General features: G+C 45.4%; 206 protein-coding genes and 5 tRNA genes (2 of these 211 running past the window's edge). 132 read left to right on the top strand and 79 right to left on the bottom strand.

Annotation, left to right across the window (positions count from 1 at the left end):
- The 3 genes in view from AELLOGFF_RS08940 to AELLOGFF_RS08930 are tightly spaced (at most 32 nt apart) and all read left to right on the top strand, a layout consistent with a single transcriptional unit that may run on beyond the window.
- Positions 1-588, top strand: partial view of a 4-phosphoerythronate dehydrogenase gene (locus AELLOGFF_RS08940; RefSeq protein ID WP_159268418.1) — the 3' portion only. The gene continues 537 nt to the left of window position 1, outside the view; 588 of the gene's 1,125 nt are visible here — the last part of the coding sequence; the start codon falls outside the window, past its left edge; the stop codon is at positions 586-588.
- A 32-nt stretch (positions 589-620) separates the two neighbouring features.
- A complete protein-coding gene (locus AELLOGFF_RS08935; RefSeq protein WP_235035634.1) occupies positions 621-1,790 on the top strand; it encodes an ATP-NAD kinase family protein in 1,170 nt (389 codons plus the stop codon).
- Positions 1,783-2,703 carry a class I SAM-dependent methyltransferase gene (locus AELLOGFF_RS08930; protein WP_159268417.1) on the top strand — a complete coding sequence of 307 codons (921 nt, stop codon included), beginning with the start codon at positions 1,783-1,785 and terminating at the stop codon, positions 2,701-2,703. Before AELLOGFF_RS08935 ends, AELLOGFF_RS08930 begins: the two co-directional genes overlap by 8 nt.
- A gap of 56 nt (positions 2,704-2,759) precedes the next feature.
- Here the strand turns inward: AELLOGFF_RS08930 and AELLOGFF_RS08925 are convergent, their stop codons facing one another.
- Complete coding sequence (locus AELLOGFF_RS08925) at positions 2,760-3,998, bottom strand: pyridoxal phosphate-dependent aminotransferase (protein WP_159268416.1); 1,239 nt, start codon at positions 3,996-3,998, stop codon at positions 2,760-2,762.
- A 183-nt stretch (positions 3,999-4,181) separates the two neighbouring features.
- On the opposite strand from AELLOGFF_RS08925, the gene msrB reads away from it, so the two are divergent.
- The 4 genes from msrB to AELLOGFF_RS08905 all read left to right on the top strand — a co-directional run bounded on the left by msrB (position 4,182) and on the right by AELLOGFF_RS08905 (position 5,308).
- Positions 4,182-4,580: a peptide-methionine (R)-S-oxide reductase MsrB gene (msrB, locus tag AELLOGFF_RS08920; RefSeq protein ID WP_159268415.1), complete on the top strand. Its 399-nt coding sequence runs from the start codon at positions 4,182-4,184 to the stop codon at positions 4,578-4,580.
- 156 nt (positions 4,581-4,736) lie between these two features.
- Positions 4,737-4,812 (top strand) — tRNA-Glu (locus tag AELLOGFF_RS08915).
- Positions 4,813-4,987: 175 nt separating this feature from the next.
- Positions 4,988-5,063, top strand: a tRNA-Glu gene (locus AELLOGFF_RS08910).
- Positions 5,064-5,232: 169 nt separating this feature from the next.
- A tRNA-Gly gene (locus AELLOGFF_RS08905) sits at positions 5,233-5,308 on the top strand.
- 82 nt (positions 5,309-5,390) lie between these two features.
- Here the strand turns inward: AELLOGFF_RS08905 and AELLOGFF_RS08900 are convergent.
- Positions 5,391-5,783, bottom strand: coding sequence for a PA2817 family protein (locus AELLOGFF_RS08900; protein WP_159268414.1), 393 nt, complete (start codon positions 5,781-5,783; stop codon positions 5,391-5,393).
- A gap of 237 nt (positions 5,784-6,020) precedes the next feature.
- On the opposite strand from AELLOGFF_RS08900, the gene AELLOGFF_RS08895 reads away from it, so the two are divergent.
- The 7 genes from AELLOGFF_RS08895 (at position 6,021) to AELLOGFF_RS08865 (ending at position 10,873) form a co-directional block, all read left to right on the top strand.
- Positions 6,021-6,932, top strand: a complete 912-nt coding sequence (locus tag AELLOGFF_RS08895) for an ABC transporter ATP-binding protein (protein WP_159268413.1) — start codon at positions 6,021-6,023, stop codon at positions 6,930-6,932.
- Positions 6,933-6,991: 59 nt separating this feature from the next.
- Positions 6,992-7,765, top strand: a complete 774-nt coding sequence (locus tag AELLOGFF_RS08890) for an ABC transporter permease (RefSeq protein ID WP_159268412.1) — start codon at positions 6,992-6,994, stop codon at positions 7,763-7,765.
- 12 nt (positions 7,766-7,777) lie between these two features.
- Positions 7,778-8,614 (top strand): NADPH-dependent 7-cyano-7-deazaguanine reductase QueF, encoded by an 837-nt coding sequence (queF, locus tag AELLOGFF_RS08885; protein ID WP_159268411.1) that lies wholly within the window; start codon positions 7,778-7,780, stop codon positions 8,612-8,614.
- A gap of 96 nt (positions 8,615-8,710) precedes the next feature.
- On the top strand, positions 8,711-9,028 hold the full coding sequence (locus tag AELLOGFF_RS08880) for a hypothetical protein (RefSeq protein WP_159268410.1): 318 nt from the start codon (positions 8,711-8,713) through the stop codon (positions 9,026-9,028).
- A gap of 10 nt (positions 9,029-9,038) precedes the next feature.
- Entirely contained in the window at positions 9,039-9,260 is a 222-nt protein-coding gene (locus AELLOGFF_RS08875) for a hypothetical protein (protein WP_159268409.1), read from the top strand.
- Positions 9,261-9,407: 147 nt separating this feature from the next.
- Positions 9,408-10,004: a dUTP diphosphatase gene (locus tag AELLOGFF_RS08870; RefSeq protein ID WP_159269336.1), complete on the top strand. Its 597-nt coding sequence runs from the start codon at positions 9,408-9,410 to the stop codon at positions 10,002-10,004.
- Between the two features lie 11 nt (positions 10,005-10,015).
- The gene (locus AELLOGFF_RS08865; protein WP_159268408.1) at positions 10,016-10,873 is read left to right on the top strand and encodes a hypothetical protein; all 858 of its coding nucleotides are present in this window, start codon (positions 10,016-10,018) and stop codon (positions 10,871-10,873) included.
- Between the two features lie 20 nt (positions 10,874-10,893).
- Here AELLOGFF_RS08865 and AELLOGFF_RS08860 read toward each other — a convergent pair whose 3' ends face one another.
- The 10 genes from AELLOGFF_RS08860 to rne all read right to left on the bottom strand — a co-directional run bounded on the left by AELLOGFF_RS08860 (position 10,894) and on the right by rne (position 18,527).
- Complete coding sequence (locus AELLOGFF_RS08860) at positions 10,894-11,181, bottom strand: 4a-hydroxytetrahydrobiopterin dehydratase (protein WP_159268407.1); 288 nt, start codon at positions 11,179-11,181, stop codon at positions 10,894-10,896.
- Between the two features lie 2 nt (positions 11,182-11,183).
- Positions 11,184-12,278, bottom strand: a complete 1,095-nt coding sequence (gene trmA / locus AELLOGFF_RS08855; protein WP_159268406.1) for a tRNA (uridine(54)-C5)-methyltransferase TrmA — start codon at positions 12,276-12,278, stop codon at positions 11,184-11,186.
- 25 nt (positions 12,279-12,303) lie between these two features.
- Positions 12,304-13,296, bottom strand: coding sequence for a glycosyl transferase family protein (locus AELLOGFF_RS08850; RefSeq protein WP_159268405.1), 993 nt, complete (start codon positions 13,294-13,296; stop codon positions 12,304-12,306).
- Between the two features lie 16 nt (positions 13,297-13,312).
- Positions 13,313-13,651 carry a TusE/DsrC/DsvC family sulfur relay protein gene (locus tag AELLOGFF_RS08845; protein ID WP_159268404.1) on the bottom strand — a complete coding sequence of 113 codons (339 nt, stop codon included), beginning with the start codon at positions 13,649-13,651 and terminating at the stop codon, positions 13,313-13,315.
- A 1-nt stretch (position 13,652) separates the two neighbouring features.
- The gene (locus AELLOGFF_RS18215) at positions 13,653-13,916 is read right to left on the bottom strand and encodes a DsrH/TusB family sulfur relay protein (RefSeq protein WP_159268403.1); all 264 of its coding nucleotides are present in this window, start codon (positions 13,914-13,916) and stop codon (positions 13,653-13,655) included.
- The gene (gene tusC / locus AELLOGFF_RS08835; protein WP_159268402.1) at positions 13,916-14,269 is read right to left on the bottom strand and encodes a sulfurtransferase complex subunit TusC; all 354 of its coding nucleotides are present in this window, start codon (positions 14,267-14,269) and stop codon (positions 13,916-13,918) included. The genes AELLOGFF_RS18215 and tusC overlap by 1 nt, the downstream gene beginning before the upstream one ends.
- Entirely contained in the window at positions 14,270-14,668 is a 399-nt protein-coding gene (tusD, locus tag AELLOGFF_RS08830; protein ID WP_159268401.1) for a sulfurtransferase complex subunit TusD, read from the bottom strand.
- A 48-nt stretch (positions 14,669-14,716) separates the two neighbouring features.
- Positions 14,717-15,388: a Bax inhibitor-1/YccA family protein gene (locus tag AELLOGFF_RS08825; protein WP_159268400.1), complete on the bottom strand. Its 672-nt coding sequence runs from the start codon at positions 15,386-15,388 to the stop codon at positions 14,717-14,719.
- A gap of 108 nt (positions 15,389-15,496) precedes the next feature.
- A tRNA-Ser gene (locus tag AELLOGFF_RS08820) sits at positions 15,497-15,586 on the bottom strand.
- Between the two features lie 160 nt (positions 15,587-15,746).
- On the bottom strand, positions 15,747-18,527 hold the full coding sequence (gene rne / locus AELLOGFF_RS08815; protein ID WP_159268399.1) for a ribonuclease E: 2,781 nt from the start codon (positions 18,525-18,527) through the stop codon (positions 15,747-15,749).
- A gap of 528 nt (positions 18,528-19,055) precedes the next feature.
- On the opposite strand from rne, the gene rluC reads away from it, so the two are divergent.
- Both rluC and AELLOGFF_RS08805 read left to right on the top strand, forming a co-directional pair.
- Positions 19,056-20,009 (top strand): 23S rRNA pseudouridine(955/2504/2580) synthase RluC, encoded by a 954-nt coding sequence (gene rluC / locus AELLOGFF_RS08810; protein WP_159268398.1) that lies wholly within the window; start codon positions 19,056-19,058, stop codon positions 20,007-20,009.
- Complete coding sequence (locus AELLOGFF_RS08805) at positions 20,009-20,659, top strand: HAD family hydrolase (RefSeq protein WP_159268397.1); 651 nt, start codon at positions 20,009-20,011, stop codon at positions 20,657-20,659. Before rluC ends, AELLOGFF_RS08805 begins: the two co-directional genes overlap by 1 nt.
- A gap of 14 nt (positions 20,660-20,673) precedes the next feature.
- Here the strand turns inward: AELLOGFF_RS08805 and AELLOGFF_RS08800 are convergent, their stop codons facing one another.
- Positions 20,674-21,258, bottom strand: coding sequence for a Maf family protein (locus AELLOGFF_RS08800; protein WP_159268396.1), 585 nt, complete (start codon positions 21,256-21,258; stop codon positions 20,674-20,676).
- Between the two features lie 200 nt (positions 21,259-21,458).
- Here AELLOGFF_RS08800 and AELLOGFF_RS08795 point away from each other — a divergent pair, with 200 nt between their 5' ends.
- From AELLOGFF_RS08795 to AELLOGFF_RS08665, 27 genes are all read left to right on the top strand, one after another.
- The gene (locus AELLOGFF_RS08795) at positions 21,459-21,980 is read left to right on the top strand and encodes a YceD family protein (RefSeq protein ID WP_159268395.1); all 522 of its coding nucleotides are present in this window, start codon (positions 21,459-21,461) and stop codon (positions 21,978-21,980) included.
- A 26-nt stretch (positions 21,981-22,006) separates the two neighbouring features.
- Positions 22,007-22,186, top strand: coding sequence for a 50S ribosomal protein L32 (rpmF, locus tag AELLOGFF_RS08790; protein WP_103684678.1), 180 nt, complete (start codon positions 22,007-22,009; stop codon positions 22,184-22,186).
- Positions 22,187-22,194: 8 nt separating this feature from the next.
- Positions 22,195-23,205, top strand: a complete 1,011-nt coding sequence (gene plsX / locus AELLOGFF_RS08785) for a phosphate acyltransferase PlsX (RefSeq protein ID WP_159268394.1) — start codon at positions 22,195-22,197, stop codon at positions 23,203-23,205.
- Between the two features lie 30 nt (positions 23,206-23,235).
- Complete coding sequence (fabD, locus tag AELLOGFF_RS08780) at positions 23,236-24,180, top strand: ACP S-malonyltransferase (protein ID WP_159268393.1); 945 nt, start codon at positions 23,236-23,238, stop codon at positions 24,178-24,180.
- A gap of 33 nt (positions 24,181-24,213) precedes the next feature.
- Entirely contained in the window at positions 24,214-24,951 is a 738-nt protein-coding gene (gene fabG, locus AELLOGFF_RS08775) for a 3-oxoacyl-ACP reductase FabG (protein WP_159268392.1), read from the top strand.
- Between the two features lie 215 nt (positions 24,952-25,166).
- On the top strand, positions 25,167-25,403 hold the full coding sequence (acpP, locus tag AELLOGFF_RS08770) for an acyl carrier protein (RefSeq protein ID WP_103684682.1): 237 nt from the start codon (positions 25,167-25,169) through the stop codon (positions 25,401-25,403).
- Between the two features lie 133 nt (positions 25,404-25,536).
- Positions 25,537-26,775: a beta-ketoacyl-ACP synthase II gene (gene fabF, locus AELLOGFF_RS08765; protein WP_159268391.1), complete on the top strand. Its 1,239-nt coding sequence runs from the start codon at positions 25,537-25,539 to the stop codon at positions 26,773-26,775.
- Between the two features lie 5 nt (positions 26,776-26,780).
- Complete coding sequence (pabC, locus tag AELLOGFF_RS08760) at positions 26,781-27,608, top strand: aminodeoxychorismate lyase (protein WP_159268390.1); 828 nt, start codon at positions 26,781-26,783, stop codon at positions 27,606-27,608.
- Positions 27,586-28,662, top strand: coding sequence for an endolytic transglycosylase MltG (mltG, locus tag AELLOGFF_RS08755; RefSeq protein WP_235035632.1), 1,077 nt, complete (start codon positions 27,586-27,588; stop codon positions 28,660-28,662). Before pabC ends, mltG begins: the two co-directional genes overlap by 23 nt.
- Positions 28,659-29,315, top strand: a complete 657-nt coding sequence (gene tmk / locus AELLOGFF_RS08750; protein WP_159268389.1) for a dTMP kinase — start codon at positions 28,659-28,661, stop codon at positions 29,313-29,315. The genes mltG and tmk overlap by 4 nt, the downstream gene beginning before the upstream one ends.
- The gene (locus tag AELLOGFF_RS08745; protein ID WP_159268388.1) at positions 29,302-30,297 is read left to right on the top strand and encodes a DNA polymerase III subunit delta'; all 996 of its coding nucleotides are present in this window, start codon (positions 29,302-29,304) and stop codon (positions 30,295-30,297) included. The genes tmk and AELLOGFF_RS08745 overlap by 14 nt, the downstream gene beginning before the upstream one ends.
- Positions 30,298-30,355: 58 nt before the next feature.
- A complete protein-coding gene (locus AELLOGFF_RS08740; RefSeq protein WP_159268387.1) occupies positions 30,356-30,706 on the top strand; it encodes a PilZ domain-containing protein in 351 nt (116 codons plus the stop codon).
- 50 nt (positions 30,707-30,756) lie between these two features.
- Positions 30,757-31,533 (top strand): TatD family hydrolase, encoded by a 777-nt coding sequence (locus AELLOGFF_RS08735; protein WP_159268386.1) that lies wholly within the window; start codon positions 30,757-30,759, stop codon positions 31,531-31,533.
- A gap of 42 nt (positions 31,534-31,575) precedes the next feature.
- Complete coding sequence (gcvT, locus tag AELLOGFF_RS08730; protein ID WP_159268385.1) at positions 31,576-32,694, top strand: glycine cleavage system aminomethyltransferase GcvT; 1,119 nt, start codon at positions 31,576-31,578, stop codon at positions 32,692-32,694.
- Positions 32,695-32,702: 8 nt separating this feature from the next.
- Entirely contained in the window at positions 32,703-33,764 is a 1,062-nt protein-coding gene (locus AELLOGFF_RS08725; RefSeq protein ID WP_159268384.1) for a beta-N-acetylglucosaminidase domain-containing protein, read from the top strand.
- A 117-nt stretch (positions 33,765-33,881) separates the two neighbouring features.
- Positions 33,882-36,029 (top strand): fatty acid oxidation complex subunit alpha FadB, encoded by a 2,148-nt coding sequence (gene fadB, locus AELLOGFF_RS08720; protein WP_159268383.1) that lies wholly within the window; start codon positions 33,882-33,884, stop codon positions 36,027-36,029.
- Positions 36,030-36,047: 18 nt separating this feature from the next.
- Positions 36,048-37,223, top strand: a complete 1,176-nt coding sequence (fadA, locus tag AELLOGFF_RS08715) for an acetyl-CoA C-acyltransferase FadA (protein ID WP_159268382.1) — start codon at positions 36,048-36,050, stop codon at positions 37,221-37,223.
- Positions 37,224-37,398: 175 nt separating this feature from the next.
- A tRNA-Leu gene (locus AELLOGFF_RS08710) sits at positions 37,399-37,483 on the top strand.
- An 81-nt stretch (positions 37,484-37,564) separates the two neighbouring features.
- A complete protein-coding gene (gene tig, locus AELLOGFF_RS08705) occupies positions 37,565-38,893 on the top strand; it encodes a trigger factor (protein WP_159268381.1) in 1,329 nt (442 codons plus the stop codon).
- Positions 38,894-39,011: 118 nt separating this feature from the next.
- A complete protein-coding gene (gene clpP, locus AELLOGFF_RS08700; RefSeq protein WP_159268380.1) occupies positions 39,012-39,644 on the top strand; it encodes an ATP-dependent Clp endopeptidase proteolytic subunit ClpP in 633 nt (210 codons plus the stop codon).
- Between the two features lie 124 nt (positions 39,645-39,768).
- The gene (gene clpX / locus AELLOGFF_RS08695; protein ID WP_159268379.1) at positions 39,769-41,049 is read left to right on the top strand and encodes an ATP-dependent Clp protease ATP-binding subunit ClpX; all 1,281 of its coding nucleotides are present in this window, start codon (positions 39,769-39,771) and stop codon (positions 41,047-41,049) included.
- 181 nt (positions 41,050-41,230) lie between these two features.
- The gene (lon, locus tag AELLOGFF_RS08690; RefSeq protein WP_159268378.1) at positions 41,231-43,657 is read left to right on the top strand and encodes an endopeptidase La; all 2,427 of its coding nucleotides are present in this window, start codon (positions 41,231-41,233) and stop codon (positions 43,655-43,657) included.
- 149 nt (positions 43,658-43,806) lie between these two features.
- Positions 43,807-44,079: an HU family DNA-binding protein gene (locus AELLOGFF_RS08685; RefSeq protein ID WP_159268377.1), complete on the top strand. Its 273-nt coding sequence runs from the start codon at positions 43,807-43,809 to the stop codon at positions 44,077-44,079.
- A 110-nt stretch (positions 44,080-44,189) separates the two neighbouring features.
- A complete protein-coding gene (locus tag AELLOGFF_RS08680; RefSeq protein ID WP_159268376.1) occupies positions 44,190-46,067 on the top strand; it encodes a SurA N-terminal domain-containing protein in 1,878 nt (625 codons plus the stop codon).
- 62 nt (positions 46,068-46,129) lie between these two features.
- Positions 46,130-46,942 (top strand): 4'-phosphopantetheinyl transferase family protein, encoded by an 813-nt coding sequence (locus tag AELLOGFF_RS08675; RefSeq protein WP_159268375.1) that lies wholly within the window; start codon positions 46,130-46,132, stop codon positions 46,940-46,942.
- 14 nt (positions 46,943-46,956) lie between these two features.
- The gene (locus tag AELLOGFF_RS08670) at positions 46,957-48,129 is read left to right on the top strand and encodes a phosphoglycerate dehydrogenase (RefSeq protein ID WP_159268374.1); all 1,173 of its coding nucleotides are present in this window, start codon (positions 46,957-46,959) and stop codon (positions 48,127-48,129) included.
- Positions 48,130-48,166: 37 nt separating this feature from the next.
- On the top strand, positions 48,167-48,709 hold the full coding sequence (locus AELLOGFF_RS08665; protein ID WP_159268373.1) for a DUF1285 domain-containing protein: 543 nt from the start codon (positions 48,167-48,169) through the stop codon (positions 48,707-48,709).
- 263 nt (positions 48,710-48,972) lie between these two features.
- On the opposite strand, the gene AELLOGFF_RS08660 is transcribed toward AELLOGFF_RS08665, so the two are convergent.
- Positions 48,973-50,628, bottom strand: coding sequence for an electron transfer flavoprotein-ubiquinone oxidoreductase (locus AELLOGFF_RS08660; protein WP_159268372.1), 1,656 nt, complete (start codon positions 50,626-50,628; stop codon positions 48,973-48,975).
- A 407-nt stretch (positions 50,629-51,035) separates the two neighbouring features.
- On the opposite strand from AELLOGFF_RS08660, the gene AELLOGFF_RS08655 reads away from it, so the two are divergent.
- The 3 genes from AELLOGFF_RS08655 (at position 51,036) to AELLOGFF_RS08645 (ending at position 53,459) form a co-directional block, all read left to right on the top strand.
- The gene (locus tag AELLOGFF_RS08655; RefSeq protein ID WP_159268371.1) at positions 51,036-51,785 is read left to right on the top strand and encodes an electron transfer flavoprotein subunit beta/FixA family protein; all 750 of its coding nucleotides are present in this window, start codon (positions 51,036-51,038) and stop codon (positions 51,783-51,785) included.
- Positions 51,785-52,714, top strand: a complete 930-nt coding sequence (locus AELLOGFF_RS08650; protein WP_159268370.1) for an electron transfer flavoprotein subunit alpha/FixB family protein — start codon at positions 51,785-51,787, stop codon at positions 52,712-52,714. Before AELLOGFF_RS08655 ends, AELLOGFF_RS08650 begins: the two co-directional genes overlap by 1 nt.
- Positions 52,715-52,889: 175 nt before the next feature.
- The gene (locus AELLOGFF_RS08645) at positions 52,890-53,459 is read left to right on the top strand and encodes a YceI family protein (protein ID WP_159268369.1); all 570 of its coding nucleotides are present in this window, start codon (positions 52,890-52,892) and stop codon (positions 53,457-53,459) included.
- Positions 53,460-53,680: 221 nt separating this feature from the next.
- Here the strand turns inward: AELLOGFF_RS08645 and AELLOGFF_RS08640 are convergent, their stop codons facing one another.
- Both AELLOGFF_RS08640 and AELLOGFF_RS08635 read right to left on the bottom strand, forming a co-directional pair.
- Positions 53,681-54,160, bottom strand: a complete 480-nt coding sequence (locus AELLOGFF_RS08640) for a DUF934 domain-containing protein (protein WP_159268368.1) — start codon at positions 54,158-54,160, stop codon at positions 53,681-53,683.
- Complete coding sequence (locus tag AELLOGFF_RS08635) at positions 54,153-55,796, bottom strand: nitrite/sulfite reductase (protein ID WP_159268367.1); 1,644 nt, start codon at positions 55,794-55,796, stop codon at positions 54,153-54,155. Before AELLOGFF_RS08635 ends, AELLOGFF_RS08640 begins: the two co-directional genes overlap by 8 nt.
- Before the next feature lie 358 nt (positions 55,797-56,154).
- Here AELLOGFF_RS08635 and AELLOGFF_RS08630 point away from each other — a divergent pair, with 358 nt between their 5' ends.
- Positions 56,155-56,274, top strand: a complete 120-nt coding sequence (locus AELLOGFF_RS08630) for a methionine synthase (protein WP_200842628.1) — start codon at positions 56,155-56,157, stop codon at positions 56,272-56,274.
- A 75-nt stretch (positions 56,275-56,349) separates the two neighbouring features.
- Here the strand turns inward: AELLOGFF_RS08630 and AELLOGFF_RS08625 are convergent, their stop codons facing one another.
- Positions 56,350-56,559, bottom strand: a complete 210-nt coding sequence (locus AELLOGFF_RS08625) for a DUF2970 domain-containing protein (RefSeq protein ID WP_159268366.1) — start codon at positions 56,557-56,559, stop codon at positions 56,350-56,352.
- 52 nt (positions 56,560-56,611) lie between these two features.
- Positions 56,612-60,310 carry a methionine synthase gene (gene metH, locus AELLOGFF_RS08620; RefSeq protein WP_159268365.1) on the bottom strand — a complete coding sequence of 1,233 codons (3,699 nt, stop codon included), beginning with the start codon at positions 60,308-60,310 and terminating at the stop codon, positions 56,612-56,614.
- A gap of 150 nt (positions 60,311-60,460) precedes the next feature.
- On the opposite strand from metH, the gene nfuA reads away from it, so the two are divergent.
- From nfuA to AELLOGFF_RS08600, 4 genes are all read left to right on the top strand, one after another.
- Positions 60,461-61,063: a Fe-S biogenesis protein NfuA gene (nfuA, locus tag AELLOGFF_RS08615; RefSeq protein ID WP_159268364.1), complete on the top strand. Its 603-nt coding sequence runs from the start codon at positions 60,461-60,463 to the stop codon at positions 61,061-61,063.
- 72 nt (positions 61,064-61,135) lie between these two features.
- A complete protein-coding gene (locus tag AELLOGFF_RS08610; protein WP_159268363.1) occupies positions 61,136-61,555 on the top strand; it encodes an acyl-CoA thioesterase in 420 nt (139 codons plus the stop codon).
- 11 nt (positions 61,556-61,566) lie between these two features.
- Positions 61,567-62,043, top strand: coding sequence for a YchJ family protein (locus tag AELLOGFF_RS08605; RefSeq protein WP_235035629.1), 477 nt, complete (start codon positions 61,567-61,569; stop codon positions 62,041-62,043).
- Between the two features lie 8 nt (positions 62,044-62,051).
- Positions 62,052-62,789 (top strand): endonuclease/exonuclease/phosphatase family protein, encoded by a 738-nt coding sequence (locus tag AELLOGFF_RS08600; protein ID WP_159268362.1) that lies wholly within the window; start codon positions 62,052-62,054, stop codon positions 62,787-62,789.
- A gap of 195 nt (positions 62,790-62,984) precedes the next feature.
- Here AELLOGFF_RS08600 and AELLOGFF_RS08595 read toward each other — a convergent pair whose 3' ends face one another.
- Complete coding sequence (locus AELLOGFF_RS08595) at positions 62,985-64,058, bottom strand: 3-deoxy-7-phosphoheptulonate synthase (protein ID WP_159268361.1); 1,074 nt, start codon at positions 64,056-64,058, stop codon at positions 62,985-62,987.
- Between the two features lie 137 nt (positions 64,059-64,195).
- Between AELLOGFF_RS08595 and AELLOGFF_RS08590 the strand changes: the two genes are divergently transcribed.
- Together AELLOGFF_RS08590 and rlmD are read left to right on the top strand one after the other, a co-directional pair.
- On the top strand, positions 64,196-64,513 hold the full coding sequence (locus AELLOGFF_RS08590) for a hypothetical protein (protein WP_159268360.1): 318 nt from the start codon (positions 64,196-64,198) through the stop codon (positions 64,511-64,513).
- Positions 64,513-65,835 carry a 23S rRNA (uracil(1939)-C(5))-methyltransferase RlmD gene (gene rlmD / locus AELLOGFF_RS08585; protein WP_159268359.1) on the top strand — a complete coding sequence of 441 codons (1,323 nt, stop codon included), beginning with the start codon at positions 64,513-64,515 and terminating at the stop codon, positions 65,833-65,835. Before AELLOGFF_RS08590 ends, rlmD begins: the two co-directional genes overlap by 1 nt.
- Before the next feature lie 106 nt (positions 65,836-65,941).
- Here the strand turns inward: rlmD and AELLOGFF_RS08580 are convergent, their stop codons facing one another.
- From AELLOGFF_RS08580 to gloB, 11 genes are all read right to left on the bottom strand, one after another.
- Positions 65,942-66,436, bottom strand: a complete 495-nt coding sequence (locus AELLOGFF_RS08580) for a low molecular weight protein-tyrosine-phosphatase (protein ID WP_159268358.1) — start codon at positions 66,434-66,436, stop codon at positions 65,942-65,944.
- Positions 66,437-66,500: 64 nt separating this feature from the next.
- Positions 66,501-67,667: a class I SAM-dependent methyltransferase gene (locus AELLOGFF_RS08575; protein WP_159268357.1), complete on the bottom strand. Its 1,167-nt coding sequence runs from the start codon at positions 67,665-67,667 to the stop codon at positions 66,501-66,503.
- Positions 67,668-68,561 (bottom strand): tyrosine-protein phosphatase, encoded by an 894-nt coding sequence (locus tag AELLOGFF_RS08570; protein WP_159268356.1) that lies wholly within the window; start codon positions 68,559-68,561, stop codon positions 67,668-67,670. It abuts the gene before it with no gap.
- 40 nt (positions 68,562-68,601) lie between these two features.
- Positions 68,602-69,699, bottom strand: coding sequence for an AraC family transcriptional regulator (locus tag AELLOGFF_RS08565; protein ID WP_159268355.1), 1,098 nt, complete (start codon positions 69,697-69,699; stop codon positions 68,602-68,604).
- Positions 69,700-69,854: 155 nt separating this feature from the next.
- A complete protein-coding gene (locus tag AELLOGFF_RS08560) occupies positions 69,855-70,841 on the bottom strand; it encodes an ABC transporter ATP-binding protein (protein WP_159268354.1) in 987 nt (328 codons plus the stop codon).
- Positions 70,834-71,820 (bottom strand): ABC transporter ATP-binding protein, encoded by a 987-nt coding sequence (locus tag AELLOGFF_RS08555; RefSeq protein ID WP_159268353.1) that lies wholly within the window; start codon positions 71,818-71,820, stop codon positions 70,834-70,836. Before AELLOGFF_RS08555 ends, AELLOGFF_RS08560 begins: the two co-directional genes overlap by 8 nt.
- Positions 71,817-73,622, bottom strand: a complete 1,806-nt coding sequence (locus AELLOGFF_RS08550) for an extracellular solute-binding protein (protein WP_159268352.1) — start codon at positions 73,620-73,622, stop codon at positions 71,817-71,819. Before AELLOGFF_RS08550 ends, AELLOGFF_RS08555 begins: the two co-directional genes overlap by 4 nt.
- Before the next feature lie 8 nt (positions 73,623-73,630).
- Positions 73,631-74,677, bottom strand: a complete 1,047-nt coding sequence (locus AELLOGFF_RS08545) for an ABC transporter permease (protein ID WP_159268351.1) — start codon at positions 74,675-74,677, stop codon at positions 73,631-73,633.
- Positions 74,674-75,705: an ABC transporter permease subunit gene (locus AELLOGFF_RS08540; RefSeq protein ID WP_159268350.1), complete on the bottom strand. Its 1,032-nt coding sequence runs from the start codon at positions 75,703-75,705 to the stop codon at positions 74,674-74,676. The genes AELLOGFF_RS08545 and AELLOGFF_RS08540 overlap by 4 nt, the downstream gene beginning before the upstream one ends.
- Positions 75,706-75,759: 54 nt before the next feature.
- A complete protein-coding gene (locus AELLOGFF_RS08535) occupies positions 75,760-77,505 on the bottom strand; it encodes a lytic transglycosylase (RefSeq protein WP_159268349.1) in 1,746 nt (581 codons plus the stop codon).
- A gap of 24 nt (positions 77,506-77,529) precedes the next feature.
- Positions 77,530-78,312, bottom strand: a complete 783-nt coding sequence (gloB, locus tag AELLOGFF_RS08530) for a hydroxyacylglutathione hydrolase (RefSeq protein WP_235035626.1) — start codon at positions 78,310-78,312, stop codon at positions 77,530-77,532.
- 79 nt (positions 78,313-78,391) lie between these two features.
- Between gloB and AELLOGFF_RS08525 the strand changes: the two genes are divergently transcribed.
- The 7 genes from AELLOGFF_RS08525 to gspG all read left to right on the top strand — a co-directional run bounded on the left by AELLOGFF_RS08525 (position 78,392) and on the right by gspG (position 84,561).
- The gene (locus tag AELLOGFF_RS08525) at positions 78,392-79,189 is read left to right on the top strand and encodes a class I SAM-dependent methyltransferase (RefSeq protein WP_159268348.1); all 798 of its coding nucleotides are present in this window, start codon (positions 78,392-78,394) and stop codon (positions 79,187-79,189) included.
- A complete protein-coding gene (gene rnhA / locus AELLOGFF_RS08520) occupies positions 79,164-79,628 on the top strand; it encodes a ribonuclease HI (protein WP_159268347.1) in 465 nt (154 codons plus the stop codon). The genes AELLOGFF_RS08525 and rnhA overlap by 26 nt, the downstream gene beginning before the upstream one ends.
- Entirely contained in the window at positions 79,616-80,341 is a 726-nt protein-coding gene (gene dnaQ, locus AELLOGFF_RS08515; RefSeq protein ID WP_159268346.1) for a DNA polymerase III subunit epsilon, read from the top strand. Before rnhA ends, dnaQ begins: the two co-directional genes overlap by 13 nt.
- A 186-nt stretch (positions 80,342-80,527) precedes the next feature.
- The gene (locus AELLOGFF_RS08510; RefSeq protein WP_159268345.1) at positions 80,528-82,219 is read left to right on the top strand and encodes a hypothetical protein; all 1,692 of its coding nucleotides are present in this window, start codon (positions 80,528-80,530) and stop codon (positions 82,217-82,219) included.
- A 13-nt stretch (positions 82,220-82,232) separates the two neighbouring features.
- A complete protein-coding gene (locus tag AELLOGFF_RS08505; RefSeq protein WP_159268344.1) occupies positions 82,233-82,880 on the top strand; it encodes a hypothetical protein in 648 nt (215 codons plus the stop codon).
- Positions 82,881-82,938: 58 nt separating this feature from the next.
- Complete coding sequence (sohB, locus tag AELLOGFF_RS08500) at positions 82,939-83,973, top strand: protease SohB (protein ID WP_159268343.1); 1,035 nt, start codon at positions 82,939-82,941, stop codon at positions 83,971-83,973.
- A 90-nt stretch (positions 83,974-84,063) separates the two neighbouring features.
- Positions 84,064-84,561, top strand: coding sequence for a type II secretion system major pseudopilin GspG (gene gspG / locus AELLOGFF_RS08495; protein WP_327785480.1), 498 nt, complete (start codon positions 84,064-84,066; stop codon positions 84,559-84,561).
- Between the two features lie 119 nt (positions 84,562-84,680).
- Here gspG and nhaB read toward each other — a convergent pair whose 3' ends face one another.
- Entirely contained in the window at positions 84,681-86,186 is a 1,506-nt protein-coding gene (gene nhaB / locus AELLOGFF_RS08490; protein WP_159268342.1) for a sodium/proton antiporter NhaB, read from the bottom strand.
- Between the two features lie 328 nt (positions 86,187-86,514).
- Here nhaB and AELLOGFF_RS08485 point away from each other — a divergent pair, with 328 nt between their 5' ends.
- The 5 genes from AELLOGFF_RS08485 to AELLOGFF_RS08465 all read left to right on the top strand — a co-directional run bounded on the left by AELLOGFF_RS08485 (position 86,515) and on the right by AELLOGFF_RS08465 (position 89,387).
- Positions 86,515-86,997 (top strand): hypothetical protein, encoded by a 483-nt coding sequence (locus AELLOGFF_RS08485; RefSeq protein WP_200842627.1) that lies wholly within the window; start codon positions 86,515-86,517, stop codon positions 86,995-86,997.
- Between the two features lie 58 nt (positions 86,998-87,055).
- Positions 87,056-87,469 (top strand): hypothetical protein, encoded by a 414-nt coding sequence (locus tag AELLOGFF_RS08480; protein WP_159268340.1) that lies wholly within the window; start codon positions 87,056-87,058, stop codon positions 87,467-87,469.
- 129 nt (positions 87,470-87,598) lie between these two features.
- Positions 87,599-88,489 carry a hypothetical protein gene (locus AELLOGFF_RS08475; RefSeq protein ID WP_159268339.1) on the top strand — a complete coding sequence of 297 codons (891 nt, stop codon included), beginning with the start codon at positions 87,599-87,601 and terminating at the stop codon, positions 88,487-88,489.
- Between the two features lie 93 nt (positions 88,490-88,582).
- A complete protein-coding gene (locus AELLOGFF_RS08470; protein ID WP_159268338.1) occupies positions 88,583-89,020 on the top strand; it encodes a hypothetical protein in 438 nt (145 codons plus the stop codon).
- Positions 89,021-89,072: 52 nt separating this feature from the next.
- Positions 89,073-89,387, top strand: coding sequence for a hypothetical protein (locus AELLOGFF_RS08465; RefSeq protein WP_159268337.1), 315 nt, complete (start codon positions 89,073-89,075; stop codon positions 89,385-89,387).
- A 384-nt stretch (positions 89,388-89,771) separates the two neighbouring features.
- Here AELLOGFF_RS08465 and AELLOGFF_RS08460 read toward each other — a convergent pair whose 3' ends face one another.
- A complete protein-coding gene (locus tag AELLOGFF_RS08460; protein WP_235035669.1) occupies positions 89,772-90,074 on the bottom strand; it encodes a metallophosphoesterase in 303 nt (100 codons plus the stop codon).
- On the opposite strand from AELLOGFF_RS08460, the gene AELLOGFF_RS18060 reads away from it, so the two are divergent.
- Positions 89,970-90,212 carry a hypothetical protein gene (locus AELLOGFF_RS18060; RefSeq protein ID WP_235035678.1) on the top strand — a complete coding sequence of 81 codons (243 nt, stop codon included), beginning with the start codon at positions 89,970-89,972 and terminating at the stop codon, positions 90,210-90,212. The two genes, AELLOGFF_RS08460 and AELLOGFF_RS18060, sit on opposite strands and share 105 nt — an antisense overlap.
- Positions 90,213-90,457: 245 nt before the next feature.
- On the opposite strand, the gene AELLOGFF_RS08455 is transcribed toward AELLOGFF_RS18060, so the two are convergent.
- A complete protein-coding gene (locus tag AELLOGFF_RS08455) occupies positions 90,458-91,450 on the bottom strand; it encodes an integron integrase (protein WP_159268335.1) in 993 nt (330 codons plus the stop codon).
- Positions 91,451-91,779: 329 nt separating this feature from the next.
- Here AELLOGFF_RS08455 and AELLOGFF_RS08450 point away from each other — a divergent pair, with 329 nt between their 5' ends.
- The 5 genes from AELLOGFF_RS08450 to AELLOGFF_RS08430 all read left to right on the top strand — a co-directional run bounded on the left by AELLOGFF_RS08450 (position 91,780) and on the right by AELLOGFF_RS08430 (position 97,001).
- Positions 91,780-92,244 (top strand): hypothetical protein, encoded by a 465-nt coding sequence (locus tag AELLOGFF_RS08450; RefSeq protein ID WP_159268334.1) that lies wholly within the window; start codon positions 91,780-91,782, stop codon positions 92,242-92,244.
- Positions 92,245-92,363: 119 nt separating this feature from the next.
- The gene (locus AELLOGFF_RS08445; RefSeq protein WP_159268333.1) at positions 92,364-92,954 is read left to right on the top strand and encodes a hypothetical protein; all 591 of its coding nucleotides are present in this window, start codon (positions 92,364-92,366) and stop codon (positions 92,952-92,954) included.
- Between the two features lie 129 nt (positions 92,955-93,083).
- The gene (locus AELLOGFF_RS08440; protein WP_159268332.1) at positions 93,084-93,710 is read left to right on the top strand and encodes a hypothetical protein; all 627 of its coding nucleotides are present in this window, start codon (positions 93,084-93,086) and stop codon (positions 93,708-93,710) included.
- Positions 93,711-94,214: 504 nt separating this feature from the next.
- Entirely contained in the window at positions 94,215-95,264 is a 1,050-nt protein-coding gene (locus AELLOGFF_RS08435) for a hypothetical protein (protein WP_159268331.1), read from the top strand.
- Between the two features lie 24 nt (positions 95,265-95,288).
- Complete coding sequence (locus AELLOGFF_RS08430; RefSeq protein ID WP_159268330.1) at positions 95,289-97,001, top strand: hypothetical protein; 1,713 nt, start codon at positions 95,289-95,291, stop codon at positions 96,999-97,001.
- 155 nt (positions 97,002-97,156) lie between these two features.
- On the opposite strand, the gene AELLOGFF_RS08425 is transcribed toward AELLOGFF_RS08430, so the two are convergent.
- Entirely contained in the window at positions 97,157-97,627 is a 471-nt protein-coding gene (locus AELLOGFF_RS08425) for a hypothetical protein (protein WP_159268329.1), read from the bottom strand.
- 719 nt (positions 97,628-98,346) lie between these two features.
- Positions 98,347-101,436: a Tn3 family transposase gene (locus AELLOGFF_RS08420; protein WP_159268328.1), complete on the bottom strand. Its 3,090-nt coding sequence runs from the start codon at positions 101,434-101,436 to the stop codon at positions 98,347-98,349.
- A gap of 215 nt (positions 101,437-101,651) precedes the next feature.
- On the opposite strand from AELLOGFF_RS08420, the gene AELLOGFF_RS08415 reads away from it, so the two are divergent.
- Positions 101,652-102,479 carry a SprT-like domain-containing protein gene (locus tag AELLOGFF_RS08415; RefSeq protein WP_159268327.1) on the top strand — a complete coding sequence of 276 codons (828 nt, stop codon included), beginning with the start codon at positions 101,652-101,654 and terminating at the stop codon, positions 102,477-102,479.
- A 497-nt stretch (positions 102,480-102,976) separates the two neighbouring features.
- Here the strand turns inward: AELLOGFF_RS08415 and AELLOGFF_RS08410 are convergent, their stop codons facing one another.
- Positions 102,977-104,209 (bottom strand): tyrosine-type recombinase/integrase, encoded by a 1,233-nt coding sequence (locus AELLOGFF_RS08410; RefSeq protein ID WP_159268326.1) that lies wholly within the window; start codon positions 104,207-104,209, stop codon positions 102,977-102,979.
- Between the two features lie 187 nt (positions 104,210-104,396).
- On the opposite strand from AELLOGFF_RS08410, the gene AELLOGFF_RS08405 reads away from it, so the two are divergent.
- The 6 genes from AELLOGFF_RS08405 to AELLOGFF_RS08380 all read left to right on the top strand — a co-directional run bounded on the left by AELLOGFF_RS08405 (position 104,397) and on the right by AELLOGFF_RS08380 (position 113,465).
- Positions 104,397-104,765 carry a hypothetical protein gene (locus tag AELLOGFF_RS08405; protein ID WP_159268325.1) on the top strand — a complete coding sequence of 123 codons (369 nt, stop codon included), beginning with the start codon at positions 104,397-104,399 and terminating at the stop codon, positions 104,763-104,765.
- 81 nt (positions 104,766-104,846) lie between these two features.
- Complete coding sequence (locus tag AELLOGFF_RS08400) at positions 104,847-106,271, top strand: TolC family protein (RefSeq protein WP_159268324.1); 1,425 nt, start codon at positions 104,847-104,849, stop codon at positions 106,269-106,271.
- Positions 106,268-108,295, top strand: coding sequence for an efflux RND transporter periplasmic adaptor subunit (locus tag AELLOGFF_RS08395; RefSeq protein WP_159268323.1), 2,028 nt, complete (start codon positions 106,268-106,270; stop codon positions 108,293-108,295). Before AELLOGFF_RS08400 ends, AELLOGFF_RS08395 begins: the two co-directional genes overlap by 4 nt.
- Positions 108,289-111,474, top strand: coding sequence for an efflux RND transporter permease subunit (locus AELLOGFF_RS08390; protein WP_159268322.1), 3,186 nt, complete (start codon positions 108,289-108,291; stop codon positions 111,472-111,474). Before AELLOGFF_RS08395 ends, AELLOGFF_RS08390 begins: the two co-directional genes overlap by 7 nt.
- Positions 111,475-111,780: 306 nt before the next feature.
- Positions 111,781-112,536, top strand: coding sequence for an AraC family transcriptional regulator (locus AELLOGFF_RS08385; protein ID WP_159268321.1), 756 nt, complete (start codon positions 111,781-111,783; stop codon positions 112,534-112,536).
- Between the two features lie 71 nt (positions 112,537-112,607).
- Positions 112,608-113,465, top strand: a complete 858-nt coding sequence (locus tag AELLOGFF_RS08380; RefSeq protein WP_159268320.1) for a sterol desaturase family protein — start codon at positions 112,608-112,610, stop codon at positions 113,463-113,465.
- A 205-nt stretch (positions 113,466-113,670) separates the two neighbouring features.
- On the opposite strand, the gene AELLOGFF_RS08375 is transcribed toward AELLOGFF_RS08380, so the two are convergent.
- Complete coding sequence (locus AELLOGFF_RS08375; protein ID WP_159268319.1) at positions 113,671-115,092, bottom strand: heavy metal sensor histidine kinase; 1,422 nt, start codon at positions 115,090-115,092, stop codon at positions 113,671-113,673.
- Entirely contained in the window at positions 115,079-115,771 is a 693-nt protein-coding gene (locus tag AELLOGFF_RS08370; protein WP_008250303.1) for a heavy metal response regulator transcription factor, read from the bottom strand. Before AELLOGFF_RS08370 ends, AELLOGFF_RS08375 begins: the two co-directional genes overlap by 14 nt.
- 175 nt (positions 115,772-115,946) lie before the next feature.
- On the opposite strand from AELLOGFF_RS08370, the gene AELLOGFF_RS08365 reads away from it, so the two are divergent.
- From AELLOGFF_RS08365 to AELLOGFF_RS08345, 5 genes are all read left to right on the top strand, one after another.
- A complete protein-coding gene (locus tag AELLOGFF_RS08365) occupies positions 115,947-117,800 on the top strand; it encodes a copper resistance system multicopper oxidase (RefSeq protein ID WP_159268318.1) in 1,854 nt (617 codons plus the stop codon).
- Positions 117,797-118,636, top strand: coding sequence for a copper resistance protein B (locus AELLOGFF_RS08360; RefSeq protein ID WP_159268317.1), 840 nt, complete (start codon positions 117,797-117,799; stop codon positions 118,634-118,636). The genes AELLOGFF_RS08365 and AELLOGFF_RS08360 overlap by 4 nt, the downstream gene beginning before the upstream one ends.
- A gap of 51 nt (positions 118,637-118,687) precedes the next feature.
- Positions 118,688-118,990, top strand: coding sequence for a hypothetical protein (locus AELLOGFF_RS08355; protein ID WP_200842626.1), 303 nt, complete (start codon positions 118,688-118,690; stop codon positions 118,988-118,990).
- A 61-nt stretch (positions 118,991-119,051) separates the two neighbouring features.
- Complete coding sequence (locus tag AELLOGFF_RS08350; RefSeq protein ID WP_200842625.1) at positions 119,052-119,633, top strand: c-type cytochrome; 582 nt, start codon at positions 119,052-119,054, stop codon at positions 119,631-119,633.
- Between the two features lie 115 nt (positions 119,634-119,748).
- Entirely contained in the window at positions 119,749-120,114 is a 366-nt protein-coding gene (locus tag AELLOGFF_RS08345; protein WP_123181029.1) for a hypothetical protein, read from the top strand.
- Between the two features lie 202 nt (positions 120,115-120,316).
- On the opposite strand, the gene cadR (AELLOGFF_RS08340) is transcribed toward AELLOGFF_RS08345, so the two are convergent.
- Entirely contained in the window at positions 120,317-120,715 is a 399-nt protein-coding gene (gene cadR / locus AELLOGFF_RS08340; RefSeq protein WP_008250292.1) for a Cd(II)/Pb(II)-responsive transcriptional regulator, read from the bottom strand.
- A gap of 79 nt (positions 120,716-120,794) precedes the next feature.
- Here cadR (AELLOGFF_RS08340) and AELLOGFF_RS08335 point away from each other — a divergent pair, with 79 nt between their 5' ends.
- From AELLOGFF_RS08335 to AELLOGFF_RS08310, 6 genes are all read left to right on the top strand, one after another.
- Entirely contained in the window at positions 120,795-121,685 is an 891-nt protein-coding gene (locus AELLOGFF_RS08335; RefSeq protein WP_159268316.1) for a cation transporter, read from the top strand.
- Between the two features lie 59 nt (positions 121,686-121,744).
- Positions 121,745-122,083 (top strand): hypothetical protein, encoded by a 339-nt coding sequence (locus AELLOGFF_RS08330; RefSeq protein WP_159268315.1) that lies wholly within the window; start codon positions 121,745-121,747, stop codon positions 122,081-122,083.
- Between the two features lie 149 nt (positions 122,084-122,232).
- Positions 122,233-123,507: a TolC family protein gene (locus tag AELLOGFF_RS08325; RefSeq protein ID WP_235035625.1), complete on the top strand. Its 1,275-nt coding sequence runs from the start codon at positions 122,233-122,235 to the stop codon at positions 123,505-123,507.
- The gene (locus tag AELLOGFF_RS08320) at positions 123,504-124,439 is read left to right on the top strand and encodes an efflux RND transporter periplasmic adaptor subunit (RefSeq protein ID WP_159268313.1); all 936 of its coding nucleotides are present in this window, start codon (positions 123,504-123,506) and stop codon (positions 124,437-124,439) included. Before AELLOGFF_RS08325 ends, AELLOGFF_RS08320 begins: the two co-directional genes overlap by 4 nt.
- An 89-nt stretch (positions 124,440-124,528) precedes the next feature.
- Complete coding sequence (locus AELLOGFF_RS08315) at positions 124,529-127,672, top strand: efflux RND transporter permease subunit (protein ID WP_159268312.1); 3,144 nt, start codon at positions 124,529-124,531, stop codon at positions 127,670-127,672.
- A gap of 93 nt (positions 127,673-127,765) precedes the next feature.
- Positions 127,766-128,086, top strand: a complete 321-nt coding sequence (locus tag AELLOGFF_RS08310) for a P-II family nitrogen regulator (RefSeq protein ID WP_008250279.1) — start codon at positions 127,766-127,768, stop codon at positions 128,084-128,086.
- A gap of 106 nt (positions 128,087-128,192) precedes the next feature.
- Here the strand turns inward: AELLOGFF_RS08310 and AELLOGFF_RS08305 are convergent, their stop codons facing one another.
- The 5 genes from AELLOGFF_RS08305 to merR form a co-directional block, all read right to left on the bottom strand.
- The gene (locus tag AELLOGFF_RS08305; RefSeq protein ID WP_159238037.1) at positions 128,193-129,227 is read right to left on the bottom strand and encodes a DNA-binding protein; all 1,035 of its coding nucleotides are present in this window, start codon (positions 129,225-129,227) and stop codon (positions 128,193-128,195) included.
- Positions 129,228-129,457: 230 nt separating this feature from the next.
- The gene (locus tag AELLOGFF_RS18155; RefSeq protein WP_327785479.1) at positions 129,458-129,670 is read right to left on the bottom strand and encodes a GDCCVxC domain-containing (seleno)protein; all 213 of its coding nucleotides are present in this window, start codon (positions 129,668-129,670) and stop codon (positions 129,458-129,460) included.
- Positions 129,660-129,953 carry a mercury resistance system periplasmic binding protein MerP gene (gene merP, locus AELLOGFF_RS08300; RefSeq protein WP_159268311.1) on the bottom strand — a complete coding sequence of 98 codons (294 nt, stop codon included), beginning with the start codon at positions 129,951-129,953 and terminating at the stop codon, positions 129,660-129,662. Before merP ends, AELLOGFF_RS18155 begins: the two co-directional genes overlap by 11 nt.
- A 27-nt stretch (positions 129,954-129,980) precedes the next feature.
- The gene (locus AELLOGFF_RS08295; protein ID WP_159268310.1) at positions 129,981-130,328 is read right to left on the bottom strand and encodes a mercuric transporter MerT family protein; all 348 of its coding nucleotides are present in this window, start codon (positions 130,326-130,328) and stop codon (positions 129,981-129,983) included.
- 115 nt (positions 130,329-130,443) lie between these two features.
- Positions 130,444-130,830, bottom strand: a complete 387-nt coding sequence (gene merR / locus AELLOGFF_RS08290; RefSeq protein WP_159268309.1) for an Hg(II)-responsive transcriptional regulator — start codon at positions 130,828-130,830, stop codon at positions 130,444-130,446.
- 106 nt (positions 130,831-130,936) lie between these two features.
- Here merR and AELLOGFF_RS08285 point away from each other — a divergent pair, with 106 nt between their 5' ends.
- From AELLOGFF_RS08285 to AELLOGFF_RS08275, 3 genes are all read left to right on the top strand, one after another.
- Positions 130,937-131,368, top strand: coding sequence for a putative iron-sulfur cluster-binding metallochaperone (locus AELLOGFF_RS08285; RefSeq protein WP_159268308.1), 432 nt, complete (start codon positions 130,937-130,939; stop codon positions 131,366-131,368).
- A 322-nt stretch (positions 131,369-131,690) separates the two neighbouring features.
- Positions 131,691-133,145 carry a c-type cytochrome gene (locus tag AELLOGFF_RS08280; protein WP_200842624.1) on the top strand — a complete coding sequence of 485 codons (1,455 nt, stop codon included), beginning with the start codon at positions 131,691-131,693 and terminating at the stop codon, positions 133,143-133,145.
- On the top strand, positions 133,091-133,636 hold the full coding sequence (locus AELLOGFF_RS08275) for an FTR1 family protein (RefSeq protein WP_200842623.1): 546 nt from the start codon (positions 133,091-133,093) through the stop codon (positions 133,634-133,636). Before AELLOGFF_RS08280 ends, AELLOGFF_RS08275 begins: the two co-directional genes overlap by 55 nt.
- Positions 133,637-133,638: 2 nt before the next feature.
- Here the strand turns inward: AELLOGFF_RS08275 and cadR (AELLOGFF_RS08270) are convergent, their stop codons facing one another.
- A complete protein-coding gene (gene cadR / locus AELLOGFF_RS08270) occupies positions 133,639-134,037 on the bottom strand; it encodes a Cd(II)/Pb(II)-responsive transcriptional regulator (protein WP_159268307.1) in 399 nt (132 codons plus the stop codon).
- Between the two features lie 98 nt (positions 134,038-134,135).
- Between cadR (AELLOGFF_RS08270) and AELLOGFF_RS08265 the strand changes: the two genes are divergently transcribed.
- The 14 genes from AELLOGFF_RS08265 to AELLOGFF_RS08200 all read left to right on the top strand — a co-directional run bounded on the left by AELLOGFF_RS08265 (position 134,136) and on the right by AELLOGFF_RS08200 (position 155,305).
- Entirely contained in the window at positions 134,136-134,792 is a 657-nt protein-coding gene (locus AELLOGFF_RS08265) for a cation transporter (RefSeq protein ID WP_159268306.1), read from the top strand.
- A 541-nt stretch (positions 134,793-135,333) separates the two neighbouring features.
- Positions 135,334-136,608 (top strand): TolC family protein, encoded by a 1,275-nt coding sequence (locus tag AELLOGFF_RS08260; RefSeq protein ID WP_159268305.1) that lies wholly within the window; start codon positions 135,334-135,336, stop codon positions 136,606-136,608.
- A gap of 71 nt (positions 136,609-136,679) precedes the next feature.
- Positions 136,680-136,928 (top strand): hypothetical protein, encoded by a 249-nt coding sequence (locus tag AELLOGFF_RS08255; protein ID WP_159268304.1) that lies wholly within the window; start codon positions 136,680-136,682, stop codon positions 136,926-136,928.
- A 51-nt stretch (positions 136,929-136,979) separates the two neighbouring features.
- Complete coding sequence (locus AELLOGFF_RS08250; RefSeq protein WP_159268303.1) at positions 136,980-138,035, top strand: efflux RND transporter periplasmic adaptor subunit; 1,056 nt, start codon at positions 136,980-136,982, stop codon at positions 138,033-138,035.
- Positions 138,036-138,045: 10 nt separating this feature from the next.
- A complete protein-coding gene (locus tag AELLOGFF_RS08245) occupies positions 138,046-141,171 on the top strand; it encodes an efflux RND transporter permease subunit (protein ID WP_159269330.1) in 3,126 nt (1,041 codons plus the stop codon).
- Positions 141,172-141,234: 63 nt separating this feature from the next.
- The gene (locus tag AELLOGFF_RS08240) at positions 141,235-142,125 is read left to right on the top strand and encodes a cation diffusion facilitator family transporter (RefSeq protein WP_159269329.1); all 891 of its coding nucleotides are present in this window, start codon (positions 141,235-141,237) and stop codon (positions 142,123-142,125) included.
- 75 nt (positions 142,126-142,200) lie between these two features.
- Complete coding sequence (locus AELLOGFF_RS08235; RefSeq protein WP_159268302.1) at positions 142,201-143,142, top strand: site-specific integrase; 942 nt, start codon at positions 142,201-142,203, stop codon at positions 143,140-143,142.
- Positions 143,143-143,153: 11 nt separating this feature from the next.
- On the top strand, positions 143,154-146,138 hold the full coding sequence (locus AELLOGFF_RS08230) for a Tn3 family transposase (RefSeq protein WP_159268301.1): 2,985 nt from the start codon (positions 143,154-143,156) through the stop codon (positions 146,136-146,138).
- Between the two features lie 139 nt (positions 146,139-146,277).
- Complete coding sequence (locus tag AELLOGFF_RS08225; RefSeq protein ID WP_235035623.1) at positions 146,278-147,327, top strand: tyrosine-type recombinase/integrase; 1,050 nt, start codon at positions 146,278-146,280, stop codon at positions 147,325-147,327.
- Positions 147,328-147,642: 315 nt separating this feature from the next.
- Entirely contained in the window at positions 147,643-148,629 is a 987-nt protein-coding gene (locus AELLOGFF_RS08220; RefSeq protein ID WP_159268300.1) for a sulfotransferase family protein, read from the top strand.
- Positions 148,630-148,883: 254 nt separating this feature from the next.
- Positions 148,884-149,072, top strand: a complete 189-nt coding sequence (locus AELLOGFF_RS08215; RefSeq protein WP_159268299.1) for a hypothetical protein — start codon at positions 148,884-148,886, stop codon at positions 149,070-149,072.
- A gap of 80 nt (positions 149,073-149,152) precedes the next feature.
- Complete coding sequence (locus AELLOGFF_RS08210) at positions 149,153-153,226, top strand: non-ribosomal peptide synthetase (protein WP_159268298.1); 4,074 nt, start codon at positions 149,153-149,155, stop codon at positions 153,224-153,226.
- Positions 153,227-153,276: 50 nt separating this feature from the next.
- Positions 153,277-154,566, top strand: a complete 1,290-nt coding sequence (locus AELLOGFF_RS08205) for a glycosyltransferase (RefSeq protein ID WP_159268297.1) — start codon at positions 153,277-153,279, stop codon at positions 154,564-154,566.
- On the top strand, positions 154,538-155,305 hold the full coding sequence (locus AELLOGFF_RS08200) for a 4'-phosphopantetheinyl transferase family protein (RefSeq protein WP_159268296.1): 768 nt from the start codon (positions 154,538-154,540) through the stop codon (positions 155,303-155,305). The genes AELLOGFF_RS08205 and AELLOGFF_RS08200 overlap by 29 nt, the downstream gene beginning before the upstream one ends.
- 20 nt (positions 155,306-155,325) lie before the next feature.
- On the opposite strand, the gene modA is transcribed toward AELLOGFF_RS08200, so the two are convergent.
- The 4 genes from modA to AELLOGFF_RS08180 form a co-directional block, all read right to left on the bottom strand.
- Positions 155,326-156,081 carry a molybdate ABC transporter substrate-binding protein gene (modA, locus tag AELLOGFF_RS08195; RefSeq protein ID WP_159269327.1) on the bottom strand — a complete coding sequence of 252 codons (756 nt, stop codon included), beginning with the start codon at positions 156,079-156,081 and terminating at the stop codon, positions 155,326-155,328.
- A gap of 45 nt (positions 156,082-156,126) precedes the next feature.
- On the bottom strand, positions 156,127-158,391 hold the full coding sequence (locus AELLOGFF_RS08190; RefSeq protein ID WP_159268295.1) for a penicillin acylase family protein: 2,265 nt from the start codon (positions 158,389-158,391) through the stop codon (positions 156,127-156,129).
- A 114-nt stretch (positions 158,392-158,505) separates the two neighbouring features.
- Positions 158,506-159,516 (bottom strand): alpha/beta fold hydrolase, encoded by a 1,011-nt coding sequence (locus AELLOGFF_RS08185; RefSeq protein WP_200842622.1) that lies wholly within the window; start codon positions 159,514-159,516, stop codon positions 158,506-158,508.
- Between the two features lie 74 nt (positions 159,517-159,590).
- Positions 159,591-160,490 carry an MBL fold metallo-hydrolase gene (locus AELLOGFF_RS08180; RefSeq protein WP_159268294.1) on the bottom strand — a complete coding sequence of 300 codons (900 nt, stop codon included), beginning with the start codon at positions 160,488-160,490 and terminating at the stop codon, positions 159,591-159,593.
- Positions 160,491-160,656: 166 nt separating this feature from the next.
- On the opposite strand from AELLOGFF_RS08180, the gene AELLOGFF_RS08175 reads away from it, so the two are divergent.
- From AELLOGFF_RS08175 to AELLOGFF_RS08160, 4 genes are all read left to right on the top strand, one after another.
- Complete coding sequence (locus AELLOGFF_RS08175) at positions 160,657-163,089, top strand: heavy metal translocating P-type ATPase (RefSeq protein ID WP_159268293.1); 2,433 nt, start codon at positions 160,657-160,659, stop codon at positions 163,087-163,089.
- 69 nt (positions 163,090-163,158) lie between these two features.
- On the top strand, positions 163,159-163,575 hold the full coding sequence (gene cueR / locus AELLOGFF_RS08170; protein WP_159268292.1) for a Cu(I)-responsive transcriptional regulator: 417 nt from the start codon (positions 163,159-163,161) through the stop codon (positions 163,573-163,575).
- 496 nt (positions 163,576-164,071) lie between these two features.
- A complete protein-coding gene (locus AELLOGFF_RS08165) occupies positions 164,072-165,934 on the top strand; it encodes a copper resistance system multicopper oxidase (protein WP_159268291.1) in 1,863 nt (620 codons plus the stop codon).
- Positions 165,931-166,641, top strand: coding sequence for a copper resistance protein B (locus AELLOGFF_RS08160; RefSeq protein WP_159268290.1), 711 nt, complete (start codon positions 165,931-165,933; stop codon positions 166,639-166,641). The genes AELLOGFF_RS08165 and AELLOGFF_RS08160 overlap by 4 nt, the downstream gene beginning before the upstream one ends.
- Positions 166,642-166,666: 25 nt before the next feature.
- Here AELLOGFF_RS08160 and AELLOGFF_RS08155 read toward each other — a convergent pair whose 3' ends face one another.
- From AELLOGFF_RS08155 to AELLOGFF_RS08140, 4 genes are all read right to left on the bottom strand, one after another.
- Positions 166,667-168,097: an HDOD domain-containing protein gene (locus tag AELLOGFF_RS08155; RefSeq protein ID WP_159268289.1), complete on the bottom strand. Its 1,431-nt coding sequence runs from the start codon at positions 168,095-168,097 to the stop codon at positions 166,667-166,669.
- Between the two features lie 71 nt (positions 168,098-168,168).
- Positions 168,169-168,975 carry an acyl-CoA thioesterase gene (locus AELLOGFF_RS08150; RefSeq protein WP_159268288.1) on the bottom strand — a complete coding sequence of 269 codons (807 nt, stop codon included), beginning with the start codon at positions 168,973-168,975 and terminating at the stop codon, positions 168,169-168,171.
- A 51-nt stretch (positions 168,976-169,026) separates the two neighbouring features.
- Entirely contained in the window at positions 169,027-170,652 is a 1,626-nt protein-coding gene (locus AELLOGFF_RS08145; RefSeq protein ID WP_419183917.1) for a long-chain-fatty-acid--CoA ligase, read from the bottom strand.
- Positions 170,653-170,906: 254 nt separating this feature from the next.
- On the bottom strand, positions 170,907-171,278 hold the full coding sequence (locus AELLOGFF_RS08140; protein ID WP_235035615.1) for a nuclear transport factor 2 family protein: 372 nt from the start codon (positions 171,276-171,278) through the stop codon (positions 170,907-170,909).
- A 230-nt stretch (positions 171,279-171,508) separates the two neighbouring features.
- Between AELLOGFF_RS08140 and AELLOGFF_RS08135 the strand changes: the two genes are divergently transcribed.
- Positions 171,509-173,653 (top strand): carboxy terminal-processing peptidase, encoded by a 2,145-nt coding sequence (locus tag AELLOGFF_RS08135; RefSeq protein ID WP_235036456.1) that lies wholly within the window; start codon positions 171,509-171,511, stop codon positions 173,651-173,653.
- 38 nt (positions 173,654-173,691) lie between these two features.
- Here the strand turns inward: AELLOGFF_RS08135 and gorA are convergent, their stop codons facing one another.
- From gorA to AELLOGFF_RS08100, 7 genes are read right to left on the bottom strand one after another with little or no spacing between them, the layout of a single operon-like run.
- A complete protein-coding gene (gorA, locus tag AELLOGFF_RS08130; RefSeq protein WP_159268287.1) occupies positions 173,692-175,044 on the bottom strand; it encodes a glutathione-disulfide reductase in 1,353 nt (450 codons plus the stop codon).
- A gap of 37 nt (positions 175,045-175,081) precedes the next feature.
- On the bottom strand, positions 175,082-176,485 hold the full coding sequence (gene cysG, locus AELLOGFF_RS08125; protein ID WP_159268286.1) for a siroheme synthase CysG: 1,404 nt from the start codon (positions 176,483-176,485) through the stop codon (positions 175,082-175,084).
- A gap of 4 nt (positions 176,486-176,489) precedes the next feature.
- The gene (gene serS / locus AELLOGFF_RS08120; protein WP_159268285.1) at positions 176,490-177,794 is read right to left on the bottom strand and encodes a serine--tRNA ligase; all 1,305 of its coding nucleotides are present in this window, start codon (positions 177,792-177,794) and stop codon (positions 176,490-176,492) included.
- Between the two features lie 38 nt (positions 177,795-177,832).
- On the bottom strand, positions 177,833-178,204 hold the full coding sequence (gene crcB, locus AELLOGFF_RS08115) for a fluoride efflux transporter CrcB (protein ID WP_159268284.1): 372 nt from the start codon (positions 178,202-178,204) through the stop codon (positions 177,833-177,835).
- A gap of 45 nt (positions 178,205-178,249) precedes the next feature.
- Positions 178,250-179,503, bottom strand: a complete 1,254-nt coding sequence (locus AELLOGFF_RS08110; protein ID WP_159269322.1) for a replication-associated recombination protein A — start codon at positions 179,501-179,503, stop codon at positions 178,250-178,252.
- A 35-nt stretch (positions 179,504-179,538) separates the two neighbouring features.
- The gene (lolA, locus tag AELLOGFF_RS08105; protein WP_159268283.1) at positions 179,539-180,144 is read right to left on the bottom strand and encodes an outer membrane lipoprotein chaperone LolA; all 606 of its coding nucleotides are present in this window, start codon (positions 180,142-180,144) and stop codon (positions 179,539-179,541) included.
- 11 nt (positions 180,145-180,155) lie between these two features.
- On the bottom strand, positions 180,156-182,477 hold the full coding sequence (locus AELLOGFF_RS08100; RefSeq protein ID WP_159268282.1) for a DNA translocase FtsK: 2,322 nt from the start codon (positions 182,475-182,477) through the stop codon (positions 180,156-180,158).
- 267 nt (positions 182,478-182,744) lie between these two features.
- Between AELLOGFF_RS08100 and trxB the strand changes: the two genes are divergently transcribed.
- The 4 genes from trxB to infA all read left to right on the top strand — a co-directional run bounded on the left by trxB (position 182,745) and on the right by infA (position 185,512).
- Complete coding sequence (gene trxB, locus AELLOGFF_RS08095; protein WP_159268281.1) at positions 182,745-183,698, top strand: thioredoxin-disulfide reductase; 954 nt, start codon at positions 182,745-182,747, stop codon at positions 183,696-183,698.
- Positions 183,699-183,713: 15 nt separating this feature from the next.
- Positions 183,714-184,445 (top strand): leucyl/phenylalanyl-tRNA--protein transferase, encoded by a 732-nt coding sequence (gene aat / locus AELLOGFF_RS08090; RefSeq protein WP_159268280.1) that lies wholly within the window; start codon positions 183,714-183,716, stop codon positions 184,443-184,445.
- Complete coding sequence (locus tag AELLOGFF_RS08085; protein ID WP_159268279.1) at positions 184,442-185,146, top strand: arginyltransferase; 705 nt, start codon at positions 184,442-184,444, stop codon at positions 185,144-185,146. The genes aat and AELLOGFF_RS08085 overlap by 4 nt, the downstream gene beginning before the upstream one ends.
- Before the next feature lie 147 nt (positions 185,147-185,293).
- Positions 185,294-185,512 (top strand): translation initiation factor IF-1, encoded by a 219-nt coding sequence (gene infA / locus AELLOGFF_RS08080; protein ID WP_022957154.1) that lies wholly within the window; start codon positions 185,294-185,296, stop codon positions 185,510-185,512.
- 7 nt (positions 185,513-185,519) lie between these two features.
- Here the strand turns inward: infA and clpA are convergent, their stop codons facing one another.
- Together clpA and clpS are read right to left on the bottom strand one after the other, a co-directional pair.
- Entirely contained in the window at positions 185,520-187,799 is a 2,280-nt protein-coding gene (clpA, locus tag AELLOGFF_RS08075) for an ATP-dependent Clp protease ATP-binding subunit ClpA (RefSeq protein ID WP_159268278.1), read from the bottom strand.
- A gap of 31 nt (positions 187,800-187,830) precedes the next feature.
- A complete protein-coding gene (clpS, locus tag AELLOGFF_RS08070; RefSeq protein WP_159269321.1) occupies positions 187,831-188,178 on the bottom strand; it encodes an ATP-dependent Clp protease adapter ClpS in 348 nt (115 codons plus the stop codon).
- 193 nt (positions 188,179-188,371) lie between these two features.
- Between clpS and AELLOGFF_RS08065 the strand changes: the two genes are divergently transcribed.
- Positions 188,372-188,584 carry a cold shock domain-containing protein gene (locus AELLOGFF_RS08065; RefSeq protein ID WP_159268277.1) on the top strand — a complete coding sequence of 71 codons (213 nt, stop codon included), beginning with the start codon at positions 188,372-188,374 and terminating at the stop codon, positions 188,582-188,584.
- Between the two features lie 63 nt (positions 188,585-188,647).
- Here the strand turns inward: AELLOGFF_RS08065 and icd are convergent, their stop codons facing one another.
- Positions 188,648-189,904, bottom strand: a complete 1,257-nt coding sequence (icd, locus tag AELLOGFF_RS08060) for an NADP-dependent isocitrate dehydrogenase (RefSeq protein WP_159268276.1) — start codon at positions 189,902-189,904, stop codon at positions 188,648-188,650.
- A 150-nt stretch (positions 189,905-190,054) separates the two neighbouring features.
- On the opposite strand from icd, the gene AELLOGFF_RS08055 reads away from it, so the two are divergent.
- The 8 genes from AELLOGFF_RS08055 (at position 190,055) to fusA (ending at position 198,258) form a co-directional block, all read left to right on the top strand.
- Entirely contained in the window at positions 190,055-190,693 is a 639-nt protein-coding gene (locus tag AELLOGFF_RS08055) for a pseudouridine synthase (protein WP_159268275.1), read from the top strand.
- A gap of 45 nt (positions 190,694-190,738) precedes the next feature.
- Positions 190,739-191,176 (top strand): NUDIX hydrolase, encoded by a 438-nt coding sequence (locus AELLOGFF_RS08050; protein WP_159268274.1) that lies wholly within the window; start codon positions 190,739-190,741, stop codon positions 191,174-191,176.
- A gap of 32 nt (positions 191,177-191,208) precedes the next feature.
- On the top strand, positions 191,209-192,315 hold the full coding sequence (mnmA, locus tag AELLOGFF_RS08045; protein WP_159268273.1) for a tRNA 2-thiouridine(34) synthase MnmA: 1,107 nt from the start codon (positions 191,209-191,211) through the stop codon (positions 192,313-192,315).
- A complete protein-coding gene (hflD, locus tag AELLOGFF_RS08040; RefSeq protein WP_159268272.1) occupies positions 192,312-192,974 on the top strand; it encodes a high frequency lysogenization protein HflD in 663 nt (220 codons plus the stop codon). The genes mnmA and hflD overlap by 4 nt, the downstream gene beginning before the upstream one ends.
- A 58-nt stretch (positions 192,975-193,032) precedes the next feature.
- Positions 193,033-194,397, top strand: a complete 1,365-nt coding sequence (gene purB, locus AELLOGFF_RS08035) for an adenylosuccinate lyase (protein ID WP_159268271.1) — start codon at positions 193,033-193,035, stop codon at positions 194,395-194,397.
- A gap of 4 nt (positions 194,398-194,401) precedes the next feature.
- Entirely contained in the window at positions 194,402-195,532 is a 1,131-nt protein-coding gene (locus AELLOGFF_RS08030; RefSeq protein ID WP_159268270.1) for a JmjC domain-containing protein, read from the top strand.
- Positions 195,513-195,956, top strand: a complete 444-nt coding sequence (locus AELLOGFF_RS08025) for a GNAT family N-acetyltransferase (protein ID WP_159268269.1) — start codon at positions 195,513-195,515, stop codon at positions 195,954-195,956. Before AELLOGFF_RS08030 ends, AELLOGFF_RS08025 begins: the two co-directional genes overlap by 20 nt.
- Before the next feature lie 211 nt (positions 195,957-196,167).
- Positions 196,168-198,258 carry an elongation factor G gene (gene fusA / locus AELLOGFF_RS08020; protein WP_159268268.1) on the top strand — a complete coding sequence of 697 codons (2,091 nt, stop codon included), beginning with the start codon at positions 196,168-196,170 and terminating at the stop codon, positions 198,256-198,258.
- 87 nt (positions 198,259-198,345) lie between these two features.
- On the opposite strand, the gene AELLOGFF_RS08015 is transcribed toward fusA, so the two are convergent.
- The gene (locus AELLOGFF_RS08015; RefSeq protein WP_159268267.1) at positions 198,346-198,663 is read right to left on the bottom strand and encodes a Rieske (2Fe-2S) protein; all 318 of its coding nucleotides are present in this window, start codon (positions 198,661-198,663) and stop codon (positions 198,346-198,348) included.
- Between the two features lie 189 nt (positions 198,664-198,852).
- Here AELLOGFF_RS08015 and AELLOGFF_RS08010 point away from each other — a divergent pair, with 189 nt between their 5' ends.
- Positions 198,853-200,874 (top strand): beta-propeller domain-containing protein, encoded by a 2,022-nt coding sequence (locus AELLOGFF_RS08010; protein ID WP_159268266.1) that lies wholly within the window; start codon positions 198,853-198,855, stop codon positions 200,872-200,874.
- A gap of 167 nt (positions 200,875-201,041) precedes the next feature.
- On the opposite strand, the gene AELLOGFF_RS08005 is transcribed toward AELLOGFF_RS08010, so the two are convergent.
- Positions 201,042-201,644 carry a TetR family transcriptional regulator gene (locus tag AELLOGFF_RS08005; protein ID WP_159268265.1) on the bottom strand — a complete coding sequence of 201 codons (603 nt, stop codon included), beginning with the start codon at positions 201,642-201,644 and terminating at the stop codon, positions 201,042-201,044.
- Between the two features lie 199 nt (positions 201,645-201,843).
- Here AELLOGFF_RS08005 and AELLOGFF_RS08000 point away from each other — a divergent pair, with 199 nt between their 5' ends.
- The 3 genes from AELLOGFF_RS08000 to lpxD all read left to right on the top strand — a co-directional run bounded on the left by AELLOGFF_RS08000 (position 201,844) and on the right by lpxD (position 207,190).
- Positions 201,844-203,010, top strand: a complete 1,167-nt coding sequence (locus tag AELLOGFF_RS08000) for an alkane 1-monooxygenase (RefSeq protein ID WP_159268264.1) — start codon at positions 201,844-201,846, stop codon at positions 203,008-203,010.
- Positions 203,011-203,084: 74 nt separating this feature from the next.
- Positions 203,085-205,634 carry a TonB-dependent receptor gene (locus AELLOGFF_RS07995; protein WP_159268263.1) on the top strand — a complete coding sequence of 850 codons (2,550 nt, stop codon included), beginning with the start codon at positions 203,085-203,087 and terminating at the stop codon, positions 205,632-205,634.
- A 503-nt stretch (positions 205,635-206,137) separates the two neighbouring features.
- Positions 206,138-207,190, top strand: a complete 1,053-nt coding sequence (gene lpxD / locus AELLOGFF_RS07990; protein WP_159268262.1) for a UDP-3-O-(3-hydroxymyristoyl)glucosamine N-acyltransferase — start codon at positions 206,138-206,140, stop codon at positions 207,188-207,190.
- Between the two features lie 63 nt (positions 207,191-207,253).
- On the opposite strand, the gene ppsA is transcribed toward lpxD, so the two are convergent.
- Positions 207,254-209,626, bottom strand: coding sequence for a phosphoenolpyruvate synthase (ppsA, locus tag AELLOGFF_RS07985; RefSeq protein ID WP_159268261.1), 2,373 nt, complete (start codon positions 209,624-209,626; stop codon positions 207,254-207,256).
- A 130-nt stretch (positions 209,627-209,756) separates the two neighbouring features.
- Between ppsA and AELLOGFF_RS07980 the strand changes: the two genes are divergently transcribed.
- Together AELLOGFF_RS07980 and AELLOGFF_RS07975 are read left to right on the top strand one after the other, a co-directional pair.
- The gene (locus AELLOGFF_RS07980; RefSeq protein WP_159268260.1) at positions 209,757-210,575 is read left to right on the top strand and encodes a pyruvate, water dikinase regulatory protein; all 819 of its coding nucleotides are present in this window, start codon (positions 209,757-209,759) and stop codon (positions 210,573-210,575) included.
- Complete coding sequence (locus AELLOGFF_RS07975; RefSeq protein ID WP_159268259.1) at positions 210,575-211,780, top strand: patatin-like phospholipase family protein; 1,206 nt, start codon at positions 210,575-210,577, stop codon at positions 211,778-211,780. Before AELLOGFF_RS07980 ends, AELLOGFF_RS07975 begins: the two co-directional genes overlap by 1 nt.
- 11 nt (positions 211,781-211,791) lie before the next feature.
- Here the strand turns inward: AELLOGFF_RS07975 and chrA are convergent, their stop codons facing one another.
- The 7 genes from chrA to AELLOGFF_RS07940 all read right to left on the bottom strand — a co-directional run bounded on the left by chrA (position 211,792) and on the right by AELLOGFF_RS07940 (position 222,053).
- Positions 211,792-213,015, bottom strand: a complete 1,224-nt coding sequence (chrA, locus tag AELLOGFF_RS07970; protein WP_159268258.1) for a chromate efflux transporter — start codon at positions 213,013-213,015, stop codon at positions 211,792-211,794.
- 180 nt (positions 213,016-213,195) lie between these two features.
- A complete protein-coding gene (locus AELLOGFF_RS07965; RefSeq protein ID WP_159268257.1) occupies positions 213,196-213,642 on the bottom strand; it encodes a YiiD C-terminal domain-containing protein in 447 nt (148 codons plus the stop codon).
- A 4-nt stretch (positions 213,643-213,646) separates the two neighbouring features.
- Entirely contained in the window at positions 213,647-214,618 is a 972-nt protein-coding gene (gene meaB / locus AELLOGFF_RS07960; protein WP_159268256.1) for a methylmalonyl Co-A mutase-associated GTPase MeaB, read from the bottom strand.
- A gap of 76 nt (positions 214,619-214,694) precedes the next feature.
- Entirely contained in the window at positions 214,695-216,854 is a 2,160-nt protein-coding gene (scpA, locus tag AELLOGFF_RS07955) for a methylmalonyl-CoA mutase (protein WP_159268255.1), read from the bottom strand.
- An 88-nt stretch (positions 216,855-216,942) separates the two neighbouring features.
- Positions 216,943-217,356 (bottom strand): methylmalonyl-CoA epimerase, encoded by a 414-nt coding sequence (gene mce, locus AELLOGFF_RS07950; RefSeq protein WP_159268254.1) that lies wholly within the window; start codon positions 217,354-217,356, stop codon positions 216,943-216,945.
- 54 nt (positions 217,357-217,410) lie between these two features.
- The gene (locus AELLOGFF_RS07945; RefSeq protein WP_159268253.1) at positions 217,411-220,254 is read right to left on the bottom strand and encodes a biotin/lipoyl-containing protein; all 2,844 of its coding nucleotides are present in this window, start codon (positions 220,252-220,254) and stop codon (positions 217,411-217,413) included.
- 65 nt (positions 220,255-220,319) lie between these two features.
- On the bottom strand, positions 220,320-222,053 hold the full coding sequence (locus AELLOGFF_RS07940) for an acyl-CoA carboxylase subunit beta (protein WP_159268252.1): 1,734 nt from the start codon (positions 222,051-222,053) through the stop codon (positions 220,320-220,322).
- A gap of 360 nt (positions 222,054-222,413) precedes the next feature.
- Here AELLOGFF_RS07940 and pabB point away from each other — a divergent pair, with 360 nt between their 5' ends.
- Complete coding sequence (pabB, locus tag AELLOGFF_RS07935; RefSeq protein ID WP_159268251.1) at positions 222,414-223,775, top strand: aminodeoxychorismate synthase component I; 1,362 nt, start codon at positions 222,414-222,416, stop codon at positions 223,773-223,775.
- Between the two features lie 6 nt (positions 223,776-223,781).
- On the opposite strand, the gene thrH is transcribed toward pabB, so the two are convergent.
- The 4 genes from thrH to AELLOGFF_RS07915 all read right to left on the bottom strand — a co-directional run bounded on the left by thrH (position 223,782) and on the right by AELLOGFF_RS07915 (position 228,047).
- A complete protein-coding gene (thrH, locus tag AELLOGFF_RS07930; protein ID WP_159268250.1) occupies positions 223,782-224,399 on the bottom strand; it encodes a bifunctional phosphoserine phosphatase/homoserine phosphotransferase ThrH in 618 nt (205 codons plus the stop codon).
- A 107-nt stretch (positions 224,400-224,506) separates the two neighbouring features.
- A complete protein-coding gene (gene cysB / locus AELLOGFF_RS07925; RefSeq protein ID WP_159268249.1) occupies positions 224,507-225,481 on the bottom strand; it encodes an HTH-type transcriptional regulator CysB in 975 nt (324 codons plus the stop codon).
- Between the two features lie 87 nt (positions 225,482-225,568).
- Complete coding sequence (locus tag AELLOGFF_RS07920) at positions 225,569-226,480, bottom strand: 5'-nucleotidase (RefSeq protein WP_159268248.1); 912 nt, start codon at positions 226,478-226,480, stop codon at positions 225,569-225,571.
- A 70-nt stretch (positions 226,481-226,550) separates the two neighbouring features.
- The gene (locus tag AELLOGFF_RS07915; RefSeq protein WP_159268247.1) at positions 226,551-228,047 is read right to left on the bottom strand and encodes a trypsin-like serine peptidase; all 1,497 of its coding nucleotides are present in this window, start codon (positions 228,045-228,047) and stop codon (positions 226,551-226,553) included.
- On the opposite strand from AELLOGFF_RS07915, the gene alr reads away from it, so the two are divergent.
- On the top strand, positions 228,042-229,109 hold the full coding sequence (alr, locus tag AELLOGFF_RS07910; protein ID WP_159268246.1) for an alanine racemase: 1,068 nt from the start codon (positions 228,042-228,044) through the stop codon (positions 229,107-229,109). The two genes, AELLOGFF_RS07915 and alr, sit on opposite strands and share 6 nt — an antisense overlap.
- An 11-nt stretch (positions 229,110-229,120) precedes the next feature.
- Here alr and AELLOGFF_RS07905 read toward each other — a convergent pair whose 3' ends face one another.
- Complete coding sequence (locus tag AELLOGFF_RS07905) at positions 229,121-230,470, bottom strand: alanine/glycine:cation symporter family protein (protein WP_159268245.1); 1,350 nt, start codon at positions 230,468-230,470, stop codon at positions 229,121-229,123.
- 39 nt (positions 230,471-230,509) lie between these two features.
- Positions 230,510-230,686 carry the 3' portion of a 1-aminocyclopropane-1-carboxylate deaminase/D-cysteine desulfhydrase gene (locus AELLOGFF_RS07900; RefSeq protein ID WP_159268244.1) on the bottom strand. 858 nt of this gene lie beyond the right edge of the window, so the window shows 177 of its 1,035 coding nt (coding positions 859-1,035); its start codon lies beyond the right edge, outside the window; the stop codon is at positions 230,510-230,512.

The raw sequence follows: 230,686 nt of genomic DNA, 5'->3' as shown, positions 1-230,686 counted from the left end.
ACGGGTGACCACCCTAGTTTTCATATGCTGGATACGTCATTGTTGACTCGGTTACCTGAAGATGCGGTTTTATTGAATGCTGGACGAGGGGAGATTGTTTCAACCGATAGCTTAATGGCATTAAGTCGTCAGCGGCCGGACATTTCTTTGTTGTTGGATGTGTGGGAGGGCGAGCCAGCTTTTCCCGTTGCATTGGCTAACCGTTGTCGTATAGCTACACCCCATATTGCGGGGTATAGCGTAGATGGTAAGTTAAGTGGTCTACGTATGGTGGCTAGTCAGCTTGCTGAATTTCTTGGTGTTCAATATTGTGATTTTGACGTACCGCTGGAGATGACAGCGGGAGAAACACTGCATTGTAGCGGGGCTAATCGTGCTGATTTTATACGCCGCACAGTTTTATCCGTTTACGACGTGAAAGAAGATGACGAACGTTTTAGGCGCATTATTAATGAGCTTGATCGAGGTTTGGCATTTGACCTGTTGCGAAAACAATACCCTCTGCGGCGCGAACTTGCGTATAGCTCACTTGTTGCCACATCTGCTAGCTTTAAGGAAACCTTAAACGCCCTGCAAAGTGGCCGTTAATAAAGTATGCCATTAGCAGATTTAATTTATATATGGCAACGACACTTGGGGATGCAATGTTTACGTTGGGATTAATTGTGAACCCTTTTGCTGGCCTTGGTGGCCCGCTTGGGATGAAGGGCAGTGACAATCTTGATCCTGCCGGTATTAAAGATCAAGATATTGGCCGATCCAGTGCTCGCGCTATGCGATGTTTAGAGCGTATTGCTGATAAAGCGAATGACAAAATCACTGTCTTCGGGTTTGCGGGGTTAATGGCGGGGCAGTGGCAAGGGGGGGATAACGCCATGCTGGCGGGCCTGCCATTCTGTTCTGTCGGTAGTGTTGATAATCCATATCAATCAACAGCATTGGATACCCAGCGGGCGGCTATTACCCTTGTAAATAAGGGTGTGGATTTGCTTTTGTTCGTCGGTGGTGATGGCACCGCGAGAGACATACTGAGTGCAGTGGGTACAAAGGTGCCATGCTTGGGTGTTCCAGCGGGTGTCAAAATGCACTCAGGGGTTTATGCGGTAAGTCCTGAGAGCGCGGCGGATATAGTTGTTGCGTTGATTGCCGGAGGGCTGGTGGCCTTGTGCGAGCAAGAAGTTAGGGACATAGATGAAGTGGCATTTAGGGCAGGGCAGGTGCGCTCTGCCCATTTTGGCGAGATGCTAGTGCCAAGCATTGGTGGTTTTTTGCAGCATGTAAAGGCTGGAGGTCGTGAGCAAGAGGAGCTAGTACTCGCCGATATTGCCGATGATGTTGTTGAATCGATGAGCATGGATACTCAGTATCTTATCGGTCCTGGTAGCACCACCGCTGCAGTGATGCTGCGATTAGGTCTAGAGAATACCTTATTGGGTTTTGATGCCATTCTAAATAACACATTGATTGGGCGTGATCTCAACGCATTGGCACTAGAGAAATTACTCGACAATCACCAGGGACCGGTAATGGTTATTATTACTGCGATTGGTGGTCAGGGGCACATTCTTGGCCGTGGTAATCAGCAGTTAACGCCAGCGATTATTCAAAAAATCGGCAGGGAAAACTTTACGGTTATTGCGACAAAAACCAAAATTTCCGAGTTACAGGGCCGGCCTTTGCTTGTCGATAGTAATGATGCTGAATTGGACCGAGCTTGGGAAGGGTATATTCCTGTGCTAACAGGGTATCGTGACGTGGTGATGTATAAAGTGAGTGCCAGTGGTGAGTGACTTTGCAGAGTTTGCCCGCTTAAGTGGTTTTTCATCTTGGGATATGGAGACAGCTCGCGGTGCTCAGCGATTATTTCATGGGCGGGGGCAATGCTATGCTGGTTTTGAGTTTTTTACGGTAGATTATTATGAGCCGGTACTTTGGATTGTACTTTATAAAGAGCCTGGGCAAGAATTTTGGCAGGACTTTTGCGCTGCATTAGAAAATCGATTTAAAAACCATTGTACAGCTGCTGTGGTGCAGAGACGGTATGAAAAACCTGCTTCAGCGACGATTTTATGGGGGCTTGTACCTGAAAAGATGGCCGCAATAGAGGGGGATTGTCGGTTTAAGTTGGAGCTCGCCAATAATCAAAATATTGGTTATTTCATGGATATGGAGCCAACGCGGAGATGGTTGTCAAAGCGAGCCAGTGGCGCTCGAGTCCTTAATTTGTTCTCGTATACCTGTGCTTTTTCGGTTGCCGCAGAACAGGCTGGGGCAGTATCCATAGTCAATATTGATACCAGCAAGTCGGCATTGGCGAGGGGGCGTGAAAATCATAACTTAAACCCGAGCTCTCAGCCGGCAGTGGTGAAATTTTTAAGTCACGATATATTAAAGTCGTGGGGGAGATTAAAAAAACTGGGGCCCTACGATATTGTGATTTGCGATCCGCCATCACGCCAGGTAGGCAGTTTTGACGCCGTCAGGGATTATAAAAAGCTGGTCCGTCAGTTCCCTGCATTACTGCCTTTGGGTGGCGATGTTTTGGTTTGTCTTAACGCACCGTATCTCGGTCAGGGTTTTCTGGAGGAAACTATGCAAACCTATTGTCCTTCTGCGACGTTTATAGCGCGTATAGCCGGTCGCGAGGACTTTCCTGAGCTTAATTTAGATGCGGCGTTAAAGGTGTTGCATTACCGTCTGTGATTTTTGAGGTGGCTTCAGCCGCTGCAGTAGTACTAATTACTGCAGCGGCAAGCCGATTAAGCGGATTTTGCTCCAGCCAGCTGTTTTCGATAGCCAGAGAGGAAGTTCGCAAAGCGAGCTATAGCATCGGCTAGATCAATTTTATTAGGTAAAAAGACAATTCTAAGATGATCTGGCTTGTGCCAATTAAAACCACTGCCTTGAACAAGTAATATTTTTTCTTGGTTTAGCAAGTCTAATACTAATTGTTCATCATCGCGTACCGGATATATTTCAGGATCTAAGCGCGGAAACATGTAAATAGCACCTGCAGGCTTGGTACAGCTCACTCCGGGTATTTCGTTTAGCATTTTATACGCTAGATCTCGCTGCTCCAGTAGTCTTCCTCCCGGCAGAATTAACTCATTAATGCTCTGATATCCGCCTAATGCAGTTTGAATTGCGTGCTGGGCAGGTACGTTTGCGCAAAGTCGCATTGAAGACAGAATGTTTAGCCCTTCAATGTAATCTGCTGCACGTTCTTTTGCACCTGAAACAATCAACCAGCCACTGCGGAAACCTGCGAGTCTATAAGCTTTTGATAGGCCGTTGAATGTCAGGCATAAAACATCGGCATCAAGGCTGGCGAGGGGAATGTGAACCGCATCATCATATAAAATCTTGCTGTATATCTCGTCAGCAAAAACAACCAGGTTGTGTGCCTCTGCAATGGCTACCAGTTGTTGTAGCATGTCACGGCTGTACACCGCGCCGGTTGGATTGTTGGGGTTGATAATAACGATGGCCTTGGTATTAGGCGTGATTTTACTCACTATGTCGTCAATAGAGGGTTGCCAGTCATTATCTTCGTCGCAAATATAATGAATAGGTGTAGCGCCTGATAACGACACCACTGCTGTCCAGAGAGGGTAGTCTGGGGCAGGGATGAGAACTTCATCGCCTTGATTAAGCAATGCCTGGGTGGCCATGCTGATTAATTCACTGGCACCATTGCCTAGGTATATATCATTGACGCCAACGTTGGGAATACCAATCTTTTGGCATTCCTGCATGATGGCTTTACGTGCGCTGTATAGGCCCTTGGAATCGCTGTAACCTTCACTGTCCGGCAGCATGCGGATTACGTCTTGAATGATCTCGTCAGGGGCGTTAAAACCAAATGGCGCTGGGTTGCCAATGTTCAACTTGAGAATTCGGTGTCCTTCCTCCTCAAGCTCGTTAGCGCGTTGTAATACTGGCCCACGAATTTCATAGCAGACGTTATTTAATTTTTTCGATTTTAAATGATGGCTCATGTCTCGCCTTCTTTACCGGTAGCTTACCGGTGTACTAGTTGTTCAGGTATTTCGGCCCTATGCCGAGAATCTTAAATTTGTACCTTGTGTGCGATATATAGCGGTATAAACTACAACCTATAGCGCAATGTTTACTTAGTGGCTAAGTATACGTGTTTGACGGTGGCAAGGTGGAGGATATTCGTGGAAAAAGTGGTGAAAACTGAGCAGCAATGGCGGGAACTTCTTACTGATGAGGAATATGTGGTGTGCCGTCAGAAAGGGACTGAGCGCGCATTCAGCGGTGAGTATTACCGTTACAAAGGAGAGGGCGCCTATGTCTGCCGCTGCTGTGGTTTGGCTTTGTTTGATTCAAGCACCAAATATGATTCAGGTTCTGGTTGGCCAAGCTTTTACGCTCCGCTGGATCAAGATGCGCTAGGTGTGAATCGCGATGTTAGCCACGGCATGGTTAGGGAAGAGGTGGTGTGTGCCCGCTGTGATGCCCATTTAGGCCATGTTTTCCCAGATGGCCCTGATCCGACAGGTTTGCGTTACTGTATTAACTCATTGTCATTAAAACTCACTGGAGATGTTGAGTGAATATTGTTCAATATGAGTATTAATCAGGCTATTTTGTAGGTTTTTTTGCTTTTTTGGCCTTAAGTGTAAAAAGCGACTTGACGGCGGGGCCTAAGGTTTCTAGAATTCGCGCCACTTTCAGACATCAAGTGACTCGGAGTCTGAGAGGTTTGCGGCGTCCCCTTCGTCTAGTGGCCTAGGACACTGCCCTTTCACGGCAGTAACAGGGGTTCGAGTCCCCTAGGGGACGCCATTATTTCGTGTTGCTGATGAGTTCGGCAGCACTAAAAGAGAAGCAGAGATGCTTCTCTTTTTTTTTGTTATTTTTCCGCGATTTAGTGGTAAATTGGCCTTGACGGAGTGGGGCAGTAGCTCTAAAATTGCGCCCTCTTTCAGGGACAGCAATATCGCCCTGAAAGGTACGCGGCGTCCCCTTCGTCTAGTGGCCTAGGACACTGCCCTTTCACGGCAGTAACAGGGGTTCGAGTCCCCTAGGGGACGCCAATTTCTTCACAATAGTGAAGAAATCTGTTTAAGATAAGTCGTTACAGGCAATCTTGACAGTCTAGGGAAAACTTTTTAAGATGCCGACGCTCTCATCGTAGAAAGCAGTATCTTATCAAGACGATACGGTAACTAGTTAATTAAGCAGATTAACTTGATATCGGATTATGCGGGAATAGCTCAGTTGGTAGAGCGCAACCTTGCCAAGGTTGAGGTCGGGAGTTCGAGCCTCCTTTCCCGCTCCAAATTCTAAAAAAGCGAAGTTATTTACTTCGCTTTTTTTTCGTCTGTCTAAAGTGAGCACTAATTACTGGGCCCATTGCTCCATTAATGCATATTAAAAATTTGAGCGCGTAAGTTTCTATAGCATGCATCGCTGTCTGTCTTGGACAAATCGTAATAACGTTCTTCTAAAGTTTGGTATTTTTGTATTTCGTCGTCGCTTAAAAAATGCAGGCAGTCGCCACCATAAAACCAAAATAAGTCGCGGTGCACTTGTGGGGTAATAGCGGGGTAGTGACTAACGATACGCGTAATTATTTGTTGGCCAATGGGGGTATAATCGTCGCCATTAGCAAAGCATAGTTCTAGTGCGGAAAACAGGCTAAGCAGCTCTTCATTACTTTCTTTGATGTTGGTATTTTGTAGAGGTACTGTCTGAGCGCATAGTTCGTAAAGCGCGTCATTGAGTTGTTGGTGGTAAGCTAGACGTGTTGTCACTGTAACTCCAATTTCTATAGATTTAAAAACGTGGTGTATTCCACTGCGGGCTCGTGGCAAAATGATCGGTTTTAGTAAACTGTTTAGCTGATTGCTGGAGTAGCTACTTATCGCTTTTACGCTACTGTCTTTGATTGTGTAATCGGTACTCATTAAAGCGTCTAGACCAATAAATATATGGGTTAGGCTGTTCACTCGGAACGAAATTTACAAGCGGATACTATTTAGGCGAATACTATGGCAATTGCCCTTCAAATTAAAGGATTGCGTAAGGTTTATGATAATGGCTTTGAGGCCTTGAAAGGGGTTGATTTAGAAGTGCGTGAAGGGGATTTTTTTGCCCTGCTTGGACCAAATGGCGCGGGAAAATCTACCACAATTGGTATTGTTTCTTCTCTGGTTAAAAAGACGGCTGGTGATGTTCATGTATTTGGTCATTCAATTCAAACGGATCTAGCTGCTGCCAAACGAGAGATTGGAGTGGTCCCTCAAGAATTTAATTTTTCTAATTTTGAAAGTGTTTGGGATATTGTGGTTAATCAGGCGGGTTATTATGGCCTGAATAGAAGGTTGGCTAGTGAGCGCGCTGAAAAATACCTTAAGAAGTTAGGCTTGTGGGATAAGCGAAAAGTTGCATCCCGTATGCTGTCTGGTGGAATGAAGCGGCGGTTGATGATCGCCAGAGCACTTGTTCATGAACCCAGGTTGTTGATTCTTGATGAACCTACTGCCGGCGTTGATATAGAGCTACGGCGATCAATGTGGGAGTTTTTGTCGGAAATTAACCGCAGTGGGACAACGATTATATTGACGACTCATTACCTTGAAGAGGCAGAGAGCTTATGTCGTCACATTGCAATCATCGATGGTGGCGAAATTGTTGAAAACACCAGTATGAAGACTTTGCTAACTCAGCTTCAAAAAGAGGTCTTTATTCTCGATACTCCAAATGCAATTACTCCAGAATTGCTAGTTGATGGTTTTGAAACGCGTTATTTAGATGAGCATATGTTCGAGTTGGTGCTTAATAAAGGCAGTTCACTGAATGAGGTTTTTGCGGCGCTCAATAAACAGGGGATCGTCGTAAGCAGTATGCGGAATAAAGCAAACCGATTAGAAGAATTATTTGTATCGCTGCTGTCGGCTTAGAGTTGCCCAGTTAAATCAATTAAATCAGTATTTGCTGATAATGAGTAAGTGAGGAATTAATGACAATAGCAGAACAGTGGGTAGCGTTTTATACCATTGTCCGCAAAGAAATTCGGCGTTTTTTGCGTATTTGGATGCAAACTTTGTTACCGCCAGCCATTACGATGTCTTTATATTTTGTAATATTTGGCGCGTTAATTGGATCTCGAATAGGGCAGATGGGCGGCTTTACTTACATGGAGTTTGTGGTGCCCGGTTTGATTATGATGTCTGTAATCACCAATGCCTACTCCAACGTGGTGTCATCTTTTTTTGGTGCAAAATTTCAGCGCTTTGTTGAGGAGATACTGGTGTCACCAATGTCGAATAATATTGTGTTATGGGGCTATGTGATTGGCGGTGTGTCTCGCGGATTGTTGGTTGGCTTGATTGTCACGATGTTATCTTTATTTTTTACTAGTTTGCATATACAGCATTTGGGCGTCACAGTCGCGATTGTATTGATGACATCCATTTTGTTTTCTTTAGCTGGTTTTATAAACGCGGTATTTGCTAACAACTTTGATGATGTATCAATAGTTCCGGTATTTGTATTAACGCCGTTAACCTATCTCGGAGGAGTGTTTTACTCCATAGATTTGTTACCCGATTTTTGGGCCGGGGTATCCCGTCTGAACCCAATGCTCTACATTGTTAATGCCTTCCGCTACGGTGTGTTGGGGGTGTCAGATGTGAATGTTACAACTGCGTTTATCATGGTTGCCGCATTTACCCTCGCAGCTTACGCTTATTGCATGTATTTACTCTCTAGTGGCAAGCGTTTACGCCAATAATGAGGAGGTTGAGTGGATACAGATCTTGGTCACGGGCCTCTTGGTGAGAAAACCGAATATCCTAGTCAGTATGCCCCCTCATGCTTGCATCCAATATCGAGGCAACAGGGAAGGGAGTTACTGAAAATAAGTGGCAAAAAAACGCCTACTTTTGTTGGTGTAGATATTTGGAATGCGTATGAGTTGTCGTGGCTGACCCCTGAAGGGAAGCCTTGTGTGGCATGTGCGGAATTCCGCTTTCCGGCGGATAGCCCTAATATTGTCGAGTCAAAATCCTTTAAGTTGTACTTAAATTCATTGAATCAAACTCGAATTGCTGATGTGGAGACACTGAAAGATCTTTTGGTTACCGATTTAACTAGGGCGGCTGGAGCGAGAGTTCATGTCTCTGTGGTTTTGCCTTCAGAATGGCCTGACGTTTATGGCATTACCACGCCTAAGGGGGTGTGCTTGGACGATTTAAGCATAAACCCATCAGAATATAGGCCGTCACCTGAATTACTTGCACTCGATGGCGATGATGTCTGTGAAGAGCGGCTTTATAGTCATTTACTTCGCTCACGTTGTCCGGTGACGTCTCAGCCTGACTGGGCTACCGTAGAAATTAATTACCGAGGTCCAAAGATAAATAGACAACAATTATTGGCTTATATCGTTTCATTTCGTGAACATGATGAGTTTCACGAACATTGCGTTGAGCGAATGTTTAGTGATATTAGCCGCTGTTGCCGTCCAGATCGATTAAGTGTTTACGCTCGCTATACCCGTAGAGGGGGGCTGGATATTAATCCCTGGCGTAGTTCTAGCGACGCCGCAGCGCCTTTAAATTCTCGTGGTGCTAGGCAGTGAAAGTCGTTCACTGTGATCGATAGGTAAATGACCGGATAGTTCTGCTTGCTAGTTCACGCATAATGCATCTATCAATAGATATGGATGAGAATTGCGATGCTGATAGCGAGCTATTTGCTTGGTTTTGATGACGTGGATACAGTAAGGCACCTGGCTGTAGATAGCGTCTTGCCGGAACAGCTACAGCACGTTGAAATCCGTCTATTTTCGCGTGTTGATGGAACACTAGATATTGTTGATCTTTTTTTACTTTTCCCCAACGCTGATTCACGAAATAAAATTGTTTGTTTACCGTCGATTCCGTTAATTGCACTGAATCATATTATGGCGGGAAAAGCGTTGGAGGTTATTGATTTTGCTCATGGAAGAAAACTCTCCCTGGTGTATTCCGCTAATCAGCAGCGTTGCGCCTAGAGTGGGGTATATGCAAAAAAGCCGTCCCTTGGAGTCCAAACATTATTCAGTGCACGGCCCACAATCCACTATCACGCTAAGCCTGACCGAGCGGCGAATGAGTTACGGGGCTAACTTTATAGCGCAAATCCCTGATACTGTGAGTGAACGTCTAGGTGAAGATTACCGAGAATCACTTGATGCTGATGTTTTGAGTTATTTTATTGAGCTTGGTGAAAACTTATCTTCTTAGTCTAGTTGCCTTTTCTGCTTAGCTTGCTCAGAAACCGCCAATTTGTCGCTGCTTATTCTGTCTTCCTTGTTTATTATATGCACTCAGCTTTTTAGATGGGTGGGTTAAATAGTGTCCGATTCAGCGCGTCGTCCAGCATTTGTCACAATGCTGGGCTTGCAAAACAGTATGAATACTAAAGTACATAGCGATTGGATGGGTCAAGGCTACGCATGGTATCGCGCCGCATGGATTGAGTGTGGTGAGTTAATGGACCATTACGGCTATAAATGGTGGAAAAAGCAACAACCTGACCTAGCGCAAGTTCAACTTGAAGTGGTTGATATTTGGCATTTTGGAATGAGCGCTTTATTTCGCGAAGGGGTTGATATAGATGCCTTGGCAGATGAGATCCTGCTTGAGCTGGAGGGCTATGAGGCTACTGATATTGGTGTGTTGGAAGCAACCGAAATATTGGCAGAATATTGCTTGCGGACGAAAGGTTTCTCGGTGGCGCTGTTCTGGGATCTAATGACGGCAGCTGAACTGAGTTTTGAGGACCTTTATAAGCAGTATGTAGGTAAAAATGTGTTGAATTTTTTCCGCCAAGATCATGGTTATAAAGAAGGTGGTTATATAAAAATATGGCAAGGGCGAGAAGATAACGAGCATTTGGTTGAAATTCTTGCTCAGGCAGATGTGATGTCTACTCAGTTTGCAGATGATGTCTACAAAGGGTTAGCTAGCCGTTACCCCAAGGATTAAGTGTGTAATTTATGCCATCAGATAAACTATCTACGTCCGCATTAGCTAAGCAAGGTGAAATCCCCGTGCAACAGCTTTTTGGGGTACTAAAGGATTATGGCTGGATACGTAAAATAGATGATGGTTGGGTTTTAACTAGCAAAGGCGAGTTTGAAGGTGGAAGCTATCAAACGAGTAAACGCTATGGCCGTTATATTGTTTGGCCACAAAACCTATTAGAGCACCAGCTATTCAAGGCAATGGAGAGTAATAAGCTGCTTTCAGCTGCCGCCCTCGGGCGTGCGGATGGCCTTACGGGGCGACAGTTAAATCGTATCTTTGTTGAATTAGGCTGGTTACGACCTAGCAGTCGTGGCTGGGAATTAACGGCTGCTGGTATTGCTCGGGGTGGCCAGCTTTTTGAAAATCAGCAAAGTAGCCTGAGCTACGCTTTATGGCCTGAAGATATTCGTGCCAATGAGGCATTTTCGCGATTATGTAAGGCTTGTGTACTAACTCCGCCAAAGGATGATGATTTATTTGCACAAACTAAAACAGACTGGCTTGCGCTTGATGGCACTACGTGCCGGTCTCGTGAGCACTGTCTTATCGCGCAATGGCTTTATTTAGCGGGGCTTAGGTATAGTATCCATCACCCGCTGCCAGTTTCTGAACTGCAATGCAGTGACTTTTATTTACCCGATAGTAGCGTATGTCTTGAGTTCTGGGGTGCTAATGAGCACTCTGACCAGATATCTGCTCGAATGCGACGAGCGGAGCTGTGTAAGGAATTGAAATTTCCTGTTTTAGATATACATCCTGAAGATATTTTGACGCTTGATGACTATCTTAGCCGTCATTTACAGCAGTTGGGTGTTGAGTTTTATTAGATTTGATCGCAACTCTATAGCTAGCGTAGCGACTCTGAATTTATCGCATTAGCAAGTGCAAGGTCTTTTGCTGTTAAGCCTCCGGCATCGTGAGTGGTTAGAGCAATAGAGACGGTTTTGTAGACATTGCTCCACTCTGGGTGGTGATCAATTTTTTCGGCGCGCATGGCGACTCTCGTCATAAATGAAAAGGCACTAATAAAGTCACTAAATTCAATCACGCGGCATAGCTTTCCTTCCTGAAGCTCCCACTCGGGTAATTGCTTAAGTGCCGTTTCAATTTCTAGCTCAGTTAGTTTTACCGTCATTATCAGCCCCTTACTTCTAAAATAACGCCACATTCCATATGGTGAGTGTACGGGAACTGGTCGAACAGAGCGAAGGCCTTAACGGCATGTGTTTTGGTTAATATTTGCAAATCTCGGTGCAAGGTTTGCGGATTACAGGAAATATAAATGATTGTGTCGAAGCGTGAAATAAGTTGTCGAGTACCATCATCTAGCCCTGCTCGAGGCGGGTCAACGAGCACAGTCTTTAGTGTATAGCTGTCTAAGTCTATATGGGCTAGGCGACGAAAACTGCGCTCTTTGTTCAGTGCTTGAGTGAACTCTTCACTCGACATTCTTAAGACATCAATATTGTTGATATTGTTTAAAAGGAAGTTTTCATGGGCGGCCTTGACTGATGTCTTGGAAATTTCTGTCGCCAGTACTTTTCTGAATTGTTTGGAAAGGGGGATTGTAAAATTGCCATTTCCACAATACAGCTCCAGTAGATCATGGCCCTGTTGAGGACCTGCGTGTTGCTTTGCCCAGGTGATCATTGTGGCGTTGAGTGCGCCATTGGGTTGTGTAAAGCCGCCTTCGTATTGATTGTAGTGGTAATCAACATTGTCGATAGTTAAAGTTTCAACGACATAATCTCGATCTAGAACCAATTTCTGTTTTTTACTGCGACCAATAATTTGGATATTGAGTTCGTTTGAAACTGTTCTTGCCACGTCCTCCCATTGCTCATCCAGGCGACGATGGTAAATGAGGCTAACAAGCATATCGCCGCTTAATGTACTTAGGAATTCAACTTGAAATAAGCGTTTGCTTAACACTGCATTGGCATTGATGGCTTTAAGTAGGGCTGGCATCAACTTAAAAATAGCTTGGGATGCAATGGCAAACTCATCAACCCGAACGGGTATCTTGGGTGCTGCGGGGTCGAACATGGCGTAATACGCGGAGTCGCCCTCATGCCATAAGCGGAACTCTGCTCGTAAGCGGTAGTGTACTGGTTCTGATGGATATACCGTTGCTTGGGGGAGCCCTAGGTCATCAAAAATGCTGCTTACTTGTGCTGCTTTTGTACGCAAAATAGAGGGATAGTTTTCAACATCGACGGTATTTAAGCTCATTATATATCCGGTTTGCTCGCGCTTTTCAGCGGGGAGAGAGGCGTGATGGGTTACGGTTTTGCCAAATCTGCTCTGCACGCTCAAGGCAAACATTATGTGTGAGTTCTGGTGCCCGTAATTGTATAGCGATAGCAATAGTTCCCTGAATTGCTAAGTGTCCGTACTGATCATCTGATTCACCTCGCCACACACTAATAAGGTTGTTGATATCTAATGATACTAGTTTCTCTTGTCGGCCATCCAAAAGTTTGGGCCACTCAGCGTCAGTTAGTTGGTCGTGGTGGACCATTTTTACTCGGCATACGGCTTCAGGTTTGCGTTCTACTTCGCCAGCTTCCCCTTTAAAGACGGCTGCGTGAGGTTGCCCTAGTAGCGCGGCGGCTTGTTGGTGACTTTCAGCGTAAGCTGGGTGAAAAATACTCTGTAATGAGTAATCTGCGGATAGCGGGTTTAGTAGCCGTGACAGTGTGTGAACCGGAGAGCGCAAGCCAAATTGCTGCCTTAAATCTATCATTCGTTGTAATGCAGGTGAAAATTGCGATAAGGGGAGGTAGGCGAAATTACATTTGGCGAGCTTATCTTTAACGCTAGTCCAGTCGCTCGCAGTTGTCTCGCCGATCATGTTCAGCACGGTTTCGCTGTAAATTCGTTCAGCTGTATGACCAGCGGCACCATGCATGAAAACCTTTAAGCCACTGTCGGCAAGGGCTAGGGCGGCAAGTAAATACCAGGGCAGCTGCCTGCGTTTGCCTGCGTAGCTGGCCCAGTCGAGATCGACAGCTATCGCGGGTGCTGAGATAGAATCACGTACTGCTTTAACAAAGCCGGCTAACTCTTCATGGCTTTCTTCTTTAACGCGTAAAAGCATCAGAAAGGCGCCAAGCTGTACGTCTTCCACTTCGCTGCGCAAAATCATTGTCATGGCATCGTAGGCTTCAGCTTCACTTAGGGAGCGCGTTCCTGTTTTTCCCTTACCTAATATGCGGAGATATTTAGCAAATGGGTGTTCTTCCTGCATAGTATTACTCGATAAATTAGAGGCAGTTGTCAGGCCGGGGAAGGCCTGCGATTTTGCTGAGTGTTTTAGCTGGGCTGTCGGGAAAAAGCTTAAGAAAATAAATGCTATTGCCCTTATTGGCACCAAGTTCCATTTTTGCGTATTTTACCAATGGTCGCATAGCGGGTGATAGGTTGTATAAGTGATAAAAGCGTTGCGCCAAGTTAATGAGCTCCCAGTGCTCATCACTTAATTCTATGTTGCATTGTGCAGCCAAGCTTTCGGCAACCTTGGGTGACCAGTCCGAGAGGTTTTTTAAATAGCCTTCTTTATCGGTGGCGATCGTTGGGTTAGAGCGGTTTTGGGGTGTCGTCATTTTACCAGCTCAGGCAGTGCTTATATGTGGCGCATAAGTCAACGAATTGCAGAAAGTCTATTATTTTAACATCTTTAGAGGGCGTGATACCTCTTCGAAGTAGGTCATCTTGTAATGCATAGATGGGCACTAATACCTGTAATGTTGTGGTTATAGATGTAGATAAAACCACGGCATTCTCGATTAAGAGGATAGCGTCGTCTGCCAAAATACTGCTATTGCATCGGCTTTGGCTGGCGACACTATTTAAGATATGTAATTGCATTAGAAGCTTTGAACTCGATCTGCGCTACTGATTAAATTTTTAAAGTCTGGCAAAGAAATAGCCGACGCATGGGCGACTAAATGCTGCTGGTTAATATGTCGCGCTTGACGATCTTCATTTAGGTAGAAGATGTTAGTAACGTCATATAAAGGTAGGGCGTTAATTGGGCCTGTATGGGGTTTTTTGTCGATATCTTGCGCGTCTTTGGCGGTAAGTAACTGATATATTCCATCGTTTAAAAATACTAGGCTTACTGTTTGTTCAAATGCGGCTGTGGCTAAAGCCATATCAAGTGCTTCACGAGCAAGACTGTGGCCATAGGCTTGACGGGTAAATAAATAGACAAAATGCATCTAGCTTCCAAACCTAATTATACGATCGGCATTAATGCAGGCGTCCACCCATTGACCTAAGCCACCGATAGAGAAGCCTTGTGACATATTGTGGCTATCTAAATTATAGCGCTCGGCTTCTTTCTGATCGATGATACCGCGTCTAAGGGCACTTGAAACGCATACAACCATGTCTAGGTTGTGCGAGCCTTGTAGAGTTAGCCATTGTTTAGAGATTGACGTTTCATCTTGGGGTGGGGTGATGAGGCGGTTGGCACAATGTACGCCGTCATTAAAAAAGAAAACACGGTAAATTGTGTGATGGCGCTCAATTATTGCTTTACAGAAATCTAGTGCAGTTTGACTAGATTGATCAGAATAAGGCTGACCGGTGACTAATATGGCAAAACAGAGGCTCATTTGAGCCTCTGTTTTGAAAAAAGTCCAACAAGTTTAGAGCTGTTGTGGTTAATCGTCGCCACTAAAAACGCCTAATAAATGTAATAGGTGGACAAAGAGATTGTAAATATCGAGGTAAAGGGCCACCGTGGCGCGAATATAGTTTGTTTCACCTCCATGGATGATTCGGCTTGTGTCGAATAAAATGAGACCCGACATGATAAACACGGCTGCAGCAGATATTGCTAGTGATGCGGCAGGTACTTGAAAGAACATATTGGCAATACTGGCAACGACCATAACCAGCAGGCCAATCATCAAAAAACCGCCTAGGAACGAGAAGTCTTTGCGTGTTGTTAAGACGTAAGCAGATAAACCAAAGAAGACTAAAGCTGTTCCACCTAGTGCCTGCATTACCAGTTCGCTGCCATTAGGTAGGGCAAGATACATCTTCAGCATTGGCCCAAGCGCGGCGCCTAACAAGCCTGTAAAGACAAATACGGCAATTAAACCTTTACCAGAGTCGGCGGTTTTATTTACTACAAATAGCATTACAAAACCGAGAAGGGATAAAACAAGTGCGGTGCCGTGGCCAATATTCATTGCCATGGCTAGTCCTGCGCATAGCGCGCTAGTGACAAGGGTCATGCCTAATAGCATATACGTATTGCGAAGGACCTTGCTCGTTTCCAGGGCGGGCAGGTTCTGCGCATGTGCCTGAAAAACCGATTTTTCTTGCATGTCTTACTCCGTTAAATAGTCAAACAAAGGTAGTTTTAACAGTGACTATCATACTGCCTGTGGAGTGACTTGCAAAGTAAGATCGTATCGTGCGGAAGGTAAAATAAGTGGCGGAGGGGCAGGGATTTGAACCCTGGGTTGGGATAAACCAACGCCGGTTTTCAAGACCGGTGCATTCGACCACTCTGCCACCCCTCCGCAGCAGTCGAGGATTATACATAGCTTGTGTTGTGAAACAAGCAGTAATACAAAAAAGACTTATAAATCATACCGATGTAGGCTTGGGTTGACTAATATTTAAGCAAAAAAAGCCCAGCGATTGAGCTGGGCTTAAAATTACAAGATTTAACCGCTTGTGTTAATTACGCGGGTCATTGGCCGCTCTAGGCATTTTAGCTTTGTCGGGGTCAGGCTGGGCGACAATACTTGGGTCCAGAGCGGGTGGTGTGGGCCTAGCAGTACTTATTTCCACGTTTTTAATCGGTTGTGGAGCAATGCGAGGATCGTTAGCTGCACGACCAACAGGTTTTACATTTTGAACGGCGGCAGGTTTTTCAGGCGTTTTAACCTGTTCTGCTGGTGCTTCGTTTGCTGTAAGGGCTGCAGCTGCGACTTTCTCCTCGGTGTGGGGCGTGACGCTTGCTGCGGCGACTTCTGCAGACGATTCGATTGCTGCTGCATCGATATTTGGCGCCTTTATCTCTTCCGTCACTTTTTGAGCGTTTGCTGAAGTGTCAGTTACGATATTTTTGTCAGCTAATGTTTCCGCGGTTTCGGCTATTGCTGGTGATTCTGTCGCGCTTGTATCTTTAGTGATCGATTCTGCATCTACTGAAGGGCTTGAATCATCTTTAGTTGATACCGGTTTATTTTCACTTGTTTCTGGCGTAGCTGCTACTTGAGGTTTCTCTTGGGCCTCGCTAGCGTTACTAATTGCATCGTCAGGCTTGGGTTTTGCCTCGCTTTTTTTCTGTTTTGGTGAGTTAGCTTGTTTATCAATATTCTGCTCTGCAGTATTTTGAGTTGGTGCTACGCTAGGCTCCGAGCTATTGTCTGGCGTTGTTGCAGTGTTTTCTTCAACCACTGGTGCAGGGGTGCGTTTCCGTTCTTGGGCGTTCCGCGGTTTACGGTTTCCTGGCCGACGTTTAGGGCGATTATTAGTCTCGTTGTTCGTGTTTGGTTCAGGGTTAACCGTTGTGCCCGTTGGAGCTTCTTGCTTGGGGCTTGTGTCTGCTTTGTTGCTACGGTTATCTGTTACCCGTTTGTCATCACGTGGTGGGCGTTGATCGGGGTTGCGGCGATTGCGTCCACCGCGGTTATTGTTACGGTTACCGGAGCGGTTGTTGCTACGGTTATTGTTGCTGCGAGGCCTTGGTGTTGGAACTGGCTCTGGTTCTGGCTCCGGTTGCGCAGGGCTGAATAGAGCTCCCAATGCTTTAGATAGTTTGCTGAAAAATCCTTCTCCTGCAACAGCTTCGCTCGTTTTTTGGCTTGCCTTAGGCTGTTTGCTCTCTGGGCTTGCAGCTGGTGCTGAACTTTTTGGTGAAAGTGTGCGTACAACAGCTGCAGGTGCTGGACTACTTGTTGTTACTTCGTCTAGGGCCTCAGCTTGTGCTTCTTGGTCGGCAACAATTTTGTAGCTGATCTCTTTTTCATCACCAATATCGCTATCTCTTAAACGCATAACTTCAAAGTGCGGTGTGTCTAGCGCTGGTGTTGGTATAACAACAACTCGGACTCCGCTGCGTTGTTCTACGTCATAAATAGCGGTTCGCTTTTCGTTTAACAGGTAAGAAGCGACATTTACGGGGACGACAACACGGATTTCCGCACTCTTTTCTTTGTTGGCTTCTTCTTCTACAAGGCGGAGTATGGAGAGTGCTAATGAATTGGTGTCCCTAATGGTGCCTTGTCCGCTGCAGCGTGGGCAAACTTTTGCGCTGGTTTCTCCAAGTGATGGGCGAAGCCGTTGACGTGACATTTCAAGTAAGCCAAAGCGAGATATTCGGCCTATTTGAATCCGCGCGCGATCAGGTTCCATGGCATCGCGGACGCGATTTTCTACTTCACGTTGGTTTTTAGCTGCTAACATATCGATAAAATCGACAACAATTAAGCCGCCAATATCGCGTAGGCGTAATTGGCGGGCAATTTCATCTGCCGCTTCAAGGTTGGTTTGCAGCGCTGTTTCTTCTATGTCTCCACCCTTGGTGGCGCGTGCAGAGTTAATATCGATTGAAACAAGCGCTTCGGTTGGGTCTATAACAATGGAGCCACCAGAGGGCAATTGCACTTCTCTTTGGAAGGCAGATTCAATCTGGCTTTCAATTTGGTAGCGATTGAATAGGGGGACTTGATCTTTATATAGCCGGATTTTGTTTTTGAAGTGCGGCATAACTTGTTCAACGAAGTGCATTGCTTCGTTATAAGATTCTTCTGAATCGATTAAAACCTGGTCTATATCATCGCGTAAATAGTCACGAATGGCGCGAATAATTACATTACTCTCTTGGAGTATTAGGATGGGTGCTTTTCGTTCCTCTGACGCTTGTTTGATCGCAGACCAGAGGTGGAGGAGGTAGTCTAGGTCCCATTGTAGCTCTTCTGAGCTGCGCCCAACGCCTGCGGTGCGGACGATGACGCCCATTGAGTCAGGAATATTGATCGCACTAAGCGCGTCACGCAATTCACTGCGCTCATCCCCTTCGATGCGTCGAGAGATGCCGCCCGCTCGCGGGTTGTTGGGCATTAATACCATGTAGCGCCCAGCCAAACTGATAAAAGTGGTGAGGGCGGCGCCTTTATTGCCGCGCTCTTCTTTCTCAACTTGAACGATTACTTGAGTGCCTTCTTTTACAAGATCTTTGATCTTGGCGCGTCCATTGACGTCAGATGGGTTGCGATAGAAGTATTCTTTAGAAATTTCTTTGAGAGGGAGGAAGCCGTGGCGCTCTGCACCAAAGTCGACAAATGCAGCCTCAAGGCTAGGTTCTACGCGAGTAATGGTGCCTTTGTATACGTTAGCTTTCTTTTGTACACGGGTACGATTTTCAATATCCAGGTCAAATAAGCGTTGTCCATCTACGAGGGCAACGCGCAACTCTTCTGGCTGAGTTGCGTTGATAAGCATTCTTTTCATGAGCTAAAAATCCCAAAAGCCGGGATTTGTCGCGCCACTCGTGCGATCGAGCATCTTTAAGCGTTCTGATGTGCGCTGCATTACCTTGTGGGTGTGGCAGTAATCTGCGTTGCACGGGTACATCAGGGTGGCCTTAATACTTGGCCGTTATATTCCAGTTCGCTGGGTTGTGTTTGTACAGTCCCGCGCTGGGCGTCTTTCATCTATTACTGTTGGGCGCTAATTCGTTGCGCCAGTATTGGTAACGTTCTTTACGTCGCTTTCTCAGAGTTCTTTCACAGCCGTGGTGTAAACAAATATCGGCAGTACTATTAATTAATGTACCGACACTGCGTTAGAATGCCGCCGGTACACTGCTATTCACTGATGGAAATAAGGCTATGCGTGAAAACCGCAGTCTTTACCTTAGTAGATGGCCGGCGGTCTTCCCTCACGTCACAGCCATGCTGTGGCGGGAACCGGACCCGGTAGCTACCGGACGACTATATCAGTATTAAATAACTAACTCAATGAGTTACGGGAGTGTAAGTGAGTTCAGAAACTGTTATCAATCCAGCGGTTCGCCTGGTGACTGTAGAGGCCGATTATGCGGGGCAGCGTATTGATAACTTCTTAATGAGAGAATTAAAAGGCGTCCCTAAGTCTAGGATTTATAACCTATTACGTCGCGGAGAAGTGCGACTAAATAAGTCTCGCGTTAAGCCAGATCAAAAGCTTGCCTTTGGTGATGTAGTAAGAGTACCGCCGGTCAGGGTGGCAGTGCGAGGTGAGGTAGTAGTTCCTGGGGGGCTCGATAGCAGTCTTCGCTCATCAATTTTATATGAAGATGATGGCTTGCTTATTGTTAATAAGCCTTCAGGTCTTGCTGTGCATGGTGGTAGCGGTATTTCACTTGGTTTAATTGAGGCTCTCAGGCAGATGTATCCCGAGCAGCGCAGTTTAGAATTGGTCCACCGTTTAGATCGAGATACATCAGGCTGTGTTATGGTCGCCAAAAAGCGTGCAGTGTTAAAGCAGCTGCACGAGCTTCTTAAGGCACGTAAGGGCGTGGATAAGCGTTATTTGGCTTTAGTGGCAGGGAAGTGGCCGGTTAGAAAGCAGCAGGTTAATGCACCTTTGCAGAAAAATGTGCTCAATTCTGGTGAGAGAATGGTGCGAGTGGAGTTGGAAGGTAAGCGCTCGTTGACTGAGTTTAGTTTGATACGTCGTATTTCTGGAGCGAGTTTAATAGAAGCTAGGCCCGTTACTGGAAGAACGCACCAAATTCGAGTGCATTGTCAGTATGCTGGTTACCCTATATTGGGCGATGATAAATACGGGGATGATGATGCAAATGCTTTTTTTAAGCGGCAAGGTTTGAAGCGTTTGTTTCTTCATGCGCATTCATTGGCGTTTAGTCTGGAAGGGCGCCGGGTGCAGGTTGTAGCCCCACTACCTAGCGATCTAGAAAAAATATTAGAAGATGACGGTATGATTTTGTAATGCTTATAATTTTTGATTGGGATGGAACAATAATCGACTCTAGCGATAAGATTGTATTTTGTATGCAGCAGGCCGCGAGTCAATGTGGTTTTCCGGTGTGTAGTGCAGACTCGATTCGCAACATTATCGGTTTGGAATTAAGTGTTGCGATTGCGATGCTGTATCCGGAGCTTGATAGCGCTGCTGTTCAGGAAATTAGAGCTTGGTATGTTCGTTGTTTTATCGAGGCGGATAAAGAGCCTTGTCAATTGTTTCCTGGGGTTGAGTCAACGCTGCATGCCTTGAAGCACCAAGGGCACGATTTATGTGTGGCAACCGGTAAAAGTCGACGAGGTTTAGATAGGGTTTTTACTGGATTGGATATCAGTGCCTTGTTTAGTGCTAGCCGCTGTGCGGATGAAACTGCCTCAAAACCGGATCCGCTTATGCTGCATCAGCTTTGTGTTGAAATGTCAGTTAACCCTTGTGACGCGGTGATGGTTGGTGATACAGAATATGATTTGGAAATGGCGAATAAGATTGCGATGCCCAGTGTTGGTGTGTCCTACGGCGCTCATAGTTCGGAGCGTCTAGTTCGCTGGTCGCCACTAGTAATTATTGATGAGTTTGCATCATTGGTTACGGTTTTAGGCTCGCATCACTCAATGTGATTTGCTTGCGCTCCTTATAAGACAAAGATTCCTTCATTTCGTAGTAGTTCGCAGAGTTTTATAATGGGTAGCCCTATTAAAGTGTTTGGATCATTGCTACGGATGTACTTGAATAGGCTGATGCCTAACCCTTCCATTTTGAAACTGCCGGCACAATCTAGGGCTGGCTCTCTAGCTATGTATCTGTCGATTTCATTGCTACTTAAGTCACGAAAGCGAACATGAACTTGTTCGCTATAACTTTGAAGTTGATTACTCATTGGATTGTAGACGCAAAGACCGGTATGAAAAATAACTTCACGACCAGAGCATAGTGTTAATTGTTCCTTTGCGGTGCTTACATTCCCTGGTTTGCCTAATATTGCACCTTTGATATCACAAACTTGATCACCAGCAATAATAATGGCGTTTGGTTGTAGCTGCGCTACAGCCTCGGCTTTCTCAATGCTTAGGCGGATTGCTAGCGCTTCAGCGGTTTCAAAAGGTTTTACTGTTTCATTAATATTTGGTGTGATACAGATAGGAAATAAACCAATCTGATTCAGTAAATGTAATCGGTATTTTGAGCTAGAGGCCAAGATTAGTGAGGGTGGCTGCACTGAGGGTGGGTGTCCTTTTTGTTGGTTTTACTTAAATGATTATACCGTGAACTACTCTGGGCCGAGGTGTGTGATAAATGCCTAATGAGGTTATTATCAGTGATAACGCAAGGTGTAGTGTTTCTTTTGCCCCTAGGGCACTAATAATACGGGTGTTTTGCTTTGACAATAGTCTGCATAGTCCCTATGATTGCGCGCCTATGCAAAGACAGCCCCTGCCAAAGTTTGTAGATGCTCGTAAATTTGTCGTTTCTGGTATGGAAATACATGCCTACCGCCAAGTTGCAGGTCTCGATCGTTTTGTTGCTGGTCTCGCTAATGATAGTGGGTCGGTAGACATTGATTTGCGTTTTTTTCGTGATGAGCAGGGGTTTAAGTGTATACAAGGTAAGGCGGTAGCGCAGGTTGAAGTTATTTGTCAGCGTTGTTTAAACCCCATGCCTACATGCATTGAGGCTGAATTTAATTTAGCTATCGTGTGGACGGATGAGCAGGCGAAGGCACTACCAAAGTCATTGGATCCATTGATTTTGGAAGAGGAGAGTCTGGTGCTTGCTGATTTGTTGCAAGAGGAGCTTATTATAAATACTCCCTTCGTTAGTTATCATGACGAAGAGTGTCGCGAATTTATACCAGAGCCTGAGCCGGTCGAGGTAGTGAGTGACCAGGAAGAAAATGATAAGCCATTTGCTATATTGGGGAAAATAAAGCCCCGCGATTAATCTTAAGTACGAGGAATTTTTAGGCCATGGCTGTTCAAAAAAGTAAAGTGACCCGTTCACGTCGCGGTCAGCGTCGTTCACACGATGCATTGACTGGTGCAACTCTGTCTGTTGATCAGACTAGCGGTGAAAAGCACCTTCGTCACAATGTAACTGCGGATGGTTTTTTCCGTGGTCGCAAAGTTGTTGCTGGTAAAGACGACTAAGTATTTGCGTGGCATCGCTGCGACTAGCCGTTGATGCAATGAGCGGAGATCATGGTCTTCGCTCTTCTATTACTGCCACAATCAATGCGCTGAATCAAAATTCAGCTCTTCATATTTCCTTAGTTGGCGATGAGCCTTCTATACTTCTTGCGCTCGCCCAAAAAAAATATAACCCAGAGCAGCTCCAAATACACCATAGCCCAGATATCGTTGCGATGGATGAAATACCATCTAAAGCCCTCCGGTACAAAAAGCAGTCATCAATGTATCGCGTTCTTGAAATGCTTCGAGATGGTCATGTATCGGGTGTTATCAGTGCCGGTAATACTGGCGCGTTAGTTGCTATGAGTTGTATTGTCTTGAAGCGTTTATCTGGTGTCAGTCGTCCTGCGATTTGTGCACCAATCCCTGCACAAAATGGCTATACCTTGATGTTAGATCTGGGCGCAAATATTAGTTGCGATGCGGCTCAGTTGTATCAATTTGCGGTAATGGGGGCATCGCTATCCAAGGCGCTTGGCGCTAGTGATACGCCCCGCTTAGCTTTATTAAACATTGGCGCTGAATTAATTAAGGGTCCTTCGGTAGTTAAAGAGGCTGCTGAATTAATTTCTGCTGATCCAAGATTAAATTATGTTGGTTTTGCCGAGGGAAATGATATTTTTTCAGAGCAGATTGATGTTGTGGTTTGCGATGGTTTTACTGGGAATGTTGCCCTAAAAGTCTGCGAAGGCACCGCTAGCTTCATACGTAATCAACTAAAGACCAAATTTGAGCAGAGTATATATGGCCGTTTATCGGCGATATTGGCCATGCCGGTATTAAAGGCGTTTCAGGGTGAGATAAATCCTGATCGTTATAATGGGGCTGCATTGTTGGGCCTTAATGGTGTGGTGATAAAAAGTCATGGCAGTTCTGGGGTTGAAAGTTTTGAGTCAGCAATACATCAAGCTGCATTAGCGGTGAGTGAAGGTGTAACGCAGTCGATCGGCACCCAAATAGGCACAAATAAATTGTAAATAAATGTCATTAAGCAAAAGGAGCATGTAATGGATGCAAGTCAGCTTGCGCTAGTCTTTCCTGGTCAGGGTTCTCAGAAAGTGGGTATGTTAGCTGAGTTAGGAGAGTCATATAAGCTTGTTAAAGACACGTTTGCAGAGGCCTCTGAAGCGTTGTCATATGATATGTGGGACTTGATACAAAATGGTGATCAACAAAGCCTTAATCTTACTGAAACAACTCAGCCCGTACTATTGACGGCCAGTGTTGCTGTGTGGCGGCTGTGGTGTGAGCAAGGTGGATTACGTCCGTCACTATTGGCTGGACATAGTTTGGGTGAGTTCTCTGCATTGGTATGCGCTGGGGCTCTAGAATTTTCAGATGCGGTTCGTCTCGTGCGGGCTCGTGGACAGTATATGCAGACGGCAGTGCCTGTTGGAGAGGGTGCGATGGCAGCGGTGCTGGGCGTTGATGATGCAAAAATTATTCAAATTTGTGCAGAGGCGGCTATTAAGGGTGGCGTGGTAGAGGCCGTTAATTTTAATTCGCCTGGTCAAGTTGTCATTGCGGGTCAGGTTGCTGCAGTGGATGTGGCTATTGAAATGCTTAAAGCGGCAGGTGCAAAACGTGCTATGCCGTTACCCGTAAGCGCACCTTTCCATACGTCATTGATGAAGCCAGCAGGCGATAAACTTGCAGTAGCGTTGGCTGATATTGTTGTGAACGCGCCAAGTATTCCTGTGGTGCACAATGTGCATGGTAAAACGGAATCGGATCCTGTTGTAATTAAGAGTTTACTTGTCGAGCAGATTTTTAGTGCAGTTAAGTGGGTTGATTGCGTGGAAACAATGGTGGCTGCTGGTATCAGTAATACCATTGAGTGCGGTCCTGGTAAGGTGTTGAGCGGTTTAAATAAGCGGATAAATAAATCGTTAAGCTGTAATAATATTGATTCGCCGGCGAGCCTTGCCGATGCCTTGGAAGCTACTAAATAGTTTATTGTTTAGAGATTAATTAAGGAGTTTATAATGAGCGCAAAAGTCGCATTAATAACAGGCGCGAGCCGAGGGATAGGGCAGGCGATTGCTGTTGCTATCGGGAAGTTGGGGTACACGGTAGTTGGTACAGCGACTACGCAGGGTGGTGCGGATGCGATTACCGCGCATTTTTCTGAGCTTGGAATTGAGGGTGTCGGCATGGCGTTAAATGTTGCCGATACAAGTTCTGTGGATAGTGTGGTGAAGTCTATTGGTGAAAAGTTCGGCGCACCGTCGGTATTAATTAATAATGCGGGTATTACTAAGGACAACATCATGCTACGCATGAAAGATGATGAGTGGTACGACGTCATCGACACCAATTTAAACTCTCTTTACCGCTTGAGTAAGGCGTGTTTACGGGGTATGACCAAGGCTCGCTGGGGCCGTATTGTTAATATTAGCTCCGTAGTTGGGGCGATGGGTAACGCTGGTCAGGCAAATTATGCTGCTTCAAAAGCCGGAATGGACGGTTTTACACGTGCATTGGCTCGTGAAATAGGTTCACGAGGAATTACAGTTAATGGAGTTGCTCCCGGCTTTATCGATACTGATATGACCAAGAAATTGGCTGATGAGCAACGTGATGCGCTAAAGACTCAGATACCCTTACAGCGCCTTGGCAGCCCTGAAGAGATAGCTGGAGTTGTCGCTTTTTTGGTCAGTGATGCGGCGGCTTATGTCACTGGGGAAACGATACACGTTAATGGCGGCATGTATATGGCGTAAACATATGTTGGGGAAGGATTTTTTCTCCCCAAATGTGAATTTTTCATGTTTTACTATGCACAAGCGGTGCTAGTCGCGGTAGAATAACTACCCAAGTGCTAGCAGTATGAAACACGATTTCGGCGGCTGCGCTTTTTTGCTAAAGGGATTAATCTTTAACAAAAAAAATTAAGCAGGCCCAAAATTTTAATTTTAATTAGGAGTCACCAACGACCATGAGTAGCATTGAAGAGCGCGTCAAGAAAATAGTTGCAGAGCAGCTAGGTGTTAAGGAAGAGGATGTGTCAGAGTCAGCATCATTCGTGGAAGACCTGGGCGCGGATTCTCTTGATACTGTCGAGCTGGTAATGGCTCTCGAAGAGGAATTTGAAACAGAGATTCCTGATGAAGAAGCAGAGAAAATTACTACTGTTCGTTTGGCTATTGATTACATCAAAGAAAATCTACAGTAAGTAATAACGTAACGGTCTTACCGTTTTAAGAAGCCGTTTCTATGTTATGTAGAGCGGCTTTTTTTATGCCTGTGCATACCATCTATATACTAGATATTGCGTATAATGCATATGCAGAGGCTTTGGAGGGGTTATGGCAAAACGAAGAGTTGTTGTTACTGGAATGGGCATGGTTAGCCCGCTAGGAAATTCCGTAGCAGAGACATGGCAAAACATACTGGCAGGTAAGAGTGGTATCTCTATGATAGACCGCTTTGATGTGTCTGATTTTGCGACTCGTATTGGTGGTGCTATTAAGAATTTTGACGTTGGCGACTATATGTCTGCAAAAGAAGCTAAACGTTTTGACCCTTTCATACACTACGGCGTTGCGGCTGCTGAGCAGGCATTATCTGACTCAGGTCTTGATGTTACTGATCTTAACGCGCCCCGAGTTGGAACAGCGATTGGCTCTGGTATTGGTGGAATCGGCTTAATAGAAAGTAGTCGAGTGACTATTGATGAACGTGGGCCGCGGAAGTTATCTCCTTTTACGGTCCCTGGTGCGATTATCAATATGATTGCCGGGGTATTGGCGATCAAACATAATTTGCAGGGACCAAGTATTGCCATCACAACGGCATGTACCACAGGGACGCACAATATTGGTATGGCTGCGCGAATGATTGCCTACGGCGATGCTGATGCGATGTTAGCCGGTGGGGCCGAAATGGCGACCACCCCAGTTGGGCTTGGTGGTTTTGCTGCTGCCCGTGCGATGTCGACACGAAATGATGACCCTCAAGCTGCGAGTAGGCCGTGGGACAAGCAGCGAGACGGCTTTGTGTTGGGCGATGGTGCCGGCATGTTAATGCTGGAAGAGTACGAATTTGCCAAACGACGTGGTGCTCATATTCACGCGGAGTTATTGGGCTTTGGGATGAGCTGCGACGCTTTCCATATGACATCTCCACCTGAGGACGGGCGGGGCGCATACACTGCGATGCAAAGTGCTCTTAATGATGCACAATTGAATGCTGAACAGCTTGATTATATTAATGCGCATGGTACATCAACTAAGGCGGGTGATTTAGCAGAAAGTATGGCGGTGCAACGCTTAATGGGCACGGCCTCAAGTAATGTGGCAGTTAGCTCCACAAAATCTATGATTGGTCATTTACTTGGCGCTGCCGGTGCTGTGGAGGCCATTTTTTCAATTTTGGCGCTACGTGATCAGGTGGCTCCACCAACAATTAACCTTGAAGAGGTTGATGACGCCTGTGATTTGAATTATGTACCCAATATCGCGCAACAGCGTAATATTGACTATACCTTATCGAATTCGTTTGGGTTTGGTGGAACCAATGGCAGTTTGCTGTTTGGCAAATTGTAAAGCCAGTGGTGGGTAGTTCAGGTTTTGCACTCGTTAATGGCCGCTTTAGTGACGAAGTGTCAGCAAGCAATCGCGGCATTGCCTATGGCGATGGTGTGTTTGAAACTGTGTTGGTGCGTGGTTCTCAAACGCTGTGGTTAGACGAGCATTTATGTCGACTGCAGAGCGGTGCAAAAATTTTAAATATCCCCTGTGATATCGCTGCCATTAAGCACGATTGCTTACGTATATTGGCTGCATTCGATGAACCACTTGGGGTGCTCAAGATAATATTAACTCGCGGCACTACAGCGCGTGGGTATACCCCGTTGAAGGCGGAGTCAGATCGTATTGTTAGCGTTTCAAGTTACAAGCAACACCGAGAGATGTGGGATGAGGGGGTGGTGCTGGCGGTGTGTCAAACCCCGCTGGCAAGGCAAGCGCTATTAGCGGGTATCAAGCATTTAAATCGACTAGAGCAGGTCTTGGCTGCAGAAGAGTTGCATAAGCGTGGTTATCAAGAAGGCTTGATGATGCAAGCGGGTTGCGTTATTGAATGTAGTCGCAGCAATGTTTTTGCCGTTGTTAGTGGTGAGTTGATAACGCCCTCATTATCACTTTGCGGTATAAACGGCATTATGCGTAGCAAAATCCTAAGTGATACTAAATCTTTGGGTTTACCTGTTAGGGTAAAAGCATTTGGTATATCTGCACTTGTGCGAGCAGAGGAAGTATTTATTTGTAATAGTGTTTTTGGAATTTGGCCCGTCACAAAAATTGAGTGTATGCACAAAGAGATTGGCCCAATGAGCCGTTTATTTCAGCAGGAGTATGAGCGCTATTTCTATGCTTAAATTATTGAAAGTGCTCTTAGCATTGGTTTTCCCATTAATTATCACCTTGCTTGCTGCCTTTTGGTATCTCAATACCTATCTTAACCGAGAGTTACCGCTGCCTGAGTCGCCTGCCGTTTTCATATTGGAGCCGGGTACGGGATATTCAGCGATGGTGAATCAACTTGAGCAACAAGGTTGGCTCACAAACCCAGCTATCTTGAAAATATATGCACGCATAAACCCAGCTATTTCGGAAATAAAAGCGGGTGAATATCATTTTGAACAAGGCATGTCCTTATTTGACGTGCTGGCACTGATGATGGAAGGGGATGTCGTTCGTCACCAGCTAACCCTCCTAGAGGGCTGGACGATGAAGCAAGTGATCTCTTCTTTATCATCGCAGCCTTTATTAGAAGAGGAAATATTGCACAATGATGAGCGTCTTTGGAAGCTGCTGAGTATTGATGAACCCTTCGCCAGTATCCCTGAAGGCTTGTTTTTCCCTGATACTTACGATTATCACCTAGGTGACAAGCCAAGTAGTGTTTTGCTTAGGGCGTATAAACGCTTAGTCCGTGTTTTGCAGGACGAATGGGATGCGAGAGACGCAGGGCTTCCTTATCAAAATGCGTATGAAGCGCTGATTATGGCTTCCATTATAGAGAAAGAAACGGGTGTTCCTGAGGAGCGAGAACAAATTGCAGGTGTGTTTGTGCGGCGATTAAATCTTGGAATGCGTTTGCAAACTGACCCGACGGTAATTTATGGTTTGGGCGCAGAATACAAAGGTAATTTACGTGGTTCACATTTGCGCGATGAAAATAATATTTACAACACGTATCGTCAGCACGGCTTGCCGCCTAGCCCAATTGCCTTAGCTGGCCGTGAGGCAATCCATGCGGCTCTTCACCCTGCTGAGGGTGACACTATTTTCTTTGTGGCTAAGGGGGATGGCACCCATTATTTTTCGGCGACGCTTAAAGAGCATGAAACTGCAGTAAAACAATACCAGTTAAATCGACGTAGAGCCGATTATCGTTCAGCGCCACCGGTGCAGGAGAAGAAACCTTGAGTTACCAGGCTAGAGGCCGCTTTATCACGGTTGAAGGGACAGAGGGTGTTGGTAAATCGACAAATATCCAATTTATTCAAGCATTACTTGAAGACGCAAAGATTCCACATATTGTAAGTAGAGAGCCGGGTGGAACACCGCTGGCAGAAGAGATTCGTAATATACTCGTTGTGCCACGAGATGAGGCAATGTGTGAATTAAGTGAGCTATTGTTGGTTTTTGCGGCTCGGGCGCAGCATCTAAAGACCCTAATTGAGCCAGCGTTAGCACGGGGTGCTTGGGTGCTTTGCGATCGTTTTACCGATGCAACTTTCGCATACCAAGGAGGTGGGCGGGGTTTGTCTGTTGATAAAATCGAACAACTACAAAGTTTGGTGCAAGGCGACTTGCGACCAGATTGCACATTATTATTAGATGCGCCAGTTGATATTGGCATGGCGAGAGCCGGTGCACGCGGGGCGCTTGATCGCTTTGAGTTAGAAAAGCAGGTGTTTTTTGAAAAGGTTCGCTCTGCTTATCTTGCCCGTGCCAATCAAGCGCCTGAGCGGTTTAACATAATCGATGCTAGTGCTAGTTTAGACGTGGTTCAGGCCGGTATTGCTAAAGCACTAAAATCGCAAATAGATCATTACCACGGCAATGATGATGTCTGAGGCATTGGTTGCGTATTCTTGGCAAATGAGTCAGTGGCAGGACATGCAGCGCCTAATAGACTCCGGTCGTTTACCTCATGCCTTATTGCTGGCGGGCCCGGAGTCCATTGGCAAACTGCGTTTTGCAAAAGCACTCGCTGCGTATTTATTGTGTGAATCTCCCTCGCAGTTTGCTGCCTGCGGCCAATGTCGGAGTTGTCATTTCCAGCTGGATGGTAGCAACCCCGATTACCGGGAGATATCTCCTGATGAGGGTAAGCGTCAAATTGGGATCGATCAAGTTCGCAGCCTTCAGCGGTTTTCAGCACAACGAGCCCATAGGGATGGGGGGAGGAAGCTCGTTGTGATTTACCCCGCCGAAGCAATGAATATATTTACCGCCAACGCTTTATTAAAAACATTAGAAGAGCCGACGTCTAATACAGTTTTAATATTGATTAGCCATAGTAGCAGCCAGTTATTGGCCACCATTCGGTCTCGTTGCGTGCAATTCCGTTTTGGCATTCCTGATGCTGGGCTTGTTGAGTCATGGTTGAAAGATTATGTTGGCGATCAAAATTTGGTGAAAACATTATTGGCAGAAAGTGGTGGGCGCCCACTGGCAGCTAAAAAAATCTTTGAAGAGGATGGTTTGGCCTTGCTTCAAAGTTTCGACTCGGCATTATCGGCTTTATTTACTGGCCAAAAGACCCCATTAAATCTTGCTGATGAATTGTTGGATAAAGATATTTTGCAAGTCCTCGATTGGTGGTGCACGCGATTAATGGACCTGTCCCGGCATCAGTTAGCAGCGCAATCAATGGTGGCAAAAAGTTGGCTAGAATTTACGTCAGTGCCGCCTAGATTTGTGATGGATACTCTGCAGAGGGGGCTTGAATTGCGTTCTAGCTTTGGTCGCGGGGTTGCGTTAAATAAACGCTTGGTTTTAGAGGCCCTTTTTATAGAGTGGATGGCACTTTGTCGTCGTAGTGCTGCGCGCTAAGTGCCTTTGTGTAGTATGGTATTAATGAAATAGTTTTAAGTTAGCTGGGGTTGAGGGTATGAGTGGTGCGCAAGGTGCACGTAACGGTATTTTATCTCTGACAATTAGAGATAAGGCGGTTCTCTATGCGGCGTATATGCCGTTTATTCAAGATGGCGGATTATTTGTACCCACCACCAAGCCCTATAAAGTAGGTGATGAAGTGTTTATGTTACTTACGTTAATGGACGAACCTGAAAAGCTGCCTATAGCGGGTAAGGTAGTGTGGATTACGCCTCGCGGAGCGCAAAGCAATCGTGCAGCAGGAATTGGGGTCCAGTTCGTGGGCGGCGACGGTGTTGCCAATAAGAAGATTGAATCCTACCTAGCTGGCATCCTTGAGTCTGATAAGCCCACCCATACAATGTAAGTTCGAATTTAGCTATTCGGATTTCAATTCTTAATACAGATGGAAGCACCATGCTTGTAGATAGCCACTGTCATCTCGACCGGATTGACCTTAAACCCTATGATGGCGACTTGAGCTTAGCCATAGACGCTGCAACTGAACGCGGCGTTTCAAAAATGCTGTGTATTGGTATTGATTTGGATAACGCGCCAAAAGTCGTCGCGATTGCGGAGCAGTTCCCCCAAATCTATGCATCGGTAGGTGTTCACCCCCTCGATATAAGTGATGATATTTGTTCAGTCAAAACGCTTACCGAGTTAGCGGATCACCCTAAAGTGGTCGCTATAGGGGAGACGGGCTTAGATTATTATTACAGCAGTGATCGTAAAATTGACCAGCAGCGGAGTTTTGCGCAACATCTTGAGGTATCTGCTGACTGTGGCAAGCCGACCATTGTTCACACTCGCGACGCCAGAGAAGACACTCTTGCACTGATAGCTAAACACGGTGCGCCAGAAATCGGCGGGGTCTTACATTGCTTTACTGAATCATGGGAAATGGCTGAAGCAGCCATGGACATGGGTTACTACATTTCATTTTCAGGCATTATCACGTTTAAAAATGCGAATGAGTTACGTGAAGTTGTGCGGCGAGTTCCCATAGAAAGGATGCTGGTTGAAACCGACTCTCCTTACCTGGCACCCGTGCCGTATCGCGGTAAGAAAAATGAACCTAAATATGTCGTAGAGGTTGCCGAGTGCGTGGCAGAGCTAAAGGGTTTGTCTTATCAAGAGGTGTTACAACACACAACAGAGAATTTTGAACGCCTCTTCCCTTTGGCAAAGTAAGCAGTTTTTGATTGTATTGTTTTAATTTCAGGAGATAGTGCATTGAGCACGGATAAATTATTAACCACCCCATTAAATGCGCTACACCGAGAAATGTCGGCGAAAATGGTTCCATTTGCTGGCTATGATATGCCGGTGCAGTACCCTATGGGGGTGTTGAAAGAGCATTTACACGTGCGAAGTGCTGCGGGCTTGTTTGATGTTTCCCATATGGGGCAGATTCGTGTTCAGGGTCACAATGTCGCCGAAGAATTAGAAAAGTTAATGCCGCAAGATGTGCTCGGTTTGCCTATCAACCGACAGCGCTATGGCTTGTTGACGAATGAGCAAGGTGGGGTCTTAGATGACTTGATGTTTGCCAACTGTGGTGATCATTACTTAGTGATTGTGAATGCGGCATGTAAAGATCAAGATTATGCGTGGTTGCGTGCGCATTTACCGGCTCAAATAACGCTGGAGATGCTAGAGGGGCAGGGCTTGCTTGCACTTCAAGGACCTAAGGCGAGGCAAGTGTTGGCACGTTTGGCACCGGCAACCGAAAAGATGGTGTTTATGGATACTGGCAATTGTACGATTGCCGATATCCCATGCTGGCTGAGTTGCTCGGGATATACTGGTGAAGATGGTTTTGAGATTTCTGTAGCGCAAGAAAATACTGAGGCATTGGCAAGAGTACTACTTGCGGAGACAGAAGTGGAATTTATTGGCTTAGGTGCTAGAGACTCTCTCCGTTTGGAGGCGGGCTTGTGCTTATATGGCCACGATATGAGCGATGCAGTTAGCCCTGTTGAAGCTAATTTATTGTGGGCAATATCAAAATGCAGGCGACCTGGTGCAGAGCGCGCTGGAGGGTATCCCGGTGCAAATATTATTGCTCTGCATCTGCTTGAGGGCACTGAAAGTAAACGTGTTTTACTCGATGTAGAGGGCCGAGCCCCTGTTCGCGAAGGGGCGGATATTGTAAATGATAAGGGCGACATCATTGGTCATGTGACGAGTGGCGGATTTGGTCCAAGTGTTGGCGGGCCTATTGTTATGGCTTATGTTAATAATTTGTCACTGGCGTCAGGCGATGTTTTGTTTGCCAGTGTGAGAAAAAAATTGTTGCCGATGACTTTGCGGCAAGCCCCCTTTGTTAAACAGCGATATCATCGCGGATGAGATAAATAATGGCATTCTCTAGAGCGCTTGTGGAAGGATTTTATGGCCGCCAGTGGCGCTGGGAGCAGCGTTTTTCACTTCCGGTGTTGCTGCGGCAATGGGGGTACAGTAGTTATATTTACGCCCCTAAAGGGGATGCTAGCCTGCGTAGTCTCTGGACTCAGCCCTTTACAGTAACGCATACGGAAAACTTGCTGTCTTTGGGGAGGTACTGCCGCAAAGCTGGAATAAAGTGGGGGCTAGGCTTATCTCCTGTTGGTTTGCAAACCAATTACACTACTGAAGACAAGGCTAACTTAGATAATAAAATCACTGAAATAAAACGTCTTAACCCCGATATAATTTGGGTTTTATTTGATGATTTACCTGCAGGGAATCCATCTCTAGCTCAGAATCAGGCTGCCGTTGTTAATGATATTCAAGCACAGATGCCAGATATCGAAATTGCAATGTGCCCTAGTTATTATAGTTTTGACCCGATACTTGAAGAGCTATTTGGTCAATGTCCCGATGGGTATTTTGAGGCGTTAAATACCTTGATGGACCAGCGAGTCGATGTGTTATGGACTGGGAATCGGGTGATCAGTGAGGCTTATACCGCTGACGATTGTAAAAAAGCCGCGGCTGTTTTAGGACGAAAGCCGTTGATTTGGGATAATTACCCTGTGAATGATGGTCGCAAAACTAGCCGGTTTTTACATTTATTACCCTTTACTGGTAGATCGTCAGAAATGGCAAGTTTGACAAATGGCCATGCAATAAATCCTATGAATCAGTTTCATCTGTCAATGTTGGTCTTGCCAACGCTGGCTGCGGTCTATAATGACGATAAGATCTACGATGTGGATCGTGCTTTTCAATCAGTGCTTGCAGATTTGCCGGATAACCTTGGTGATTTAATGGCAAGAGATGCGGCAATATTTCAGGGCGTGGGGCTTGACGGTCTCAGTTCAGATGAAAAAACTGAGCTCTTGGCTACTTATGGTCAAATAAACCACCCTGCAGCGCGTGAGGTTTGTGAATGGCTTCAAGAAGCTTACCGATTTGATCCCGCGTGTTTGACTGATTAAATTACGGCATAGCTTGCCAATATTTTTAGAATACGGTAGTTTTAGCACCCAATGTTTACATGGTAAACATGAATGTATGGCAAATGCCGCCGCCACCACTCAATTTGAGGAACAAAAATGATTTATCAAGGCAAGGCGTTAACTGCAAAGTACCTGGAAGAAGGCATTGCGGAACTCTGTTTCGACCTAGAAGGCGATTCAGTTAACAAATTTAATCGAATCACACTTGAAGAGCTTGGTGAAGCTACTGCTGCGTTAGCGTCTGAGTCTGGGCTTAAAGGTGTTTTGGTAACTAGCGGAAAACCTGTATTCATTGTCGGGGCTGATATCACTGAATTTACTGAGCTTTTTAAGCTGCCAGATTCAGACCTTCGCGAGTGGGCAACAAAAGCCAACACAGTATTTAATGATTTTGAAGATCTCCCTGTTCCTACTGTGGTCGCTATTAATGGTGTCGCACTGGGTGGCGGTTTTGAAATGTGCTTGTCGTGTGATTTTCGGGTTATGTCGTCCACTGCAGTGGTGGGATTACCTGAAGTAAAACTAGGCATCAATCCGGGCTTTGGCGGTACAGTAAGGCTGCCTCGGGTGATTGGCTGCGACAACGCAATGATGTGGATTGCAACGGGTAATCATCAAAAACCTGCAGCCGCTTTAAGTGATGGCGGTGTAGATGCAGTGGTCGCGCCGGAAGCACTAATTGACGCGTCTCTTGAATTACTTAAAGGCGCAATTGCTGGTGAATTTGATTACCAAGCTCGCCGGGTCGAAAAAACAACGCCGGTTAAATTAAATGATATTGAAAAAATGATGTCATTTACTACTGGTAAGGCAATGGTTGCGCAACAGGCTGGCCGCCATATGCCTGCACCTATTACTGCCGCTAAATCCATGGAGCGCAGTGCTGGTTTGAACCGCGCTGAAGCAGTAGAAGTTGAGATCGACCATTTTATAAAGCTAGTACGCACGCCGCAATCAGGTGCGCTGGTAGGCTTGTTCTTAAGTGAGCAGGCGGTGAGTAAAGCGGCTCGCGGTTTTGCAAAAGCAGGTGGCGAAATAAAGCAAGCTGCGGTTCTTGGCGCAGGTATTATGGGTGGTGGTATTGCTTACCAGTCTGCCTATAAAGGAACACCTATTCTGATGAAGGATATTGCCGATGCGGGTCTAGAGCTCGGCATGAAAGAAGCTGGCAAGTTATTGGCTAAGCGAGTATCTCGTGGCCGTATGACTGCAGACAAAATGTCATCAGTACTCAATAGCATCCGCCCATCGTTAAGCTATGACGGTTTTGATAAAGCCGATGTCATAGTAGAAGCTGTTGTTGAGAATGCAAAAGTAAAACAGTCGGTGTTAGCTGAAACTGAAAAGCATATTCGCAATGACGCTGTTTTAGCTTCAAATACATCTACGATTTCCATTACTCGCCTAGCAGAAGCTTTAGAGCGCCCTGAAAACTTCTGTGGTATGCACTTTTTTAACCCTGTACACGCTATGCCATTGGTAGAAGTGATACGCGGTGAAAAAACAAGCGATGAGACCATTGCTAAAGTGGTTAAGTATGCATTGCAGATGGGTAAAACCCCAATCGTTGTCAATGATTGCCCTGGTTTCTATGTTAACCGCGTATTGTTTCCCTATTTCGCCGGTTTCGATATGTTGATTCGCGACGGTGGTGACTTCCGTAAAATTGATAAGGTTATGGAAGGTTTTGGTATGCCAATGGGGCCAGCCTATTTGATGGACGTTGTCGGTATTGATACCGGCTACCACGCTGCAGAGGTAATGGCTGAGGGCTTCCCAGAGCGTATGAAGCACGATTTTACTGGTGTTTCACAGCTTATGTTTGAAGCTAAGCGCTTTGGCCAGAAAAATGGTATTGGTTTTTACCGGTATGAAGAAGATGCCAAAGGCAAGCCTAAAAAGTGTGAAGACGAAGCCGCATTGGCTATGGCGGATTCCGCTAAGCAATCTTCAGTCGAATTATCCGACGAAGACATTATCGCTCGCATGATGATTCCAATGTGCATTGAAACGGTCCGTTGTATCGATGAAGGTATTCTGCGCGACCCAGCAGATGCAGATATGGGATTGGTTATGGGTATTGGCTTTCCAGTTTTCCGTGGTGGCGCTTTGCGTTACATCGATCAAATGGGTGTGAAGGCTTTCTGCGAAATGGCTGACCGCTTTGAAAACCTTGGTCCCCTTTATCACCCAACCGAAAGCCTTCGCCAAATGGCGGCTAACGGCGAATCTTTTTTTAAATAAACGGGCGGAGAAAGAACCATGACATATAAAGCAAATGATGTAGTAATCGTCGATTGCGCCCGTACTCCAATGGGGCGGTCGAAAAACGGCGTATATAGAAATGTGCGTGCAGAGAATATGTCTGCGGCATTAATTGATGGCTTGCTGGCACGTAATCCGGGTATTGATCCCGCGTTATTCGAAGATGTGATTTGGGGCTGCGTTAACCAGACCAATGAGCAGGGTTGGAATATAGCGCGAATGATCTCAGTGATGACCAAATTCCCTCACGAAGTGGCGGGTCAGACGGTGAGCCGGCTCTGTGGTTCATCTATGTCTGCATTGCATACGGCGGCCCAAGCGATAATGAGTGGTTACGGTGACACGTTTATGGTCGGTGGTGTTGAACATATGGGTCACCTTGCCATGAACCATGGTGTTGATCCCAATCCTCAAGCCAGTAAATATGTTGCGCGCGCTGCGGGTATGATGGGTATGACCGCTGAAGCATTAGCGATGATGCATGGAATTGGTCGTGAGCAGCAGGATGAACTGGGTCTGCGTTCACATTTGCGCGCTGCTGATGCCCGCGAGAATGGTCGATTCGATAATGAAATAATTGCTATCGAAGGGCATGGCGATGATGGTCGTAAGATCCTTGTGAAGCAGGATACTACTATCCGTCCAGAGACAACGCTTGAGAGTTTGTCGCAGCTTCGTCCAGCTTTTGATCCTCGTAACGGTACTGTTACTGCAGGAACAAGTTCGCAAATTGCTGACGGTGCTTCTGCCATGATTATGATGTCAGGGCAGCGTGCTATGGATCTTGGTCTAACACCGCGTGCTAAAGTTACTGGCATGGCGGTGGCGGGTGTTGATCCTTCCATCATGGGCTATGGTCCGGTGCCATCAACTCAGAAAGCGTTGAAACGCCTTGGCATGAGTATTGATGATATTGAAACAGTGGAGTTGAATGAGGCTTTTGCAGCCCAGGCTTTACCTGTTTTAAAAGATCTTAAGCTTCTTGATAAGATGGATGACAAAGTTAATCTAAATGGTGGTGCAATTGCCTTAGGGCACCCATTTGGATGCTCTGGAACCCGGATCGTGTCAACTTTGCTGAATGTAATGGAGCAACGTGATACGTCAGTCGGACTTGCTACTATGTGTATTGGCATGGGGCAGGGGATTAGCACCATTATTGAACGAGTGTAATCCCTTAATAACAGCCTGAATTGACCTTAATTCAGGCTGTTATTAAAATTGTTTGCAGGTCTGCTTGATCACGATCATGGCCTGTGGCACAATCTCGTTCCTCGCAAAGTCAAGGCTGCGCGATACCATTTGTAAACCGTGATAATTCAATACCTTAAGACGGTTTTACAAGTGTGCGGATGTGGTGAAATTGGTATACACGCCAGATTTAGGTTCTGGTGCCGCAAGGCGTGAGAGTTCGAGTCTCTCCATCCGCACCATTTCATAGAATTCTTTTAAATGGCTGCTTTTTAGATAATGGCGGCCATTTATGTTTAACAGCCCTGTTTTGAGGACCCCCCATGCAAGTCTCAGTTGAAACGACTTCTGGCCTAGAACGTCGCCTGATTGTTGGCGTTCCTGCCACACGTATTGATAGCGCCGTTGATTCACGTCTGCAAAAAGCAGCACGCACCGTCAAATTAGATGGCTTCCGTCCAGGTAAAGTGCCTATGCGTGTTGTTCGTCAACGATTTGGTGAATCAGTTCGAATGGAAGTGCTTGGCGAGGTCATGAACGAAAGCTTTTATGAGGCCATCCAGCAGCAAGGCTTAAAGCCTGCTGGTCGTCCAAATATTGAGCCAAAAAGCTTAGAAGCGGGCAAGGATGTTGAGTTTGTCGCGACTTTTGAAGTTTTTCCTGATATCGAAGCTAAAGATTACAGCACAATAGAAGTTGTAACGCCCGTGACTGAGATAACCACGGCCGATATTGAAAAAATGATTGAGAATTTACGTCAACAGCGCGCTGAATGGAATGTTGTTGAGCGTGCTGCGGCAGATGGCGATAAAGCAAATATTGATTACCTTGGCACCAAGGATGGCGTTGAATTCGAAGGTGGCAAGGCTGATGGCAGTGATCTAGAGCTAGGCTCAGGCCGAATGATTCCTGGTTTTGAGGATGGTGTTGTTGGCATGGTAGCGGGTGAAGAAAAAACGCTATCTCTCAGCTTTCCTGATGACTACCATAGTGAGGAATTAAAGGGCGCTGCGGTTGAGTTTAAAATTACCTTAAACAGCGTTAGTGAGAAGAAGCTTCCTGAGCTTGACGAAACACTGTTTGAAACATTCGGTGTAAAAGAGGGCGGTGAAGAGGCCTTTAAAGCCGAAGTAGAAAAAAATATGGCTCGGGAGTTGAAAAACGCCACTAAGTCCCGCATTAAGAATCAAGTGATGGAAGGTGTGTTGTCGATCCATTCTGATTTGCAGGTTCCAAAAGCGTTGGTATCACAGGAAATTGAAGCGCTACGCAATCAACAAATGCAGCAATTTGGCGCCATGGCAGAAAAATTAAATGCCGCAGATATCCTACCTGATGAACTATTCCAAGAAAATGCGGAGCGTCGTGTTAAATTGGGTTTGGTGCTGAATGAGATAATTAGCCTTGAGGGCATAAAGGCCGAAGAAGCTAAGGTGCGTGCCGCTTTGGAAGAAATGGCGGCTAGTTACGAAGATAAAGATGAAATTATTAACTGGTATATGAGCAACCCACAACAGCTTCAGCAAATCGAAGGCATGGTTATTGAAGAGGAAGTTGTTGAGAAATTGCTTGAAAAAGCGAAGGTTAGCGAAGAAACTTTAAGCTACGAAGAAGTTATGTCGCCACCAGCGAAAGAGGCAGAAGAATCCTAAACTAAAAAGGGTACTCTGGCTTTTTCCTGTCAAGCGACTGAACGCAAGTTCCGTCGCTTGATTTTTTTGTGCTGGCCGTAAATATAGAACATTAATTACGTACGGAAGAGTATTCAATATGTCTCGCAATTCGATCGAAGGTTTGAACAGTAACACCGTGACTAATTTGGGTTTAGTGCCTATGGTCGTGGAGCAAACGGCTCGCGGTGAGCGCTCTTATGATATTTATTCACGCTTACTCAAAGAGCGGGTTATATTTTGTGTCGGTCAAGTTGAAGACCATATGGCCAACCTCATTGTTGCGCAGTTGCTTTTTCTCGAGTCCGAAAACCCGGATAAAGATATTCATCTATACATCAATTCTCCTGGTGGTTCGGTGACAGCGGGGCTGTCTATCTACGATACAATGAAATTTATTAAGCCTGATGTAAGCACTATGTGCATTGGCCAGGCTGCCAGTATGGGGGCTTTCTTGTTGAGTGGTGGTGCAAAGGGTAAGCGCTTTATTGTACCGAATGCGCGCACCATGATTCACCAGCCTAGTGGTGGTGCTCAAGGCCAGGCAACTGATATAGATATTCAGGCTAGAGAGATACTCATTATTAGAGAAAAGCTTAACCATTTGATGGCAGAACACACTGGGCAAACATACGAGACAATTGCGCGGGATACAGAGCGGGATAACTTCATGAATGCTGAGCAGTCCTGTGAATATGGTTTGGTCGACGAAGTGCTGTCTGCCCGCGGTTAACGCGTTCTACAGTAATCACCATATTGGTTTCGGAAAGTACAAACTTGCAAATAAGGGTAAAAGGCGTCATCTTTACCCTAAGGTGTTTCTATCACCGCGTAAAATCAGAACAAGGTAGGTATTGATGAGTAGTAAAGACGGCACAGATGATAACGGCAAACTGCTGTACTGTTCCTTCTGTGGTAAAAGTCAGCATGAAGTCCGCAAATTAATCGCCGGGCCGTCTGTCTTTATCTGTGACGAGTGTGTCGATCTCTGTAACGACATCATTCGTGAAGAAGTTCAGGAAGCTGCTAGTGAGGCGGGTAGAGAGACATTGCCCACTCCGCAAGAGATAAACCATACGTTGGATCAGTATGTTATTGGCCAGGCGCGAGCTAAGAAAGTATTGTCAGTGGCGGTTTATAACCACTACAAACGTTTGCGATACGGTGATAAGAATAAGGATGAAGTAGAACTCGGCAAAAGTAATATTCTTTTGGTTGGGCCTACTGGTAGTGGTAAAACATTACTTGCCGAAACTTTGGCGCGTTTGCTTGATGTCCCCTTTACCATTGCTGATGCCACTACATTAACTGAAGCCGGTTATGTGGGTGAGGATGTCGAAAATATCATCCAGAAGCTATTGCAGAAGTGTGATTACGATGTGGAAAAGGCCCAGATGGGTATTGTCTATATCGATGAGATTGACAAAATTTCACGAAAGTCCGACAACCCATCAATTACTCGCGATGTGTCTGGTGAGGGTGTTCAGCAAGCGCTACTTAAATTGATTGAAGGTACTGTTGCATCGGTTCCTCCTCAAGGTGGCCGTAAACACCCGCAGCAAGAGTTTCTGCAGGTTGATACATCAAATATTCTGTTCATTTGTGGCGGCGCTTTTGCTGGTTTGGATCGTGTTATACGAGATCGATCCGAGAAAGGTGGAATTGGTTTTAGCGCTGAAGTCAAAAGTAAAAATGAAGCGCTTAATGTCGGTGAAATTCTTGCAGATGTCGAGCCAGACGATCTAGTCCGTTACGGGCTTATTCCTGAGTTCGTAGGCCGTTTACCCGTTATCGCAACACTTGAAGAGCTTGATGTGGATGCTTTGGTTAGTATTTTGACTGAGCCAAAAAATGCACTCACCAAGCAGTATGCAAAACTGTTTGACATGGAAGGTGTGGAAGTAGATTTTCGTGAAGATGGTTTGAGGTCTGTAGCCGAAAAAGCCATGACACGTAAAACCGGGGCTAGGGGGCTGCGCTCGATCTTAGAGTCGGTATTGTTGGATACAATGTACGATTTGCCGTCAATGGATGACGTAAGTAAGGTTGTTATTGATGGCTCGGTGATCAAGGGTGATTCTGCGCCTATTCTTGTCTACAACGCCAAGGAAAAGCGCAAAGCTGCCCCTAAAGAGTAATACCTTCCTCGATTAAACACTGTGAAAAGTTCTTTTTGCAGTGTTTTTCTATATTTGTCAGTTTCTTTACACGTCAAGTCTTGTTTTTAATGTCGCAAATCCCCATCTTAGAACTAAGCTATCTTTAAAAGCTGAACATACTTCTGAATATACCCGCCTAGATTAACTAAGAGGAAAAGTAATGGCTGACATTGATAATACCCAGGAATTGCCACTGCTTCCTTTGCGCGATGTGGTTGTTTACCCCCACATGGTTATCCCATTATTTGTGGGTCGCGATAAATCCATACGAGCCTTAGAATTGGCGATGGCTAGCAATAAAGAGATTGTTCTTGCTGCTCAGCGCAATCCCGATTTAGACGAGCCAGGAACAGATGATTTATATGATATTGGTACGATTGCCAATATTCTGCAGTTACTTAAACTCCCAGATGGCACTGTAAAGGTTCTGGTAGAAGGGAGCTATCGCGCGCAATTAAACGCTGTTACAGCAGAAGCAGATTATTTTAGTGCTGAAATTAGTGCTTTGGAGGGTGAACAAATTGCGCCAGAAGAGTCGGAGATCATGCTTAGATCTGCGATCTCACAGTTTGAAAAGTATATAAACCTCAGTAAAAAAATCCCTGCAGAAGTGCTTACATCCCTGTCTGGAATCGATGACCCTGGGCGTTTGGCCGATACTATCGCAGCGCATATGACCATGGAGTTAGAGCAAAAGCAGGCTGTACTTGAAATGGCTAATGAGCGTGAACGCTTAGAGCATTTAATGGGGTTGATGGAGTCTGAGATTGACCTTTTTCAAGTCGAAAAACGTATTCGTGGCCGCGTTAAGAAGCAAATGGAAAAAAGTCAGCGCGAGTACTATTTAAACGAACAAATGAAAGCCATTCAGCGTGAGCTAGGTGAGTCTGAAGAGGGCGTTAATGAGCTTGAAGATCTAGAGAATCGTGTCCATAAAGCTGGAATGAGTAAAGAGGCACTTGAAAAAGCAACCGCTGAGTTGACTAAGCTTAAAATGATGTCACCCATGTCTGCTGAAGCATCCGTTGTCCGTGGTTATATTGATTGGTTGGTAAATATTCCTTGGCAGAAGCGGTCCCGCGTTAAGCACGACCTCAAGCGTGCTGAGGAAATATTGAATCAAGATCATTATGGCCTTGAGGAAGTTAAAGACCGCATTCTTGAATACCTTGCGGTTCAAAAACGGGTTAAAAAAGTAAAAGGCCCCGTATTATGCTTGGTAGGCCCGCCGGGTGTGGGTAAGACCTCGCTTGGTGAGTCTATAGCTCGCGCAACGAACCGTAAATTTGTGCGTATGGCGCTGGGTGGTGTGCGCGATGAGTCGGAGATTCGCGGACACCGACGGACGTATATCGGCTCAATGCCGGGTAAAGTTATTCAGAAAATGTCTAAGACAGCGGTTCGCAATCCATTATTCTTACTGGATGAAATCGATAAAATGGGTATGGATCATCGAGGTGATCCAGCGTCTGCCTTGTTGGAGGTGTTAGACCCTGAACAGAACCACGCATTCAATGACCATTATCTTGAAGTAGACTACGACTTGTCAGATATTATGTTTATCTGTACATCTAACTCGCTTAACATCCCGCCGGCGCTTATGGATAGAATGGAAGTCATTCGTATCCCTGGTTACACGGAAGATGAAAAAATTAATATTGCTCTTCGTTACCTTGTTCCCAAGCAACTTAAAAACAATGGTTTGAAAGAATCAGAAGCAACTATTGCTGAAGAGGCCCTGCAAGATATTGTGAGGTACTACACAAGAGAAGCTGGGGTTCGTGGCTTGGAGCGGCAGGTAGCGAAAATTTGTCGGAAAGTCGTTAAGAATGTCGCATTAAATGGCGATAGCGGCACCATCTCTATTAATAGTGAAAACCTAGAAGAGTATCTCGGTGTTCGCAAGTACACCTATGGCAAGGCCGAGGAAGAAAACAAGGTTGGTCAGGTCACTGGCTTGGCTTGGACGCAAGTTGGTGGTGAGCTGCTCACGATAGAGGCCGTCTCGGTTGTAGGTAAGGGTCGTCATATCAAAACAGGCTCTTTGGGCGACGTTATGCAGGAGTCTATACAGGCGGCCACAACGGTTGTTAGAAGCCGCTCTAAGCGCCTAGGAATACCTGCGAGGTATCACGATAGACATGATATCCATATTCATATGCCTGAAGGCGCTACCCCTAAAGACGGCCCATCAGCCGGTGTGGGTATGTGTACAGCTTTAGTGTCGGTTATTACGGGAATTCCTGTTCGCTCTGATGTTGCTATGACGGGTGAAATCACTCTTCGGGGACAGGTATTAGCCATTGGCGGATTGAAAGAAAAACTGCTTGCGGCTCACCGCGGAGGGATAAAAACCGTTATAATCCCGATGGAAAACGAGCGAGACCTTAAAGAAATTCCGGAAAACATAAAGGCCGATCTTGATATCCGTCCAGTAAAATGGATTGATGAGGTGTTGGATATTGCCCTAGAAAGTTTTCCAGAAGAAATTTCTGAAGATCTTTACTTAGCAGGTATTGACGACAGTCTTAATAAAGTGGATGGGAGTGGAGATTTTCTTGGCGAGTCGCGTGCAAACGCACACTAGACGCAGAGATATCTTGACCATGAACAGCGCAGTTGGTATAAATCCCACTCTTTACGCATACGGCTTTACTAGTCTGTGCGTAGGTTTGACGGTCACCAGTCAGTTAATGTAAAGAATATTTTTTATAACAATTTGAAGGGGAAGAGTAAGTGAATAAATCTGAGCTAATAGACGCTATTGCAGAATCAGCAGATTTGTCCAAAGCAGCAGCAGGACGTGCATTGGACGCAACCGTAGAAGCTATTACTACTGCACTGAAATCAGATGATTCAGTTTCTTTAGTTGGTTTTGGTACTTTTAGTGTTAAAGATCGCGCTGCACGTACCGGCCGCAACCCACAAACAGGTGCGCCAATTGAAATTTCAGCTGCTAAAATCCCTAGCTTTAAAGCGGGTAAAGCGCTGAAAGATGCTTGCAACTAGGGTATAAATTGCCATATCCAGTTTTACTGGGGGCGTAGGGGTAAAACCTCGTACAGAAGGCGCATCGAGAGGTGCGCTTTTTTTTTGATTAAGGATCAGGTTTAGCATCAATGCTGCAAAATATTCGCAATAATATCCAAGGAACCGCGGCCAAAGTTATCATCGCGATAATTATAGTGCCATTTGCCCTATTCGGTATCGATAGTCTATTTAATAGCTCCGCGCCACCGCCTGCTGCCGTTGTTAATGGCGAAAAAATTTCAGAAGCGGAATTGCAGCAAGCAATCTCACTGCAAAAACGCCGTCTATTAAATATGATGGGGGATCAGATTGATCCAGCAATGCTTGATGATGCGACCCTTCGTAAACCCGCTCTCAATACATTAATAAAACAGCAGTTGTTGTTACAAGCTGCAAACGACGAAAATATTGATATCTCTGATGCGCAATTAAACAGTGCCATTGTCGCGATGCCTCAGTTTCAGGAAGACGGTCGTTTTTCTCAAGAGCGTTATCAGCAAGTACTGCGTTTACAGGGGTATAGCAGTAGCTTTTTTAAGCAGCTATTAAAGTCAGACCTGACGATTCAGCAGCTATCTGTTGCCGTAGCAGGTTCTTCGTTTATTAGCGATGCTGAACTGTCACGTTCCATCGGTTTGCTACATGAATCCCGTGACTTCCATTATATTGATGTTCCGCTTGAGGCTTATTCAGCCAATGTCAGCGTGTCTGATGAAGAAGTAAAAGCCTTTTATGAGGCGAATCAAAATTATTTTTTAAGCGACGAAAAAGTTCGTTTTTCATATATCGAACTAACAGAACAACAATTTTATAAGCCGGTTGCAGAAGATCAGGTACAAGCAGAATACCAACGGTTAATTGATACCAGTAATGCCCAAATAGAGCGGGAAGCAGCGCATATTTTAATCGAAATCAATGCTGATCACAGTCGTGAAGAGGCGATTGCTGCTTTAGAGGAAATTCGGGCAAATATTGACGCGGGTGCATCCTTTGGTGATCAAGCTGAAAAATTCTCTGATGATGCAGGTTCAGCCTCAAGCGATGGTTTACTAGGATTTTCAAGCGGGGATAGTTTCCCACCTGAGTTTGAGGAAGCTTTAGCGAGCTTAAAAGAGGGCGAGGTTTCCCCCATAGTCGAGACAGAAGCAGGTCTTCATATCATTAAGTTGGTAAGTGTTCGGAGACCAGATGTTCCCAGTATCGATGAGGCTAGGCTTGAAATTACAGAACAACTTCGGGAGTTAGACGCACGGCCGCGTTTGGTAGGTGCTGTTGATATGTTAAAAGACCTTGTCTTTAATGCCGAAAATTTAACTATGCCTGCAAAAGAGATGGACCTAACTGTTCAGCAAGGCGATTGGCTTAGTAAAGAGTCTGATGAAGGCTTGTTTGCTTATCCTTTACTAAAACAAGCCGCATTTAATGAAGAGCTTCGCTCACAGGGCTTAAATAGTGATGTGATCGAGTTGTCATCGGATCACTATGTGGTTATTCATGTCGAAGAATATAAAGCACCAGAACCAAAACCACTTGAAAGTGTAAGGAATGAAATTGCATCACTGTTGTCGGATGAAAAAGCCGAAGCGGCCGCCGATGCTACGGCAAGTGAGATTAAGACCTCTCTTTTAGCCGGTGAGCGAGCCGAAGATGTTGCTGGAGCAAAAGGTTTGGAGTGGAATGCGATAATTGATGGAAAGCGCAGCAGTATTAATGTTGACCCTTCGCTTCGTGGTGAAGTTTTTGCAATGCAACGACCAACAGATCAAACAAGTGTGAGTACAGTGCGAAAGGATAATGGTGACAGAGTCGTCGTACAGCTCTTAGATGTGCGTTATGGAGATGCATCATCATTAGAGTCGAATGTTGTAGTAGATACGCAAAAGAATGCTTTGCGAACTAAATCATCTCAGGAATTTTCTGCTTACTTTAACGGTTTGTGGAAAAGTGCAGAGATACAAATTAATTGAAGTTAAATAAAAACCACGCAATCGTTTAGGTTGCGTGGTTTTTATCTGGATACATAAAAATAATGAATTCCGTTGTAGAGATGCGCCCGTCTTCAATAGGGCATGTAGATGTTTGGTACTGTTTTACTGATGACCGGCGTCTTGATAGTCGCTTGAGTCAGTATGAGGCCATGCTGTCGGCAGTAGAGCTTGAGCAGTACCAATCGCTTCAACATGGTAGTAATGGGCGTGACTATCTTGTCAGTCGCGCATTATTGCGTACTGTGCTTTCCCAGTACTGTGGACTCGCCCCAGAAAATCTCAGCTTTTGCGCTAATGATTTCGGTAAGCCTGAGCTAGCTGATAACCAAGGCTTAGGGTTGGTGCAATTTAATACCGCACATACCAGTGGACTAACTGTTTGTGTTGTCACTAGAGGGAATGATGTCGGTGTTGATGTAGAGAGCCACGCCGAAAACCGTGGTGTACTCAATATGGCAGATGATTATTTTTCTGCATTGGAATTACAAGCGCTCAATAGGACCTCCGATGAGCAACAGCTAGAGTTCTTTTATCGATACTGGACTTTAAAAGAAGCTTATATCAAGGCGAGAGGAGAGGGCTTATCCATCCCTCTTCACGATTTTTCAGTGCTCTTAGATGATCAGGGTGAGTTTAATGGCTTTGTTGGCCCGGAATCGGATCGCTGGGATTTTCGCGTCGTGTGTAAAAACGTAAATTACACTGCATCCCTAGCCGTTGGCGGCAGTATTAATAGTGTCGCTTACTTTCAAAGCATACCTCTTAGTCATGAAATTGAGCGCAATGCCGATGAGGCTTTTGACCCCTTATCTTCACCGATGGGCAGCCAGCGTAATAACGTGGTTAACCAATAATTCTGAGGCAGGGTATGTATAAAATATTGACGTTAAATCAAATTTCTAAAAAGGGGCTTAATCGCCTGTCTACTAACAATTTTGAGCTTGCTGAAAACACTTCTTCCCCCGACGCAATTTTGCTGCGTAGCCATAAACTTCAAGGAGACGACATAGCTCCAACGGTTAAAGCAATTGGTCGGGCAGGTGCAGGGACTAATAATATACCTGTTTCCATTTGTACTGAGCGTGGTATACCTGTATTCAACAGCCCCGGCGCAAACGCTAATGCAGTTAAGGAGTTGGTCATAGGCGGTTTGGCACTTGGGTCGCGTGGAATATTGGATGGTATTTCATACGTCAATTCGCTTTCACATATGACGGATGCCGGTGAAATGGCAAAGTTACTTGAGAAAGAAAAAAAGCGATTTAAGGGTAATGAGCTAGCAGGGCGAACCTTAGGTGTAGTGGGTTTAGGAGCAATTGGATCTATGATTGCCAATGCCGCTTTAAATTTAGGCATGGATGTTATTGGCTTTGATCCTGCCTTATCAGTAGATGCAGCTTGGCGTTTACCCAGTGCAGTGCAAAAAATGGAAAATATAAAGAGTCTTTTTGCCAGGGCCGATTACATTACGCTTCATTTGCCTGTTCTTGAGGAAACCCGAGGATTGGTAAATTTGGACTTACTTGATAATTGCAAGCCAGGTTGCTGCCTTTTGAATTTTGCACGAGAAGAAATTGTAAGTATTGATGCGGTGTTAGCGGCGCTAGATAAAGGCAAGTTACGTCAATTTATTACTGACTTTCCGGTGCCCTCATTAATCGGCCGTGAAGACGTTATATTGATGCCGCATATTGGGGCTAGCACCGATGAGGCAGAAGAAAATTGTGCTGTTATGGCTGCGGATCAAATCTCCGATTTTCTTTTAAATGGTAACATTAAAAACTCAGTTAACTTTCCTAATTTACAACTGGAAAGGAGTGGCTGCTGTCGTTTAGCAGTAGTAAATCATAATGTACCTAAAATGTTGGGTAGTATTCTGAGTATTTTAGCTGACGCAAATATAAATATTATTGATATGTTGAATAAAAGTCGAGATGATATTGCTTACAGTCTCATTGACCTTGGCGAAGATGTTAGCTCAGAATTGATAACTAAGATCGAGTTATTGGATGGTGTTATTAACGTAAGAGTTATTCATTAATATCGTTATTTGCAAGCACTGATGTTAAGAGGTGAATATGCCGGCCTTACCCGATATTGAGACGCTGTTAAATAATCAGAAGGGCGCCCCACCTCTTGATAATTGGCATCCTGAGCTAAGCGGCGATATCGATATAATAATAAAGTCAGACGGCCGCTGGTTGCATGAGGGCGTTGAAATCAAACGTCACAAATTGGTAAAACTTTTTGCATCCATACTCCGACGGGAGGCTGACCAAGAGTATTATTTGGTTACCCCTGTAGAGAAATGGCGAATCTCGGTTGAGGATCTACCTTTACAAATTATCGACTTTGAAGTCGAAGGTACTACGCTAGAGCGACGGATTTTAGTGAAAACGAATGTGGACACTTGGTTTGAGCTCGATGCTATTCATAGCTTGGAAGTTAGTACGGACCCTATAACACAAGAACCAAAGCCAGCGGTTACACTTAATCAGAATCTTCAGGGTCGAGTTGCGCGTGCATGTTTCTACAACTTGCTTGAGCTAGCTGAGCTTAGAGGAGATGACTTGATATTACGTGCTGCAGGGCAGGTTTTTGAATTAGGTCGTGCTCAATAAGGCCGCGTTTAACAGTAAATGCCTTTCATTCTATGTCGTCCAGCCGGACACTACTTTTTCAATAAAAAATTACTGAAGTGCAAATGCAGCCTCAGTAATGTCAGGTTTTTTAACAGCACCGGTTAGAAAATAGCCAAGCAATACCGCCGCTGAATTTTTTGGTGTGTAGTTGAAGATCTTCCTACCTTGTTTGAAGTTATTTAAGAGCGGCCTAGGCTGCTCTTAAATACAAAAACACTATTAAATCAGTGCCTTATGAGGCTCTACATGTTGGGGTAATTAGGGCCTCCTAAGCCTTCTGGTGTTACCCATACGATATTTTGTGCGGGATCTTTTATGTCACAGGTCTTGCAGTGAACACAGTTTTGTCCATTTATCTGGAATTTGGAGTTGCCTTCAGTATCCTCAACAACTTCATAAACACCGGCAGGGCAATAACGTTGAGCGGGCTCTGCATACTTGGGTAAATTGTCGCGGATAGGAAGCTCTGGATCTTTCAGGGTCAAATGGCAGGGCTGGTCTTCTTCGTGATTGGTGTTAGATAAAAACACAGACGTTAAACGATCAAATGTGATTTTATTGTCAGGTTTAGGATAGACGATTTTTTTGCAATCAGCTGCCAATTTCATTTCTGCGTGATCAGGATGATCATCACTGAGGGTCCAAGGCAGTTTGCCGTTGAACAAATTAATATCAACAAAGGCGTAGGCTGAGCCAAAGAGGTTGCCAAATTTATGTTGAGCTGGACCAAAGTTTCTTTGGTCGTGCAGCTCTTTATACACCGATGAGGCTTCAAAGGCTTCTTTATACTCGCTTAACTCTTGGCCTGTCTTTTCTTGCTCGGTAATAGCTTTGTGAACAACTTCGGCGGCGATCATGCCTGATTTCATGGCGGTGTGACTGCCTTTGATCTTGGCGAAATTTAGCGTACCGGCATCACAGCCAATCAGTAAGCCACCTGGGAAAGTCATTTTTGGTAACGATTGCAGGCCACCTTTTGCTATAGCGCGGGCGCCATAAGAAATACGCTCACCACCTTCTAGGTATTGCATGATAGTGGGGTGCTTTTTAAAGCGCTGGAACTCTTCAAAAGGGGATAAGTAGGGGTTGTCGTAACAAAGATCAGTTATTAGACCGATAGATACCTGGTTGTCTTCGATATGATAGAGGAAGCTACCACCAGCGGCGCCATTCTCAGCAAGAGGCCATCCTGCCGCGTGAATAACCTTACCTTCTTCGTGTTTGTCTGGTGAGATTTTCCATAGTTCTTTGATACCAATGCCGTAATGCTGAGGGTCTTTACCCGCATTGAGATCGAATTTTTCCATTAGCTGCTTGCCTAGATGGCCACGGCAGCCTTCAGCGAACAATGTATATTTAGCGTGGAGTTCCATGCCAAGCATATAGCTGTCTTTGTGGCTGCCGTCTTCGGCAATACCCATGTCTCCGGTTACTACACCTTTTACACTGCCGTCTTCATTGAACAAAATATCTGCAGCGGCGAAGCCGGGGTAAATTTCAGCACCCATACCTTCAGCTTGCTCTGCCATCCAGCGGCATAAATTGCCAAGGCTGATTATATAGTTGCCTTCATTGTGCATCGTTTTAGGCACGGCAAATCCGGGTACCTTGATCGCTTTCTCACCACTGGTCATGTAATAAATATCATCACCGGTAACAGGAGTGTTGAGTGGTGCGCCTTTTTCTTTCCAGTCGGGGAATAGTTCATTAAGTGCCGTAGGTTCAAATACGGCCCCTGAAAGAATGTGGGCGCCGACTTCAGAGCCTTTTTCTACAACGCAAACACTGATGTCTTTTCCGCTACTTTCGCTTAACTGTCGAATTTTACACGCCGCTGCTAATCCGGCGGGGCCTGCCCCGACGATCAGGACGTCAAACTCCATTGATTCGCGTTCCACAGATTCTCTCCTCATTCTTGGTAAAGTCGTTACGGCTTTACCAGTATTGCCCTTATTTTGGGCGATTTATGACTGGTTAAACCCGTAAATTATAAAACTTGGGGCTATAAAACGCTACTTTAGGAGGGGTTTTATTCGCGTTTGCTTACTTTTAGTATTTATTGGAGTGAAATTGAAAGTCTTTTGAAAACAATTGTTTATCTATGATGCTTGCAAATTAGCAATACTGCTAAATAGCCATTATTCGTTTAGTGAATATACTGCTTTTATTGACCTTAGGGCTTATACACGTCAATATAACCGCGCTTTGAAAAAGAGGCCTTATCCGGTTGGGACAATTTTATTGTGTTCCACAGCGTAGGGATATAAGGCCATTCCATTTAATTTACGCGTGTACTGGGGAATCCATGAAGGTTCTGGTTGCTGTCAAACGAGTAGTTGACTACAACGTTAAAGTTCGTCCGAAATCGGACGGTACTGGCGTTGATCTGAATAACGTCAAAATGGCGATTAACCCATTTTGTGAAATTGCTATCGAAGAGGCTGTACGTCTTAAAGAGAAAGGCGTTGTAACTGAAATAGTTGCTGTCTCTATCGGACCTAAAGTAAGCCAAGAGCAGATTCGTACTGCTTTGGCACTAGGCGCCGATCGCGGTATTTTGGTTGAAACTGATGTAGAAGTTCAGCCATTGGCTATTGCCAAACTGCTTAAAGCTGTTGTTGAAAAAGAAGAGCCAAAAATGGTTATTCTTGGTAAGCAAGCTATTGATGGCGACAACAATCAGACAGGTCAGATGTTAGCTGCATTGACCGGAATGTCTCAGGGTACGTTTGCCTCAGAAGTTGTTGTTGAGGGTGACAGTGTCACTGTTACTCGCGAAGTCGACAGTGGTTCTCAGGTTGTTAAATTAGCATTGCCTGCCGTGGTGACTACTGATTTGCGCTTGAATGAACCGCGCTATGCGTCTTTGCCGAATATCATGAAAGCCAAGAAAAAGCCGTTAGATACAATGACACCTGAAGATTTGGGTGTTGATGTGACTCCACGAGTGACTACCTTGAAAGTAGAGCCGCCTGCAGAGCGTCAAGCTGGTATTAAAGTTGCCGACGTTGCTGAACTTGTTGAAAAACTTAAAAACGAGGCGAAAGTAATCTGATGAGTATTTTAATTCTTGCAGAACATGATAACGCCTCTATTAAAGGCGCTACTTTAAACACTGTAGCAGCGGCTAAAGAAATTGGTGGTGACATTACCGTTCTTGTTGCTGGTGAAGGCTGTAGTGCTGCTGCAGATTCGGCGGCAAAAATTGACGGTGTTAGCAAAGTCTTAGTTGCTGATAATGCAGCATATGGTCATCAACTTGCTGAAAATGTAAGTTTGCTTATTGCTGAATTAGGTAAAGATTACGGTTATATACTGGCGCCAGCCACTACCACCGGTAAAAATACATTACCTCGTGCGGCGGCGCTTCTTGATGTTGCACAGATATCCGAAATTATTTCAGTTGAAAGTGCTGATACATTCAAGCGCCCAATTTATGCGGGTAACGTTATTGCTACCGTACAGACTTCTGATGCGATTAAAGTGATCACTGTACGCGCCACTGCATTTGACGCGGTTGCAGCTGAGGGTGGTAGTGCCACTGTTGAAGCTGTAGCTAGCGCGCATGACGCGGGAAATTCTAGCTATGTTCGTGAAGAAGTTGCTAAGAGTGACCGTCCAGAGCTGACGGCAGCCGGTATTGTGGTGTCAGGTGGTCGTGGTATGCAAAATGGCGATAATTTTGCCATGCTGTACTCGCTGGCAGACAAACTGGGTGCAGCAGTTGGTGCATCACGCGCGGCTGTTGATGCAGGGTTTGTTCCTAACGATATGCAGGTCGGTCAAACGGGTAAAATAGTTGCTCCTGGCTTGTACATTGCTGTTGGTATTTCTGGTGCAATCCAGCATTTGGCTGGTATGAAAGACTCTAAAGTTATTGTTGCTATCAACAAAGACGAAGATGCCCCTATCTTCCAAGTGGCGGACTATGGTCTTGTTGCTGATCTATTTGACGCTGTACCAGAGCTTGATTCAAGCCTCTGATTTAACGCGAGTAGATTTGAAAAACCCGGTTTTGAACCGGGTTTTTTTTTGCAATTTATTTGATTCCATTGAATCGTTAACTAATCTGACTGTCTGAATTTAAAGGTCTATGTAAAACATATTCATTTATGCTTAGATATAAATAATACCCAGTCAATAATGAAAGGATATAGTTATGAGAAAGCTAGTATGCACGCTTGTATTCTTGTTGCCATTTACGGGGCTTAATGCGCTAGAGCTAGATAAAGCCTCATCAAAAATGAATTTTGTAACCGTGAAGAATGATTCGGTTGCTGAGTTGATGAGCTTCACATCTATAGATGGGACTATTGATGACGAGTCAGGCATGGCTGAATTGAAAATTGATTTAAGCAGTGTGGCTAGTGGTGTCGATATTCGAAATGAAAATATGCGTAAGTATTTATTTCAAGTTGATGAATTCACAACTGCAATTTACACAGCAAAGCTAGATATGGCGGCTCTGACGGCGATGGCAGAAGGTGATCAGCAGCAGATGCTGTTGGATGGCAATCTTGACCTTCATGGTAAAAGCGCCTCTATTAAGTTTGATGTGATAGTGACAAAGCGCGCTGATGGAAGCTATCACGCTATTACCGCGGCACCGGCATTTGTTAATGCAAATAGCTTTGATTTGGCAAAAGGAATAGGTAAGTTACGTAGTTTAGTACGCTTGGCCAGTATTGATCTCGTCGTGCCAGTCACTTTCTCGGTGGTTTTTAAATAATTGGCAGCTTGGGTTTGTGGCCAGAATTACTTGGAGTAATTTGTACTTCAGGTAAAACGTGTAATTTTCAAGCCACTAACAACTGAAAGGCGATGACGGAGCTTAGGCGTAAATGGCTTTTCTAGCACAATAGCAAAGTCGTGCTTACGATCTTCTAATATGATGGTTCAACTCCGATAATACCGCTATGTTTAGCGGTATTATCGGAGTAATAGTGGGGCTTAACGTCGACGAAATAGGGGGAGAGGTTGATCAAGGCTTGGCTGGTACGACTCCGAAAAATCGTTAAAACTAGCCAGAGACTCTTCTAAATCGCTATTTTCCAAAGCAAAGCTATTAAAACCACAGCGTGAGAGAAAGTAGAGTTGGTCGCGAATAAAATCACCAATTGCACGCAGCTCTCCACTAAAGCCTAGCTGTTCACGCAGCTCCCGCCCGTATGAAAAGCCTCGTCCATCCACAAACTTGGGGAAGTCTATGGCGATAAGGTCGAGCTCTTTTATATCATTCGCAAGTGCTTTTGGCGATTCATCGCTGGTGAGAAATACGGCAATATCACCCAAGGCTAACAGTGCGTCTTTGTGTTCTAGCCAAAGCTGAAGCGGCACAATTACATCGCCGCTCGTGGGCAGGTTCTCGGTATCGCGCCATACCTGCCAGCTATCATCTACAATATGAAGGTCTTTAATGATATTAGGCATATGCGCGTTCCTTAAATGGGTCCATACCTACGCGGCGAAACGTGTCTATAAAACGTTCTTCCGGTTGGCGGAGTGATACATAAGTTTCAAGAACCTTCTCAATAACGACGGGTACTTGATCTTGGGCAAATGAGGGCCCGAGGATTTTCCCGATGGCGGCATCGAGGCCTTGGCTACCGCCAAGCGATACTTGGTAGAATTCCTGTCCCTTCTTGTCTACGCCGAGTATCCCGATATTGCCGATATGGTGGTGTCCACATGCATTCATGCACCCAGAAATATTTAGTTCGATATCACCAAGGTCATAAATGTAGTCAATATCATCAAATTTACGCTGGATAGCTTCAGCAATGGGAATAGATTTCGCATTTGCCAGTGAGCAAAAGTCACCGCCTGGGCAGCAAATTATGTCGTTTAATGTGCCCACTGTGGGTGATGCAACTTCAAGTTCAACCAGCTCCTTCCAAAGCGCAAACAGGTCGAGCTGTTGGACGTCTGGAAGTACTAGGTTTTGTTGGTGAGTGCTGCGTATTTCACCAAAGCCGTAACGCTCAGAAAGATCGGCAACAGCTTCAAATTGCTCTGCGGTAATATCACCAGGGGCAACACCAACAGTCTTTAGTGCTAATGTCACAATCCGGTAACCGGCTACTTTATGTTCGTGGGTGTTGTGTTGAAGCCAGCGAGAGAAGTCGGCATTTTCTAACGCTAATGCTTGCAAGTCTTGCTGAGGTAAATCCTGGTAGTTAGGTGGTGTAAAGAAAGACTTGGCACGACCGATTTCATCATCTGTTAAGCTGAGCTGGCTATCTTTTATATGCGCCCATTCTTTTTCTACTTCAGCCTTAAAAGCCTCTGCGCCCATTGCGCGAACTAATATTTTAATACGTGCTTTAAATTTGTTGTCGCGGCGCCCTAATTGATTATATACCCGCAATATCGCTTCAAGGTAAGTTAATAGGTGCTGTGGTTCTAGTTGTTCGTTAATAAGTGTTCCTATGACAGGAGTTCGCCCTAGGCCGCCTCCCACAAAAACTTTGAAAGCGGTTTTGCCATTGCTGTCATGAACAATTTGCAATCCAATATCGTGCATCATAATCGCTGCGCGATCAGATTCAGAACCACATACTGCAATTTTGAACTTGCGGGGCAGAAAGGCAAATTCAGGGTGGAAGGTTGACCATTGGCGGATAATCTCACAATAAGGTCGAGCGTCTTCCACTTCATCAGCGGCCACACCGGAGAATTGATCTGCGGTGGTGTTGCGAATACAGTTTCCGCTGGTTTGAACGGCATGCATTTCAACTTCAAGTAATTCAGCTAATATATCTGGTACTTCTTCCAACTTTGGCCAGTTTAATTGTACGTTTTGGCGAGTACTTATATGCGCATAACCTTTGTCATACTTTCGGCTAATGTCAGCAAGCTTTCTAAGCTGTGTCGCATTGAGTGTTCCATAGGGAACGGCGATACGCATCATGGGGGCAAGACGTTGAACGTATAGGCCATTTTGTAGGCGCAGTGGCAAAAATTGCTCTTCAGTAATTTTGCCATCGAGATAACGCTGGGTTTGATCTCGAAATTGCGCAACGCGTTGACTGACAATTTGACGGTCAAAGTGGTCGTAAGTGTACATAGAAACCTTTGTATTAAGAATTTTGGCGGGTAAAGCTCAATGTCGGTACAGCGAATAAATTCGCCCGTATTTTACGCTTAAAATCAAAGTAGTTCACGTATAACGAGGGCTATGGTAGTTATTAAGCATTCAGATCGCTAACGAATTTTCTGAGTAATGCATATTTGACATGTCGATAACTATGTACAGCTACATGGTTAGTGAGGGACTAGCGGCTGGTTTGTTCTCAGTTTTCTAGCTCCATGCCCCAGTTTTGTATAAAGCCGCCAATTATATCTAGCTCGTGAGATATAATTTGCTACAATGTCTGCGAATTTCCATGTCGATAGACGTTTTTTACTCGAATTATGAGGCTCCTATGTCGGATCAAACCCAAGAAGAGCGCGATGACAACTTTGCTGATGTCTGCGCAGCTGTTGCAATTTTGAGCTTAGTTGTTGGTACTGTTGTTTACTGGCTAAGTGGTATGCCGAGCTAGTTTGTAGACTTGCAGCACAAAAGAAGCCGTTTTTACGGCTTTTTTTGTGCTGGTAAGAAATGGCATGCTGGCGGTTTACTTTAAAACCATTTGAACTACAGTAAAAACGCTCACAATAAATACCGCAACAAAGATAATTCCTGCAATAACATAGTTTATTAGTCGTCCCTGGGTGAAATCTCTCTCCCTGTTTTTGCTGCTTTGGACACCAAACGCCGCTGCAAAAACGCTCCCAATTACCGCAAAAAGGCCAGTCTTCTTACTCTTTTCCTTGGGCGTTTCCATTTTGTCACCTCATACTTAATTGCAAATATAGTATTTCAGCCATACTTTGCGGCTAGGGGTCATAGTCTAGTATTGGCGAGAGCCAGCGCTCCATTGTTGCCATTTCCATGCCCTTACGCTTGGCAATAGAGCTAACTTGATCTTTGCCAATTCGTCCAATAGCAAAATATCGTGAATTAGGATGCGAGTAATAAAAACCACTGACTGCGGCAGCGGGGTGCATGGCTAGGTGCTCTGTTAATTTAATTCCAGTTTCGTTACTAGCATCTAACAATTCAAACAAAGTGGTTTTTTCTGTGTGGTCTGGGCACGCAGGGTAGCCAGGTGCAGGCCGAATTCCAGTATAGCGCTCCTTGATTAGCTCCTCGTTACTAAGCGCTTCGTCTGGGGCGTAATGCCAGAATTCTTTGCGAACTCGTCGATGTAGGGTTTCGGCAAACGATTCGGCAAGTCTATCGGCTAAAGCCTTCACCATGATGGCATTATAATCATCACCAGCTTGCTCGTATTTTGTTGCTAATTCATCTGCGCCTAGCCCAGTAGTGACGGCAAAGCCGCCAACATAATCTGTTTTACCACTCTCTATGGGGGCAATATAATCCGCCAAGCTCATTTGCGGCTTATCATCCGGTTTTTGAGCTTGCTGGCGCAGGTGGTGGAGTGTGGCAAGCTGATCCTTTGTCTCTGGGTGATATACGGCGATATCATCGCTTCCTGAGCGCTGTGCAGGCCAGAAACCAATAATGCCATTGGCTTTAAGTAATTTTTCATCAATGATCTGATTAAGCATTACTTGGGCATCATCAAATAAATTTCGAGCAGCTTCGCCTACGGTTTCATCGTTAAGAATTTTGGGGTATTTACCACTTAAGCCCCAAGATATAAAGAAGGGTGTCCAATCGATGGTCTCACGCAGTTCCTCAAGAGAATAATCGCTAAAGGTTTTTGTACCTAAAAAAGTTGGAGTAGGGGGGGTGTAGTTGTCCCAGTCCCACTGATAAGCCAAGTCGCATGCGGCGTCGTAACTGTGGAGACGCTTTTTGCCTTGATTATCTGCACGCCGAGCGCGAACACGTTCATATTCATCTTTTCGTTCGGCAACAAATGCAGCCTTGAGATCTTCGCTGATCAATTGCGTCGCGACGGCGACACTTCTTGATGCATCGGGAACATATACCGTTGCATCATTTTTGTATTTTGGCTCTATTTTAACAGCAGTATGGGCTTTAGAGGTGGTCGCCCCGCCAATCATGAGAGGGATGGTAAAACCAAGTCTCTCCATCTCACTGGCAACGTGAACCATTTCATCTAATGACGGTGTGATAAGCCCGCTAAGGCCAATTATGTCGACATTTTCTCGCTTTGCGGTTTCAAGTATTTTGTCGCAGGGCACCATGACACCAAGGTCAATCACCTCGAAATTGTTGCACTGTAAGACAACGCCAACAATATTTTTACCGATATCGTGAACGTCACCTTTTACGGTGGCCATCAGCACTTTACCGTTGGCTTTAGCCCCAACTTCTTTGCCGGCCTCGATATAGGGGTTCAGATATGCGACCGCTTGTTTCATAACGCGGGCTGACTTAACCACTTGCGGCAAAAACATTTTGCCATCACCGAATAAGTCTCCAACAACGTTCATGCCATCCATCAACGCACCTTCGATAACATCGATAGGCTTGGTTGCAGCAACTCGAGCAGCCTCAGCATCTTCTTCAATAAATGTTGATATGCCCTTAACCAGCGCGTGCTCAATGCGTTTGTTAACCGGTAGTTCACGCCAACTTAGGTCTTCTTTGTTTTCGGCAGTGCTACCGTCACCTTTGTACTTGTCGGCAATATTTAGGAGTCGTTCGGTGCTGTCTTCGCGCCGATTTAGAATTACGTCCTCAACATGGTCTCGTAACTCCTCGGGCAGGTCGTCATAAATTGCCAATTGGCTGGCATTGACGATACCCATATCCATGCCTGCTTTTATCGCGTGATATAGGAAGACAGAATGTATTGCTTCCCGAACAGGGTTGTTGCCCCTGAATGAAAATGACACGTTTGATACGCCACCGGAGACCATCGCGTAAGGCAGTTCTTTTTTGATGTAAGCGGTGGCTTCGATAAAGTCAACGGCGTAGTTATTGTGTTCATCTATACCAGTTGCTACGGCAAAAATATTCGGATCAAAAATAATATCCTGAGGAGGGAAGCCAATATCGTTAACCAAGATATCGTAACTGCGTTTACAAATTTCCGATTTTCGAGCGAAAGTGTCAGCTTGCCCATCTTCATCAAAGGCCATGACCACGACAGCGGCGCCGTATTTTAAGCAACTAATTGCTCGCTCACGAAATTCTTGCTCGCCTTCTTTGAGTGATATTGAGTTAACAATGGGCTTGCCTTGAATACATTTTAGACCGGCTTCTATGACATCCCATTTTGATGAGTCAACCATAATGGGAACGCGGCAAATATCGGGTTCTGCAGCAATCAGGTTCAAGAAAGTGACGATGGCATTTTTGGCATCCAGCATGCCCTCGTCCATATTGATGTCGATTACTTGCGCGCCATTTTCGACCTGCTGCCTAGCCACGAATAGGGCGGCGTCATAGTCATTTTCTAAAATAAGGCGTTTAAATACAGCTGAGCCCGTTACATTACAGCGCTCCCCTACATTGACAAACAATGAGTCAGACGCAATATGAAAGGGCTCAAGTCCTGCTAATCGACAAATAGGCTCTCGATTTGGCAAAGGTCTTGGGGGAACCCCCTTCATCGCTTCGCCAATGGCTTGAATGTGCTCTGGCGTGGTTCCACAGCAGCCACCGACCAAATTCAAGAAACCGCGTTCAGCAAACTCTTTTAGCTCCTTGTGCATGTCTTCCGGCGTTTCGTCATACTCACCAAACTCGTTGGGTAAACCTGCGTTAAAATGTCCGCTAAAATAACAATCAGAAGCTTCACAAAGTTCTTCAACAAATGGGCGTATCTCACTGAATCTTCGACCACAATTCGTGCCAATGATTAATGGTTTGGCATGTGCGATAGAATTCCAAAATGCGGTAGGGGTTTGCCCGGACAAGGTTCGACCACTGGTGTCTGGAAAGGTAACAGAGATCATAATCGGCAGAGATTTACCGGTATCTTCAAAGTACTGCAATACCGCGTATACTGCTGCTTTGGCGTTGAGGCTGTCGAAAACAGTTTCAATCATCAGAATATCTGAGCCGCCGTCAATAAGCCCGCGGGTTGCGGCGTAGTAATTTTCAACAAGCTGGTCAAAATTGATATTACGTGCACCGGGGTCGTTAACGTCGGGGGAAATAGAGGCAGTGCGGGGAGTTGGGCCAATGACGCCGGCAACAAACCTAGGCTTGTTTGGGTTGCGAGCTGTTTCGGCGTCGGCAACTTCTCGCGCTAAGGCAGCGCCTACGCGGTTTAATTCTTCAGCAACTTCACCTAGCTCGTAGTCACCCTGGGCAACGGCTGTTGAATTAAACGTATTGGTTTCGATAACATCAGCACCGGCATCCAAATAGGCCTGATGAATTTCACGGATTACGTCAGGGCGGGTAAGGGTAAGGAGATCATTATTGCCCTTCAGGTCGTTGTGGAAGTCAGCAAAGCGTGAACCGCGATAATCCATTTCTTCTAGCTGATAGCTTTGAATTAAACTGCCCATTGCGCCATCTATGACCAAAATGCGGTCTTGTAAGGCTTGGGTTAGTTGTAAGGTGCGGGGCGTAGGCTGGCTCATGGATATCCTGATTAATAAAACAATTAAATAGCGAATGCGCTTCTCGGACTGTGGCCGGTATAGGCTTCGTGGTAAACTGGGCAATTCTAACAGATACACGGCCTAGCATTGAAATTGTTTGGCAAAACAGCGAGATATATAGAGGTTATTATGTCAACAGAACAAACAGCCGTTAATTTGACAATCACAGAGTCTGCACAAGACTATCTTGCAGACCTTCTCGGCAAACAAGAGGATGTGATTGGTGTACGGGTGTTCATTACACAGCCCGGTACACCCAAGGCAGAAACTTGTATCGCCTATTGTCGTGAAGGTGATATGACGGATACAGACGAGATTCGTGAATACCCAAAGTTCAAGGCTTATTTTGAAGGCCGAAGTATTCCATTTTTGGATGAGGGGCTCATTGATTATTCAAAGGACAGAATGGGAGGTCAGCTCACCATTAAAGCGCCAAACGCACGCTTGCCTCGCGTTGATGCTAACAGTCCATTGGAAGATCAAATTAATTATGTGCTGTATAACGAAGTTAACCCTTCATTGGCAGCTCATGGTGGTGAGGTGTCTTTACAAGAGTTAACAGATGATAATTTTGCGATACTGAAATTCGGAGGCGGTTGCCAAGGTTGCGGTATGGTAGATGTTACTCTCAAGGAAGGGGTGGAAAAGACCTTGCTTGAAAAAGTCCCCGGTCTTGAAGGTGTTAAAGACAGTACTGATCATAGCAATACCGAGAACGCCTATTTTAAATAACGCGTATTTCAATTTTACCTGTCGTTGCCAAATTGCCATTAATGGATTTGGCCTATTTTAGAGAAATACATCATGCGTTTACCCCATGCTCGTGTCGAAATCCAGGTTCGCTTTTCGGACTTGGATATTTTAGGCCACGTTTCGAACAGTTATTATGCTCAGTATTTTGACCTTGCAAGGGTCACTTTTTTTAGGAAAGTTAAACAAGCTGGTGGCGAGCTTGAGACTCAAACCGTTGTAGCCAGTGTGAAAATGGATATGCTGCGGGAAATTCGATTTGATCATAAGGTGGTCGTTGATACTTGGTGTTCTAAAAAGGGCACTAAAAGTATGGTCATTGAACATATCATTTATGCTAACGGTGAAATAGCTACAACTTGCCAGGCAGTATTGGTGGGGTTCGACCTTGAAACTCGCAGCTCAACCGCGTTGCCGGTGGAGTGGGACGTAACCGACTTAACGGGAATTACCCCCCCGTCTGCGGATGTCTAAGGTGCTTGAAAATGTCGATGCAGCGCATTGAATGTTACTGCGGTCGGGATGAATATTACGATCGTTGTTGTGCGCCGTACATTATCGGCGATAAAAACGCGCCTAATCCTGAAGCACTCATGCGTTCCCGTTACACAGCCTTTTGCACACAAAACGCTGATTATCTGCTAGAAACACTTTACAAGAATGCTCGCGAAAAGGAGAGTCGACGGGCGCTTGTTGCTAGTTTTGCTGATACACAGTGGTGCTCATTAAAAGTAATTCGCAGCCACTATCGTAATGGGCAAAAACACGCAGAGGTTGAGTTTGCCGCATTTTACCTCGCGAACAATACCGTAGGTCAGCTGCATGAGCGTTCCCGTTTTGTATTTGAAGATGAGAAATGGTTTTATACTGATGGTGACATCTTGCCACCTATTTCGCTGCCAAGAAACGAGCAATGTTGGTGTGGCAGTGGACGTAAACTCAAAAAGTGTCATCCTGATTAGAGCGATTTATGTCGGTATTACGGGTGTTGTCTTACAACGTACATAAGGGGTTTTGTTCCTCAAATCGATTTTATCTCCTTGAGAAAATCCGTGAAAGCATTCGTCAAGTTGACGCTGATATTGTTTTTTTACAAGAAGTGGTTGGTGAGAATACTCGGCACGCCTCAAAAGTTGTTGGCTGGGTTAATGAGGGGCAATTTGAGTATCTTGCTGATACAGTTTGGCCTCATTTTGCTTACGGCAAAAATGCAGTGTACGACCATGGCCATCATGGCAATGCAATACTCAGTAAGTACCCCATCGTTAATAGTGAAAATATTGATATATCAGTGTATTCGCGCTCGCAGCGTGGATTGTTAGTCAGTGTTATTCAGCCCGGTATCTATGTGATTTGTGTACATATGGGCTTGTTAGGGTGGGAGCGTCAAAAACAGTTCTTACAGTTACTCGATGTTATAGAAAACAAGGTGCCTGACGGCGCACCTTTGATTATTGCCGGTGACTTTAACGATTGNAACGGTGCATTACACAGGCGCTTTAAGCGTAGCCTTAATTTGCAAGAAGCGGCAGTGCAAGCCAATGGTAAGCTTGCCAAAACATTTCCTGCCAAACGTCCTTTGCTGCGTTTAGATAGAATCTACTGCCGTGGTTTTAAGGCGATGACGGTTAAACCTCTACGCGGTGAACCTTGGCGATCCTTATCGGATCACTGTGCTTTATACGCAGAGCTAAAATTACTAGAGTAGAAGAGCAGGCCTATTACGCCGATGATAGTCCAAAAAAAAGCCCCCTAAAGTATTAGGGGGCAACAAAACCATGCATCATGGCTATCTAGCCCTTTTAGTACGTAGTCGATCCCCATTTAGATTTTTAAGTGAATTTTGGGTATAAAAAAAGCGCCAATGGCGCTTTTTGTTTATCAAGCGTAAAGATCTGAACTGCTAGCGCTTGCGAGTTGGCAAAATGTCCTTTAGACGATCACGCATAGTGCGTAATGCCGTTTCAGTTTCTTCCCAGCCAATGCAGCCATCAGTAACCGATACACCGTAGGCTAATTCGGATAAGTCTTCAGGTATGCTTTGGTTGCCAGCATTGATATGACTTTCAACCATTAAACCGATGATTGAGGTGTTGCCCTCAAGCACTTGGTTGGTGACGTTTTCAATAACGAGCGGCTGCAACGAAGGCTGCTTATTGGAATTAGCGTGGCTGGTGTCGACCATGATGTTAAGTGGTATACCTGCTTTGTCTAATGCGGCCTCGCACAATTTTATATGTACAGAGTCATAATTAGGGCCCGTGCTTCCACCACGTAAGACAATGTGGGTGTAGGCATTGCCGCGAGTATGGATGACAGATACTTGTCCGTCGCCATTTATACCAAGAAAACGGTGGGGTTTAACCGCAGAGCCGATCGCATTAAGGGCGACGGTTAAGCCACCATCCGTACCATTTTTAAAGCCAACAGCAGAAGATAGGCCACTTGCCATTTCGCGGTGAGTTTGCGATTCGGTGGTGCGCGCGCCAATTGCAGACCACGAAATACAATCTTGTAAATACTGTGGCGAAATAGGATCTAGCGCCTCTGTCGATGTTGGTAGCCCCAGCTCGCTAATATCTAAAAGTAACTTGCGGCCAATATGTAAGCCTTCTTCTATTTTGAAGGTGTCATTTAAGTAGGGGTCGTTAATTAAGCCTTTCCAGCCTACCGTGGTGCGCGGCTTTTCAAAATAAACCCGCATAATGATCACCAAGGTGTCACTAAGCTCATCGGCCAGTGCTTTTAGACGACGAGCATAATCCATCGCTGCGTCGATATCGTGAATTGAGCAAGGCCCAACGACAACAAACATTCGGTGGTCTTTACCATCTAAAATGTTTCTAACGGTGTCACGACCTTGTGAGATTACTTCTTTAGCCGCATCGCTCATGGGTAGCGCGGCTTTCAATGCAGCTGGAGTGATAAGAATTTCCTGAGCATCAACGTTTACATTTTCAATTACAGTGTTAGACATAATACTTCCGGTTTCGGATACCTTTACATATGAATGCAATTTAGCTGTTCATTCTAACGTAAAAGTGTCGCAATTAAATATCCAGCGTGACCCTACGAGGGTAAAATACCGTTAAATTATGGGGATATTACCGAGTTATGCTGACCAAATTCCAAGATGATTGGATTCTTTCTCGTCATTCTAGACTTGGCTTACTTATTACTGTTGTTTTTTTATTGCAGGCAAGCTTAGCTTCTAACGTTACTGCACAGGGAGATAATGATTTACCCGTGGTGAAAATGTCACCTGAAATGCGGGTTGAGCACACTCAAGAACAGCTCATTGGCAAGCTGCCATGTGGAAAATTAGCAGGGGTCACTGTGCATACGCGAGCAGAGGAGCAAGCATTACGTCAGCGTAAGCAGGAGTGTCTCGCACAGTATCGCCAATTCACCCCAATAAAGGCGATTCGATAATGGCTAAACACCGTGTCATCAATACATTTAAGCCAAGTAAGAAAGTGGTGAATAAACCTAGTGCTAAGCCTGTTACGCTTGTTATCGATCGATTAGCTGACGATGCTAGAGGTGTAGCACGGCATAATGGCAAAGTGGTTTTTGTTGAGCATGCCTTACCGACAGAAACCGTCGTGGCTAAAATCTCACGAACCCATAAGCGATTCGACGAAGCGGTACTTTTAGATGTTGTTGACGCTTCCCCTCAGCGTGTTTCAGCGATTTGTGATATCTATCAGCAGTGCGGTGGTTGCCAGTTACAGCATTTAGCGTATCCGGCGCAATTAGCCCATAAGCGCCAAAGGCTAGCAGAGGCCTTGGGTGTATCTGCCTGCGATGATGTTATTAGCGGTGTGATTGAGAGCAGGCCGCGCGAATATCGCCATCGAGCGCGGTTATCGTATTCTCATGGTCGATTAGGGTTCAAAGCCAGGTCAAGTCATGACGTAGTAGAAGTAGCACAATGTCCGCTTTTAGAGGACGCAATTAATACCGCCTTGGCAGAAAACCGCGAAGCGATTGAGCGTTTTTTTGGCCAAAAGGCAAATGCAGAGTTGTTATTTAGCGCCGATAGCACGGGTCGTGTTGGGGTGCGGATTCAAAAAGAGGGATACGTAGATTTAAGCCGTAGTACTCAGTTAGCTGCAGAGCTGACTGCCCCCACTTTTTTACATAGTGTTGTTGGTAGCAAGGGCCCAGAGTGGAGCGGAGAAAATGCTGCGCTGGTATATCAAACGCTGGGCTCGCAATACTTGCAGTATCAGCCAGGCGATTTTACCCAAGTTAACACAGAGGTTAATCGACAGATATTGTCACGCTGCTTACAGTGGATGACACCACAGGCAGGTGAAAGGATTGTGGATTATTTTTGTGGCCTTGGAAACTTTAGTTTGGCCATAGCGGAAACGGGGGCAAAGGTCTGTGGGTTTGATGCCGGTGAGCAGATGATTGCGAGTGCTCAGCGGCAGGCTGAGGCGGCTGGCCTCAACATTGAGTACGCTTGTGCCGATCTTTTTGATGCTGCGGCTATCACCATCCCCTCTGGTTGCGAAAAGGTGATTCTAGACCCGCCCAGAGCTGGCGCAAAAACCTTATGCGAGCAGTTCGCTGTCACAAAAACGGTGAAGCAGATTGTTTATGTGTCTTGTGACCCTGGAACCTTACGTCGTGACTTGTTGATTTTGCGTGAAGGAGGATACCAACTTGTTGATGCGGTATTAGCGGATATGTTTCCACATACCCGACATTTGGAAAGCGCAATTTTTCTTAATCGCACAGCCTAACAGTCTAATTACTCCTAATTATTCAGGCTATCATGCATTGTAAGCACAGCAAACTCACTAGCAATAGTCTCGTTTTGCAAGCTTGGATATTATTGTAATGATGGCTTTATTTAAGCGAAGGTTTTAGCTCATGCTTATCGCAAATATAGTTTAAGAGTCCTTGTGTCGCTGTTTCAATTTGTAGGATAAGGTCGTCAAATACCTTGTCGTCACTATAATAAGGGTCTGGGATTTGACTGTTACCTGCGTGCTGGCAGTACTCCAATAGCAGCTTTAGTTCGCCAGAGTAGCCCGCTGGTGCCCAAGCGTTAATGTTAGTTAAGTTCATTCGGTCCATTGCAACCACATAATCTGCACGCTCATAGTCGTCATCGTTTATCTGTCGAGCTACCTGATTACTAATGTTGTAGCCGCGACGAGCTGCTGCGTCGATAGATCGTGGGTCGGGTGGCTTGCCAATATTGAAGGCGGCAGTTCCACAGGAGTCCACGGTGATTTCAGCGTTAAGCTCAGCTTTCTGTAGTAAAGATCGAAATGCTCCCTGTGCGGCAGGAGATCGACAAATATTGCCCAGGCAGACAAAAACGACATGAATTGACATTACGGTGCATGCTACTCATTTTACAAAGTGGTGATTAAAGTAGCACTCAATTTACGGTTCGACATCATCCGTTTTGATGGGGGTGTGAGCGCTGAGCTAACAAAACCACAAATTTAGCGTCAGATTCAATAACCTCGCAATGGCCAAATAGTTTTTTAAGTGTCACATGGTAGCCAAGGTGACGATTACCAACCACGCATAAACGACCATGTGGCGCTAAATGCTTTACGCTATCACGAAACATTGTTTGAGCAATATGATCGCCAACGTGATGATCTTGGTGAAAAGGCGGGTTGCATAAAATAAGGTCAAAATTATCGCCTTGGTAATTAGACAGGCAATCGTCAGCACTAAAACTACAAACTCGGGATGTTTCAGAAGGGGGGGGTATTGCGTTGGCAGATAAATTTGTTTGCGCAGAATCTATCGCCATGAAAGAGTCGTCAAAAAAATGGATGTCCGCGTTGGCCCATTTTCTGGCGGCATAAAGCCCTAATAAACCATTACCGCAGGCTAAATCTGCAATATTGCTCGGTGGCGTTGCGAGTTTGTCTATGCCGCGGAGCATTAAGCGACTGCCGCGATCTAATTTGTCACGCGAGAAAACGTTAGCTCGATTGCTCAAGGTGAGATTAAGCTCAGGCAGTATAATAACGTGGGTGTCATCTGTGACATTAATTGTTTTGGGTGGTGTTTGTAATTGTATTAATCGGGCCTTTTTACGGGCTAAACTGGGTTTAGCAGTGGCGAGATGTTTTGAAAACTCCTCAACGACATGGTGATCTATATGGCGCGCCATTGCAGCGCCAATGAATTGTTCTGGGTGTACTATCAGTGTGGAAATGCACTGTAGTTGATATCTTAATAACGAACGGCTTTTGGGTAGTTTATACAATATATAATCAAATCTACCCTTTGGGATCCGTGTCGACGGTATAAACGACGGTGACGGACGCTTATTTCTGGCGCAGTTTTCAATAGCAGATAATTGGCTTATGGCTGAGTCGGCCCACAGGCTGCAGTCGTAACTCGATAAAGCTGTGCTCAAGCTCCCTTGGGCGTCATTGACGATTAGTAAGCGGCAATCTGGGGCGAGTTTTAATTCGCTTAACTGCTGCAATATATAGTCATCTGCCGCGTCCCAGGCTTGCAGAGTTTCACGCCGGCGGTGAGGGCGTCGACTAAGCAATAATTCACCATAAGGGCTTTTGTATAATGCGGTGTCTGGCATTTAGAACTGACTCAGAGGTTCTAGAAGTAGTGCCTGTAAATGCAGGCGTTCGATTTGACCAATGCCTAAGGCAACCTCAATATAATTCTCAAGATTCCCATATTCTTCGTCAATCGCTGTAAAAGCCTCTCCCAAGTAATGAGCTTGCACGGTAAATAAAGTGCGAATGACCTCTTTATTAACTTGGTGCATTGTTTGTTCATGAATGAAATGCACAATGTGATTTACCCGCTCAGCGGTGTAGGTATTAGTTGCCAAATAGTCTTGTAAAATGGCCTCTTGCCGTACACCTAAAATCTGCATGAGCAAGGCTGCGGCAAGTCCGGTTCGGTCTTTACCCGCGGTACAGTGAAATGCGTGAGGGTAATTATTCTCGTTTAACAGTGTTTGTAACCACTGCTTATAAACAGGCGTAAAACGCTCAATCATCTCCCGGTTTGCTTCAATCAGAAAATGCGCAATATCGTCTGCAGTTGCATTCTCTTGTTGGAGGCGGGCGGTGATTCGCTCAATTTGAGCCGCATCAACAGCAATAGGCAGTGAATTAACTCTAATGCCGACTTGTTGGGGTAGGTTGTGCGGTGAATCACGGCATTCTTCTGTTGAGCGAAAGTCACTTATTTGGGCTATGCCTAAGTTCTGAATGAAGGTTTTATCCTCTTCCGAAAGTGATGAGAACTTATCGGCGCGATAAACCATTCCCCACCTAACTTGCCGGTTATCATGCGTTTGATAGCCACCAATATCCCTAAAATTATGCATACCATCAAAGTGCAGTTTACGTGCTAATTCACGCTGAGCGGCTGGTAATGATGCAGGAATAACTCGACTGGCAGCCGGTATTGAGTCTGGCTTTAGCGAGGGGATGGAATTTATTAAATCTATAGCATTCATATAATTAGATACAGTATCTACTGTTAAATAGAGATTGTTTTTAGGCTTTATTGATCATTATATTCGGTTGTCGGCTGGCACGGTATTCACCGGGGGTCATCCCGGTCCATTTCTTAAAAGAGCGATGGAAGGCGCTTGGCTCGTCAAAACCTAGTAGCGCTGACACCGCATTTATTTTTAATTCAGGCTGGTTTAACCAGCGTGTGGCATGTTCTTGACGGAGTTCATCTTTAAATTGTTGGTAGGTCGTGTCTAATTCATTTAAGCGCCGACGAAGTGTGCGAACTGACATATTGAGGTGCTCTGCCATAACAACGACACTGGGAAACTCATGGCTTAAATCAGGGCCGACTATTCGCTTCATTTGAGATAGCAGCGAGCTATCATCATCGTCTTGTGAAACCAACAAATGGAAGGGGGCATTGCGAAGAAATTTTTGCAGCGATTCTTCCGTGTGGATTAAAGGGCAATCTAGACAGAACTCGGCAAGCACAAATGCATTTTCTTCACAGCCAAACTGGACTTCACAAGCAAATAAATCCGTAAAGTAATCCGTTCTTTCCGGCACGTCAGCTTGAAGATGGATGGCAATTACATCCAGCGGTTTACCTATCAACCAATGACAAAAGCGACGCCATATCGCCATGGTATGCGCAACCGTGGTACTGGTAGTGTTTATATCATTGGCTGTTACTAAATCGGCGTTGTCTGGGAAGCGATAAAGCGCCGTGCCATTACCTAGGCGCTGAATAGGAAAACGATCATTATGGGACGTTGCCGTGAGGGAGCGACAAAAATTGATAAATTCGGCTGCCCGTTCCAGCGCTTGCTCCAATGTTTCACAGTGAATAATGAACAAGCAGAGCATGCGAAAGCTGCCAGCAGGTGTGCGTTGATCCAAGCCTAAACCAAAGGATTCATCTTGGAGCAGCCACATTACGCGTCGATAAATTTGGCTGTAATGGTGAGCGCCAATTAGCCCATCTAAATCTACACCAGGAGCTAGGGGGTTAACGGGTAAGTCGAGTGTGCGCAGTAGCTCCTCGCAGTCATAGCCTTGGGCTTCTGCCACCAGAAGTATATTGCGTGCATATTTAAGAGGAACACGGTCTCTATGTGATGGGTGAATATTACGCACATTAAACCTTAACGATAAATTACCGGCATTTCCTTGGTCGTCACTTCATATTTGAAGCCGCCAAGATGCTAGTAGGGGAGTTTACTCCTTATTGCCGATAAAATGGATGACAGCCTCATCTTAATTAAAGTGGGAGCTATATAGGGTGCCATTGCTTAGATTTCTTTTAACTGGAGATTTTCCCAATAATGGCAGGCGGTGGAATGTTTATCACTGTCTGCGCGCAAACTGGGTTGCGTTTTACCACAGTCTGTTTGTGCAAAGGCACAACGGGTGTGGAAGCGGCAGCCGGAAGGGGGAGCTAGTGGTGAAGGAATATCTCCACCAATGTGGCTGGACTCTTCAGCAAGACTGCCAATTTTCGGAATGGCGGCTAATAGCCCTTGAGTATAGGGGTGACGAGGTTGATGGTAAACTTGGTCGGCTTTGCCAATTTCAACGATCTGTCCCAGATACATAACGGCAATACTGTCACTCATATGCCTCACAACACCAAGGTCATGTGATATGAACAGCATGCTTAAATTGAGTTCGTTTTGGATCTCAAGCAGTAAGTTTAAGATTTGCGCTTGTACCGAAACATCTAGCGCAGAAACAGCCTCATCACAGATTAACACTTGAGGGTTTAACGCTATAGCTCTGGCAATACCAATTCTTTGGCGTTGCCCACCAGAGAACTCGTGGGGGTACTTGCTTGCAGCTGTGCTTGGAAGCCCCACTAAATCAAGTAATGTGGCCACTTTATGCCGCCGACTATTGCGATCGCCCACTTTATGAATAAGTAGCGGCTCCTCTAGTATGGCGGCAACGGTATGGCGGTTATTTAAAGACTCAAAAGGGTCTTGAAATATCATTTGTAGTGATCGCCGATATTGACGCATAGCACGGTCTGAAAGTCCTGCAATATCGCAACCTTGAAAAATCACCTTACCTGAAGTGGGTCGATGTAAATTCAATAGGGCCTTGCCTAAGCTACTTTTTCCGCAGCCAGATTCACCGACTAGGCCAAGCGTTTCGCCGGCGTGTAGCTGAAAGCTAATATCATCTACCGCCCTGACCGTAGAGTGATGACGACTAAATATCCCTCTATTTTGGGTAAAGTGGAGTTGTAAGTTTTCTACTTTAAGCACTGGGTCAGTCATTGATGAGTTCTTTCCAGCGGTGGCAGGAGACCAATGTCCCATTTATTGTCTTCTCTTGCGAGGGGGCCACGGTGTGACAAATGTCCACAACATGATGGCAGCGATTGGCAAACCGGCACCCTGGTGGCATAGCTTCTATCGCAGGTACTTGCCCCTCTAATGCAAAGAGCGGTGATTTTGGTAGATGGCTTGCGCTAGGCAAAGCCGCCATCAAACTTTTTGTGTATGGGTGACCAGGTTGGCTGAAAACTTGTTGCGCTGATCCATATTCGGAAATTTTTCCCGCGTACATCACCGCAATATGGTCGCTTACTTGGGATACTAGGGCGAGGTCATGAGTTATAAATAGCATTGCCATGCCATTTTTTTTCTGCAATTTTTTCAATAATCTGACGATTTGCGCTTGAATCGTCACATCTAAAGCGGTTGTGGGTTCATCTGCAATAAGCAAATCAGGCTCACAGGCCAGTGCCATTGCAATCATAACGCGTTGGCGCATACCGCCGGAAAGCTGATGTGGGTAGGCCGCTAGACGCTCTTCTGGGGCAGGAATGCCAACCTCTTTTAGCAATGTGAGGGCGCGGTCATGGTGATTGATTCGAGATTGTTTAGGGAAATGAATTCGTAAAACTTCAATAATTTGTTGCGCAACGGTCTGTACCGGATTTAAGGCCGTCATCGGATCTTGGAAAATAACGGCAATATTTTTCCCGCGTATTTGCCTTAAACGACTGCCAGAGACGGTACGTAAATCTTCTTCTTTAAATCGCACTGCACCTTTACTTATCATCGCCTGTGGCTTTGGTAGTAAATCTAAAACTGCCATGGCGGTTAGACTTTTCCCACAACCAGACTCACCCACTAAACCCAGAGTCTGGCCGGCCTGAATATCAAATGACACCGAATTGACGAGTTCACGAGGAACGCCGTCATCGCCACATATGGATACAGATAAGTTTTGAACTGACAGTAAACTCATGGCGTGCCCCATGTTTCATCAAGAATCATGAGTTTTGGTAGCGCTTTGTTATCTGATTTTGCATCTAAGGTTGTCTGCTGTAGCTTGTTGTCGATCCAGAATAGGCCGCCACTGCCACCCAGTGGGTCAAATAATGAATCACTGGTTCTTGTGCCGTAGTTGGCGGGAAGTTTTATCCATCGCCAAAATGCTTCTCGGGTATAGGGGACTTTAAACGTAGGAATAAATGATCCTTGGTCGTGAACCATTTGTTCCAGTTCGTGAGCAAGCTTTATTCTGGTGTCTTTTTCAGTCGCCGTCCGGTACGCCATGATTTTACTGTCTAAGTCTTTATTATCCGTATTGGTAACATTGTTTGTTTGCGCTTTGTGAGCGTTATCAGAATGGTAGAACTCCCAATAGCGAGGCGATAGCCCGCCGCCACTCCAGCCCATCCAAGCTGCCTGATGTTTGTTTTCCATAATTTGTTTGAAGGCAGCGGAGGCGTCTAATAATTGTAACTGAAAGTCGATACCTGCCTTGCGGGCCTCTTGAGCCAAAATAACCAATCGGTCATTGTGACCACTATTGTAGTAGGTGATTCGAATGCTGAGCGCAGTGCCGTCTTTTACCCGAATACCATCGCTACCGCGTTCACTCCAACCTGCTTTATTTAGATAATCATCCGCTTTTTTTAAATCAAACTCTCGAGCCCGAATCGTGGTATTGGTGTAATCGCCATAACCATCGTGAGCGGTTTGTAAACGTTCATAATCACCATGTAATACGGTATTGATGACTTTATCGACATGCAGGGCGTGGGCTATCGCGTAGCGTACATTTTTGTCGTTTAAGGGTGCAGCATCTTCATTAAGGAATAGGCCGCTAATAGGCTGGGGAACATCGTTGTAAAATTTGATTTTACCGACATAGCCCTTTTCATAAATTTCACCTTGGGCTTTTTTATGCCAAAAACGGGGCATTAATAAGGGAAAGGTATCCAGTTCTCCTTTCCGGAAATATTGGTAGGCAATATTTAAGTCGCGAATGAGCTTAACGCGGATATGGTCAGGGTTATATCGATATTTAAAGTAGCGCTTATCATTAGCCCACCACTGTTTTTTACGAGTAAATTCAACGAACTTACCTTTGCGTATTTCACTAATAAGGTAGGGTCCCGTATTTGGTTCGATACGCCAGTTATAGTCGCGGACCCAGTTTTCATCGAGCTTATGAAAGTGTGATGGTACGGGTGACACGCTGTATTCAAATAACATCTCATCTTCTGGCTTTGGTGTCGCGCCCTCAATTCCGATGGTGTGATCATCATATTTGACCAATGCCGTAATAATTTCGCTGAAGTAGTTGTTATACCAAGGCGCAAGAATATATTTAGAGCGCATAAAATCTAAGCCAAAAACATAATCATCGGCGGTCACCGGTCTGCCATCAGACCAGCGCGCATCGGGGTCTAAGCGAAAATAAATACTATGGCCATCACTGCCAAACGCCCAATGGGTGGCAAGCTCGGGAATCGGTTTTAAAGTGTTTGGGTGGATGCCCACCAAACTCAGATTATTAGCCCGCATATAGGATGCAAAACTGCCATTAGAATCCGGCCCAACAAGGCGTAGTGTTAGCGGAAAGGTGGTAACAAACTGTCTAAAACGCCCGCCGCGTTCTGCATTTGGGTCAGCAAAAATGGGGTCACTATTGTTTGTTTGCCATACCAGATCTTTGGGTAGTTCTTTAGGAAGAGCGGCGGCTCCAATGCTATTGAGCGCAAGGAAAATAAGCGATGTAAGAATTAATAAATTACGCATAAATAGACTTATTCATAAAAGCTGAATTTTCGTGGGTCGTAGGCATCACGGATTGCTTCACCAATATACGCAACTAGCATAAGAATCAAGGTCATAGCGGTGACAACAGAGCCAACTAACCAAAGAGATTCTAAATTTTCGGTTCCTTGTTTAAGCAACTCACCCCAGCTAGAAGTGGGCGCCGGTAGGCCAAACCCTAAATAATCTAAGGCGGTGAGGGATGTGATGCCAGAAGCGACAGAAAAGGGGACAAAGGTCACTAAGGTAGACACACTGTTTGGGAGTATGTGTCTGAACACAATCCGCGAACTTGAAGCGCCCAATGCTCTTGCCGCCATGACGTAATCTCTAGCTACTTCTTTGTAAGTCGCGGTCCGCATATACCAAGTCATACTGGTCCAACCAAAGAAGGCCATGATGAGTAACAGAGTCCAGAATCCGGGTGTAATCACAGACGCGACAATCATGATGACATACAGAAATGGAATATTTGACCATATCTCAATGATCCGCTGAAAAATCAAATCAAAGGCGCCGCCCCAAAAGCCCATCATGCAACCAATGGCCACTCCCACCGCGTAATTAAAGACCAGTAGGAGTATCGAAAATGTGATTGCCGTTCTAAACCCATAAAGTAGTCGCGCAGCAACATCACGGCCACTCGTGTCGGTGCCTAAGTAGTGACGAGTCGTTAGCGATGGAGCATGTGGGGGGAAATCACCTGCAATTAAATCCGTTTCAAGTGGGCTAAAGGGAATCGGGGGCATGAGTACCCAGTTGCCGTTGTCGCCGGTGATACTGCTTTGGAGATCACGGTAATTCACTTCGTAACCATAGTCTAAACCGAAGTCTTCTCCGGTAAGGACATCGCCGTAAATAGGGAAGTGCCATTTGCCTTCATAAATAACAAGAAGTGCGCGGTTATTAGCAATCAGTTCAGCGCCAAAACTACAGAGTGTTAAAACCAACAAAATCCAGGCTGAATAATAACCTCGGCGTGATTGACGAAATCGTTGCCAGCGTTTCTGGGCGACCGGGTTTTTAAACAAGTTCACGCATCACCTCTTTCACCAAAGCGAATACGCGGATCAACAAGGGCAACACAGATGTCGGAGAGGATGTTTCCAATCAAATACAATAATGATGAAATGACTAATATACCCATAACAATAGGATAATCACGCTCAATAATTGCCTCATAACCTAGTAAGCCAATCCCGTCGATATTGAAAATGGTCTCAATTAAAAATGAGCCACCAAGTAATAAGGAAATATTATTGCCAAAAGAGGTTGCGACCGGGATTAAACTATTACGAAGCGCATGATTGCGGACACCCTTACCTCGACTTAAGCCTTTGGCGCTGGCGGTACGCATATAATCGGCGGATAAATTATCCATAAGCGCATTTTTCATCATTAGCGTTGTCACCGCAAAACTGCCCGCAAGATACGCAATCAGCGGTAGCACAGAATGGTTAAAAATATCTGTGACTTTGCCCCATGAGCTGAGTTCATCGAAGTTGTCGCTCATAAAGCCACCAAGCGGGAAAATATCCCAATAACCTGCGAAGAGTGATATTAGTGCAATACCGATAACGTAGCTGGGTAGGGCATAACCTAAGAACACCAAGGCTGATGACCAACTGTCTAGTGTACTTCCGTGATACATCCCTTTGGCTAGGCCTAAGGGAATACACACTGCGTAGGTGAGGATGAGGGTGGTGACGCCATAGAAAATCGAGATAGGGAAGCGTTCTTTAATGATTTGCCACACAGGGTCTTGATAGCGCGTGGATAGGCCAAGGTTAAATTGCACCACCTTTTTTAACCAGATCACATAGCTGGTTAGCATAGGTTTATCAAAACCGTAATAGCGTTGCAGCTCTGCCATTTGTTCGTCCGATAGCGTGCCGCCGCCTTGGCTACGATGCAAACTCCCTGCTTCGCCACCCAACTGAATTTGCGTCATAAGCCGCTCAATGGGGCCACCGGGGACAACACGAGTAATTGCAAAAACCAGCAAGGTTATGCCAATAAACGTTGGCACAATGAGTAAGAAGCGGCGAACAAAATAGCCTGTCATAAACGCGGTATAAACCTAAACAAAACAGTGAGGCTATACTATATTAAAACGCCGTTAAAGATCAGCGTGTGTAATATCCACGTATAGCGTTAGAGATTGTCCTGGACGAAGGTACTGGCTCGTTTTGATCGCGTTCCATTCAACAATATCACGTATGCGCAAATTAAAGCGGCTGGCGATAAGTGATAAAGAGTCGCCACTTCTTACTTTGTAACCGACTTTGCGGATAATACCGCGATCAGATTGCTGAGGGGCCTTGCCCCACACGACGAGTTTTTGTCCAGGCTTAATAATTGAGCTAGCGTTTAGCTTGTTCCACGCAAAGATCTGCTTGCTGCTAACACCATATTTCTTGGCAATGGCGCTAACAGTATCACCACTGGTGACTTTGTACTCAATCCGGGAGGCTTCGGTTGAGGCAAGCCCACGGTTCAAGTCTTTAAGTGGCGAAACGCCATTGCCAGCATCAGGTATCAGTAATACTTGCCCCACTTGCAATACATCGTTCTCGAGCTGATTACTTGATCTGAGGGTGGAGACGTCTACGTGATGACGTTTTGCAATGGTAACCAGATTGTCCCCACGTTGTATTTTGTATTTTTGCCAGCGAACTCGGTCTCGCACTGGGATCTTGCTTAGGCGCGATACGAACGTACGTGCTTTTGTCCTTGGTATAAGCAGCCTATGCGGTCCCTCTGGCGCAGTAACCCAGCGATTAAAACCAGGGTTTAATCGGTATAGTTCATCAACACTAATGTCAGCTAATTTAGCGGCTTGTGCTAGGTCAAGCTGGCTGCCAATGTTCACAGCACTAAAGTGAGGTTTGTTTGGGACTGAGGGTAGGGTGACATTATAAGACGCTGGATTTTTAAAGATATTGACCAGTGCCAACATTTTGGGAATGTAATTGCGGGTTTCTTTTGGAAGTTTTAGTGACCAAAAATCTGTTGCTAGACCTTTTTTTCGATTTTTATTGATTGCTTTGTTAACCGTGCCGGCGCCGGCATTGTAGGCGGCGAGAGTTAACAACCAATCGCCATCAAAGCGTCTATTTAAATCTGTCAGGTAATCAAGAGCTGAATTTGTGGCCACAATGACGTCACGGCGTCCGTCGTACCACCAATTTTGCTCTATCCCTAAATGTTTGGCGGTGTTAGGCACAAATTGCCATAACCCTGATGCGCGGCCATGAGAATAGGCAAACGGGTCATAGGCGCTTTCAACAAAGGGTAGGAGTGCTAAGTCTGCGGGTAAGCCCCGCCTTTCAATATTGTCTAATATATAGTGGAGGTAACGTGCGGCGCGTTTACTCACGGTTGTTAGATAGTAAGAGTGCTCCGCATACCATTCTTCGCGTTCCTCAACAGAAGCTTTTTCTCCTAATTCGGAAAACTCCAGCTTTGACGCGAGGAGAGGCCAAATTTCTTCGTATGTAGCGATGGTGTCTTCTGTAGCGATGGTGTCTTCGAATACAGTCTGGTTTTCGGCTTGAGATTGCTCAGAGATGCTTTTTTCAGTTTTGGTGACATTATGGCTGAGCTTTTTGGCACTCGGTTGAGGTGATTGAGAACGGCGAAAACCTTCAAGGGTATCGGTTGATGGGTTGCTAGCACTCTGGCGTGTGACTACCTGTTGGTATTTACATAACCTAGCATTTCGGTTTTCAATTCGCTCACAATACTGTTGATCTTTTTGATAACGGCTAGCTCGTTGTTGCGATGTTTGGGCACAGGCAGCTAACAGAGTTACAACTACTGCACCAAAAACCAACCTATTGATGTAAGGGATGTTACTTATCATTACAAAATAAATTCTTTAAAAAAATCAAAAGTCATCCTTCCATTTACGTAGACCGGCAAAAATATCCTTTTGATTCCGGTGCTTAAGGCCAGTATGTGTCGCAACGCTGTGTTCCACAGTAGAATATTCTGTTCTTAAAAACGGATTTGTTAGCAATTCTAGTGCCATTTGAGAGGGAACCGTAGGCAAATTTGCTTCTCTGGTAGATTTTGCCGAAGCTATTCTTGCCTGCAAATCTTGGTTTTGTGGCTCAACCGCCAAGGCAAATTTCAAATTACTAAGCGTGTATTCATGGGCACAATAAATATTGGTGTCTGCTGGTAGTGCTTGAATTAGCTGTAAGGAGTTCAGCATTTGCTCCGGGGTTCCCTCGAAGAGTCGCCCACAACCGCCTGCAAACAGCGTATCCCCACAGAATAATACGGGGGTTGAGTTAGAGTCAGCGTGGAAATATGCAATATGATCTAGAGTATGACCAGGTACAGCGAGCACTGTAAAAGTGTGACCGAGTAGCGTTAGCGAGTCGTTATGCTTAAGCCTGTGATTTATGCTTTCACATTGATTTTGTGGACCGTAGACAGGAGTATTCGGGTATTCTTTAAGAAGCAACTCTATGCCACCGACATGGTCAAAATGGTGGTGTGTAATTATGATGGCAGAAAGGCTTAACCCCGTTTCCTTTAAATGCTCTAATACTGGCGCAGCATCACCCGGATCGACAATAACAGCTTGTCTATCTCGGGCAACACACCAAATATAGTTGTCGCTAAATGCATAAATAGGCGATATTGATAGCATAATTGTCATTTAAATGTCGGATGCGCAGGATAAACATTCGTGTACCCTGCTGCAAGTAATGTAGTGAAGTAAGCTCGGGAGCTATTATATGGCACATTGGCGCACTCAGCACTCTCCAGACGTTCTTTTACCGGCGCTAAGGCAATGGTTTCAAGGGCCAATAGGGCGTACGGTATTGGCAGAAGAACGACCTTTAATTACCGAAGCGATCAGTGATGCGTCTACAGCGAAATATAATTTATTAAATTTAAGTGTTATCCCTGAACGCTGCCCAATTGCGAGTAATGTATTTCAGCGGCAGTTTTGTCTTGGCGGTATGCAGCATTATGGTTTGAGTCAAGTGCTCGATGTTGTGTGCGATTTTGAGCATTTACCCGTTGCCAATGAATCTCAAGATATTGTGGTTCTTCATCACCTTCTTGAATTTGTCGACAACCCCCACAAAGTTTTACGTGAAGTAGAGCGGGTCATTGTGCCTCATGGTAAAGTGGTGATCTGCGGGATAAATCCACACTCCTTACTTGGTTTGCGAGGTTTACTTGGGCGCCTTAGACGCAGCCCAATGTGGCAAAATCACCGACTACCGATTCACCGCTTGCAAGATTGGCTTTCATTACTTGGCTTTGATGTCAGTGATGTTGAATATGGTTTTCATCGCCTGCCATTGAGTAATCCAAATTACTTTATGAGTCATAAGCCAGTCTCTAAAAATGTCCCCATGGGTGGTGTTTTTATTCTTAGCGCGACAAAATACCGCGCTCCGTTAACCCCGTCGGCACATCAAGTAGCACGGCGGGCCAAAATACTTCGTCATCCTGCGATGGCGGGTGCCACTAGAACGATAAAATCACGAGCTGATAATGAGCAACACCCAAGAAAAAGTTGAAATTTTTACTGATGGCGCCTGTCGAGGTAATCCAGGCCCTGGCGGCTGGGGAGCCTTGATGCGCTATCAGGGTAAGGAAAAAAGTCTGTTTGGTGGTGAGCCCGCTACAACCAATAATCGTATGGAACTTTTAGCCGCTATCGAAGCATTGCGAGCATTGACGCGTCCCTGTGATGTGGTTTTAACGACGGATTCCCAATATGTTCGCCAAGGGATTACCGAGTGGATGACAAATTGGAAAAAGCGGGGTTGGAAAACGGCGGCAAAGAAGCCAGTAAAAAATGCTGACTTATGGCAGCAGTTAGATGCCGCAACACAGGGACACAGCATTGATTGGCGCTGGGTTAAAGGGCATAGCGGACACAGAGAGAATGAAATCGCGGATACGTTGGCTAATCGCGGTATAGATGAATTAGGGGCTAAAAAATGCGGCAGATAGTACTAGACACTGAAACTACAGGCCTTGAGCATGCTTCGGGACACCGCATAATCGAAATCGGCTGTGTTGAGTTAGTCAACCGCAGGCTAACTGGTCGTCATTATCATCAATATATAAACCCTGAGCGAGAAGTTGAAGCGGGGGCCATTGAAATACACGGCATCACCAATGAGATGCTCAAAGACAAGCCGACATTTGCGCAAATAGCTGATGAATTCTTTGAGTTTATTCAGGGCGCTGAGCTGATTATTCATAACGCGCCCTTTGATGTTGGCTTTATTGATGCTGAGTTTTCTCTATTAGGCCGCAAGATCCCCAAAGTTAGTACAATTTGCGGGGTTGTTGACACTCTGATCATGGCGAGGCAAAAGCACCCTGGGCAACGTAATAGCCTAGATGCCTTGTGTCAGCGCTACTATGTTGATAATTCACAGCGAGATTTGCACGGTGCACTGCTAGATGCTGAAATTCTAGCTGACGTTTATCTCATGATGACGGGTGGCCAAACTGCACTTGCTCTTGCTGGTGATGATGGCTCTCAACAAAGTGAAGGTGGTGCCGCCAGCGGTCATCGACGCTTGGACGAAGTTCCCCGTCGACTTCGGGTTATCTCCGCTAATGAAGAAGAGCTGGCCCTGCATCAAAAGCAGTTGGCAGAGGTGGATAAAGGCAGTGGTGGAAATTGTATTTGGCAGCGTGGCCAAGAATCTTAATTGCTTGAAATAATGGCTTCAAAACCCCTCTTATTAAAAGGCCTCTGGCGTGTATCATCATGTAATAATGCTGTGCATCACATCTATTTAGTGCTAAATAGTCTATAAATAACCGTTAGTTAAGCGCTAAAGCTAAATTTGCTGGCAAGACTGGGCCGGTCATGAGGGTATTGTGTGGGACTGAAAGTGGAAATAAACACTAGTTCGTATGCCATGGTGGCAGACGAGCTAGCTAAGACCTTGCAAGAGGCTACCAATGTTTTCGAGACGTTTTTGTCTGAGCGACATGAGCTTGTTCTTCTTGAACAATGTGAAGCGAATCTACGTCAAATTGGTGGGACTTTACGTTTATTGCAAATCCCTGGTGCAGCCCTATTAGCCGATGAGATGAGAATACTCTGCGGCGTTATTCTGAAAAGTGTTTCAGCCGTTCCAGAGGGGCAGTTGAATGCGCTTAGCACGGCTTTTTTTGTGCTACCTCGATATTTAGAGTTCGTGCAGACTCGGCAATCAGATATCCCCCAGCTTGCTATTTCTCATGTTAATGAATTGCGTACCGCCCATCAGCAACTTCTGATTCCAGATAGTTATTTTTCAATCGTTGATGATAGCTTGTTCAGCCGCGATTCCAGTTTAAAACTGAAATCCAAGTTATCCAACGATATCGACATTAGCCAAAATCTAAAACGCATTAATCAGTTGTATCAAAGTGGCTTACTGGGATTGCTTCGAGATGCCCACAATCCAATGCAGCTCACGATTATGTCACGCGCAGTGCGGCGGTTAAGAAACTGCATCGAGCCTGGGCCTCAGCAGCGATTTTGGCTGTTGGCAGATGCGGTTTTAGATGCGTTTGTGAACGATGGTCTAGAACTAAACCCACATCGTAAGCGAATTTTGGCGGGCTTAGAGGGACAAATTCGTGCGCGCATTAAAAACCGCACCGCGCTTAATGACGTACTAGAGCGTGAATTAGTTTTTCTCCTTACCGTCAGTGCTTATCGTGAGGGTTCGGTTGGAAAAGTACTAAAGGTTGCAAACATTAAGGCTGCACAAATAAATGATGATCAATTAAGAAGTCTTCGTGGGATCATGCTGGGTTTGAGTTACGACACGGTATCGTCGGTGATTAATGAGCTTCGTACCGAATTACGCCATGCCAAAGATGTACTTGAATTGTTAGCGCAGCATCAGCGAAGTGACAGTGACGAACTTTTGCCGCTCACTGCGGTATTAAAGCAGAGCGCAGATATATTAAGTATCTTAAATCTTCCTGCGCTTGCTTCGACATTAAATGAACATGCGGATGCTCTTAATAATCTAATTGGTAGTGATTTAGCTAATGAGCGAGCTCGTTTAGAAGATCTAGCTGAAACCTTATTGTTTATTGATGGTAGTTTGGCACAAATAGATCGCCGTAAATTGAATTATGAAGACCTTGGTGAAATTTCCCTAGAGCGTCGCGATGAAATAAGCGCAGATAATCAGGTAAGCGAAGCGCGGAGCATCGTTATTGAAGAGTCAAAAGCCGCTATTGGTTTAGTCAAACGCGCAATATCAGCTTATATAGACTCTGGTTTTGACAGCACTCATCTCGCAAACTTACCTCAGTTGCTCAACTCTGTGCGTGGTGCTTTTCAGATGATTGGTGCCACTAAATTACCTGAAGTGACTTTGGGGGCCACTGAGTTTATGTCGCGATTCATCGCTCGCAATGCTGTCAATCCGGCAGCAGATGTGCAGGCTTTAGAGACCCTAGCCGATGCCATGATCAGTATTGAGTATTACCTCAATGAGTTAAGTCGACGTCATATTGCCGATGAGCGCATTTTGCATGTGGCAGAAGATAGTGTTGCAAGTCTGCAGGCAGTAAATTAAGAGAATGAGCGGAATGATCTCGTTAGACCAAATAATGCTTATCATCACTGGCGCCGGTTTATTGATGTGTCTTTTGGCGCTATTGAGACTTAGAGGACACATTCTAAGCGGTCTCATAGCGGTGGTACTTTCATTTAGTTTTACCGGCTTAGCGCTTGTGGTTAGCAAGGATGTGTATAGCTATCGACATTTGGCTGAAGAGCAGCTGGTCGCTAGAGTGTTTGTTTCAGGTAAAGGTGATCAGCAATATTTGGTCAGTATTGATACCGTTGATGAAAAACCATTACAGACCTTTATGGTAATGGGGGATCAATGGCAGTTAGATAGCAGAGTGATTCGCTGGACACTTCCTGTGGCCCGTTTAGGCTTCAATAATCTCTACCGTTTAGAACGGCTATCGGGGCGTTACCAAAGTATAGAAGAAGAGCGCAGCATGGCCCGCACCATATACCTCATCAATCTTTCTGAACCGCTAGATCTATGGTTGTGGTTACAAAATAATGACCTTATGAAACGGTGGGTTGAAGTGGATTACGGGAATGCCGTTTTTGCGCCGATGGTAGATGGCGCTCAGTTTAATGTTTATATCGGCCGTAGCGGCCTGTTTATTCAGGCGGCAAATCCAATTGGTGTCAAGGCTCTAGGTAACTGGTCAACTTGACTTGTAAGGTATTCACATACCAATATGTGGCACTTTTAACATCTCTAGGAGTATGTAGTTGGAATTTTTACTGGAATACGGCTTATTTTTGGCCAAGTCGGTCACAATTATTATTGCCGTTGTAGTCATTATTAGCGCTATCGCCGTAGCGAGCCAGCGTGGCAAACGTGAAAGCAATGATGGGCATATCGAAGTCTCCACCTTAAACCATAAGTTTGAGGATTGGGAAGACATGCTGAAGTATGAAATTCTCGACGAAGACACCTTTAAGAAAGAACACAAAGCCAAGAAAAAACAAGAGAAGCAAGATCGCAAGAAAAAGACTGAGGAAAAGAGGAAGCGGCTCTATGTTCTCGATTTTGACGGTGATATGAGTGCATCGGAAGTTGAGTTACTACGCCATGAAATATCTGCAGTATTAACGGTAGCTAAGCCCGAAGATGAAATCTTGTTGCGCTTAGAAAGCCCTGGCGGCATGGTGCATAGCTATGGCTTGGCGTCTTCGCAACTTCAGCGGATACGCAATCACGGCATCCCGCTTACAATTGCCATTGACCGTGTTGCCGCCAGCGGTGGCTATATGATGGCTTGTATCGGTAATAAAATTTTAGCCGCACCGTTCGCGGTAATAGGATCAATTGGGGTTGTTGCCCAACTGCCTAATTTTAATCGCTTATTAAAGAAGCATGATGTAGATGTCGAGCTGCATACTGCGGGTGCACATAAGCGCACATTAACCATGATCGGTGAAAATACTGACGAAGGCCGACAAAAATTTAAAGAAGAACTTGAGGAAACTCATATTCTCTTTAAAGAGTACGTCAGTGAGAACCGGCCACAGTTAGATATTGAACACATTGCCACCGGTGAAGTGTGGTATGGGAAGCGCGCTTTGGATCAAAAACTCATTGATGAGTTGTCTACCAGTGATGATTATTTGCTTTCTAAGCGTGAAGATACTGATCTATTTTTAGTTAAGTACCGCCAGAAACGCAGCCTGCAAGAACGGCTTGGCTTTGCAGCAGAGGCCGCGTTTAATCGTAGTTTAACCTCATTACTTGGTAAATTAAGCCAAAATCGTTATTGGGGTTAAGGCTTAGGGCGCGATAGTAGAAATGACTATCGCGTTTCCTTAAATATGCCCAAAAAGCGTACCTCCAGCGTTGTAAGAGAGAGGCTGATATTGACCAAACAACCCACCGTCATAATGTATAGCAAGTTAAAGCATGGACCACTTTATAAACAACAAGGGCTAAAGCGGTGGGAAATCGCGCTAATTCTTGTTATTTCCATGTTCATTGCTTTGGCAATTGGTTTCATCGTCAGTAAGCGTATTGAGTCTGCAATTAGTGAGCAGATAAATAATGATTTCACTCGGCTTTCCAACGCCTTACACCAGTATAAACTTGATAATAAGCGCTACCCAACAACCACGCAGGGTTTACATGCCCTGCTGGAAAACCCAACTTCTTCACCGCTAGCACCAATGTGGAAAGGCCCATATATAAGCCGAGAAACACTTATTCAAGATCCTTGGCGAAGAGCCTATCTCTATCAAAGTTCAGATGCGCCGCCGGGGTTTGAAATCAGCACCTATGGCGGGGATGCGGAAAAGGGGGGAGAAAACACTAATGCTGACGTGGTAATAAGCTACCAAAGTGATGAAAATTATTATGATTAAGTTGGAGTATGTTATGGGTGCTAGCCATACAAATACCATCTTTGTTTAGCTTAATTGAAAAACCAGCAGCAATAAAAAAGGGCCATTAGGCCCTTTTTTTATTGCTGAATAAAGCGGTGTTAATCAAAGAACCACACCATGGTAACGGCAACACTACTCATAACAATGGTGTATGGCAAAGCCATGATAACCATTTTTCCGTAGGACAATCGAATAAGCGGTGCCAGAGCCGATGTTAACAAAAACAAGAAAGCGGCTTGACCATTGGGTGTACCAACACTGGGAATGTTCGTACCGGTGTTAATGGCCACAGCTAAATGTTCCAACTCAACACGGGTTAGCGTGCCTGCATCATAGGCTGCTTTTACTTCATTAATGTATACCGTAGCGACAAACACATTGTCACTGATAACACTAAGTAGACCGTTTGCGACAAAGAACATCACAGTTCTTGCTTGGCCTTCCATTGCCAGTACCGAGTCAATAATGGGCTTGAACAAATGTTGCTCGTGAATAACCCCAACAATCGCAAAAAAGACAACGAGTAGGGCGGTAAAAGGTAGGGCTTCTTCAAACGCATGACCAATGCGGTGTTCGTCTACAATGCCGTTAAGGGCAGTTTGTAAAACGATGATGGTCAAACCAATTAAACCAACGGGAGCTAAATGTAAGGCAAGACCTATTACTAAGAAAATAGCCACCAAACCTTGTACAACGAGTTGAGCCACGTCGGCAGGGGTTCTTTTTTCGTCTTGTTCTTCGTTGTATTCAATCAATACAGCGCGAACTGAGTCAGGTAGTTTTGCGCCATAGCCAAACAGCCCAAAGACCTCAAGTAATGCGCAGGTAATTAAACCAGCCACTAGCACCGGCATAGTAATGGGCGCCATTATCTGGAAGAACTCAATGAAGCTCCAGCCCATTTTTTCTGCAATCAGAAGGTTCTGAGGTTCACCAACCAAGGTACAAACACCACCTAATGCCGTGCCCACCGCGCCGTGCATTAACAAGCTGCGTAAAAACGCACGAAATTGTTCTAAATCAGCTCGGGAATGATCGGTTACTTTATTGTCGTCACCGTGATCATGGTCGTGATGGGAGTGATGGCCGCCAGAAGCAACCCGGTGGTATACCGAGTAGAAACCAATACCCACGGCAATAAGCACTGCTGTTACTGTTAATGCATCTAAAAATGCACTTAATACTGCTGCCATCCCAGAGAATACAAGGGACAAGGCAATTTTTGAGCGTATGCCAAGCAAGAGCTTGGTAAATACAAAGAGCAGCAAATTCTTCATGAAGTAGATACCTGCCACCATAAATACGAGTAGGAGGATAACTTCAAAATTGTTTCTGGCTTCCATGTAGACCGTTTCGGGCGAAGCCATGCCAATAGCAATTGCCTCTAATGCAAGTAAACCGCCCGGTTGCAAAGGGTAGCACTTAAGTGCCATCGCCAATGTAAAGATAAACTCTGCAATCAGCGCCCAGCCAGCAATAAAGGGCCCAGCAGTGTAAAACAGGATGGGGTTAAGGATGAGAAAGCCAATAATCGCTTTTTTATACCACACTGGCGCATTACCGAGAAAATTGCTCGCAAAGGCGCGCACCATACTTTGATCCATAGATTTACAATCCTTATTCGTTGTCAATCGGGCACGGGTGACAGTAAGCGTCAGCCAGATAAATAACCGGCGCTAATCATAATACAGACTTGGACGCAGGAGAACCGCGCATGACAATAACATAGAGGTGCTTACTTTTTATGAACGCACTCCTGTAATCGATCAAGTTAGGACGTTATTTTGCACAGTCGTTATACCTTGAATAGGGTAAACTGCAGAAATGAGATATTTTTGCGCACTACTAATGACAGTCCTACCCAGCCTCGGTTATGGCGTCGAGCTTATCAAATTGACTCCGGTGGGCAGTACTACGCCTTTCCAAGGAGTAATGAGTTATACGGCACCGTTTAATAAAAACATTGATGCGTCGCTAGAGGTTGGCGATAGCTTATCTAAAGCCACCTTAGAATTACTTGAGGAAGATAATGTGCCCTTCAGGGTGCAGATACAGTTAGAAACCAGCATGTCGATCCAAAACGAAGGGCCACATCTTGATCTAATCGATTGGAGGCATTGCACTACTGAGTGGGCACTTATTGAATCAACAGACGATAACACCTTTCAACTGCCTGATTTTAACGACGTAAACGTAGATTGTTTCCCCGCCGTAACTGATGAGGAAATTGCGTCCGAAGTAATGCGAGTGGGAGGACAAGAGTGGGTTGATATTGCCAATGGCAAGGGTTGGCCGGCAGGTTATAGGCCGATTAGCATCGAACTTAGTCGCGTTCGCCTTAAAATCGAAAAATTCATTGAAGGGGAGTGGAGTAGGGTGACCGTGATGAACATTGCTATTCCGATGGGGTGTTAATGATCTTAATTAATTCAGAGTCCCTTACTGTTGTAAGTAATAAGGTGTGCTAGTTGTCATGAAATACAGTTGTGTTATTTGGGTAGTTATTCTCGTCTTATTGCAAGGTTGTGCAGGGACACGAAACAGTTATAAATCACTTATGGAAAATAGAGACGACGTTTCTGCTGTCTATTTAAAGGTCGGTGAAACCAAGGAAGTATTAGCCATTAGTCATGGTTTTCCCGGCTGGTGGGGGGTATACCCAGCCATAATCTCTCTTTCACCCGAGATTGCCAGTGTGAGTTGTAAGCAGCAGCGTAGCCTCATTCCCTTCCGTGCTCCTGGGCTTATTCTGGGCGGAAGGGTATGTTATGTAAGCGCAAATAGTGTGGGCAATACATGGTTGAAACAAGGTAACGAGTTTACTCTTAGCAGTGATTTAGCAAATATTCAGACCGACGGGATAAAGCTATATGTCGACGAAAATTAAGCATACTTACCGACTTAGTAACCCTATTAGCGTGAAAGTAACCGTCCTAAAACAAAATCGCGGTTCTTCTATAAAGGTGTCAACAAGGTGATCATTCCCGCCGGTGTTTTTGTTGGTGGTTCTGAGTAAATGCTTAAAAGCATTGGAAACACCTTAAAAGTAATGTGGTTGATTTTACTTTTTTGCGTTTCCCATTCTGTGTTCGCTAGCGATAGCTGGCAGATAACATCCCCAAATGATGAGCGCCTGTTTCTACAAATAAGCACTGAGTTTGATAAGCCAGATATCATCTCACTCAAAAAAGACGAGCAAACCTTATTTGAACGAAAAATGAACAGAGTGAGTTTGGCTGGTGTTTGCTTAGATAAAGTCACCGCTTCACCGAGTATTATTTTGTCGGAAACAATGGAAGGTGTCGGGGTTCAGCAACTGACCGTTTTAAGTCATAAAACCAATTGGCAAGCACTACACTTTCATCATATGGATCAGCTTGAAGATTGTTATCCAGCGCAGACGGGTTGGTTGCTGGATGACCAGCCAATGGATTGCATATGTGACTTCAGCGAGCAAGAAAGAACTCAAGCGTTTTATACTGGCTGGTATAGCTTATTAGATAGTTTTCCTCGCGGTCTGCATTGGGACCAAACTACGAAGCAACTTAATAGCGTGTTAATTAACGATGAATTAGGCTTAAACACGCTTTTGACGCAAGCTAGACACAATAATACGGTTGTTTTTGATAAGTTTGTGGACGGAAATCATTGGTTAATTATTGAATTCAATAATGGCATCTACCAATCGCTATCATTGGGGCTAGTTCACCAAGGTAAGCAATGGTTTGTATGGTATTACGTAACGGGTAATAGCAAAGCATTTCATGCCATCGAAAATATTGAATCACCACAGACAAATGAATTGAATGCAACATTCTGTGTCGAAGATTGCCAGTGGTGGGGGGAATTGGCGAACGTAAATATTGACCTTGCCAATCAATCCATTGAAATCATGGATGAGCATTAATCTGCTCACTTTCATTCATGAATAAGCAGCTTAATTCATTAGTTCGTAGCCAATAAGCTGTTTGTTAGCGAGATATTGATTAGAGTTCAACAAATGGATGTACTGACTAAACTTAAATATAAAATACGAGTAGGGATCTTAGACCTTCTTGTTCAGTTTCTTGCTTTATTCAAGCTTAAGCTAGGGGAGTCAAGCTCCTCTTTATTACTGAAAATGCGTTTTCAGCTTGAAATTGACGCATCCTTAGAAAAACAGTTTCAAGACGCCGCTCGTAAAAAGAATGCTTCTCATCATTGGGGTAAAATAGGCTGGTCTGTAGAAACTGCGGCAGTGCAAACTGCTGAAATAGCTGCTTGGCGTGATAGCGAAAATGCCGCCAGCTACTATGACCGAGTGTTACCCGCTATGGCAGGCTTAGCCGAAAGATACCGACATGACCGCCGTGATGACAGTGGCTACGCCTTGGGTACGGTTCGGGAAGTTGAGCGGGTACTCATCGCGCAGGCAGCACAAATAACAAAGGCTGATTAGATTTATCGAGGTAGCAAACTCAATCTGCTTAAATGAAATAGGTAGCAAAACTATGAAAATTATTAAAATATTAACCGTCGCAATTGCCTTAACCACTGTTCTGAATACACACGCGGCTTTATCACCGTCTTCTTTAAACACCAGGGATTTAACGACCATGGTTAGATTTATTGAAGATCACCCGCTTGTGGCTGAAACATTAAAGAGTATCGACCTAATGTCGCTAACGATATTTTTTGGCGATAATTGCGAAGTGTTATTTGAACGGGAGCAAGCGAGCTTTTTATCGTTTGGGCGCCCCGGGCCACAACCAAATATAAAATTTAAAATGAGTAATTGTGACTTAAAAGACGTTGATGAGAACTAATGTAAAGGTTTGTTACGTGGCCTTCTTGCCGATGAGCTATTTGAAGGTCACACATTCATAATGTGGAAAAGCACTGATTTCTGAATACTAGTTTCACTTTAAGAAAGGGCAGAGCAAGCTCATGTATTGTGACAACGATAATGTGGCTGGTCGACGACTTGAGGGTAAAAGCTCTTGCGAAACGCTATATCAACATGAAATTATTAGATAAATATATTGGGGTGACGCCTTTTTCAAAGGTCTATGGAAAAGGTGGCCTCTGCTCAGTCATGGTGATTCCCAAAGCAAAATGAGGTTTTGGTTATACCATTCTCAACGGACAGCGGTTGGATCAAATCCCCGCTGGCTAAACCTCCACAATCCGGCCTAGTTGAAATTCTGAGTTCAAATGATTTGGGTGGTAGTCCTAGGGTTGCAGAAAACGCGCGTGTTACAAATTCTGTAATCGCAGCCATTATGAACATGGCCATGAATCCACAAGCTAACGTTGTGGGACTCGACAATGTGATCCAGGTTCGAGGCGTAGGCCGCACCTGTTAATTCACCGGGTTGTCTGATCGGAAGAGAGCGAGCAGACGGAGCATGGTGCGTAAAAACGACGGTCGTTCGGCTTTCAGCGAGAGTAAGCTTTTCTTTGAGCCAAGAGAGCGATATTTCGTGGACTTTGGCCGCGTCGATCGGATTCAATTTAGAGTAGCGGGGCGCAACTCTGATTTTCTTGAAGTCCGTCATTTCCTGCTGACAGAAGCATCCCGCCAGGCGTGGATTACCAAACAGCCGGAAGTCAGTCCCGAGAGTACAACCGAGAAAACGTGTGGAAATTGAAAACAGGCTCCTTTGGCGCACTTAAGCCTATCGCTATTGTATTTTCTCTAACGAATGTCATTTGGTCCAAGTAATGCACATTGTCTTCTGGAGATATGACATACTCATTCTGTCTCAAAAAAGTCACATAGCGACCGTTGAACTCGCCACATGCTGGGCAGGTGTGTGCCAAAAGCAGTCATAGTGATCGATGCTTTACCTGACGGTGGTGTCACATTAGCGGACATTCAATTATCCGACGGTGATTAAGAGGCAAGGCTGTCGGCAGGGCTTAACACCCCTTTCCCACCTCGGTTGACTACGTGTGTGTAAATCTCCGTTGTGGAAATATCGGAATGCCCAAGCAACTCTTGAATCGTTCGGAGATTATAGCCCGCTTCGAGCAAATGTGTGGCAAATGAATGTCTCAGGCTGTGTGACCTCGCGGGCTTGTGTATGCCAGCGGCTTGAACGGCTTTGCGTATTTGCTTGGATAACGCGGAGGGGTGTAGATGATGTCGGCGAAGCGTGCCGGATCTTGGGTCTTTGCCGATTGTCGTTGACGGAAACAAAAATTGCCAGGCGATATCTGTCGCAGCGCTCGGATATTTTTTACTCAATGCATTAGGTAAATATACCTCGCCATAACCGTCAAGAACGTCCTGCTCATGCAGCCTTTTCACATGCTCTATTTGCTGTGTCAGCCGTGATATGAGCCGTTGCGGTAGCATTGTGGTGCGATCTTTATTGCCCTTGCCGCCACGGACAAAAATATTATTGCTGCCAAAATCGATATCTTTCACGCGAAGGGATAATAGCTCGGCTTTGCGCAAACCTGTTCCATACATGAGTTCAACCTGCAGGCGATGTACGCCCCTTAGCTGAGAAAGTATGGCGGCGATCTCATCCCTGCTGTAAACCACTGGTAATCGCTTTGGGGTGGGTGCAGGGCTAAACTTCAGATCGCCTACATCCACCGCCATGAAGCGCTTGTACATATAAACAAGCGCATTTAACGCAATTCGCTGAGTACTGACAGAACAATTCCTCTGCTCCGCCAAGTGAGATAGAAATGCCTCAATGTCTTGTGAGCCTAGATTTTTGGGGTGCTGGCGAGAATGGTAACGGATAAAGTTCTTAATCCAGAACAAGTAGGTCTGCTCGGTTCGATACGCGAGACCGTTTTGCCTGATATGTAACCGCAGCTGGTCAAGAAAACGCTTAGATCCTGGTGTTATAGTTGGGCGGATATCATCCATAAGCTCACCCCTTAATTACTGGTTATTTATACAGTGTTATGTTGGTGGTATGTAGTCAACCGCTTGTTCAGTGGAAGCGAGCTCACTAATTCCGTAGATCGTAGTCTAAGTTGTTGATTTCTTGATATATCGGTTTATGATCAGAAGAAGGGATTTTAGGAAAAATAGAGGGAGCGAGTCTTGCTAACATCGATAGCTAATTCAACTAAATACAATCAAGTGAATGATATTGCTATGGTTTTTGACGCCATTCAGAATCCGGCTCCGGAGATAGGGAGCCAAAGTGATATAAGGCCCCAGTCTTCATAATAAAACTGTTATAACTTCCAATGAATCGTACTTTATTATCATTATTCACTCTAATATTCTTGGCCGGATGTGATCACGATCCAGATGCTGGGGTTACAGACTACACATTTGGCTCATATAAAGACTTGGTTTGCGATGATGCAAAGTTCCAGGAATCTCAATACAACGAGTTTTTCTTGAAATTGCCAGAAGAAAAACGAAGGTCTATTGAAGAAAGACTATCTGCTACAAAAAGGAACTGCTCATCCTTAGCGAAGGTATATAAAGAGGTAGAGCCAAGCTATAAAATGCTGAAGCATGGTTCGTATTGGCCAAGAAAAGTTTATGTTCTCAGCCTACAAATAAGCGCTATAGACAGTCGTACAGTAGGCCTGTTTAAAAACCAAGAGGCTTGTGAGTCTGCATCTAGCCTACTCTCAGAGGTTGGTTATGAAGTAAGCTTATGTGGGTCACGAGGTATATTTTGGAAATATATTTGGTTATAACAAACAGCAGCACGATTGCCCGGCTGAAAAGCGCCGGGCAGGACGGCCTACATTGCGCTTCGCTTCATTTCGGCCGCCCGTGTGCTGGGCGTTAAAGCTACACTGCTACGAGAACCATTATGGAATTTATTCAACATTATGCGAAAGAGATATTTTCTTTAGTAATCCCGCTAATTACGTGGTTCTTAAATAATCGGTTTAAAGCGCGGGCTAAGCTTCAACTGGCCATTCCTCATAGCTTTACATTTATTGTCGACGAACCTTTGAGAGATCCGGATGGTAATGTCATCCGTGAAAAACAATCTGTTCATACGGCTTCACATGTAATCTCAAATTCTGGCCGAGAAACCGCGACCAGAGTAGAGCTGGTATTCAACTGGAAGCCGCTCTGCATTAATATTTGGCCTTCTCGGCATTATGAACAACATTCAGAGCAAGATGGTAGGCACGTCATGGTGTTTGAAAGTCTTGCACCAAATGAACAAATCGGTTTTGAGTTGCTTTCAGTCAACAATGACTTGCCGGCGCTAATTAATGCGCGAAGCGATCAATGTACGGCAACCACAATTGCTATGTATCCACAACCGGTTGAATCAGCTTGGAAGCGAAGGCTAGCAGTAACTCTATTATTTATGGGCTTTTCTTTCGCAATTTATCTAACAATCATATTGCTTCAGTTTCTTATTCTTGCAAACAACGGCGGGATATAGGTTTATGTCGAGAGAGGCTTTAACAAACAAAGGCTACCGACCCACTTTCGCTACGGCCTTGAAAAGCAAGGCCTCCGCGAAAGCGGTTGGCAGCTTTGGGCGTTATACAAAAATATTTGGGGAATAGTAATGACATTATCGAATTGGGCTGATGTTGCAACTATCGTAGGCTCGCTCGCTTTCGTAGGCATCGCAATTCAGGTCGGGATAGCGTATCAACAGCTAAAGGCTGATCATGAGCGCTCGAGGCGCGAAAAATCGGTAGAGCTTCTCATGGAGTGGACAAAGCAAATCAAAAAGGAAGGGTCTGTTGCAAGGAAGATTATCGAAACATTCGACCCGGAACAGTGTCGAGAGCTATTTAATCAGCAAGAAATAAAAATTGCAAAAAAGCATAAGAAGCTTCTGTCAGAGTTTTTTGAAGGGAATGGCTTTGAAGAAGGTGAAGAAGCAGAAGAAGGCGACAATGATATTACACTTTCTGAGGCACAATCAGCAGAGCTTCGATGGCATGCAGTTTCGTACCTTAACTCACTTGAGTCAGTGCTCGTGGCATGGCAGTACTCAGTTGTGGACCGGGATGTAATCGAACAGCAGTTCTCATATCTCTTTAAACCCGCAGATGGGCATGCGGCATTGCATGATTTCCGAGTGGCTGCTGGAGGGGAGAAATCTTATCCAGCTATAGAGGTTTTCTCTAATCATGTAGAACAGAACAGGCGAAAAAGTCTGAACCAGAAAGCCAATATTGTATAACAAGCGCAAGCACACGGGTCAATTTTCCGCTGCGCTTCAAATTGCCCGGTGTTGCGGGCGTTATCGAATGGCTGCTTTCCTGAAATAGTCCTTTCAAATTGACAGGCTTCGTATGACCGCTAAAGGGTGGGTTGAGCCTTTGGGGGTGGACTCTGATGAGTTGATTTCTGCTGGGTGCTAAAAGCGGTCCATCAGTCTTGAAGCTATAGGCTAGGAGCCGCGCAACAATGAGTATATTCATTAGTCGTAACTGATTTATCTTCATCGTGTGCTCATGCGGAGCAATAAACCTGCGGCTTGCCCGTACCTTCATTTTGAGCTGGCGCTCATGCGGCCGGTCCAGTGGGTTTTTTAATGCCCAGCGAAACGACACAAAAATAACTTAATGAATTGTGTAGTTGGATAGAAACTATCGAGATAAATCGCCATTTTCCGAAAACTTGTTTTCACTCGGATTTTTCATTTACTATTGGTTTTTTAGCCAAAAATAGATAAGAACTATATATGTCCCTAGCCAAGCCCTTGTATACCTCGTTGGTATTATTCAGCCTGATTAGCGTATCTGGCTGTGTGAGTTACACAGCAGAGGATTACCAAGCGGATTCGATTAAGCTCATGGAGGATAACTACGGTGCCGTAAAAGGTGAGTTGCCCAGCTTCACCGATCCCAAGGCCAAACAATTGGCTGAACAGTTTAAGGCTGGTCAGGCCCACGTCAGGGCTCATGGTACGCTTTTGTACGATCCTGTCGCTTATCCGGTCTGTGAACTTTCAGAGGAGGCCATCAAAAAGCGGATCGCCTTTTTCGCAGAGGGCGATATGTTGGCAGGTCATAAATCGACAGCTCAACAGACCGGCAAGGGCTCATTGGCCGCGCAAGCATCGGCTTCTACTCTCGATAGTTCGAAAATAACGAAGTATGTTTTAAAACAGACCTTGCTGGCCTACGAGCTCAGGGCTAGCGAGGCGCTTTGCAATAAGTACAAAAGTGGCGCAGAGTTAAAAACTGACGACCATATAATCTATACCAAAATCCGTGCAGACACCCACAAAGCCAAGATGGTCAATGGTGAAGAAATTGAGGATGTTTCCAGCCAACTGACTGAGAACACCATCCGCACTCGCTACAAAGTCCTAGAGCACACGCCGGGCGCTCCGCCAGTAATTGAGCACACCACCGAGGTCTTCACATCACGGCACATGATCGATGAAGAAGCCCTAGACATACTCGGCAAGAGCCTAGATATGGCAGCTATAATCGGTGATATGGGCAACTATATGCTTGCGTATCAATCCGATAAATTAAATTTGCAATTTAGCGACAGTAGCAACACCCCAGGCTTTTTTACGACTCAACAGACTATCAAGCTGGCAGGCGGTCGCTCTAAAAATATGACTTATAGGGGTAAACAGCCCAGCAGTATCTATCGTTTCCAGGATGCTAAAATGCACGGTTTGCAGGAAACCTACAATAGCAGCCCGTATCTAGGCAATACAAGCATGTGTTACGAGATGGGCGAAAGAGTTGAACGCCCTGACTGCCTGACATTTTAGTGTTAACACGCCCTAAGGAAATACATGTTTATTGCAGCTCGTACCCCCAGATTGTTTCTGCTCACCCTATCACTTCTGAGTACATTCAGCATGCTGCAAGGATGCGCCACTAGCGGTGAATCGCTATCCATGCCCCATAGCGGCCCGCTGGCACAGTGTATTGAGGGTGATTGCCGCAATGGCTATGGCACTAAAAAGGCCGTGAACGCGGACTATACGATAGCCGGGCAATGGCAAGAGGGAGAGCCGACTAGCGGTGACTACGAGGTGAGCTATCGCGGGCAAACGTGGACGACGCAGTATCGCGATGGCCTACCCGTGCAGGGCGCTAAACTCTACCCCCATGTGCGAAGCGATGAGTTCGATGTGTTCGTGGGCAGCTGGCAACGCTATGGGGACCCCTTTTCCGAAACCACCGTCGTCATCCCTTTAGAAGGCACTTATGTCACGTCTCAAGGATTTCATTTTAGCGGGGTGTTTAAAGCCTTTCCAACAATGGGTGCTAACCGCGAACTCTATAAATCAAACCCCGAAGGCCACTACTGGCCCTACCTGAATGCCGTGTTTATCGGGAAGATTGAATACCAGGGACAAAAGGAAGTGGGGGTTTACGCGCGCCGCGATTGGGAAGTTGGCACGCCGCTAATTCGCTTTGACCCAGGTATACTTCCGGCGGATTCCGAGGTGTTGAAACGGCTACAAAAAGAAACCCGCGCCGAGTTGAGCACCTTATCTGACTGGCAGTACAGCGAAAAAAAATCAGAACTTAATTTCGACATAGGTAAAATACTCGCCATTGCCGCGGGTGTCGCGACCGCTGCCAGTTCGAATCTTTCGGCTCAACAACAAACTGAATTCATTAGTGCCTACAGTATGGACGTAATGGGCGGCAGCACATCTAACCTACAAGCCCTTCAGGGCAAATACGGCGACAATCGTTCTGCGGATGAAATACTCACACAATTCAACAAAACCGCTGGCGACTATTATCAGCAAGCGCAGACTCAAGCGGCAAGCACTTTAGTTACCAGCATCTCATCTAATCCACGAGTAACAGCGCCAACCGCAACTGTGTTTACATCAAATAAAAATACCGCTAACGCCCCAGCATCGCCACAGCAAAACTGCCTAGCGAAGCATGATCACATCTGGCTTGAAGATAGTCAGCACTGCACGAGAAAAGCCAGCTTAGCTGCCAAGCAATGCGGGCAAGCGGGTGGTGGCTATACGCACAGAGGTTGCGTGATCAACACGGTGGCTTATCAGCCTCGGTTTGGCGGTCGCACCCTGCATTCCAACGCCAATCTTTACCCCACTATGCCGGCGCAATCTGCGCGCGGTCGTATTGCCGCATCGACCGATACTCAGGCTAACAACAACGAGTGCGTGGCCCGCATGGAAAGCGGCATGGCTTTGCCGAGAGTCGCTCGTGACTATTGCCGGTATATTCTTACCGATGATACCCGCACTGCCGAATTTACCTTTGAAGGTGCAAGCTGGGGTTTTGATTCATCCTCCACTGAGGAGGCTGCCAAAAAATTATTGAAAGACAACCTCATAAAGCTCGCAAAAAAGAAATGTGGCACGCAAGGCTACTCTGTGGTTTTTCACGACGATACTTTGGAAGCGTATGACATAAATCCCTACGTAAAGGAGTGTAAATCCAGATCGGTTTTCGGCAGCGAGGAATATATCTGCCGTGGTAATACCAGCTTTTTTTGCGGACGCTACCAATAGAACCCAAACATAGGCCATCAAAGGGAAAAATCGGAACGGCTTTATTTGATTGGACCGCTTCAGGGTCTGGGTGATTGACCGCTTTCAGTTAAGTAGCTTAGCTTGAATATTATAAATAATTGATATTAAAATGTTTTTTCTTAAGAGAACTACCGCTATCGATCTGGACTCAATCTCGGGACCTGGACTGCATCTCCGGGCAGGGCACTGCTACTTTTCTCGGCCAAGTCATTTGCTAAACTCCCTGCATCGTCGATATAACGAATGGCACTGCGTATATCTTTCCATTTAACCCAGCTCATAAGCTCTCGGGCGTCCGTTTTATGGCCGATCGCGTAATTAGCAAAACCTCGGCGCATCGAATGTGTCGAAAACCCTTTAGGATCGATGTCTGCGCGGAGTAGGGCAGAGCGCATCATTTTCATTACGCTATTAATATGAAGTGGCTCCACACCAGGGCGACCCCAGCGGTCTACTTTGACAAAAGCAGGTCCAGTCTCGACCATTCGGGCTGACTGCCAATCAAGCATGGCATTCACCGGGCAGAGTTCTGACATCTCTTTTAGCGTCCATGCCTGACCTTCGGCGTTCTTATCACCTTTACTCGACGGGAGGTAAAGGCGCATGGATAGCTCTACACGACCAAATCTATAACGTATGGTGATCGAGGTGGTGCAGCAAAAAGAGCTGAGTATTGATGAAAAGAGCCTCGGGTATTTTATTTTCACACTGGCGGTAAACTGCCCAGACCGTTATTCAGTAAAAATAAGCCTAGCATTCGACTTGTAGGGAGTTGTTACGGCTACTGCTCGAAACCTCGATACCGGCGATGAATTACGGCAAGAAATGGATGACCAAGCCTGGCCTTAGATGATCAGTTATTAAAGCAAAAACAATGGGGCGAGAATATGCTTATAAATTCATAGTTAAGAGAGATTTGGGGTAGCTGTATAGTTGGCGTGATATAGGTTTGCATTTACCCTTTAAAAAATCCGATACTGTCAAGTATTGGAAATAGTGAGCCTAGGCTGATATAGTTGGGATGTGCTTAATTCGCTTATCTAGGATAACTCTATGGCCACGCCTAAACCAGTTCCTCTATATCCAACGTACAAAGATCTTAAAGACGTTCGGCTTGAAGAATTTCCTGATTTAAAAAGCTTACTTACCAACTCAGATCAATGGAAATTAAAGGCATGGCGCTGGGGTCAGGAATTTCTATCCTATATTGGCTACTTGACGACATCGAGGTAAATATTGCATCAAAGATGGGTAAGTACCTGTAATATATGACTTTATTAATTCTGCAAATGGTTTTTTAAATGCTTACGAATCTAAGTTGTTCTCATTCTATTTGAACTGAATGACGGAGTTTAAGATTCCGCATTTGCTGTAGCGACGCTAAGAATACAGGACCTTCTAGATGATCAATTTCATAGGTACCGAGCATATTTATATGTTCCCAGCTAATAACTGAGCCTTCTGAAATTCCATCGGCAACCGCCTGGCGCTGTTCACTATCGCCTATTGAGAGTAAATAATCTGATAGATACAAATAATTCCATGCTATAACTATATTTTGTAGAATAGTACTGCAAAGAAGAACCCTCTCTATATCCTCTTTTGCACCAACATATAGTCGTTTACCACGACCGTGAAAAATTGATCTGGACAAACTTTGACCAAGCTCAACCTTGTTTAATTGTTTTTCAATTCTCTGGCGTAGATCCAGATCGTTCATATAGTGCAGCAAAAAATGTGTTTTCAGCAACCGGCCAAATTCTTTAACCGCGCGATACAGCTCGGTGTCTTTAGTGCTGGAGGATAGCTTTCGGAATATGTCTGCAGCAGAAACATAGTTCATCTTGATGCTAGCCATTAGCCTTAGAATATCGTCCCACCGTTTAACAATAAGTTTCCTGTTTAACTTGGTCTTAGGAGCTACCCTGAAATTGCTATTTTTTTGAAGCGACTCACTATCGTAAGCGTAGAGAGTTTGGTGCTGTACTGATTTTATACGCGGAGCAAACGTAATGCCAAGGAAGTGCATCGCGGAAAAAATTGCTTCGGTATAGCCGTGCGTGTCTGTTGAATGTAAGTGAGATTTATTTTTGAATTTGGATTCTGGATACAATGTACGCTTCGATTCAACCATGCCTTCCAACATATATGGCGCTTCTCGCTCGGAAGAGGTGAGAACATTTACATTGAAAAATATCTGCTGTTCATCAATAAAACTATTAGCACTTATTCCTTTGTCTTTACCATAGTATTTGTAAGAAAAATTAGCCATTAATGAATCCACCGCGACAACCATTTTCCTGCCGTCACTTGAGGTATGAAGCCGTCCTTCCTCATCAGAGTATATGCCTGGCAATGTAAGACTCTGAATAAGTTTAACAATCATCTCATTTACACCTTTCAAATTAGAAACAGAAAATCGATTAGATTCGATATCTCTAAGTTGCTTAAGGGTGATGCCATTGCAGGCTTTAGCCATTTGATGATGCCCAATATTTGTACCCAAGCTCATTAGCGCAGCATAAGCATGAGGTAATTTAAATTCTTCGCTAGAAAAGCGTTTAGTGCTATGTTCGAATTGATCAGTGAAATTAGTGAACGAATTAATTTGATGAATCATTTGATACAAGCTCAAGCTTGCGTCTTCCCCCAATAATTTGGATACGAATTGATCAGTGGAAAAGTTTGTCGCAGGCGTGTCGATCCACCAAGATCCGTCCTTATGGAATTTAACATAAGGGTTTTCATTTTCATTGATACGGTTATTAACCTCCTTGAGAAGCTCTGTAACAGAGCCGCCGATTGAGTCTAGGTATGTAATTGGGTCTCTATAGGCCATCAAAGTTGTAGATGTCAGTATTTGATCTTTTGATTTCCTCCAAAATTCAGCAGGTATGAAATAAGACTCAGCCGGTCGATACTTGTAGCTATATTTGAGAGATAATGACTCGTCTTTTAAACTTTCAAACACCTTGATAAACAAGAGAATTTTAAACTTCTCAGTGGAGGAAAACTCATCTTCACGGAAAATTAAAGCTTGTTCAGATGTCGATAAGAATTCCATCGACGTGAGTTCGGTGACCTTAGATAGTCCTTTTTGATAAGAGTGCAGAGCTTCTGCTAAATGAGGATCTGTACCGTCATCAAAGACCAAGTGTTTCAGAAGGGGGCCGACACGGCCCTGTATTGTTTTTGACTGACTAAATATGTAATGGTAGTAATCAAGCTTATTGCGTCGTTTTTTGACGTCGTCGTCGACCCTTTGTAATTTTTCATCTACATCTTCAAAATCTGACAGCATGAATGCTTCAGCTAAACTAATAATTTCTTTAATTTTAGATTTATCTGTCTTCGTAGGATTATTTCCAATTTCTATTATTTTTCTAACTATCTCTTTGCTGTTTCTCGTTACGTTTGTTAATGCAGCCGCAGCGTCCAATACCTCTTTTTCATGCCTTTCATTTTCTCTATTTTGATAGGTGCTGGCGTTATTTTTTAGACTAGTGATAATCTTTTTGAAAGCGTCGACCGCAGCGTCAGATCTGTGGAAATACTGGTACTGGAGGTAGGCTAGAAGATGTAAATTTCGCCTATCTACATCTCGAAATTTTTTCACTCGTGGCACTGTTGCCTGCTTTACCCAGATAGCAAGATCTTCTGTTGCTTCTTGGGTAAGGCGCATAGAATCTATTACGTGGTGAAATTCCACGTACAGTTTTTGGAAACGATTTAATATATCGCCGTTCATTATGCAGTCTTGACGCCTTACCCCTTGATTAATTCGTTTTACGTCGCGATGTAACAAGAACTCCTCTGAGTTATGCACTAACTGAGTTAGGACTGCATTATTCTCGTCTGTAAGTCTTTTTCTGATTTCCTTGCCGATGTTTGACTCATATTCATGGTATTTGGCTTGTATTATATCTCGGACCACAGCATACGATGGTACCTCTCGATGCTGATCCAAACAGTAGTCTAATAAAAAATATGCAATATCGGATTTACGCCGTCTTTTATCAACGAGGGACTGGGCGACATTTATAAGCTGTTGTTTGAAAGGCCCATCAAAAGTATGCCAATCGTACACTTCAAGTATTTTTCGCTTATGGCGAGAAGCAACGTCCGCTGGATAAATAAGCCGTGATTCAGATATCGGTAAAGCCAGAGCTTTTCTAGCAGCGCGAATATGTTCTAAGGGGAAGTGTGACGCAGGAAAAAACTGACGTTTGCGCGTGAAATAGATAACTTGGAGTAAGAACCCGACCTTGTAGTCATCTTGAGTAATTTTATTCATTACGCGTTGCGTTGCAGAATCACAAGCGAAAAGGCTACGCTGTCGTAAATCAAGCTTTGGAAACGAATCCCAATATTTCCGAGGGGTAGGATCTAGGATGTGCTCTTTTTGCTCTTTCATGGTAATTTGATTCGCAATCGTTAATACACACCTTCTTTTTATAATATATTACTATTAAAAATCACATATAAATAACTAAAATCATGAAGTTTTGTTGTGTACACTACAATATTCTTTTATTTTAGCTATATAATACAGTTTTTTTATAACGTAATAGAATAACGAATGCAGGCAGATTATTTCCCTTTTTACTTCGTTGTGTACATCATATACAGATGAATCCAACATCAGAATTATACCAATCTCTTCAAATCGCCTATGACCTTTTCAATGAGAGGCTGTTTGAGAGCTCATTGCCCCCTGTTATTTTTACCGTGCAGCGAAAGCCTGGTGTGATGGGGTATTTTGCGGGGGATCGGTGGAGTGACGCACAGGGTAGTATAGTTAGCGAAATTTCGATAAATCCATCATATATCGCGAGCTCAAGGCTCATCGAAGTTATGCAGACGTTGGTGCATGAAATGGTGCATTGTTGGCAACATATTCATGGTACCCCAGGTCGTAAGTTTTATCACAATCTGGAGTGGGCAAAGAAAATGATTGATATTGGTCTTATGCCTAGCTCTACAGGAGAGCCTGGAGGGAAGATAACAGGCCAGTTTATGAGCGATTACATATTGAAAGACGGACGCTTCCTGAAAGTTTTTGGTGAATTAGAGGCAAATGACGAACTCCACCTAACTTGGGTTGACCGGAAAGCCTTACCGAGGTTATTCGAACCGGTGATAGCAGGGCGCTTACCTGAGACAACAGGCAATGTTTTTGAAGAACCCAGTACCGCTCGTGGTGAAAAAGATCTAGTCCAACTTTATGCAAATAATGTTACGGATTATGAGCAGGTTTCCGAGCAGATACCGACTATCTCCCTTGAAGGTAGAAAACCACTTTTGCCTGACGAGCTACAAATACACGATATTCCAAAACGAAAAACGCGCATTAGATACAAGTGCCCGGGCTGCGATGTTATTGTTTATGGGCGACCGAATTTAAATTTAACATGCGGAGATTGCAATTGTAGCTTTGAGGGAGAGCTTATATTCTAATCACATACCCTAGTTTTACTCACCACGGCACGGCTCCCAAACGCTGGCAACTTTCGGAAGTATCAAGAGGGTTACTGTCCAATCATATTGACTTGCATACAGTTTCATCTCAGTAACTGGACAAACGGCTTCAGCGTGTGGAAACCAAATGCGGGCGGGTAGCTCTTGGCCTTGCACGTTACTTGCGATTCCATGATTAGCCGCCAGTGACGCGGCCGGAATCGCTATGGTCTGGTGTCGAGTATTAAAGAATGCTCCGGCTTTCTTCGCACTTTTACTTGACGACGCCCAAAACATATAGCCATCGAGGGATAGGACTAATATGGGGATTGGTCGGGATTAAGCCTATTTCAGCGATAGGCTACAGTAATGTATTGATTTAAAAGAAATTATCTTAATTTAAGCACTGAGTAGAGGTTTTAGGGGTACTGAGTGATTTTGACTATTTTATCTCAGAATATTCATTATCTTACTGAAAAATGATGAGTTTTACTCAGCTAAACTTTCCGCTCTTTACCACTAGCTGCACGCTTTTTGTCATCTGCCTGAACATACACGGTGTCAGTCGTAGACATGCTCGCATGGCCCAAATCCTCGGATACATCTTTAAGTGAGCGGCCGCGCTCAATCTCTAAACTCGCACCTGTATGCCGCAACCAATGTGACGTCGCTTCTTTAAAATTACTAGCATTGTCTTCACCATAGCGTGCCTTCATTTGTTCGTACGCTTGGTCGAATACTTCCTGCACTAATCTTGATAATTGTCGCGCCGTCATTCCCCCACGGCCTCGGAGTTTTTCAATAATAGGGTGGTTTTCACCAGGTACAGGCAGCTTATTTAAGCCTCGGTAGAGCCGGTAGCGCGTTAAATAGCTTAGAAAGCTCGGTGGAACCGTAATATCTCGGACTTTTCGACCCTTACCATAGATCTTCAACCACCAATTATTGTCATTATCCTTCCAAAAGTGACTCATGGTGGGCGACCATTCTGCGCGATCTGAGTACTCAGAAATGCGCAGAAAAAGGGTTTTTAATGATGCAATGAGAAACAGGTTTCGTTCATATCGCGAGTCGTCATCGGCCATGGTATGAGCAACCTCCAGCAGGAAATTCCACTGGTCTTCCGTTAAGCGTTTTACGTCCTTGACCTGTGCATCTTTGATCAAATATCGACAATCCTTCTTGGCTAATTGAACAGGGTTGCCGTAGCAGTATTCTTCATCAGTTAGATGTTTATAGAAGGCATTAACGGCGGTAAACGTCGCTTGTAAGGTTTCTTGCGAGGGACGGTATTTTTTCTTGTCCGGCTTTGATATGTCGCCTTTGGCAATCATCAGCCGGAATGGTGCCCATTCAGAGTTACTTATGTACAGGCCGCCTTTAATCAGAAACTTCTCAACATTCGATAAACATATCCACGTTAATGGCGGTCGCCAGCAGAAATCTGCATATTCTAAAATATCGGCTTTTCGGTATTGGTCGATTGGCTTATTTTTGATGAGAAATGCCCAGAGCAGAAATTTCTCGACTTCAGAACGAAATCGCGTGAATGTGTGTTCTGATTTGTTGCGACCAATATAAGATAGAAATTCCTGACCCCATAGCCACGCTTTAGATTTCCATTGATCGGTATCGGCTAACACGGCTGCGAGGTCGGGAAACTCTTCAAGCTTTACAGCTTTGAGGTCTTTGTATGTCGGGTACAGCGGGACAGGTTTAGGAATAGCCATGGATTTTCCTGATATCTACAGATAAGAGTATATAGTCGACTATCAGTATTCTAGCACCCCTCACGCCCTATTTCCAATACGTCACCGTATCGGATAATTTATAGCTATGACCTCCTCATGGTAATTCTAAAAAGCCATCTGAAATGAACGTCTTGCAGCTCAAGCAGGGAAAGAATAAAATCGTCGAATGAAAAAGCGCCTCACCTACATACTTATCCTTTCGCTGATGTTGTTTACCACATCGGGCTGGGGCAGCGTATTGCAGGCGGCCTATTGTGATCCAACAACGGCCGTTGCGGCTGAGCACATGACGCCGAACATGCAAACCACTGATATGCAGGGTGATTGCGATACACCAGCAAACTGCTGCTGTGTGGATAGCAATAATAGCTGTGAAAACATCGATTGTGGCATTGGCGGACTAACGGCAAGTTTTCTACCACCCCTCCCTATCGCAGCACTAGAGAAAATACCGGCATCCCCGACATTCTCCCTCCCGCTTCCGCCCAATCCAGCGTTTCAACGCTTACTGCACCGACCCCCAAAATTTTCATAATTTACTAATAGGCACCGGACAACGGTGCGTGGTTTGGCCTATTTATAGCGCCAAGCAAAAGGTATTTTATGAGGATTGCTTATGTTCGCCCAATATTGGTGGTGTATCGCCGCCCTGTCCCGACGTTTTGTTGTTGCGGTCGTCGCCGTGTTGTCTCTGATTTTTGCCCCAGCACTGTATGCAGCTGAGGAATACACCCGCTCGGTAACGCTGTCATCGTCATCGGGGGCAGTAATGTCTGCCCAGGCGCTCGTTGACGAAGCGCTGCGTGCCAACCCTGGAATAACTGCCCTTGAAGCTGCGATTCAAGGGGCTGAAGCACGAATCGTTCAGTCTACTGCCTTGCCCGACCCACAGCTGTTTACTGCGGTTGCCCCCGACACCATCGGCGGTTACAACTCGCCGAACGGGCGCGGCAGCAATGTTCGAGTGGAATTAACGCAAACGCTTCCATGGCTGGGAAAGCTTCGTTTGCGCGGCGACGCTGCGACTAAAACAGCGGAGGCGGAGCGTGGTAATCTCGCGCTGCGGCGGCTAGAGCTACGTACAGTGGCGCTCAGCTACTATGCGCAGTGGAACTACATTCATCAGGCCATTACCATTAATGAGCGCAATAGCACCTTAGTTGATGAACTTCGTCGCGTGGCAGAAGCGCGTTACGCCGCGGGGATAACCAATCAACCAGACGTGCTGCTCGCAGAGGTAGAGCTTCAGCATATTCGCCACCGAAGCGTTCAATTGCGACGGCAATTGGCGACCCTGCGTGCGCAAATAAACACCTTGCTCAATCGCAGTACAACCGCGGACATTGCGCTTTCAAACGCTCTCCCCCCGCCAACGGCAATCCCTGATTTCGATACACTACGGCTTATCGCCCTGAGTCAGCACCCAGGTCTAGCCGCTGCCAAGCAACAAATAGCAGCAAGTCGCGACAGGGAACAACTGGCTGATAAAGACTTCTATCCAGATTTTAAATTATTCACTGGCTATAACAGCCTTTGGGATGAAACAGCCAAACGCTGGGTAGTCGGTATTGGTATTAACTTACCGCTAGGGCGGGATAAATATCGCGCGGCTAGGGATGAGTCCCGGGCGAATACCGTTGGCTGGCAATCTGAATTAGATGAGCTGCGCTCGCAGGTGCTGGGAGATTTAGAAGAAGCCCGTGTCCTCGTCAACGAAGCACTGCATACCATTGCCCTCTATGAGCACGATTTATTACCGAGAACAGCCGAGAATCTTAGCGCGACGCGGGCTGCCTATGGCGCAGGGGGCGGCCGTTTTAGTGAATTGATAAGCGCCGAGCAAGTTCATCTCGATGCCGAATTGAGCTTACAGCGTGCTCGCGCTGATTACCTAATTGCAAAAGCCGCACTTGAGAACACGCTCGGCGGACCGTTGGCCTTGTCCAAATATAGCCAGCAACAAAATAGCAACATGGCGGCAAGTCAAAATAGCGCTACCGCAAAAATCAAACCAAATGCCACCTCGGAGCACGCACAATGAAACAGCGATTTCTTGTCAGCATCATAATTATTTTGGTCGTGGCTTTAAGTTATTTTAGCTATGTTTATCGTTCATCTACCGATGCCTTCACTCAGCAAATGAATGATGCAAAAGAATATCGGACGGACGATTATCACATCGCCATTGCATTCAAGGATGACCTCCCCGCAGTGGGCAATAACACTGCCATTTTGCGATTGAGAGACACCAAGGGAAACCCCATTCCCGAGGCAAAAATTCGCGGGCAGGCAGAAATGGCCGCAATGGGCAGCATGCCATCAATGCGCGCTCCCGTGGTATTTAATGAGGTTTCACCCGGCATTTACACTGCCGAATTCGACCTCGCTATGCGCGGTGAATGGCCATTAAAATTACAGATCAGCAAAGACAATAAGTCAGCCGATCTCAGTTTTGATATGGCGACTGGACGCTCAGGCCTCACTATTAGTGGCGGCGGCGTATCAATGGCCGGTGAAATGCCCGTCAACGACAACCAAACCACATTTCCCTCTACGCCAGGTGTCGACCTCAGTTTAAATAAGCAAGGTTTCTATACCGTTGGCAAATACCTTATCAACGTGGCGTTATTAGAAAATGCCAAACTCCGTCAAGGTGATAATCCGCTGATAATTACTGTGCAGGACAGGCAGAATAATGTGCTGAACAATCTCGATGTTCGCCTGTTAGTCAAATCAGCACTTGAGCAGTCGATGACAAACCCCGGTGCCGAGGACACTCCAGCGCAAGACAATGCCGCCCTTGTGGCGTTGCTGCCAAGTACGGATGGCCATTACCACGGCACTATTGTCCTACCACAAGCAGGGGATTACGACTTTGCTATCGACGTATCCAGTGACTTACTGGGCCACGGCGATTTAATTCTGACCGGCCAAACTGGCAGCAGCGAGTTACATGCTGCAACAGCAACACCTGCGGGAATTTCGCATTACACCTGTTCAATGCATACCTCAGTTCGCGCGGCCGCCCCGGGATCTTGCCCTATCTGCGGCATGGATTTAGTGCCGGTCAGCAAACAACAAACGCAGTCTGGAGTCATTAGTATTGATGCTCGCAGAAGACAATTAATCGGCGTAAAAACGGCGACAGCAGAATATAGAGAGCTCAGTAAATCGATCACGGCGGTGGGACGTATTGCCTACGACCAGCACAGTGCTAGCGAAATAAATTTGAAATTCGATACCTGGATTGGTGAGTTAAAAGCGGATTTTATTGGTGCCCGTGTCGAGCGTGGCCAAGTACTGTTCACGGTTTACAGCCCAGAACTGCTAACAGCACAACAAGAATATTTAGAAACTCGAGGTCGATTAGCAAGTCGTGGATCAGACGACAGCTTGCTAAAGGCCGCCCGCTCCCGCTTAAGTCTATGGAATATTTCTAATGCTGACATACGCGCACTAGAGCAGCGCGGTACGCCAATCGAGTTTCTGCCAATTTACGCCGAGAAAAGTGGCGTCGTGGTGAATAAATCCATCGTGAGTGGCAGCTATGCGAAAGCCGGCAGTATGCTGCTGCAATTGGCTGATCTCTCGACTGTTTGGGTTGAAGCCGAAGTCTATGAAGATGACTTGCTGTTACTGAAAAAGGGGATGTCTGCGACTGTTAACATGCGAAACCTCAGTGAGCGAGAGTACCCCGCAAAAATCGATTACATTTACCCAAGCGTCAATCCCCTCACCCGCACCACTCGCATTCGATTAATTCTCGACAACAGCGATGGCGAGCTCAGGCCGGATATGTACGCTCAGGTTCACTTCAACAAGGAATTAGGTAAACGCCTTTGGGTGCCAGACGAAGCCGTCATGATTGCGGGAGAAACCCGTGTTGTCTTTGTGGATTTAGGAAGCGAGGGAAAAATAAAACCCGTCTTAGTCAACACTGGCCAGAGAACAAAAGGCTGGATAGAAATTACAGCGGGCTTATCCGGCGGTGAACAGGTAATCACGTCTGGTAATTTCTTAATTGCCGCTGAAGCGAAACTGAAAACGGGGATTGCGCAATGGTAAATCCTCAAAGCAATCATCCCCCAGGCTTTCTTGCGTCGCTAATTAGCTTTTGTGCCCGTAACTGGCTACTCACAATACTGCTGTGTGTGGGAGCATCACTCTGGGGTTGGCGATCTCTCATGGCCGCGCCGCTCGACGCCATTCCAGATATGTCAGACACCCAAGTCATTGTTTTTACCGACTGGCCGGGTCGCAGTCCCGATTTAGTGGAAGATCAAATCACCTACCCGTTAAGCACTACTCTGCTCGCAGCACCTGAAGTGAAATTTGTGCGCGGTCAAAGTTTTATGGGGCTATCGTTTGTCTACGTCATCTTTGAAGACGGCACTGATATTTATTGGGCGCGTTCGCGTGTATTGGAATACCTCAATAGCGCCAGTGCAAATTTGCCTGATGGCGTTACCCCGACCTTAGGGCCGGATGCGACCGGTGTTGGTTGGGTCTATCAATATGCTCTTAGTGACAAAACGGGTAACACAAGCCTCTCAGAATTGCGCAGTCTGCAAGACTTCAATTTACGCTATGCGCTGGAGGCGGTACAAGGTGTTGCGGAAGTGGCATCCGTTGGCGGATATGAAAAAGAATATCAGGTTAATATCGACCCTGACCGTTTGGCCGCCTATAACATTCCGCTACAAAAAGTCGCCGCTGCACTACGACGCTCAAATAATGATGTGGGTGGCAGGGTTCTAGAAATATCAGGTCACGAGCATTTTATTCGCGGTAGAGGCTACATCACCTCAACGGCGGATCTAGAAAGCGTGGTGCTAAGCACAACCGGCGATGGTATTCCTGTAAAGGTGTCTGACATTGCGACCGTGTCACTAGGGCCCGCAATGCAGCGCGGCAGTGCCGAGCTTAATGGCGAAGGCTTAGCTGTTGGCGGCATTGTGGTAATGCGCTTTGGCGAAAATGCCTTAGACGTCATAAATCGAGTTAAAGCTCGCTTGGAGGAGGTTAAGACATCCTTACCTAAGGGAGTTGAAATTATTCCTGTGTATGACCGCTCCGGCCTGATTGAACGGTCTATCGACACCTTAAGCCGAACGTTAAGTGAAGAGATCCTCATCGTCTCGCTCGTTATAATTGTGTTTTTGCTGCATCTGCGCTCGGCGCTAGTCGCTATCATCACCCTGCCTATCGCCATATTATTAGCGTTTATTCCTATGTATTACCAAGGATTAACTGCCAATATCATGTCACTCGGCGGAATTGCGGTTGCTATTGGCGCTATGGTCGATGCGGCGATAGCCATTGTAGAAAACATACACCGCCGCCTCGCATTATGGCGAGAGCAAACTGATAGCTCTCAGAGCCGCACAGACGTCATTATTGCCGCGATGCAAGAAGTGGGGCCATCCATTTTCTTCGCATTATTAATTATTGCCGTGTCATTTTTGCCGGTGTTTGCCCTTGAAGGCAGTGAAGGACGGCTTTTTAAACCATTGGCTTACACCAAAACCTACGCCATGTTTTTTGCAGCCCTGCTGTCCGTTACTCTGATACCCGCTCTAGCAGTTTTACTTATTCGCGGGCGTATTCGCGGCGAACACAGTTGGTTAAATCGAATTTTGATTGCGCTATATGCACCCGTGGTCCGCTGGGTGGTAGATAGTCGCTGGCTGGTGGTGGGTGTCAGCGTTCTTGTGCTGCTGTCTGCGATCATCCCCTTCCGTGGACTTGGTAGTGAATTTATGCCGCCATTGAATGAGGGTAGTATTTTGTATATGCCCACAGCCCTACCGGGAATGTCGATTAGTGAAGCTCAAAAGACGCTCCACACAATGAACCGAGAACTAATGACCTTCCCGGAAGTAAAAACGGTGTTTGGAAAAATTGGTCGCTCAACGAGTGCTACTGACTCCGCACCACTATCGATGATTGAAACCAATATCACCCTCAAGCCGAAAAGCGAATGGCGTGAAGGAATGGACTGGGATAGCTTAATCGCCGAGATGGATCAAAAGTTACGATTCCCCGGCATGCCCAATATTTGGTGGATGCCCATTCAGACGCGCACACAAATGCTCGCTACAGGGATTCGCTCGGCATTGGGCATAAAAGTGTTTGGGCCGGATCTCGCGACGATTGAAAGCACCGCGACCGCGATCGAACGTGCACTTCAAAGTGATAGCCGTACCAGCGACTTTACACGAAGCGCATTTGCCGAGCGCACCACGGGTGGTTACTTCTTAGATTTTGATATTGACCGAGACGCTGCGTCGAGGTACGGATTAAATGTTGCTGATATTCAAGATGTTATTGAGATGGCCATTGGGGGCAAGGTGGTTTCGCAAACGGTTGAAGGACGTGAGCGATACAATATTTTAATGCGTTATAACCGTGACTATCGCGACTCGATAGCTGCTTTAGAGCGTACTTACGTCACAACCAGCCATGGCAGCCAAATCCCGATAAGCCAAGTTGCGAAACTACACTACCGCAAAGGTCCGCCAATGATTCGCAATGAAGACGGTCAGTTAGTCGGCTTTGTTTTTGTCGACGTTGCCGACAATATCGGCATTCCGGACTACGTCGTGCTAGCCAAAAAAGTGGTCGCTGAAAATGTCGACATCCCCACTGGTTATCGCCTCGCCTGGGCTGGGCAGTTCGAAAATTACGAGCGTGCAAAATCGCGTCTAGAAATTCTCGTACCGATGACCCTAGGGCTGATTTTTATGATGCTGTACTTTCATCGAAAATCGCTAATCGAAACACTGATTGTCATGCTCGCACTGCCCTTTTCTCTGGTTGGTAGCTTGTGGTTTTTGTGGATGCTCGAATACAAGATATCAGTCGCCGTGGCCGTGGGCATGATTGCCGTGGCCGGTTTAGCGGTAGAGCTTGGTCTACTGATGATGCTGTATTTAGATATATCTTGGCGACAACGTCGTGATGACGGCCTACTCAACTCCTTTAATGACCTTACTGAGGCAGTAGTCGACGGTGCAGCCAAACGACTACGCCCAAAATTAATGACTGGACTCGCATTAATTTTGGGCTTAGTACCGATCATGCTAAGCAATGGCAGCGGCGCCGATCTAATGAAACGGGTCGCTGCGCCAATGCTGGGCGGGGTTGTGACCTCGCTCATTATGGTTCTAGTGGTGTTTCCGGCATTGTTCGTGATCTGGAAGCAACGCTCTAAAAATGTAGCACCGGCAATCAAATCCTCATAAAACTACTGCTTAGCGATGGCCGGGTAGCTAAGGCTACCCGGCATTATTATAAATTCGCAGCAAGTCTCCCTCCGAAATATCGCGTCGTATTACAATGGAGCCTAGGTGAATTTCAATTTACAGTCGGCGAGCGTAATTGAATTGGGGGGAGTTTCAAATTTTCAGGTTTGCTGATCCATTAGAATTTTTCTGGAAAAGGCGCATGCTAGCGTTTAGATATATTAAGGCTCACATCTCCTTAACGACTTTATATTATATGGCAAAGCGAAATAGTTGATCCAAGATAGTTCCTGAGGACTCGAAAAAATGCATCAAAATCAATTATTATCACAGCCTTGGCTAGGGTCGGCGGCCATAACTGCAGGCATGGGGGTATTTCTTGGCGCCTCGGGCGACAACAAACCTCACCGGCATTGGGCTCATCAAATCGCTATTGGCCTAGAAGAACCAATAGCGCTTCGATCTGACAAAACACGATATTTCGAACGCGGGCTATGGATACCTGCGGGTACCATTCATCAACTAGAAACCGCACATGTATTATGCATCTATATTGACCCAACACATGATTTTTGTAAAACACTTCTACCGCAGATAGCCGTAGAGGAATGGTCTATATCCTTGCTGAATGAAGAAATTTCATCCGAGTATGTAACGCGCTTTGCCAAAGTAAAAAACCTCCACGCAGCGTTGATTAGCTTCGACAAGCAATGTCGCTGTCAATTCAGTGACACTCCAGACGAGCGATTGAATGTCATTTTGGCAGCACTTAAAGATGATATTAGTAGCGGCAACAATACTACGCAGAAAACCTTATCGAGTTTGCTACATCTCTCACCCAGCAGGTTCTCTCATTGGTTTACAGAGCAAACAGGCATGCCATTACGCAGTTACAGGAAGTGGCTTAAACTGCTGGTCGGATTTGAACTATCGCGGCGAATGCCTCTCACCGATGCAGCACTTTTATCTGGTTTTTCTGATCAGGCCCACTTCTGCCGAGCTGTTACGCAGGCATTTGGCGTAAGCGCTACAACCATTAAGCAACTGCTGTTACAAAAATAGCTTTTTCGTTCAATGTGCCACCATTGAAAAATGACAAACTAAGCACTCTGTAGCTATGGAAGCTTTTGCATATGAAAAGCACATTGGAAATGTTTGTCAAAGTCCTGTACTTGCCTTTCTTTCTGATCGTAGGAAATGGCATCGCTATTTATATGGCAGAACAAAATTATTCAAAATTAGCCTTGGCGGCATGGGTCGGCTTACTCATCGCGGTGTCGTTCTTAATTGAACAATGGATGCCATTCAGTCCCGAATTCAACAAGCCTCAAGCAGACTCGGGGCGTGATGTTATTCATGCTTTAGTCAATGAATCACTGAGTATTGTCGGCGTACTAAGTATCCCAATCATTGCTAGTTTTATCCCATTTAATTCAATTTGGCCCTCCTACGCACCGCTGTGGCTGCAAGTGTTGTTGGCGGTGATCATCGCCGATATAGGCATTACACTGGCACATTACGCCAGTCATAGGTACAGAGCGCTGTGGCAGCTACATGCAGTACATCATAGTGTGAAACGTATGTATGGGTTTAACGGTCTTATGAAACACCCCTTGCATCAAACCATTGAAACCCTTGCAGGTACTGCCCCGCTACTCTTGATGGGCGCTCCACAAGAAGTCTTACTGCTGCTGGTTGTTGCGGTGGTTATTCAGCTGTTACTGCAACATTCCAATGTTGCCTATTTCGCAGGGCCGCTCAGATCTGTTCTAGCTATCAATCAAGTTCATCGCTTCCACCACCTGAATACGGCAAAAGAAGGCGATGTCAACTTCGGTCTATTCACAACGTTAACGGATCATCTCTTAGGCACTGCGTACTATGACAAAGAGAGAGTTATCCGTTCAGAAGATCTGGGCATCGGAACCGCGCCGGATTATCCCGTAGCTTATATTCCACAAATGCTAGCACCGTTCAAGCGCCTTCACTGAACCGCCGTCCCGCAGTAATTATCTCACGGCATTGCTAAATATATAGCTACTAACCCTTATTACAGTACCAAGCATCTGCGGACTTTTCAGATGCAGGTTATTACTCGGGAGTTATTATCGGAGGCTGATATTAAAAATCGTACTGGATGCCAACTAGTGTGGTGCGCGGTCGATTTGGACGGGCGCCGTCAGGATTACGTGAGACTTAGGCGCCAATGCCTGCAGTAACTAGGGGCAATCGAATTGAGAAGCAAGTCGCAACGTCATCGGAAAATGCCTCGATGTAACCGCAATGCGCTTCAATAATCGATTTGGTAATAGCTAACCCTAAACCAGTTCCCTCACTAAGACGCTGACGCGAAGGATCAACGCGATAGAATCGATCAAATATTTTTGGTAGATGTTCTGAGGGGATCTTTAAACCGGGGTTTTCAACACGGAGCTCTACCCATGCATCATCTGTTTTTTTTAGTTTCACGTTAATTGTTTGCCCGGCCGGTGTATATCGCAATGCATTTGATAGCAAATTAGATATGGCGCGCCTCAACATAGCCCGATCGCCACTCAGCATGGGTGTGCTTCCGTCTAAAGCCAGAACAATCTGTTTCTCCTCTGCCAAAGCCTCAAAAAAGTCAAATAACTCCCGCACTTCATGCCCGAGATCCAGCCACTCACGTACTGGATTACGTAAACCGTGTTCGCTTTGAGCCAACCACAGCATGTCGTTGACCATTTTCGCTAAGCGTTCCTGTTCTTCTAAATTTGAGTATAGTAACTCTTGGTATTCCTCCAAGCTTCTGGCCCGATTAAGCGCCACTTGGGTTTGGGTAATGGAATTTGTTAAGGGTGTACGCAGTTCGTGGGCGATATCAGCAGAAAAGTGCGAAAGTCGAGCAAAGCTGTCTTCCAAACGACCGATCATGTAATTGAATGAGTCAACAAGCCCTCGCAGCTCACCCGGTACAATATTTGGGTCTATTCGCACATGCAGGCGATCGGCTTGGACATCGCGCATAGTGTCGCTTAAGCCGCGCAGCGGCGCATGCCCCTGATGTACGCCAAACCAAGCGGCCAACAACGTGACGACGCCAGCTAAAGTCATAATAAGCCACAGGCTGCGCCTAAAATTATCGAGAAAGAGGATATGGAAGTTCATATCCATGGCCGCGACAATACGATAATTACGTCCACTAATTAGAGTTTGGGTAATGGCACCTCGGTAAGCATTTCCCCCTGCGCCCCAGCTATGTAAATTAGCTGCTAAAATACGGGAGACGGGCGTATAGAGAGTCACTGGCGTGAGCAGTTCGTCATCACTCGGCCCGTAGATGAGTTGTCCGTCTGGGCTCCAAACTTGGAAATATACGCCATGATGTCCTGAAACCGCGTGGGATAGCACTTCAGGTAGCCGCGGGATGTCGTCTGCGCCTGCCCGTAACGCCCGTTCCACGGCCTGAGTAATAACAATGAGCTCATCGGCATCCTGCTCAGCAAAGTGACGTTTTACGGCTTGTTGAACAAGGTGTGCAGTCATCAGTAGGCTTAGGCCGATGGCAAGGGCAACGAAGACCATCACTCTTGTTGTTAGCGATAACGGGCGACGCTTAACTCGACTAAGCCACTTCATTATCGTCTTCGATCTCCAGTTTGTAGCCCATGCCACGCACAGTGTGAATCAACTTTGCTGGGAAATCGTCGTCGATTTTGGCACGCAGACGGCGAATCGCAACGTCAATAACGTTTGTATCGGAATCAAAATTCATATCCCAAACTTGGGAGGCTATCAGGGATCGTGGTAATACCTCGCCCTCTCTACGCGCTAAAAGCTCCAACAGGCAGAATTCCTTGTGGCTAAGACTAATTTTTTTACCTCCACGGCTAGCGCGGCGGCGCGGAAGATCTAAGGTGAGGTCTGCAACAGTAATTTGATCTGAAAGCACAGGCGCTACACTTCTGCGCAGCAAGGTACGAACTCTAGCTAGTAGCTCAGCAAAGGCAAATGGCTTAACCAAATAATCATCTGCGCCAAGCTCAAGCCCTTTAACCCGGTCTTCTACGCTATCTCGGGCGGTAAGAAAAAGTACTGGAGTTTGCCGACCAGCTTCCCGAAGGGACTGCATAATTCGCCAGCCATCAACATCGGGTAACATGACATCTAACACCATCAGGTCAAAAACTTCCGTCATTGCAAGATGGTGGCCATCGAGGCCGTTACGCGCCAGCGTGACCATAAATCCTGCCTCAGAAAGCCCCTGGCGCAAGTAATCGCCGGTCTTGAGTTCATCTTCCACTACCAATATCCGCAAAATTGCGTCGCTCCGTCGTTTGGCTTAAGTCAGTTTGATAAACATTATGGATGAGGCCTTCCAACACAAAGATGACTTAAAGATTACAGATTTGTAATCTTTAAGTCATGCGAGTGACAGGTGTAGGTCTCTAGTATTACGAACACAAATCACTGAATGTATGAGGTAGTTGCCCGTGAGCCAATGGCTTCCCCAACAAAAAAGATCTTTGCAACCAAACCGCCGTCGCTTTGTGCAAGGCCTTGCGGCTGGCGGCGTACTGGCGGCAACACCCACTTGGTTACAGGCAGCAATGAGCAGCAAAGTGGCACAGGGGCAAACGCCTGTTCTAAGTGGGCGTGAAATCAATCTTGTTATAGCCGAAAGTCCCGTCAACTTTACCGGCGTGACACGTATGGCAACAACGATCAACGGTTCCATACCCGCTCCTACTTTGCGTCTGCGCGAAGGCGATGAAGTGACGATTCGCGTCACCAATCACCTAGCAGTTGCCACCTCCATCCACTGGCATGGCATTCTTCTACCCTACCAAATGGATGGCGTGCCTGGCATCAGTTTCAAAGGCATAGCGCCGGGCGAGACCTTTACGTATCGATTTACCCTACAGCAAAGCGGTACCTACTGGTATCACAGCCATTCCGGTTTTCAAGAAATGACGGGGATGTATGGCGCACTAATCATTGAGCCTAGAGCAGGCGAAAGACACCGTTCTGACCAGGATTATGTGGTGCAACTTTCAGATTGGACTGACGAAGATCCTATGCGCGCTTTCAGTAAATTGAAAATGCAGAGCGATGTCTACAATTTCAATCAGCCCACCTTCTTTGACTTTAGCGAAGATGTTTCAAAGGTCGGTTTACAGGGCGCACTGGAAAAGCGTCAGATGTGGAACCAGATGCGCATGAATCCCACCGACTTAAACGATCTATCGGCGGCCACGCTGACCTTCCTCATGAACGGTACAGCGCCTAATGGTAATTGGACGGGACTGTTCCAAAGAGGGCAACGCATACGCCTGCGCTTTATTAATGCGGCAAGCAATAGCTTTTATGATGTGCGTATTCCCGGCTTAAAATTGACGGTCATTCAGGCCGACGGCCAAGATGTCGAACCGGTTTCCGTCGATGAATTTCGCTTTGGCCCCGGCGAAACCTACGATGTATTGGTTGAACCTGCAGACGATGCCTACACCATCTTTGCCCAGAGTATGGATCGCACCGGTTATACCCGAGGCACATTAGCATTGCAGCAAGGTCTATCTGCGCCAGTCCCTGCGCTTGATCCGGCAGAGTGGCTGACGATGTCAGATATGATGGGTGCAATGGGCAGCATGGCCGGCATGAATCATGATTCCATGAAAGGTATGGAAGGAATGAATCATGGCTCGATGAAGGGCATACAGGGAATGGGCAGCATGGACGGTATGAAGGGCATGGCAGGAATGAAGGGTATGGATCATTCCGCCATGAATCACCAGCCAAAGAATCCTTTGGCCAAGCCCTCTAGCACTGTCAACCACGCCAGTAGTGAATACGGCGCGTCTGTCGATATGCGAGTGGATACACCGCGCACCAATCTTGATGATCCAGGTATCGGTTTACGTAACAACGGCCGACGAGTATTGACCCTAGCCGACCTGAAATCAATTAACGGGCTGCTGGATGATCGTCGCACACCAACCAAGGAACTTGAACTACACCTCACTGGCAATATGGAGCGCTACAGCTGGTCATTCGACGGTTTGGAGTTTGGTAAAAGCACACCGGTGTCGTTGAAACACGGTGAGCGCGTTAGAGTTATTCTGCAAAATGACACCATGATGACGCATCCAATGCATTTACACGGCATGTGGAGTGAACTCGAAACCGACCAGGGAGAGTTGCGAGTTCGGCGCCACACCATTCCCGTTCAGCCATCGCAACGCATCAGCTTTTTAACAACCCCCAATGACCTTGGTCGCTGGGCGTGGCATTGCCACCTATTATTTCATATGGATGCGGGGATGTTCCGCGAAGTGGTGGTGTCATGAGCAATATGAAACATATCGTCGGCTTCGCGGTGATTAGCGCAGCGTTTAATGCCTCGACCTCATGGGCGCAAATGGATCATGGCGAAATGCAAATGCAAGGTGGTAGTGCACCAGATAACGCTCGCGATCCACATGCCTATTCAGATGGCTACACGCTTACAGACGGCCCATATGCCCAACAAGGCCCGAGGCAACTAAAGCTGGCTGATGAACATGCGTTCCTTTCTGTATTAGGCGACCGCCTTGAATACAGCGAGGATAGTGGCGATACGACCTTCGACCTTTTAGCTCGGTATGGTACTACTTACGATAGTCTCGTTGTAAAAGCTGAAGGTGATACTAAGGGTAGTCAATTGGAAGAAAGTCAGACAGATCTACTCTGGAGTCACGCTATCAGCGTCTTCTTTGATACTCAGCTGGGTGTGCGGCTGGATCAGTACAAAGAAGGTAGCGATCGCCAATGGCTCGCTGCGGGCATCCAAGGTTTAGCGCCGTATTGGTTTGAGCTAGACGCTACCGCTTATCTCGGTGACGATGGACGTACGGCGCTTACCTTCGAAGCGGAATACGAGCTATTACTAACCCAAAAGTTAGTATTACAGCCTCGAGCCGAGCTTAACCTTTACGGTAAAGATGACCCGAGTAATGGCCTTGGCAGCGGTCTATCAGATCTATCTATAGGCTTGCGACTGCGCTATGAAATCAGCCGTCAATTCGCGCCCTATGTCGGCGTGGAGTGGTCGGACGCATATGGCGGTACTGCTGATTATCGACAAGCTGCAGGACAGGACATAAACGATACGCAATTAGTAGCAGGCCTGCGGTTCTGGTTTTAATTAAATTATCGATTACTCATATTCCCAACTCAAAGATTAAGGATTATTCCAATGCGCTCAAAATTTATAACAATGTCAATTGCAATCTCTACGCTGGCTTTTACTTTATCAGCCCAGGCTCATGATCCCAAAGAGCACATGAACAACGCAGAAAAACCAGATTGCGCGGCCATGGAAAATATGGATCACAGCAAAATGGATATGAACGACCCTGTCATGCAAGCCATGATGAAACAGTGCATGGGCGACATGGAAGGTATGGAAGGTATGAGTGGCAGTGAAGCGCCTCAAGGCGCTAAACCGGCGCAACACGGAAATGAAAGTAGCACGGAACAGACTGGCCATAATCACTGATATAACTATTTCGAGTCACCCAGCAAGACTTCATTAATTCTTTAGACGATTTGGAAATATTATGGCCGCAAACAAATTTCTACGCTGTGGTAAATGTTTGATGATTACCGCCGTTGTCGCGATGTTGGGCGGTCTAGCATTTCTTTACTCTGGTCTCTACCCGATGGGAGCTGATGTGCCGCACAATGGCCTAACATATTGGGGGCTCGAAACGATGCGGGAACGCTCCATTTCCCGAGCGGCAAGTACGATTGAGGTTCCCAATGATCTAGCCTCATCAGAGCGACTGCTAAAAGGTGCTGCTGACTACAATGCGATGTGCGCGAGCTGCCACCTGAAACCTGGTAAAAACCAAAGCGACTTTACTTTGGGCCTCTACCCTGCCCCACCCAATCTCGCACAGAAGGGTGATGATCATGGCCATGATGGCGGCCACGATGACAACACCTATGCTTTACAACGCCAATTCTGGATTATTAAACACGGTATCAAAGCATCTGGCATGCCATCATGGGCACCTGGGCATGACGATGAGCGTATATGGAATATGGTGTCATTTTTACAACGATTACCTGAACTAAGTACTGGGCAGTACCAGGTTCTCACTGCACGTAGTGACAACACCAAAAAACAGGAACATTGATTACTGCCTAATCAATGTTCCAATTAACGCTATACACTCGATAATTCAATATGAATACCGCACTACCCTTCTGTGATGACATTTAAAAACTCTACTAACAACCAGAGAAATAGCCATGGCAAGCGCTAATTATACTTTGAAATATATGCTGGCAGTATTCATCCTTAGCCCCCTTTTCGCCGCAGCCCACTCAGCACATGACCCTGTTAAGGAAATTCACAAAAAAGATCAGACGATTGCGACCCGACAGTCCGAATTTGATCAATTACAGTACTCAGGGCAAAAAATAGAAAATCTCCAAGACCAAATTACCGCCATGGAAAGTAAAATACTTATGATACGAAATTTGATGGCTAGCGATTATCCTCATATCAAGGAAAAAATGAGCAAGTACTCTTTCGACTACATTAAAAGTGTAGAAGAATCACTAGCGCAGTTAAAAAACACATTACAGCAAACTGATACATTACTTAATCAATAGTGATGGTTCGTAAATTGCGTCGAGCGCAGTCAACAAGCTCTAGTAGGAAGCTTCAAACGACTCTCTGTATTTTGTACGCACTAATCTAATCGGCTAAATACAATTTTCTCGATCGCTACCGCTGTCACAATTCGGCGGTCGCTTCCATATCACCTGGCATGGACAAGCTTTTAATAGTGGAGTGAGTGTATTAACTCTCAAGTTATTTTCGAGATACCGATAAAGTTTGAAGAATCCCGCACTCTTTAACAGTACTTTGATTTGAACAGCTATTTCGAAGCGTCATCAATTTGTTTTGGAGGTCTTGTAACTCATTTATTCGAAGTGCAACTTGCTCTATATGGCTATCAACCATTCTGTTCACATCATCGCATCCTATTCCTGGCTGCTGATTTAGCGCTATAAGTTGCCGAATTTCGGCAAGCGAAAGATCAAGGCTTCGACAATGCTTGATGAACCTTAGCTGGTCTACCGTCGCGGAATCATACAAGCGAAAGTTACCGTCACTGCGCCGCAGCGAGGCCAACAGCTTTTCTTTTTCATAGTGCCGTATGGACTGCACAGAACACCCAGTTAACTTGGCTAGCTCTCCAATTTTCACCAATCTCACCTCAATGCTTGACTCTATAGTTACCATAGAGTTTAGGCTAAGCATGATTTAAAGTAAAAGGAGCGGCGCAATGACACTGACTGGCAACGGCCAACCTGCAGAGAATACCGATGATAAAGGTACTATAAGCACCCTGCAGCCCGATAAAATCTACGTTAGCCAGTTTGTGGTTTCCAAGATGGACTGTCCTTCTGAGGAACGCATAATTCAGATGGCTCTAGAGGGCATGGAACCGGATGTGGTTCTAGAATTTGACACGCCCAACCGCATGCTGAAGGTATTTCACAGTGGCAACCTTGTCGCCATACAGTCTCGTTTGGATTCGCTTAGCCTCGGCGCGAAAATTAAAGATACTCACAATTTAGACCACGATGAACTGTCGCAAGTGATAGCTTCAGCAAAAGAGGCAAGTTTAAAAGAAGGTACCATCCTAAAATGGTTACTTGCGATTAACGCAACCATGTTTGTTGTTGAATTTTTGGTTGGGTGGTTGGCGCAATCTGCTGGGCTTATTGCAGACTCGCTAGATATGTTCGCTGACGCGACAATTTATGGCGTGGCACTCTACGCAGTTGGCCACAGCGTCAAAAGGAAGCTGCAGGCTGCTCACCTTTCAGGCTGGTTGCAACTAGCGTTAGCTTTAGGTGCGCTAAGTGAAGTGATACGACGATTTATGTTTGGCAGTGAACCTGCGTCCACTTTGATGATGAGCTTTGGTTTTATCGCTTTGATAGCCAACGTAATATGCCTAATTTTGATATCTAAAAGCAAAGATGATGGCGCACACATGAAGGCCAGCTGGATTTGCTCATCGAACGATGTGATCTCCAATGTGGGTATTATTTTAGCCGGCGTGCTTGTCGCAGCAACAGGTTCGCGTTACCCTGACTTGCTGATTGGCTTGGTTATTTCCGTCATTGTGTTGCATGGCGCGCACCGAATTCTGAAGTTAAAAGCTTAAGCAGTTCGGCGTTTCGAACGCTACCAGATACCAAACGGCATTCATTAAAAAGGTTAATTGTGACTAAACATTGGACATCTTATCTGCTGATAATACTGATTGCTTGCCAGTCAGTATTTGCTTTTGCGGATAACCATGACGTTCAAGACGCAAGTCCATTGGCTGTATTTGATCAAAGTGACATCACTCAAAACGAATTAATTGTTAAGCAGCTTAATACCAAAAATTCGACACATCTAGACAACTGCGACCACTGCGGTTTTTGTCATCATGGCCAGCTAGTTCCGGCACTCCTGTCATTTTCATCTGCTCCTAGCACTGTATTACTCAAAACCCAATATAATATGGCGATTCCTAACGACCCGCTATTCTCCTTCTACCGCCCTCCCAAAGTTTAAGCCTACGTTTTACTAATCTAACGACATTTCGGTTATTTCCGTAATGTTCAGCATGATTCCGTCTATTAAACGTGGATTTTTACATGGCTATTCGCTTTTTTATGCCTACGAGATTCGTATGGCGCACGCAACACAGCTTTAGAAAGCTGATGCTTTTATTTTTGTTTTTCGGCTGGCAAGTATCTTTTGCGCACGCTGAAGCTACAAATAACTCCCTTACGCTCAATGCCGCACTTAAGCGTGCTATCGAGCTAAACCCGTCATTAAAGGTTTTTGAGTTTCGCAATTCTGCGCTAAGTGGGCAGATGCAAATTGCGGCGCTAAAACCTGCCTATGAGCTAGGAATTGACGCAGAAAACTTTTCTGGCGCTGATGAGCTCAGTGGGTTTGATGGAGCAGAACTTACCGTTTCGCTCTCCTCTGTTTTGGAAATGGGTGATAAGCGCTCAGCGAGGCGGGGTATTGTTTCAAGTAGTCGCTCAGTGATCGATGCACAGCGACAAGTGGAATCATTGGAATTATTAGGCGAAGTGACCCGACGTTATGTGGATGCGCTTGCTGCACAGGAGCAGGTTACCCTTGCGAGAGAAGCCAATAGGCTTGCCAATGAAACGCTTAATATCGTGAGACGGCGCGCCGAAGCTGGGGCAGCGCCTGAAGCAGAGGTGAAACGGGCACTCGCGGCTGCGTCACAGGCTGGCCTAACGCTACAGTCCACCCAACAGCAGCTTAACTACTTAAAAGTTTCCCTCGCTGCGCTCTGGGGTGAAAAAACGCCTAATTTTGTGACACTTGAAGGTGATTTATATCACTTTGGCACCGATATTGAGTTTGACTCGCTCTTCGCAAAAATGGAGAAGAATCCAGCAATCCTCATTTTTGCGGCTGAAGAGCGCCTCAAGGATGCCGAACTGCGCGTTGCCACAACACAGTCGAAAGCGGATGTCAGTTGGTCGCTAGGCGTGCGTCGATTTCAAGCAAACGATGATTCTGCACTAGTGGCCGGCTTCAGCATGCCGCTGTTTTCCGGCAGAAGAAACACAGGGGCGGTCTCTGCCGCGCGTGCCCAGCGCAATGAAATCTATGTACAAAAAGAAGTGGCTTTACTGAGTATGCACACACAATTGTTCCGTGCATTCCACAATAGAAAGCAAGCAATTCTCGCGGCCAAAACACTACAAAGCACCATCATCCCTGCGCTGCGAGATGCACTCAAAGAAACTCAAATTGCCTATGAACGTGGGCGCTATGGCTATTTGGATTACGTGTCTGCACGGCAGGAGTTACTGAATGCTCAGCGCACACTGATCGAAGCGGCTGCGTCTGCACTCACTTATGGCGCCGAAATTGAACAGCTAACAGCAGAGCCCTTGTCCTCGACGCTCTATAGCGTATCAAGCGATTTCTCAGGAACAGCACAATGAATATATACGATACGATTAAAACACCCATTATTAATGCCATTTTCTACGCCACAATTTGTTTTTCAGTATTAGTCGCCCATGCCGAAAGTGGACATGGCGATGAAGAAGATCATGACGAGGGCCACATTGAACTCTCTCAAGAGCAAATGAAGCACGCGGGTATCGGCCTAGCCCAAGTTGGGCCTGGCGCAATTCGCGAGACATTAGCCGTTTACGGGGTTATTACGAGCAATGCGGAACAAACCCAAGCCGTCACAGCCCGCTATGACGGCGTCATCCGCGCCGTCAATAAAACCATTGGCGATAACGTCCGCAAAGGTGATGTGCTTGTCACTGTTGAGGCGAATGAAAGCTTAAAAACCTATCCTATTTATTCTGCACTTAATGGTGTCATTAGTCAGCGCAACGCCAATATTGGCGAACAGACAAACGATAAAACACTGTTTGTTGTTGAAGATTACTCTAGCGTTTGGGTAGATCTTTCCGTGTTCCCCAAAGACATCGCCAAGCTCTCATTGGGGCAAACGGTAAGGATAAAAAGCACTAACCACGCCAGCACTGGCGAAGGGAGAATTTTCTTTATTGCCACTCAGGGTAACCCTTCTAATCAAGCCACCACAGCGCGCGTCCTGCTGAACAATGTCGACAATCTATGGAAACCTGGACTTTTTGTTAATGCCGAAATCACCCAAACAGAAACTGCTGCAGCCACTGTTATCAACAATGAAGCTGTGCAACTGATCGAAGGTGAAACCGTTATTTTCGTGAAAGGAGACGAGGGTTTTGAACCTCGTAATATCACCTTAGGTCGCACAGATGGCGAAGCCAGCGAAGTACTGCGTGGACTAAAAGTTGGCGAAACATACGTAATCAAAAATAGCTTTGTTTTGAAATCTGAAATGGGCAAGGAGGATGCTGAGCATGGACATTAATCACATCCACCGCACTGCGAACTCCAACCGCAGCTATTGCCACCAGCACTACGTTATTTCGTGGTGCGAGACCGTAGTAGGGCCTCGCTATGATCGATAAACTTATTCATTTTTCAATTGCACGCCGTTGGCTGATCATGTTTTTTACGCTCGCCATTAGTGCACTCGGTGTGTGGAATTATCAAAACCTGCCCATCGATGCTGTACCCGATATCACCAATGTACAGGTACAAATTAATACGGGTGCACCCGGTTACTCACCGCTGGAAGTAGAGCAGCGGATTACCTACTTGGTCGAGCTGGCAATCACCGGATTACCTTACGTAGAGAGTACCCGCTCTTTGTCGAGATATGCGCTCTCTCAGGTCACCGTTGTGTTTGAAAAAGGGACGGACATTTACTTTGCCCGCAACTTGATCAATGAACGTTTGCAGCAGGCCAAAAGTGATATGCCCTCGGGCATTGAACCCGTGATGGGGCCAGTAGCGACCGGCCTCGGGGAGATTTTTCACTACGCGGTGCACGCAGACGACGATGCCCGACAGCCAAACGGCGAGAAATATGATGCGACTGCCTTGCGCACCTTGCAAGATTGGGTCATTCGTCCCCAGTTGCGTCTGGTCAATGGTGTGACGGAAATCAACACGATCGGAGGTTTTGAAAAAGAGTTTCACATCACTCCGACCCCTGCGCGACTATTAACCTTCGGCTTAAGCTTTGATGACTTGGTTGAGGCAATAGAAAAAAACAACGCTAATGTTGGTGCGGGTTACATTGAAAAAAATGGTGAGCAATATCTTATTCGCGCACCTGGGCAAGTTGCCGACATTGCTGAACTGGAGAAGATCATCGTCACTCACAAAGACGGTATCCCGATAACAGTAGGAGATGTCGCCGACATCAGTTTTGGCAAACAGCTCCGTACCGGCGCGGCAACCCGCGATGGGGAAGAAACCGTACTCGGCACCGCCGTGATGCTGTTGGGCGGTAATAGTCGCAGTGTTTCGGAAGCGGTTTCCGCAAAGCTGGTGGAAATCAATAAAACACTGCCCAAAGGGATCACCGCCGAGCCCGTCTATAACCGAACGGTACTCGTCGATAAAACCATTGCAACCGTACAGAAGAACCTACTTGAAGGTGCCGTACTGGTTGTCGTTGTTTTACTAGTCATGCTCGGCAACGTCCGCGCCGCTTTGCTCACTGCGATGGTCATTCCGCTGTCAATGCTAATGCTCATGACCGGTATGGTACAAGCCAAAGTCAGTGCTAACTTGATGAGCTTGGGAGCGCTCGATTTTGGTCTTATTGTCGACGGCGCAGTGATTATTGTTGAGAACTGCATACTAAGACTGGCTGGTAGGCAGCATCAACTCGGCCGCATACTCAAACTGGATGAACGCTTCCAAACCGTTTTCGCCGCGACACGGGAAGTTTTCACGCCAAGCTTGATCAGCGTTCTGGTGGTGATTTTAGTAAACTTGCCGATCCTCGCTCTCACCGGCGTGGAGGGGAAAATGTTTACGCCCATGGCCATGGCCGTGATCATCGCCTTATTGTCGGCCTTGGTGCTGTCATTAACCTTTGTGCCCGCTGCAGTCGCACTGTTGCTCAGTGGTCATATTGAAGAAAAAGACAACATCATTGTTCGTCAATCAAAACGGGTGTATACCCCAGTTCTGGCGTGGGTACTCAAATTCCGTTTCAGCGTATTAGCCGGCGCGGTACTGCTAATCATCGCTGTTGGTGGATTGACCACAAAAATGGGCACTGAGTTTATTCCAAACCTGGATGAAGGTGATATTGCCATTCAGGCTTTGCGTATTCCCGGCACCAGCCTTACTCAATCCCTCGACATGCAGTTTCGGCTTGAACGCGCTGTACTGGAAATACCGGAAGTAAAAACCTACTTCTCACGCGTCGGTACCGCAGAGGTTGCCAGTGATCCCATGGGGCCAAACATCTCTGATGGCTATGTGATGCTGAAAGATCGTGCAGACTGGCCCGACCCCGACAAGTCTAAAGCCCAATTGCTAGAAGATATCCGGCAAAAACTAACGCTCATCCCCGGTAACGCGTTCGAGATTAGCCAACCGATACAGCTTCGCTTTAATGAACTGATTTCCGGTGTTCGCTCAGACCTAGGCATTAAGATTTACGGCGACGATCTAGATCAGTTATTGAAATCAGGTTCTGAGATTGCAACGGCGCTTAACGGCGTTGAGGGTGCCGAAGGCGTCAAAGTAGAGCAGGTTTCTGGTTTACCTATATTGTCGGTTGAAGCCAATCGGCCGGCACTATACCGCTACGGTCTGAACGTCGCTGATGTCCAAGAGGTATTAGCCGCTGCGACAGGTGGCGAAGAAGCCGGATTAATCTTTGAGGGTGACCAACGGTTTACTATCGTCGTACGGGTGGCGGAGGAAATCCGCAACGACTTGCGAGCGCTAGAACGGTTGCCGATACCACTCCCGCAAGGAGGCTACGTACCACTCAATGAAGTCGCCACGCTCACGCTGGCACCGGGGCCGAATCAAATTTCCCGCGAAAATGGTAAGCGTCGCCTCGTTGTTAGTGCCAACGTACGGGGCCGGGATTTAGGTGGTTTTGTTGCCGATGTGCAAACTCAAATTGAACGAGAGGTGACCTTGCCGCCCGGCTATTGGCTGGAATACGGTGGTACGTTTGAGCAACTCCAATCCGCAACGGAGCGGTTAAGCCTCTTAGTACCCGTGACACTTGTCATGATTTTTGCCCTACTCATGATGACCTTTGGTTCTGCGAAAGATGCGGCACTCGTATTCAGCGGTGTGCCACTGGCGCTAACTGGCGGTGTCATTGCGCTTTGGCTGCGTGACATCCCCTTGTCTATCACCGCAGGCGTTGGCTTCATTACGCTATGCGGTGTTTCGGTACTCACCGGCGTAATGATGGTCTCGGCGTTTAGAGATCAGCTGGTGCAGGGTAATGATATCGATCTATCGATCAAAGAAGGCGCGATGTTACGTCTACGGCCGATACTAATGGTCGCGTTGGTAGCCGCGCTCGGATTTCTGCCGATGGCCCTCAACACCAGCACGGGTGCGGAAGTGCAGCGGCCACTCGCGACGGTGGTTATCGGGGGAATCATCTCCTCTACCCTATTAACCCTACTGGTTTTGCCCGGTTTATACCGTATGGCTTACCGCAAACCAAAAAACATCCCTGAGAGTGATGAGAGTCAAATGGCATCTTAATGCTTTACCGTCTGGCCATAAGGCTGTGCATTACTTATGGCCAGACAAATCCACAACCATAAATATCGCTCTACTAATTCATGGAGTACCGTTATGAAACAAATCAAAGCATTTATACACCATGTCAGATCCGCCATTGTAGTTGAAGCATTACGCGATGCCGGCTATAAAAATCTAACCCTGCTAGATGTAAAGGGGACGCTAAAACCACTTAGCGAATCCGAACAATCGTATTCAACAGATGCTGGTGTTGTTATTTCTGAGGTTCGAATCTCACTAGTCTGTGAGGATTCTCAAGTTGATGATGTCACTGGCATTATTCGTACGGCTGGAAGAATTGGCCCACATATCTCCGGCTGGGTTTATGTTAGCCCCATAGAGCAAGCACTGCCTATAGGCGGGCCGGGTAGCTAACAGCGAGATTCGCACCCAAAATCAACTAAATTTTAACTCCGTAGGCAATCATAGGCTTTTCAATCAAAGCCCTGAAAACTGCTTACGGAATTATTCGAGCGGGAAATTATTTGATGTGATTGTCCGGGACGTTATCAGTGATTACCCCTGTGGCCCCAGCGATAAGTTGATTAATTACGTCATTTTTAGCACTAACCCCAGCCTCCAACATAGCTATTTTAACGATTGAAGCCTGTTGTTTGGACTGCAGACCTCCATATTCTTGCCTCAATTTACCGTTTTCTACAGAGTAGGATTCAATTTGTTCTCGGGAGTTGCGTAACTCGATATTTAGTGACTGCTCAGACAATGCTAATGCCTTTACTCTGCTCTCAAGTTCATTTTTCTCGGATGTCAGGAGACTTAGTGCTTTTTGAGCGGCGCCAAGCTCCGAGATAAAGCGTGAATTATCCTTGTTTAGCTGCGTGATATCGGATTGCTTAAGCGACAAAGTTTGATTTAAAACGCGATTTTCTGCGTGTAACTGTTGGACTTGCTGCTCGTGCCTGCGTTGATCTTGGTCGCGCTGCTCCTGAACTGATTGCCGATAGTGTTCAAGGGCCTCACGATTGTGAAGATGCTTTTCCTCCAGCGACTCAATTTGGGTCTGTTTTTCCTTGAGTAATGCTGTCAGTTTTGATTCGGTTTGTTTTGCTTCGGCCGCATTTTCTGCAGAATGAGTCAGTGCGATATCCCTACCTTTTAAATCAGTTTCTAAGCACTCTAACATTTGTAATTGCGAAGCATTTTGTTTGCTCAGTACGTCTAAAGCCTGCTCTGACGCACTATTTTTTGAGAGAAGGTCCTGTAATTGTTGTTCAAATTTATCTGCTTGCTGCTCAACGATAACGTTCGCCTCCTCCCTTAATCCTGCGGCCAAACGTGTAATAAGCTCCTTAATAGGCTTACTGAGTAGCTCAACATCGTCCATTCTGGTGGCGGACTCTTCTTCTAATTCTTTGAGGTATCGATGAATAGTGGACTTAGAACCGGTGTTGCCAAGTGCGATCCGTATCGTATCTATGGAGGGGTTTTGCCCTTTTTTAAGAACTTCTTCCCGCGCTTTTAAGACCAATGCTTTGTTGATTCCACCCCTAGCCATAAATCATCTCCAGTATATTTCGTACCATATTACGTATCATGTATATACATACCATATTATAGCTAGTGCTATTCGCATGATAGTGCTTTGATGACATTAAATAAGGGAGACTTATTTAGTGTTAGACTAATTGTTGTTCTGAATTTTCTCGAAGGCGGTACATTAACCGCAGTCACTCCGGATTTGTCCGAGGCTCGCAAATGTAAACCAGCGGCTAATTACACCCGTCGTCACAGCTCTGAATCAGCCTTTTGTATCGATGGGCACGCTAGTATCCCGAATGAGCAGAACACACAACAATCACCAGTCTTGGGGTTTAAAACTACATGGCATTGCTCGCATTCATAAAACCACTGACAAAAGTCTGTAGGCATCAATTCGACCTTCACATTGCCGCATTCGGGACAAGTTATTTTAGATTCAAGCACCACACTATTTTCCATTTGCAGCTTCGACTTTCACAGTAGACGGATAGCCTGCGTTTTTTGTCGCATCCGTTAATGTCTCGGGTGAAGCTTTAGCATCGTCGTAGGAAACAACGGCCAACTTATTATCAAAATCAACGTCTGCCTTTGACACGCCATCAACTTTTTCCAAAGCTTTCTGGACGGTGTAAGGACAAGTAACACAATTCATGGTCGGGACTTCTAGCGTGACGCTTGCGTCTTTCGCCCAAGTTGTTGCGCTAAATAGAAATAGTGAGGTCAGCAATACGATTTTTTTCATGATGTTCTCCGAATTTATTAAAGGGGTTTAAACAAAAAGAATGATCCAGTAATTGCTGGTGACCAAGGCCAAGGCGATAAGCACCGTCACCCACAAAATAATTTGGCGTCGCAACCGAACTTGTGGGAGTGCGCAGGCGGTTCCCGGATCGCATTTCTCAATGGGGCGATATACTTTCCAGGCTGCATAGCCAAAAAGGACGATGACTACAAGGATAAAATAAGGGCGAAAAGGCTCGAATAAGGTCAGATTACTAATCCAGGAGCCGCTAACCCCCAGTAATAACAGAACAAAAGGGCCTGCGCAGCATAATCCCGCCCCGACAGCCGCAATTACTCCGCCAATAAGCGGTAGGTTCGATTCTTTGTCACTCATAACTACTCCAGAATTCTCAGGCGTAGCCACAGTGTAATCTCTGTACCTAAGTACGGCGTCAAGGGCTTTAGTGATTTTTGTTTCTAGTGCAAGGGACTCTAGCTCGGCGGGAGGTTCAGGTTTGTAAGGCATCAATGACTGGGCAGTGACTTTCATCAGGGTTGCTTTTACACTGAATCACCATGTGTTTAAGCGCCTTTTCAAGCTTTTTGAGGTCTTTCACCTTGTCTTGGACGTGCGAAAGTTTGTTCTCGGCAAGCTCCTGCACCTGTCCACAGGGGCTGTCGTTTAAGCTTAACAGCCCTTCAATTTCAACCAAGGTAAAGCCCAGTTCCTGCGAGCGCTTGATGAAGCGTATTCGATTTACGGTGGATAAGGGGTAGTCTCGGTAACCCTCGGCGGGTTTGACCGGTTGCTCTATGAGGCCCTTACGTTCATAAAAGCGAACGGTCTCAATATTGATCCCCAGTTCTTTGGCAACCTTACTGATTGTTCTGGCCATTGCTTGTATCTCTCTTCACGATTGCCTTGATTGACTCCGTACTCCTATACGGAGTGTAGACTAGCCTATTAAGTTCAGGCTCTTCGAATTAAGCACAGGAAAGACTATGAGTAACTGCTGCGGTGGTAGTAAAAAAATAGATAAGAAAGCAATGTGTCCCGAATGCCAAGGCGAATATAAGCTCGTGCTCCTTGATACCTTATTGCATCAATTGGCTTCGCCCCACAACCAGTCGATAAAAGAGCAGTCATTCTATTTTTGCTCAAGCCCAGAGTGTAATATCGTTTATTTTGGTAGCGCTGGGGACTGCTATAACGTTGAGCAGGTTCGATCGCCGGTTGGGCAAAAGCAGACTGTAGCTTCACGGCTTATTTGTTATTGTTTTGATATTTCAGTACAAGCGGCATCAGATGACTTGAATAAAAATGGGGCCAGTGAGATTAAAGAATTTGTAAAAGCTCAGACGCAGGCAAAGCGATGCGCTTGCGAGATTCGCAATCCATCGGGTAAATGTTGTTTGGTGGATTTCCCCAATTAATATTCAGGACGTTTGCGCAACACTTTTTAAATAAATCATCGTTTCGATAACTAAATTGAGAAATGCCCCTCCTTGAAATTACAGCAGATTTGAATCCACGCTCTGTTAATCACGACTTAATTAAAGTTATACGTATTGTAAGCAATCACTTGAAGAGTAATAGCTTTCCCAATTTAGAGCCTCCACAACCTACAATCCCTATATATCTCGCTTACTTGTCAACCGTAACAACTTTTCAGCATCCTGTTGACTGTATAGCTACTATAGGGTTTATGATAATGATTCCCATTTCTTGTATTGATTTGTTATTGAGCTGAACACCATGATTACCAAAGATATTATTCATAGACTGCCTATTGGTGCAAAACTACTGAGTTTTACACTTTTATTGATGAGTAATAGCTGGGCAGCTGCGGAAAATGTGGATACCCGTCAGCTACTCCAACTCAGTGAGTACATCTCAGTCGACTATTCCGCCGCTGTTTCGAAAGGAAAAGTTATCGATAAAGGTGAATACCAGGAGATGCTTGAGTTCTCAACCTTGATTGCTGAGAAAGCCAATGAGATGCCATCCTCAAACGAATATAAATCTGTCTCAAGTAAAGCTGATCAGCTCAAACTGTACGTTGGTCAAAAACGTGAGGCCAGCGCTGTAACTCAAGTAGCCGCCAGCTTACGCGACCTGTTATTGAGATTGCCAGGGCAAGAGCCACTACCGATTCAAATCGCCTCTGTAGAAAAAGCTCGATTCCTTTATGCGGAGAATTGCTCTGGATGCCATGGTGCAACTGGGCATGGTGACGGCGTACTCGCCAAATCGTTATCTCCGATGCCGACGGACTTCACTGACGTGGAGCGAGCCAAAAATCGATCTGTCTTAGGTTTGTATGACGTATTGTCGGAAGGAATAGAGGGTACAGCGATGCCACCATTCAAACACCTTGATAAGTCAGACAGATGGTCACTAGCATTCTATGTCGGTTCGCTTCCTAACGCTGCAAACTCCTCGTTTGATCCAATAGAAGGCATCTCGTTTAACGATTTGGTTACGCAAAGTCCAAATAGTCTGCTGAACGATAATGCAGATTTAACAAGCGGCGCTATTTTTCGGTCACGTCTGAATCCTGCGCATTGGTTGGAGTCAAATGAGAACCCCTTAGTGATAACGCGGGCCAAGTTAACTCAAGCGTTAACTCAATATAACGAGGGTCGTTTCTCTGAAGCCAAACGAAGTGCGGTTAGCGCTTATCTTGATGGGTTTGAACTGATCGAAAATGGATTGGATGCCCACAGCACCGAACTTCGAAAAGAGATAGAAAAAAGCCTGATGGACTTTAGGCGATTGATTGCTCAGGAAAATTCAAGTGAGGCACTTAATAGTACTTATACAAAATCACTCGCGCTAATTGCGCAAGCAGAAATATTATTAACAGAGCATACACTCTCTAATCAAACGCTTTTCTTGACGAGTCTGGTAATTCTTCTGCGCGAGGGTCTTGAGGCGCTATTGGTGGTCATTACACTGGGTGCGATATTGCTGCGTAGCCGCCGTAAGGATGCACTTAAATATGTTCATGCGGGCTGGATTACCGCATTAATCGCGGGTGGCTTTACCTGGTGGGCGACACGAAGCTTGATTAATTTTAGCGGTGCTAGTCGGGAAGTCGTTGAAGGTGGTGCTGCGCTGTTTGCTGCTCTAGTTCTTTTCTACGTCGGTATTGGATGCACGGAAAATCACAAGTCGGCGAATGGCAAAAATACATCAAGAAGAAACTAACCGCGCATTTAAGCGCTGGGACACTCTCGGGGATAGCCGTGTTAAGTTTTGTCGCAGTCTATCGTGAAGTCTTTGAAACGATCTTGTTTTATCAATCCCTCGTTTCTCAGGCCGGTTCCGCTCAACACTCAGTCATTCTGTGGGGCTTACTATCCGGTGCGCTATTACTCGCTGTTTTCGGATGGTTATTTATAAAATATTCGATCAAATTACCCATCGCCAAGTTTCTAAGTGTGACGACGTTTATCCTGCTCACGCTGTCATTTATTCTCATGGGCAAAGCTATTGCCGCGTTGCAAGAAGCAGCGGTCATCAGTGTTAGCCCGTTGCCTTTTGATATTACGTTCTCCTGGCTAGGAATCTATTCAACCTGGGAAGGTGTCGCCGCGCAGCTCACCATTATTTCACTAGCAGCTGGAATGTTACGAATAAAATCCAGAACAAAAAAAGCTGATAATGGAGAAGAAATATTGCTTTCTGAATCACCGTGACGTTATGTTTTTTCAGCACCTAAGGTTTTTAAAATACCACATTGCGACACCGTTTTTGTGTCGCCACACCGGGTACGAAGTTCCGTGAGTTGACGTTTAAGTGAATGCAGTTCACTGATCTGCGATTCCACTTCTGTAATGTGTTGATCAACGAGTTGGGTGACCGACTGACAATTTCCTTCAGGCTCGTCACGCAAGGTAAATAAGTTTTGAATTTCGGCGAGCGATAACTTGAGTGCACGACACCGCTTTGTAAATAGAAGTTGCTGGAGGTGTGTATCTGAGTAATCGCGATAGTTCGACGACGTACGATTAGGGTTAACAAGCAAACCGCGCTTTTCGTAGTACCGAATGGTTTGCACTGAACAGCCAGATTTGTGGGCGAGATCCCCAATTTTCATCGTTTTCCCTCACGGTTATGGAGTTTACATTGACCCTATAGTAACTATAGGGTTTAGGCTTTGTCCAATTAAACTGATTATAAACTTGGAGATTACCGTTGAGTGGATGTGGATGCAGTGACATCGAAATAAAAGACCAGTCTCAACGAAAAGTTCTCTATTGGCTGCTAGGCATCAATTTGGTGATGTTTTTTGTCGAAATGGGGTACGGATGGTTCGCACAATCAACCGCACTTATTGCAGATTCTCTGGACATGCTGGCAGATGCAACCGTTTATGGCATTGGGTTGTACGTCGTTGGACGGGCGGTACGAGCCAAAGCTAATGCAGCCTTAATTAGTGGCTATTGTGAGATGACCCTGGGGCTACTCATCCTCGTCGATATCACGCGAAGGATCTTTGTTGGAAGCGAGCCTGTATCTATGGTCATTATGACTGTTGGCGCTGCCGCCCTCATTGCGAATATTGTTTGTTTAAGGTTGATATACGCACACAAAGATGGTGATGTGCACATGAGGGCCAGTTGGATTTTCTCAGCGAATGATGTCATTGCCAATGCGGGTGTCATTCTGAGTGGTGCTCTAGTCTTGTGGTTAGACAGTCGATGGCCAGATATCGTCATTGGTATTGTGATCGCGTTTGTAATCTTGCGAGGAGCCAAAACTATCGTGGCGGATGCAAAAAACGAATTAGGCTCAGAAGCAGCGTTGGAGAAACCAATGAATTGTAAAGATATAAATCTAATCGACAAATAGGTCTATTGGATATTGCTCATGACTGTCGGCTTTTTGCTCAGAATTATCATTAACGAACGAAAGCATTGAACTTTCCATCAATGTCTTTAGACTAACTAACCTCTCAATCCTTAACTAAAGGTCAATAATTAGGTGCGAAACGCGTACGTACGCTCTTTCTTAGCGATTATCGTTTTACTGCAATCATTTGCAGTAGTCGCTGACGCGCACCAGTTTCATCAGTCCAATAACCAGCACGAAATCATTGCTGAGCATATACATGAACCAGCCGCCGTTATCGTAGCTGATGATGTCGATCAGCAAGATGACGCGCTAGATTGCCACCACTGCTGTCATTGCCACAGCTTAGGGTGCTCAGCATTACCTGTTTCGCCTTGCCATATAGGCCTAATTAATAGTCCTTCCGTGACATTTATGTATACGGATCGATACTCATCTCAACCTTCCGGTTCACTTTACCGCCCTCCAATAGTTTAGTCCTCGCCTTTAAGAAACGGTCGACTTTTTTCGACATAACGATTCATTTAGCAGGACATAAAATATGTTTTTCCATCAATACTCAGGCTCGCGCCTGCGTTTTTGCGCAGCCGTAGGGTTAGTTATATTCTCTATCGTCTCGAAAGAGGCTTTTGCTCAAAATAGCGGTCAACCGTTATCACTTCATCAGGCCATTACGAAAACCTTGGCGCAAAATCCTCAACTTCATCAATTTAATATAAAGAAAGATGTTCTTCTTGGTCGCAGGGAGACCAGTGAATTAACCCCCGCGCTGAATGTCAGCATTGAGGTTGAAAACTTTGCGGGTTCCGGTGAGTTGTCTGGAGTGACATCGGCCGAAACCACACTTGCCTTATCTTCTGTCATCGAATTAGGCGGTAAGCGGCGCGCTCGTCTATCCGTGGCTAACGCACAACTGCAAACGTTCGACTACCACCGTCAAGCCTTTACATTGGATGTTTTGGGTGATCTGACCAGTACGTTTATCCAGGCTCTTGAGGTTCAAGCATTGTCAGAACTTGCTGTAGAAGCACGTAACCTTGCGCAAAGCACTCTAAAGATTGTCAAAAATCGATCGAACCAGGGAGCCGCTCCGGAATATGAAGTTAAGCGTGCAAAATCTACACTCTCACACTCTCAGCTACAGGTTGATGCGCTAGAGCAACAGTTTCAGCGGTTACAGATCAAGATCGCCGCTTATTGGGGAGAAACCTTACCCAGCTGGTCCAAACTCGATGGGGATATTTATACCTACGGTACGGCATCAGATTTCATTGCTTTATATGAGCGTGCTAAATCGTCACCTGCAATCGCCCAGTTCGCCAGTGAAGCGCGCTTGAAAAAGGCTCAGGTCTCGCTTGCCAAAACTCAATCCAAAGCCGATCTGGGGTGGCAGCTTGGTGTACGTCGATTTGAAGATAGCGGCGATACGGCATTTACTGCTGGCGTGTCGATTCCATTATTCAGTGGTAAACGAAACAGAGGAGCACTGAAATCTGCGATGGCGTCCGAAAACGAAGTGATTTACGAGCGTCAAACAGCGCTATTGAAGTTGCATGTGCAGTTGTTCGAAGCCTATTCACAGCGGCAACAGCATGTCGCAGCAGTCAAGGTCTTTCGTACAACCATCTTGCCGGACTTAAATTCTGCCTTAGCATCAACTCAGCGCGCCTACGAAACAGGACGGTACAGCTATCAAGACTGGATAGCGGCACAAAAAGAGTTACTTGATGCGAAGCGATCACTCATTGAGAGTGCCGCCGCTGCATCACTTAATCAGGCCGTTATAGAGCAACTCATTTCAGAGCCACTCAATTAGTCAGCAACGATAACTCAATAAACCCATTTTTATTTCGATGCATTTAAGCTTCGAAAAAACAGGATTAAACAATGAAAAAGCCATTTGCATTATTTCTTATCATTTTTTGTACAAGCCTTACTGCTGCCGTCCAGGCTAGTGAAGAACACGACCACAAACATTCTGAAAATAGTTCGCACGAAAAAGCCCACGATCAGAAACATAGTAATAAAGAAAAACACGATGATGACGAGCATGATCATGATGCCGAGAAAGAGCATGATCACGAGGAAGGTTCTCATCATGAAGATGGTGAAGAAGGCGAAACTCACTCTCACTGAACCCAAATTTTATTTCAATGTTAAAAAACATTGAAAAGACAGGATTAGACAATGAAACAGACATTTGCTTTATTTTTTATCATTTTTTGTACAAGCCTTACTGCTGCCGTCCAGGCTAGTGAAGAGCACGATCACAAACACTCCAAAGATAGTGCGCACGAAGAGGCCCACGATCAGAAACATAGTAATAAAGAAAATCACGATGATGATGAGCATGGTCATGATGCAGAGAAAGAGCATGATCACGATGAAGGCTCACATCATGACGATGGAGAAGAGGATGAGCACGGACACGGCGAGGAAAACTCGACTGAAATTAATGACGCCATGGCTCAAAAGGTGGGTATTGAAATCGCGCAAACTGGATCGCAAACACTCCACCAAACATTCACAACCTATGGGCGTTTGACGACGGCGCCAGAGAGCACCAGTCATGTTCGTGCACGATTTCCGGGTATTGTTCGGTCTGTGGCGTTCAATATTGGCGATCAAGTTAAGGAAGGCGATCTGCTTGCCGTCATTGAATCCAATGAGAGTTTAAAGCGCTACGATGTTCGTGCACCGATTGGCGGCACAATTATTCAACGTCATGCCAACAAAGGGGAAATGACACAGGAGCAAGTGCTGTTTTCGATAGCAAGTTTTGAATCATTGTGGGCAGATTTACGTATTTTTTCGACACAACAACAATCGATTAACATTGGCCAACCCATTCATGTAACGGCAGGTGAAAAGCGTATCGATTCGCGTATTTCTCACATGTTGCCAGCCGAAGAAGATTCGCCTTATCTTATTGTGCGAGCAAAAATCAATAACACTAAAAATAATTGGTTTCCTGGATTGATGGTTGAAGGGAAGATTGTCATCAACGAATTTGAGGCACCGATCGCCGTCAAGAATTCGGCTTTGCAAACTATGGGGGGGCGCACCGGAATCTTTGTCAAAGAGCATGACGACTACCGCTTTACTCCGCTCGTTCTAGGTCGCAGCGACGACGAATTTACAGAAGTATTATCGGGTATTCAAGGAAGCACCCAATATGTAATAGCGAACAGCTACTTAATAAAAGCTGACATCGAAAAATCCGAAGCCGAGCACGAACACTAAGGGGTATATGATGATTAATTCCATTTTACGCCTTGCCATCGAGCGGCGTTTATTATTTTTGTGTAGTATTTTTCTGATTGTCGGTATAGGTTTTTGGAGTTATCAAAAACTCCCTATCGATGCTGTTCCAGACATTACAAATGTTCAGGTACAAATCAATACTTCAGCTCCGGGTTATTCACCCCTGGAAGCAGAACAAAGAATTACTTATCCGGTAGAGACAGCACTGGCTGGGTTACCCAATCTTGCTTATACCCGATCCTTATCTCGTTACGGTCTTTCACAGGTAACCGTCGTCTTCGATGAAGGCACCGATATATATTTTGCCAGAAACTTAATTAATACAAAATTAGGCGCAATAAAGAGTGCCTTACCTCCAGGCATGGAACCAGAGATGGGACCGATTTCTACTGGGCTTGGAGAAATATTCATGTATACGGTACAAGCCTTGCCTGACGCCGTAGATGCTAATGGCAAGCCTTATGACGCTACTGCATTACGTGAGATTCAAGATTGGATCATAAAACCACAGCTTGCACAGGTTAAGGGCGTTGTAGAGGTCAACAGTATTGGTGGTTACAACAAGCAATATCATATAACCCCTGATGTTCAAAAGCTGTTGCATTTCAATGTTGGAATGGAAGATATCGTTCAAGCGCTAGAGGCCAATAACGGTAACCGCGGCGCTGGCTATATTGAGCGAAACGGTCAGCAACTATTAGTTCGTTCACCTGGGCAGCTAGCAACCATAGAAGATATCGCCAACGTCATTATCGCTGAGAATAATACAATTCCAGTTAAGGTATCTGATGTTGCGAGTATCGCTATTGGCAAGGAACTAAGAACAGGCGCTGCAACACAGGATGGTGTAGAAACAGTTTTGGGTACGGCCATGATGTTGATTGGTGAAAACTCCCGTACAGTGGCACGCGATGTGGCGCTGCGCCTTGAGACTATTCAAGCATCCCTTCCTGAAGGTGTAGTAGCGACCTCTGTATATGATCGTACGGCGCTCGTCGACAAAGCCATTGCCACAGTAAGTAAGAACCTTCTAGAAGGCGCAATACTTGTTGTTGCCGTATTGTTTTTATTATTGGGCAATCTCCGTGCGGCATTGATTACAGCTGCGGTGATACCACTAGCCATGCTAATGACGATTACTGGCATGGTCAAAACAGGTGTGTCCGCTAATTTGATGAGTTTGGGGGCATTAGACTTTGGGTTAATTGTCGATGGCGCAGTGATTATTGTAGAAAATGCTATCCGTCGTTTATCCAACGCGCAGCACGCAGGACAATTGGATTTACGTGAACGATTAAACGTGGTTTACGAAGCGACAGCCGAAGTCATTCGTCCCAGTCTTTTTGGTGTAGCAATTATTACCGTTGTGTATATCCCCATTTTTTCATTGACCGGTGTTGAAGGGAAAATGTTCCACCCTATGGCGGCAACAGTCGTTATGGCACTAATTTCAGCTATGGTGCTGTCATTAACGGTCGTGCCTGCCGCTGTAGCGGTATTCTTAAAAGGAAAAATCAGCGAAAAAGAAGGGATTGTGATTCGCGGCGCAAAATCTGCGTATGAACCGGCGTTGTTACTCGCATTAAAATTTCGCTGGTTGGTTGTAGGCAGTGCAACTGTACTGGTTGCGGCCTCTCTTTGGTTAGCGACAACGTTAGGCTCCGAGTTTGTACCGCAACTTAATGAAGGTGATATTGCATTGCACGCTATGCGAATTCCGGGTACCGGATTGGAGCAGGCGGTGGAAATGCAGGAATTGCTTGAACAACGCATAAAATCCTTTCCTCAAGTCGATAAAGTGTTTGCGCGTATCGGTACCGCCGAAGTGGCGACTGACCCCATGCCGCCTAATGTCGCCGATAATTTTGTGATTTTAAAACCGCGTTCACAGTGGCCAGACCCATCGCTTACTAAGCAAGAATTAGTTGAGCAAATGGAAAAATCACTCGAAGAATTACCGGGCAATAATTACGAATTCACCCAACCCATTCAAATGCGATTCAATGAATTGATCTCTGGCGTTCGAGCTGATTTGGGTATCAAAGTTTTCGGCGATGATCTGGATCAACTAGTTGTCACGGCCAATGATATTTTAAAAACACTGAGTAAAGTCGATGGTGCCGCCGATGCGAGAGTTGAGCAGGTTACTGGCTTGCCAACCTTGTCAGTCATTCCCAAACGGACTGCGTTGGGGCGTTATGGTCTCAATGTCTCCGAGTTGCAAGAGTGGGTAGCGACAGCAATTGGCGGTGAAAGTGCAGGAATACTGTATGAAGGGGATCGGCGATTTGAGCTGGTAGTTCGTTTACCGGAAACTGTTCGGCGAGATATCGAACGCCTAGCATTCTTACCCGTACCGTTACCAAACGGTGACTATGTTCCTTTGTCTGAAGTTGCCACCTTGGATATTTCGCCTGCACCGGCACAAATCAGTCGTGAAAATGGTAAGCGCCGCATTGTTGTTACAGCCAACGTGCGTGGTCGAGATCTTGGCGGGTTTGTTGAGGATGTAAAGGCCCAAATTTCGTCACAGGTAGATATTCCGGCTGGGTATTGGCTTGACTATGGCGGCACCTTCGAACAACTCGAATCTGCGAGTAAACGATTGTCTATCGTCGTACCGTTGACTTTACTGCTTATCATTGGCTTGTTGGTGATGGCTTTTGGGTCACTGAAGGATGCCCTCATTATTTTCAGTGGTGTGCCATTAGCTCTAACTGGTGGTGTTTTAGCCTTGGCACTGCGTGGCATGCCTATGTCCATTTCCGCCGGAATTGGTTTTATCGCTTTGTCGGGAGTTGCGGTGCTAAATGGATTAGTGATGCTAGCGTTTATCCGTGATCTGTGGCACGAGAAAGGTGACTTGATGCTTGCAGTAACAGAGGGCGCGCTTGTGCGTTTGCGACCCGTATTAATGACTGCATTGGTAGCCAGTCTTGGATTCGTGCCAATGGCATTAAACACAGGTACCGGAGCAGAAGTTCAACGCCCGTTAGCCACCGTTGTTATCGGCGGGATTATTTCCTCCACTTTGCTAACGTTGCTCGTGTTACCCGTTCTCTATCATTGGTTTCATAAAAATGATCGCCTAAAAGTTGTGAAGGCTAATAACTAATCGTCCTTAATGAAAGACGCGGCAAAAACGTTGCCGCGTCTGGATAACAAGCAAGGAAAAGAAATGCATAACCACGGTCACGCACATAATAGTGATGATTCAAGTTCAAGAATTGCTTGGGCTTTTTTCCTCAATGTCGGCTTTACAATCATTGAATTCATTGGTGGCTGGCTTACTAATAGTACAGCGATCATGGCGGACGCGGTACATGACTTAGGCGACAGCCTGTCGATTGGGTTAGCCTGGTTTTTATCATATTGGAGCAATAAGCCCGCAAGCGGAAATTTTAGCTACGGCTACAGACGCTTTTCGCTATTAGGGTCTTTGATAAATGGGATGGTATTGGTTGCTGGCTCCCTTTGGGTGCTAAGTGAAGCCATACCTCGCCTGCAAAACCCGGAAATGCCTGTCGCTGAAGGTATGCTCGGTATGGCTATCTTTGGTATAGCCGTGAATGGATTCGCTGCGTACAAACTCAGCGGAGGAAAAACCTTAAATGAGCGGGTTTTAAACTGGCATTTGTTAGAAGACGTCTTGGGGTGGGTAGCAGTATTCATTGTCTCTATCGTACTTATGTTTGTTGACTGGCCAATACTCGATCCCATTTTATCTATTGGTTTCACCCTATTTATTGCCTTTAATGTCTTTCGCAATTTATGGAAAACCGGGCTCCTATTTTTACAGGCAGTACCAGATAAAAAACTTCATAATCAGATTGCAGAAACTCTTAAGAAATTAGCGGGTGTAAAAGACGTGCACCATCTTCATTTGTGGTCATTGGACGGTGAGCATCATGTGTTAACAGCACACCTTGCGTTATCACATACGATGGACTTATCCCACCAGTTAAATTTGAAACAAAAGATTGCCGATGAATTGGATTATTTTGACCTTGAACACACCACTATTGAGTTCGAGTTTGAGGATGAAAGTTGTCGCGACACGCTCAAATAAAGGACGATCTTCGGTAAGCTACAGAATTTGAACAACTTTTGAAAATACATAATTAGTAACAGATAGGTGACACGATTGGCCAATATTGAAGATTACCTTCATGCAGCAACGCGAGATAACACCCGAAAAAGCTATCGCGCCGCGATTGAGCATTTTGAAGTGTCGTGGGGTGGATTTCTCCCTGCGACCGCCGACAGTATTACCCACTACATAGCGGACTACGCCGATAGTTTGTCCATTAACACCCTACGGCAAAGACTAGCCGGTATTGCAGCGTGGCACCAAGATCAGGGATTTCCAGACCCAACAAAAGCACCCCACGTTAAAAAGGTGCTTAAGGGTATCGCTGAGCTGCACCCAACAACCCCCAAACAAGCTAAACCTATCCAACTGCATCATTTGAAGCAATTAATAAGCACCTTAGATCAAACGGTTCAAAACGGATCTCAAATAAACGGCTTGCAAGCTATCCGTGATAAAGCTTTGTTGCTCATGGGGTTTTGGCGAGCTTTTCGCAGTGACGAATTGGCCCGTCTCTGTGTTGAACATGTACAGGCTGAGTCAGGCAAAGGTATGGAAATATTCGTCCCGCGTAGCAAAGGCGATCATTCACGCTTAGGGCGACACTACAAAGCCCCAGCACTCAAACAACTTTGCCCTGTTGAGGCCTACCTCGATTGGATTCACGCGGCACAGCTAGGCAAAGGACCCGTATTTCGTTCAATTAATCGTTGGGGGCATATTGCGGACACGGCACTGCACCCTGTGAGTATTCTTGGCATTATTAAACAGTGTTGTATAAGAGCAGAGATCGATGAGGCTGAGTTTTTTAGTAGTCATTCATTACGTCGCGGCTTCGCTACTTGGGCCAATACTCAGGGGTGGGATACAAAGTCCCTGATGGAATACGTTGGTTGGAAAGATGTTCAATCAGCCATGCGTTACATTGAAGTCGCCGATCCTTTTTCGCAACAGTTACTCGCGAATGGTCAAACAACGAAAGCAGACGTTGATTAAGGTCTAACAGCATGGTCGCTATTTATCAGACAGCCTACCCGAGACTGAAGCAAGAATTTTCGCAAAAGGATCTGAATGAAGTCTACACACCAACGAGTAAGGAATTAAATTTCGCCATTAAGCACTGTAAGCGAAGTAGTGCCTCCTACCTTGGCTTGTTGGTACAACTGAAAATAGTACAACGATTGGGACGATTTGTGCCCATCAAAGATATTCCTACAGGCATTATCGAACACATTAAAAAGGCTGTTCGCAGTCGATCGTCTAAGACTGAATTGAATACATATTTCAGCTCAGGAGCTAAAGACCGGCATATTAAGTTGGTTCGGAAATACTTAGGGCTTAAACCCTACGATAATGACGCAACGGGTGTTTTGATTTTCCAATGGGCTTTAGAAGCCGCAAAAACCAAAGAGGCGTTGGCAGATATTATTAATGTCAGCTTGGAATATTTGGTTAAAGAAAAGTATGAGCTGCCCCCGTTCAGTGTACTTCAACGCTTATGTCAAAGTGCTCGCGCCGAGATAAACAATAGGTACTTTGACCTGCTGTCGAATTTTCTGAATTCTGAAGGTCGAGCGGCCGTCAATAAACTCTTGAATGCTTCAGGACCTGATAGTTATGGCTGGACTGATTTAAAGCACGAGGCAAAACGACCAACCCCACGAAATATTCAAGCGTACATTCGCTACTTGGAGTGGCTTTCGTCATTGCAAACTATGTTGCCAACTGACCTAGGGCTTCCTCCGACCAAGCATCGCCAGTACATTAACGAAGCTAAAGCTCTTGATCTAAAAGAAATAAAAAGACTCAAAAGTAACAAACGTTCGGCGTTGATGATTGTGTTAATTCGACATCAATACGCGCAAACTCTCGACAGTGCCGCACAGATTGTCATTAAAACGCTTCAAAAGATCGACCGCACAGCACAAAAAAACCTCGAAGAGTATCTGGCGCATCATCAGAAACAAACTGACAGGCTCATTTCCGTGCTGTCAGGGACGGTTAAAGTTTACCTTGATAAGCCCGATTCGGTATCCGCATTCGACCCTGTTCTCGCCAAGGACGGGAAGACAATACTGGAGATGTGCGATCAATACATGGCCTACGCGGGAAACAATTACTTACCCTTCATGGTACCGCTCTACAAGAAACAGCGGTCGGCATTATTTCGAGCCATAGAAATACTGAACTTAGAATCAGCCACTGAAGACAAAGACGTTTTGAAGGCGTTTGAATTTATCCGAGAGTGTAAAAATCGACGAACGGAACTACTCCAAATAAAAGAAAACCCTGAAGACCCAGATAGCAAAAATATTATTAATATTCGATGGGTGCGGGACAAGTGGTGGAAGCTGGTTACGGGTAAGGCATCAAAAACAGCTCACGTTACACACGTCAACAAACACAATTTTGAACTGTGTGTATTTGATCGTATTGCAGAAGAGTTGAGTACGGGCGACTTGTTTATTCCTCACAGTGAAACCTTCGACGACTACCGCGAACAAATGATTTCGTGGGAACAGTATGAAGAAGAATTGCCTGGTTATTGTAGTGAGCTGGGGTTGGTCGCCGGTGACACGGCTTTCACCGAAGCCTTGAAGGTGCAAATGAAAGAAGCCTGCGTCTTGGCTGATAGTGTGTTCCCAGATGACGAATACGTCCGAATAGAACAAGGCAAGTTAATTATCGGCAAGCCAAAATCTAACGAATCCTCAGCAGAAGTTGAAGCGATTGCACCGCTACTCGCGGAACGGCTTGAAAAAATCAATCTACTTGAGGTCATTATTAACGTAGAAAAATGGCTTTCTTTAAATGAACTATTCGGGCCACTGTCTGGATTTGAATCGCGTATCGATGACCCGTTATTGCGATTTGTCCTTTCTCTGTTTTGTTATGGCACCAACATTGGGCCGACTGAAACCGAACGATCAGTTCGAGGAATTAGCCGTAAGCAAGTTGCATGGCTCAATCTTAAACGAACGACACCAGAAAGGCTGGATAAAGCCATCGTTAAAGTGAATAACGCGTACAAAAAATTTGGTCTTATTGAGTGCTGGGGTTCGGGTAATAGTGTTTCAGCCGATGGTAAACTATGGGATCTTTATGAAGATAATTTATTATCAGAATATCACCTGAGATACGGTAGTTTCGGCGGTATTGCTTACTATCACGTATCAGATACCTATATTGCCTTGTTTAGCCACTTTATACCCTGTGGCGTGTATGAAGCGATCTATATCTTGGATGGACTCCTTAACGACGAATCCGATTTTAAACCCGATACAGTACATGGCGATACCCAAGCTCAATCCACACCCGTATTTGCACTGGCGTATCTGCTTGGAATCAAGTTGATGCCCCGCATTAGAAATATTAAGGATCTAACATTTTACAAGCCAGACAGGGAAATGGTTCTCCAGCATATACAGTCGTTATTTCATGAGCCAATACGATGGGATCGTATCGAGAAGCATTACCCAGATATGCTCCGAACAGCTATGTCGGTGAAGGCTGGAAAAATCACGGCATCAACCATATTGCGACGCTTCGGCACCAAGAACCGTAAAAACAAGCTGTATTTTGCCTTCCGAGAACTTGGAAGGGTGGTTCGTACAATGTTTTTATTGGAGTACATTACCGATGTCGACTTACGTAAAACAATCCAAGCAGCAACATGTAAGAGTGAGGAGTTTAATGAGTTTGCGAGATGGTTATTCTTTGCAAATGGCGGGAAAATCGCTGCCAATTTAAAGCATGAGCAAAACAAGATCGTAAAATACAATCATCTGCTTGCCAACGTCGCTATCCTGTATAACGTCAATGCCATGACCAAAGCTTTTAATGAATTACGAGAAGAAGGCTATGATATTAAACGTGAGCATATGGCCAAGTTCTCACCGTATCATACAGCGCACCTTGGAAGACTGGGGAGCTTTGAGCTTGATCTGACTAAAGCAGTGGTGCCAATTGGCTACAAACTTCAACCTGACTAAATATTCAATATAATCAGTGATTTACGATCGAAGTGGCTAAATCCAACACTTTTGCCGGCCGGACCTCATTAACACGCAACATTTTGGTCGATATTGTTAAGTTGCCTATATTGGTCGGAACAAATCAGAGCACACGTACTTGCGATTCCGGTCTGAAGTTGAAAAATTTCTGCTTTGGGCGTTTCTTATTAAAGACAAACCTCTTGATGAATACCGAAAAGCTGACATTCTTGAGTTTGCCGACTTTTGTTGGAAGCCGCCATTAACGTGGATCAGTTATTCCAATGTGGACAAATTTATAATCAAAGGTGGTTTTTACACCAGTAATACCGAATGGACTCCTTTCAAATTAATGGTCGCCAAAGGTGACGAGTCAAAACCTGACAAGAAAAAATATCGTCCATCACAAGAAACTTTACAATCTACCTTTACCGCCATAAATGCCTTCTATAAGCATCTTACCGATGAAGAATACTGCTATGGGAACCCCGTGCAAATAGCAAAAAAAGACTGCCGATATTTCATTAAGGATACCCAGGTAAAAGATGTAAAACGGCTAACTGAAGACCAATGGAACTTCCTCTTGGACGTCGCAACTTCCATGGCTGATGACGATTCTAGGTACGAACGAAGCTTATTTCTTATCGCATCCCTAAAAACCTTGTTTTTGCGTATATCCGAGTACTCAGATCGCAAAGAATGGTCTCCTATAATGAGCCATTTCTGGAGGGATAATGACAATAATTGGTGGCTTAAAATCTATGGAAAAGGCCGAAAAGTTCGAGACATCACGGTACCAGCTAGTTTTCTAAGCTACTTAACCCGATATCGGCTCCACCGCGGGCTAAATAAGCTGCCAGTTACTGGTGAAAACCACCCTATTATCGAAAAAATTCGCGGTCGTGGCGGGATGACGGCAAGGCAACTTTCTCGGCTAGTTCAAGAGGTGTTTGATCAAGCCTACGAACAGATGAAATTGCGTTACGGTGAAGACAATGCCAGCAATTTTAAAGAAGCAACCTCACATTGGCTTCGGCATACCGGTGCGAGTTTAGAGATTGAACGAGGTCGTGCACTTAAAGATGTTTCTGAAGACCTTGGCCATGCGAGTATGTCTACGACTGATACAGTGTATGTACAGACTGATGATAAAAAGCGTGCTTCTAGCGGTAAGGATAGAAACGTTTGATATGTAAAGGAATTTTGCAGGAGCGTGTTATTTTGTTTATCCAAGCCTTACTTAATGTATGTTTTTTTGTCCTTTCTAATTTAGGTCAATTTGTTAGTGCAATTTATAGAGGGAACAAGCACAAATCCTGATCACTGTCTCTTAAACTGCGGTTTCTTTCCAAATTTGATCACCTTTAAAAAGTAGTACTTAAGTGCAGTAACTTTACTATTGTTAACAAGGTCAGGTTTTTTGGGTTATATTTTGCGTACACTTCACATTGTTTGAGACATAGCCTGTTCCTTTACTCGCCTTAATAGAATGCTGAATTACACCATGAATGCAATGATAGACCCGAATTTTCCGACGTGTAATGAAGATGCCGATAAATTGGAAAGTATTAAGCACTTCCCTCTTCGTCCGGTATTTATTATGGGCTTGCACCGTTCGGGAACGACTTTCTTATACGATTGTGTTGCTAAGTGCTTTCCAGTTGCTCATTTAAGTCTGTACCACCTTTTATATTTTGATCGCTTACTTAACAATGAGGAAAGTGGCGCGGACATAAGCGATAAGGAGCGACTTAATAGCTACTTTACTGCTCTTGGTGTTAAAGATCGCAATATTGATGGGACACATGTAGATGCTGATGCCGTAGAAGAATATGGTTTTCTGCTTAGGAAAAAATCAGGTTCTTTTAAATTAAATGCTGATAATGTGCCGTTATTTTCGACAATATGTAGAAAATTATTAGCAGTAAACCCTGGTAAACAAGCGGTTTTATTAAAAAATCCTTGGGATACCGGCAATGCTGAGGAAATATTGAGCTTTTACCCCGATGCGCGTTTTATTTATATATCGCGTGAACCTATTTCTGTTCTAAATAGTATGTTGAATGCCTTATTGTCTTATTTAGAGGGGCCACAAGATTATTTGGAAATCTTACTTGATGATGGCAATGGTCGACGTTCCTATCGTAAGGGCTATGCTGTGTGGGTGTGTCTTAAAGCATTTCGCAAAGTGCTTGGACGCCAGATGTGCGCGCGCTTAGCGCGTGGTTTATTGGCGAAAGAGGTCGCGAGACAAGTGGCTGTTTATAAAAAAGAGGTGTCAACGATGCCGCCTGATCGTGCAATTGAAATTGATTACGAATCGCTTATTTCTGACCCTGCTCAGTCTATACGTTCCCTCGAAGGCCTTTTAGATTTACCCCTTATAGGTCAATTAGATTCCATTGAAGTAAAACAAAGAAAAAATGTGAACCCTGTTTTGCGTAATTACAGTGACAAGTTAAATAATCTCGTAAAACACGCGTTGAAATAACCCATAAGACCCTCGGTTGCTAGCCGTTATTCAGCGGAAATGCCGCCTTCTTAAGCTTAATTGTTTTATTAACCGACGGTAACGTTTAGGTGTTTTTAGAACACTAACTGCTTGTTTGCGCGATAAAAAGCACTATGACACACAAACACTATTACACATATATAGAATATGAGCACTGCACACATCGTGGATATTGTGTATTACGGTGATTTCTTAGGTTAATTATATGTAATCAAAAGTCATTCCTGAGGACTATGTCACACTATAGTGTAGGTATAAATACGTATTATGTATCTGCAGCCGACAGCAGGAGAACGGGGAATTTAGCGGGACGTGCTAGTGCTGTTATCTATATTTTTGTCATGAATTTACAAGTCGACATCAATATTGAGTTCATCCAAGCATGTTTTGAATTAGACAATATGCTCTTCCGTATCCTGTAAGACGCTGTGATTCCAGACAAAACTATTTGTTAGTTTACGTCTGCTTAAGTAAACGTATTACTACTTTTGAGAGCAGCTCCATGACTGAAAGCATTGCCGCAAAATCGGGCCTTACGGCACTAGCTCATCCCGCTGATAAAGCGGCTCAATCTGTGCAAGCATTTAAAGAATTAAAGATTGAGCGTTCAAGTCAGCGTACGCTGGTTTCGCCGGAAACAAAGTTCTTACCCTTAGCTCAGGCCCAGCGTGGCTTATGGTTTGGGGAAAAAATTGGCCCAAAAGATGCTGTCTATAATATTGCGGAATACTGTGAAATTCTTGGCGATATTGATGTAGGCAATTTCATTGCCGCTCTAAAACAAATCACTCAAGAAGCTGAAACAACGCGTGTTGAAATTCATGATACAGAAGATGGCCCTCAGCAGATAATACTCGATAAATATAAGGGTGAATTTCCCTTTGTTGATATGAGTGCTGCTAAAGATCCCCGTGCTGATGCTGAGGCATGGATGATGGACGATCTTAGCCAACCGCTCGACCTCGCTTGTGACCCGCTGTGGTTTTGCGCCTTGTTCAAAATTAATGAAAACTGCTATTTTTGGTATCAGCGTAGTCATCATGTTGTGTTAGATGGTTTTGGTGCTGGCATTCTTTCTAAGCGCTGTGCCGAAATATATAACGCCTTAGTTGATAATCGTGATGCAGGACCCAATCCCTTTTTATCTTTAAATGCGCAACATCAGCAAGAAGCGCACTATAAAAGCTCGCCTCGTTATGAACGTGATCGTGCTTATTGGCTAGAGCAATTAAAGTCTTTACCTGACCCCGTTTCGCTAACACGACATAATGCGGTACGCGCCGGTGGCTTGCGCAGAAGTACGGCACGGCTTTCTACTGCTGCAAGTGCTGAGCTTCGTATCCTGAGTAAGGATGTTGGAGCTAGCGTACCCCAAGTATTAATTAGCTTATTTGCAGCTTATATTTATCGTATGACAGGCGCTGATGATTTGGTGTTTGGTATGCCGGTAACCGCACGCGCAAACAGAGATATGCGTAGCACGCCGTCGATGATGGCGAATGCTGTTTCTATCCGCCTTGCAATGACAGATCAATTAAATTTGGCCGGTTTAGCCACACAAGTATCTAAAACAGTGCGTCAGTCTCTTCGTCATCAACAGTTCCGCTACGAAGATATTCGTCGCGAACTGGGCTTGCTTGGTCAAGGCCAGCAAATATCTTGGGTTGGCGTAAATATTGAGCCTTTTGATTATGATTTACGATTTGGCGGTCATCAATGTCTTGCCCACAACATTTCTAATGGCACTGTCGAAGACTTAACGGTTTTTATTTATGACCGAGGTGAGCATGACGGCCTGAGAGTCGATTTTGATGCCAACCCAGCGCTTTATACTCAGCCAGACTTGGATACCCATCGTGATCGTTTTGTTCGCTTAATTAATGCAGTTGTGGCTGATCCTGTGACGCCAATCAGTCAAATTAACCTGCTTTCTGATCTTGAGAAGCAGCAGCTATTGGTAGATTGGAATAACACTGCGGTACCTCTACCTAATACATCCCTACCTCTACTATTTACTGAACAAGCAGCGCGTACACCTGATGCGATTGCGGTCACTAGCGGCGATAAAGCTATCAGTTATCAGGCTCTACAATATCAAGTTGATCAAATAACTCAGTTGTTGATTGATCGTAATATTGGCACTGGTGATATTGTTGCTGTAGCGTTACCCCGAGATGAGTCTATGCCAGCAGCGTTATTGGCAATTATGAAGTCAGGCGCCGCATATTTACCCCTAGATCCCTGCGCTCCCGCTGAACGTTTAGCAATGATTATTGAGGAGGGTAAACCTACTCTTACCTTGTCCACATCTAGTATTAGCAATACTCAATTTTCAGACAGTAATCATGTAATTAATTTAGATACCATCACTTTTCCAGAAGTTAAAGATACCTTGCCAGTTTCTAACTGTGTCACAGGAGATAGTAGCGCCTATGTTATTTACACATCCGGCTCTACGGGGCGTCCTAAAGGCGTAGAAATTAGCCACTCAGGTTTACTCAATTTTTTATTGGCGATGCAGGCCGAATTACAGATTAGTACCGACGATACATTACTTGCCCTGACAACAGTTGCTTTCGACATTGCCGTACTAGAGTTATACCTTCCATTGATATTGGGGGCACGAGTGGTTATCGCTGACAGAGTTGTAGCGAAAGATCCTGCTGCGCTGGTTAAGCTTATTCAAGACCAAAATGTAAGCGTTATGCAAGCAACACCATCACATTGGCAAGCCTTGCTCGCAGATGAGGATGAAGCCTTACGCAATGTTAGGCCCTTGGTGGGTGGCGAAGCTTTGCCTGCGCAATTGGCTCGTAAAATGAGAAAACTTGGCCACCCTATTGTCAATTTATATGGCCCAACTGAAACAACTATCTGGTCCACCATCATGCGCTTAGAGGGCGATGATTTAGATTCACCACCAATCGGTCGCCCTATTCAAAATACGACAGTTTATGTGCTTGATAAAGCAATGCAGCCAGTCCCTCTTTCTGCTATTGGTGAGTTATATATTGGTGGTGAAGGTGTTGCAAAAGGGTATTTACATAGACCTGAACTCACGGCGGAGCGTTTTGTAGCTAATCCATTTGGTAAGGGAAGACTTTATAAAACGGGTGATCTTGCTCGCTGGCGTAATGACGGCGTACTTGAATACTTAGGCCGTAATGATTTTCAAATCAAAATACGCGGCTTTCGGGTTGAAGCCGAAGAGGTAGAAGCAAATATTCAACGCTGTGATGGTGTAAGACAAGCGGTAGTCACTTTGCAGGCAGCTCCTTGCGGCAATAATAAATTGGTTGCTTATGTATTACCTTTAGCACTAGAAAATGGCGAGTTACAGGCAATTGATACCGCACTACTTAAAAAACATCTAGAACAAACCTTGCCTGATTATATGATTCCCTCCATGTTTATTTATGTGAGTGAATTCCCGACGAATGTTAATGGTAAGTTAGATCGCAAAGCGCTCCCCGAGCCAATATGGCAGAATGCCCACGCGTATGTGGCGCCAAGAACGCCGTTAGAAACTCAGTTAGCTGCATTGTGGTGTGAAGTATTTGAAGTTGAGCAAGTCGGCATTAACGATAGCTTTTTTGACTTGGGTGGTGATTCTCTTACAGCAGCAAGAATGGTTGCCAAGTTGAGAGAATTATTGAAGCGCGATATACCTCTAGCTGCAGTTTTTGAAGCAAGTACCATTGCAGAACTTAGTGAGCAAATTGAAAAGCAAGAAGCTGTTGACCCTCTCGGTATGATATTACCATTAAAGTCTACAGGCACATCTGCCCCACTTTTTTGTATTCACCCTGTTATCGGTTTAAGTTGGGCTTACTCAGGTTTGGCTCGCCATTTAAGTAGTGATCAGAACCTATATGGAATACAAGCTCGTGGGCTTGCCACAGAGTTCTTAGAGACTAGCGCCACTGTTTTACCGCAAAGTATTGGTGAAATGGCGAAAGAATATATTGACCACATTCGGCGAGTACAACCTGCAGGGCCATATCATTTGCTGGGCTGGTCTATGGGTGGATTGTTGGCCCATGAAATCACAAGAAGGCTAGAGGCAGATGGCGAAACGATTAATTATCTCGCTATTTTAGATGCCTACCCCTATGTTCAAAAAGATCAGAATTGTGATGAAGAAAGCCACTTAGTTAAAAGCGCCCTATTATTTATGGGACTTCCGAGTGATGCACTCCCTGTCGGTTCAGAAACAATGAAAGATCTCACTGAACTTCTGTGTCGTGAATACGATATTTACAACTTGCCTTTTGTTAAGGAAATGCAGGAAAGTAACAGCAATATTATTGAGGGCGTTCGGCAAATAATTGAGAACAACCTAGCTATTTCACGCAGCTTTACGCCGGGTAAAGTCAATGCAGACATGTTGTTCATTGGCGCATCGCAAACGGCTGAAACAGAGCTAGGTGATTTACTACATAACAATGCCAAAGTTTGGCAAAACCATGTAGGAGAGTTAACGGTGCATCAGGTTAGTTGCCATCATCAACAAATGTTTGATGCTGAACCATTGGAGCTTATTGGTCCTTTAATTGCTGAGTCTCTAAAAGGTTAAAAAAGCGTCTTAAACAAGATTGTCTGCTCAACGAGTGAATACAGGCTTAAATGAATATTACTATTTTTAGTATTGGCACCCAGGGTGATGTTCGTCCATTTATCGCCTTAGGGCTTGGTTTACAAGCGAAGGGCCATAAGGTTTGTATTGCTAGCGGTAAAACATGCGAGACATTAGTTAAAAGTCAGGGGCTTAGCTATGCGCCTCTCACCGCCGACTTTCTTGAAGTCATGGCAAAGGACCCGCGAGCTATTCAACGTGGTCTTAATCCATTGGCGTTAATGACAACGGCGCGTCGCCACCTTAAAGACATGTCTCAACATTGGGCGACAGAAGGTCTAGCAGCTGCAGAGGGCGCAGACCTTTTATTAGGCAATGGCATGATGGCTGTTTTAGCGAACTCTTTGGGCGAAGCGCTCAATATTCCCGCTGTAGAAACACATTTACAACCGGTGACGCCCTGCCCTGATATACCGCCCATGATGTTAACCCCGCCTGAAAAGCCTAGAAATGGTTTTATCAATGAAATGCTCTATCACCTATTAAGAGCAGTGACTTGGCGCATGTTGAGTGCTGCCTACAGTCCAGTAAGGTCTGAATTAAAACTAAGCACATTGCCTTGGTATGGACCTTATTACCGACAAAAAAAACAAGACCGTCGTATTCTGTACGGGTATAGCCCTGCTTTATTACCGCCTTCATTGACTTGGCCTATTGGTGTACAAGTTTGTGGGAATTGGTATTTAGAAGGGGAATCACAATGGTGTCCTTCCGATGAGTTAGTTCAATTTCTTGCTAACGGTGAGAAGCCTATCTATATCGGTTTTGGCAGTATGCTGAGTGATGATACAGACAATTTAAGTGCCATAATTTACGATGCGCTAGCACTCTCTGGTCGCCGCGCTATCATCGCTACCGGTTGGGGTGGGCTGACATCACAGGCAAACAACAATCCAAATGTTTTAGTTATTGATGCCGCGCCACATGACTGGTTATTCCCAAGAGTTGCTTTAGCAGTTCATCACGGCGGCGCAGGAACAACGGCTGCCACTATTAAAGCGGGAATTCCATCTGTGGTTGTCCCCTTCTTTGGCGATCAACCTTTTTGGGCATGGCGTCTTCAAAAAAATGGTGTAGCACCAAAAATGTTAAAACGAGCGGAATTAACAGCACCTCAATTAGCCAAAGCCATTGAAGATGCAAGCCAAGAAAGCATGCGTATCAATGCCGATAAACTTGCACAAAAAGTGGCTGAAGAAAATGGCGTGGATACGGCGATTTCCCTGTTAGAGCAATGGGGTCTACTCAAACATGATTCGCCCTCAACTGCAGCAGCATAGAGCCAGAAAAGTGTCTGCCCTATTGCAGTATGAGTCTGGTTTTATTGCGAAGAGTTCTTTAATTCACCTTCCGCAATTTGACGGTATTTGTAGTCACTGTGATTTTGATACCAAGCAATATAGTGATTCACTTTTTGACGCTTATAACATTGATTTTCCACCCTTATTACAAAGAGCAACTGACGTTCGTAAAGCGGATTTTTTGGCTGGGCGAATAACCGCCCAGCATGCATTTCACGCCTTGGGCTTACCCAAAGCACCCGTCCCTGTTGGAAATCACCGCAGTCCTGTCTGGCCTAACACGGTGTTTGGATCAATAAGTCACCATAAAGGCAGCGCCTATTGTTTGTTAATGCACCGACCTGCAGCAGCCTATGGCAGTGCGGGAATTGGTATTGACGCTGAATCTATTATTGATGCTGCAGATGTACATTCACTATCGGCAAGTATTGCTCGCCCAGCTGAATTAGATTTAGTCGCGCTTAATTTTGACAAGGAAGCATTGGCATTAACCGTTATCTTTTCGGCCAAAGAGTCTGTATTTAAAGTGCTCTACCCAGCGGTTGCCAGGTATTTTGATTTTTTAGATGTTGATGTTTGCGCTATCGATATAAATCATAATGCGCTTAGCCTTCGCTTGCTGCGTGATCTTTCGCCACAATTTTTAAAAGGTCACATTATAACGGTCCATTGGCAGCTATCAGCGCAGACGGTGCTTAGCTGGGTTGGTCCGAGTTAACAGTTACCAATCTTAGATTATTAGTTAACCCTATAAGAATATGAACTAATTATTTTCTTTGCCTTAACTGAGCTCAAAAAAGTCATAAATTCAATTGCGGCCTTATTTTTTCCGGCTCTTTTTAGCAAAATGGCATCTTGTTTTATTGTTCGATGGAGTTCCGGAGGAACTAGCCACGCCGACCCACTTTCTAGCTGACCGTTGGTCATTATTTGTGATAAGGCAATAAATCCTATGTCGGCATTTCCGGTGCTGACATATTGGTAAGTTTGGGCGATATTTTCTCCCATTACCCATGATGATCGGGTGCTGTCTTCTAAGTTGAAATGACGTAATACATCCACAGCCGCCAGACCATACGGCGCTAATCTAGGGTTGGCAATAGCGAGCTTGTTAAACGTTCTGGATAGCAATATCTCATTGCCTGTATTGAGAAGTGTTTCATCTTTTGACCAAAGAGCTAAGGCACCAATAGCATAGGTTAAGCGACTTTCTGGAAGCGCTAAACCACTGTCAATAAGTACCGTGGGTTTATCTTGATCAGCGGAAAGAAAAACATCAAAGGGTGCACCGTGACGAATTTGGGCAACGAATTTTCCTGATGAACCGTAGGATACGTTTAGTTGGTGGCCAGATATATTTTCAAACTCACGAGTAAGCTCCGTCATTGCTGCAGTAAAATTTGATGCAACGGCTATGGTTAATGGCGCGGCTGCAAGCTGACCAGTAAACAACAAGGCATATATGCACAGTGAAATTTTCCACAACTGATTCATAACAATTTTTCGCTGCCCCACTTCATGTCTTTTAACGCGATTTACCTAGGGTGAAATAATGGTGGAGTATTGATAGCTGCTTTTCACTTCGCTTACATCCAAGGGAATTTGAATCATCTCATTGTTATTCCAAATCTCTATTTGATCAGTATAGGCGGCTGACCCAAGCGCACCATCTTGCCCACCAAGCATGGCAAACCAATTTGCATCTTGATCTCCTAGATCAAAAAAGTACCGTGCGGTTGAACTCATACCAACATAATGTTTTTTAATTGCGAAACCATGGGCAGATTTCATTAAGGTTTCATTTGCACCGGCAATGGCAGTTTCACTAAAACGCCAGCGTTTGCCAATAATGGGTAGCGCCGCCAAGGGGTGTTGTATCCGTAATCGATGCATATTACCCCAGCATTGATACTTGTTTAATGCTGAATCACATTTGGGTAGTGCTGCGGAAAGAGCCAGCGTTAATCGTGTGGCTGGAACGTATTGTAAGTCTGCCATGAGCAAGCTTCGAGGATCCCAGTTTACGGTTAAAACGTCGATATCGTTTTTGCCATGCAAAGCTAGGGCAAAATGATAAAGCAATACTTCAAATACCAAGGCGCCAGCACTTTCAATTGTATACTTACCATCCCACCCGGATAAGGTTTGATAGGTGACGCTATCTTTTTCCTCTATTAATGGTAATAGCTTGTCTCGCAGCTTTATTCCGGTATCGCTTTGAACATCGGTCATCAGAGCTTTAAGAAAACTCTCATCTACAGATGGGGCTTCACTTAAGCGTGTTTTTAAGCGCTCTACCCTATCATTGGGTGAGAAAAAGCAGCTTATTAATACTTCTCCAGCTTCCTCGGGTTTATTATTTGCAGACGCAACAAAGCCCTCTGCTGGATTGTATCGCGTAGGTAAGTTCTGAGTATCAAGCATCTGTGACCAAGATGCGTGCTCTTCAATATTAAGAACAACATCAATAGGACGCTCTATTGGGCGGCTGGGTAATCGTGCCGCCATAACTTGGGCAATGTTACCTGCTTTATCAGCATAAACCATATTCTGCCCTGCAACGGCAAAGTCCTTTAATGCTAATTGAAAGTCGCTAAAATTATGAGATCTTGCCACACCAAGCATGGCTGTTATTTCATCACTGACTTGATGCCCTACCCATCTGAATGCAAGTGCAGGTGAAGCTGCTTGTGAATCATTATTGCTAAACATCGGCGCGTCAGTTAAGAGCGGACCGAATTCCGAATCATGCAAAACCACGGTTTTGTTTTTACCCCACCGAGTTTTAATGATTTCCGTCCGGCGTTTAAAGTTTTCTGGTGCTTGAGTAGAAACATCAAAGAGATCGCTAGATGCTGCGTGCATAGACGTACCGCCCCAAGCAATTTCAGGGCTACGGCCAACCATAACAGCCGGTAAACCAGGCAACATATACCCAACCGTTTTTAATGTAGGGCAATGTAAGCCGCCCAGTATCCAGAAATTGGGCAACACCATAGGAAGATGCGGGTCGCCACTGAGTAAAGCGTGGCCATGTGAGGATTTAGCACTGTTTATGGCTACCGCATTGGAACCACCCGGCTTACCAAAAAGACCACTTAACCATTCTAGTGGGTCGTTCTCAGTGATCTTCTCATTAGTTGTTAGTGGTGGTGGCCCACCGCCGAATTTCATTAGGTGCCGCCATAATGTCAGCCAATCATTGCGCTTGCGCAAAGGTAAAAGCTTGGGCCATAAGCCCCAGGTAAAATCAGCACAATTTAACCGTGCCAGTGTCATGATGTCTTCAACTGACCACGGTGTAGGACAAACATTGAGTATTTGGAATTCGGCTGGCCACAGTGATTTATCATCTGCCATATTGGCAATAACATAGTTGATTCCCGCTGTGTAAGCTTCCATCCATTGTTGCGTTTGCTCTGGCATTGCGGAGAAATTTTCTTTACTCACCTTGCCAAGATCAAGCACCCGCAAGGTGTGATCAATATCATTAGCTATAGGACCTAATAGTTCAGATACACGGCCTTGACTAACGTATTTAAGAAATTCGATCTGGCCTAATCTTAGATGTGCATGGCTAATGCCTAATCCCACTGCAAGGTCTTTTTCATTATTAGCTTGAATAAATGGAATTAAATTGTCGTTCCAGTTTATGGTGATTTCAGCTTTTAAGGGGGCGTCCCGCAATGGCAGCGCATCAATTCGCTGTTGAACTGAGAAACTGTTACGAGGCGTAAGTATATGACCAACGATGATTCGCCCCAGTAACGCAATAATACCTGGTACAGCAGTGATCCGAGGCATTCAAAATATCCTATGTTTCAGTATGAATCCCTTTACTCTACCAGAGCATGTCTATCGATAAAGTAAGTCCTAGTCGAAATGTGATCTACTGCCGTATATGGTACGACGGAAGGTTTATTTGTCTATCCCTTGTTGGAAAGCCTTCATAAATACGTCGTAATCTTCAAAATGTGGCATGTGTCCAAGGCCCTCTAATTCAATAAGTTTGGCACCTTTTATTAGGTTTCGAGCATTTTTACCCAGTTGTTCGTAATTACCAAGTGATCTTTCCACCCCTTTCTTTAGCCATGCTCGGCCTGGTCCTGTTTTATCTCGCGTACCAATAATGAGAAAGGTTGGACTTTTTATTTGAGAAAACCGACCAACAATGTTTTCAGAAAAAATGGGGCCATAGGTTAAGGCGTTATTCCAGGCAACAATATTCCAATCATCACCGGCGAGCATGCCCTTTAATGGGATTAATAATTCCTCATACTTGCTAGACCATTTGCCATCATAGTAATTACTCTTTTGATAGTTAATTGCTTTGTCTAAGGTTGTTGCTAACTCTCTTTGGTAAAAGAAATTGGTGTCTTTAAACTCGACATACTCGCTGTAATCTTCAAGGCCTATCGGGTTTATTAAAATAAGTTTATTGACAATGTTACTGTAATTAGCGGCAAAAGTGACGGCGAGCATACCACCCATTGAATGCCCTACAATATCCGCATTAGAAATATTTAAATGCTCTAATAAACGCTTAGTGTTTAATGCAAGCTGGCTAAAACTATATTGGTATGAGCTTGGCTTAGAGGATTTTCCAAATCCGATTTGGTCGGGAATAATAACGCGATAGTTTTGTTTGATCAGATCAAGCGCCAAGGTTTTCCAGTAGAACCCAGCGAAGTTTTTACCGTGTAATAACACGATAACTTTATCGGCATTTTCGTGCCCAACATCCATATAGCGCATATTTAAAACTTGATTCTGCGAATTGAATGTTAGTGTCTCAACCTCGAAGGGGTAGCTGAAACCATTTAACTCTTTGTCATATTTGATGACGTCATTAGCAATACTCTGGGCGGGTATTATTAATGCCGTAATGAGTAGCAGTAAATACGACCCTATTTTCAGTGCGTATTTCATTATTTACCTCAATATGATGGAATTATTTGGTGCTTGGTGTTTTGCAGCGTAATTTAGTCTGGCTTAACCATCCTTTAGTTCACCCAGTTCGGGAAATACTCAAGGCTATCGTGAACCGATTGGTCATGGGCTGGAACAATGACAAGTCTCGGCAGTTGACTTTGACTGCCAACAACTTGGGCAAGGGACTCGGCAGCACGTTGTGCATCATGGTCTACAATCATACGGGCGGCCCAAAACTTGGGCGCCTGTGTGGCAAGTGCATTAGCATTCCAAATTAAATCGCCAATAAAAAAGTAGCGCCCTCCAGTTCGGGTGGTCAGAAATAAGCCAACTGAACCCGGAGAATGGCCTGGTAGTGGCACAAGCACTGCGCTTTTATCGCCGAATAAGTCCAAACTACTATCAAAATTCTCATAGGCTTCTGAGTCAAACTCTATTGGGTGCCATTGAATGGTGTCTGGACTAAGTTGTGAATGGAGTACAGCGGGAGCTGTCGAATTGGCAATAAATTGCTGTTCTGCTTGGGGCAGCCAGATTTCTGCATTGGGGAAATCCACCACACCACTGGCATGATCCCAATGTGAGTGCGATAAAATTATTCGTTCAGGCGGTGTTACGCCCTCTTTCTGAAGCTGATCGATTGCTGGGTTTACATTGTTATACGTCAAGAATGGTTTTGCCCAAAAAGGCATATCCGACCGGTATTGGGTGTCTATCTGACGCCCAAGGCCGGTATCAAACAAGAGACTACCCTGCGGGTGCTCAATTATTACCGCTATATGATTTAAGGTTGTTTTCTTAAAAAAACTCCCACCGGCATAGGTCATACCTTCCAATACGTCCGCCTCTGCGGTTTTTAATATACTAAACCTAAGCCCTGTGGCTATAGGCTCCGCCGTAGTGGGTTCAGAGGTAACTGCGTATGCCGATGCAGAAACCAGCGTTATGCAAAGCAAAAGAGCGTGAAGCATGAATTTTTTCCGTAGTCTGTAAGGTGTTTGGGACTGTTATTTTTAAGAAGTATCTGCAAGCACTGTAGCAATAGTAGCTAAAGACATAAAGCGTAAGAACTTGACCTTCCTATGATTGGAGGCTTTAGTCTTTAAACATCATTACTATGGTTGCTTTGGAAGCCTTATGCCCACACAGACATCACCTCACCACAGTATTACGCTGCACATAGGTGGAATGAACTGCGCTTCGTGTGCTGGTCGTATAGAAAAATCATTAAATAGCTTGAGTGCTGTAAGTATGGCTCAAGTTAACCTTGCTACTAATACGGTATTTATTAGTCACTATGAGAATGTCAATATTAATTCGCTATGTGATGCGGTGGAACATTCTGGGTACACCGTGGAGACAGAAGTTATTACCCTCTCAATTAGCGGTATTAGCTGTGGCTCTTGCGTGGGACGTATAGAAAATGCACTAAACGCTATTTCGGGCGTTTTAAAAACGGATGTTAATTTAGCTACTGGCTTAGCGAATATTCATGTTGTTAAAAATCTTGTACCCATGGCCGCGATGATAGAAGCGATAAGCATTGCTGGTTATAAAGCGGTACCTATCGAGGAAAAGACGTCCAATAACCAATCCGCCGCGGGAGCTAGTGATAATTCACAAATTTTAAGCAGGCAAACCTATCTTCTTATTGCCTCCACCTTATTATCAGCACCCCTATTGTTTGGCATGATATTGAGCGCATTTGGTATCGATATTATGCCGCCTCCATGGCTTCAATTTTTGCTGGCAACGCCAGTTCAGTTTTATATTGGCGCGCGTTTTTATCGTTCGGCCTGGCTGGCACTTAAAGCTAGAGCGGGGAATATGGACTTGCTGGTTAGCATCGGAACTAGTGCTAGCTATGGCCTAAGTGTTTACAACTTGGTTACGCAGTTGCTCCTTGGTCATAATGCCGAGATGGTGCACTATTATTTTGAAACGTCAGCCTTGGTAATTACTTTGGTATTATTGGGCAAGTGGTTAGAGGAGCGGGCCAAACATCAGACCGCCGCGGCAATACATGCACTGCAAGCCCTGAGGCCAAATTCCGCAAGAATCCGCATTCAAAATAATGATCGCGTCGTTGATATTAGTGATATAAAAATTGCTGACATTGTTGTTGTTAAACCGGGTGAAAAAATTCCCGTGGACGGTATTGTTGTTGATGGTGAAGGATATATAGATGAATCTATGATTACCGGTGAGAATATGCCTGTGCTTAAACACATAGGCGATAAGGTTGTTGGTGGCGTTATTAACATCGATGCCCTTTTACTCATCAAAACAAGTGCTGTTGGAATCGAAACCACGCTTGCCAAAATCATTAGATTGGTTGAAAACGCGCAAGCTGCGAAAGCGCCGATACAGCGTTTAGTAGATAAAGTCAGTATGGTTTTTGTACCCTTGGTTGTAACCATTGCTATTGCCACCTCGATGAGCTGGTTTTTATACAATGGCGATCTACAAGGTGCAATTATCAATGCTGTTGCCGTGATGGTAATCGCCTGCCCCTGTGCCTTAGGTTTAGCCACCCCTACTGCTATTATGACGGGGACGGGTGTAGCGGCAAAGCACGGCATTTTGATAAAAGATGCTCATGCCTTAGAAGCAGCGCATGGCATCACCACGGTCGTATTTGATAAAACCGGTACGCTTACCACGGGTAAACCACACCTTTATGATTACATTGCCTGTGATGGCAATAACAAAGCGCTGCTCAAGTTGGCAGCTACCCTGCAGCAGGGGAGTAACCATCCGCTAGCAACTGCTGTTATTAATGAGGCGGGGCAGCAAGAAATTGTACTTAAATCAGCACATAACTCAAAAAATTTAGCAGGTCGCGGTGTATCTGCAACGGTTGAAGAACGTCAGCTACTGCTCGGTAATAGTCGACTCATGCAGGACTGTGGTATTTCTATTAGTGAGCTGGAACAAAATGCGATCAGCCTAGAAAAGTTAGGTAAAACGGTGTCTTGGCTGGCTGAGTCTGCACCTAATGCAAGGTTAATTGGTTTACTCGCCTTTGATGATGAAATTAAAAAAACGGCGGGAAATGCCATTCAGAGACTAAAAAATGCCGGTATAGAAATTGTGATGATCACCGGTGACAATGACGGTAGTGCTTATTCTGTAGCCAATGCCTTAGGTATTGATCACTATATCGCCAATAGTTTACCCATGGATAAAACCGAACAAATTAATGCTTTGCGGGGGCAAAATGTGACAATTGCCATGGTTGGCGATGGTATTAATGATGCACCAGCTCTTGCTGCCGCAGACGTCAGTATTGCAATGGCATCAGGCAGTGATATAGCAATGAATACTGCAGGCATTACGTTGATGCGTGGTGATCCTACGCTTGTTGCCAATTCAATCGATATTTCAAAACGGACATTCAATAAAATTCGACAGAATCTATTTTGGGCTTTTATTTACAATATTGTAGGTATTCCACTAGCAGTATTCGGTTATTTGAATCCAATTATTGCCGGTGCCGCTATGGCATTGAGCAGTGTAAGTGTTATCTGCAACGCATTACTTTTACGACGCTGGAAGCCCAAAGAATAATGCTTACGCTGTTCTAGCTACAGAAAATAACAGTCGCTATGAATGAGTTGTTATAAATTTGGAGGTAATATGAATATTGGTGAAGCGGCAAAAGCGAGTGGCATATCTGTAAAGATGATTCGTCACTACGAGTCATTGGGCCTAATCAAAGCGGCCGTCCGTACAGAAGCGGGCTATCGTCAATTCTCGGAAAACGATATTCACAGCCTTTGTTTTATAAAAAGTGCACGATCCCTCGGTTTTTCACTGGCTCAAATTGAGCAGCTACTCTCATTGTGGGGTGACCGAGACCGTGCAAGTGCAGATGTTAAAGCATTGGCTTTGACACATATTGAGGAGCTAAATGCTAAAATACATGAACTCACCGCTATGCGTGATTTACTCTCGGAGTTAGCATCAAGCTGCCATGGTGATAATCGTGCAGACTGCCCTATTTTAACCGGTTTAGAGAATAATACCGGCCGCAAAGAATTAGCGTCAAAATGACACACAAACTGATTAAATCAATCGTATATTGCGTTTTACTGGCTCTTATCAGTAATTTCGCTTTTGCGGAGATTGATTTCTTGCCCAAGCGTGATTCGCCACCACACGATGTACTTGAACAACATCATATTGATAAACATTCAGCTAATTTGAAGAATAATTGTCAGGCTAATGACCGTCATCTTAATGGAGACTCCACAATGACGTTCTGCGATAGCAAGGATTGCTGTCAAAGTCATTGCATGGGAGTGGGCTTATTATTGGCATCGTCCTCTGCCGTAATATATACCCAAATTCAACTTCTGCCCCAAGGTAGTACCCCGTTTATATTAAGTCTTATAGCAACTCCATTCCGCCCTCCTATTTTGAGCTAACACGGGATAAATCCGTCTAGTATTTTGATGTATCACCATGTTTTTCGTGGTAACTCAATCGCAATTCAACTTTTCGTTAATAACTATGCTAATTAGCTTAGTAAAGTTATTTGGATGTTTATATGAAAATCAAATCAAATTTAGCCACCGTCTTTGACGATAAAATAACGCGCCGTCATTTTGTGCAAGGTGCAGTTAGTGCGGGTGCATTTTTAACAATAGGTGGCAGCCCGCTTAGTTTTGCTCAAACAAAATCAGCAGCTTCAAAACAACCAGAGGTTCTTAGCGGCAATCATTTTGAGTTAACTATTGGCTACGCATCTGTAAACTTTACGGGACAACAAGCTATTGCGACCACCGTTAATGGCAGTGTACCTGGCCCTATTTTGCGCTGGAAAGAAGGCGAAACTGTTTCTGTGCGGGTATATAACCACCTACATCATGATAGCTCTATACATTGGCACGGGCTAATTTTACCTAGCGGGATGGATGGTGTACCAGGTTTAAGTTTTGATGGTATTAAACCCGGTGAGTATTTCGATTATACATTTCTAGTAAAGCAAAATGGCAGCTATTGGTATCACAGCCATTCAGGGTTTCAAGAACAAACTGGTGTATATGGCGCAATTATTATTGAGCCGGCAAATCCTGATCCAGTGAGTTATGACCGCGACTATGTAATACAACTTTCGGACTGGTCAGATAAAAGTCCAGAGAAAATATTCAAAACGTTAAAAAAACGTAGCGATTATTATAATTTTAATCAGCGCACGGCAAGTGATATATGGCGAGATATTAAAGAGAAAGGTGTTGCTAACAGTTGGGCTGAACGGCGGATGTGGAACAACATGCGTATGAGTCAATCCGATATCTCTGATGTAACCGCTTATGCTTATACCTATTTAATGAATGGTAATACACCGGAGCAAGGTTGGAATGGTGTATTTAAGCGTGGTGAAAAAATACGCCTAAGATTCATAAATAGTGCTGCGATGACTATTTTTGACGTGCGAATTCCGGGTTTGACGATGATAGTCGTCGCGGCTGATGGCCAAAATATTGAACCCATTAGTGTTGATGAATTTCGCATTGGTGTAGCTGAAACCTATGATGTCATCGTGACACCGAGTGATGACAGTGCCTACTGTGTTTTTGCTCAAAGTATAGATCGTGGTGGCTTTTGCCAAGGTACATTGAGCCCCAACCCTGAATGGCAAGCTGAAATTCCAAAGATGGACCCTGCCCCGCTACTAAGCCACCGAGATATGGGCATGGCAAACCATCTACCCTCTTCGTCAAATGCTTCATCAGCTTTAGAAAATATCGACCACAGCGGCCATGATATGCCGGCCATGAACCGCACTCATACCAAGCATCAACATCATGAAAATCATCTTGGAGGAAGCTTAATCGCCCCTGCAGGTATGGGTAGCCGCGATGAAATTATTCATAGCAATACTGAGCGAGGGCCTCATGTCGATATGCGCGCAGTATCTCCTGCAGATGGCATTCATGATCCGGGCATAGGTTTGCGTAAACATATGTCGCGCTATGGGCGTCGAGTATTGCGATATTCTGATTTAAAAAATTTATACAAAACAACTGACCTTCGTGACCCAGAGCGTGAAATTCAACTTCATCTAACTGGGAATATGGCACGCTATATGTGGTCAATTAATGGCCAATCCTTTGCCGATGCAGAACCACTCATATTTAAATATGGCGAACGCATTCGAGTCGTGTTGGTGAATGATTCAATGATGACGCACCCGATTCATCTTCATGGGGTATGGAGTGAGCTTGAAACTGGTGATCCTTTATTTATTCCCAAAAAACATACAATTCTCGTTCAACCAGGTTCAAAAATTAGTTATTTAGTTACCGCTGATGCGCTAGGACGCTGGGCCTATCACTGCCACCTTCTCTACCATATGCCCAGCATGATGCGAGAAGTTCACATCATAGATGGTGGGTTATCCTCATGAAGACAAAACTAACACAGTATATTGGTTTTATTGGGCTAATTTCAGCTTCACACACGGTCTTCAGCCATCCTGATGCAGATCCACTTGTTAGCTTACTAACACTAGATCAGCTGGAGCGACAAAATGAGGATGAAAATAATAGTACTAACTGGAAGGCATCTGCATGGGTTGGTAAAGATTTACACAAGTTGTGGTTTAAAACGGAGGGTGAGTTACATCGTGGCAATATTGAAAATAGTGAGTTTCAGCTCACGCTCAGTCGCGCTGTAAGCCCATTTTGGGATATCCATGCTGGTTGGCGAAGCGATGATAAACCTACTAAAAATCGTCATTGGTTTGCGGTTGGACTACAGGGTTTAGCGCCGTATTTTTTTGACACCTCGTTAACGTTTTATATTGGCAAAGATGGCGAGACAGCTTTTCGAGTGGATACAGAGTACGACTTACTTATCACTCAAAAGCTAATACTATCGCCATCATTAGAGCTAAACCTATATGGCCGTAATGATAGCGAAAGCCGAACAGGAAGCGGTTTATCAAACCTAGAAGCCGGCCTCAGATTACGTTATGAAATACGACGAGAATTTGCTCCCTATATTGGCGTTAATTATGACAAGAAAATAGGTAAAACCGCCGAGTATCGACAGAACGACGGTTTAAAAAATGAGGCGCTAAGTTGGGTATTTGGCATTACGTGTTGGTACTGATAGCGACTTATTTTAGCAAGAAAACTTAGTTGTCAGCTAAATTTGAATACGCTTCATTGAGCCACTCGTCTGACGTCGTTAATGCTGATGAGTGGTCGTGAGTAGCCACACCACAGGCAACATCGGCTATTATTGTGCCTTTTTTATGGTGTACCTCGAACTCCACAACGGCCTTTGAGAGTCGTTGCGAAACGGTGTTCGCATCGACGGGCATCGCATCGTGAAGCAAAATTAAAAACTGATTATCACTGTATCTAAACACCATATCGCCAGCGCGTAGCATCCCTTTTAGGAGTTTGGACACTTCAGTAAGGTAACTAACGACGTCCTTGCCTAGGCGCTTATGGATCATCGCCATATTACGTATATCAACAAATATGAGGCTTAAAACACGCCCAGAACGGTTTGCTAATGCAAATGCGTCGGGCAGGTAATGTTTGATAAACTCTCGGGAAAAAGCTCCTGACTCTGGATCAAATCGGGATTCATTGTCGACCTTATTGCTTTCACCATCTTTGTTTCGGTTGCGAGTAAGTTTTTGTAGGTTTAATTCTGCCAGGGTTTCATTGGCTTTTTCTAATAGCTCAGATTGGCTGCTACTTTCTGTTAGTTTCACATCGAATAAGGCTTCCATTTCGGGGATTTTGTCACGCAAATAGACGATTAAACCATCTACTTTATCAGCACTAAGGCTCAGGATTCTCTGCGCTTGTAGATACAATTGTTTACGTGCATCCGCTGACTCACCTAAAATTATATAGTCTGCCGCCACCCCTGAAACACATACACAACGGATAAATTGGTCCCCAACGGTTTGTGATAATCTACCTGGGCGGTGACTGTTCGCAATGGCCTGGGTTGTTCTGTCTGCAAGCTCCCAGTGCTTGCAAAGCCACGCCCCAGATTCTGCATGATCACCACCAAGTCGCTCAATTTCGTACTCTCTAACACGTTGATGAAATACTTGGTCACTGCGTAGCTCAGTATAAAAATCGGGCTTTATTCGGTCTATGGCAATCATGCCAATATCTTGAAGTAGCCCAGCTATAAATAATTCTTCTAATCCGCGCTCGCCTATTATTTGACCTAATTTTTTTGCTGCCGCTGCGGCTAAAAATGATCGCCGCCAAAACAAAGGGTAATGTAATCCAGACTGGGTTTGCTCTTTGAGTGACGATGACAATGAAAAGCTAAGAGCGAGGTTGACCGTGGTATCCAAACCTAACAACACAACCGCTCGCCGCAGGTTCTCAATTTTATGCTCGCTGCCATACATGGGTGAATTTGCAAACTGAAGTGTTTTGGCTGCGAGTGCAGGATCACTGGAAATGAGTGATGCCAAGTTGGGAATATCAACATCACCGCATCGAGCAAGATCAACGATCTTGCCAACTACCTTTGGAATAGAGGGTAAGCGAGCGGTGTTATCGATGAATGGACTTAAGTCGATAGCCACAGCTATTTCACTAGGCCCAAAAGATCAGAGCTATTTCTTGAGAGCATGATAAATACCTTCAACACCAGAAATTACTTCTCAAATACGGTGGCAACTTGGCGGCTAAATATTAGCGGTTTGCCATTGGCTGCCCACATCGTTGCATAATTATGAAAATAGCCAACTCCCGCGGCATCACTGCGGTAATCATAAAAGAACCAATCGGACATGTCGGCTTTTGGTAACGCGGATGGGAATTCCAAATACCAACTTAATGAACTCCCCATGCCAGGTGGTTTTATCATGTTTAAACCGGGCATCGGTGGTACATCAGCTAAGGCAATTAACACTGGAATATCAATTTCCCCGCTTTCTTTGAATGCTAACCACATGGAAAAATCAGCAGACTCAGCTTGGCTAAAAGGTAGCTTGCCACTGATTAATCGCATGTCAAAATGTCGTGTGAATTCTGGTGTGATCCCCTGTATATAGGGGAAGACAAAACAGTCATCTGGAGGAGTAATTCCCGTCGGCATTGTCGGCCCAGCTAGAGACACCGCTGATGGGCGATCCTTACCAAATGCAGCACTGACAGTAGCCCCCACTTCGTTATTACAAAGAATTTCACCTTGAATATGGGTTACTGAGCCCCCTACTCGTAATTCTCGAATCACTATGCGGTGCTCACCTGCAGGGACTGGGCCTACAAACATCACTGACAGTGAACGTAAGCGTCTATCCGCGGGGACTTGGAATAACATGGCTTTTACAATTAGGGCGGCGCTTAAACCGCCAAACGCCGTCCGTCCTTGAAGCCATGATTCGTCTAATTGAGCCGTATATTCATTATCACGTCCCGACGGGGTAACGCTGCCAAGCAGCGCTTTAAAGTCCATCATTTATTGCTATCTCATTTATACAAATTTATATCGTCAAATACTCTGCCAAGATCAGCTGGGCCAGCTGAAGTCAGCATACTGAGCTCGAATGTCTTTCTTGCTCAATTTACCGGTTGCGGTGTGGGGTAAGGTGTCTACAAATAAGCATTCTTCAGGTATCCACCATTTAGCAACCTTGCCTTCGAACCACCCCAACATTTCTTCACGGGTCAGGCTCTCGCCTTCCTGTAAGATAACTAGGAGTAATGGTCTTTCACTCCAAGTAGGGTGTGGCATACCGACTACTGCAGCTTCAGCTACTTTAGGATGGTTAACGGCGCAGTTCTCTAGCTCGATAGAGCTAATCCATTCACCGCCTGATTTTATGACGTCTTTAACCCTATCGGTAATCTGCATATAGCCGTATTCATCAATACAAGCTACATCGCCAGTTTCAAACCAACCATCATCGTCAAGGGTTTGGCCATCATAATTATAGTATTCATTAATGATCCATGGACCACGCACTTTGACCGCGCCGGCACTAATACCATCCCAAGGTAAGGCTTTGTTATCAGCATCAACTATTTTCATTTCTACGCCGAAAACAGGTCGACCTTGTTTTAGGCGCATTTTGTCGTATTGGTCGGCAGGTAATGCGCTAACCGTTTCCGGAGCATTACCGTTAAACGTGCCTAGGGGGTTCATTTCTGTCATTCCCCAACCTTGCTGTACATCTACACCGTATTTTGTACGGAAATCATCGTAAATAACAAAGGGGCAAGCTGCTCCGCCCACGGTTAAGCGGTTGAGAGACTCTATGGTGCTGCCAGATTTTTTCAGGTAATCCAACAATGCCAGCCAGACCGTTGGCACGCCAGCCGAGACAGTGATTTTTTCTTCATTAATGAGTGTACAAAGTGTTTCACCACATCCCATTTTGGGACCAGGCATAACCAGTTTCGCGCCTGTCATCGGTGCTGAATAGACTAAGCCCCAGCCATTTACGTGAAACATAGGAACAATAGGAAGTGCAACATCAGTGACTGACAGACCAAACACATCAGGTGCTATGCTTGCATAACAGTGGAGTAAGGTTGAACGATGGGTGTACATCACCCCTTTTGGGTTGCCGGTTGTTCCAGAGGTATAGCATAGAGCTGATGGCGTGTTTTCATCTAGGTCAGGCCATTCAAACTCAGCAGTGTGTTCCGCAATTAAAGCCTCATAGCAATGAGCATTGGGCAAGCTAGTATCGGGCATGTGTGCTTGATCAGTCATTACCACAAAGCCTTTTACTTCAGGCATAACGTGGTGCAATGACTCTAGAAGCGGCACCATGGTCAAATCAACGAATATCCACTTATCGCGACCATGATTAACAATGTATTCAATTTGCTCTGGGAATAAGCGTGGATTGATTGTGTGACAAACCATACCACTGCAGGATACCGCATAGTATATTTCCAAATGTCGGTAGTCATTCCATGCAAAAGTAGCAACGGTATCACCCTGTTCTAAACCTATTGCAGATAAGGCATTTGCTAGCTGACGCACTCGAGCAAAGGCATCGCGATAGGTATATCTGTGTCGCGGATTGTCTGCTGTAACAGACACAACCTCTACAGCGCCATTGATTTGTTCTGCGTGCTTCATTAACGAGGTGATTGTTAGCTGGGAGTTCATCATCGGGATCATTATTGGCTACCTTTTACCATTACTAGAATTATTTGGTGTGTATTTCTGCAACGGAGATGTGAGCAGAGATTACATTTGGCTTAATATTATGGGAATGCCGCTGTAGTACGCAATAAAAACCGTAGTTTGATCCTATTAATGCGCACTGTGACACTTTCTGTTTATTTTGAGAATGAGTGTCTGAAAAATCACGTAGTGTTAAGCAAGTCTGTTGTTTTTAACAATTCAAGTATAAGTAGCGAGTGCGCTATCATTTAAGGCGTTGTTATATTTTGTTCGCCCCAAAATGCTTTCATAGAAACCACTTTGTGGTCATCATTAAATGTGAACTGATCAATGACTTCTATCCGCATTTCACCATTGCCGGGGTTTAATTCTACAATAAATGGAAATACCGCGTGATTTGCGCAAATTCTTACTGCGCCATCAAGCCTGGCAGAAATCCCGGAACTAAATGCGACTTCGTAGAATCGTATAATAGCGTCCTTGCCGTTAATGATGTCCGAGCCTACGGGATCTTCTATGGTTGCATCATCAGCATACAAGTTAGCAATAGCCACCATATCGTGCGTTGTTAATGCTTTGATATATTGCTCTACTGCGGCAAGTTTCGGGTTTTTACTCACGTATATTGCTCCATCTCACTTATAAATTAGCGTATATATTGAGTGTAGCGCGGGAAATTGGTTAGGAATATGTTCAAATTGAAAAAAATACGCCTCATTAGTGTTAATTTAACAAGAGCCATAAGGCTAATAGCCAACTAGACTTTAATCACGCTTTCGCCAAGCCTGCATTCGATGCCTTGGCGGTGTAACATAGTAACGTTCACCTAGACCTTGAGATGTTTTATCCAATGTTAATGATAACTCCGCTTTACTACGGCAAAATTACCAGAGTACTTCTTTTCGCACTGGTATTGTCAGTATTCAATCTTAATGCCTTTGCCAGCGCAGAATTCAAGGCTTTAGTGCCTGAGAAAACCCATAAAACGGCAATTCACGACATGGTAGACCAGCTTAACAGTCGCCACTATGTCAAGCTTTCGTTAAATGATGAATTATCGGCAAAGTTATTGGATGCTTTCCTTGATGACTTGGATCCAAATCGTCTGTTCTTACTTAAAAGTGATATTGCCGAGTTTCAAAAATATCGCACGCAATTAGACGACGAGCTGAAAAAGTCTGATGTGAGCACGGGGTTTCTGGTTTTCAATCGCTATCGCGAACGTATGGTAGCTCGAATGCAAAACACCTTGGACACCCTTGCACAGCGTGTTAGCGCAATGGATTTTACTGTTAAAGAAGATATTGAGCTAGATCGCACAGAGGCAGATTGGCCTGCAAGTAAGTCCGAAGCCGATGAAATTTGGCGTAAACAGATAAAGAATCGTGTTTTAGGACTAAGGCTTGCGGGTAAGGATGATGACGCTATTGTTGAATTACTCACTAAACGATTTAAAAACCAAATAAAGCGTAGTACCCAGTTAGAAGCAGAAGATGCGTTTCAAATCTATGCCAATGCATTTGCATCACTATATGACCCCCATACGGATTATTTTTCACCCCGTATTTCTGAAAACTTCCAAATTAATATGAGCCTCAAGTTAGAAGGTATTGGCGCTGTCTTACAAATGGAAGACGACTACACAAAGGTTGTTCGCTTGGTAGCAGCTGGCCCTGCTGATAAGCAGGGGCAATTACAACCCGCCGATAAGATTATAGGCGTAGGGCAAGACAAAAAAGGCGAGATGCAAGATGTTGTAGGTTGGCGCTTGGATGATGTTGTGGATTTAATTCGCGGGCCTGCTGGCTCATTTGTCCGCTTGGAAGTGATTCCTGCTACTGCCAAAAGTGATGAAACCCGTCGTGAAATTATGATCGAACGCAATGAGGTCAAGCTGGAAGATCAAAGTGCTAAGGGCGAAATCATTGAGCTTACGGACAGCGACGGCGAGGCACACCAAGTTGGCATTATTGATGTACCTACTTTCTATCTCGACTTTGAAGCCTACCGCAACGGCGATACCGAATTTCGTAGCACCACGCGTGATGTTCACCGTATTATGGGCGAACTGCTTAGTGAAGGTGCGGAAGGCATCATCATAGATTTGCGCGACAATGGTGGCGGCTCATTAGCCGAGGCAAATGGGATGGTGGGTTTGTTTATTGAATCTGGCCCGACCGTTCAAATTAGGCAGTCAAATGCTAGGGTAATCCGAGAGGGAAAACGTCGGAGCTCGCCCTATTATACTGGTCCGCTTGCCGTATTAATAAACCGAATGAGCGCCTCTGCCTCTGAAATTTTTGCCGGTGCCATACAAGATTATCAGCGCGGTTTAGTCATAGGTACCCAGTCGTTTGGAAAAGGCACAGTGCAGTCTGTAAATGCCTTAGGCCATGGCCAATTGAAACTTACCGAGTCAAAATTTTATAGGGTCTCTGGTGACAGTACGCAAAATCGTGGCGTCATTCCCGACATCGCTTTCCCGCCTCTCTATAACCTAGATGATATCGGTGAAAGTGTTTTAGATAATGCTCTGCATTGGGATCGTATTCCCAGAGTGAATCATCGCTATTATTTCGACTTAAAATCGGGTATCGACACATTACAGCGAAAGCACAGTAAACGAATTGCAAAAGACCCAGAGTTCCAATTTTTGCAGGAACAGATATCCGTCATTGAGGAGATGCGAGATAAAACACATTTATCGCTCAATATAGACCTCAGGAAAAAAGAGCGTGACGCACAGAAGGTACACCAGCTAGCAATGGAAAATCGTCGCCGAGTCGCTAAAGGCGAAGAGCCTCTAGAAGCGCTCGAGGAAGATTCAGACGATGATATTGCAATGAATGACGACAGCGTGGATACCGACGCTAAAAGTGATGATGAGGAAAAGGACGAAGAGAAAGACACCGACCCACTTCTCATAGAGGCGAGTCATATCTTAGTTGATGCCCTACCTTATTTCTCGCCGGAGCGTTTTGCTAGACGTCCCTAGTACTCAAGTGCTTTCGTTAAGACGCGACAAGGTCGCTCTTAACGACTCGCCTCCCGCATGGTGACAAATTCTTCCGCAACCGTTGGGTGTATCCCAATGGTTGAATCAAAATCGGCTTTAGTCGCGCCAGCTTTAATCGCGACAGCTAGACCTTGAATAATTTCGCCGGAGTCATCTCCCATCATATGGGCGCCAATGACTTTATCCGTTTCGTTATCCACAATTAGCTTTAGAAACGTCTTGGTTTGATTGCCGCTGAGAGTATGTTTTAGGTGAGAAAACCGAGATGTAAACACGGAAATATTATCGTAGCGCTCACGGGCCTCTTCTTCACTTAGACCTACCGTAGCGAGATTGGGCGATGAAAAAATAGCTGTTGGTATATAGTTGTAATCAAGAATACGTTGATCGTCTTTGAACAATCTTCGGGCGAGATTCATACCTTCGGCTAGTGCCACAGGTGTTAATTCCATACCACCAATAACGTCACCCACTGCGTAAATTGAGGGTTCGCTAGTTTGAAACCCTTGATCTACTGCAATGTAACCTTTGTCATTTAATTGCACCTCGGTGTTCTCTAGGCCAAGCCCTTCAAGCAATGGTTTACGACCAGTTGCATACAACACTTTATCGGTAAGAAGTGTTTCACCACTTTCAAGGCTTACCAAGAACTGACCATCTTGTTCTGCAATGGCGGTGACATTCTCATTAAAACGAAGTTTTACGCCTTTTGCTGTCATTTCGTCGGCTAATTGCGCTCTTATTTCGGTATCAAAGCCTCGTAGAAACAGGTCTTTACGGTAGATCTGCTCAACATTTACACCCAGACCATGAAGTATTCCTGCAAACTCGGTCGCTATATAACCGCCGCCAACCACCACGGCATGTTTGGGCAGTGTGTCTAGGTAGAATAATTCGTTGGAGCTTATGGCAAGTTCGCGACCGGGTATATTTGGAATGAAGGGCCAGCCTCCTACGGCAATAAGAATACGCTTGGCCTTATAATGAACGCCATCGATAGCCACCGTCGTAGCATCAACAATACTCGCGTGACCGTTAATCAGGTCTACCCCAGCGTTAGTTAGTAATCTGCCGTAGATACCGTTTAAGCGTTCAATTTCCTTAGTTTTATTGTCACGAAGGCGTGGCCAATCCAGTGCTGATACGCTGCTATCCCAGCCAAAACCTTTTGCATCACTGAAATCTTCACCATAGTGTGCTGCGTAACTAAACAATTTCTTTGGCACGCAGCCAACGTTCACACAGGTACCGCCTAAATAACGGGACTCAGCAATGGCGACCTTAGCACCAAACCCTGCTGACATTCTTGCCGCACGCACGCCACCGGAACCCGCGCCAATAACAAATAGATCGTAGATTGTTTCGCTCACTGCTTCACCCTTTTGTTCCTTATCCTCAGTTTCGTATTTATAGATTAGCTGAGGCTAAATCATATTTTTCGTACCAGGCGAGCTTTTCTCGCAAAGTAACCACTTCCCCAACAATAATCAGAGTGGGGGCACGAACGGGTTCGTGTTGTAATTTTTCAACCATGGTAGACAAGGTTGCAACAACCACTTTTTGATCGGGTGTTGTCCCCTGTTGAATTACCGCAATAGGGGTTTCAGGAGAGCGACCAAATTCAATCAGTTTTTCACAGATACTGGGTAGTCCAACTAAGCCCATATAAAAAACCACGGTTTGGGCTGGCCTTACGAGCTCTTGCCAAGGTAGATTAATACTGTGATCTTTGAGGTGCCCCGTCACAAACCTGACAGATTGTGCGTGATCTCGATGAGTGAGAGGAATACCTGCATAACTAGCGCAACCAGCGGCAGCAGTGATACCGGGAACCACCTGAAAAGGAATTCTGTGTTCCGCTAGTTTTTCTATTTCTTCACCGCCGCGGCCAAATATAAAGGGATCTCCGCCCTTTAAACGCGCCACTTTTTTTCCTTCTTGGGCGTATTTAACCAACAACATATTTATGTCTTGCTGTGGAACAGCGTGCTCCGCCCTCGCTTTACCAACATAGACTCGATCAGCATCTTTTCGACATAAATCGACAATGGCCGGTGCCACTAAACGGTCATACAAGACTACGTCGGCACGTTGTAGTAAGCGCAGTGCTTTAAAGGTCATAAGGTCTGGGTCGCCAGGCCCTGCCCCTATTAGGTATACCTCGCCCTTGTTATCGATCGCGCCTTTTTTAATGACATCTTCCAGCATTTTGGCTGCTGCTTTGTCATTACCCGCAAACACCATTTCAGCAACGGGCCCCTGCAAGGCGTTTTCCCAAAAATGGCGTCTATCTTCTATATCGGAAAAACGGGCTTTTACTTTGTCACGAAACTGGCCAACCAAATGGGCCAAGCGACCATATGACGCGGGAATTGTCGCCTCTAAACGGGATCGCATCATGCGGGCTAAAACAGGGCTTTTTCCGCCACTACTCACCGCCACAACAAGTGGTGAGCGATCTATTATCGCCGGCAGGATAACACTACACAGTTCCGGGTTATCTACCACATTCACCGGAATGTGACGTTTATGACAGGTGTCGGAAACTCGACGGTTAAGAGCGAGATCATCGGTTGCCGCAATGACTAGAAAAGCGTCATCTAAGAGATGATCACCGTAATCACCGCTTATGCACTCCCCTCCTGCGTTTAAACACAGTGTGGACAACTCTGGCATGATGTCGTGAGCCACAATTCGCAATTGAGCGCCGGCTTTAGAGAGTAACCGAGCTTTACGCAGAGCAACTGCTCCACCGCCAATTAACAAGCAGGGCTTATTACGGATGTCAGTAAAGAGTGGCAGGAAATCCATTAGATCAGAGCTCTCCCGGAAGGATTTTCTCTATGCCGCCCATATAGCCCTGTAAAACACTGGGAATGGTCAGTGAACCATCGGCTTGCTGATAATTTTCTAGGATAGCAACCAATGTACGTCCCACCGCTAATCCTGAGCCATTTAGAGTATGAAGTAGTTCAGGTTTGCCTGATTCGGGGTTTCGCCAGCGAGCCATCATTCTACGCGCCTGAAAATCACCAAAATTACTGCAGGAAGAAATCTCTCGGTAAGCACTTTGCCCTGGAAGCCAGACTTCTAAATCATAGGTTTTACGTGCTGAGAAACCGAGATCACCACCACATAAAATCACTTTACGATAAGGCAGGTCTAATTTTTGGAGTATCGCTTCAGCATGACCGGTTAGTGTGTCTAATGCGGCATCAGATTCATCTGGTTTTACAAACTGTACTAACTCGACTTTTTCAAATTGATGTTGACGAATCATCCCTCGAGTATCGCGTCCATAACTGCCGGCTTCACTACGAAAACATGGTGTATGGCAGGTAAAGCGAAGGCCTTTATCGAGCTCTGCTCCATCTACAATGGTATCGCGGTATAAATTAGTGACCGGCACCTCAGCCGTTGGGATTAGATAGTACTCTGAGTCTCCCTGCAGTTTGAAAAGGTCGGCCTCAAATTTTGGTAGCTGTCCTGTACCCCGTAATGAATCTGCATTCACCATATAGGGCACATATACTTCTTGATAACCATGTTCACGAGTGTGGGTATCAAGCATTAGTTGAATTAACGCTCGATGTAAGCGCGCCAAACCTCCACGCATCACCGCAAAGCGGCTGCCGGTAATCTTAGCGGCAACATCAAAGTCTAATCCACCCAATGTACCGCCAACATCAACGTGATCTTTTATTTCAAAATCAAATTGGCGAGGCTGCCCCCAGCGCAGTACTTCGATATTGTTAGATTCATCTTTACCTTCTGGCACCTCGTTCGCTGGCAAATTAGGTACCGCCATCAGCAAGTTATCTAGTGCGTCATTGGTCTCTTTGGCCTGTTGTTTTAGGGCTTCTAAATCGGCTTCAATTTTCGCTAAGCTCTCATTTACTTGGGCTTTCGCTTCGTCAATATTGAGGCCTGATTTGATTAATTCACCAATTTGTTTAGAGGCTTTTTTTCGCTCTGCTAAGAGGTTTTGGCTGCTGATATCAGCTTTTTTTCGCAAGGCGTCCAGCGCTTCAAATTCTGCCACATCAAAACGGTAGTATTTTTTATTCAGCGCGCCGGCAACTGCATGTGGGTCTAGCCGGACCTGCTTTATATCTAACATTAAAATATTTCTCCAACCAACTGAATTTATAAAAAAATTTATCGGGTCGCTATCATTCCCAGCCAACAAGCAAGGACGCAACAGGCAAGCGTGCCTGACATATACACTGCGGCGCTCACGACTTTCCCCGCCTCTAGTAGCGCCACTGACTCTAAAGAAAAGGTAGAAAAAGTGGTAAATGCACCCAAAAAACCCACCATTAAAACATACCGCCAATCTGTGTGTAGGCTTGATTTTTCTGTGATCAATACATAAACCGCACCTATGGTGAATGAGCCAATGAAGTTAACCAAAAAGGTAGCGAGCGGCCAGTGAATTTGTGCCAAATAGACATTTACAGCGCGACCAATCCCATATCGGCTCAAGGCGCCACCGGCTCCACCTAAGGCTATTAGCAAATAGATATGCACGTGGCTACCTCCGATTTAAGATACTGCTATTCTAACGCATTTGAATTAACGATAGCGTATAAACGGTGCTTCAATGTCTCTCTGCCGTAGGTACCTAAGCTTTTCAGCAATTTTTTTCTCTAAACCACGCTCTACCGGTTGGTAGTAGACCTTATCTTTAAGTTCTTCGGGTAGATAATTTTCTCCAGCAGCGTAAGCATCTACTTCATCGTGGGCATAACGGTAGCCCTCGCCAAAACCTTGTTCCTTCATCATTCCAGTGGGTGCATTTCGTAAATGCATTGGAACGTCATAGCTAGGTGACGAGGCAATATCACGTCGAATGGCATTATACGCTGTGTATACCGCATTGCTTTTAGGTGCCGCTGCCAGATAACACACGGCTTGTGCCATCGCCAGTTCACCCTCTGGGCTACCTAATCGCTCTTGGGTTTCCCAAGCATCTAGGCAAAGCCGCAGCGCTCTAGGATCGGCATTACCGATATCTTCACTCGCCATGCGGACAAGACGCCTTGCTATGTAGAGCGGCTCACAACCACCGTCTAACATGCGGCAAAACCAGTACAAGGCACCATCTGCAGAGCTACCACGGACAGATTTATGTAATGCTGAAATCTGCTCGTAAAACAGATCGCCACCCTTATCAAATCGCCGTGGTTGGCCGTTTAGAACTAAGTTTATGATCCCTGCCGTCAACTCAGATTGCTCGTCAACCATATCACCGGCAAGCTCAATGAGGTTCAGTGCACGCCGAGCATCTCCATCCGCGTGTGCGGCAATACGTTTGATTTGCTCAGGAGAAATTATCCAGCCCTGACGATCAGATGCATGCTGAATAATATGAAATAGCGATTCATCGGTGAGAGCGTTTAATTGGTAAACCCGAGCACGAGACAATAAGGCATTATTGATTTCAAAGGATGGGTTTTCAGTGGTTGCACCCACAAAGATAACCGTACCGTCTTCCACGTAAGGCAAAAACGCGTCCTGTTGGGCCTTATTAAAACGATGCACCTCATCGATAAATAGTATTGTTCTCCGCTGGAAAAACTGCTGTTTTTTAGCTTCTTCTACTGCAGATCGAATATCTTTTACACCGGCAAGTACCGCCGAAATATTGATAAAATGAGCGTCACAAAGTTGGGCTATTAATTGCGCTAGGGTTGTTTTACCCACTCCTGGTGGTCCCCAAAAAATCATTGAATGGAGCTGACCAGAGTCTAAAGCTCTACGCAAAGGCTGGTCTTTCCCCAATAAATGATCTTGGCCAAGGTAATGCTCTAGGGCTTGTGGCCGCATTCTCGCGGCCAAGGGCACTGCAGAGACAGAATCACTCAACGCGCTGCCGCCTCGTTTTCTTGGTTAAATTCAAAGGTTTTCTCATCAAATTCGATATTGTATTTTGGTTTAATAAAATCAATTTGAGTGGTTTGTTCTAAGGTATCTACTAAGCGCATGCCCGTAAATTTGCCCATGCTGAATAAAAGCCGCATCTCCAAAAAAGCGCCTTGTTGCTTGGGTATTAAAATAAATTCTCGGCTATTATCAGATTTAACCACGGTAACGGAGTAGTCAGCGGCAAGCTCATCTATTGACGCGCCAATAATCATTGCCGGTGTCTGCGACATAAGAGAGTTAAATTCTTCGGTATTCAACTGTTCTAGATCAGCGTCGTAGCGCCACACCGTTTGTCCATTACTTACCAGCAAATAGCGAAATGGTTCGAGACTTTCCCAGCGAATATTGTTGGGGCGCTTTAAGGCAATTGTGCCTTTGCTTTCCTGCAAAAGGTTACCATCAGTATCACGGACCTGTTGAACAAAATTAGCACTGAGACTTTGAGCACCTGAGAGATGAAGGTGTAGTTGCGCAACATCACCCTCTGCAAAAACAGGGAGCTGGAGCAATGATAAGCACAAAAAAACAAACAATTGACGCATAGTTTTCACTTCTAATCACGTGGCGGTGGCGCCAGTACTTCTCTACTTCCATTACTGGCCATTTCAGTTACGACACCAGCTGCTTCCATTGTTTCAATTAATCGTGCTGCGCGATTATAGCCTATCCGCAATTTTCGTTGAACTGATGAGATAGAGGCGCGTCGACTTTCCGTCACATATTGTACTGCCTCGTCATACAAGGCGTCTCCCTCACCATTATCCCCACCTTCTGGGGCCATGCCTGGCATCGCATCAGTCGTGCTGCCCTCTTCTAGCAGACCGTCGATATATTGCGGGTCTCCGCGACGCTTCCAATCGGCTACCACTCTGTGCACTTCTTCGTCAGACACAAATGCACCATGAACCCGTATGGGTATTCCTGCTCCAGGAGGCAGGTAAAGCATATCGCCGTGGCCTAGCAGTTGTTCCGCGCCACCTTGATCAAGAATGGTTCGTGAATCTATTTTTGAGGAAACCTGAAAGCCGATACGGGTGGGCACGTTAGCTTTTATCAACCCAGTGATGACATCCACTGAAGGCCGTTGCGTCGCGAGCAATAAATGAATGCCGGCAGCACGTGCTTTTTGGGCAATACGGGCAATGAGTTCCTCTACCTTTTTCCCGACGATCATCATCATGTCGGCAAATTCATCAATGACCACAACAATTGAAGGAAGTACTTCTAAGTCAGGTGGCTGAGCTTCTTCCAAGCCTGCTTGATAATGTTCTTCCGGCTTCCAAAGTGGATCTTTTAAGGGCTCGCCAGCTTGAATTGCGTCTTTAACTTTACGATTGAAGCCGGCGAGATTCCTAACCCCCATTTTTGACATTAATTGGTAGCGCCGCTCCATCTCTGCAACACACCACCTCAAACCATTGGCCGCATCTTTCATGTCGGTGATAACAGGCGTTAATAAATGCGGAATACCGTCATATACCGACAATTCAAGCATTTTTGGATCAACCAGCATTAACCGAACCTCTTCAGGTGTCGATTTATATAATAAGCTGATAAGCATGGCGTTCACGCCAACCGATTTACCCGAACCCGTGGTACCGGCAACTAACAAGTGTGGCATTTTACCAAGGTCAGCACACACCGGCTCGCCGGAAATGTCGTGACCCAGCGCCAGCGTTAATGGCGATTTGCTGGAGTCAAAAACTTCTGAAGATAAAACATCATGGAAGTTCACAATCTCCCTGTCTTCATTTGGGATTTCAATGCCCACATAGGGTTTACCGGGAATAACTTCGACAACCCGCACACTGACTACGGCCAGGGACCGCGCCAGATCTTTTACTAAATTAGAAATTTTGCTTACTTTGACGCCCGCATCTGGTTCAAGCTCGAAACGAGTAATGACCGGGCCGGGAAAGACAGCGACAACTTTTGCTGACACACCAAAATCGAGTAGTTTAATTTCGAGTAATCGAGACATGGCCTCCAGTGTTTCAGGAGAAAATCCGCGCTCTGGGTTGTGTACGGCTTTATCTAGCAAGCTTAACGATGGCAATGTACCGGTGACGGGGCCATCAAATAGCGATGTTTGACGCTCTTTTTCAGGTCGCGACGATTTTGCAATTGGTTTTGGCGGCGGCGCGATTTGCGGCGGCACTCGCGTCTTTTGGATTTCAGTTTTAGTGGTAAACGCTTCATGACGCTCTTTTGCAGCCAGTGCTGCTTTTCGGCGTTCGGCCCTCGCTTGGCGATAATGGTACCAAGCCTCACCTGCACGTTCATAAAGGCTCAGCGTGATAGCACCAACTGAGTCCATTAATTTTATCCACGATAAGTCCGTAAAAACGGTTAGCCCAAATAGTAATATTGCTATGAGTATCAGGCGGCTACCAAACTCATTGAAAGACGCCAAGGTAGCGTGACCAATTGCATCCCCTAATACCCCGCCGGCGCCAAAGGGTAAGCCACTATTTCCATAATCACCATTGGTTGCCAGTCCCGTGCTCGATATCATCACGAGAATTAACCCAATAACCCGAAGTGAAAAAACTAAGGAATCAAATCCCACTGGGCGATAACGGGATTTAAACAAGCGCCAAGCTCTGAATGCCAGCATGCTTGGAAATAAATACGCCATATATCCAAATAAGGCAAAAAACACATCAGCTAACCAAGCCCCTACCGGACCACCCGCATTGACGACTCCGTCACCACTTCCCGTTCTTGACCAACCGGGATCAGAGCCGCTATAGCTTATTAGTGAGACAAAAATGTAAATACAAACGGCAACAAAGCCGATAAGCAAGCCTTCACGTAGCCGCAAATGTAAAATTTCGCGGTTATTAGCCGCTGGTTTTTTGGTCGATTTAGGCAAAAGAAAATCGCTTCCTAGTCACGTCTTGCTAACACGGCCATATACACTAAGTGCCAGACCGATCAGAAAAAAAGATATATTGATATATGGTTGCCGTAGGCGCTATTGAAAATATCAAATCGGGCCCAATATTAGCACTATGTCAGGGCATTTGTCGCCGCGAAGACATTTTGATGCGGTCAACAATTTCCCCTATGATACATGCCTTATCTCAGTCATTTTGGAGTGACGCAAGTTCACTCCCCCTGAATGGAATACAGTAATTTTATGAGCGACAGCCAACATCACCGTCTAATTATTCTAGGTTCGGGCCCCGCGGGGTATACTGCTGCGGTTTATGCAGCCCGTGCAAATCTTAACCCTGTGGTTATTACTGGGATTCAGCAAGGTGGCCAGCTCACCACAACAACCGATGTCGACAACTGGCCCGGAGATCAAAATGGGGTTCAAGGCCCTGAGCTTATGGCCAGAATGCAAGAACATGCTGAGCGCTTTGAGACGGAAGTTGTGTTTGATCATATTGACTCTGTTGATTTAAACAACAAACCTTTCACCTTAAAAGGCAGCAAAACCTATACCTGTGATGGTTTAATCATCGCCACTGGAGCATCTGCACAATATTTAGGGTTGCCCTCAGAAGAAGCCTTTATGGGTAAAGGTGTGTCGGCCTGCGCGACCTGCGATGGATTCTTTTACCGTGGTAAAAAAGTTGCCGTTATCGGTGGCGGCAATACGGCAGTAGAAGAAGCCCTGTATCTTTCAAATATTGCCTCTGAGGTGACCTTAATTCACCGCCGTGACAGCTTACGCTCTGAAAAAATTCTACAAGATAAACTTCTTGAGCGCGCAGAAAATGGCAATGTGAATATTTTGTGGAATAACACCTTGGATGAAGTCTTGGGTGATGACAGCGGCGTGACGGGCTTACGTCTTAAAAGCACCGCAGATGGCAGCACGCAAGAGATCGATGTGGCCGGTGTGTTTATTGCGATTGGACACAAGCCAAATACTGATATTTTTGATGGCCAGCTCGACATGAAAGACGGTTATCTGAAAATTCATAGCGGTACTGAGGGTAATGCAACTCAAACTAGTATCGAAGGGGTTTTTGCTGCCGGTGATGTTGCTGATCACATCTATCGTCAAGCGGTAACATCGGCAGGCTTTGGCTGCATGGCAGCGCTTGATGCTGAACGCTACCTCGACGACTTGGCTCAATAAGTCGACGCTTATCTAATGCCCGCTATACCTTGGCTCGACATTAATAAGCTCGATTTTCCCAGTATAGAATGTGCCTCTGAAGACCCCAACGGCCTATTGGCTGTTGGGGGTGACCTGAGTACAGCGCGAATTTTAAGGGCTTATCGCCAAGGCATTTTTCCTTGGTATGATGAATCGCAACCCATTCTTTGGTGGTCACCGCAACCACGCGCTGTCCTCTATCCCGAAAAAATATACATTAATCGTAGTTTGCGCAAAGCACTCCGACACGCGGATTTCACCGTGAGTTTTGATTCTGCATTTGACAAGGTTTTGAATGGCTGTGCTGAAATCAACCCTAAGAGACCGGGAACGTGGATTACCGATGATATGCGGGGGGCTTATTTAGCTCTACACCAACTTGGTTGGGCTCATTCCGTTGAAGTATGGCGTGGCAGCGAGTTAATTGGCGGACTTTACGGCATTGGCATAGGGCAGATGTTTTTTGGCGAGTCGATGTTTAGCCGTGAGCCCAATGCCTCAAAATTTGCATTAATCCACCTATGCGGCCAGCTTCAAGAGTGGGGTTACCCTATTATTGACTGCCAAGTAGGAAATGATTACCTCCAAAGCATGGGGGCAGAAGAGATAGACAGATCGTTATTTAAGCAGCATCTAAACGAATATACTAACCGCATTGGACAAGCTGTAGGCATGTGGGAAATGCATTGGCGCTACTCCAGTTCCGGTTCGGTAGGCCAAACATGACAGAACCCAAGGATATAAAGCTTTACGCTACCCACCCACATCCGTGTAGTTATTTCTCGGAGCGGGAGGCAAGAACTATTTTCATTGATCCAGAGCTGGCTCCATCACCCGCGATATACAGTGCACTGTCTCGGCGTGGTTTTAGACGCAGTGGTAATCATATTTATCGCCCTGATTGTTCAAGTTGCCAAGATTGTATTGCTAGCCGCGTTCCTGTGGGCCTGTTTACACCTAACCGCCAACAACGCCGCGTTTTAAATCGCAACAACGATGTGGTCGTAAAAATTTCCGCTGTATTATCTGAGCAAGCCTATCCACTTTATGAGCGCTATATTAATATCCGCCACCAAGATGGTGATATGTACCCCCCGTCGCAGGAACAGTTCGATAATTTTTTAAGCAAATCGAATGCAAGCACCGAATATATTCATTTTTATGATGACGATGTATTGATTGCCGTTGCTGTCACCGATGTTTTAGACGATGGCTTGTCAGCAATTTATACATTTTATGATCCTGAACAGACCCGCAGAAGCTTGGGGGTTTTCGGTATTCTTTGGCAAATTAATTATGCTAAATCTTTAAACTTACCTTATGTCTATCTTGGATACTGGATTAAAGACTGCCAAAAGATGCGTTATAAAACGGATTATCGCCCCATAGAGTTACTCATGAACAATCGCTGGGTACTGCTCAACTAATCACTCAGCTTGTCATCACAGACAATCTTTGCAGTAAATTGCCAAAGTCCATAAATTCAGGCAAAATGCGCGCAGTTTTGACAGCCCTTCGTGGCTTCAGCGCTTCTCAATCATTAATTCTTAAAGACTTTCGAGGATAGTTGCCGAATGGCGAAAGAAGACCAAATAGAAATGGAAGGCGAAGTCATTGATACCTTGCCTAATACCACTTTCCGCGTACGCCTAGAAAACGGACACGTTGTTACCGCTCATATCTCAGGTAAAATGCGTAAGCATTACATCAGAATCCTAACCGGAGATAAGGTCAAGGTTGAATTAACCCCCTATGACCTCACCAAAGGCCGCATCACTTTCCGCGGACGTTAATCTACGATTAGTCGCAGGTCTGGCTCTCCTCCTCATTGACCGCATCTGCGGTTAGAGCTAGACCTTCACCATCTACGGTGATATTCACGGATCCACCCTGTTTTTCTAGGCTTCCAAATAGCACCATTTCTGCAAGCGGCTTTTTGATATGCTGCTGTATAACCCGTGCCATTGGCCGAGCCCCCATGGTTTTATCATAGCCATTCTCAACTAGCCAATGCCGTGCAGCATCATCCACATTGAGTACAACTTTTTTGTCGTCTAGCTGTGCTTGTAGCTCAACCAAGAATTTATCAACAACCGTCAATACAACATCGGACTCTAAAGGCGCAAACGAAATAACGCTATCGAGTCGGTTGCGAAACTCTGGTGTAAACAAACGATTTATCGCTTCAGTAGAGTCGGTTTGATTGTCTTGCTCTGTAAAGCCGATAGAGCGGCGGCTCATGCTTTCAGCGCCAGCATTGGTCGTCATGACAAAAATCACATTACGGAAATCTGCTTTGCGACCGTTGTTGTCGGTAAGTGAACCATGGTCCATTACCTGTAGCAGAAGGTTGAATAAATCCGGGTGCGCTTTTTCAATTTCATCAAGTAGCACCACCGAATGCGGGTGCTTGGTGACAGAGTCGGTTAATAAACCACCTTGATCAAAGCCAACATAGCCAGGGGGCGCACCAATTAAGCGTGACACCGTGTGGCGCTCCATATATTCAGACATATCAAATCGAATTAGCTCCAAACCTAAAAGTTTGGCAAGCTGACGACAAATTTCGGTTTTACCAACACCAGTTGGTCCTGCCAGCAGAAAACTACCAATCGGTTTCTCGGCAGATTTCAACCCAGCTCTAGCAAGCTTTATAGATGCACTAAGCTCAGCAACAGCCTGGTCTTGACCAAAGACCACCATCTTGAGATTGTCTTCCAGTTTGGCCAGCGACGCACGGTCGTCAGAGGAAACACTTTTCGGTGGTATGCGGGCTATTTTGGCTACGATTGCTTCAATCTCAGCAATATCGATTTTTTCTACACGATTTTCAGGAGTTTGAAGGCGCTGATAGGCACCCGCCTCATCAATGACGTCTATCGCCTTGTCAGGTAAAAAACGGTCGTTGATATAGCGGGCTGAAAGCTCAGCTGCAGTACGCAGTGCGCCATCGCTATAAGATAACTCGTGATGCGATTCAAACCGAGACCTTAAGCCCTTAAGAATAAGGAAAGTATCTTCGACGGAAGGCTCGTTGACATCAACCTTTTGAAAGCGTCGACTCAGAGCGCGATCTTTGTCAAATATACCGCGGTACTCTTGGAAGGTTGTCGAACCAATACACCGCATTTGCCCAGAGCTTAGCAAAGGCTTTAATAGATTGGAGGCATCCATTACCCCGCCCGATGCCGCACCTGCACCGATAATGGTGTGGATTTCATCTATAAAGAGAATGGCGCCCTCTCGTTTTTTAAGATCGGCAAGTAAACCTTTCAGGCGTTTTTCAAAGTCACCACGGTATTTAGTTCCCGCAAGTAATGCGCCCATATCAAGGGAATACACCACGCTATCAATTAATACACTGGGTACGTCACCATCGACAATACGCTTGGCCAAACCCTCAGCAATTGCAGTTTTACCCACACCTGATTCACCGACCAATAGCGGATTATTCTTTCTTCGGCGAGTTAGAATTTGTGCAACACGCTCGACTTCATCTGCGCGACCGATAAGCGGGTCTATACGTCCAGCCTTGGCTTCTTCATTCAAATTCGTTGCAAAATTTTCCAGAGGTCGCTGCTCTGGGTCTGCATTATCAGCTTCTTGATCATTTTGCTGTTCATGATCTAAGCCCTCGGCACCTGAAACTTTAGATATCCCGTGGGTAATGTAATTTACAACATCAAGCCGGTTCACATTTTGTGATTTCAAAAAGTAAACAGCTTGGCTTTCTTGTTCACTAAAAATAGCCACCAGAACATTGGCGCCAGTCACCTCTTGTTTACCAGATGATTGGACATGAAATACTGCACGCTGGAGTACGCGCTGGAAACCGAGTGTGGGCTGAGTGTCGCGCTCCGCGTCATCTTCTGGGATGCGCGGCGTTGTTGCATCCACAAACTCTTTTAACTCGCCCTTAAGCTGGGGTAGGTCCGCACCACAGGCAAGTAGCACTTTCATGGCCGCCTCATTGTCAGCCAGGGCTAACAAGAGATGTTCTACCGTCATAAATTCATGACGACGACTACGAGCCGATTTAAATGCCTGGCTCAATGTTGTTTCGAGATCTTTGCTCAACATAGACTACTTCCGCCCTTTGACATTACAGAGTTCAAGCATCGCTTTCTTCTATCTCAGCAAGTAGCGGGTGCCCATTATCTCTCGCATATTGATTTACCTGTGCTGCTTTTGTTTCAGCAATATCCTTGGTAAATACGCCACACACGCCCTTTCCCTTTGTGTGTACTGCAAGCATTACTTGAGTCGCTCTTTGACGATCCAAATAGAAGAAGTCCTCTAGTATCTCAACAACAAACTCCATGGGAGTGTAATCATCGTTTAACAGGACCACCGCATACATACGCGGCTTCTTCAGTTCCGGTTTTGACTCCTGAATTGCTAAGCCATTACCGTGGTCTTCATCTGAATTGTCATCTGAGCACTGTATATTAATATCCATTTTCACTAGCTTTACCTGAGCTTATCACCACTTTAACCTCGCGCAATAGGGAAATTCACCAACTTAGCTACTTACACCATCTTCACTTGACGACAAGGCCGTACTGTTTTAAAAATGGGGGCTAAGTCGCAAAAAACAAGGTTGTTTGCGTAAATATGACAATAACTATAACGACAATTAAGGATAAAAAGCTATGCAGCAAGGTGTTGTAAAGTGGTTCAATAACGCCAAGGGCTACGGATTTATTGTTTCGGAGAATAGCGAGGATGAAGTTTTTGCGCACTACTCCGCCATTACAATGGAAGGTTATAAAACACTAAAGGCAGGGCAAAATGTGAAATTCAGTGCGGAGCCAGGCCCTAAAGGGCTTCACGCCACTGATATTCAGGCATCTGACGAAAGATAATCGAGTAGAAATGTGACTTTGAGAGAGTAAGCACCACCGGTTAATACCGGTGGTGCAGAGGCTTTACGCCATGTGCTTAACGATAGCATCACCGAATTCTGAACATTTCAGCAAGGTTGCACCTTCCATCAAGCGTTCAAAATCATAGGTTACCGTTTTAGCTTGGATTGCGCCGTTCATTCCATCAATAATCAGGTCTGCAGCTTCATTCCAGCCCATGTGACGCAGCATCATTTCAGCTGACAAGATCAAAGAACCCGGGTTAACTTTGTCTTGGCCGGTGTACTTCGGTGCTGTGCCATGTGTAGCTTCAAATAGTGCAATGTTATCGCTTAAGTTTGCACCTGGGGCAATACCGATACCACCAACTTGAGCAGCTAGTGCGTCAGATAGGTAGTCGCCGTTCAGGTTAAGCGTAGCAATTACGCTGTACTCATCAGGGCGTAACAGCACCTGCTGAAGCATCGCGTCAGCAATCACATCTTTAATAACGATGTCTTTGCCAGTGTTAGGGTTTTTAATGCTAACCCATGGGCCGCCATCAAGTAGCTCACCACCAAACTCTTCCATCGCTAGCTCGTAAGCCCAAGTTTTGAAAGCACCTTCGGTGAACTTCATGATATTGCCTTTATGCACGATAGTCAGTGACGGCAAATCTTGGTCAATAGTGTACTGAATCGCTTTACGAACTAAGCGTTGAGTACCTTCTTTGGATACAGGTTTTACGCCAATCCCGCATTCTTGAGGGAAGCGGATTTTGGTAACACCCATTTCTTCTTGGAAAAAATCAATAATTTTGTCGGCTTCTGGCGTACCAGCTTTCCATTCAATACCGGCATAAATATCTTCTGAGTTTTCACGGAAGATTACCATGTTTGTTTTGCCAGGCTCCTTCACCGGTGAAGGTACACCTTCAAACCAACGTACAGGACGCTGACAAACATATAGGTCTAACTCTTGACGAAGGGCAACATTCAAAGAGCGGAAACCACCACCAACAGGTGTAGTTAATGGCCCCTTAATGCCTACTACGTAATCTTTGATCGCATCAAGAGTTTCTGCGGGGAACCAATCACCCTCGTAAAGCTCTGCTGCTTTTTCGCCGGTATAAATTTCCATCCAGCTAATTTTCTTGGCGCCTGAGTAGGCTTTTTCAACGGCTGCATCAACTACGTTGATCATCACCGGAGTAATGTCGACCCCGATGCCATCACCTTCGATAAAAGGAATAATTGGCCGATCGGGTACATTGAGGGAAAGATCCGCATTAACGGTGATTTTCTCGCCCGCAGTAGGTACCTTGATATGTTGGTATCCCATTTTTGACTCCATGGTTTATCAGTTAGTATCTGTGCTCGTGCTCGCTCACAAACGAAAATAACTGCAAATGTTACAATGCAGCTTTTACGAAAAGCGCGGCATTATAACACTTTATACCCAGATTTCTTCTATGAATGAGCCTAATTTAGCGTGAGTGATATTTTTTTATTTAATAAGCCCTTCCACGTAATGAGTCAATTTACAGACTCGGATGGACGAGCAACCCTCTCTGATTACATCAGGATCCCATCAATATATCCAGCCGGGAGGTTAGATTATGACTCAGAAGGCTTGATGATCTTAACGGGAGACGGTGAATTACAGCATCAAATAAGCCACCCGCGTCACAAACTTAATAAAACCTATTGGGTGCAAGTGGATGGGGATATTGATGACCAAGCGATAGCAGCCTTAAAAGCCGGCGTGACCCTAAAAGATGGGCCAACCCGTCCCGCAACAGTCCACAGAATTATAGAGCCCAGCAATTTATGGCCGCGGACGCCGCCAGTGCGGTTTCGTGCAGCAATACCAACCAGCTGGATTAGCCTAACCATCAGCGAGGGGCGTAACCGTCAGGTTCGTCGCATGACCGCAGCAGTTGGCTACCCTACCCTGCGCTTAATTCGAGCAAAAATTGGTGATTGGAGTATCGATAATTTGGCACCTGGAGAGATTAAAGCGCTAACGATAGGGCCAGAGTTTAAGCGCTATCGCACCCGCAATGCTCAAAAACCAACTCAATCTCAACGCAATACACGTACCACAACTCGGCGCAAACGTAGTTCTTAAAGTGTCGCCCCTGTTACAATTAACCATTTAGAAATGGACCACCCTATGGATTGGCACCCCCATGTAACCGTTGCTACCGTGGTTGAGAACGACGGAAAATTCTTGTTTGTTGAAGAAATAAAGCACGGCCGCCGGGTGTTAAATCAACCGGCGGGGCATTTAGAAAAAGATGAAAGTCTCATAGAGGCTGCGCTTAGGGAAACCTTAGAAGAAACGCAATGGCGCGTAGAAATCCTCGGCGTGGTCGGCTTTGGCTTATATGTCGCGCCGGCCAATGGGGTAACCTATCATCGTACTACCTTCTTCGCTCGTCCTGTTGCTTTTTGTCCAGAGCAAAAACTGGATGCCGATATAGAAAGAGCCGTTTGGCTAACGCCTGAGGAACTAAGAGAACGGCGCACTCAGCTGCGCAGCCCTTTAGTGCTGGAATGCTTAGAGCGATATTTGGGCCAACATCGTTACCCACTTTCAATAAATTACTAGCCAATAGACACACCGCTCAACGGAAAAATTTAATGAACCAGCACTCTCCTGAAAAAACCAAAGTCATCGTCGGTATGTCTGGCGGCGTAGACTCCTCGGTATCCGCGCTACTCCTTCAACAGCAAGGTTATCAAGTGGAGGGGCTCTTCATGAAAAATTGGGATGAAGATGATGGCACAGAATACTGTACAGCCAAGGATGACTTAGCGGACGCCAGTGCGGTTTGCGAAAAGCTTGGCATACATTTACATACCGCTAATTTTGCCGCCGAGTATTGGGATAATGTGTTTGAGCACTTTCTGGAAGAGTATCAGGCAGGACGAACCCCCAACCCAGACATACTTTGCAATAGAGAGATAAAATTTAAAGCCTTTCTTGATTATGCACTCGTGTTGGGCGCCGACTATATCGCAACGGGACATTACACCCGCCTTCGGTCCGAGGGGGGAAGCACACAATTACTTAAAGGCCTTGATGCAAATAAAGATCAAAGCTATTTCCTTCATGCCGTGGGCAGTGAACAGCTCGCTAAAACCTTATTCCCAGTTGGGGAGATAAATAAACCAGAAGTACGCGCGCTCGCTGAAAAGCATGATCTGGTCACTCACAACAAAAAAGATAGTACAGGCATTTGTTTTATTGGTGAGCGCCGCTTTAAGGATTTCTTACAGCAATACCTTCCGGCCAAGCCTGGACGCATCGAAACTTTGAACGGTATTGATATGGGCGAGCACAGCGGTTTAATGTACCACACCATTGGCCAGCGCCAAGGCTTGGGTATTGGCGGCGTAAAGGGTGGCGGGGAAGATCCCTGGTATGTGGTTGAAAAAGATTTAACTCGCAATGTGCTTTTAGTCGCTCAGGGAAGCCAGCACCCAGCTTTGTTTAAAACAGCTTTAGAGGTTGGTGAAATACATTGGATTAGCGGTGAAGCACCCGCCCTACCGCTTAAATGTTCAGCCAAAACTCGTTATCGCCAAGCGGATCAGGCATGTGAAATAAAGCCTGTACAAAGCGGATACTTGGTGAGCTTTAAAGAGCCTCAGCGTGCCATTACACCTGGGCAGTCAGTCGTTTTTTATGTGGATGATGTCTGCCTGGGTGGCGGCATTATAGATGCAGGGTATCAAGCAGGATGACTCATAAAATAAGCGCGCCGGAAGCAAAAAATATACAAATCCGCCAACAAACACTCGCCTTGGCAGCCATTGTCCAAGCGGCAGTCTTGGTCGATCAAATCGCGCGTACTGGCCAGGGTGAGCCTCAAGCTATTGAGGCCAGCATTAATAGCCTGTTTGCTTTTTCTGCAACATCCGCAGAAGAAGCCTACGAAGGCATTGAGAATCTAGAGATTGGGATTCGCGGTTTGCGAGATTTGCTTAGTGGTAATGATTATGGCGAGCGCAAGAGTGTTATGCGTTACTGCCTAGGCGTATTACATCTTCATAAAAAACTTAGAAAAGACACTGATACGGCGGCATCATTACGAAATAGGCTTCAACACACAGAAAAGCAAAAAGATTTTAATGGTAATGATATCAATATGTTATCAAGCTCTCTTTCATCTATTTATCAAGACACAATTTCAAAATACAATTTTAGAATTCAGATAACTGGAAGCGCCCAAGAGTTACAAAATACGAATAATGCAGCCCGAATTCGCACTTTGCTACTTGCCGCAATCAGAGCGGGTTATCTCTGGCAGCAGGCTGGTGGCAGTCGCTGGAAGCTTGTCCTGCAGAGAAATCGTATTTTCACCGAAACCAAACAACTTTTGGCAACTGAAATTCGCCGTTAAGTCGTGTATTATTGCGCGCTTTCCACCCTGCTCGCCCCGATTTTAAAAGGTACTCAATATGGATTTATCTGCGCTTTCTGCCATCTCACCCGTCGACGGCCGTTACGGTAGCAAGACAGCAAGCCTACGCCCTGTTTTCAGTGAATTTGGGTTAATTAAGTATCGACTTCTCGTAGAGGTACGGTGGTTGCAGCAACTTGCGGCAAACCCTGCCATCACCGAAGTGCCAGCATTAAGTGAAGAAGCTAATTCTGTGCTAGAAGCACTGATTACCGGCTTTGATGAGTCTGGTGCTCAAAAAGTGAAAAATATTGAAGCCACAACCAATCATGATGTTAAAGCGATTGAGTACTATATAAAGGAAGCAATTAGTGGCAACCCTGAGCTGGCAGCTATTTCTGAATTTGTCCATTTTGCTTGCACATCAGAAGACATCAACAATCTATCTCATGCATTAATGCTTCGCGAAGGCAGAGAAATTCTATTAATAGACTGTGATGCCATTATTAACAAGTTGACTGAGCAAGCGCACGAATTTGCAGAAATACCAATGTTGTCACGTACCCACGGGCAAACCGCCAGTCCAAGCACCATGGGTAAAGAATTTGCCAATGTGGTTGCACGATTACGCCGTCAGCGACAAGTTATTGCTGACACAGAGCTGCTGGGCAAGATCAATGGCGCAGTAGGTAACTATAATGCCCACCTTTCCGCTTACCCGGATATTGACTGGGAAGCCAACGCAGAAGATTTCATTAACAAGTTAGGCATAAACTGGAATCGCTACACCACGCAAATTGAACCCCATGACTATATTGCCGAATTATTTGATGCCGTAGCTCGCTTTAATACCATTCTCATCGATTTAGATCGCGATATTTGGGGTTATATTTCGCTAGGGTATTTCAAGCAGCGTACTATTGCCGGCGAAGTGGGCTCTTCGACAATGCCTCACAAGGTAAACCCAATCGATTTCGAAAACTCTGAAGGCAACCTTGGCATTGCCAATGCGGTTTTACACCACCTTGCTGTAAAACTTCCTATTTCACGCTGGCAGCGCGATTTAACCGACTCCACCGTCTTGCGCAATATGGGAGTAGGCTTTGCCTACAGCATAATGGCCTACCAAGCCACGATGAAGGGCTTAAGCAAGCTAGAAATTAATGTTGCTCGTATTTCCGCAGACCTAGATGACAGTTGGGAAGTATTAGCCGAACCCATTCAAACGGTGATGCGCCGCTACGGCATTGATGAGCCTTACGAGAAGCTAAAAGCCCTTACTCGAGGCCAGCGCATTACTGCAGATATATTAAAAGCTTTTGTTGATGGTTTAGAGATGCCAGATGAGGCAAAAGCAGAGTTACGCGAGCTAACGCCTGCGCGTTATATTGGCAATGCCGTTGCTCAAGCAAAACGGATTTAACACGGTGGCGCTGCAGCACTTTGATGCGCAATGGTTTTTGGATCACATATGGCAGCGCAAAGCGCTGCTGTTAAAAGATGCCATCCCCAACTTTGAGTGTCCACTAGACGGTAACGACCTCGCAGGCTTGGCCTGCGAAGACGATATTGATAGCCGGATTATCATTGAAAAAGACGGTGCTTGGGAGCTCCGCGATGGGCCATTTGATGAAGCTATTTTCGCGACACTACCTGCATCCAAATGGACGCTGCTTGTCCAAAGCGTAGACCATTTCTTACCCGAATTATCAGATCTATTTGCTCACTTTCGATTCATTCCCCGTTGGCGCGCCGAAGATATAATGGTGAGCTATGCCTGCGATGGCGGCAATGTCGGCCCCCACTACGACCAATACGATGTGTTTTTGGTGCAAGGCAGTGGTCGGCGACGCTGGAAGATTGGTGGCCACTGCACAGAAGATACACCTCTGAACACGCTGGCCGGTTTGAGACTGCTCAAGGAATTTAATGCTGAACAAGAATACGTCTTGGAAGCCGGTGATGTACTCTATGTTCCCCCAGGCGTCGCCCACTGGGGCATTGCTGAAGGTGATGATTGTATTACGTTGTCAGTCGGGTTTAGGGCGCCATCCGAGGCAAGCTTAATCAGTGATTATAGTGACGACATTGCCAGTTTATTAGATGAATCAATACGCTATCAAGACCCTCGCCTAGAAGCTAAAGCTCATCCAGCAGAAATCCCAGTTGAAGTCTGCCAACATGTTAAATCGCTTCTACTCCAACATCTCGACGACGAAACCCACATCGCGCGCTGGTTTGGTGAAATGATGACGCGGGTGCCAGACCAAGAAAACTTCATTGATCATTCACTTAGCCCAGAAAATTTTTTAATAGAGCTCGCAGAAGGTGCGGTACTACAAATAAGGCTTGGCGCGCGTTTAGCCTTTGATGATAATTATTTATATGCCGATGGCTTGGCCTTTCCTTACCCACCCGAGCAAAAGGACGATGTCAAAGCCTTATGTGAATTTGAGTGCGGTGTAGCCATCGATACCGCCCATCGATTAAGCCCTGATATGATCTACGCCTTATTTTGTAACGGCACGCTTTGTTTTTATGATGATACGCAAAGCTGATTGGCAAATAGATAAATCAACGCTTAGCGATATACGCCACAAAGTGTTCGTGCTTGAGCAACATGTGCCTGTTGAGCTAGAGCTCGATGAGCACGACCCCTGCTGCCACCACTGGATGGCGACGATACGCGGCGAAGCTGTCGGTGTGGTACGCATGAGCAATAAGGGCGTCATCGGGCGTATGGCAGTGTTACGGCCCTATCGTAAACAAGGCATAGGAAGGAAACTGCTTGACGCCGCCATAGCTTACGCAAAAAGTCAGAATTGGCGCCTCGTCACTTTGTCTGCGCAGGATCATGCGATAGGTTTTTATGCAGCCGCTGGATTTACTCCATACGGCGAACGCTTCATGGATGCTGGAATTCCTCATCAAGCAATGCAAATGGTGCTGATGAGCGCCGTTAATAGACCTGGACAACCGTAATTTACACTCAATTAAACTGCTGAAAACAAAGTACATTCTCTCTATAACCGGCATTTTAAATGGTGGTAAAGACCTCTTTTTTGGGTGTGGGGGCATTTATATGAAAAAAAAGTGCTTGAAAAACGTTGTTCTTCATTTTTCTACGAGCAAAATCAGCTAATTTGCTGTACATTACCCGCCTATTTTCAACCTAGCTTATCCAGAGAGCGCTATGACTGATCTATCCCTTTACAGAAATATTGGTATTTTCGCCCACGTTGATGCCGGTAAAACCACGACTACCGAGCGTATCCTTAAGCTGACGGGTAAAATCCATAAGCTAGGTGAAGTTCACGAAGGTGAATCAACCACTGACTTCATGGAACAAGAAGCCGAGCGCGGTATTACCATACAGTCAGCCGCAGTTAGCTGTTTCTGGAAAGGACACCGTTTTAACGTCATCGACACACCGGGTCACGTTGACTTTACAGTAGAAGTTTATCGCTCACTTAAAGTTCTTGATGGCGGCGTGGGTGTTTTCTGTGGTTCTGGCGGCGTTGAGCCTCAATCAGAAACCAACTGGCGCTACGCGAATGACTCGAAAGTATCGCGCCTAATCTTCGTTAATAAGCTAGACCGTATTGGCGCAGACTTTATTCGTGTAACCGATCAGGTCACAAAAGTACTTGGTGCAAAACCTTTAATCATGACCTTGCCAATTGGTCGTGAAGATACCTTTAAAGGTGTTGTTGATCTGCTTAGCCGCAAAGCCTATATCTGGGATGATTCTGGCCAGCCAGAAAATTTCTCCATCGAAGACATTCCTGCCGATATGGTTGAAGATGTAGAAATGTACCGTGAGCAACTGATTGAAAATGCAGTTGAAATGGACGACGACATCATGATGGCTTACATGGAAGGTGAGCAACCTTCTGATGAAGACATCAAACGTTGTATCCGTAAAGGTACTCTTGAACTTGCCTTCTTCCCAACGTACTGCGGTTCTGCCTTTAAAAACAAAGGGATGCAGCTACTACTTGATGCTGTCGTAGATTACCTGCCTACTCCAACTGAGGTTAACCCTCAGCCATTAACAGACGAAGAAGGTAATGCTAACGGCGAATACGCTATCGTTTCTGCTGACGAGCCTTTCCGTGCCCTAGCCTTCAAAATAATGGATGACCGTTTTGGCGCTCTAACCTTCATTCGGATTTACTCTGGTAAGTTGAATAAAGGGGACACTATCCTTAACTCGTTCACGGGTAAAACTGAACGCGTAGGTCGTATGGTTGAAATGCAGGCAGATGAACGCAACGAATTAAGCAGCGCTCAAGCCGGTGACATCATTGCTATCGTAGGCATGAAAAACGTGCAAACGGGCCACACGCTTTGTGATCCAAAGAATGAATGTACGCTTGAAGCCATGGTTTTCCCTGAGCCTGTTATTTCAATCTCGGTAACACCAAAAGACAAAGGCTCTACCGAAAAAATGGGTATTGCCATTGGTAAAATGGTTGCAGAAGATCCTACTTTCCGCGTTGAAACCGATATTGATTCAGGTGAAACCATTCTTAAAGGGATGGGTGAATTACACCTTGATATCAAAGTAGATATACTTCGCCGCACCTACGGTGTTGATTTGACCGTCGGTCAGCCACAGGTGGCTTACCGTGAAACAATCTCAATGCCAATTGAAGATAGCTACACTCACAAGAAGCAATCTGGTGGTTCTGGACAGTTCGGTAAAATTGATTACCGTATCAAACCAGGCGAAGCGAATACTGGCTTCACATTCACCTCGTCGGTTGTCGGTGGTAACGTTCCTAAGGAATTTTTCCCCGCTATTGAGAAAGGTTTCAAATCCATGATGGGAACGGGTCCACTGGCTGGATTCCCTGTCCTTGATGTTGAGATTGAGCTTTACGACGGTGGCTTCCACGCAGTTGACTCGTCAGCCGTTGCGTTTGAAATTGCAGCAAAAGGCGCTTTCCGTCAATCTATGCCTAAAGCCGGTCCACAGCTTCTTGAGCCCGTGATGAAAGTTGACGTTTATAGCCCAGAAGATCACGTTGGTGATGTTATCGGTGATTTAAACCGTCGTCGCGGCATGATTTCAGGACAAGAGCCAAACGCAACTGGTGTTCGTATTAAAGCCGATGTACCGCTTTCAGAAATGTTCGGTTATATCAGTACACTACGTACCATGACATCAGGTCGCGGACAATTTTCTATGGAATTTTCTCACTATTCGGCTTGCCCAATGAATGTTGCTGAAACTGTCATAGCAAATGAAAAAGAAAAGAAGGCTGCGGCTAATAAGTAAACTCATTAGCAAGCAGTAATCTAAAAAGCCCCAGCAACGTTAAGTTACTGGGGCTTTTTTTTGGTCTGAATAAATAATCACCTCCAATTATCCCTCCAACATTACGCCAATGTCGTTATCTCTATCCACCAGTTCAAAGCGACGTAGATTGCGGCATGGCTCTTCACTGAAATGGGTTAATTGCCCTGTCTGGATATCAAAGCGATATCCATGTTGAGGGCACACTAGCTCTGCACCCTCAACATCAGAGCTACTTAGAGGGTATTCTCGGTGCGGGCAATTACTTTCTATCAAATACCTAACGCCGTCTAGTTGAAGCAACATCAGGTTATGGTTATCGATTTTGAATACTTTACGGTAACCATCAAACAAATTAATGTACTTCTCTAAACTGTAGTAACGCATAAATAAAGAGCACCCTTGGCCATCTTAAAATGTCAGGCAAAGCGAATTGACCTCAGCTTAAAAAACATAGCTATTTTCCACCATTTACTTTGCTGTCTGTGAGACTACACTAAAATGAAGATAAAAAATTAGTTAGAAGTAGAACAAAGTTTGGCAAGCAATCACCATCTTCGCTCGGAAATAATCGCTATGGATCAAGCAATACAATTTAATCGAACAAACACGGGATCTGTGCTGTATATAACCTTGCTTTCCGGCTTTCTCATTTCTTGTGGCGGTGGGTCTTCTAACGGCAATCCAAAACAAGACGCGCAATCAGATAGCTTATTGCGTGCAGTAAGTAGCGAAGAAGAGTTCATCACCCGCTTTAAAGCAGCTTACACGCAAACTAATCGCAGCGATCAAAATGTGGACTCACAAACGCCAGAAAGTGCTGCGTCAGGTGGTGGAATCGGGTCAGCTTATTCAAGCACTTACACTTTAGACAGTAACGTAGATGAGTTTGACGTCCTAAAATACGACGGAGATTATCTCTACATAGCACCAACCATCCAGCAAACATGTTGTTTTATTAATCAGGCATCCACTGAATTTGCTAGCGCAGACTTAGCCGCTCCTCAAAAGAATGAATCAATTAATGGCATCCGCATATTAAGCACCAATATCACTGATGCTACAGCTCAAGAAATTACTACCATACCTTTGGAAGAGGGTGAATACGTTCAAGGGTTGTATATACAAGATGAGCGCTTAATTAGCATAGCTACAAGCCAATACTATGGGGGTTACGGTGATGTTTGGCAGCAAATCGCACCTTGGGGACAGCAATCTATTTCAATTAAGGTTTACGACACTAGCTCTATTGACGATATAGAAGTAACTCAAGATATTAAAATAAGTGGCGGTTTTGTCGATAGTCGCCGTATCGACAACACGCTTTACCTCATCAGTCGTCACACCCCTTACTGGGACAATATTTATTATTACCCAGCAAATAACCAAGAAGTTGAGGCCAACAAAAACACCCTTTCCAATATAGATGCTGAAACTATTATTCCAAATATCACCATCAATAACGAAACCAGCCCCCTATTCAATGCCGAGGACTGCTTGCTCACTAGAAATGACACGAGCAACGAGTACGCCTACCCCGTTATCACCAGTATCACCGCGATTCTATTAGATGCCCCCAATAACGCGCAGACCACCTGCTTCAATGAAGCCACAGAGGGTGTGTATATGTCATCAAACGCCCTTTATATAAGTCAATTTCGACATTTTAATAACCAAGAACAAACTCGCATACACAAATTTGCACTTGGCGATGGCCGCCCTAGTTATCGAGGCTCTGCTGATGTTGATGGTTACCTGTGGAGCCGTGGACAAGTTGATTTCAGAATGTCAGAAAAAGACGACTTGCTGCGGGTAGTGACTACCATTTATACCGGTGACAATGAAGATCGACTCGACCATCAACTGTCGATATTGCAAGAGGCTGATGATGACCTTAGGTTAGATCAAGTCGCGGTGCTACCGAATAACAGAAGAACTACGGAAATTGGTAAACCCAATGAATCACTTTATGGCGTTCGATTTTTAGATGACCGCTTATACATCGTTAGTTTTGAACAGATTGACCCGCTTTATGTGCTTGACCTCAGCGACCCAAGCGACCCCTACATCGCAGGAGAGCTTGAAATACCGGGCTTTTCCGACTTTTTGCATCCGGTTAATGATAACTTGCTATTAGGCTTAGGCCAGTCTGCGCAAAACCAAGGCTTAATTAAACTTAGCCTATTTAATGTCAGCGATATTAATAACCCCACAGAGCTCACATCGCTGCTACTTGGTAAGGAAGGCGGCTGGAATTATTCAGAAGCCCAATATGATCGGCATGCTTTTACGTATCTGCAATACGACGATGGCAGTGATCGACTAACCGTGCCTGTACAGTCTTCCTATCAGGATGATGAAAATAACTATATCAGCGAGGACAAGCTGTATTTACTGGAAGTTAACGGCAAGTCAAATGCCGCAGCCGCCAGCCTTGATGTCATCGGTAACATTATTGCTAGCCCAGCCCCCAATCAATATTGGCATGGCGGTCAACATCGCTCGGTTATCCATGAAGACGCGGTCTATTTTCTGTCAGGCGATTATATTTGGTCAGCCCTATGGACAGATATAGAGGAACAATCTGGCCCTCAGTAAAATGACTAAGAGAGTAGATTACTCTTAGTCAAAACTAGTCAACGTGATAGCCCAGCTATGGGGGAAGAACATGGAATAGGTATGCATTAAGAATGGATTTACCGCTACGTTTAATTTATTAATTAATACCCATGGCCATAGATTGAGCCTCAACTCTAAGTCTGAGGCTAAGATAAAATGATCTGAACCTGATACTCGAATTGTGACAGCAAGGCATCACCATCCACCTTAGATGTATTAGAAACATCCAAAAAATCAGGAATTAGGGCTAAACCCAAAGAAACCACAGCCGCTATAGCCGCCTCTTTTTCAGGCAAACTAAAGCGACCAAACATTCCACGTCCTTCAAAGTCCAGTGCCATCTGCTCAACAATCTGCCTTACCTCGCTGCGAATCGCTGCTCGAATTAACGCCGAGCTTCCGGCACGCTCACGGGCGATCAAAATAAATAATGATTCATTGCCTTTTATATAGCTAAACACAGCCTCAACGGACGTGTTAATCACCGCCGCTTCAGTTTCTACTTTGCCGACATCTTTCAATATACCAAGTAAAGCCCCACCGGCTTCGCTTACCAGCGCTAAACCTAGCTCTTCCATTGATGTGAAATGACTATAAAACGCAGGGGGACTTAATGAACACGCCTTTGTGATACGACGTAAGCTGATACCAGATAGACCACTTTGATCTTCTGCCAATAAATCCAAAGCCGCGTTCATAAGTTTTTCTCTGTTTCCTTTTCGGCTTTGTTTTGGTTTTGTACTACTCATACTTTCCTCTTTTTATGAAGCTGAGCTATTCCGCTAGCTATGTCACACATCATATTTTTCTTGAGTTAGTGCAATAAATCTAAGCAATAACCTGCGCCGGTTCACAGAAATACGCAATCCCGTAACTTGACGGATGTTAAGTTATGATTTAAATTACAGCTTAATTAACACTTGTAAACATAATAAAGGTTAACCAGTAATGAATACAACCAGTGAAACTCAATGGCATGATCCCAAACGTTACCTTTGGACCTTGGGCCTATTGGTACCTCTATTTCCAATAATAGGCGCGTTCATCTATCTCCAGACTGGCCAAATATGGGGTTGGTGGATGGCACCCGTCATTGTTTATTTTATCATTCCCTTTTTGGATTTCATCGTCGGAACTGATAGGTCAAATCCTCCTGAATCAGCGGTTCCTCAGTTAGAAGCAGACAAATATTACAAATATATCGTCTATGCTTATATTCCATTACAGTATGCCGGCACGCTGATCACCGTATGGTTTGTGTGTACCGAATTAAGCGCGCTTGGAATTATTGGTGGATTGTTTAGCTGTGCTTACGTTAACGGCATAGGCATCAATACTGGTCATGAGCTAGGACATAAGCGTGATGCTTTAAGCCAGTTTCTAGCCAAAGTAACGCTAGCGCCTGTTGCCTATGGACATTTTTATGTTGAGCATAATTTTGGGCATCATCGCCGTGTGGCTACCCCTGAAGATCCAGCCAGCTCAAAGATGGGTGAAAGCTTTTGGCGTTTCTTACCTCGTACCGTAATAGGTAGCCTGCGCTCAGCATGTGAAATCGAACAGCAGCGACTAGATCGCAAAGGTTTCGGCTTTTGGACTTGGCGCAACGATGTATTACAAGCCTGGGCTATGACCTTCGTCTTATTTGGCGCTTGCACCATAGCCTTTGGTTGGCCGGCTCTTGCTTTCCTTGTTGTGCAAGCATTATTAGGTGCTTCACTATTAGAAGTGATCAACTATGTTGAACACTACGGTTTGCTACGCCAAAAAGATGAACAAGGCCGCTATGAGCGTTGCTTACCCAAGCATTCTTGGAACAGCAATCACATTGTAACCAACCTCGTACTTTATCAACTTCAACGGCATTCAGACCACCACGCGCACCCTACTCGCGCCTTCCAAGCATTACGTCATTTTGAAGACAGCCCACAGTTGCCGTCGGGATACGCCTCCATGATGATGCTTGCTTACTTCCCACCACTTTGGTTCAAAGTCATGAATCCACGGGTTGTTGCACATCATCGTGGTGATTTTAATAAAGCCAATGTACACCCGAGTAAAACAGAAAAATTAAGAATGTATTTCAATACATTTAAACAAGGTGTCGGCGCTTAACGCGATCAAAACCATCAACAAGATAAAAAACTAAACCAGCAGCGTCATTAAATGGCGCTTGCATTGGAGGATACATGATAAAAAAATCATCAATACTCAGCGCTATCTCCGTTTGCGCATTGCAAAGTCCACTTCTCTCAGCTGCGCAACTGGAAGAGGTTATCGTCACCGCGCAAATACGTGAACAAAGCCTTCAAGATGTTCCCGTGTCAGTTAGTGCCATCAGTGGTTCCAAAATGATGGAAGCGGGCCTGTCTAAAATTGAAGACTTGCAAGCTTATGTACCCAATTTCACCATGACTGAATCTAGTATCGGTACCGATATCTATATTCGGGGGATTGGCTCCGGGGAAAACCAAGGCTTTGAGCAGTCTGTTGGTATGTATGTAGACGGTATTTATTACGGTCGTGCTCAGCTTGCTCGCGCCCCTTTTCTCGATTTAGCGCGGGTAGAGGTTTTACGTGGACCACAAAACATTCTGTTGGGTAAAAATAGTATTGCTGGCGCGATTAATATTAGTACCGCATCCCCAACTGAAGAAACTGAGCTATTTGTACAGGGTACTTACGAGCCAGAGCTTAATGAACAGGTTCTAGATTTTGTTGTATCTGGTGCTCTTAGCGACAATATTAATGCACGCTTTGCCATGCGCCAGCGTCATACCGATGGCTTTGTAGAAAACCAAGTATTGGACCGCGATGAAGCCGAGCGGAATGAAGCCACCTACCGCTTAAAATTTGGTTGGGACGCCGGTGGCGATTTTGACGCCATGCTTAAACTTGAAGTTGGCAGCTTTGATGTTGTTGGTCGTCAGTCAGAAATCATTAGTGACTATGCCTCTGATTCAGATATTTTCTTATTTACGGGCCGTACTTATGGTGAGATCTTAAATGACACCGTATTTCCTGATCTAGGTGGGGCTGGTAATATCCTTGGCTCCCTCCCTCTTGGCCTCAGTGATCTATTACAGCTACAGGAAAACGGCTCGATCCTGAACATGCAGGCAGATGATTCAGTATTAGATACTACTGCAGATCGCAAACGTCACTCAAATGGTGACTTTAGTAATAACGACACTCAAAACATCACTTTAAATATGAACTGGTATTCTGATGGAAATACCTTAACGTCAATTACTGGTTACATGGCTTATCAGTATGATGAAGAGTGTGATTGTGATTTCACCGGTGCACCGCTTTTCCAAGTTGTTATGCAAGAAGAGTACGAACAATTCAGCCAAGAGTTCCGCTGGGTGTCTGCCCCAGGTGAAAACTTTGACATTATTGCCGGAGCTTACTTCCAATATAACGACCTCTATTTCTTCGACTCTATTGTTTTGCCGTCAACACTGATTCCGCAACTCATCAACGCCGCGGATTTATTGGAGGGTGGTGGCCGTGGTGACATCGATCCACTTGCTAACGGTAGCTCTGCTTTTGAAGTACTGGGTATTGGTGATGCGGGTAACTCTTTGATAGACCTTCGTTCACCTCGAGACTTTAAAAGTGACTCTATTATCGCGTCCACTTTCATGCAGGGTACATGGATAATGAGTGATTCCTTGCGACTCACGTTGGGTGGTCGCTACACCTACGAAAAGAAAAGTGGTAGCCGTAAACTAGAATTTACGCTGCCAGATGGTAGTGTCATTCCCATCGGCGAAACCGACACCGCAGCCGCCGTCACCTTTGCCGCAGAACGTCACGACCTTGCAGGTAAACGGACTGAGTCACAATTCTCTCCTCTGCTTAATTTGCAGTGGGATATTAATGATGTGGCGATGGCTTATTTCTCTGCACGCAGAGGCTTTAAGTCAGGCGGTTATGATGCTCGCTCTAATTCGTCACCAAGTGATGAACCGACTGCAAGCAACCCCAATGCTACGATTCCAAATACACGTGTATTAATTGGTAGTTTTGAGTTTGAAGAAGAGCGCGCTACGTCTTATGAACTTGGTTTGAAAACGTCGTTATTTGATGGCGTCGCCGAACTAAACTCTGCATTGTTCTACACCGAATTCGATAACCTGCAAGTCAGTGTTTATGATGGCACATTAGGTTTCAACGTTGGTAACGCTGCTGGCGCAGTTACCCAAGGTATGGAGTTTGATGGCCGTATCGCGTTAAGTGAACACCTTATTCTTGGTGCTGGCCTCGCGTTTTTGGACTTTGAGTTCCTAGAACATGAATTTGGTACCTGTATTCAAGACCAGGTGCCTGATAACGCCAATGGCATAAACTGTGATTACACAGGTAAAACCAACCAGTATGCCGCTGATTATTCTGGCAATATCTTACTTGGTTACGAGACCGACATTGGTGATAGTCTCATTCTTCGCGCCAATTTGGATGCTATTTTCAGTGACGAATATCACCCATCACCAAACCTTGATGATCGCGTAAAACAAGACGCGTTTATTCAATACAACGGTCGAATTTCCCTATCTGCCAACGACGGTGAATGGGAAGTTGCTCTGGTTGGTAAAAACCTCACTGACGAACTTATTTTGCTCTACGCTATTGATACGCCAGTAGCAAAAAATGTTATTGCAGGTACCACTACTCACCACGGTTTCACCAATCCGCCAAGAACAGTTGCTTTGCAAGCTTCTTATCGCTGGTAATCCCCATCTAGTCTCGCTTGCCGGTTTTGAGTTTGGACGCTCAAAATCGGCCTTTTTATAAGTACCTCCCCCTCCTGAACGCTTTGTCCTGCATACCATGTTTCCTGTTTTACTACTCACATGTGCTTGTACAAATCTGATAGTACTCATGCCGTTATTACATGCTATGCCGACATATATAGCTAACAATCTTGTGATTATGATTTTATCGTAAAATTTTCTACTTATTATTTACGAAAATATTGATCAAATACCCAGCAGAACCACCTAAAACACTAATTTATGCTACTGAATCAGTGTTCGTGCCAACTTTTTTACTAAAATAAATCAAACCCTTATGTAAACACCGGTAGAATAGTTAACAAGAACGTCCGTACATGAAATGCCTCTAGTTACGAGCTTAACTGAACATAATTCTCGGCTAAAATGACTGACAACATGACCCCAAGTGCCCCTCGTAATAATTGTGTGTGCTGTAACTGGGTGGCAATGGAGAGAACCCAATGAGTATGACTCAACGAAGTTTAATGGAGCTGGCTGATTTTCTAGATGCAAAGCTAATAGGACATCCCGACCACAAAATAACTGGTATCGCAGATTTACAGAGCGCGTCAGCATCTGATCTTTCTTTTGTAAATCAAGAAAGCTACTTAAAATACCTTGCAGACTCGTCTACTGGCGCCGTTATTCTCTGTTCCGACTTTGCGGATAAATACAGCGGCAATAAGCTGATTGTTGCCAACACTTATCTTGCCTACGCTAAGGTTTCCGCCCTCTTTGAAACGCTATCCACGCTACCAGTTGGCATTCATCCTTCTGCCATCATTGCCGCCAGCGCTGACATAGATCCAAGTGCAGCCATTGGCCCTAACTGTGTGATTGGTGCGAAGGCTCGTATTGGTGCAGGGGCAAAACTCTATTCAGGTGTCTCTATTGGAGACCGAGCGAGTATTAGTGACAACACCCTTATCCATCCTAATGTCACGATTTACCATGGCGTAAGTATCGGGAAAAATTGCGTTATTCACAGCGGCACCGTTGTCGGTTCTGACGGCTTTGGCTTTGCGCCAACGCAAGACGGCTGGCAAAAAATTCATCAACTCGGCACAGTGCTTATCGGCGATTCTGTTGAAATTGGTTCCAATTGCTCGATTGATCGTGGCGCTCTTGGCGATACCGTCATCCACGACAATGTTATCATCGATAATCTTGTCCATATTGCTCACAACGTCAGTATTGGCAAGCGTTCTGCCATTGCAGGCTGCGTGGGGATTGCAGGAAGTGCCAAAATCGGGGCCAGCTGTACAGTTGCTGGAGCCGTTGCCATTAATGGCCACATTACCATTGCCGACAATAGTCATTTCCATGGTGGAACAATAGTCACCAAGGGCAATGCAGAGCCCGGTGTTTTTGCCTCTACCCCGCCCATGCAGGACGTAAAAAAATGGCGGCGAAATTCAGTTAGGTACACACAGCTTGATGAAATGTCGAGCAAAATTCGCCAACTCGAAAAGCAGTTAAAATCGTTATTGCCTAATGAAACGAGTGATAAATAATACAGCCACAAAAAAGGCCGCATAAGCGGCCTGTTAGTCTGATTGTTAAGCTATTCCCCAATACTAGGGCTTGAGTTTTTCAGCTAAGAAAAGCCATGTTTCCAGTACCGAATCTGGGTTGAGGGATACGCTGTCTATCCCCTGCTCCATTAACCACTGGGCAAAGTCTGGGTGATCTGACGGGCCTTGGCCGCAAATACCAATATATTTATCATGCTTTTTACAGGCATCAATTGCCATTTTCAATAACGCTTTAACCGCATCGTTACGTTCGTCAAACAAATGCGCAATAAGGCCAGAGTCCCGATCCAGGCCAAGGGTTAGCTGGGTTAAATCGTTGGAGCCAATTGAGAAACCGTCGAAATATTGCAGGAATTGCTCTGCGAGCAAGGCATTCGCGGGCAATTCACACATCATCACAACACGTAAACCATTTTCACCGCGTTTTAAACCATTGGCTTCTAGCAGCTCAATCACCTGCTTAGCTTCGCCCACTGTGCGGACAAAGGGCACCATAATTTCGACATTGGTCAAATCCATGTCATTGCGAACTTTCTTAAGTGCCCGACATTCAAGTTCGAAGCACTCTCTAAAAGAATCAGAGATATAGCGCGAAGCACCGCGGAAGCCCAGCATGGGGTTTTCTTCAGATGGCTCGTAAAGACTGCCGCCGATGAGATGCGCATACTCATTAGATTTGAAATCTGACATGCGAACGATCACCCGTTTTGGGTAAAACGCGCTAGCAATGGTTGAAATACCTTCTACCAACTTCTCTACGTAAAAGTCGATGGGACTCTCGTAGCCTGCAATACGACGCTTCACCGCTGCCTGAACATCACGAGGAATGGTGTCATAATTCATCAAGGCTTTAGGGTGAACACCTATCATTCGGTTAATAATGAATTCTAAGCGTGCTAAACCAACACCCGCATTGGGGTAACCTTGGAAATCAAAGGCGCGATCGGGGTTGCCGACATTCATCATCACCTTAAACGGCAATTCAGGCATCGCATCGAGTTTATTGCGGTTAATATCAAAATCGAGGATGCCGTCGTAAACCATGCCAGTATCACCTTCTGCGCAGGATACTGTGACAGGCGTACCATCTTTTAATAACTCGGTTGCATCACCGCAACCAACAACGGCAGGAATACCCAGTTCACGGGCAATAATGGCGGCGTGACAGGTACGTCCACCACGGTTAGTGACAATGGCCGATGCCCGTTTCATCACCGGCTCCCAATCGGGATCGGTCATATCCGTGACAAGCACATCACCCTGTTGGACTTGGTCCATTTCACTGAGGTTGGCAATAACCCGTACAGGACCAGCACCAATTCGTTGGCCAATAGAGCGTCCTTCACATAAAACGGCACCTTTCTCTTTTAAAAGGTAACGTTCCATTAATGTAGCCGACTCACGACTTTTCACTGTTTCTGGACGAGCCTGAACAATATAAAGTTTGCCGTCGTCACCATCTTTTGCCCATTCGATATCCATTGGGCGGCCATAATGTTTTTCGATAGTCATGGCTTGCTTGGCAAGGCCGAGTATCTCTTCATCATTTAAACAAAAACGAGTGCGGTCATCTTCACTGACATCGATAGTTTCCACTGATTTGCCGGCGCTGGCGTCACTGCCGTAAACCATTTTAATCATTTTGCTACCAAGATTGCGGCGCAACACAGCTGGACGATCTTTTTCTAAAGTAGCTTTGTGAACATAAAACTCATCGGGATTAACTGCGCCCTGTACCACCGTTTCGCCAAGTCCGTAAGACGCCGTGATAAACACCACGCCATCAAAACCGGATTCGGTATCCATAGAGAACATAACCCCAGCGGCACCTGTTTCTGAACGAACCATACGCTGAATGCCAGCAGACAAGGCGACATCGGCATGTTCAAACCCTTGGTGTACTCGGTAAGCGATGGCGCGGTCGTTATACAAGGAAGCAAACACTTCTTTTATCGCAATCATTATATTGTCGAGGCCGCGAATATTGAGAAATGTTTCCTGCTGACCGGCAAAAGAGGCATCGGGCAAATCTTCAGCTGTTGCAGAAGAACGTACCGCGAATGACATGGCATCGTTGCCGTCAACCAATTTGGCGTACGCTTCGACAACAGCCGTGTTCAGCGCTTCAGGGAAAGGGGTTTCCACAATCCATTGACGGATTTTCTTACCGATTAAAGCGAGGTTTTTGACGTCATCAATATCAAAGCCATCGAGTTCTGCAATAATACGGTCATTTAAGCCGCTTTGTTGGAGGAAGTCTCTGAATGCATCTGCCGTGGTAGCAAAACCACCTGGAACAGACACCCCAGCCTGAGAGAGCTGGCTGATCATTTCGCCCAAGGACGCATTTTTACCGCCTACACGGTCAACATCATTCATTCCTAGGTCGTTAAACCAGATTACGTATTCAGACACGTTCAATCTCCCAATTTACAAAGCGGCCGCATACAGTTATACGGGTGCAAGAAAACAACTCGGGGTATACTAAAGTAAGTAATTTGGAAATTCCCGTCGAAAAACACAGAGCTTTAGGTAAAAAAACTACATGATTCGTCCGGCCTTTTTTATATCAGACAGTACCGGTATTACCGCCGAAACCTTGGGTAATAGTGTATTAGCGCAATTTGAGAACCAAAAGTTTGAACACATCATCGTTCCCTATGTGAATAATGTAGAGCGAGCGATATCAGCGGTGGAGAAAATAAATCGCGCTGCGGAGGAATGTGGATCCCAGCCCATCGTTTTCGATACGCTTGTTGATGAAAAACTGCGCTCCATTATTGCCACGAGCAAAGGCTATATCATTGATGTATTAGGCACCTTTGTCAGTCAATTAGAGATAGCCCTCAATGAAACGCCCTCTCGTACAGTCGGGCGAGTTCAAAATGCTGAGAAGGATAAAGTGTATAAACTGCGTATCGACGCCGTAAATTACGCCCTTGATAATGATGATGGCGCCCGCTTAAATCGCTATGACCAAGCTGAAGTCATCTTAATTGGTGTTTCACGTAGCGGAAAAACGCCGACCTGCTTATATTTAGCGATGCAGTCGGGGATATTTGTCGCCAATTATCCGATCACGGATGAAGATATGGAAAGCGATCGCTTACCAAAAGCCTTGTTAGCACACCGCAGCCGCCTATTCGGCTTAACGATAGATGCGGAGCGTTTAGCCGCTATCCGCAGTGAACGGCGTCCTGACACCCGTTATTCCTCGCTTCGTCAATGTGAAGATGAGCTTCGACAAGCAGAGGCCATGTTTAAGCGCTTTGGCATTCCTTACCTCGATACCACCCATGCTTCAGTAGAGGAAATCTCCACACGAGTATTGGTGGGCACCGGGCTCCGAGGTCATAAACGTTGATGGATGGTGACAATAAAGCGACCTTGGCGAATTCTGATCCAGTAGCCTCATCTAGTAACTACCGATCGAATACCGCCATGGTACTTCCTGGTGGCGGTGCTCGCGCTGCTTATCAAGTCGGTGTACTAAAGGCATTGGCTGAAATTCATGGCAAGCGTCCGGGCAACCCATTTCCCATTCTTGCAGGCACATCCGCTGGTGGAATCAATGCTGTATCAATGGCAGCTGGCGCGCATCACTTCACCGGCACAGTCGAAAAGTTAGAAATGCTTTGGCGCCAGTTGAATACCGATAAAATTTACCGAGCAGATTTTTTTGGTGTAATACGTAATGCGATAAGACTGGCCTACTCATTATTTAGCGCGGGCTCGTCTACCAGCGATCCCGTTGCACTATTGGATAATAGCCCACTGAAAGAACTCCTCAATCAGCATGTGGTATTCGACAATATCGGCCGCAACATTTTAAATGGGGATTTAGACGCACTCTGTCTTACAGCAATGAATTACACTCAGGGTGTATCTGAGACTTTTTTTCAAGGCGGACCACAATACGCAGGCTGGCAGCGCTGGCGCCGGCAGGGTTTGGCAACCCCTATTCAAATTCAGCATTTAATGGCGTCAACAGCCATTCCAACCATCTTTCCGCCAGCAAAATTAGGCCGAGATTACTATGGCGACGGGGCTTTGCGGCAGCTGACTCCCATTAGCCCAGTTATCCATCTAGGTGCAAACCGGGTCTTGGTAATTCCCGCCAACGGCCATAAACGTCAGTACCCAAAACTACCCCAAGAAATAAAATCACCTGGATTTGGCCAAATTATTGGTCATTTATTAAACAGCGCGTTCATAGACAGCATAGAAACAGATATTGAGCGTCTTGAGCGTATTAATGAATTGGTCAATATGATCCCTGAGGAAAATCTCGGCATGATGGGCAAGGAGCTGCTGCCAATTGACTGCCTCGTTATCAGCCCCAGTGAAGATATTGATCGTATTGCCGATGAGCACGTAAGCGAACTACCGCGTTCGCTCAAGATGTTTTTACGGCGTACTGGTAGCACTGGCAATAGCGGAGGTGGTGTGAGTATTGCGAGTTATTTGTTATTCACACCAGAGTACTGCGGTAAGCTCATTGATTTAGGATATCGCGACGGTATAGCGCAACGAAGCGAATTAGAAACCTTCTTGTACCGAGACGCCTAAAGCAATACACATCATAAAACAAGGTTGAGTAGCCAAGCGGCTAATCCGCAACTCAACACGACTAGCCAAGGTGGTAACTTCCAAAACACTAAGGCCACAAATGCAGTTAGTGCTAGCCCAAAATCCTGCGGCCCATGAATGGCACTAGTCCACACTGGTTGATATAAGGCGGCAAGTAACAAACCTACAACGGCAGCGTTAACGCCCCAAAGTGCCGATTGAGTACGACGATAGTGTCTGAGCTGCTCCCAGTAAGGAAGCACCCCAGCAATTAACAAGAATGACGGCAGAAATATCGCCAGCAAACAGAGTGTTGCATTTAGCAAGCTAGATTGACCACCATCAATTGACGCACCGAGAAAAGCGGCAAAAGTAAACAATGGCCCAGGCACGGCTTGAGCGGCACCGTAACCTGCTAAGAAGGTGTCTTCTTGCACCCATGCCGTTGACACCACCTCTGCTTGTAGGAGGGGTAAAACAACGTGGCCACCACCAAATACTAATGAACCAGCGCGATAAAAAGCATCAACTAGCTGAAGCGCTTGGCTTGGCCAAGCTAGCAAGATCAATGGTAAACCAATTAATAATGCTGAAAACAATGCCAGGAAAAATGCGCCCTCTCGGCGTCTTGAACGGCTTGAAACGGAATTGCTGAGACGGCTCTCCACCTTCAAACCATTGGGTTTAAATAAGTACAGGCCGATCAAGCCCGCGCTAAGAATCACGCCAAGCTGCCCCCAGGCAGTTGGGTAAAATAATACCAAGCAGCAGGCCATCATCATAATAGTGATACGTTGTCGATCTGGGCATAAGGTGAGTGCCATACCCCATACAGCTTGTGCGACCACGGCCACAGCGACCACTTTCAAACCATGCAATGCAGCTGGATCTAAAACCTCGCCATAATTGGCAATGCCTAATGCAAATAAAATCAGTGCCATTGCTGAGGGAAGCGTGAAACCTAACCATGCTGCAGCGGCACCGGCGTAGCCACCCCGCATAAGGCCAATAGCCATGCCGACCTGACTGCTTGCTGGGCCAGGTAAGAATTGACATAAAGCCACGATATCTGCGTAACCTTGTTCACTAAGCCATTTTCGCCGAGTAACAAACTCTTCACGAAAATAGCCTATATGTGCAATCGGACCACCAAAGGACGTTAATCCCAAGCGTAAAAAAATCTGAAGAATTTCTAATACTGAGGCGTTCTTTGTTTTAGAGGTCGCGCCTTCCATTTATATGACCTTCATACTTTGTTATCTACAAATGTGTTGTAAAGAGCCGCATGAAAAGCCTAGCTCGGATCATATAAAAAAGACTTTTATAAACTTGCAAAGCGAGTGTCAGCAAGTAGGCTGAAAATGGTAGCCAACAAGTATAAGGTCTAGTTATTAAAGCCTTGTTAATCAGCTGAGTTATTTCACTCCAACAATGGCATAAAGACCTTTAAATCGAACGGCTACCTCGCCGTTGACGATAATTTCTGATTGAAGATCAATCTTAGCCTTACCCCGCTCTTCAAACCGTTGAAAAAAATGCTCCCAGTTCTTTTCATCGGCTGGTAAAGAGCTGGCCACTATATCGCCTGTGACCGGCTTGAGATACTCAATAGCAGCTTCTGCAACGACAATGTCTGGGTCTAAACCGTAGTCAACGCAGCGCATATAAACCATGCCCCAACACGCCATCACTGCCACAACATAAATGCTACCGCCAAACGCGGTTAGCTTGTCATTAATACTTGGCGCTAACGGCGCATGCAACCGTAATGTTTGACCATCATAGTTTTCAACACTGATTTGCATATGCTGTGCAGTGGGTAAATACGCTGCTATAAAGTCGTTTAATGCTTGGCCATTCATTCCATTACGCTTCCGGCTTAAATAAAAGGTTTATTAACTGAGATGCCGCAAGGTAAGGCGTAGTCTCGCCTTCCGTGACTTTATTATTCAATGTTGGCAATAATTCTTTAACTTCAGGATTCTGCTTTAACTTCATATCAAGCATTTCATGCAGCAATTTAGTCATCCACTCACGAGCTTGACGAGCACGCTTTTCTTGCAGTGCCCCATTCTTTGAGGCGTCAATCTTAAAGCCGCTAATCATGCCCCAAATAGCTTCTATATTTTCGTTTTTAAGTGCAGAGCAACTCATTACTTGAGGTGTCCAGAAACTGTTTTGTCGCAACAGGTGTAGCGCGTTTTCATAATGTCGACGGGTTTGCTGAGCAAGGTTAATACTCTCACCGTCAGCCTTATTAATTACCAATGCGTCGGCAAGTTCAATAATTCCTTTTTTAATGCCCTGTAATTCATCACCGGCATTCGGGAGCATCAGCACCATAAAGAAATCAACCATACTGGCAACTTCATATTCAGATTGGCCAACCCCTACCGTTTCCACCAATATCACGTTATAGCCTGCCGCTTCGCACAACAACATGGTTTCTCGTGTTTTTTGTGCCACTCCGCCTAATGAACCCTCTGAGGGCGAAGGTCTTATAAACGCATCTTTGCTGCGAGACAGTAATTCCATACGGGTTTTATCACCCAAAATAGAACCACCGGCTATAGGCGAACTTGGGTCTACAGCCAATACCGCCACACGCATACCTTGGCTAAGCAGATATAAACCAAAGGCCTCAATAAAAGTAGATTTACCGACACCAGGAATACCGGTAATGCCAATACGAATACTGTTACCCGTTACGGGTAGTACTTGCTCTAAGAGTAATTGTGCCTCAGTTCGATGCTCGACACGCTTACTTTCAACCAAGGTTATCGCTTTAGCAAGTGCACGGGAATTGCCGCTTTTTAATGCTTCTACATCAATTGCCATAGTTACTTTTGACTCAAGTAAAAACGGGAGGCACTGCATTTGATGATGCTGTACCTCCCGTTAGTTGTGTCGTCACCTACCCCTTGTAAGCATCATTCACTGCGTCTAATACACCGCGAGCCGCTAGTGGGATTTTGGTTCCAGGACCAAAGATACCTTTTACGCCAGCTTCATAGAGGAAATCATAATCTTGGCGTGGAATAACACCGCCAGCGATAACAATGATGTCGTCGGCACCGACCTTTTTAAGCTCGGCGATTAACTCAGGCACCAGCGTTTTATGACCCGCGGCTTGTGAAGATACACCAACAACATGAACATCATTTTCGACGGCTTGTTTTGCCACCTCCTCAGGAGTTGAGAACATGGGCGATAAATCAATATCAAAACCGACGTCGGCAAATGCAGTAGCGATTACTTTAGCACCACGGTCATGGCCATCTTGGCCCATTTTGCACACCAGCATACGTGGGCGACGACCATGCTTCTCAGAAAAATCTTCGATGTCTTTGGTAATACCCTGCCAGTTTTCATCGTCCTGATACGCACTACCATAGACCCCAGACACGGTTTGGGCTTGGGCGTTAAAGCGGCCAAACTCACGTTCCATCGCAAAGGATATCTCCCCTACTGTAGCGCGTAAGCGAGTTGCTTTTACAGCTAAATCCAATAAGTTACCTTCACCAGTTAATGCACATTGATAGATAGCTTCAAGTGCATCATCTACTGCGGCCTCGTCTCTTTCTTCGCGAATTTTAGCTAGTGCAGCAACCTGAGATTCACGTACTGCATTATTGTCGATATCGAGAACATCAACATCATCTTCTTCATCAAGGGTATATTTGTTCACACCCACAATAACGTCTTCGCCGCGATCTATTCGGGCCTGTTTGCGGGCAGCCGATTCTTCAATTCGAAGTTTAGGCAAGCCGGTTTCAATCGCCTTAGCCATACCGCCTTTTTCTTCTATTTCCTCAATCAGCTCCCAAGCACGATCAGCAATATCCTTTGTTAATGACTCCATCATATAAGAGCCACCCCAAGGATCAACAACCTTAGTAATGCCGGTCTCTTCTTGAATGATTAACTGTGTATTACGTGCGATACGAGATGAAAATTGCGTAGGAAGTGCAATCGCTTCATCCAAAGCATTGGTATGAAGTGACTGAGTGCCGCCAAATACTGCCGCCATTGCTTCAATCGTAGTACGGACAATATTGTTATAGGGGTCTTGTTCCGTTAAAGACCAGCCTGAGGTTTGGCTGTGAGTACGTAGCATTTTAGAGCGAGAGTTTTTGGGCTCAAATTCGCTAACAATTTTTGACCACAGCAAGCGTGCGGCACGCATTTTGGCAATTTCCATATAGAAATTCATACCAATGCCCCAGAAAAAGGACAAGCGGCCAGCAAATTTATCGATATCCAAACCCGCAGCAATAGCTGTGCGGATATACTCTTTACCATCGGCCAAGGTGTAGGCCAACTCAAGTGCGGCATCAGCACCGGCTTCTTGAATGTGGTAACCCGAAATGGAAATCGTGTTAAATTTCGGCATATTGTCAGAGGCGTAGGCAATGATGTCGCCGATAATTTTCATCGAAGGTAATGGTGGGTAAATATAGGTATTACGCACCATAAACTCTTTAAGAATATCGTTTTGAATCGTGCCAGATAATTGATCCTGCGAAACACCCTGCTCTTCCGCAGCAACGATATAGCCAGCAAGTACTGGAAGAACAGCCCCATTCATGGTCATTGAAACAGAGACTTTATCCAGTGGGATCTCGTTAAACAAGACCTTCATATCTTCAACTGAGTCTATTGCTACCCCAGCCTTACCAACATCACCGGTTACCCGTGGGTGATCTGAGTCGTAACCGCGGTGAGTTGCCAAATCGAAAGCAACTGACACCCCTTGGCCACCAGCAGCTAAGGCTTTACGATAAAAAGCATTAGATTCTTCTGCCGTAGAAAATCCCGCGTACTGACGTATTGTCCACGGCCGACCAGCGTACATTGTTGGTTGTGGCCCACGAATAAAGGGCTCAATACCTGGCAATGTATCAGCGTAAGGTAAATCCTGAGTATCTTCTTTGGTATACAAAGGTTTAACGTCGATACCTTCAGGTGTGTTCCAAACTAAGTCATCAAGTGTTTGATTGCCTTTGGCGAGAACTTTATTCGCCATGGATTTCCATTCTTCTACGGACGTGTCAGGAGCTTTGTAATCAGCCATAGGTGTACCTATTTCCAAAAGGGTCAGTGTAATAAAATATGATTGTGCCGCTTTTTGCACCGCCACCTGGTGCGCGGCATCTATCTTTTTAGTGGTGGTCATCCCCTGGCTGGCTTAACTCAATGAGTACACCGTCACAGGATTTGGGGTGAATAAAGATAACTTGGCAATTGTGGGCACCCAAGGATGGTTCATCAGTGATAAATTGATAGCCCAAAGTTTTCAAGCGAGCAACATCAGCAACGATATCGTCGGTGCTAAAACAGAGGTGATGTAATCCACCTGGCTTTTTTTCTAGGTATTTTGCAATAGGGCCTTCACCGCGCAATGGGCTGACTAACTCTATGCTTGCAGATTCTATAGGGAAAAATGCGGTAGATGTTTTGGCTGTTTCAACGTCTTCAGTGCCATCGTAGCTAAGACCAAAGTCTTCCAGAAAACGTTTAACGGCTTTTTCTAAATCAGGCACCGCAACAGCAATATGATCAAGTCCAGTAATCATCAGGATACTCCAAATTAGTTAAGGAGCCGGTAGCAAGGCTACCGGCTAATATGATTACTTAAGGGTCGCTAAAAACTCAACAGTTTTAACGCGACGGGCCTCAGCAATTTCCTCAGGGGTTTCAACGATGATTTTTTCATCTGGAATGATTTTGAACAAAGGCTGACCTTTTTTAATGATCACACCGTCACCCTCAACCAATACTTTATCGATGGTGCCAGCAAAAGGCGCCACCACTTTGTTGAACATCTTCATGACTTCAACAATGTATAAAGTATCCCCTGCCTCAAAATGGTCACCAACATTAACAAAGACATCCATGCCCGGCGCTTCGCGTGGGTAGAACATACCACCACTGGCTGCAAGTACTTCGTCTGATTTAGCCGCTGGTGGCGGTACAAGGACTTTAGCCATACGTTTCTGCAGGCTTTCATCTGTTAAACGATCAGGAATTGTAATGCTTAAATCCGCGTTTACGCTTAATTCGCAGAAGCCCGTTTTATCGGCAATGTATGCCAATACAGACAGAACTTCTGTTCCCGCAAAATAACCTGCGTGGGCACTGCGTATTGCAGACCACTCATCAGCGCTAAATCCTTTTGGGGCTTTTTTGGCGGCAAGTAGTGCTTCAAGGGCAGGGAAATCTGCCGCGTCTACTTTTTCATTTAAGGTTTTGTAGAAATTAACAGCAGAGTTCAAGATCTCATGATCGTGATCCCAAATCATATAACGCGCTGGTTTACCTAGCTCAAAGTCCATATTGAGGTAGTGATAAAGCTTGTCTAGCAGCTCAATAGGATTCACTAGCCATTGGAGTTTGCCATCGACGATGTTCAAGCTGTCCTTATTCATGCTTAACCAACCGGCCATATAATGTGGCTCGGCAAATAGCCGCTCAAGAGGACGAATCAACAACAGTTTCTTAGCATCCAAGGCGGCAAGCCAAGCAGCATTGCTCTCGCTATCCGCGCTAACATAGCGCTGGCGAATTTCTGCGTAAGCCACATCAAGGTCAATTTGATTTGCCTGTTCTTTCAACAAACCCACTGCCGTCAAATATGGAACAATAAAGCGAGTAGAAGGACGCGCATTAATGCCATTGCCAATAAACCAATGAACTAAGCCGTAATGGAATTCAAGGTTGGTGGCCAAGTCTTTACCGCGTAGCTCTGTTCGGCGTAAGATTTCCGCTAAGCGTTGATAGCTACTCAGGCGTGTTTCACCCGTGGTAAGCAATAAGGCAATGTTAGAATCATACGCACCGGCTAGGTGGTATTTCATGAAGACATCAGTATCAGGGTTATGTGTAGAAATACCCTGATCATCACGAATTTCACCTATGATTGCGTTAGACCAATTCTCGATCACACCACCAGCATGAGGTTGCAAGGCCTGGTTGGTCGCGTTCATTCGCGCTTCAACCGAAGTCTTTTCGCGCAGGATTCGGGTTGGTTTAGGTAAGTTTTTACCGTGGCGTGCCAGCAACACCATTACCTCAACCAAACTTTCTGCGATGAAGTAATCACCGGAGTCATCTGGGTTGGTAAATTTCAGCTTGTAACACAGCTCCGTTACACGGTGCTCAACCTGAATACGGGTGTTCATTTCCATGAAGTAATGCGATTCACCATCGACAATACATTCAAAGGTACCCACAGAATCCAATTTAACGGCCTCACCAAATACCGCGCCCTCACGTTCCATGCGCTGTAAAATAACGAGGTCTTTCTTAAGCTGTTCCGCTTCTTCTGGTTTGCCCGCAGCATCTGCCGCCGTAATGGCTGCTTCCAGTTCTTCTTCGGTAACAGAAACTTCCAATAACTTCTGCTCGTGCATTTGCAAAGAGCAGTCACGACCACCCATTGTCATACACCACTCACCATTACCCACCACCTGTATTTCTTGGTGACGAGTGGTGTCGATATTCATCTCGATGAGCACGTTTTTATTATCGCCAACACCATTGGTTTTAAGCTCGATCAAACATTCTTGTACCAATGAGGGGACATTTTCTGCGGCTTTTTCAATTTTTTCTTCTAGCGTCGCGCCTTCGTAGGAATTTGCCGCCTGAAGAATACGCTGACCTTTACCACCGCCACCTGCAATGGCTTTCAAGCGGAATCGGTTATTGGGTTTTTCGGCCAGCATACGCTTGGCTTCAACTTGCAAGGCAAGACCAATGTCCGCGGCGGTAATAATATCAATGCCTGCGTCGTAAGACGCTGCCAATAATACTAGTGCTTTTTCTTCTTCATCTTTGCAAGAGCTAAAATCAACCGACAAGTTGTTATCAGCGGCGCATTTATCTAAGCCGTCTTTGCCGTATTTAGCGAATAACGCCAAGCTCGTTGCATTGTTAACCCCAGGTGTAACAGACACCCCAGTTTCCAATGCAGTACGTTTTGCTTGGTCCTTCATACCGGCTGATTTTTGAGTAAAAGAGCATGGTCCAATAAAGTTCAGCCCAGCTTTTTCCATAGACTCAACCATTTCGGCGTCCTCCGACATAAAGCCGTAACCCGCAAAAATCGCGTTATAGCCATTATCGTAGGCAATGCGAATTATCTGCTGGATGCGTCGGATACGTTCTTCTTTGGTCGCGCCGGTATAGTCAGGTACGCGGTGAACACGATCTGGGTCAGTTAGCGTTCTCAGTTCAGGCGCTAGCGCGTTGGTGTAAGTGATGGAGTCTTTTTCAGAAAGCAAAATACCGTAGTGGTGAATGCCCATTTCATCAAAGACATCCATGGCCTCTTTACGGATTGGGCCACGACAAATAATCAATGGTTTCAAATCGTTACAGGCGAAACTTCTAGTCCATACTGTATTTGATTTTGCGAGTTGACGGTCTTTATGAACCATCGGGTTGTTTAGGTAGTAATTATTACTTGCTTGCACGTCGAATAACCTCGTTAGCGAATCGTCTTGCTTAAATTTAGGAAACCTTTACTCACACACAGGAATTAATGGAATTCCCGCTGTGTACCACTCATGGGTTCAGGCTTATATGCCTTGAGGTGGAGTTCCAATTGCTCACCCAAAACCTTGCGAAGGTCAGAGGGCATGACGATTTGGGATATTGATCCCAAGCTTAGTGCTTCATTCGGATTCATTAGCTCACGCTCATAACGCTGAGTGAGTAGCAATTCCTCTTGTTTTTGCCACGCAGTCACCGCCTCGTTTGCAGATGCGCTAGCTTCAGCCTCAGCCATACCGGCCTCAACATTCTGCTTGGTCAGCTCTGCTATACGTGTTTTTAGTGAACCGCGAATTTTGCGCACTTCATCTTTATAAACATATTCAACACCTGCTGGTCCCATTACCGCTAATCGCGTCGTGGGAAGCGCACAAACAAAGTCGGCACCTGTTGGATAGTTATTAAAGGCCGCGTAAGCACCACCAAAGGCATTACGTACAATCATCAAGAAACGCGGTGTGCGTAAATCGATAATGGCATCAAGCATGGCGCGCCCTGCTTGAACAATACCGCCCGCTTCTTGCTCTTTACCCGGCAAGAAGCCCGTTGTGTCTTCCATAAAGATCACAGGGATGTTGTAAACATTACAAAAGCGGATAAAACGGGCATTTTTATAGGCCGCATCAATATCAATCTGACCAGAAGATACCGCCGAGTTATTGGCAACAAAGCCAACCACGTTGCCGCCCATACGACCCAGCGCACAAACTGTGTTGCGAGCACGCTCAGGCTGAATTTCAAAGAAATCACCGTGATCGCACATCTGCTGAATAATTATGCTGATATCAAACGGCGTATTAAAACCGGTTGGGCTATTGAAGGCTTTCTTCAATAAGAGGTCGATATCCCACGTTCTGCGGTTTATCGGGTCAGAGGTAGGTTGAAATGCAGGCGCTTCTGCACTGTTGTTAGGCAGATAGTTGAGTAGCTCTTTGACTTTGCGTAACGCTGCCACTTCATCAGGAACAACAAAGTCAGTAACGCCTGATTTAGAGTGAACACTTGGCCCACCGAGTTCATCTGCTGTGACATCTTCGCCTAGCACCGACTTCACAACACCGGGGCCCGTTAAGCCAAAGAATGTTTCGTTTGGTTGAATGACAAACGAACCCTGACGAGGTAAATAAGAACCACCGCCAGCGTTATAACCAAACATACACATAATTGAGGGGACAACGCCATTAATATGACGTAGCGCGGCAAATGCCTCTGCATAGCCATCAAGACCACCAACACCAGCAGGTATATATGCACCGGCAGAGTCATTTAGACCCACTAAAGGCACACCTAATTTACCCGCAAGTTTAAACAAATTCGCTAATTTGCTGCCATTGGTTGCGTCCATAGAGCCAGCACGCACGGTAAAATCGTGCCCATACATAGCTACATCACGGCCATTTACCTTAACAATTGCGGTAACCAATGATGCGCCATCTAAATTCTTACCCCAGTTTTGGTAAAGAATTTTTGGTTCGGTGCCAGCGTCAGCCAATACGTCTATCCGTTCCCAGATAGTCATACGTTTCTTTTCGTGCTGCTTTTGAATGCCTTTAACGCCAGCCATTTTACGTGGACGTTGTTGCAAATCATAACCAGCTTGAAGAGCGGCTTCGTACAAACCAGGGTCGTAGTCTATTTGACCGGGAACAGTGAATTCGACCTCAGCTTTTTTCTCAAAAGGGTTTTCCAGGGAGGGAGTATCTGTAGCTAATTTAGTCATGCCTGTCAGTTCCAGCTGCATTTATAGTTAACCCGCAAACACGCCGCTAGCTTGTGACACTCTGAAATGTTTTATTAGTCCGAGATTCTATCGATCTCTGTCACTTTTAAAACTCAAAGTGTTTTTGGCCAGCAACATATTGAACTGCGGATGATTGAGAATAACCGTTCTGTATAAAATATTGACGGCTTAGTGTTTCTCAAAGCGGCGGCTAACAGTACTGGGAATAGCGTGATGTGTCAATCCAAACAAGCCACTTGTAATACAATTCAAAAGGGAAAAAACACTAGATTTTTCAGACTGATAGCACGTAAAATCAGTATTCACCAGCTGCATTTTGATTGACTCTGAGCAACAGTAATGGCAAGCCTTCATCGTATAGCACTACCCTATTTACGTGACAGCTGCGTAATTTTTTCAAGCCTCAAACACCTACCTCTGCCGATTTTTTTAGACAGCGCTAACGCTTATAGTGAAGGCGGACATTTTGATATCATTTGTGCGCAACCTATTGATGTCATCACTTGGCATGCATGCGATGACAAGAGCCTTCACCACTTTCTTAGCGAAGCTGAACAGCGATTAAAATCAGTGATAACTGAGTATCTTGACTGCGACCAACTCCCTTTCAGCGGGGGCGCAGTGGGCTATATTGATTACAACTTCGGAGAACTTGCATCAAATATACGGCCAAGCCCTCGATTAGAAGCACCACTTTCTACCCCTAATTTCCATGTCGGCATTTATCCATGGGCGATTGTTGTAGATCATCATCGCAAACAATGCGAGTTAGTTGCCCAACCCAGTGTTAGTGAGAAAGTGTTAACGCATATCAAGCAGCTCGTTCTAAATTCACCTCAGCAATCCTTAAAAAATACCGCGCGATTTCAACTAACAAGCAGCTTCACAAGCACCTTGGACCGAAAATACTACGAACAGGCATTTAATCAAGTTCAAGATTACATTCAAGCTGGAGATTGTTACCAAGTAAATTTAACCCGCGCTTTTAACGCCAGCTATCAAGGCGATACGTGGCCGGCTTACCAAAAACTTCGCGACATTGCCGCCGCCCCCTTTTCTGCCTATATCGATCTAGGTAGCAGTCAGGTCCTTAGTTTTTCCCCAGAACGCTTGCTGTCAGCTAATAACGGTAAATTACAAACCCAGCCTATAAAGGGAACAGCTGCCCGAAGTGCAGATCCTGACACAGACAAGGCATTAGCGCTTGCCTTGCAGCGTAGCGCTAAAAATCGTGCCGAAAACATTATGATTGTGGATTTACTGCGTAATGATTTCAGTAAAAGCTGTAAAGCCGCTAGCGTTCGTACAGACCAACTCTGCGAGTTACAGACCTTCCGCACCGTGCATCACCTGGTGAGTACAGTATCAGGTGAGTTACGTGAAGAATGCTCTTCTTTTCAGGCCTTATTAAGCTGCTTTCCTGGCGGTTCTATTACTGGCGCGCCCAAGCATCGCGCGATGGAAATTATTAGCGAAATTGAGCCCCATCAACGTAAGGTCTATTGCGGCAGTATTTTCTATTTAGGGGGAAATGGCAAAATGGACAGTAATATAGCCATTCGCAGCTTCCTCTGCGACGGCGAACAAATTACAGGCTGGGCTGGAGGCGGTATTGTTGCCGACTCTGATGTTGATGAAGAGTTTATTGAAACAGAGACAAAAATCGGCAAGCTTATTCAAGCACTTGCCGATTTCAACTAAGGCCGATTACAGCGTTAGATTACGGTTAGACGCCTTTAAAAATTCTAGCTTAAGTGCCTCGTAGTCATGTACTGCAGGAAATTGCGGAAACTCACTAATGACGTTATCTGGTGCTTTAAACAAGATACCCGCGTCCGCTTCGGCCAGCATGGTCGTATCATTGTAAGAATCACCTGCAGCAATAATACGGTAATACAAGGTTTTTAGTGCCAATACAGATTGACGCTTGGGGTTCACCTGACGAATACGGTAATCCACCACGCTGCCACGGCTATCGGTTTCCAATTTGTGGCATAGCAATGTTGGCCAGCCTAGCTGTTTCATAAGTGGTGCGGCAAACTCATAGAACGTATCGGACAAAATCACAACTTGGAAGCGCTCACGCAGCCAATCCAGAAACTCTCGAGCTCCTTCCATAGGCGACATATCGGCGATAACCTCTTGGATATCCGGCAAGCCCAAACCATTTTCTTGTAATAAACGCAGACGCTGCTGCATTAGCACGTCGTAGTCAGGAATATCACGAGTGGTAGCCTTCAACGCTTCGATGCCGGTGCGCTCCGCAAAATCGATCCAAATTTCTGGGATCAGCACCCCTTCCAAGTCAAGACAGGCGATTTCCACAACATTACTCCTAAAATTGATTAAGTTACGCTTCTGCGCTGAAAAACCGCGTCAATCTAACGGCTTACGACGGATAAAGCAATCTTGACTCCCAGGGCATTCTGAGGCTAGTACATCGGTAATTCTATATCAGCAAATAAGGTATCTAAATCACTTTTAGTCTGGCACTCATACGCTTTATCGACTAAATCTGCGGTTAAATGCGGTGCAAATAGCTCAACAAAATCGTACATAAACTTGCGCATATACGTTCCACGTCGAAAGCCGACTTTGGTGACGCTAGGTTCAAAAAGGTGCTTAGCATCTAGAGCGACTAAGTCTGAGTCAGCAGCTGGGTCATAGGCCATTTCCGCCACAATGCCAATACCTAAACCCAAACGCACATAGGTTTTTATGACATCCGCATCGGTAGCTGTAAATACAACTCGCGGTTCAAGCCCCTTATCTAGGAAGGCCTCATCCAATTTAGAGCGGCCAGTAAAGCCAAACACATAAGTCACTATGGGGTACATGGCGACATCTTGAATTCGAAGATTGGAAACTGCCGCCAATGGGTGACCTTTAGGGACTAAGATTGTTCTATTCCAGCGATAACATGGCATCATGATTAAATCGCTGAATAACTCCAAGGCCTCTGTTGCAATCGCAAAATCAACTTCAAAATTCGCAGCTAACTCCGAAATCTGCATTGGGGTTCCCTGATGCATATGCAGCGACACTTCAGGGTAGCGATCAATAAAACGTTTAATCACGTCCGGCAGCGCATAGCGCGCTTGGGTATGCGTGGTTGCTATTGATAAGCTGCCCTTATCAGGGTTTTTAAACTCTTGGGCAATATGCTTAATGCTTTCAGTTTTGTGGAGGATTTCGCCGGCAGTTTTTAATATTGCCTCACCAGCCGGTGTGATCCGCGTAAGGTGCTTTCCATTGCGTGCAAAAATTTCCACACCTAGCTCATCTTCCAGCATTCTTATTTGCTTACTAATACCGGGCTGTGATGTAAAAAGACTTTGCGCCGTAGCCGACACATTCAGTTCATGGTGCGCCACTTCCCAAATGTAGCGTAGCTGTTGCAATTTCATCCTGATGTAACTCCTACGCCAAAACGCGTTCGATACATTCTCACGCCAGTGCCTAATATGTTTATACCAACACAATTCGACACGTTATTAATCGCTGACTTTATTCGCAATACCATGGGGAACATGTCCCGTAGAGACATGTTCACTTGCAGAAACGCAGTGGCCAGGTTGGTCATCAAAAAACACATCCGCACCATAGGCTGCAAGGAATTCGCCCTTATCCAAACCGCCGAGAAATAAGGACTCATCGATGCGAATATTCCAATTACGCAAGGTTTGTATTACCCGCTTATGTGTAGGCGCTGAACGCGCCGTGACAAGCGCTATACGAATCGGCGGATCATCATCAGAGAGTTCACATTGCAAGGCATTCAAGGCTTTCAAGAAATCTTTAAAGGGGCCACCACTTAGAGGGGTGTTCGCTGCAGCCACTTCACTAGCCGTAAACGCCTCAAGACCATCCCGTTTAAATACTTGTTCGGCCTCGTCAGAAAATATGACCGCATCGCCGTCAAAGGCAAAGCGCAGCTCTCGATTGGTGAGGGATGCGGACTTTTTAGATCGAGGCAATAAGGTAGCTGCGGCTACACCATTATCAAGTGCACGCCGAACGTCTTCGGCATTGGTCGACAAAAATAAATCACAATGGAAGGCAGACACATAACGATATGGGCTTTCGCCACCACTAAATGCAGCTCGGCTAATACTTAGCCCATAATGTTCAATAGAGTTAAAAACGCGCAAACCGGTGTCGGCAGAATTTCGTGATAATAAAATCACTTCAACCCGAGCATTATCAAGATAATCATTGAGCTGTAAAAGGCGCTCTACAATGCCAAAAGCCTCACCCGGTTCCAGAATCTCGTTTTCATGCTCAATTTGATACGCTTGATAAGCAGTCAAACCTTCCGATTCATAAACGCGATGGCTTTCGTCTAGGTTGAACAATGCTCTAGATGAGATAGCAACAACTAATTTATTCTCTGATCCATTAGACATAAGCACACTTCGTGTCAGTACAAGCTCACTATACAATAGGCTTAGACCAAGACAATAGTCTTGAGCAAGATTATGATCCAACTACCTCCGCTCGTAATGGCGATCGTAAAGTCGGTTCTATTGGCACTGCAACAAATAATGACGTATCACGACCCGCGATCAAACCTTCTATTTGCTTAATGATCGCCACGTTTAACGCGGCAAACACCGGTCTGTTAACACTGTCATTAAATATACGAGATGACAACACCCCCACTATTTGTGCCCGATCGTTAATATATTGAGTAATAGCCGCCCCACTCTGACCTGCAAAGCTAAAACAATCTAAAGCGTAGACGCTTGCCAAGTTCACAGAACCCTCGCCCCACTCACTCGCTCTGCAACGAGACGCCCACAATGTATACAGTGGTTTGTCATTGGGAAATCCCAAGCTATCTATCCAAATATTATTTGGTGCAAGACCGGCCAATTCCACGCTCTTACTAGTGGCAATAGGTTGAGCTAGTTTTAACAAGGCAATATCAGAACCACTATACCGGGTCACGTTGCCACTTTGCTGGTCTGAAACTCGGTGAAGATGATGTTGCCAAGCAGCAGCTACTTGTACACTTAGGTTATGCGGACTGTGACTAAGTGGGTCCGCAATATACTCAAGCGACTGTAAGCGTCCGTCGCCCTCTGGGGTAGAGAGACAATGCGCAGCAGACAATAGCCACTGCGCGCTAATCAATGTCGCAGTGCATTGGGATTGAAATGGCCGACCATCTTGACGAATAAAGCGGCTCACTAACACACCGCTGCCGGGCATGGAAACGGGAGCTTTCCAAAGTTGTTGCCGAACATCTTCAATACCCTTTGAGGCACTGCTTGGGTAGCGACGAAATATCGGAGAGTCCTGTTTCTTAGATACGAGTCGAACTTCCCTCCCCCAATACAAGCTGGGCATACCGCTTTGATTAAGCGCTAAAACTTGTAATTGACCGCCCGAAGATCGCACCCCAACGGCAGCAGACAGCGGCAAGATTTCAGACTGCTTACGCTCTATATCGTGATAAAGGGTATTACCCTGCCATGTAACACGGGGCAAAAATTTACTGAGCTGGTTAAGCATCGCAAGTGCTTTGTCTTGCCGCAGTGAATCATTGCTAGAGATTTCGCGCTGAAAACGTCGTAATGCTTCATCCAGACTAAGACTGCTATCCAAGCCTTTGAGCACATAGGCCGATCGCAGCAACATTAATTCATACGGCCACCGCTGCTGGGTCAACGCTTGCTTGGCAAAGTGATAGGAGGTATCGATATCAGCAACAAGCCCACCTTCTCCCCAAAAATAGTGTTGAGCACGCTGCGTATTGATAGCACGACAAGTTGAGGAATCATTGGCATCAACTCGACTAGCCCTGCCGTCAGTCGATACATTTTGCTTTGACGCTTCCAGCTCAGTCACACAATTAGCAAACAGCGGTAAGCAATTGAATAAAAAAAGCACGCCCATGCAAATACGCGCTGTTCTCGCTGCAGCAAGCCCGATAGAATTCAGCGAGGAAATGAGTTGATAACTATGCATAGAACTACGTGGGTTGAATTTAATCGTTGCGCCTTACGACATAATGCCAAAACGGTACGTCGTCTTGCACCTAATGCCGCTATCTTAGCGATGGTAAAGGCTAATGGCTATGGTCACGGTGCAGATTGGGTAGCAGAACATCTTAACGATATTGTCGACGGCTTTGCCGTAGCACGCTTAAACGAAGCAATGCTATTGCGTAAGCAATTAAGCGATAAGCGAATTGTGCTTTTGGGTACAGAGCACGACGCGATAAGCCTAAACGAATGCGCCCTACACCAGCTTGATGTGGTCATTCACGACCTTCAAACCGCCACTTTACTTGCCAGTATTAAACTGCCGCAAGCGATAACCGTATGGCTTAAATTAAACACAGGTATGAATCGATTGGGGATGAGCGAGCCAGAGTTTATTGACGCTCACCAGCTCTTAAAACAGTCACCTAATGTCGCGACCCTTCACCATATGAGCCACTTTAGTGACGCGGAAACAACGGATAAAACACGTAGTATTGAGCAGTATCAGTGTTTACATACTCTGAGTCATTCACTTGGGGAAACGCCAATTAGCATGGCTAATTCCGCCGCAATTATTAGCTTTCCGCAGTCGCATTTGAACTGGGTTAGACCCGGAATCATGTTGTATGGCGATGATCCAACAAACACCCTTAATGAGGGTGATTTACAAGCAGCCATGACCTTTAAAGCTAAAGTTCTTGCCGTGCGTGACCTTGCAGCAGGCGATGGCGTCGGTTACAACCGTCGCTGGCAATCAGCAAGTACGTCTCGAATAGCGACCGTTGCAGCGGGTTATGCTGACGGCTACCCTCGGCAAGCTCCAGACGGCACGCCGGTTCTTATTAACGGTAAGCGTGCTGCCCTAGCAGGCCGGGTATCCATGGATTTATTGACCGTCGACGTTACCGGCCTTGAGATTAACGCCGGCGATACCGCGACACTATGGGGTGATAATCTTAGCGCCGCCGAGGTGGCTCAACACTGCGGCACCATCAGCTATGAACTATTTACCCGAATTACTCAGCGGGTTGAACGCGTATATTAACGCTCAAATGGTTAAACACCCTCTTTTGCCTCAGCTAACTTTTGCTGGGTTAATTTAAATACAACTGGGCTCAAAAGAAGCAAGGCAATTAAATTTGGAATGGCCATCAAGGCGTTTAAGGTGTCAGCCAATAACCAGATAAAGCCAAGGTTTGCCATTGCCCCCATTGGGATCGCCAACACCCAAGCAATACGAAACGGCATGACGCCACGGCTACCAAAAAAATAAACTACGCAGCGCTCACTGTAATAAGACCAGCCTAGCATGGTAGTAAATGCAAATACCGCCAAACCAATCGCCACAATAAAGTGACCACCGGGAACTTGAGACTCAAACGCCAAGGTGGACAAAGCCGCTCCGCTCTCGCCCGTTTCCCAAACGCCAGAAAGTAAAATAACAAAGCCGGTTACCGTGCACACCAATATGGTATCAATGAAGGTCCCCAGCATGGCGATCATACCTTGGCGAACTGGATTGTTGGTTTTTGCCGCCGCATGCGCTATCGGTGCGCTACCCAAGCCTGCCTCATTAGAAAAGACGCCCCGAGCAACACCAAAGCGTATTGCGGCGGCCACACCAGCACCTGCAAAACCACCCACCGCCGCAGTACCATTAAATGCTGAATCAATCACCAAACTAAACACCGCCGGTAAAAGCGGAATGTTCATCAATAAAATAACAAGCCCTACGATAAGGTAGCTTATGGCCATAAACGGCACTAAAAATCCGGCTACACTTGCTATCCGTTTTACGCCACCCAAAATAACGGCTGCGACACCCACAAACATGACCACCGCGCTAAGCCATACAGGTACTCCAAAGGCACCCTGCATGGCATCTGCGACTGAATTAGCTTGTACGGTATTGCCAATTCCAAACCCCGCCATGGCACCAAATACCGCAAAACAAGCACCAAGCCACTGCCAACGTGATCCAAGACCATTTTTGATGTAATACATTGGGCCGCCGCTAAAATTTCCCTCGGCATCTTGTTCTCGAAAATGCACTGCGCACACCGCTTCAGCATATTTTGTAGCCATGCCCACTAATGCTGTACACCACATCCAAAATAAAGCGCCGGGGCCACCCAAGGCTATCGCCGTAGCCACGCCCGCAATATTCCCCGTACCAATAGTTGCACTAAGAGAGGTCATTAAAGCTTGAAATGGGCTAATTTCGCCCTGGTTGCCATCACCTTTACGGCCATTAATTAGCAGGCGAAAAGCGGCGCCAATATTGCGCAACGGCATCAACTTCAAACCTAGCATTAGGTAAGCGCCGGTGCCTAAGATAAGCACCAACATCAAAGGCCCCCATACGATGCCATTGATTGTACTTACCAGTGCTGAAACCTGCTCCATAAGAGATCCTTTTTACTGTGTGTTAAGTACTAATAGAGCTTAGTTAAAATCGAAATTACTACGCTGAGGGAAAACGCCAAAGACCCCGCCGGTATGTAAAAACATAATATCGCCACTCTCTCCAAAGCGACCTTTTTTCAATTGATCAAGCATGCCGTAAAAGGCTTTTCCGGTATAAACAGGATCAAGAACTAAGCCTTCCATCTTTGCTAGGTC

Origin of the sequence: Zhongshania aliphaticivorans (assembly GCF_902705875.1) — a bacterium.
In the GTDB taxonomy this organism is placed as follows: domain Bacteria; phylum Pseudomonadota; class Gammaproteobacteria; order Pseudomonadales; family Spongiibacteraceae; genus Spongiibacter; species Spongiibacter aliphaticivorans_A.
The sequence above is the reverse complement of the archived record's forward strand: the minus strand, read 5'-3'. Positions and strand labels throughout refer to the sequence as shown.

What these genes read in the sequence shown, in the direction of transcription:
- AELLOGFF_RS08935 (WP_235035634.1), top strand. Translation starts at nt 621, where the DNA reads ATGGCAACGACACTTGGGGATGCAATGTTTACGTTGGGATTAATTGTG.
- AELLOGFF_RS08925 (WP_159268416.1), bottom strand. Translation starts at nt 3,998, where the DNA reads ATGAGCCATCATTTAAAATCGAAAAAATTAAATAACGTCTGCTATGAA.
- AELLOGFF_RS08895 (WP_159268413.1), top strand. Translation starts at nt 6,021, where the DNA reads ATGGCAATTGCCCTTCAAATTAAAGGATTGCGTAAGGTTTATGATAAT.
- AELLOGFF_RS08890 (WP_159268412.1), top strand. Translation starts at nt 6,992, where the DNA reads ATGACAATAGCAGAACAGTGGGTAGCGTTTTATACCATTGTCCGCAAA.
- AELLOGFF_RS08880 (WP_159268410.1), top strand. Translation starts at nt 8,711, where the DNA reads ATGCTGATAGCGAGCTATTTGCTTGGTTTTGATGACGTGGATACAGTA.
- AELLOGFF_RS08875 (WP_159268409.1), top strand. Translation starts at nt 9,039, where the DNA reads ATGCAAAAAAGCCGTCCCTTGGAGTCCAAACATTATTCAGTGCACGGC.
- AELLOGFF_RS08870 (WP_159269336.1), top strand. Translation starts at nt 9,408, where the DNA reads ATGCTGGGCTTGCAAAACAGTATGAATACTAAAGTACATAGCGATTGG.
- AELLOGFF_RS08865 (WP_159268408.1), top strand. Translation starts at nt 10,016, where the DNA reads ATGCCATCAGATAAACTATCTACGTCCGCATTAGCTAAGCAAGGTGAA.
- AELLOGFF_RS08860 (WP_159268407.1), bottom strand. Translation starts at nt 11,181, where the DNA reads ATGACGGTAAAACTAACTGAGCTAGAAATTGAAACGGCACTTAAGCAA.
- trmA (WP_159268406.1), bottom strand. Translation starts at nt 12,278, where the DNA reads ATGAGCTTAAATACCGTCGATGTTGAAAACTATCCCTCTATTTTGCGT.
- AELLOGFF_RS08850 (WP_159268405.1), bottom strand. Translation starts at nt 13,296, where the DNA reads ATGCAGGAAGAACACCCATTTGCTAAATATCTCCGCATATTAGGTAAG.
- AELLOGFF_RS08845 (WP_159268404.1), bottom strand. Translation starts at nt 13,651, where the DNA reads ATGACGACACCCCAAAACCGCTCTAACCCAACGATCGCCACCGATAAA.
- AELLOGFF_RS18215 (WP_159268403.1), bottom strand. Translation starts at nt 13,916, where the DNA reads ATGCAATTACATATCTTAAATAGTGTCGCCAGCCAAAGCCGATGCAAT.
- tusC (WP_159268402.1), bottom strand. Translation starts at nt 14,269, where the DNA reads ATGCATTTTGTCTATTTATTTACCCGTCAAGCCTATGGCCACAGTCTT.
- tusD (WP_159268401.1), bottom strand. Translation starts at nt 14,668, where the DNA reads ATGAGCCTCTGTTTTGCCATATTAGTCACCGGTCAGCCTTATTCTGAT.
- AELLOGFF_RS08825 (WP_159268400.1), bottom strand. Translation starts at nt 15,388, where the DNA reads ATGCAAGAAAAATCGGTTTTTCAGGCACATGCGCAGAACCTGCCCGCC.
- rne (WP_159268399.1), bottom strand. Translation starts at nt 18,527, where the DNA reads ATGAAAAGAATGCTTATCAACGCAACTCAGCCAGAAGAGTTGCGCGTT.
- AELLOGFF_RS08805 (WP_159268397.1), top strand. Translation starts at nt 20,009, where the DNA reads ATGCTTATAATTTTTGATTGGGATGGAACAATAATCGACTCTAGCGAT.
- AELLOGFF_RS08795 (WP_159268395.1), top strand. Translation starts at nt 21,459, where the DNA reads ATGCAAAGACAGCCCCTGCCAAAGTTTGTAGATGCTCGTAAATTTGTC.
- rpmF (WP_103684678.1), top strand. Translation starts at nt 22,007, where the DNA reads ATGGCTGTTCAAAAAAGTAAAGTGACCCGTTCACGTCGCGGTCAGCGT.
- fabD (WP_159268393.1), top strand. Translation starts at nt 23,236, where the DNA reads ATGGATGCAAGTCAGCTTGCGCTAGTCTTTCCTGGTCAGGGTTCTCAG.
- fabG (WP_159268392.1), top strand. Translation starts at nt 24,214, where the DNA reads ATGAGCGCAAAAGTCGCATTAATAACAGGCGCGAGCCGAGGGATAGGG.
- acpP (WP_103684682.1), top strand. Translation starts at nt 25,167, where the DNA reads ATGAGTAGCATTGAAGAGCGCGTCAAGAAAATAGTTGCAGAGCAGCTA.
- fabF (WP_159268391.1), top strand. Translation starts at nt 25,537, where the DNA reads ATGGCAAAACGAAGAGTTGTTGTTACTGGAATGGGCATGGTTAGCCCG.
- mltG (WP_235035632.1), top strand. Translation starts at nt 27,586, where the DNA reads ATGAGCGCTATTTCTATGCTTAAATTATTGAAAGTGCTCTTAGCATTG.
- AELLOGFF_RS08745 (WP_159268388.1), top strand. Translation starts at nt 29,302, where the DNA reads ATGATGATGTCTGAGGCATTGGTTGCGTATTCTTGGCAAATGAGTCAG.
- AELLOGFF_RS08740 (WP_159268387.1), top strand. Translation starts at nt 30,356, where the DNA reads ATGAGTGGTGCGCAAGGTGCACGTAACGGTATTTTATCTCTGACAATT.
- AELLOGFF_RS08735 (WP_159268386.1), top strand. Translation starts at nt 30,757, where the DNA reads ATGCTTGTAGATAGCCACTGTCATCTCGACCGGATTGACCTTAAACCC.
- AELLOGFF_RS08725 (WP_159268384.1), top strand. Translation starts at nt 32,703, where the DNA reads ATGGCATTCTCTAGAGCGCTTGTGGAAGGATTTTATGGCCGCCAGTGG.
- fadB (WP_159268383.1), top strand. Translation starts at nt 33,882, where the DNA reads ATGATTTATCAAGGCAAGGCGTTAACTGCAAAGTACCTGGAAGAAGGC.
- fadA (WP_159268382.1), top strand. Translation starts at nt 36,048, where the DNA reads ATGACATATAAAGCAAATGATGTAGTAATCGTCGATTGCGCCCGTACT.
- tig (WP_159268381.1), top strand. Translation starts at nt 37,565, where the DNA reads ATGCAAGTCTCAGTTGAAACGACTTCTGGCCTAGAACGTCGCCTGATT.
- clpP (WP_159268380.1), top strand. Translation starts at nt 39,012, where the DNA reads ATGTCTCGCAATTCGATCGAAGGTTTGAACAGTAACACCGTGACTAAT.
- clpX (WP_159268379.1), top strand. Translation starts at nt 39,769, where the DNA reads ATGAGTAGTAAAGACGGCACAGATGATAACGGCAAACTGCTGTACTGT.
- lon (WP_159268378.1), top strand. Translation starts at nt 41,231, where the DNA reads ATGGCTGACATTGATAATACCCAGGAATTGCCACTGCTTCCTTTGCGC.
- AELLOGFF_RS08680 (WP_159268376.1), top strand. Translation starts at nt 44,190, where the DNA reads ATGCTGCAAAATATTCGCAATAATATCCAAGGAACCGCGGCCAAAGTT.
- AELLOGFF_RS08675 (WP_159268375.1), top strand. Translation starts at nt 46,130, where the DNA reads ATGAATTCCGTTGTAGAGATGCGCCCGTCTTCAATAGGGCATGTAGAT.
- AELLOGFF_RS08670 (WP_159268374.1), top strand. Translation starts at nt 46,957, where the DNA reads ATGTATAAAATATTGACGTTAAATCAAATTTCTAAAAAGGGGCTTAAT.
- AELLOGFF_RS08665 (WP_159268373.1), top strand. Translation starts at nt 48,167, where the DNA reads ATGCCGGCCTTACCCGATATTGAGACGCTGTTAAATAATCAGAAGGGC.
- AELLOGFF_RS08655 (WP_159268371.1), top strand. Translation starts at nt 51,036, where the DNA reads ATGAAGGTTCTGGTTGCTGTCAAACGAGTAGTTGACTACAACGTTAAA.
- AELLOGFF_RS08650 (WP_159268370.1), top strand. Translation starts at nt 51,785, where the DNA reads ATGAGTATTTTAATTCTTGCAGAACATGATAACGCCTCTATTAAAGGC.
- AELLOGFF_RS08645 (WP_159268369.1), top strand. Translation starts at nt 52,890, where the DNA reads ATGAGAAAGCTAGTATGCACGCTTGTATTCTTGTTGCCATTTACGGGG.
- AELLOGFF_RS08640 (WP_159268368.1), bottom strand. Translation starts at nt 54,160, where the DNA reads ATGCCTAATATCATTAAAGACCTTCATATTGTAGATGATAGCTGGCAG.
- AELLOGFF_RS08635 (WP_159268367.1), bottom strand. Translation starts at nt 55,796, where the DNA reads ATGTACACTTACGACCACTTTGACCGTCAAATTGTCAGTCAACGCGTT.
- AELLOGFF_RS08630 (WP_200842628.1), top strand. Translation starts at nt 56,155, where the DNA reads ATGTCGGATCAAACCCAAGAAGAGCGCGATGACAACTTTGCTGATGTC.
- AELLOGFF_RS08625 (WP_159268366.1), bottom strand. Translation starts at nt 56,559, where the DNA reads ATGGAAACGCCCAAGGAAAAGAGTAAGAAGACTGGCCTTTTTGCGGTA.
- metH (WP_159268365.1), bottom strand. Translation starts at nt 60,310, where the DNA reads ATGAGCCAGCCTACGCCCCGCACCTTACAACTAACCCAAGCCTTACAA.
- nfuA (WP_159268364.1), top strand. Translation starts at nt 60,461, where the DNA reads ATGTCAACAGAACAAACAGCCGTTAATTTGACAATCACAGAGTCTGCA.
- AELLOGFF_RS08610 (WP_159268363.1), top strand. Translation starts at nt 61,136, where the DNA reads ATGCGTTTACCCCATGCTCGTGTCGAAATCCAGGTTCGCTTTTCGGAC.
- AELLOGFF_RS08605 (WP_235035629.1), top strand. Translation starts at nt 61,567, where the DNA reads ATGTCGATGCAGCGCATTGAATGTTACTGCGGTCGGGATGAATATTAC.
- AELLOGFF_RS08595 (WP_159268361.1), bottom strand. Translation starts at nt 64,058, where the DNA reads ATGTCTAACACTGTAATTGAAAATGTAAACGTTGATGCTCAGGAAATT.
- AELLOGFF_RS08590 (WP_159268360.1), top strand. Translation starts at nt 64,196, where the DNA reads ATGCTGACCAAATTCCAAGATGATTGGATTCTTTCTCGTCATTCTAGA.
- rlmD (WP_159268359.1), top strand. Translation starts at nt 64,513, where the DNA reads ATGGCTAAACACCGTGTCATCAATACATTTAAGCCAAGTAAGAAAGTG.
- AELLOGFF_RS08580 (WP_159268358.1), bottom strand. Translation starts at nt 66,436, where the DNA reads ATGTCAATTCATGTCGTTTTTGTCTGCCTGGGCAATATTTGTCGATCT.
- AELLOGFF_RS08575 (WP_159268357.1), bottom strand. Translation starts at nt 67,667, where the DNA reads ATGCCAGACACCGCATTATACAAAAGCCCTTATGGTGAATTATTGCTT.
- AELLOGFF_RS08570 (WP_159268356.1), bottom strand. Translation starts at nt 68,561, where the DNA reads ATGAATGCTATAGATTTAATAAATTCCATCCCCTCGCTAAAGCCAGAC.
- AELLOGFF_RS08560 (WP_159268354.1), bottom strand. Translation starts at nt 70,841, where the DNA reads ATGACTGACCCAGTGCTTAAAGTAGAAAACTTACAACTCCACTTTACC.
- AELLOGFF_RS08555 (WP_159268353.1), bottom strand. Translation starts at nt 71,820, where the DNA reads ATGAGTTTACTGTCAGTTCAAAACTTATCTGTATCCATATGTGGCGAT.
- AELLOGFF_RS08550 (WP_159268352.1), bottom strand. Translation starts at nt 73,622, where the DNA reads ATGCGTAATTTATTAATTCTTACATCGCTTATTTTCCTTGCGCTCAAT.
- AELLOGFF_RS08540 (WP_159268350.1), bottom strand. Translation starts at nt 75,705, where the DNA reads ATGACAGGCTATTTTGTTCGCCGCTTCTTACTCATTGTGCCAACGTTT.
- AELLOGFF_RS08535 (WP_159268349.1), bottom strand. Translation starts at nt 77,505, where the DNA reads ATGATAAGTAACATCCCTTACATCAATAGGTTGGTTTTTGGTGCAGTA.
- gloB (WP_235035626.1), bottom strand. Translation starts at nt 78,312, where the DNA reads ATGACAATTATGCTATCAATATCGCCTATTTATGCATTTAGCGACAAC.
- AELLOGFF_RS08525 (WP_159268348.1), top strand. Translation starts at nt 78,392, where the DNA reads ATGGCACATTGGCGCACTCAGCACTCTCCAGACGTTCTTTTACCGGCG.
- rnhA (WP_159268347.1), top strand. Translation starts at nt 79,164, where the DNA reads ATGAGCAACACCCAAGAAAAAGTTGAAATTTTTACTGATGGCGCCTGT.
- dnaQ (WP_159268346.1), top strand. Translation starts at nt 79,616, where the DNA reads ATGCGGCAGATAGTACTAGACACTGAAACTACAGGCCTTGAGCATGCT.
- AELLOGFF_RS08505 (WP_159268344.1), top strand. Translation starts at nt 82,233, where the DNA reads ATGATCTCGTTAGACCAAATAATGCTTATCATCACTGGCGCCGGTTTA.
- nhaB (WP_159268342.1), bottom strand. Translation starts at nt 86,186, where the DNA reads ATGGATCAAAGTATGGTGCGCGCCTTTGCGAGCAATTTTCTCGGTAAT.
- AELLOGFF_RS08485 (WP_200842627.1), top strand. Translation starts at nt 86,515, where the DNA reads ATGAGTTATACGGCACCGTTTAATAAAAACATTGATGCGTCGCTAGAG.
- AELLOGFF_RS08480 (WP_159268340.1), top strand. Translation starts at nt 87,056, where the DNA reads ATGAAATACAGTTGTGTTATTTGGGTAGTTATTCTCGTCTTATTGCAA.
- AELLOGFF_RS08475 (WP_159268339.1), top strand. Translation starts at nt 87,599, where the DNA reads ATGCTTAAAAGCATTGGAAACACCTTAAAAGTAATGTGGTTGATTTTA.
- AELLOGFF_RS08470 (WP_159268338.1), top strand. Translation starts at nt 88,583, where the DNA reads ATGGATGTACTGACTAAACTTAAATATAAAATACGAGTAGGGATCTTA.
- AELLOGFF_RS08465 (WP_159268337.1), top strand. Translation starts at nt 89,073, where the DNA reads ATGAAAATTATTAAAATATTAACCGTCGCAATTGCCTTAACCACTGTT.
- AELLOGFF_RS18060 (WP_235035678.1), top strand. Translation starts at nt 89,970, where the DNA reads ATGGTGCGTAAAAACGACGGTCGTTCGGCTTTCAGCGAGAGTAAGCTT.
- AELLOGFF_RS08455 (WP_159268335.1), bottom strand. Translation starts at nt 91,450, where the DNA reads ATGGATGATATCCGCCCAACTATAACACCAGGATCTAAGCGTTTTCTT.
- AELLOGFF_RS08450 (WP_159268334.1), top strand. Translation starts at nt 91,780, where the DNA reads ATGAATCGTACTTTATTATCATTATTCACTCTAATATTCTTGGCCGGA.
- AELLOGFF_RS08445 (WP_159268333.1), top strand. Translation starts at nt 92,364, where the DNA reads ATGGAATTTATTCAACATTATGCGAAAGAGATATTTTCTTTAGTAATC.
- AELLOGFF_RS08440 (WP_159268332.1), top strand. Translation starts at nt 93,084, where the DNA reads ATGACATTATCGAATTGGGCTGATGTTGCAACTATCGTAGGCTCGCTC.
- AELLOGFF_RS08435 (WP_159268331.1), top strand. Translation starts at nt 94,215, where the DNA reads ATGTCCCTAGCCAAGCCCTTGTATACCTCGTTGGTATTATTCAGCCTG.
- AELLOGFF_RS08430 (WP_159268330.1), top strand. Translation starts at nt 95,289, where the DNA reads ATGTTTATTGCAGCTCGTACCCCCAGATTGTTTCTGCTCACCCTATCA.
- AELLOGFF_RS08425 (WP_159268329.1), bottom strand. Translation starts at nt 97,627, where the DNA reads ATGCGCCTTTACCTCCCGTCGAGTAAAGGTGATAAGAACGCCGAAGGT.
- AELLOGFF_RS08420 (WP_159268328.1), bottom strand. Translation starts at nt 101,436, where the DNA reads ATGAAAGAGCAAAAAGAGCACATCCTAGATCCTACCCCTCGGAAATAT.
- AELLOGFF_RS08415 (WP_159268327.1), top strand. Translation starts at nt 101,652, where the DNA reads ATGAATCCAACATCAGAATTATACCAATCTCTTCAAATCGCCTATGAC.
- AELLOGFF_RS08410 (WP_159268326.1), bottom strand. Translation starts at nt 104,209, where the DNA reads ATGGCTATTCCTAAACCTGTCCCGCTGTACCCGACATACAAAGACCTC.
- AELLOGFF_RS08405 (WP_159268325.1), top strand. Translation starts at nt 104,397, where the DNA reads ATGAAAAAGCGCCTCACCTACATACTTATCCTTTCGCTGATGTTGTTT.
- AELLOGFF_RS08400 (WP_159268324.1), top strand. Translation starts at nt 104,847, where the DNA reads ATGTTCGCCCAATATTGGTGGTGTATCGCCGCCCTGTCCCGACGTTTT.
- AELLOGFF_RS08395 (WP_159268323.1), top strand. Translation starts at nt 106,268, where the DNA reads ATGAAACAGCGATTTCTTGTCAGCATCATAATTATTTTGGTCGTGGCT.
- AELLOGFF_RS08390 (WP_159268322.1), top strand. Translation starts at nt 108,289, where the DNA reads ATGGTAAATCCTCAAAGCAATCATCCCCCAGGCTTTCTTGCGTCGCTA.
- AELLOGFF_RS08385 (WP_159268321.1), top strand. Translation starts at nt 111,781, where the DNA reads ATGCATCAAAATCAATTATTATCACAGCCTTGGCTAGGGTCGGCGGCC.
- AELLOGFF_RS08380 (WP_159268320.1), top strand. Translation starts at nt 112,608, where the DNA reads ATGAAAAGCACATTGGAAATGTTTGTCAAAGTCCTGTACTTGCCTTTC.
- AELLOGFF_RS08375 (WP_159268319.1), bottom strand. Translation starts at nt 115,092, where the DNA reads ATGAAGTGGCTTAGTCGAGTTAAGCGTCGCCCGTTATCGCTAACAACA.
- AELLOGFF_RS08360 (WP_159268317.1), top strand. Translation starts at nt 117,797, where the DNA reads ATGAGCAATATGAAACATATCGTCGGCTTCGCGGTGATTAGCGCAGCG.
- AELLOGFF_RS08355 (WP_200842626.1), top strand. Translation starts at nt 118,688, where the DNA reads ATGCGCTCAAAATTTATAACAATGTCAATTGCAATCTCTACGCTGGCT.
- AELLOGFF_RS08350 (WP_200842625.1), top strand. Translation starts at nt 119,052, where the DNA reads ATGGCCGCAAACAAATTTCTACGCTGTGGTAAATGTTTGATGATTACC.
- AELLOGFF_RS08345 (WP_123181029.1), top strand. Translation starts at nt 119,749, where the DNA reads ATGGCAAGCGCTAATTATACTTTGAAATATATGCTGGCAGTATTCATC.
- AELLOGFF_RS08335 (WP_159268316.1), top strand. Translation starts at nt 120,795, where the DNA reads ATGACACTGACTGGCAACGGCCAACCTGCAGAGAATACCGATGATAAA.
- AELLOGFF_RS08325 (WP_235035625.1), top strand. Translation starts at nt 122,233, where the DNA reads ATGCTTTTATTTTTGTTTTTCGGCTGGCAAGTATCTTTTGCGCACGCT.
- AELLOGFF_RS08320 (WP_159268313.1), top strand. Translation starts at nt 123,504, where the DNA reads ATGAATATATACGATACGATTAAAACACCCATTATTAATGCCATTTTC.
- AELLOGFF_RS08315 (WP_159268312.1), top strand. Translation starts at nt 124,529, where the DNA reads ATGATCGATAAACTTATTCATTTTTCAATTGCACGCCGTTGGCTGATC.
- AELLOGFF_RS08310 (WP_008250279.1), top strand. Translation starts at nt 127,766, where the DNA reads ATGAAACAAATCAAAGCATTTATACACCATGTCAGATCCGCCATTGTA.
- AELLOGFF_RS08305 (WP_159238037.1), bottom strand. Translation starts at nt 129,227, where the DNA reads ATGGCTAGGGGTGGAATCAACAAAGCATTGGTCTTAAAAGCGCGGGAA.
- AELLOGFF_RS18155 (WP_327785479.1), bottom strand. Translation starts at nt 129,670, where the DNA reads ATGGAAAATAGTGTGGTGCTTGAATCTAAAATAACTTGTCCCGAATGC.
- merP (WP_159268311.1), bottom strand. Translation starts at nt 129,953, where the DNA reads ATGAAAAAAATCGTATTGCTGACCTCACTATTTCTATTTAGCGCAACA.
- AELLOGFF_RS08295 (WP_159268310.1), bottom strand. Translation starts at nt 130,328, where the DNA reads ATGAGTGACAAAGAATCGAACCTACCGCTTATTGGCGGAGTAATTGCG.
- merR (WP_159268309.1), bottom strand. Translation starts at nt 130,830, where the DNA reads ATGGCCAGAACAATCAGTAAGGTTGCCAAAGAACTGGGGATCAATATT.
- AELLOGFF_RS08285 (WP_159268308.1), top strand. Translation starts at nt 130,937, where the DNA reads ATGAGTAACTGCTGCGGTGGTAGTAAAAAAATAGATAAGAAAGCAATG.
- AELLOGFF_RS08280 (WP_200842624.1), top strand. Translation starts at nt 131,691, where the DNA reads ATGATTACCAAAGATATTATTCATAGACTGCCTATTGGTGCAAAACTA.
- AELLOGFF_RS08275 (WP_200842623.1), top strand. Translation starts at nt 133,091, where the DNA reads ATGCACGGAAAATCACAAGTCGGCGAATGGCAAAAATACATCAAGAAG.
- cadR (WP_159268307.1), bottom strand. Translation starts at nt 134,037, where the DNA reads ATGAAAATTGGGGATCTCGCCCACAAATCTGGCTGTTCAGTGCAAACC.
- AELLOGFF_RS08260 (WP_159268305.1), top strand. Translation starts at nt 135,334, where the DNA reads ATGTTTTTCCATCAATACTCAGGCTCGCGCCTGCGTTTTTGCGCAGCC.
- AELLOGFF_RS08255 (WP_159268304.1), top strand. Translation starts at nt 136,680, where the DNA reads ATGAAAAAGCCATTTGCATTATTTCTTATCATTTTTTGTACAAGCCTT.
- AELLOGFF_RS08250 (WP_159268303.1), top strand. Translation starts at nt 136,980, where the DNA reads ATGAAACAGACATTTGCTTTATTTTTTATCATTTTTTGTACAAGCCTT.
- AELLOGFF_RS08245 (WP_159269330.1), top strand. Translation starts at nt 138,046, where the DNA reads ATGATTAATTCCATTTTACGCCTTGCCATCGAGCGGCGTTTATTATTT.
- AELLOGFF_RS08240 (WP_159269329.1), top strand. Translation starts at nt 141,235, where the DNA reads ATGCATAACCACGGTCACGCACATAATAGTGATGATTCAAGTTCAAGA.
- AELLOGFF_RS08230 (WP_159268301.1), top strand. Translation starts at nt 143,154, where the DNA reads ATGGTCGCTATTTATCAGACAGCCTACCCGAGACTGAAGCAAGAATTT.
- AELLOGFF_RS08220 (WP_159268300.1), top strand. Translation starts at nt 147,643, where the DNA reads ATGAATGCAATGATAGACCCGAATTTTCCGACGTGTAATGAAGATGCC.
- AELLOGFF_RS08215 (WP_159268299.1), top strand. Translation starts at nt 148,884, where the DNA reads ATGTCACACTATAGTGTAGGTATAAATACGTATTATGTATCTGCAGCC.
- AELLOGFF_RS08210 (WP_159268298.1), top strand. Translation starts at nt 149,153, where the DNA reads ATGACTGAAAGCATTGCCGCAAAATCGGGCCTTACGGCACTAGCTCAT.
- AELLOGFF_RS08205 (WP_159268297.1), top strand. Translation starts at nt 153,277, where the DNA reads ATGAATATTACTATTTTTAGTATTGGCACCCAGGGTGATGTTCGTCCA.
- AELLOGFF_RS08200 (WP_159268296.1), top strand. Translation starts at nt 154,538, where the DNA reads ATGATTCGCCCTCAACTGCAGCAGCATAGAGCCAGAAAAGTGTCTGCC.
- modA (WP_159269327.1), bottom strand. Translation starts at nt 156,081, where the DNA reads ATGAATCAGTTGTGGAAAATTTCACTGTGCATATATGCCTTGTTGTTT.
- AELLOGFF_RS08190 (WP_159268295.1), bottom strand. Translation starts at nt 158,391, where the DNA reads ATGCCTCGGATCACTGCTGTACCAGGTATTATTGCGTTACTGGGGCGA.
- AELLOGFF_RS08185 (WP_200842622.1), bottom strand. Translation starts at nt 159,516, where the DNA reads ATGAAATACGCACTGAAAATAGGGTCGTATTTACTGCTACTCATTACG.
- AELLOGFF_RS08180 (WP_159268294.1), bottom strand. Translation starts at nt 160,490, where the DNA reads ATGCTTCACGCTCTTTTGCTTTGCATAACGCTGGTTTCTGCATCGGCA.
- AELLOGFF_RS08175 (WP_159268293.1), top strand. Translation starts at nt 160,657, where the DNA reads ATGCCCACACAGACATCACCTCACCACAGTATTACGCTGCACATAGGT.
- cueR (WP_159268292.1), top strand. Translation starts at nt 163,159, where the DNA reads ATGAATATTGGTGAAGCGGCAAAAGCGAGTGGCATATCTGTAAAGATG.
- AELLOGFF_RS08165 (WP_159268291.1), top strand. Translation starts at nt 164,072, where the DNA reads ATGAAAATCAAATCAAATTTAGCCACCGTCTTTGACGATAAAATAACG.
- AELLOGFF_RS08160 (WP_159268290.1), top strand. Translation starts at nt 165,931, where the DNA reads ATGAAGACAAAACTAACACAGTATATTGGTTTTATTGGGCTAATTTCA.
- AELLOGFF_RS08150 (WP_159268288.1), bottom strand. Translation starts at nt 168,975, where the DNA reads ATGATGGACTTTAAAGCGCTGCTTGGCAGCGTTACCCCGTCGGGACGT.
- AELLOGFF_RS08145 (WP_419183917.1), bottom strand. Translation starts at nt 170,652, where the DNA reads ATGATCCCGATGATGAACTCCCAGCTAACAATCACCTCGTTAATGAAG.
- AELLOGFF_RS08135 (WP_235036456.1), top strand. Translation starts at nt 171,509, where the DNA reads ATGTTAATGATAACTCCGCTTTACTACGGCAAAATTACCAGAGTACTT.
- cysG (WP_159268286.1), bottom strand. Translation starts at nt 176,485, where the DNA reads ATGGATTTCCTGCCACTCTTTACTGACATCCGTAATAAGCCCTGCTTG.
- serS (WP_159268285.1), bottom strand. Translation starts at nt 177,794, where the DNA reads ATGTTAGATATAAAGCAGGTCCGGCTAGACCCACATGCAGTTGCCGGC.
- AELLOGFF_RS08110 (WP_159269322.1), bottom strand. Translation starts at nt 179,503, where the DNA reads ATGCGGCCACAAGCCCTAGAGCATTACCTTGGCCAAGATCATTTATTG.
- lolA (WP_159268283.1), bottom strand. Translation starts at nt 180,144, where the DNA reads ATGCGTCAATTGTTTGTTTTTTTGTGCTTATCATTGCTCCAGCTCCCT.
- trxB (WP_159268281.1), top strand. Translation starts at nt 182,745, where the DNA reads ATGAGCGACAGCCAACATCACCGTCTAATTATTCTAGGTTCGGGCCCC.
- aat (WP_159268280.1), top strand. Translation starts at nt 183,714, where the DNA reads ATGCCCGCTATACCTTGGCTCGACATTAATAAGCTCGATTTTCCCAGT.
- AELLOGFF_RS08085 (WP_159268279.1), top strand. Translation starts at nt 184,442, where the DNA reads ATGACAGAACCCAAGGATATAAAGCTTTACGCTACCCACCCACATCCG.
- infA (WP_022957154.1), top strand. Translation starts at nt 185,294, where the DNA reads ATGGCGAAAGAAGACCAAATAGAAATGGAAGGCGAAGTCATTGATACC.
- clpA (WP_159268278.1), bottom strand. Translation starts at nt 187,799, where the DNA reads ATGTTGAGCAAAGATCTCGAAACAACATTGAGCCAGGCATTTAAATCG.
- clpS (WP_159269321.1), bottom strand. Translation starts at nt 188,178, where the DNA reads ATGGATATTAATATACAGTGCTCAGATGACAATTCAGATGAAGACCAC.
- AELLOGFF_RS08065 (WP_159268277.1), top strand. Translation starts at nt 188,372, where the DNA reads ATGCAGCAAGGTGTTGTAAAGTGGTTCAATAACGCCAAGGGCTACGGA.
- icd (WP_159268276.1), bottom strand. Translation starts at nt 189,904, where the DNA reads ATGGGATACCAACATATCAAGGTACCTACTGCGGGCGAGAAAATCACC.
- AELLOGFF_RS08050 (WP_159268274.1), top strand. Translation starts at nt 190,739, where the DNA reads ATGGATTGGCACCCCCATGTAACCGTTGCTACCGTGGTTGAGAACGAC.
- mnmA (WP_159268273.1), top strand. Translation starts at nt 191,209, where the DNA reads ATGAACCAGCACTCTCCTGAAAAAACCAAAGTCATCGTCGGTATGTCT.
- hflD (WP_159268272.1), top strand. Translation starts at nt 192,312, where the DNA reads ATGACTCATAAAATAAGCGCGCCGGAAGCAAAAAATATACAAATCCGC.
- purB (WP_159268271.1), top strand. Translation starts at nt 193,033, where the DNA reads ATGGATTTATCTGCGCTTTCTGCCATCTCACCCGTCGACGGCCGTTAC.
- AELLOGFF_RS08025 (WP_159268269.1), top strand. Translation starts at nt 195,513, where the DNA reads ATGATGATACGCAAAGCTGATTGGCAAATAGATAAATCAACGCTTAGC.
- fusA (WP_159268268.1), top strand. Translation starts at nt 196,168, where the DNA reads ATGACTGATCTATCCCTTTACAGAAATATTGGTATTTTCGCCCACGTT.
- AELLOGFF_RS08015 (WP_159268267.1), bottom strand. Translation starts at nt 198,663, where the DNA reads ATGCGTTACTACAGTTTAGAGAAGTACATTAATTTGTTTGATGGTTAC.
- AELLOGFF_RS08010 (WP_159268266.1), top strand. Translation starts at nt 198,853, where the DNA reads ATGGATCAAGCAATACAATTTAATCGAACAAACACGGGATCTGTGCTG.
- AELLOGFF_RS08005 (WP_159268265.1), bottom strand. Translation starts at nt 201,644, where the DNA reads ATGAGTAGTACAAAACCAAAACAAAGCCGAAAAGGAAACAGAGAAAAA.
- AELLOGFF_RS08000 (WP_159268264.1), top strand. Translation starts at nt 201,844, where the DNA reads ATGAATACAACCAGTGAAACTCAATGGCATGATCCCAAACGTTACCTT.
- AELLOGFF_RS07995 (WP_159268263.1), top strand. Translation starts at nt 203,085, where the DNA reads ATGATAAAAAAATCATCAATACTCAGCGCTATCTCCGTTTGCGCATTG.
- lpxD (WP_159268262.1), top strand. Translation starts at nt 206,138, where the DNA reads ATGAGTATGACTCAACGAAGTTTAATGGAGCTGGCTGATTTTCTAGAT.
- AELLOGFF_RS07980 (WP_159268260.1), top strand. Translation starts at nt 209,757, where the DNA reads ATGATTCGTCCGGCCTTTTTTATATCAGACAGTACCGGTATTACCGCC.
- AELLOGFF_RS07975 (WP_159268259.1), top strand. Translation starts at nt 210,575, where the DNA reads ATGGATGGTGACAATAAAGCGACCTTGGCGAATTCTGATCCAGTAGCC.
- chrA (WP_159268258.1), bottom strand. Translation starts at nt 213,015, where the DNA reads ATGGAAGGCGCGACCTCTAAAACAAAGAACGCCTCAGTATTAGAAATT.
- AELLOGFF_RS07965 (WP_159268257.1), bottom strand. Translation starts at nt 213,642, where the DNA reads ATGAATGGCCAAGCATTAAACGACTTTATAGCAGCGTATTTACCCACT.
- meaB (WP_159268256.1), bottom strand. Translation starts at nt 214,618, where the DNA reads ATGGCAATTGATGTAGAAGCATTAAAAAGCGGCAATTCCCGTGCACTT.
- scpA (WP_159268255.1), bottom strand. Translation starts at nt 216,854, where the DNA reads ATGGCTGATTACAAAGCTCCTGACACGTCCGTAGAAGAATGGAAATCC.
- mce (WP_159268254.1), bottom strand. Translation starts at nt 217,356, where the DNA reads ATGATTACTGGACTTGATCATATTGCTGTTGCGGTGCCTGATTTAGAA.
- AELLOGFF_RS07940 (WP_159268252.1), bottom strand. Translation starts at nt 222,053, where the DNA reads ATGACTAAATTAGCTACAGATACTCCCTCCCTGGAAAACCCTTTTGAG.
- pabB (WP_159268251.1), top strand. Translation starts at nt 222,414, where the DNA reads ATGGCAAGCCTTCATCGTATAGCACTACCCTATTTACGTGACAGCTGC.
- cysB (WP_159268249.1), bottom strand. Translation starts at nt 225,481, where the DNA reads ATGAAATTGCAACAGCTACGCTACATTTGGGAAGTGGCGCACCATGAA.
- AELLOGFF_RS07920 (WP_159268248.1), bottom strand. Translation starts at nt 226,480, where the DNA reads ATGTCTAATGGATCAGAGAATAAATTAGTTGTTGCTATCTCATCTAGA.
- alr (WP_159268246.1), top strand. Translation starts at nt 228,042, where the DNA reads ATGCATAGAACTACGTGGGTTGAATTTAATCGTTGCGCCTTACGACAT.
- AELLOGFF_RS07915 (WP_159268247.1), bottom strand. Translation starts at nt 228,047, where the DNA reads ATGCATAGTTATCAACTCATTTCCTCGCTGAATTCTATCGGGCTTGCT.
- AELLOGFF_RS07905 (WP_159268245.1), bottom strand. Translation starts at nt 230,470, where the DNA reads ATGGAGCAGGTTTCAGCACTGGTAAGTACAATCAATGGCATCGTATGG.